This window comes from Halomonas sp. ABH4_019 (genome assembly GCF_056159885.1).
In genome coordinates this window covers 225,277-448,780 of the sequence record NZ_JBSWWC010000001.1, presented here as the reverse complement: position 1 = coordinate 448,780, position 223,504 = coordinate 225,277, and the positions used below count along the sequence as shown (strand labels likewise).

Genomic DNA, 223,504 nt, shown 5'->3' with positions numbered 1-223,504 from the left:
GTTCGAGTCCAGCTGGGCCCACCAATATCAGGCAGTGCGGCGGCGCTCTCGTGTTCCTTCCGCCACCTCCCGGCACCGGCCCTCATGGCATGTATCTCCCCACTCATCGTGCCCAGCGGCGGCTCGCGGACGTCTCACACCACAAGCGCTCCCGGCCTACGTCAGGCATAGCCGATCTCTCACATTCAGGTCAGCTCCTTCCAATTAGCTTGGTGTGATCTAAGGGAGGAGTGCGAATGGATAACATCGACCTATTGCCGGATCCCCTGCATGAGGGGTGGATCTTGTCGTGCCAGTGCGGGTGCAAGGAGATACGCCCGGCAGCCGTGACGACCTGGTTGGATTTCGAGGTGTTGGCGTTGTCCGAGATCCGCTTCCAGGTTACCTGCTTGTCCTGCGGCGGTCAGGCACAGCTGGAGGTAAGCGAGGACGAGCAGGATGCGCCCGAGGAGGCTGGTTCGGGTTGATGAGGTGGGATTTGGGGCGACCGACAGCCGTGTCGGTCGCCCCTTGTTGTTGGTTCATTGCCGGCTAGCGTGAAAGGGGAGTGGCCCCGGGCGCGTGGCGGCGCCATCGCGCACTGAAGTGCGCTCCTACGAAGGGCATGCTATCGCGCACTGAAGTGCGTTCCTACGAAGGGCATGCTATCGCGCACTGAAGTGCGTTCCTACGAAGGGCATGCTATCGCGCACTGAAGCGCGCTCCCACGAAAAGCGCTCCCACCAGGCAGTTCACGCCGAGGCGGGAGGCTCTCTGTTGCGTCCGGTCCTCGTCGCTATGTCAGTGCCAGGTACGGCTGGCTTTGCTGCCGGTCGTCGTTGAGCCTGAAGCTGCCGACCAGTTCCGCCAGGCGGTCGGCTTGTTCGCGCAGCTGCTCGGCGGCGGAGGTGGACTCTTCCGCCAGGGCGGCGTTCTGCTGGGTCATGCGGTCGAGCTCGGCGACGGCGATGTTGACCTGGCCGATGCCGTCGCTCTGCTCGGTGGTGGCGTGGCTGATCTCGCCGAGCATGCCGGCGACGCGATTCACCACCTCGACGAGTTCGTGCATGGCGCTGCCGGCGTCGCGCACCAGCCGGGTGCCGCCCTGGACCTTCTCGCCGGAGGCTTCGATCAGGCCGCGAATGTCCCGCGAGGCCTCGGCGCTGCGCGTGGCCAGTTGGCGCACCTCGTCGGCCACCACCGCGAAGCCCTTGCCGCTCTCGCCGGCGCGGGCCGCTTCCACCGAGGCGTTGAGGGCCAGCAGGTTGGTCTGGAAGGCGATGTCGTCCATCACCTTGATGATGTTGCCGATGCGCTCGGAGGCCTGCTGGATGTCGCCCATGGTGGTGACCACGTCGGTCACGGTGTCGCCGGTGCCCCGGGCCAGTTTGGCCGCGGACTGCGAGAGCTGGTTGGCCTCGAGGGAGGACGCCGAGGTGTTTTCCACGGTGCCGGTGATCTGTTCCATGGAGGCCGAGGTCTGCTGCAGGCTGGAGGCCGCCTGGTCGGTGCGCCGCGACATGTCCTGGCCGCCGCTGGCGATCTCCTGGGCGGCGTGGCGAACGGCCTCGCTGCTGCTCCTGACCTCGGCCAGCACGTCGTGCATCTTGTCGGCGAAGGCGTTGAACTGGATGGCGAGTTCGCTGGCCTCGTCCTTGCCCTGCACGGGCAGCCGCAGGGTCAGGTCGCCATCGCCGTCGGCGATCTCGCCCATGGCCTCGGCGGTGCGCCGAATCGGGCGGAACAGGGCGCGCAGCAGCAGCCCGAGCACCGCCAGGCTCGCCAGCAGGATCACCGCGACGAGCAGCATGACCAGCAGCACCGCCCGGTTGAGGTCGGCGAACAGCTCGCCGCGGGGAATCCGCGCGAAGGCGATCCATTCGGTGCCGGGCACCTCGATGGCGGCGACCAGCTGCTCGGCGCCGTCCCCGTCAGTGAGCGTGGTGTAGCGATAGCCGTCGCCTGCCAGCAGTGCGTCGGCCTGGGTCTCCCAACCGGGTAGCTCGGCGATCGGCTGGCCGGCCATGGCGGCGCCCTCGGGATGCACGCTGATGGTGCCTTCCTGGCTGGCGAGGAACACCGTGCCGGTGTCGCCGAGCTGGTAGTTGCCGATCGTCTCCGCCATGGCGTCCAGGGTATAGCCGACACCGGCGATGCCGACGCGCTCGCCGTCGATCTCGACCACATGGTTGATGAAGACCTTGAGCTCGCCACCCTCGGAATCGACGTCCAGGGTGTACTCGGGGGCGCCGGCATCGTCGACCATGGCGTAGAACCAGGCGTCTTGCGCCCGGTCCAGTGTGCGCTCCAGGCCCTCGGCCGTGTAGTAGTGGCCGCTGAGGGCCGAGACGAAGAACACGGTGTTGGCCCCGGTGCGCCGCTGCAGCTCGTCGAGGTAGGTCACGGCGCGCTCGGTGGCCGCCGGGGGCTCGCCCTGGCTCAGCCAGTCCTGCAGGTAGCCGTTGTTGGCCAGGTCCCGGGCGGTGGTGATCGGCCCGGTCAGGGTGGCCGTGATGTCGTTGCGAATGCTCTCGAGCGTGGCCGGCAGTTCGGCGCCGGTGACCCGGTCGGTGATCAGGTCGCTGAACAGACGGTATTGAATGGCCGTCGCTCCGCCGACGATCAGGACCATGCAGAGGCTGACGACGATCATCAGTTTCTGGGCAATGGTGAGATGCTTCACGGTGTTCCCCCTGGCTCCTCGCGCGCCGCCGGGCGCGCTTGATGTTGTTGACTACTTGGTCAACAAGTCATCGGCGGGGCGGGAGAAATCTGTAGGGAAGGCACCGGGTCGGCCGTGAAGGGGAGGGGGGATGTATCGTGGTCGGAGCAGGGGGCGGGCGAAGGTGCGAGTCAGCGCAACACAGGCGGGGCCGCTGGCCGGCCCCGCCTGTCGCCTTGCTGCCTTACTGCGCGGTGATGGTGGTCATCACCAGGTTGCCGTCGATCTTGATCGGGCCGTCTTCCGAGGCGCCGAGGGTGTACTCGAAGATGCCGGTCTCCATGCCGCCTTCCTCGCCGTGAACCATCAGCATCAGCTGGTCGCCGTCGCTGACTTCCTCGGTGAGGATGGCGGTCACGTCCATGTTCTCGCCTTCCTTGAGCGGGGCGTGGCCGACTACCGGCCCCGGCTTCATGCTGTCGTCGGTGCGGTGCACCACCAGCCAGCCGTTGCTGCCCGCCATGACCTTCTCCGCGGAGACCGTGCCGCCGGAGACGGACTGGTCGTCGGCCCAGACTTCCGGATGCATGTCGCCGTGCATCTCCGCCTGGGCCAGGGAAGCGCCGGCGAGCAGTGAAGCGGATACGAATGCGCTTGCCATGAACTTGGTCATCATCATTCTCTCCTAGAGTGCTGAGCACGCCCCATCTTTCGAAGTGGTTGGCGATGGGCGTGCTTACAGGTACGAGAGACGATGGCGGAGGGTTTCAGCGGCGAGCGAAAAAATTCACAGCCGCTGCGGCGCGCCCCGGTCGGTGGGGTAGAGGTAGCCGTGGATCGCCGGGCCGGTGGGCTGGCCGGTGGGCGAGCCGCCCGGGGGCTCGATGCTGATGCCGAAGGTGGCGCGCTTGAGCAGTTCGGGATCGAAGTCGCTCAGGGCGTCGGCCGCCAGGCTGAGGTCGTCGTTCAGCACGCCCACCGAGCGGGGATCGGGCCCGAGCGAGGCCTCCTTGATCCACAGCTGGTAGGACTTGCCCGACACCGGCTCGGCGGTGACCGGCCGCACGTGCAGTCGGCGGCTGGGCAGGTCGACCGAGAGCATGAACGCCGGCTGCTGGTCGTTCTGCTGGAACACGGCCACGAAGGGCGGCTCGCCCGGTGTCTGGCCGACGGGGGCGATCACCAGCACCGCCAGCACCAGTGCCGCGGCGGTGGCGAGCCCGGTGCTCCAGCGCCAGAACCTCAGCCGTCGGTGAAGCGCGGCGAGCCGATGGCGTTCGATGGCAGGCTCGGTGGTGTTCGCCTCGAGGGCCTCGATGCGGCGTTCGATGCGCGCCAGCAGGTTCGGCCCCGGGGCCACCGCCTTCACCTCGTCGCCGAGCGGGGCGAGGCGGGCCTCCCAGGCCAGGATGCGCGCGTCCAGCTCGGGCTCGTGCGCTCGGCGCCGGGTCACGGCGGCGCGTTCGTCGGCCTCGAGGGTGCCCAGCACGTACTCGGCGGCCAGCATGTCGATATCGTCGCGGTCGTTCATGGCGCCAGGCATCCCTTGAGTTGCTTGAGGGCTCGATGCAGCCAGGTCTTGACGGTGTTCACCGGCTGCTCGAAGTGTGCGGCCAGCTCGGCCCGGGACCAGCCGTCCAGGTACGCGAGGCGCACCATGTCCCGGCGGTTGGCCTCGAGCTCGTCCAGGCAGGCGTGCAGCTGCCGTGCGTCCTGGTCGTGCTCGGCGAGCTCCCGGGCGCCGAGGTCGTCGGAGGGCGTCTGGTCCAGCGTCTCCTCGGGCTCATGGGGCGCCTTGGGCCGCCGGCGCAGCTCGTCGATGGCGGCATGGCGGGCGATGGCCACCATCCAGGCGATCGGCGAGGCGCGTCCGGTCTCGTACTGCGCGGCCTTCTGCCAGATGGTCACGTAGACCTCCTGGACGATGTCGTCCGCCTGGCCTCGTTCTCTCAAGATACGCAGCACCGTGCCATAGAGTTTCGCCGAGGTGGCTTCATACAGTCGGGCGAAGGCCTGGCGGTCGCGATTCGCCACGCCCTGCAGCAGCTCGGCGAGCCGGTCGCCGGGCGACTCCGGAGGGGTGGGGCGAGAAGCGCCCTGGGGCGCTGGGGAAGGCCGAAAGGCATCGGACATACCACGTTCCCTGTAGACGTCGATGGGAGACAAACCGTTTCCGGCAGACTGCGGTGCGTCGCCGCGCCGGTCAAGGTGCGGCCATTTCACGCTGGCGCCCGCGCAAGGGGCGGGCCGCTACAACGTTCCTGCCAGGATGACCACCGCCCCATAGGCCGCCACGCCGGCTATGACCGGCCAGCCCAGCGAGCGCTTGCGATGCCACACGGCCAGGGTCGCCACTACGCCGACCAGCGTGGCCAGCCAGGCCGTGGCGTCGGCGTGACGCGGCACCAGCGAGACGCCGAGCACCGCGGCGATCATCATCGGGCCCAGCAGGGCGAGCCAGCGGGGCATGGCCTCGACGCCGTCCTCGCCGTCGAGGCGCCGGAGGCGCCGTTGCATCCACAGCAGCGGCACCAGGCGCAGCAGCAGGGTACCGAGGGCCGAGGCCAGCACGGCCAGCCAGAGGGCGCTACTCATCGTCGCCTCCCTTGTCGTTGTCTCCCTGGCGGGGTGTCGGGAGTTTCACCGCGTAGAAACACAGCGCGCCACAGGCGGCGGCCACCGGGATGCCGATGTTGGTGTAGCCGGTGAGGGCGCAGAGCAGGGCCATCCCGATGCTGACCAACAATGCCAGGCTCCAGCGTCGCGAGGTGAAGCGCGGGGCCAGCAGCGCCAGGAACAGCGCCGGCAGGGCGAAGGGCATGACCTGGCCGAGCAGCGGCCAGCGGCTCACCAGCCACTCGCCGGCCACGGCGCCCAGCACCGTGCCGGCCACCCAGCTCGCCCAGGCCAGGATGGCCGCGCCGGCGAACCAGCCCGCGCGCTGTTCTTCGGGCAGCTGCGGCAGGCGATGCAGGGCCACGGCGAAGACCTGGTCGGTCAGGCCGTGCATCAGCCAGGGCCACCAGCGGCTCCGGCCCAGCACCGGGGCCAGGTTAGGCGCATAGACCACGTGGCGCACGTTGATCAGCAGCGTCATGGCGACCACCAGCCACAGCGGCGCGCCGCCGGCGACCATGCCCACGAACAGGAACTGCGAGGCCCCAGCGTACACCAGCAGCGAAATGAGGGTCGCCTCCCAGGGGCTGAAGCCCGACTGCACGGCGATCAGGCCGAACGAGATCGCCACCGGCACGTAGCCGCCGAGCAGTGGAATCGCCTCGCGCACGCCGGTCAGCCAGGGGCGGGCGAGCGTCGAAGTGGCTTGCAGGGTCATGGCGTGGCGCCCTCCTTGGCGTAGACGATGGTCAGCAGCAGCGTCGCCCAATGCTCGCCGGTGCGGTAGCAGTGGGGGCGGTCGGCCGGGAAGGCCAGGCTGTCGCCGGCCTTGAGCCTGGTGGTCTCGCCCTCGGGACCCGCCTCCAGCTCGCCGCTGATCACGGTGAGCGATTCCAGGGTTCCCGGGGTATGGGGCTCGGCATGGCGGGTGGTGTGGGGCGCGCAGCGCATCCAGTAGGCATCCACCTGGGGCGTTTCCTGGCCCTGATCGATCAGCCGCACCTGAACGCCGTCCCCGCCCAGCGGCACGCTGATCGGGGCCACCAGGGTGCCGAAGGGCTCGTTGAGCTGCACCGCCAGCCGCCAGATGGTGTCCAGCGTCGGGTTGCCGTTGCCCTGCTCGAGGCGCGACAGGTTCGACTTGGCGATGCCGGCGGCGGCGGCCAGCTGCGACAGCGACAGCCCCTTCTCCTGCCGCAGGCGCTGCAGGTGCTGGCCCAGGGTGCCGAGGGCGAGGCGATCCATGGTCATGCTCCCGATGGTTCGACGCAGTAGTGTTCGATATACAGAACGTTCTATAAAAGGAACGCTAGCTTGTCAAGGGGGGCGAGGGGCGGGAGGCGAGGAGAACGCAGGGGGAAGAGTAGAAGGCAGCGGGAGCGGAAAGGAGAAAGGAGCCCCGCCCGGCCGCCGTGCGGCCGGGCGGGTGAGGGCTCAACCCTCGTCGGTCTTGCCGTCGGCGCGGCAGGCCGCGGCGGTGAACAGCACGTCGGTGGAGGAGTTCAGCGCGGTCTCGGTGGAGTCCTGCACCACGCTGATCACGAAGCCGATCGCCACCACCTGCATGGCCACGTCGGCGGAGATGCCGAACAGGCTGGCGGCCATGGGAATCAGCAGCAGCGAGCCGCCGGCCACGCCGGAAACGCCGCAGGCGGCCAGCGCCGAGACGATGCACAGCAGCAGGGCGGTGGCGAAGTCGACCTGAATGCCCAGGGTGTGGGCGGCGGCCAGGGTGATCACGGTGATGGTGATGGCGGCGCCGCACATGTTGATGGTCGCGCCCAGCGGGATCGAGATCGAGTAGGTGTCGGCGTCCAGCTTGAGGCGCTTGCACAGCTCCAGGTTGACCGGGATGTTGGCCGCCGAGCTGCGGGTGAAGAAGGCGGTAATGGCGCTGCCGCGCAGGCAGGCGAACACCAGCGGGTAAGGGTTGCGGCCGGTCTTCAGGAACACGATCAGCGGGTTGGTGACCAGCGCCACGAACAGCATGCAGCCGACGATCACCAGCAGCAGGCGGCCGTAGTCGAGCAGGGCGCCGAGGCCGGATTCGGCCAGGGTGTTGGCGACCAGGCCGAGGATGCCCAGCGGGGCGAAGCGGATCACCAGCCGGACGATGCCCGACACGGCGTCGGAGAGGTCGTTCAGCGCGGTGCGGGTGCTCTCGGCAGCATGGCGCAGCATCAGCCCCAGGCCGATGGCCCAGGCCAGGATGGCGATGAAGTTGGCCTCCATCAGCGCGCCGACCGGGTTGGCCACGGCGCTCAGCAGCAGGTTACGCAGGATCTCGACGACCCCGCCGGGCGGGGTGCCGCTCGCCGCCGGGGCGTCCAGCGCCAGGGGGGTGGGGAAGGCGAAGCTCGCCGCCACGGCCACCAGTGCCGCCACCAGGGTGCCGACGAGGTAGAGCACCAGCACCGAGCGGATATGGGTGGGCTGGCCCTGGCGATGGTTGGCGATCGCCGCCGCCACCAGCACGAAGACCAGCACCGGGGCCACCGCCTTCAGCGCGGAGACGAACACCTGGCCGAGCAGGGCGGCCGCCCGGGCGGTATCGGGGGCGAAGGTGGCGAGCAGCAGGCCGGCGACGATGCCCAGCGCGATCTGGGGGATCAGCCCCAGCCGCAGCAGCGGGCGGCCCAGGGTGTTGAGGGTAGCGATCATGGGGTGTCTCTTGTGGAATCACGGGATGCATGAACGGTCGGGAGCCGGCAGGCCAGGCGGCGCCACGACGACCGGCACCGCGGCGTCTGGCCACGGTGGGGATGGGGTCGCGGGAGGCGGGCCGACGAGGCCTTGCCCGGGGATCGCCCGGGGCGGGGCTTCCGGCAGGCGCGCGCATTCTACCATCGTCGCGATGCCGCAGGGGTTAAGACTTTGGTTTCGGTGGAAGGCAGGGGAATAATCGGCTAGAGGGCGGTATTGCTGGTGAAAGTCTGTCCTCGAGGCTTGAGTCTTGAAGTCATCGCTCTCGAGGCGCCAGCGCAGGCCGCAGGGTCAGGGCGAGCGGAAATGCAGCCGGGGATCGTCGTTGTAGGTCAGCGCGGTGTCGAGGCCGCATGCCAGGCAGCGGCAGCCGTCCCGTTCGAAATCGGGGCGGAAGTGCTCCCAGGATTGCCGGTCGCGGGAGACCTCGGTGTTGCCGCAGCTACACAGCAGGATGAAGGTGTCGCTGGGGCCCGGCGAGAAGAGGATCGTGCTGTTGGAAGGCGTGTCCTCGAGCAGGCTCGCCGCTGCACAGGCCGTGTTGTTCATAGGTGTGGTCCGTCTGGTCCGCTGACGTGATGGATGACGATTATACGGCGTGATGCCAGCGTTGGATGCGCGCGATAGGCGCGAGGCGCTATCCGCGTTGTCGCGTGTATCCGTAGGAGAAAGCGCACGGTGCCCTGCCAGCGGCGTACAGGGGACGAGGCGATGGTGAGATGATGGCACCGCCGAGCGAGCGCGTGGCCGGGAATTCTATGACACTTTGCCGTCGTCGTGCGATCGAGAGGGCTCGCGCGACCACGATGCCGTTCTCAGCCGGCCCGGGGGGCGAGCAGGATGATCCCGGCACCGGCCAGGCACAGGGCGGCGCCGAGCAGGTCCCAGCGGTCGGGAAGGCGGTGTTCCACCGCCCATAACCACGCGAGGGAGGCGACGATGTAGACGCCGCCGTAGGCGGCATAGGCGCGCCCGGCGTAGTCGGCGCTCGAGAGGCTGAGCAACCAGGCGAACAGCGCCAGGCTGGCCAGCCCCGGCAGCAGCCACAGCGCCGAGGCACCCTGCCGCCACCAGGCCCAGACGCTGAAGCAGCCGGCGATCTCGGCCAGGGCGGCGGCGGCGTAGACCAGCGGCGTCATGGCGACGCCGCCGGTGTCGGGCGGAGCGGGGCGGTCACGCCGTCAGGCGCGCTGCCACGGCATCCAGGAAGCCGTGCATGTCGACCACGGTCTCGGCGGCCGGATCGGTGGTCTTGCCCTTGAGGTCGCCGGTCACGATGCCATCGCCGATGGTGTCGATCAGTGCCGCCTTGAGGCGGGTGGCGTAGTCGGCCAGCGCGTCGTTGTCCTCGCGCTCGGCCAGGGTCTGCAGGGCATTGCCCACGGCGTAGATCAGCGCGGAGGAGTTGAAGTGGGCCTCCTTGCCGTCGCTCTCCAGGTACTTGAGGTAGAGGTCGTGGGCGGTGCCGTGGGGCGCCTCGAACAGCATGGTGCCGTTCTTGCTCTCGATGATCGAGCTGGCGGTGGCCAGGCTGCCGCCGAGCGCCGCGGAGATGTCGGAGAAGATGTCGCCGTCCAGGTTCTGCGCCGGGTAGAGGGCGTTTCTGGGCGGGTCGGTGATCATCTTGATCAGCTGGCTGGAGGGCCGCATGATCATGAACGACGGCGGCGGGGTGTCGGCGCGGGCCAGTTCGCGGCGTGCCTGGGTGATGACGTCGCTGAACACCTCGTCATAGTCCATGTACTCGCGCTTGAGGCCGAAGTAGACCTCCTTGTCCTTGCGCGAGGCGTCGCGGAATACCTGCAGCACCCAGTCCTTGATCGCCGCGCGGTCGTTGGACATCAGCAGGATGGGGTCGCCCTGCTTGACGTGGCGGGCGTGCTTTTCCTCACCGTCGACCACCACCTTGAGGATGCCGTCCTCGGCGGCCGGGGCGTTGAAGCTGCCGTACTGGTCGCCGCCGCCGGCGCTCATCCGCGAGATCGACACCTGGGCCTTGCGCTCGGGGATGCCGTAGCGCTTGAGTTGCTCGACCAGCTTGTAGAGCTTGCGTCCGGTGTTGTTGTCCGGCACGCCCCACAGCGCCCGCTCCGGCGGGTTGGCGACCAGCCGTGCGGCCTGGGCGTCGATCAGCTCGTAGTGGTAGGCGAGCCCCAGGGCCTCGGCCTTGGCCTGGTAGTCGGTCCGGTAGATGTCCTCGATGGCGGCGCGCATCACGCCGTCGTAGCCGGCGATGACGGTGTCCTTGAGGCCCAGGTAGATGTCGCGCTTCTCGTCGAGGGCGCGCTGGAAGAAGCGGTGGGCCCAGGCCTTGACGTCTTCCAGGTCGTTGGTGGCCAGCAGCCAGGGGTCGCCCTTGTTGACCTCGCGGCGGTGCAGCTCGATGGGGTCGCCGCTCTGGCCCACGAACAGCAGCTTGACGATGCCGGTGGCCGAGGACAGGGCGTTGTAGCTGTCCTTGGTGCCGCCGTGCTCCATGGTCTCGACCTCGATGTCGCGGCCGATCCAGGCCGGCCGGTCGACCTTGAGGTTGCGAAACTCGATGTCCTCGCGGGTGATGTTGCCGCCGATGCCCTTGCGGATCGCGCCGTTGGGCGACTTGGTGGCCAGCGGGTTGAGGGTCTCGGCGTCGAGCTCGGGATGCTTGGCCAGCAGGGCGTCGCGCTGTTCGCGATTGACGGTCATGCCGGCGTTCTTGATCCCGACCCCGTGGCGATTGAGCGCGTCGATGGCGTCCGTCACCGCCTGGCCGTTGGTGACCAGCCGGTTCTCGGCGGTCAGGTCGATCTCGACCAGATCGATCGCCAGCGGCCGGGTCACGAAGGTGTCGATGATCTTCTCGAAGGCCACCTGTGCCATCTCGTCGCCGTGCAGGATGACCAGTGGGGACGCCACCTGGATCTTGTCGCTCATCACTCTTCCCATGTTCGTGCTGGTGGAATGGCCTCGCGCGCCGGACGCGGTCAGGATCGACATCGGAGCGTCGCCGGCTGCCGTGAGATCAGGGCCTTATTGTACATGCTAAGGCGCCATCTCGTCGGCTTTGGAAGTATGCGCTCTGGCTTGGGGCCGATCCGTCGACAGGTCTGCGAGGGGCGCTATGAACCCATCCCTGGGCGCTACTTTGGCCATCCTTGGCCAAAAACCCCCCTCTGCGACCTGTCCCCGGCGCTCCTGGCGCAAGTCCTGTCGCGTCAGGCCCTCAGACCGGCTGGCGATCAGGCGGCGTGGGCGACAGGTGCCGCACGCGTCGGGCGAGGTCGCTGACGTGGGGCTCCACTACGCCGAGCTCGGCCAGCGCCGTCTCGAGGTGCAGCAGGTAGTCGCTATTGGGGCCGCTCGGGCCATGTGCCGCGGCGATCTGGCGGGCCATGGCATCGGCGTCGGCCTCGCCCAGGAAGGCGGCGTTGTCGGCGGTGGCGATGTAGGTCAGGCCCTTCGCGGTGGTGCCGTCATCGAACTGCAGCGGGGTGATCTCGCGCAGGTAGCCGTTCTTCTCGCGCACGTCGAGGGGCCCCAGGGTCGTCGGGGTGATGCGATAGGCCATGCCCGCGCAGCTGGCTCCCGGCTCGGCCACCAGGGTGGCGACCCGGCCCGGTGCCGCGGGCGTGCCGCGGTGGTCGTGGGAGCCCTGCCAGAAGCGCCGCACCCAGCCGTGGATGCGCGCCGGGCGGCGTTCCAGGTAGGGAAAGTCGGCCTTCCAGATCAGCGAGCCGTAGCCGAATAGCCACAGCTCGTCGTGGTCGTCGAAGTGGGTCATGCGGCGATTGAGATCGGTGGTGTCGAGGGCCATGGGGGAATGCCGTGGTCGTGGATCGGTCATCGGGTCAAGGCCATGATGCGCGTGGAGCCGGGCCTTGTCGAAGCGCGGGGTGAATGGGTACATGAGATGGTTTGTTTTGTGTACAAAAATCGATGGCGTAAGATAGGGCTTCCGATCGACAAGACCGGCCGTGAGCCGGCCCCCTGAGGAGGAATCATGAGCTTCACCGTCTACCTGTCCGGCGAGATCCATACCGACTGGCGCGAGGAGATCCAGCGCGGCGCGCGGGATGCCGGCCTCGACATCGCCTTCACCGCCCCGGTCACCGACCATGACGCCAGCGATGCCGCCGGCGATCATCTCGGCCCGCAGAGCGAGGGCTACTGGCGCGATCACAAGTCGTCCAAGGTCAACGCCATTCGCACCAAGACCCTGATCGAACAGAGCGACCTGGTGGTGGTGCGCTTCGGCGACAAGTACAAGCAGTGGAACGCGGCCTTCGATGCCGGCTACTGCGCGGCCCTGGGCAAGCCCTACGTGACCCTGCACAGCGCGGAGATCGTCCATCCGCTCAAGGAAGTGGACGCCGCCGCCATGGCCTGGGCGACCAGCCCGGCCCAGGTGGTCGAGATCCTGCGCTACGTGCTGCGCGCCTGATGGCGCATCGGGGCTGGTGTCCGCCGGCCCCGGCGGCTACCCTTCGCCGGGTCGATGACTCGCTGATTCGAGGAGCCCTTCCGTCATGACCGTGATGATGCTTGGCCTCGTGCTCTTTCTCGGTATGCACTCCGTGCGCATCGTCGCCGACGGCTGGCGCCGCGAGCGCATCGCCCGCTGGGGAGAGAATCGCTGGAAAGCGCTCTACAGCCTGGTGTCGCTGTTGGGGCTGGCGCTGGCGATCTGGGGCTTCGCCCAGATGCGCCTCGATTCGCCCATCCTGTGGACGCCGCCGTTGGCACTGCGCCACCTGGTCATGCTGCTGATGATCCCGGCCTTCGTGCTGGTGGCGGCGGCCTACGTGCCTCGCAACCACCTCAAGGCGCGACTGGGCCATCCGATGATCCTCGGCGTCAAGCTGTGGGCCCTCTCTCACCTGCTGGTCAACGGTCGGTTCGGCGATATCGTCTTCTTCGGCGCCTTCCTGGCCTGGGCGATCCTCGACTTCCGTGTCGCCCGTCGCCGGCCCGCCCCGGTGCCGGTAACCTCGACCGGCGGAGGCACCCTTGCCACCCTGGTGGTCGGCGTGCTCGCCTATGTGCTGTTCGCTTTCTGGTTGCACGGTCCGCTGATCGGCGTGCCGGTCATGTAAGGGCCCGTGACGATGGATACATTGGTGATGTGGCTGGCCACCGGCTTCGGCCTGGGGCTGTCTCCCTGGGCCTCGGGCACCGTCGGCACGCTGCTGGCGCTGCCGCTGGCCTGGTGGCTGCTCGGCCGTTCGCGCCGCTGGCAGCTCGGCGTGGCGGCGATCCTGCTGGTGGCGGCGATGCCGCTCTGCCAGCTGGCCTCGGATGCCCTGGGCGGCAAGGACGACGGGCGCATCGTGCTCGACGAGATCGTCGCCTTCCCGGTGGCGGTGCTGGGCCAGGCGGCGGCCCGCCAGCCGCTGGTCATGGCCGGCGCCTTCGCCGCCTACCGCCTGCTGGATGCCACCAAGCCGCCGCCGGTCACCCAGGCCGAGGGCATCGTCGGCGGGGTGGGCATCGTGCTCGATGACACCGTAGCCGCCCTCTACGCCTGGGCACTGCTGGCCGGCGGCGTGGCGCTGTGGCGGCGTCGCCGCACCGGTGGATGCCGGTGATGGGGCCAGGGGCCATCCGCTGCGACAAGGCGTCGCGCGCTCGCCTGCCGAGTGAGCGGCGCGACTGCGCTATCCTGTGGCCTTCTTCCATTGCCACCAACGCCGCCGACGCTACCCCATGACCCCCTTCCACGCCCTGCACCGTCATCGCCGTCCGGTCGCGCGCCTCGCGCTGCTGGCGATGCTGCTGCTGGTGCTGGGGCCGCTGGTGGGGCAGCTGAGCGCGTCCCAGCGCGACCATCACGCCGGTCACGCCTCTGGCGGGACGGCGCACGGTCATCATGCCGGCCATGCGGCGGCCATGCCGGCCGAGGCGCGGCATGCCGCTGCCGAGGCCCGCTGGCATGCGGCCTGCGGCTACTGCACGCTGTTCCAGCAGATGCCGGTGCTCTCGGCGATGCTGCCGAGCGTGCCGCCCCTGGCCGCCCAGGCCATCACCGCCCCGGTAGTGGCGACCCGCGCCGCCCACGGCGGCCCCGCGGTCTTTCCCCAGGCGCCGACGCGCGCCCCACCCCTGCGTCGCTCGTGACCCCCTGATGTAACGCGCAACGCCACCGATCGCCGCCGTCCCCGGGACGAGGGCGAGGGCGTGCGTCCCCTGAATCCCTCGAGCGAGCCTCATATGAGCAACAAAGCGCAGGACCTCTATCGCGCCGTCTGGCGCTGGCACTTCTATGCCGGGCTGATCGTCATCCCGTTCCTGATCTCCCTGGCGGTCACCGGTGCCCTCTATCTCTTCCACGATTCCATCGACCGCTGGTGGCACGCCGATACGATGACGGTCGAGGCCCGCGAGGTCGAGCTGGTCGACCCGAGGGTGCAGCGCGACGCGGCGCTGGCCGCGGTCGACGGCGAGGCGTTCCGCTATGTGCCGCCGGCCGCCGACACCCTGGCCGCCGAGGTCGACGTGACGCGCCCGGACGGCAGCCGGGTGGCGGTGTTCGTCGATCCCTATGACGGCGAGGTGACCGGGCAGATGCCCTATCGCGGCACCGTGATGTGGCTGGTCCGGACCCTGCACAGCCTCAACTACTTCGGTGCCAACGCCAGTCTGGTCATCGAGATCGTCGGCGGCTGGGCGATCCTGCTGGTGCTGACCGGCCTCTACCTGTGGTGGCCGCGGGGCCGGCGCGGCGGCGTGGTGTCGGTGCGCGGCCGGCCGGGCAAGCGAGTGTTCTGGCGTGACCTGCACGCGGTGACCGGGCTCTTCGTCGGCGGGATCATCCTGTTCCTGGCCCTCACCGGCATGCCCTGGTCGACGGTGTGGGGCAGCAAGGTCAACGAACTGGCCAACGGCCACAACTTCGGCTACCCGGACGGAGTGCGGGTCAACGTGCCGATGTCCGAGGCGCGCCTGGCCGAGCGCGAGGCCACCAGCTGGTCGCTGGAGCAGGCGCGGCTGCCGACCTCGTCCGCCGAGGGCGCGGGTGCGGCGCCGATCGGCCTCGACCGCGCGGTGGCGACCTTCGACGGCCTGGGGCTGGCGCCGGGCTATGCGGTGAGCCTGCCGGGCGGGCCCGAGGGCGTCTATACCGGCTCCGCCTATCCGGACGACCTGAGCCGTCAGCGGGTGGTGCACCTCGACCAGTACAGCGGCGAGGCGCTGCTCGACATGAATTACGCCGACTACGGTCCGCTGGGCCGCGGCCTGGAGTGGGGCATCAACGTCCACCTGGGGCAGCAGTACGGCCTGGCCAACCAGCTGATCCTGGCGCTGGCCTGCGCCGGCATCGTGCTGCTGTGCGTATCCTCAGGGGTGATGTGGTGGAAGCGCCGGCCGGCCGGGCGGCTGGGCGTGCCGCCGGCACCCGCCGATACCCGTCCGCTGCGCGGCGTGCTGGCGCTGCTGGCCATCGGCGGGGTGCTGTTCCCGCTGGTCGGCGCCTCGCTGGTCGTGATGGCGGCGGTCGACGCCCTGGTGCGGCGCCGCGCGGCCGGCCGCGGCGCGGTGGCCTGATCCGTTCGGCATCCGCCCTTGTCGCCCCCGCTCAGTCCTTGTCCGGCGGGGGCGGGAAGGTCACGTCGAAGCCCCGGGCGTCGAGCTGGCGGATCTCGCTGGGACGCCCCTGGTCGTCGAGCTCCACCAGGCCGATGCCGGCGCCGTTCCATAGCCGCTCCCCGGCCCGGGCACGATCCGGGTCGCGGGGCTTGATGCGCATCGGCCGGCGCTGGGTGAACCAGTTGAGCGGCGAGCGCGGCGAGTACAGCCAGCGGTTGGCGCGGTCGAAGGCGTCCAGCAGGGTGTCGGGGAAGGCGTTCTTGAGCCCGCTGGAGGTGATCTGCCAGATGCGTGGGCCGGAGCGGCGATGGCGGATGCGGATGTCGTAGGCGAAGGAGTAGTGCACGTCGCCGGAGAGCACGACGTAGTGCCCCGGGGTCCGCGAGTGGCGGAAGATGTTGAGCATCACGCTGGCCGCGCCGCGGTGCGCCATCCAGTTCTCGGCGTCCACCAGCAGCGGCTTGCCGATCAGGGTGAACAGCTTCTGGATGCCCTCGATCAGCTTGACGCCGAACATCGGCGCCGGCGAGACGATGATCACCGAGGGGGCGTCGAGCAGCTCCTGCTGGAAGTCCGACAGCGCTTCCCAGTCCATCAGCCCCGAGGGCCTTCGCGGGCTGCGTTCGCTGCGCCAGCGGCGGGTGCGGGTGTCCAGCACCACCAGCTTGGGCGTGCCCGGCACCTGGAACTCCCAGCCCTCGAAGCGCTGCAGGTGGCGGATACAGGTGTCATGCGCCTCGGCGGGCAGCCAGCCGTCGGCCGCCTCGGCGGCGTCGAGCAGGGCGGCCGCCTCGTCCATTGGCGCGGCCAGGCGGTCCGGGTCGTTGCCCCAGCCCTGGCACAGCAGGTAGGCCAGCAGGGCGTTGCCGAGGATGCGCCGCGAGAAGGGATGGCCGTAGGCGCAGGCCTCCCAGTCGGCGGTGAGGTTCCAGTCGTCGGTGACGTCATGGTCGTCGAAGATCATCAGCGACGGCACATGGGCGAGCAGCCGGGCGGCGGCGGGCAGTCCCTCGACGAAGCGCTCAATGACCGCGGCCTCGTCGGCGAAGGCCGTGGCGTTCGCCTCGTCCAGCGACGGTGCGGCGATCTCCACCAGCCGCCAGGGCTCCGGTGACCACACCAGCAGGTACATGGCCATGACCTCGGCGAAGGTCATCAGGTGGTTGTGGGCGTGGGCCGAGGTGAACACCGGCTTGCGGGCGCCGGCGAAGAAGCGTTCGCGCAGGTCGTCGCTGCTGTCCACGTCGGGCAGCAGCGCCTCGCGGCGATAGTAGGTCGAGTCGGCGGCGTAGAGGCCCTGGCTATCGCTGACGGTGGCGCCTTCCAGCGGCTCGTCGAACAGGCCCAGGCGGCGGATCAGGGCGTGGATCGCCACCAGGGTGGGGCCGGCCACGTCGTCGGCGTAGACCTGGTCGCCGGTCATCAGCAGCCAGGCCGGCCAGGCCTCGGCGTCGTCACGGCGCTCGGCGAGCCAGGCATCGGCGCGTACCAGGGCGTCCGGGCCGTCGTGGTGGGGCCGCCGGCAGGAGCCGTGGAGCAGGCGACGATGGCTATCGGCCAGCACGAAGCAGGGGCGCCGTGCGCCCTCGTGCAGCAGGTGCGGGGCCCAGTCGGCGATGCCGGCTTCGCCGCCGGCAGTGGCCAGGCGCAGGTCGTAGTCGATCACCACGCCGGTGGGCAGCGGCGTCTCCAGGGTCACGTCGATCAGGTGCAGCACCGCATGACGGCCCAGCGGCAAGCGGCGGACCCGGTGCTCGTTCAGGGCCAGCCGACGCGGGCCGTGACCCGCCGGATGCAGCAGCAGCTTGCCTTCCAGATGGCGCGAGCCTACCAGCCAGATCCTCAGGCGGTCCGGGGCGAGGCGGCGCAGCACGGGGCCGGCGAGCACGTCCGGTAGCTCGGCGGACGCGGCGGTATCGGGGGTGGCGGTATCGGCAGACGTCATTGTCGAGGCGCTTCCTGAACGTGCAGATAAGAGTCGGGCGACATGGCGGGCGGGAGAGTGGATCCCGCCTGGCGCCATGGTAGCCGACAATGCGCCGCGAAGGTGAGTCGCCGCCCGGCGACGGTGAACGCGCCTACCAGTGGCGGGGGTAGCGGCGGTGGCGCGCCAGGTTGTTGACCAGGATGGCGACCAGCAGCATCACCGCGCAGCCGAGCCCCACCGGCACCAGCGGGAAGGCCCAGCCCAGGGCGTGGACCTCGGGGCCGCCGATCACCGCGATCAGCGCCGCGGCCGCACCGGGAGGATGTACGGTCTGGGTCAGCTGCATCGCCAGCACCGCCAGCGACACCGCCAGGGCGACGGCCAGCGCCGTGGCGCCGAGCAACTGGAAGCAGGCCACCCCGATCAGCGCCGACAGCACGCTGCCCAGCAGCACGTTGCGGGGCTGGGCGAAGGGGCTCTCGGGGGCGGCATAGATCAGCACCGAGGTGGCGCCGAAGGAGCCGACGATCAACAGGTGTTGGGCCAGCCACTGTTCGCCGAGCCAGGTCACGGCGCTCATGCCGACGAAGGCCCCGAGCCAGGACCAGCCGGCGTCGCGCCAGTCGACGTCGCTGCGGCGATAGCGGTTGCCGCGCATCTTGTTGAAATAGGTCTTCATGGTCGCCATCGTGCACAAAAAAGGTGCAATATGGTGTCAGGATGCACCCAGAAGGTAAAGACAAGGGGCGAGGTCACCAGGGGTATCGCCGCTAACTCCATCGTTCGGGCTGATCCGGCGACAGGTCCCGGAGCGCCGGACCGCCGAGGGGCGCTATGACCCCCTCCTTGGGCGCTACTTTGGCCCTGCAGCGCTCTCGCATCCTGCGCCGCTAGCAGGACCGGGGCTGGCCGTCCTTGGCAGCCCGTTCGGCGGAATCCGCCTCACCCATGGCCAAAAACCCCCTCGACGACCCGTTCCCGGCGCCCTCGCCATGGCCAACGGCGATAGCCAGAGTAGGGTCACCAGAGCCCCAGGTGCTGGGTGAGGATGGTGGTGCCGATGCCGATCAGCACCACCCCGCCGAGCACTTCGGCCCGCTGGCCGATCAGCACGCCGAGACGATGGCCCAGCATCACGCCGAGGGTCGCCATCAGGGTGGTGGCGGCGCCGATCGCCAGGGCGGTCAACAGGATATTGGCCTCCATGAAGGCCAGGCCGATGCCCACGGTGAGGGCGTCGATGCTGGTGATCACCGCGGTGGCGGCGATCAGCCACCAGGCGTGGCGACCCGGGGTGGCGGCGGGGGCCTCGTGATCCTCCTTCGGGGTGGCCAGGCCGGCGAAGATCATGCGCACCCCCAGGGCCAGCAGGAGGCCGAACACCACCCAGTGATCCCAGGAGGCGATATGGTGAGCCGCGCCGATGCCCAGGGCCCAGCCGAGCAGTGGCGTCAGGCCCTCGACGATGCCGAAGATCAGGCCGGTGCGCAGGGCCTCGCGGAAACGCGGGTGCTCGACCGCCGCCCCCTTGCTGACGGCCGCGGCAAAGGCATCGGTGGACATCGAGAAGGCGAGCAGGGTGGTGGAAAGCAGGGTCATGGGCGTCACGCGTAGTGGCCGGGCGATTTACCACGACGGCACGACGCGCCCGACCTTGGGCGTCGTACCGTCGATGGTCTCGCCAACCGGCGTGTCTGCGGGGCGTCGACATTCGCGACTCCCGGGACCTCGCCTTGGTGCACCTGCCACGGCATCTGGCCGACTATGTTGACAGGCGCTCTCGCACAAGCGGCGCGAGCCGGCTACTCCCCAACGAGGGTAGGGTGCTGGCCCGGGCGGCGATCGACTAGGTGATAGCCAGGCCCCATGACCAGAATGGCGTCAGCCTATCACCGATGGGCGATCGGCGCATCCCGGACGTCGCGGTGAGGCGCCCTGAGGTCGCTCATACCAGCTTGCTCTCGCGCAGGCGCTGGAGGTCGACCGGCGGCGCCCAGCTGTCGGCCGTGGCCGCGTCCCAGTAGTCGGCGAACACCGGGTGGCGGGCCGCGTTGCCGACCAGCAGGGCCTCGGGGGGCACCAGGTCGAAGAGGGTGGAGAAGTTGCGGACCTCGTGACGCGAGACCCGGCGGCTGATGTGCTCGGGCCCCAGCTGGCACGGGTGCGTCAGCCCGGCGGCACCCAGCATCTCCGCCAGGGCCTCGCGGGTACTGGCCTGGAAGCGCTCGACCCGCTCGGCCTTGAGCGGTACGTCGAGCCGGCTGCCGCGTAGCCGGTCCTGGGTGGCCACGCCGCTAGGGCAGCGATCGGAGTGGCAGCTGCGGGCCTGGATGCAGCCCAGCGAGAACATGAAGCCCCGCGCCGAGTTGCACCAGTCGGCCCCGAGCGCCAGGGTGCGGGCGACGTCGAAGGCGCTGATTACCTTGCCGGCGGCGCCGACGCGCACCCGCTCGCGCAGGCCGGCCCCGACCAGGGCGTTGTGCACCAGCAGCAGGGCGTCGGTGAGCGGCATGCCCAGCCGGTTGACGAACTCCAGGGGCGCGGCCCCGGTGCCGCCCTGGCCGCCGTCCACCACCACGAAGTCGGGGTGCTCGCCCACCTCGCGCATGGCCTTGACCAGGGCGAACCACTCCCAGGGGTGGCCGATGGCCAGCTTGATGCCCACCGGCTTGCCGCCCGCGAGCTCGCGCAGCCGGCAGATGAAGTCGATCAGCTCGCGGGGCGTGGTGAAGGCGCTGTGGGCCGCCGGCGAGACCACGTCCTGGCCTTCGGGCACGCCGCGGGTGGCGGCGATCTCGGCGGTGACCTTGGGGCCGGGCAGGATGCCGCCATGCCCCGGCTTGGCGCCCTGGGAGAGCTTGATCTCGATCATCTTGATCGCGTCGTCGGTGGCCTGCTCGGCGAAGCGCTCGGCGTCGAAGCGGCCCTCGGCGTCGCGGCAGCCGAAGTAGCCGGAGCCGATCTCCCACACCAGGTCGCCGCCGCGGCGGTGGTAGGGCGAGATGCCGCCCTCGCCGGTATCGTGGTAGAAGCCGCCGCGCCGGGCGCCCTCGTTGAGCGCGCCGATGGCGTTGGGCGACAGGGCGCCGAAGCTCATCGCCGAGATGTTCATCACGCTGACCGCGTAGGGCTTCGCTCGACCGGCGCCGACGGTCACCCGGAAGTCGGTGTCGTCGATCGTCACCGGCGCCAGGGAATGGTTCATCCACTCGTAGCCGGCTGCCTGCATGTCGCGCAGCGAACCGAACGGCTGCTTGTCGATGGTGCCCTTGGCGCGCCGGTAGACTAGGCCGCGCTGTTCCCGGGAGAAGGGCACCTCCTCGGTGTCGCGCTGGATGAAGTACTGGCGGATCTCGGGGCCGAAGGCTTCCAGCAGGTAGCGCAGGTGGGCGGTCACCGGGTAGTTGCGGCTGACCGTGTGACGGCGCTGAATGAGGTCATGGGTCCCCATGGCCACCAGTGCGGCGAACGCCAGGACCCCGAGCGCCCAGCGCCAGCCGGGGGCCAGGGCCAGGCCGACCAGGCAGGCGGCGAGCCCGAACAGGCCGAGCACGTAGACGAGAAAGCGGCGGGGCGGTCTGGGCATGTCGCACTCCATTGCGGCGGGGGAGGCGGCCATTGCATGCCCCGGGCGAGCGGCTGTCAATCGGCGGCGGGCGGTTCCGGGGCCTTAAGGTTCCCTTAAGCCTGGGAGGTCCAGTGTGGGGGTACCCCGGCGTGACGTGCCGGTGATGCCTGATACAGGAGCCAATCCCCATGTCTACCCTGACCACTCTTCCCGACCGCCTGCACACCCTCTCCGCGCACACGCCCATCGCCAAGCCGGTGGCGGCGCGCCTCTCGCCGGATAGCCCGGCGCTGACGGTGCTCACCGACTTCCAGCACGTCGCGCCGCTCAGCGTGCCGGCCGACGCCTCCATCGTCGATGCCCGCAAGCTCATGGAACACGGCGGGGTGCGCCTGCTGCTGGTGGTCGACGGCGACGGCGACTGCCTCGGCGTGCTGAATGCCCGGGACGTGATCGGCGGTCGTCGCACCACCCAGGCCATGCAGCGCAGCGGCATCGACCGCGAGGACGTGACCGCCCGCATGGTGCACACGCCCTGCGCCGAGCTGCGGGCGCTGTCGATGGAGCGCCTGGCGAGCCTGACGATCGGCCAGCTGGTGCGCGACCTGGAGGCCTTCGGCGATCAGCACCTGCTGGTCACCGAGACCGAGCGTCTCGGGCAGCGGCGCATCCGCGGCGTGGTTTCGGCGGCCGACATCGGCCGGGCGCTGGGCAGCGACATGACCGCGTTGCCGGAAGCGCGCAGCTTCTCCGACATCTGCCGCGTGGTGCTGGGCCACGAGCTGTGAGCGTCCGCCCGCGGCCTCGACCAAGGCCGCAGTGACAGACGAATGAGGTCGCGCGACGCTGGACGCCGGTGTCGACAAGGAGACAGTCCCCGTGAGCGTCGTCGCGACCTATGACCACATCATCGTGGGTGCCGGTACCGCCGGCTGCCTGCTCGCCAACCGCCTCAGCGCCGATCCCCGACGGCGGGTGCTGCTGATCGAGGCCGGGAGCCGCGATCGCTACCCCTGGATCCACATTCCCGTGGGGTATCTCTACTGCATCGACAACCCGCGCACCGACTGGCGCTTTCGCACCGAGCCGGCGCCGGGGCTCCATGGCCGCTCGCTGCTGTATCCCCGCGGCAAGACCCTGGGCGGCTGTTCGAGCATCAACGGCATGATCTACATGCGCGGCCAGGCCCGCGACTACGATCGCTGGGCCGATCTCACCGGCGACGACGCCTGGCGCTGGGAGAACTGCCTGCCCGACTTCATGCGTCACGAGGATCACTACCGGCTGGACCCCGGCGGCGACGCCGATGCCGCCCACCGCGACTTCCACGGCCACGGCGGCGAATGGCGGGTGGAACGCCAGCGCCTCAGGTGGCAGGTGCTGGACGACTTCGCCGAGGCCGCCGTCCAGGCGGGCATCCCGCGCACCGAGGACTTCAATCGCGGCAGCAACGAGGGCGTCGACTACTTCGAGGTCAACCAGCGTTCGGGCTGGCGCTGGAACACCGCCAAGGCCTTCCTGCGCGCCGCCGAGGAGCGCCCCAACCTGACCCTCTGGCATTCCAGCCAGGTGCAGCGGCTGACCTTCACGGCGGGAGAGGGCGCTCGGCCGCGCTGCAGCGGCGTGCGCGTCGTCCATGGCGGCGAGGCCGTCGCGGTGGCCGCGACCCGGGGCGTGGTGCTGTCCGCCGGTGCCATCGGTTCGCCGCAGCTGCTGCAGCTCTCCGGCATCGGCGCGGCCCGGGCGCTCGCCGAGCACGATATCCCGCTGGTCCACGAGTTGCCCGGGGTGGGGGAGAACCTCCAGGATCACCTGCAGATCCGCGCCGTCTATCGCGTCGCCGGCGCCAGGACCCTCAATACCCTGGCCGGGACCTGGGCCGGCAAGGCGCGCATCGGGCTCGAGTACCTGCTGAAACGCTCGGGCCCCATGAGCATGGCGCCCTCCCAGCTCGGCGCCTTCGCGCGCAGCTCGCCGGATCGCGCGCACCCCAACCTGGAGTACCACGTCCAGCCGCTGAGCCTGGAGGCCTTCGGCCAGCCGCTTCACGACTTTCCGGCGATCACCGCCAGCGTGTGCAATCTCAATCCCACCAGCCGCGGCACGGTGCGCCTGGCCTCGCGGGATCCGGCCGCGGCGCCGCGCATCGCGCCCAACTATCTGGACACCGACGAGGACCGGCGGGTCGCCGCGGACTCCCTGCGCCTGACGCGGCGCATCGCCGCCCAGCCGGCCTTCGCTCGCTACGCGCCCGAGGAGGTCAAGCCCGGCGTCCAGTTCCAGAGCGACGAGGACCTGGCGCGGCTGGCCGGCGAGATCGGCACCACCATCTTTCACCCGGTGGGCACCACCGCCATGGGCCGCGACGACGATCCCCAGGCGGTGGTCGACTCGCATCTCAGGGTGCGCGGCGTGGATGGCCTGCGGGTGGTGGATGCCGGCGTCATGCCCTCCATCACCAGCGGCAACACCAACTCGCCGACCCTGATGATCGCCGAGAAGGCCGCCGCCTGGCTGCTCGAGGAAACGTAACAGGCTTGTCATGGGAGACAAATAGTGTTTGACCTGCGCCTCGCCAAGGCGCATCCTGCTGGCAGTAGGTTGGCAAGTCGCACATCGCAAGTGGTCATCGAAGGCTTGAAAGCGTCGGTCGCCCGGTGAACGTTTCTTGTTTACCCACTGCAACTCGGGTATTCCCCGGCTACATCATCACGCTATTCGAGGCATTCGAAACATGGCTACCGGTACCGTCAAGTGGTTCAACGACACCAAAGGCTACGGCTTCATCTCTCCGGACGACAACGGTGACGACCTGTTCGCTCACTTCTCCGAGATCCAGGCAGACGGCTTCAAGTCCCTGCAGGACGGCCAGAAGGTCTCCTTCGACGTCACCCAGGGCAAGAAAGGCCTGCAGGCGTCCAACATCAAGGTCATCGACTAAGCGTCGAGATCTGATGGGCGCTACCCGAGGGTAGCGCGACCCAGGGCCCGCTTCGGCGGGCCCTGTGCGTTGTGGGCCCGGCTCATACGCTGTCCCTTTCACCTTGCCCTCAGCGCCTTTCACCTCATCTCCTTCTTATCCCTTTTCCTTCTACATCCATTTCCACAAATAACTTTCAGGAATATCTGCGGGCCGTCACAATGGGACGTTTTCTCGTTTCGTTCGTGAGTTGCTCATGTCTGTGGATGCCTGGCTGACGATCGCCGTGGTGGTGGCCGTCTTCACCCTGATGGGGATGACGCGGATCGGTACCGACATGATCCTGCTCGGCGCCGTGATCCTGCTGCTGAGCCTGGGCGTCATCGACCCGGACCAGGCCCTCGGGGGCTTTTCCAACAGCGGCCTGTTCACCGTGGCCTTCATGTACGTGCTGGTGGCCAGCATCCGCGAGACCGGCGGCATCGACCTGATCATCCGCTATGTGCTGGGCCGGCCCGGCAGCGAGGCCGGGGCCCAGTGTCGCCTGTTGCTGCCGGTGGCCGCCATCAGCGGCTTCCTCAACAACACCCCGGTGGTGGCCACCTACATTCCCGCGGTACTCAGCTGGAGCCGGCGCCTGGGAATGCCGGCCTCGCGTTTCCTGATGCCGCTGAGCTTCGCCTCCATCCTCGGCGGCACCGTGTCGCTGCTCGGCACCAGCACCAACCTGGTGGTCAACGGCCTGCTGATCGAGCGTTACCCGTCGCTGGCCATGGGGCTCTTCGACATCGCCTGGGTCGGGGTGCCGGTGGCGGTGGTCGGCGTCGCCTACCTGCTGGTGGTGGGGCGCCACCTGCTCGCCCAGCGTGGCAGCGCCACCCAGGTGTTCGAGAACCCCCGCGAGTTCACCATCGAGATGGAGGTCGACCCGGAGGGGCCGATGGTCGACAAGACCGTCGAGGAGGCCGGCCTGCGCCACCTGCAGGAGCTGTTCCTGGTCGAGATCGAGCGTGGCGGCAACGTGGTCAGCGTGGTGGGGCCCGGCGAGAAGCTCAAGGGCAACGATCGACTGGTGTTCGCCGGAACCTCGGCGGCGGCCGTGGAGCTGCAGCAGATCCGCGGCCTGATGCCCTCCCACCAGGGCGAGTCGAGCCTGGAGAAGGACTTCAAGGAGCGCCGCCTGGTCGAGGCGGTGGTCTCGGACCAGTGCCAGTTCATCGGCCAGCGCATCCGCGAGGGGCACTTCCGCACCCTCTACGGGGCCGCGGTGCTGGCGGTGTGCCGCGGCGGCGAACGGGTCGCCGGCAACCTGGGCCAGATTCGCCTGCAGCCGGCGGACGTGCTGCTGCTCGAGGCGCGGCCGCCGTTCATCGAGCGCCACCGCCAGTCGCGGGACTTCCTGCTGATCAGCCAGGTCAACGGGGCGGCGCGTCCCAATCACGAGAAGGCCTGGCTGGCCTGGAGCATCCTGCTCGGCGTGGTGCTGCTGGCCACCTTCGGCGTGATGAGCATGCTCAATGCTGCCATGCTCGGGGCGGCGGCCTCGGTGATCAGCGGCTGCTGCACGGTGGGCGCCGCCAAGCGCGGCCTGGATACCCGAGTGCTGCTGACCATCGCCGCGTCCTTCGGCCTGGGCGCGGCGCTGGAGAGCTCCGGCGCCGCAGCGAGCCTCGCCACCGCCGGCCTGGCCTATGTCGACGGCAGCCCCTGGCTGCTGCTGGTCGGCGTCTACCTGATGGTGGCGCTGCTCACCGCCCTGGTCACCAACAACGCCGCGGCGGTGATCACCTTTCCCATCGTCACCGCCGCCGCCGAGAGCCTGGCGGTGAGCGTCATGCCCTACGTGGTGGCGGTGATGTTCGCCGCCTCGGCCAGCTTCCTGACCCCGATCGGCTATCAGACCAACCTGATGGTCTATGGCCCCGGCGGCTATCACCTCAAGGATTACCTGCGCGTGGGCGGGCCGCTGAACCTGCTGACCGCGGCGGTGGCGCTGGGGCTGATTCCCTTTTTCTGGCCCTTCTGATGCCACTCGCCGAAGCGGTCGCTTTGCGCTAGGGTGTCAGCTTTTGTGCTGGAGACGAGCCATGAGCGCACCCGACGAGCTGATCATCGAGCCCCGCAGCGGACGGAGCGCCGATGCCTGCGTGTTCATCCTCCACGGCCTGGGCGCCGACGGACACGACTTCGAGCCGCTGGTGCCGGCCCTGGGGCTGCCCGAGGCGCTTGATGTCCGCTTCATCCTGCCTCATGCGCCGCGCCTGCCGGTGACCATCAACGGCGGCATGGTGATGCCGGCCTGGTACGACATCGAGGAGATGAGCCTCGACCGTCGGGTCGACGAGGCTCAGCTCAAGGCCTCCGCCGAGCGCATCCAGGGCCTGGTTCGCGAGCAGGTCGCGCTGGGCATTCCCGCCGAGCGGATCATCCTGGCCGGTTTTTCCCAGGGCGGGGCCGTGGCCTACGAGGCCGCGCTGACCTTCCCCGAGCGCCTGGGTGGGCTGCTGGCCATGTCCACCTACCTGGCCACCGTCGACAGCCTGGAAGCCGCCGAGGCCAATCGCGGCCTGCCCGTCGAGATCCATCACGGCAATCTCGATCCGGTGGTGCCCGAGGCGCTGGGTCTGGCCGCCCGCGACCGCCTCGAGGCCATGGGCTACCCGGTCCACTATCGCCAGTACCCCATGGCCCACGCGGTCTGCCCCGAGCAGGTGGCCGACATCGGTCGCTGGCTCGCCGAGCGGCTGAGCCGCTGAGCCGACGCTGGCCCCTGTCGCGCCACGCACGCGGGGCGCCAGTCCGACGGGCGCGGCGGTGGCTGGCCTCGTCGGCGGCAACTGGGGCAGGATAGGGCGGTGTGATCCACACCGACGAGGAGGAGCCGATGACACTCTCCGAAGATTTCCGATTGCCCGTGGCCTGTCCCAACTGCGGCAGCCACCGGATGCGGGTCTCCAGCGTGAAGAACCCCGACGACCAGGTGCATTGTGCCTCCTGCCAGCGCTTCGTCTGCCTCTACCATGAGGCACAGACGGTGCTGCGCAAGGGCCCCGGCAGCGACAGCGAGGCGCTGATCGAGAAGGCGATCAACCGCGGCGCCTGAGGTTGCCTATGAGGTGGCCTATAGGTCGGCGCTGGCTGCCAGCGCTTCGTCTGGCACTCCACGCGACCATGAGGCGCAGAGGGTGTTGCGCAAGGGCCCCGGCAGCGACGGCGAGGCGCTGATCGAGAAGCCGATCAACCGCGGCGCCTGAGGTGGCCTATAGGTCGGCGCTGGCTGCCAGCGCTTCGTCTGGCACTCCACGCGACCATGAGGCGCAGAGGGTGTTGAGCAAGGGCCCCGGCAGCGACGGCGAGGCGCTGATCGAGAAGGCGATCAACCGCGGCGCCTGAGGTGGCCTATAGGCCGGCGCTGGCTGTCAGCGCTTCGTCTGGCACTCCACGCGACCATGAGGCGCAGACGGTGCTGCGCAAGGGCCCCGGCAGCGACGGCGAGGCGCTGATCGAGAAGGTGATCAACCGCGGCGCCTGAGGTGGCCTATAGGCCGGCGCTGGCTGCCAGCGCTTCGTCTGGCACTCCACGCGACCATGAGGCGCAGAGGGTGTTGCGCAAGGGCGCCGGCAGCGACGGCGAGGCGCCGATCGAGTAGGCGATCAACCGCGGCGCCTGAGCAATCCCTGTGCACTTCGTCCGCACCATGAACGGGCCGGCGCCCCTCGGCGCCGGCCCGTGTAGTGTCAGGAGCGGGAAGTGGGGATGGATCAGAGCAGTTCCTCGCCGGCCAGCGCCAGGCGCGAGCGCTCCACGCTCTTCAGGGTGACGTGGCCGGCGTGGGGCCAGTCGCGGAAGCGTTGCACCACCGCCGCCATGCCGCAGGTGTTGGCGGTGAGGTAGGGGGTGTCGATCTGCCCCACGTTGCCCAGGCACACGATCTTGGTATTGCGCCCGGCGCGGGTGAGCAGCGACTTGAGCTGCTTGGGCGTGAAGTTCTGGGCCTCGTCGATGATCAGGAAGGTGTCGTTCAAGGTGCGGCCGCGCATGAAGCCCGGGGCGCGAATCTGCACCCGAGAGCCGAGCAGCTGGCGAGTGGCCTCCTGGTTCCAGGCGGTGCTGCCGTCGTGTTCGTCGCGCAGCAGGTTATCCATGTTGTCGTGGAAGGCGCCCATCCAGGGCGACATCTTCTCTTCCTCGGTGCCGGGCAGGTAGCCGATATCCTCGCTCATCGAGATCGGCGCCCGGGTGAAGACGATGCGCTCGAAGCGCTTGGCGTCCAGGGTCTGCTGGAAGGCGGCGGCGAGCGTCATGAAGGTCTTGCCGGTGCCGGCGCTGCCGGCGATGGTGACCAGGTCAATGTCGTCGTCCATCAGCAGGTTCAGGGTGAAGTTCTGCCGGCTGTCATGGGCGTGTACCCCCCATACGCTGGCGCCGTGCCGATAGTTGGTGAGCAGCTCGAGGTGGGCGTGTTTCGGCCCGAGGTCGCGGATCACCGCCTCGAAGCTGGCCTCGTCGTCGCTGTCGGAGACCAGCATGCCCAGATGCCAGTCGCCCGGGATCTCGCCGGTGAGGCGATAGACCACCCGGCGGTCCTCGCGATCGACCTTCACCTCGACCTTGAGGGTTTCCCACAGGCCGCTGCCGTCATGGCCTGCCTCGGGATAGACGCGGGCGCCGCCGAGCATGGCGTCGCTGTCGTCGAAGGCGCGATCGGTGAGGTAGTCCTCCACCGGCACGCTCAGGGCCGCGGCCTTGACCCGCAGGTTGATGTCCTTGGTGACGAGGATCACCGAGGCGTCGGGGCGCTCGTCGCGCAGCCGGCAGGTCTCGGCCAGCAGGCGGTTGTCGGGGCTGTCCTCCAGGTGTTCCGGGGTCTTGAGATCGTCGTAGCAGAGCAGCCGCAGCCGCCCCTCGGGGCCGGTGAGGCGCGGGATGGGAATGCCGTCGCGGATCTGGCCGAGATCGACGTTGGTGGTGAGGTCCGAGAGGGTCCGGCTGACCTGCCGGGCGGTGCGGGCGATCTCGCGGATGCCGTTCTTGTGCTTGTCGAGCTCCTCGAGCACGGTCATGGGGATCACCACTTCGTGCTCATCGAACTGATAGAGGGCGGCGGGGTCGTGGATCAGGACGTTGGTGTCCAGCACGTAAAGCCGGGTGGCTTTCTTGTCGATGCGTACCATCGGCGCAGCTCTCCTGATAGTCACCGGATCGACGTCAAAGATGACGCCTCGATGTCGACACTGTCAGCGCGGGGTGTCAGTTCCGTGACAGGCGCGACGTGCAGGGCTGTGGGATAGTGTCGTGCTCACCTCCGTTTTCATGGGACCGTCACAAGCGGCTTTCGATTCCAGCATGGCCCAATCCCGTTGCTTTGCACAATCGTTCGACTCAACGCTAGGCAATGTCTGAAAACTGTCTGCGCTCGGCTATACCGCGTTAAAAATCAGCTCAAAGTCCTCATTTACACCCCGTAAACTCCGGCTTCTCGCTGATTTTTGCCTTGTCTAGCCTTCGCTCGCCGACTTTTCAGACAACGCCTAGTCAGAGATCCGTTGCACGGATGGCAGGCGCATGAAGAACAGGCTAATCGCGGTGGAGAGGCTGGGCCGTGTGGCATGGCGGCTCAATGAGCCGCCAAATTCAATTGCTTACCTCTAATGCGGGATACGGAATACCGGCGAGCCGCCCTCTGGCCGTGGCTCATGCCAGGATCTGCACCTCGTCTCCTTCGAGGCGCAGCGACCAGGTCTGCAGGCGGACCGCCTCGTCCTCCAGGCACTGGCCATCGGTGAGCCGGAAGTGTTGCTTGTACAGCGGCGAGGCCACCACCGGCGCGCCCTGGACGTCGCCGACGATGCCGCGGGCGATGACGTTGGCGCCCGAGAAGGGGTCGCGATGGTCCACGGCGTAGAGCTCGGGCGAGTGGCCGGGCTGCGGCGTGTTCGAGCCGGGTACTGTCTTTTCCGGCGTGTTCGGGCCGGGTAAGGAACCCTCCGGCGTGTTCGGGCCGGGTAAATAGAACAGCGCGACCTGGGCCGGGCCGTCGGCGGTCTCGATCCAGGCGGCGACGCCGGAGTGGGGGACCAGGTCGGCCTTGGTGCACAGGGTCTGCCAGGTCTGGGTCATGGTCGTGGCTTCTGCGGTTGCGGTGGACATTAGGGATTCCTCGTAACTCACTGCCGGAAGTCAGGGAGATGAGCGCCGGGGACAAGCCTAAGCGAGGGGTTTTTGGCCATGGATGGCCAAAGTAGCGCCCATGGATGGGTTCATAGCGCCCTCGCGAGGCTTGTCGCCGGGCAAGCTCATCCCGGTGATTGCACGATTGATGCCTTACGCGGGCCGCAGCTGGCCGCGCTCCTCGGTCACGATGATGTCCGGATCGGGGCGCGCGTCGTTGACGAAGCTGCGGAAGCGCTTGAGCTTCTCGGGATCGTTGATGGCGCCGGCCCACTCGCACTCGTAGTTGTCGATGACGGTCTGCATCTGTGCCTCGAGCTCGTCGCCGATCCCCAGGCTGTCCTCGAGCACCACCTCCTTGAGGTAGTCGAGGCCGCCTTCGAGGTTCTCGCGCCACACCGAGGTGCGCTGCAGGCGGTCGGCGGTGCGCACGTAGAACATCAGGAAGCGGTCGATGGCCTGGATCAGCGCCGCGTCGTCGAGGTCGGTGGCCAGCAGTTCGGCGTGGCGCGGGCGCATGCCGCCGTTGCCGCACACGTAGAGGTTCCAGCCGTGCTCGGTGGCGATCACGCCGACGTCCTTGCTCTGCGCCTCGGCGCACTCGCGGGTGCAGCCGGAGACCGCGAACTTGAGCTTGTGCGGCGAGCGCAGACCCTTGTAGCGGTGTTCGAGGTGGATCGCCATGCCGACGCTGTCCTGCACCCCGTAGCGGCACCAGGTGCTGCCCACGCAGGACTTCACGGTGCGCACCGACTTGCCGTAGGCGTGGCCGGTCTCGAAGCCGGCCTCGATCAGCTCGCCCCAGATGTCGGGCAGATCCTCGAGGCGGGCGCCGAACAGGTCGATGCGCTGGCCGCCGGTGACCTTGGTGTAGAGCGCGTACTTCTGCGCCACCTGGCCGAGCACCACCAGCTTGTCGGGAGTGATCTCGCCGCCGGGGACACGCGGCACCACCGAATAGGTGCCGTTCTTCTGCATGTTGGCCATGAAGGTGTCGTTGGTGTCCTGCAGCGGGATGTGCGCGGCATCGGTGATCGGCTCGTTGAAGCAGGAGGCCAGGATCGAGGCCACCGCCGGCTTGCAGATATCGCACCCCAGGCCGTGGCCGTGCTTGTCGATCAGCTCGCCGAAGGTCTTGATGCCCTCGACGCGGACGATGTCGTAGAGCTCCTGGCGGGTGTGGGCGAAGTGCTCGCAGATCGACTGGTCGACCTCCACGCCGCGGGCTTCGAGCTCGTGGTCGACCACGCTCTTGAGCAGCGCCGCGCAGCCGCCGCAGCCGGTGCTGGCCTTGGTCTCGGCCTTGACGCTGCCCAGGTCGGTGGCGCCGGCGTCGATTGTCGCGCAGATCGACCCCTTGGTGACGTTGTGGCACGAGCAGATGGTGGCGCCGTCGGGCAGGGCGTCGGCGCCCAGGGTCGGCGCGCCCTCGGTGGAGGGCAGGATCAGCGCCGCCGGGTCCTCGGGCAGTTCCATGGCGTTGGCGTAGTACTGCATCAGGGTGTCGTAGTAGGCGTTGTCGCCCACCAGCATGGCGCCGAGCAGCTTCTTGCCGTCGCTGGAGACCACCAGCTTGCGGTATTCCTGCTTGATCTCGTCGAGGTAGCGGAAGGTCCGCGCGCCGGGGGTCTGGTTGCCGTGGGCGTCGCCGATGGCGCCCACGTCGACGCCGAGCAGCTTGAGCTTGGTGCTCATGTCGGCGCCCTCGAAGGTCAGCTCGCCGCCCAGCAGGGTATCGGCGGCGGCCTTGGCCATCTGGTAGCCGGGGGCCACCAGGCCGAAGATGCTGTTGTTCCACAGCGCCACCTCGCCGATGGCGAGGATCGCCGGGTCGCTGGTCAGGCAGTGATCGTCGATCACCACGCCGCCGCGCTCGCCCATTTCCAGCGAGCAGTCGCGGGCCAGCTCGTCGCGAGGCCGGATGCCCGCGGAGAACACGATCAGGTCGGTTTCCAGCACCTTGTCGTCCTGGAACACCATGCGATGGAAGCTGGCCTCGCCGTCCTCGATGTGCTGGGTGGCACGGTCGGTGAGCACCTGCACACCGAGCGCCTCGATCTTCTCGCGCAGCAGCTCGCCGCCCTCGGCGTCGACCTGCATCGGCATCAGCCGGGGGGCGAACTCGACCACGGCGGTATCCAGCTCGAGGCCGCGCAGGGCATTGGCCGCCTCGAGGCCCAGCAGGCCGCCGCCCACCACCACGCCGGTGGTGGCGTTCTCGGCCGCGGCGCGGATGGCGTCCAGGTCGTCCAGGGTGCGGTAGACCAGACAGTTGTCGCGCTCGTGGCCGGGAATCGGCGGCACGAAGGGGTAGGAGCCGGTGGCCAGCACCAGCCGCGCGTAGGGATAGCGGCCCTGGTCGGTGACCACCTCGCCCTTGTCGCGATCGATGGCGGTGACCGTCTCCGAGAGGCGCAGCTCGACGCCGCCCTCGGCATAGAAGTCGGCGTCGCTCATGGCCAGCGATTGAGCGTCGCGCCCCGCGAAGTATTCGGAGAGGTGGACGCGGTCGTAGGCGCGATGGCGTTCCTCGCCGAACACCGTGATGCGGTACTGCTCGGTGGCGCCGCGTTCGATGAGTTGCTCGACCAGGTGATGGCCGACCATGCCGTTGCCGATGATGATCAGCTGGGGTTTCGCTTGGCTGGGCGTGTTCATGCGGCTTCCTCCTGCGGGGAGCTGTCCTGATGATGAGGCGTCGTGGTTGTCGTGTCGTCGAGCAGGGCCTTGGCGTCGGCCTGGCCGAACAGCAGCGCCTGGCGACAGGCGGAGAGGTCGCGGCCGGCTAGCGACTGCTCGAAGTACCAGGGGCCGGCGGCGGTGTCGCCGTACAGCACGGCGCCCTCGAGGCGTCCGTCGCGCAGCAGCAGCCGGCGATAGTCGCCGTGTTCGGGATCGTGATAGGTCAGTACTTCATGACCGTCGTCGACCTCGAGGGCACCGAAGGAGTACAGCGACACGCCGCTGACCTTGAGCTTGGTGGCACAGGGCTTCTCGACGTAGCGGGCCTGTGCGTCGCCGTCGGCGGTCGTCTCGCTGGCCAACCGGGCGGCGAGCACCTCGACCTGGCGCCAGATCGGCTCGACCAGCCCGAAGGTCTGGCCCTCGAACTCGCAGCATTCGCCCAGCGCGTGGATCGCCGGGTCGGAGCTGGTGAGATGGGCGTCGACCACCACCGCGCGGTTGACCTCGAGCCCGGCCGCCTGAGCCAGCGCCACGTTGGGCGCGATGCCGATGGCCACCACCACGCACTCGGCGGGCAGCCGACGGCCGTCGGCCAGGCGGGCGGCGATGACATGACCGCGGCCGTCGTCTTCCAGGTGATCGAGCTGGCCCCCGGTGACGATCTCCAGGCCGCGGCCGGCGAGTTCGCGTTCGAGCAGGTCGGCCGCGGTGGCGTCGAGCTGGCGGTTCATCAGCCGGTCGTTGCGCTGGACGATGCTCACCGTCATGCCACGCTTGCGCAGGCCCTCGGCGGCCTCCAGGCCCAGCAGGCCGCCGCCGATGACCACGGCCCGGCCGCCGTTCTCGGCGGTGCGGGTCAGGGCCGCGGCGTCGTCGAGGTCGCGGAAGGCACGCACGCCGTCGAGCTCGAGCCCGGGGATCGGCGGCATGGCGGGGCGCGAGCCGGTGGCCAGCACCAGGCGGTCGTAGGCGATCTCGCGACCGCCGTCGGTGGTCAGGCGCCGCGCCTCGCGGTCGATGGTCTCGACCCGCTCGCCGAGCACCAGCTCGACGCCGTGTTCGGCGTACCAGGCGGCGTCGCGCAGGGTCAGGGCCTCGCGTTCCATCTCGCCGGCCAACAGCGGCGAGAGCAGGATGCGGTTGTAGGCCGGGCAGGGTTCCTCGCCGACCAGGGTGATGCGGCGCGGCGCGCCGTCCCGGCGGACCAGGCCTTCGACCAGCCGCTGGCCGGCCATGCCGTTACCCACGATCACGAGATGATCGATGGGGTCTGGCGCTGCCTGAGCCCTGGTGGAGCCATCGGAGCACATGGGATTACCTCCTGAAACGCAGAAGACGCCTCGACGCGCCCCGTCGGTGGGGAGCGTGGAGACGTCTTCGTCTGGCATTCGATGTGCGATCGCCGTTGACCGCCGGGGGCCTCGGCCCTCCGTTCGATCAGTAACAATCAATTATCGGGCCAATTCCTGTAAAAATCCTTTTAATACATTATGTTGGGTTGTAAATCTTTCGCGCGGCGGGAGCGGAGCCCTGCCCCCGACCGAGCATCATGCACAGCCCTGGTGCGTGGCGGCATCGAAATGCACGGGGCTGTAGCAGGCATCGAGCCGCTCGCGGTCGACGGGCGCCTCGAGCTGGCGGGCCAGGTGCGTCGCCATCGAGCTCAGTTGGCCGGCCTCCGGGCGCAGCTGGGAGAATCGCTGGTCCACCGGCGCCTCGCTCAGCGGCAGGGTCGGCAGGTGGTCCAGGGCGCGATCCAGATAAGGTGGCAGCGCCAGCCAGTCCCGCGCCTGACGGCGATTCGCCGGGGAGGTGGCCAGCCAGTCGGCGGCGGCGACCAGGGCGCGGATCATCGCCGCCAGGGTGGCCGGGTGGCGCTCGGCCCAGCCGCGGGTCACGCCGAGCACCTTCTCGGGATGGTCGGGCCACAGCTGGGCGCCGGTGGCCACGACGTGGCCGCCGCCGCGGTGCGCGGCCTGGCTGCCCCAGGGCTCGCCGACGCAGAAGCCGTCGATGCGCCCCTGTTCCAGCGCCTCGACCATGCGCGACGGTGGCAGGGCCACCAGTTCGGCGTCACGGTTCGGGTCGATGCCGCCGAGGGCCAGCCAGTCGCGCAGCTGGTAATGGTGGCCGGAGAAGGGATGCACCATGGCCAGGCGGGGTCGCGGCGCGCCGCGGTGGCGCAACCGGTCGGCGAAGTCTCGGGCGTTGACGGCGGGATCGCGGCCCCCGGGGGTGGCGTCGAAGGGGGTGGCCATGCCCTCGGCCCAGCGGTGCGACAGCACCAGGGTGTTACCGTTGCGGCCGAGCACCAGCGGCGCCAAGACCTCGCAGGGCGGGCCCGAGGCGCCCAGGCTCATGGCCAGCGGCAGGGGGGCCAGCAGCTGGGCGCCGTCGAGCAGCCCCGCGGCGAGCTTGTCGCGCAGGGTCGACCAGGCGCTTTCCCGGGACAGGGTGACATCGAGTCCCTCGGCGGCGAAGAAGCCGCCTTCCCGGGCGACGATCGGCAGGACGGCGTCCAGCAGCGGGACGAAGCCCAGGGTCAGGCGGGGGCGCTCGGGGGCGCGGGACATGCTCATTGGCCTTTCTCCAGTCCTTCGAGGATATCGATCACGCTGTTGGCCACCTCGCCGATACGCTGACCGCGATCCATGGCCAGCTTGCGCAGCATCTGGTAGGCCTGCGGCTCGTCGCAGTTCTGGTGCTTCATCAGCAGGCCCTTGGCGCGTTCGATGCGCTTGCGGTCGGCGAGCTGGTTGCGCGCACGGTCGAGCTCGGTGCGCATCGACTGGAAGGCATCGAAGCGCGCCACGGCGACCTCGAGGATCGCCTTGACCCGGCTCGGTACCAGGCCGTCCACCACGTAGGCGCTGACGCCGGAGGCCAGCGCGGCCTGCATGGAGTCGGGATCGTGCTGGTCGGCGAAGAACACCACCGGGCGCGGATTCTCGCGGTTGAGCAGCGACATGCTGTCGAGGGTGTCGCGGTCGGGGGATTCCATGTCGATGATCACCACGTCGGGGGCATGGCGGGCAACCATCTCATTGAGGCTGGCCGGGCTCGAGAGGTGGCAGATGACCTCGTGTCCTTCCTGGCCGAGGGCCTCCTCGACCATGGCGGCGCGTACGCTCTCATCGTCGACCAGCAGGATTCGCAGTGGCTGGGGCATGGGGTCTGGCTCGTGATGGCGGAGATTTACCAAGGATATGCAACTTTCATTCCAGACGGTGCGTGCGCCGGTGTCGGCGGTCCACCATCCCCGGTTTGCACCGTCGGGGTGCGAGGCGGGCGTTCGGCGCCGCCGGCTGGTGCAAGATGCCTCGCCAGGGATCGGATCAGCCCCGCCAGGGCGGGGCTTGCCGGAGATGGCACGCCCTTTGCTTGAGTCTAGCCAGACCAGGTATATCATCCCGGGCCGCCGCGTCGGTGGTCCATGGCAACGACGCCCACCCTTGCGCTTACCCGGCGCAGCGGTGGGCGTCGTCGTTCCGGGACCCGCGATCGAGGAGCGCACTTATGCATCAAGCTCGAACCACTTGCCCCTACTGCGGCGTCGGCTGCGGCGTGAAGGTCGACATCGAGGATGGGCGCCTCACGGGCGTTGAAGGCGACGGCGACCATCCGGCCAACTACGGGCGGCTGTGCGTCAAGGGCTCGGCGCTGGCCGAGACCCTTGGCCACCGCGGCCGCCTGACCCAGCCTCGGGTCGACGGCGTCGAGGTCGACTGGGACACCGCGCTCGATGCGGTGGCCGACCGTCTCCGGGCCACCCGCGAGCGCGCCGGCGACCATGCCGTGGCGGCCTACCTCTCGGGCCAGCTGCTCACCGAGGACTATTACGTCGCCAACAAGCTGTTCAAGGGCTTCCTCGGCACGCCGCACCTGGATACCAACTCGCGGCTGTGCATGGCCTCGGCGGTGGCCGCCTACAAGCGTTCGCTGGGCGCCGATGCCGTGCCCTGCAGCTACGAGGACCTGGAGGAGGCCGAGCTGGTGGTACTGGTGGGCTCCAACCTGGCCTGGAACCATCCGGTGCTCTACCAGCGGCTGCGCACCGCCAAGAGCCGCAACCCGCTGATGCGAGTGGTGGTGATCGACCCGCGGGTCACCGACAGCTGCGAGATCGCCGATCTGTACCTGGGCCTGGCGCCCGGCAGCGATGCTCGGCTGTTCAACGGTCTGCTGGGATGGATGGCCGACAAGGGCAAGCTCGACGACATCTATCTCGAGCACCACACGCAAGGGGTCGACGAGGCGCTGGCCGCGGCCCGGGAGGACGATTGCCGCATCGAGGCCATCGCCGCCGACTGCGACGTCGACGCGGAGCGCCTGGAGACCTTCTTCTACTGGTTCGCCAGCCAGCTGCACGTGGTGACCCTTTACTCCCAGGGCATCAACCAGTCCTCGAGCGGCACCGACAAGTGCAACGCCATCATCAACTGCCACCTGGCCGGCGGCAAGATCGGCCTGCCCGGCGCCGGGCCCTTCTCGATCACCGGCCAGCCCAACGCCATGGGCGGCCGCGAGGTCGGTGGGCTGGCCAACCAGCTCGCCGCCCATATGGACTATGAGTCGCCTGGTGCTATCCAGCGCGTCACCCGGTTCTGGACCACCGAGACCCTGGTGCCGACCCTGCCCGAGGCGCCCGGCCACAAGGCGGTCGAGCTATTCGAGGCCATCGAGCGCGGCGAGGTCCAGGCGCTGTGGGTGATGGCCACCAACCCGGCGGTCAGCCTGCCCGATGCCAATCGCGTGCGCGCGGCGCTCGAGAAATGCCCGCTGGTGATCGTCTCCGAGTGCATGGCCGACACCGACCTGCTGCCGTATGCCGACATCGTGCTGCCGGCCTCGTCGTGGTCGGAGAAGGACGGCACCGTGACCAACTCCGAGCGGCGCATCTCGCGTCAGCGCGGCATGCTGCCGCCGCCCGGGGAGGCGCGCCACGACTGGTGGATCGTCAGCGCGGTGGCGCGTCGCCTGGGCTATGGCGAGGCCTTCGACTACGACCATCCCGCCGAGATCTTCGCCGAGCACGCACGGCTGTCGGGCTTCGAGAACCTTCCCGATGCCGCGGGTTCGCGGGTGTTCGATATCTCGTCGCTGGCCGGGCTGGATCGTGCGGGCTACGACGCCCTGGCGCCGATCCAGTGGCCGGTGACCGCCGAGGCGCCCCATGGCACCCCGCGGCTGTTCGAGGACGGTCGCTTCGCCACCCCGGATGGCCTGGCCCGGTTGCTGCCGGTGCGCCCGCGGGGCCCCGAGCAGTCGCTCAGCGAGGCGCGCCCGCTGCGCCTGAACACCGGCCGGGTGCGCGACCAGTGGCACACCATGACCCGCACCGCCCGGGCGCCGCGGCTGATGAACCATCGTGCCGAACCCTTCATCGACATCACCCCCGAGGATGCCGCCGCGTGCGGCGTGGGCGACCAGCAGCTGGCGCGGCTGACCGGCGCCGGCGGCGAGTACCTTGCCCGGGTGCGGTTGACCAAGGGCCAGCGGCGCGGCGAGGTGTTCGTGCCCATGCACTGGACCGACCGCTTCAGCGGCGCGGCGCGCATGGGCAGCCTGCTCGCGGCGCACCTGGACCCGATCTCCGGCCAGCCGGAATCCAAGCACGGCGCGGTGGCGCTGGCGCCGCTGGCGGTGAGCTGGGAGGCCACCCTGCTGGTCGCACCCGAGGAAGGCGGCGACTTCGCCGGTCGCGACGACGGCGCCTACTGGGCGCGCATCCCGCTGTCCCACTGCCAGCGCTGGCAGCTCGCCGGCAGCGATGTCCCCCGCGACTGGCTGGCCTGGGTGCGGCAGTGGCTGCCCACGGCGCCGACCCTGTGGAGCGACGATCCTGCCGGCGGCCGACTGCGTGCCGCGGGCATCGAGGCGGGGCGACTGCGCTGGTGGCTGATGGTGGCACCGCCTGCCGAGTTGCCGGGGCTTTCCTGGCTCGACGAGCGCTTCGCGGAATCGCCGCTGGGGGGTGACGCTCGTCGCCGCCTGCTGGCCGGCTGTGAAGCCGGGGAGGCGGACGCCGGACCGCTGGTGTGCAGCTGTCACCAGGTCGGCCAGAAGGCCATCGTCGCGGCCATCCAGGCCGGTGACTCAAGCGTCGAGGCGCTGGGGGCGCGACTCGCCTGCGGCACCCAGTGCGGCAGCTGCATTCCCGAGCTCAAGTCGCTGATCGAAGACAGTTCTGACGTCAACGCTGAACCCAACATCGAAGAGGAGAGTGGCGATGCGCACTCTGGACAAGCCCCGCAAGCCGTTCAAGTTGCTTGATGTCATCCGTCCCATCGCTGCTCTGGCGCGCCTGGGGCAGGCTTCTCGCTGGCGAGAAGGGCTCAAGACCGGTCGGTCTGACGACGATGCCGCACGCCTCTCGCTGTACGGCGAGTGTCGGCCGGGGCGCGTCTACCTGGTCGGCGCCGGCAGCGGCGACGTCGAACTGCTGACCCTGAAGGCGGCGCGGCTGCTCGCCCAGGCCGACGCCGTGGTCTACGACCGGCTGGTCGGCGAGGAAGTGCTGGCGCTGATTCCCGCCGGCCGCGAGCGCTACTACGTGGGCAAGGCCCGCGGCCATCACAGCGTGCCCCAGGCCGAGATCGGCGCGCTGCTGGTCGAACTGGCGGGGCAGGGCAAGTCGGTGGTGCGTCTCAAGGGTGGTGATCCCGGTGTGTTCGGGCGCATGGGCGAGGAGCTCGGCGCGCTGGCCGAGGCCGGGACGCCGGCCGAGATCGTGCCCGGCATCACCGCGGCCTCGGCGGCCTGTGCCGGGATGGGCATCCCGCTCACCGACCGTGCCCACGCCCAGCAGCTGCGTTTTATCACCGCCCAGCTGTGCCGCGAAGGCGGTGCGCCCGACTGGGGCGCGCTGGCCCGCCGCGACGAGACGCTGGTGTTCTACATGGGGCTGGCCAAGGTCGAGGCGATCTGCGCCGGCCTGCGCGGCGCCGGGTTGCCCGACGACTGGCCTATCATGCTGGTGGCCAACGCCAGCCTGCCCGAGCAGGCGGCGCTCACCGGTACCCTGGCCGACATGCCGGGCAAGCTTGCCGACACGCCGCTGCCGTCGCCCTGCCTGATCGTGGTGGGCAGCGTGGTGCGCATGGTCGAGACCAGCCCGGCGGCGCCGCGGGCGTGTGCAAACGCCGCCTGAGCCGTTTGGGCATCAGGCTGGCTCAGCTCAGCCGGCGGCCCATGCTGATGCGCTCCTCGACATCGAAGCCGAGCCGGCGGTAGAAGTCCGCCACCGCGTCGTTGCCGCCGCGGATCTGCAGGTTGACCTTGACGCAGCCCATGGCTCTTAGCTGCTCGATGGCGTGCTCGACGATCCGCTTGCCGAGTCCTTGCCCCTGCCTTTCCGTCGCCACCGCCACGGCATACAGCCAGCCCCGGTGGCCGTCGTAGCCGACCAGGCAACTGGCGACGAGCTCCCCGGCATCCTCGATCACGTAGAGATGGTCGTCCACGGCCAGCTTGGCCGCGAGGATGGCTTCCGGGGCGTTGTAGCCGGTGTAGTCGGGAAAGCTGGCCTGCCACAGGGCGGCCAGTCGGGGCGCGTCACCCTCTCGGTACTTCCTCGGGGTCATGGTGTCGGTCCTGGGGGAACACAGCAGGGGGTTAAGCGGCGCCACCGCGCCGCAGGCGCAGCATAACCGCAGCCCCCGGGGACGGCCAGTGGCCGGGTGGGGCCTGTGACGCGACCGTCAGGCGCTGAGCGCTCACTCGCTCGAGGCGGCCCCGCCGGAGCGGGGCCGACGCGGCCATTCAGCCGTCGCGACGCTCGAAGGCCTCGAACACCTCCTGGCCGGTCAGGTCCTGGGTGTCGTTGGCGAAGGCGTACCAGGGCGGCTTCTCGTCGATGAAGATCTGGCTGTCGAAGGTCCAGGCCTGCCCCTCGTCGACCAGCCCCGCCGGCACCGCATAGTGCTCGCCGGTCTTGAGCCGGTAGAAGAGGTGGGTGCCGCAGTGGCGGCAGAAGGCGCGCTCGGCCCAGTCCGAGGAGGCGAAGACGGCGACGCTGTCCTCGCCCTCGACGGTGACGCGGGACACCGACTCCAGTGCCAACAGCGGGCCGCCGCCCCAGGTGCGGCACATCCGGCAGTGGCAGGCGCCGATGTTCTGGCGCGAGGCCTCCACCGCGAGGGTCACGGCGCCGCAGAGGCAGCTGCCGGTGAGGGTCATGGCATCCATCGTGTATCGCCTCCTGGCGTGCGGATCAGCCCTTGAGCTGGGCGAGGATGGTCTCGGCGCTGCTGGCTTCGATCACTCCCTTCTGGGTATCGACGCCCAGGTATTCCACCACGCCGTCGTTGGCGATCAGCGCGAAACGCTTGCTGCGCGTGCCCATGCCGCCGCCGCTGGCGTCCATGTCGAGGCCCAGGGCGCGGGTGAACTCGGCGTTGCCGTCGGCCAGCATGGTCATCGCCTGGGCGTTCTGGTCCTGCTGCCAGGCGCCCATCACGAAGGCGTCGTTGACCGCCAGGCAGCCGATGGCATCGGCGCCGGCGGCGAGGATGGCGTCGGCGTTGACCACGAAGCCGGGCATGTGGGTGTTGGAACAGCCGGGGGTGAAGGCGCCCGGGACGGCGAACAGCACCACCCGTCGCCCGGCGAAGAAGTCGCCGGTGGCGAGGTCCTCGGGCCCCTTGGGACCGTTGGTCTTGATCGTGACGTCGGGCAGGCGGTCACCGGTGGCGATCGTCATGGGGGAAACTCCTTTTCGGTCGGATGAAGTCGAGAGCGGGCCTCGCCGAGCCGGCCCGCGGCGTTCAGGGGCGCGCGCAGGCCGGGGGCGTGCAATGCCGCGAGCCCGCCGTCCTCCAGCATGGCCATATCCGCGATCGCCTGCAAACGCCGATGCCCCGTCGCGAAACGACGGGGCATCGGTGGAGAAGCGGGTCGATGGGATCAGCGCAGCGACAGGGCGCCGTCGCCGTTCGCTGCCCCCACCGCGTCGCGGTAGGCCTCGGCCTCGCGGTCCTCGTCGGCCGCGGAGAAGCGCACCAGCAAGGCGCAGCAGGCCAGGGCCAGCACGATCAGGCCGAGGATGAACAGGCCCTGCTGGTAGTCGATCGCCTCGCTGCGCAGCAGGAAGGCGGCGGCCACCGCGCCGACGTTGCCCCCGGCGCCGACGATACCGGCCACCGTGCCGAGACCCTCGCGGTTGAGGAAGGGCACCACGCCGAAGGTGGCTCCGGAGGCCATCTGCGAGCAGAGCCCCAGCACCATCAGCAGGGCGATGGCCAACGGCAGGAACTGGGCCTGGGAGAAGGCGACCAGGGCGATACCCGAGCAGGTAAGCGCCACGAACAGCCAGCGTACCCGCCCCTTGAGGCCGGCCTGGCGGGCACTCAGGTCGGAGACGATGCCGCCCAGGGTACGGGCGAAGAGGTTCATCATGCCGAACAGTCCGGCGATCAGGCCGGCGCTGGCCAGGCTCAGGTCGAAGTGATCGAAGAAGTAGATGGCGCCGATGTTATGCAGGGTCAGCTCGACCCCGAAGCTGAGGGCATAGGCCAGGCCGAGCGCCCAGACCCGCGGGTCCCGGGCCACGCGCAGGAAGCCCGGCCTGGCCGCGGCCGGCGTGCCGGCTTGCTCGCCGGCGCGGCGCAGTACGCGGAAGTCGCCGTCGGGGGCGTCCTGGGTGAAGCGCCAGTAGGCCAGGCCGGTGACGACCATCACCACGCCGGGCACCAGCATCGCCAGCCGCCAGCCGAGGGTCTCGCTGACGCCCAGCATCAGCAGGCCGGAGAACAGCAGCGGCATCAGAATCTGGGTGGTGCCCCCGCCCAGGTTGCCCCAGCCGGCGGTGGTGGCGTTGGCGGTGCCCACCACATTGGGGGCGAACATGGTGCTGGTGTGGTACTGGGTGATCACGAAGCCGGCGCCGATCGCGCCGATCGCCAGGCGGGCCAGCAGGAAGGCCTCGAAGCTGTCGGCCAGGCCGATGGCCATCACCGGCACGGCGCCGAGCAACAGCAGCCCGGTGTAGGTGCGGCGCGGGCCGAGACGGTCGCACAGCACGCCGATCAGCAGGCGCACCAGCACGGTGATGGCCACCGAGGCGATGATGGTGTTGCCGATCTGGGTCTGGGTCAGCGCGAGGTCCTCGCGTACCACCGCCATCAGCGGCGCGATGCCGAACCAGCCGAAGAAGCAGATATGGAAGGCGAACCACGAGAAGTGGAAGGCGCGCATCTGGGGGGAGGTGAGGCTCAACAGGCGAATGCGGTTTGCCTTGTGGCGGATCTGCATGGACAACCTCGTGACGTGACGAATACGGGAACGGGGCCACCGGCGTTGGCGGCGCGGTTCGACGCACTCGTGCTCCACGGAGCCTGGTCCACGTCTCGCCTGGTCTCGATGGGTGATATAAAGCAATAAGATTGCCAGTTTTTTATTTTTTGCATTGTAAACAATAGGTTGGGTGAGAGAAGTGGCCGACAAGACGATGCCCCGGCCGGTGCCGGGGCATCGCCATGGTGCAAGATGAGTTTGTGACGGGTTCGGGCGGCCCGCCGATGGTGCGGGCCCTTCGGATCAGCGCAGCGTGAGGGCGGCGGCGCCGGTATCCTCGCCCACGGCGTCGCTGTAGGCCTTGGCTTCCTCGGCCTCGACCTCGGGCGAGAAGCGCACCACCAGCGCACACAGCGAGGCGATCACCACGGCGATGCCGAGATAGAACAGCCCCTGCTGATAGCTCAGTTCCTCGGAGCGGAACAGGAAGCCGGCGGCCACGGCTCCGGCGTTGCCGCCCGCGCCGACGATGCCGGCCACGGCGCCCAGCGCCTTCTTGTTGATGAAGGGGACCACGCCGAAGGTGGCGCCCTCGGCCATCTGCACGAACAGGCTGAACACCAGCATGATGCCGATGGCCAGCGCCAGGACGTGCATCTGCGAGAAGAACATCAGCGCCACGCCCTCGCAGAGCATGGCGATGAACAGCCAGCGCACGCGCCCCTTGAGGCCTCCGTTCTTGGCGAACAGGTCGGAGAAGATGCCGCCCAGGGTGCGGGCGAAGAGGTTCATCAGGCCGAACAGGCCGGCGATCATCCCGGCGGTGGCCAGGCTCAGGTCGAAGTGGTCGAAGTAATAGATGGCGGCGATGTTGTTGATGGTCAGCTCGACCCCGAAACAGGCGGCATAGACCACGAACAGCGCCCAGACACGGATGTCCTTGGCGGCGGCCTTGAAGCTCTGGCCCATGCCGTGCTCGCCGTCGGCCGGGGGCAGTTCGCCGCGCTCGCGCAGCTCATCGAAGTTGCCGTCCGGGGCGTCCTGGGTGAAGCGGTAGTAGGCGATGCCGGTGAAGAACAGCACCACGCCGGGCACCACCATGGCCAGGCGCCAGCCGAGGGTCTCGCTGACCCCCAGCATCAGGATGCCGGAGAACACCAGCGGCATCAGGATCTGGGTGGTGCCGCCGCCCAGGTTGCCCCAGCCGGCGGAGGTGGCGTTGGCGGTGCCGACGACGTTGGGGGCGAACATCACCGAGGTGTGGTACTGGGTGATCACGAAGGAGGCCCCGATGGCACCGATGGCCAGGCGTGCCAGCAGGAAGGTCTCGAAGCTGTCGGCCAGGCCGATGGCCATCACCGGCAGCGAGCCCAGGCACAGCAGCCAGGTATAGGCGCGACGGGGGCCGATCTTGTCGCACAGCACGCCGATGGCCAGGCGCACGATAACGGTGATGGCCACCGAGGCGATGATGGTGTTGCCGATCTGGGTCTTGGTCAGGCCCAGGTCATCGCGAACCACCGCCATCAGGGGGGCGATGCCGAACCAGCCGAAGAAGCAGAGGTGGAAGGCGAACCAGGAGAAGTGGAAGGCGCGCATCTGCGGCATCTTCCAGTTGAACAGTCGAATCCTGTTGGCCTTGTTGTGGATTTCCATGGGGGTACCTCGTCGAATGACGTTCGAACACACGATCTCTTGGGCCTTCGCCGTTGAAGGTCGGGTCCGACGCACTCGTACCCCAGGGGCCTGGTCCACGTCAGGGTCTCACTGTCCTCCTTACATGCATAAGCATTGCCATATTGAGAAAGTTTTTTAATTTACGTGATGTTGCATTGATTCATGCGGGAGGGGGAACGCTCATTGAGGACGAGGTTTGCTGCATTGCCGCTCACCGCAGTGACGGCATGCCCCGCCTTGGTGCCCGATAGCCGGACGGCCAGGGCCCCTGGGACCGCCCCGGCCCTGCCGGTCAGCGCTGCAGGGCCAGGTGGCGGCCGTCGCGGGGGCAGCGCAGGAAGGCCGACTCGGCCAGCCATTCGGGATCGGGATAGTAGGTGAACAGGTACTGACTCTCCTTGATGCTGTCGATCAGCGGCACCGCGATCTCGTCGCGGACCGCCGGGCAGCCGTGGCTGCGCCCCAGCCGGCCGGTGCGCTCGATGAAGGTCTCGCTGACGTAGTCGGCGCCGTGGATGACGATGGCGCGCTGGAAGGCCAGGTCGTTGACCCCGGGCTCCAGACCTTCCAGGCGCAGCGAGTAGCCGTTGCTGCCCTCGTAGCTGTTGAGGGTGCGGAACAGCCCGATGCTCGATTGATGGCTCTCCGGCACGTTGGAGAACTCGCTGGCCAGGGCGTCGCCGGAGCCCTGGCCGTGGGACACCAGTTCGCGGAACAGCAGCCGTTGCCGGGCCAGGTCGAAGACCCACAGGCGCTGCTCGGTGGACGGCAGCGAGAAGTCGATCACCGCCAGGCGCTCGGCGCCGGGATCGGCGCAGGAGAGGGCCCGGGCCGCGAGGCGCAGCACCTCGGGGTCGGCGCGCGGCGCGAGATGGATCAGGCGGCTCGCCAGGGGAGAGGGCGGGCTCGTCGGGGTGATCGCCCGGGAGAGGAAGTCCTGGGCCGCGGCGGGGGCGGCCGGGGCCAGCAGGGCGGCGGCCACGAGCACGGCCGCGGCGAGGCCTGGTAAACGCAGCGATGGCATGCGGAGTCCCATGGAACGGTGGCTTGCGATTCGGTCGATGTTCTTCTTGCAGGCCCCGGCGCCACGGCGCGTGAGCCCACCTTTTTGACGTATTATGGTCATAACGGTCAGGAAGACCAGCCATACCAGACGAATGCCAGGAGGCCGAGTCATGCGAACCGCGGACACCCTAACACGAGGCCTGCAGCGCAGCGGCATGCTCCTGCTGATGGCATGGCTGCCGCTGGTCGCGGGCGCCGACGCGACGCCTCCGCCCCAGGCGTCTGGTGAGGCCGGTGCGGTGCCGGGTGTTGCCGCGGAGCAGATCGCCGCGCCGGGCGTCGCGACGCTGGCCGAACGCCTGCGTGAGGCCTCTCCGCGGCTGTCGCGTTTCTATGCCCTGAACGGCGATGCGCTGGTCTGGCAGGATCGCGACGCGGTAGCTGTCCTGGTCGAACTGTTGAGGGCCCTGGAACACGAGGGGTTGGCTCCGGCCGACTATCGACCCGGACAGCTGGAGCGGGAGGCTCGCGCCGCCCTCGACCCGGCCGCCGGCGAGGCCAGCCGGACCCGCTTCGATCTCCGCGCCAGCCGTACCCTGCTGACGGCGCTGACGCATTTGCAGCGCGGTCGGCTCGATCCCCGTCGCGTCTACCCCGGCTGGGAGATCCCGGTGGCGCCGCCGCGGCTCGACCTGGCGGGCATCACCCGGGCCCTTGATGGCGGCGATGTGTCGGCGGCGCTGGCCCTGGCGCGCCCGGCCGGCGAGACCTACCGGCAGTTGCAGCGGGCCCTGGTCCGCTATCGCCACATCGTGCGCCTGGGCGGCTGGCCGACGCTGCCGTCGCGGGAGGCGGCGCTGCGTCCGGGGGATACCCACGGCGACGTCGCCCTGCTGCGCCAGCGGCTGGCGATGATCGGCGAGCTGGAGGTGATGGCCGCCGACGTCATGCACTATCCGGACGTGGAGCTGGAGGCCCCGGCGCAGAACCGCTACGACCCGACCCTGGCCGCCGCGGTGCGCCGCTTCCAGCGTCGCCACATGCTCGACGACGATGGCGTGGTCGGGCCGCGCACCCGAGCGGCGCTGAACGTGCCTGCGCGAGGGCGCGTGGCGACCCTGCGCGCGAACCTGGAACGCGCCCGCTGGTTCTCCGCCGAGATGCCCGAGTGGCGGGTGGAGGTGGACCTGGCCGGCCAGCGCCTCCAATATCACCGCCCCGACGGGACGTCCTGGTCGTCGCGGGTCATCGTCGGCCAGCCCGGGCGGGCCACGCCGGTACTGCGCTCGTCGATCACCTACCTGACCCTCAACCCGACCTGGACGGTGCCGCCGACCATCCTGCGCGAGGACGTGCTGCCCCAGCTGCGCCGCGATCCCGGCTATCTGGCCGAGCACGACATGATCGCGCTCGCCCCGGACGGGCAGCGGCTGGACCCGCAGAGCATCGACTGGTGGCAGCCGGGAGCGGTGATGCTGCGCCAGCGTGCCGGTGCCGGCAACCCCCTGGGACGGCTGGTGCTGCGTTTCCCCAACGATCATCTGGTCTATCTGCATGACACTCCCTCGCCGTACCTGTTCGGCCAGGCCCAGCGGGCGCTGAGCTCCGGCTGCATCCGCGTAGAGGGCGTGGCGGAGCTGACCCGGCTGCTGATCGCCGACAGCCGTTCCGCGATCGATCTTGACGCCCTGCTGGCCAGGGGGGAGACGCGCAACGTCTCCCTGGCGAGGCCGGTACCGCTGGCCCTGCATTACTGGACCGCCCAGGGCGAACCGGGCGGCCTGGCGAGTTTCCGGCCGGACATCTACGATCGCGACCCGGCGCTGATCGCCGCCATGGCCGGGCCGCCGACGGCGCAGTGAGGATGATGTCGGTGAGACCGGCGCCGGCGATCCTTGGCTTGCGAAAGACGGGTCAGTGATACCCCCGGGCCTGCAGCCGGAACAGCCCGGCATAGCGGCCGTCGAGTTCCATCAGGCTGTCGTGATCGCCCCGTTCGAGGATGCGCCCACCGTCGATGACCAGTATCTGGTCGGCGGCGCGCACGGTGGAGAAGCGGTGCGAGATCAGTACCGTCATCTTGTCTCGGGCATGCTCGCGGAAGTCGGCATAGACCGCCGCCTCGGCGGCGGCGTCCATGGCCGCGGTGGGCTCGTCGAGCACCAGGATGTCGGCCTCCTCGCGCATGTAGGCGCGAGCCAGGGCGACCTTCTGCCACTGGCCGCCGGAGAGTTCCTGGCCGCCCTTGAACCAGCGCCCGAGCTGGGTGTGATACCCGCCCGGCATGTCGGCGATGAAGTCCTCGGCGAGCCCGCGCCGGGCGGCCTCCCGCCAGCGAGTTTCGTCCTCGAAGGCGGCCACGTCACCGGCGCCCAGGTTCTCGCCGACCTTGAGCTGGTAGCGCACGAAGTCCTGGAAGATGACCCCGACGCGGCGGCGCAGGGTCGCCAGGTCCCAGTCGCGCAGGTCGCTGCCGTCGAGCAGGATGCGCCCCCGGGTCGGGTCGTAGAGGCGGGTGAGCAGCTTGATCAGGGTGGTCTTGCCCGAGCCGTTGACCCCGACCAGCGCCAGGCTTCGGCCGGTGGCGAGGTGCAGGTCGATGCCGGAGAGCGCCGGCCGCTCGGCACCGGGATAGCTGAAACCCACGTCCTCGAAGCGAATGCCGTCGCCGGGGCGGGCGCCTTCGGTGAGCCGGCCGGCCTGCTCCGGCACCGGCTGCTCCAGGTACTCGTAGAGGTTGGAGAGGTAGAGGTTGTCCTCGTACATGCCGCCGATGGCGGTGAGGCTCGCCGACAGCGCCGCCTGGCCCTGCTTGAAGACCATCAGGTACATGGTCATCTCGCCCAGCGTCAGCCGACCGGCCACGGTGTCCGCCACCACCCAGGCGTAGGCGGCGTAGAAGGCCAGGGTGCCCAGCAGGCCGAGCAGGAAGCCCCAGGTCTCGCGGCGGATCGTCAGTCGTCGGTCCTCGGCGTACAGGGTCTCGAAGATACGCCGGTAGCGATCGAGCAGCAGCGGCTCGAGGCCGAACAGCTTGACTTCCTTGATGCTGTCCTCCCGGGCCAGCACGGTCTCCAGGTACATCTGCATGCGGGTCTGGGGCGAGCGCCAGCGGAACAGCCGGAAGGCGTCGCCGGAGAAGCGCGCTTCGGAGAGAAACACCGGCAGGGCGCCGATCACCAGCACCAGCAGCGCCCAGGGCGAGAAGCCCACCAGCAGCACGCCGAAGCTGGCCAGCGAAATGGCGTTCTGCAGCAGCGAGAAGGTCTTGTTGACCAGCCCCAGGGGCCGCGTCGAGGCCTCGCGACGGGCCCGGGTCAACTTGTCGTAGAATTCCGAGTCCTCGAACTGGGCGAGCGACAGGGTGCCGGCCTTCTCCAGGATCATCACGTTGACCTGCTGGCCGAGCAGGGCGCGCAGCAGCGACTGCTGGGCGGCCAGGCCGCGCTGGGCCAGGGCGATCAACGCCACCACGCCGGCTTCCAGCAGCACGTAGCGCAATACCGGCCACGACAGCTCGGCGAGAGTCGCCGAGCCCTGGCGATGGCCTTCCATGGCGGCCACCACCCCATCGACGATCAGTTGCCCGACCCAGGCCGCCACGGCGGGCAGCACGCCGGCGACCAGGGTGCACAGGGCGAGCCCCAGCGTCAGCCGGCGTGAGGTCCGCCAGACCAGGGCCAGCGCCCGGTGGCTGTATCGGAAGACGCCGAGATAGGCCAGCGGCGAGCTCGCCGAGGGAGAAGAGGGAGCGGACACGGGGGGCTCCATGGCATGGCGGCTTCCCAGTCTACCCGGAGGGGTGGAAGCCGGGCAGCCCCACAAACGACGACACCCCGCCGGGGCGGGGTGTCGTGGCGAGGCGAAAGCCGGCTAGCTCTCGTCGTCGGGGGGGGCGGCCTCGGTCTCGGGTCGGGCGCTGGCCACCGTGGTGCCGTTTTCGCCGTTCTCCAGCGCCGCCAGCATCGGCTCGGCCTCGCGCTGGAAGGCGGCCAGGGCGTCGCCGCTGAGGCCCTGGTGCTCCGGCAATGCCACCTTCATGGCGTTCACCTGGTTGTCGTTGACCAGGATCTCGTAGTGGAGGTGCGGGCCGGTGCTGCGGCCGGTGTTGCCGGACAGGGCGATGCGCTCGCCGCGGGTCACCCGGTCGCCACGGCTGACCATCGGCCGCGAGAGGTGCAGGTAGCGGGTCTTGTAGCCGTTGTCATGGCGGATGACGATGTAACGACCGGCCAGGGGGTGGTTGCCCACCAGTTCGACGCGGCCGTCGGCCGGGGCGTCGACCGGCGTGCCGGAGGGCATGGCGAAGTCGGTGCCCTTGTGGGGGCTGATGCGACCGGTGACCGGGTGGTGGCGTCGCAGGTTGAAGGGCGAGCTGATGCGGTAGTGGCCGGCGAACGGATAGCGGTCGAAGGCCGGGTCCAGGCTCTCGCCTGCCGGCGTGTAGAAGCGGTTGTCCTCGGCGTTGCGCACCAGGGTGAGGTCCATGCGCGAGCCCGCATAGCTGACCGCCAGCACGCGCGGGTCCAGGCTCTCGCCGTCGATGATGTCGGACTCCACCAGCACCCGGAAGCGATCGCCGCGACGGGTGTCGCGGCGAAAGTCGAGTTTCTTTTCCAGCACGTGGGAGAGTTCGGCCACCTCGGCACTGGTCAGGCCGGTGGCCTGGGCCGAGCGCGCGAAGCTGCCGCTGACCGTGCCGGCGTAGAGGCGCTGGGTGGCTTCGCCGGCCCGCTCGATGGTGGCCACCTCGAGGTCGCCGTCGCCGCGTTCGACCAGGTAGCCGTCCCGGGCGTTCTTCATCAGGCGCAGGGCCAGCAGCCGGCCCTGTTCGTCGAGCTGATACTCGAAGTGGTCGCCGGCGCGCCACTGGGTCAGCAGCTCCGGCTCGGGCATCGCCTCGAGCAGGGCCGTCACTTCGCTGTAGCCCATGCCCAGGTTTTCCTGGGCCATGATCGCGAAGGTGTCCCCGGGCTCGACGGTATAGGCCAGCCACTCGGGCACATAGGGCTCGTCGGCGTCGATCTCTTCCTCGAGCACGATCGGTCCGTCGTCGAACAGCTCGAGTTCGTCCTCGGAGATGTCTTCGTAGGAGGTGGCATCGGCCACCAGGCGCTCGTTGGCGGCCAGCATGCCGCTGGCCACCGTGCCGATCACGATGGCCAGGTGGCGTGCGCCGTCGTCGAGCCGGGAGGTCGACTCGCGGGGGGCCGCCTCCGCTGTCCTCGCCTTGCCGGCCGGCGTGTTCAGCAGGCCCACGTCGACGATCTCGGAAGCGGTCAGCTGGGATAGCGGCACCGGCTCGCGGGTCGCGTCCATGGCCCGGGAGGCCAGCTGGATCGCTTCGGCGACCGGGGCGCGGTCCAGAGTCAGGGAGGGGACGCCGGGAGCGGCGTCGGCGCCGAGGGGGACCAGCACGGTGTCGCGGTCCTGCCGGTCGTGCCGGGCATCCTCGACGGCGGTGAGAATCTTGTGGGCGCCCAGCACGGTGACCATGGTGGCAACGGGAAGCAGCAGTAACTTGTGCGTGCGGGGCAGCGAACGGAGGATTCGCATCATTTCATTGGCCGTGGTGAATAGATGTAAACAATATTAAAAAAAGGCAGTAGAACCTTAACCCATGATGATTAGGGTGCCTAGTCTGTACATCCATACAGCACGCCCTGGCCCGGCGCTCCGCCTGGGAGGGCCGGGGTCAGTGAACACTGTTTACTAACTGTACGGTGCCATGGCGGGTCGCCACCTGGCAACCCCGAGGGACCGGTCGATATTCGGGTCAGTCGGTGAAGGTGCCGTCGCGGTAGTCGCGCAGCGCCTGATCGAGTTCGTGGCGATGGTTCATCACGAAGGGACCATAGTGAGCGATCGGCTCGCCATGGGGCTCGCCGGCCAGCAGCAGCGCCTGGCCGCCCGTGGCGCTCTCCAGATGCAGACGCTCGCCTGGCCCCAGGCGAACCAGTTCGCCGCGCTCCACGCCCTCGCCGGACACCGCCAGCGCACCGGCGAAGACGTACACCAACAGGGTGGTGGCGTCGTTGTCGAGCGTCAGCTCGCCGCCGGCCTCGAGACTGGCGTGGGCCACGCCGGCCTGGCCGGCCAGGGCCTCGAGAGGACCGTCGACCGTGGCGCCGTCGGCCAGCCTCCAGCGTCCCCCCAGGGCCTTCAGCTCGGCGCCGGAGCCCCTCAGGCGGGGCATCTCCGCGTCGCGCACGTCCCGATAGGTGGGCGTGCCCAGTTTGTCCCGGGCGGCCAGGTTCAGCCAGAGCTGGAAGGCCTGCAGGCCTTGGCCATCGGCGAAGGGCGTCTCGCCGTGGATGATCCCCCGGCCGGTATGCATCCACTGGGCGTCGCCGGCGCCGATGCTGCTGCGATGGCCCAGGTGGTCCTCGTGGCGCAGGCCGCCGTGGAGGGCATAGGTCAGGGTCTGGATGCCGCGGTGGGGGTGGGGCGGAAAGCCGCCGATGGCCTGGTCATGGGGCTCGGCCGCCAGCTCGTCGAGCATCAGGAAGGGGTCGAGGCCGCCGCCGAAGTCGTGCAGGCGCTGGATGGCGACGCCGTCGCCGTCCTGGCTGGGTTGGCTGCGCAGGCGTCGCTGGATGAGGCGGAGGGGGAGGGCGGTCATGGCGATCTCCTCAAGCGGAACGGAATGACTGGCATTCTAGGCCGATTTTTTCGAAAATTAAGCGCAACGTTTCGTGCGTATCCTTCGAGGAAATCGAATATGTCCCGCGTCACCCTCGCCCAATGGCAGATGCTCGCCGCCGTGGTCGACCATGGCGGCTTCTCCCGGGCCGCGGAGGCCATCCACAAGAGTCCCTCGACGCTCAATCACGCCGTGCACAAGCTCGAGGAACAGCTTGGCGTGGCGGTGCTGGAGCCGGTGGGGCGCCAGGTGCGCCTGACCGAGGCCGGCCAGATGCTGCTGAGACGGGCGCGGCAGCTGCTGGAGAATGCCGACTCCCTGGAGGACGTGGCCTCGCGGCTGGCCGAGGGCCTGGAGGCCGAGATCGCCCTGGCCATCGACCAGATCTTTCCCCCGGATGCGCTGGCGCGGGCGCTGGATGCGTTCTCCGCGGCCTTCCCTCATGTGCGGGTGCAGCTCCACGAGACGGTGCTGCACGGTGGCGTCGAGATGCTCCAGGACGGTCAGGTCGACCTGCTGGTCTCGGGGCTTGGCGCCCAGGGCTTCCTTGGCGAGCCGCTGGTGTCGGTGCGCTTCATTGCCGTGGCGCATCCCGAGCACCCCCTGCACGAACTGGGCAGGCCGCTGGACCTGCGCGACCTCGAGCAGCATCGCCAGCTGGTGGTACGCGACTCCGCCCAGCGTCAGTCGCTGGATGCCGGCTGGCTCAAGGCGGAGCAGCGCTGGACGGTGAGCCATCTCGACACCTCCATCGGCATGCTGGAGCGCAACCTCGGCTTCGCCTGGGTGCCCGAGACGCGCATCCACGAGGCGCTGAAGGCCGGGCGGCTCCAGCCGCTGCCGCTGTCGGCCGGCGGGGTGCGCGAGGTGCCCATCCAGCTCATTCATCGCGACCGGGATCGCGCCGGGCCGGCCACCCGCGCCATGGCCCAGCAGCTGCGCGACAGCGTCCTGGCCTGCGCTGTCACGGCATCATTCGATAAAGACGAATAGTTGCCGCCAAAAAGTGCGCTGGATCGTCGAATTTTTCGGTTTATCCTGTGGGAAACGATGCCGCAGAGGAGACCGAAATGGGACTGTTGATCGATGGCCAGTGGCACGACCAGTGGTATGACACCAAGGCGCATGGCGGCGAGTTCGTGCGCGAGTCCGCTAAGCTTCGCGACTGGATCACCCCCGGGGGCGAGCCGGGCCCCGAGGGTCGCCCGGGTCGCGCCGCCGAGGCAGATCGCTATCATCTCTATGTGTCGCTGGCCTGTCCCTGGGCACACCGCGTCCTGATCATGCGCCGCCTCAAGGGGCTCGACGCGCTGATCGACGTTTCCCACACCAGCCCCCTGATGCTCGACCAGGGCTGGAGCTATAAGCGCGACGAGGGTTCCAGCGGCGATGCGCTGAACGGCGTGGACTTCCACCACCAGCTCTATACCCTGACCGATCCCCATTACACCGGCCGCGTCACGGTGCCGGCGCTATGGGACAAGCGGGACGGCCGGATCGTCAACAACGAGTCGGCCGACCTGGTGCGCATCTTCAATGACGCCTTCGACGAGTTGGCCGGCAATCGCCTGGACCTCTATCCGCAGGACCTGCGCGAGACCATCGATGCCGTCAATGCCGACGTCTACGACCACGTCAACAACGGCGTCTACAAGGCCGGTTTCGCCACCGACCAGGCCGTCTACGAGAAGCACGTCACGGCGCTGTTCGCCGCCCTCGACCGCCTGGAAGCACGACTGGCCGAATGGCGCTACCTGGCAGGTGAATGGCTCACCGAGGCGGACATTCGGCTGTTTACCACCCTGGTACGCTTCGATGCCGTCTATCACGGCCACTTCAAGTGCAACCTGCGTCGCCTCGAGGACTACCCGAACCTCTCGAACTACGTGCGCGAGCTCTACCAGTGGCCGGGCGTGGCCGATACGGTCGACATGGACCACATCCAGCGCCACTACTACATGAGCCACGCCACCATCAATCCCAACGGCATCGTGCCGGCGGGCCCGCTGCTCGGCCTCGACCGCCCCCACGACCGCGAGCGGCTGCCGGGGCGAGGGATTCGCGAGAAGGGCTGAAGCTGGAAGACGCGGCTGCGCCGCTGAAGAGGGAAGAACGGCGCTTCGCGCCTGGAAGAGGGAAGAAAACGCGCTAGCTTGACTTCCTTCTTCCTTCTTCCTTCTTCCTTCTTCCTTCTTATTTCCGCTTCTTCGCCAACCACCGATCCAGCGCATTGGCGAATTCCCGGCGGTCGACGTCCGAGTAGCCCTTGGGCCCGCCGGTGTGCTCGCCGCTGGCCCTCATGGTTTCCATGCCATGTGTGAGTCGCATCTGCACGCCGTGCGGATGGGTAGGTCAGGCGTTTTTCGCCAACCACCGATCCAGCGCATTGGCGAATTCCCGGCGGTCGACGTCCGAGTAGCCCTTGGGCCCGCCGGTGTGTTCGCCGCTGGCCCTCATGGTTTCCATGAAATCCCGCATCTGCACCCGGGCACGGATGTTGCTCTCGTTCAGGGCCTCGCCGCGGGTGGTCATCACCTTGGCGCCGCGCTCGATGGCGGCCATGGCCAGCGGCAGGTCCGAGGTGACGACCAGGTCCCCCGCGGCCAGGCGGTCGACGATCTCGTCGTCGGCGGCGTCGAAGCCGTGGCTCACCGCCAGGCCCTTGACCCACTTGGACGGCGGCAGCGGGACCTGGTGATTGGCGACGAAGGTGGTAGGCGTGGCGGTGCGCTCGGCGGCGCGCACGATGATCTCGCGGGCGACCCGCGGGCAGGCATCGGCGTCGACCCAAAGGTTCGGCATGCAAGGCTCCTGGCGGTGGGGAGGAAAAGGCTGGCCAGCTAGGGGTGACGATGGTAGCATGCGCGCTCCTCGCATGTGCTGACCCCACCATCATGACTCAGCGCCGGTTCACGATCCGTGGACGCGACGCTCGCGAAGACGCCGGGCTCGAAGCCCTAAGCGTTCGAACTGTGTAGATGGAGCGCCGACGAGAATTCGCCACCCGGGCGAGTTCGGCGCAGACGGTCGCCACGACGGTTCGCCTGCCGCTGGCAGATGCTGACCGGATGCCAGGTGCGACCGGCGTCCCCGACTCCGATGTTGACGACCTGCCTCGTGCAGGGGCTCCGACCGTGTGACCGCGTCGGGGGCGCCACGATGTTTCTTGCCGGCGATGCCGGCCTACCAAGGTGTGATTCATGACCTCGACTTCTGTCGCCTCGCCGAGCTTCGGCGATCTGGCCCTGCTGCCTGCCGTTCTCTCCGCCATCGAGACCCTCGGCTACGAGACCCCGTCGCCGATCCAGGCACAGACCATTCCGGCCCTGCTGGATGGCCGCGACATGCTGGGCCAGGCCCAGACCGGTACCGGCAAGACCGCCGCCTTTGCCCTGCCGCTGCTCTCGCGCCTCGACCTCGACAAGCGCGCGCCCCAGGTGCTGGTGATGGCGCCGACCCGGGAGCTGGCCCAGCAGGTGGCCGTCTCCTTCTCCAAGTACGGCCAGAACCTCAAGGGCCTGGAAGTGGCGACCCTGTGCGGCGGCATGGAATACCGTGAGCAGATGCAGGCGCTGCGTCGTGGTGCCCAGGTGGTGGTCGGCACTCCCGGACGCATCATCGATCACCTGGATCGCGGCAGCCTCAAGCTCGACGGCCTGTCCGCGCTGGTGCTCGACGAGGCCGACGAGATGCTGCGCATGGGCTTCATCGACGACGTCAAGCGGGTCGTCGCCGACACCCCGACCGATGCCCAGCGGGTGTTCTTCTCCGCGACCCTGCCCACCGAGATCGAGCGCATCGTCAACCGTTACCTGGTCGAGCCGGTCAAGGTGACCATCGAGTCGCGTACCACCACCGGCGAGAACATCGAGCAGCGCCGCGTGCGCGTCGAGGGCGGGGCCAAGCTGGAAGCGCTGGCGCGCATCATCGAGGTCGAGCCGGTGGACGCCGCCATCGTCTTCGTGCGCACCCGGGCCGCCTGCACCACCCTGATGGAGCAGCTCTCCGCCCGCGGCGTCAACGTTGCCAGCCTGTCCGGCGACCTGGACCAGAGCCTGCGCGAGCGCACCATCACCCGCCTCAAGCGCGGCAAGGTCGACGTGCTGATCGCCACCGACGTGGCCGCCCGCGGCCTCGACGTGCCGCGCATCACCCACGTCATCAACTACGACCTGCCCCAGGATGCCGAGGCCTATACCCACCGCATCGGCCGTACCGGCCGGGCGGGGCGCAACGGCGTGGCGATCACCTTCGCCGGCAACCGCGAGGGGCGCAAGGTCGGCTGGCTGGAACAGGCCACCGGCCAGAAGATGAGCGAGATGGCGCTGCCCGATGAGGCCGCCATCCGCGCCCACCGCGACCAGGTCTTCCACCAGCGCGCCATCGCCGCCGTCACCAAGGGCGCCGAAGAGCAGCGTGCCCTGGTCGAGCAGCTGGTCGAAGAGGGCTACGACCCCATCGAGCTGGCCTGTGCCTTCTCCGCCCTGGCCCGCGCCGATGAGGCGCCGATCGGCCGCCTGCAGGCGCCGCGCAAGGAGCGTGCCCGCGATGGCAAGTCGCCGCGCCGCGAGGGTGGTCCCCGCGACCGCGCGCCCCGCGAGGGCATGACGCGCTACCGCGTCTCCGTCGGCCACAAGGACGGCGTGAAGCCCGGCCAGCTGGTCGGCGCGCTGGCCAACGAGGGCGGCATCGAGGGGAATCGCATCGGCCGGATCGACATCCGCAATGCATTTTCCGTCGTCGAGTTGCCGAACGGCCTGCCGTCGAGCATCCTCGCCAAGATGGGGCGCGCCCGGGTGGCCGGTCGTCCGCTGGAAATCAGCGAGGACCGTGCGCCCGAGCGGGCGCCGCGCCGTCGCCGCGACGACGACGGCCCGGTGCCGCGCCGCGAGCGCGCCTGAGCAGGTCTAGCTGAACCGAGGCGCCCCTGGGGCGCCTCGGCAGTCGTCGGAATCGAGCAGGCCGGGGGAAACCCCGGCCTGCTCGTCGTTGTTACCGGGCCAGGCACGGCCCGTGGTCTGTTCATCACGTCGGCATGCGTGCCGAGGGGGGAGCGAGAATGTGGGCGCGATTGCCGTTTCGCCTGAGGGGTTACCTGATCACCATGACCGGGGTGCTGTTCCTGTCGCCGGATGCCCTGCTGGTCAAGGCCACCTCGGTGGACGTGGCGACCTTCATGTTCTGGCGAGGGCTGCTGCTCGGGGTCGTGCTGCTGGCGGTGGCGCTCATGCGCTACGGGCGCGAGTTGCCGGCGGCGGTGCGGGCCTGCGGCCCCGCGGTCTGGTGGTGTCCGCTGGCCTTCGCCGGCAGCGCCTGGGCCTTCGTCATCGGCAACCGCCTCACCGCCGCCGGCAACGTCCTGGTGATGATGAATCTGGCGCCGCTGGTTGCCGCGCTGATCGGCCTGCTGGTCTTCCGTGAACGCCTGCGCCGCCAGACCTGGGTGGTGATCGCGGTGTGCGTCGCCGGGGCCTGCCTGATGGCCACCGGGGAAGCCGGCGGCGGCAGCCTGCTGGGGCTGGTGGTGGCGCTCGGCGTGCCGCTCTCCATCGCCGTGAACACCACCGTGGCCAGCGCCCAGAAGGGCGATCGCCGGCGCGGCGTCGACACCACGGTGATCCTGCCGCTGGGCTGCCTGGCCATGCTGGTGCCAGGCGCGCTGCTGGGCGGTGTCCGGGTGCCGCCGGCGGAGGACATGTCGCTGCTGGCGGCGATGGGCCTGCTGCTGCCGGTGGCCTATTTCCTGATCCAGACCGGCCCCCGTTACCTGCCGGGGGCCGAGGTCAGCCTGGTGATGCTGCTCGAGACCCTGGTGGGGACGCTGCTGGTCTGGGCCTGGGTCGGCGAGGTGCCGACCCTGCCGGCCTTCATCGGCGGCGGCATGATCGTGGCCGCCATGCTGATCGGCACCCTGCGTGACCTGCGTCGCCAGCGTCGCAAGGCCGCCGCCGGGGCCCCGGACTCGCGGCAGCTGATCGAACGCGCCGCCGAGGATGAAGCCGGCGACGAGCAGGGCGGCGACGAGCAGGACGACCGGGATGTGAGCGAGAGCGCGGAGAGAGGAGCACGGTCACCGTCGGCCACCGACTCCCGCTGAGCGGCGTGGCTGGGCTATATGTGCGACATTTACTCTGGTAAGGTCCACCTATTGATTCGCCCGCCACCCACTGCCTAGCACAGGAAGCGCCATGCCCCCCCTCTCCATCGGTCTCGTCGGCCTGGGCAAGATCGCCCGGGACCAGCACCTGCCGGCCATCCAGGCCAATCCGGACTACCGCCTGGTGGCCGGCGCCGACCCCCGGGGCGGCGTCGAGGGCCTGGCGCACTATTCCTCGCTCGAGGCGATGCTCGCCGCCGAACCCGGCCTCGACGCCGTCGCCATCTGCACGCCGACGCGCCTGCGCTACGCCCAGGCGCGGCTGGCCCTGGAGGCCGGCAAGCACGTGCTGCTGGAGAAGCCGCCAGGGGCGACGCTCAGCGAGGTCGAGGCGCTGGTCGAGCTCGCCGAGGGCTGCCCCGGCACGCTGTTCGCCGCCTGGCACTCCCAGCGGGCCGGCGGGGTGGCCGCGGCGCGGGAGTGGCTGGCCGAGCGCCGGATCCAGCGGGTCGAGATCGAATGGAAGGAAGACGTGCACGTCTGGCATCCCGGCCAGGCCTGGCTGTGGGAGCCCGGCGGCATGGGCGTCTTCGACCCCGGCATCAATGCCCTCTCGGTGGCCACTCGCGTGCTGCCGCGACCCTTCTTCCTGCGCCAGGCGGCGCTCGAGGTGCCCGCCAACTGCCAGACGCCGATCGCCGCCGAGCTGGCCTTCGTCGACGCCGACGAGACGCCGATCGCCGCGACCTTCGACTTCCGCCAGACCGGCGAGGTGACCTGGGAGCTGCGCGTCGAGACCGATGCCGGCGGGTTGTGCCTGACTCACGGCGGCAATCGCCTGCTGATCGACGACGAGGTCGTGGTGGAAGCGCCCCTCGGTGACGGGAACGACGAGCCGTCGCGGCTGGGGGCCATGGTCGGCCAGGAGTACGCCGGCCTCTATGCGCGTTTCGCCGAGCTGGTTGCCAGCGGACGTTCCGAGGTGGACATCGCCCCTCTGCGCCAGGTGGCGGACGCCTTCCTCTATGGCCGCCGGGAGAGCGTCGAACCGTTCGAGGGTTAGGTGAGCCTCTCGGCGCGCTTGGCTCGCCGGGGCTTTCCGCGCGTTAAGAACGACCCGTTAACCTTCGAGACGCTTCCGATGGGCGACCAGCTCGCGCAGGGTGGTCATCAGGGCCGCGGCACCCGGCGACAGGCGTCGGTCGCGCAGGCTCACCAGACCGTAGGGCTGCACGCTCAGCGCCTCGTGGAAGGGCAGCTGGCGAAAGCGTTGCGGGGCGCACAGCAGGTCGGCGGCCTCGCGGGTGGTCACGGTGAGGGTGTCCGACTTGTCGACCAGCGCCAGCGCCACCATCAGATCGGCGGTATCGACGATCTGCCGCGGCGGTGTGACCCCGTGTTGCAGGAACAGGCCGTCGACCCGCTGGCGCATCAGCGCTCCCGGTGGCTGCAGCGCCCAGGGGTAGGCGGCCATCGCCTCCAGCGTCAGCGGCGTCTGCCCGGTCAGCGGATGCCCCTCGCGGCACACGAAGCACAGGGCCTCCTCGCCGATCTCCTCGAAGACGAAGCGCTCCGCCGGGAAACCGGCGGGAATGCGGGTGATGGCGAAGTCCAGCTCGCCCTCGAGCAGTCGCGGGATCAGGTCTCGACTGACGCCGACGTCGACGCCGATCTTGAGGCCGGGGAGGTCCCGGTGCACTCGTTCGATGGCGCTGGTCAACAACGTGACGGCGGGCGCCATCACCGTGCCGACCGACACCACCCCGGCATTGCCGGCCTCCAGGGCATTGAGCTCCTCGCCGGCATGCTGAAGCTGCGAGAGGATGCCGCGGGCGTGGCGAATCAGGCACTCGCCGTACCAGTTGGGGCTGACCCCGCGGGCGTGGCGCTCGAAGAGTGCCACCCCGAGCTGCGCTTCCAGGTCGCCGAGCAGCCTGGAGGCCGCCGGCTGGCTCATGCCCAGCCGTTCGGCGGCGCGGTGCAGGTTGCGCTGCTCGTCGACGGCGATAAATAGCTGCAGATGGCGGAACTTTAGTCGCACGCGAAGAAACCAGTCCGCGGGCAGGGCGTCGGGCGGATGCGTGACCTTCACGGGGCGATACCGCTTTGTATATCGAGCTGTACGGTGAACATTATTGGTCCTCGATGGGCGGCATTGTCTAGGGTGCGGTCGGGGAGCGCGACCCGCGTTCTTCGTTGCAGGAAAACCTCGTTCTACAACAATCTACCGCCGACAACAAAGTGGACCTTCTGCTATGGATGGAACGACAGGATGCCGGGCCTTTTGCCGGGCCGCCGGCCTGGTCATGTTGAGCTGTGGAGTCGCAATGGCCGCTGAAAGCCACTCGCAAACGAAGCAAGATAATCCCGCATCGCCGGAGGCGTCATCGGGTGTCGACGCCGCGTCGTTCGGGACACTTCCCGATGGCCGCGAGGTCACCCTGTATCGCCTGACCAACGACAGTGGCCTGGCGGTCGAGGTCATGAATTACGGGGGCATCATCGTCTCGCTACGTGCCCCGGACCGGGCGGGGACGTTCGAGGATATCGTGCTCGGATTCGATGATCTGGAGGGCTATCTGTCCGAGGCCTATCGCCAGGCCAATCCCTATTTCGGCGCCCTGATCGGTCGCTACGGCAACCGCATCGCCGGGGGGCGCTTCGCGCTGAACGGCGAGACACACGCGCTGGCCCGCAACGATGGCGACAACCATCTGCACGGCGGCCAGCAGGGCTTCGACCGCCGGCTGTGGGAGGCCGAGCCGTTCAGCACGGCCGACGGCGAGGGCGTCACCCTGCGCTATACCAGTGCGGCCGGCGAGGAGGGCTACCCCGGACGGCTCGCGGTGACGGTCACCTATACCCTCACCGACGACGATGCCCTGGAGGTGGCCTATCGTGCCGAGACCAGCGAAGCTACGCCGGTCAATCTGACCCAGCACAGCTATTTCAATCTTGCCGGCGAGGGCGATCCCAGCATCCTCGATCATGTGTTGACCATCCATGGCGAGGCCTTCACGCCGGTCGACGAGACGCTGATTCCCACCGGAGAGATCCGCGACGTGGCGGGTACGCCCTTCGACTTCACCGAGCCGACCCCGATCGGCGAGCGTATTGACGAGGATAATCGCCAGCTTGCACGCGGCGGCGGCTATGATCACAACTTCGTGCTGGCGATGGACAGCGCACCGCTGGAAGCGCCCCGGCCCGCCGCCCGGGTCGTCGATCCCGACAGCGGGCGCGTGCTCGAGATCGCCACCACCGAGCCCGGCCTGCAGTTCTATTCCGGGAATTTCCTCGACGGCAGCCTGACGGGAAAGCGTGGCGAGCCCTACGGGCAGCGCGCCGGCCTCGCGCTGGAAACCCAGCACTTTCCCGATTCCCCCCATCAGTCAGACTTCCCCTCGACGATCCTCGAACCCGGGGACACCTACCGCTCGTTGACCGTCTATCGATTCTCGACGACCGAGCCGACCGGCTGATCGTCGCTTCTCGATCGCTGACCCTGAAGCCGCCTGCGGGCGGCTTCCTTCGTTGGAAGCGCACCGCTCGCCGCCGGAGGGGCAACTTTAGTCGCTAGCCGCCGTCGGCATCGCCGGGCGCGAGGCCCCAGCATGCGTCTCTCTCGATGCAGGTATATCAAAATGTATATCACTTTAGGGGCCAATACGTATTAGAAGGTTATGCCTCGTGCTGGCTAGGGTAAGGCTGTCATCTGAGCGACGGGGCGCGATCCCCGCGACGACGCTTACCCACGCCCACCGTTACTAACGACAACAACGACCCCGAGAGGGGCTACAGGAGAGTACGGCATGACACTTACGTCTCGCTTCGCCCGCCTGGCGCTCGGCGGCGCCATCGCCCTGGCGTCGTTCACCGGCGCCCAGGCGCAGGACGACGTCACCCTGGGCTTCATCGTCAAGAAGCCCGAGCAGGCCTGGTTCATCAACGAGCAGGAGGCCGCCACCGCGCTGGGCGAGGAGCAGGGCTTCGAGGTGGTGCGCCTGGCCGGCGAGGACGGCCAGCAGGTGCTCAGCGCCATCGACAACCTCAACTCCCAGGGCGCCCAGGGCTTCGTGATCTGCCCGCCGGACGTGCGCCTGGGCCCGGCGATCATGAATCGCGCCGAACAGTACGGCATGAAGGTGGTCACCGTGGACGACCGCTTCGTCGGTCCCGACGGCGAGCCCATGGAAGCGGTCCCGCACCTGGGCATGTCCGGCTACAAGATCGGTCGCCAGGTGGGCGATGCCCTCGCCGCCGAGATGGAGGCGCGCGGCTGGAATCCCGAGGAGGTCGCCGCGCTGCGCATCACCAACTACGAGCTGCCCACCGCCAAGGAGCGCACCGACGGTGCCACCGACGCGCTGCTCGACGCCGGGTTCCAGGAGGACAACATCTTCGATGCGCCTCAGCAGAACACCGACACCAGCAGCGCCTTCTCGGCGGCCTCGCCGGTGTTCGCCAAGCGCGGCGACTTCGAGCACTGGGTGATCTATGCCCTCAACGAGGAGAGCGTGCTGGGCGGCGTGCGGGCCAGCGAGCAATACGGCCTGGGCGCCGAGGACGTGATCGGCGTGGGCATCAACGGCTCCGGCGCGGCCTTCGCCGAGTTTTCTCGCGAGAATCCCACTGGCTTCCACGGCACCGTGGCGGTGAGTTCCACCATGCACGGCCGCCAGACCGCGGAGAACCTCTACGCCTGGGTCACCGAGGGCGACAAGCCCCAGGCCAACACCGAGACCACCGGCACCCTGATGGTCCGCGACAACTGGCAGGAAGTGCGCGATGACCTCGGCCTCTGATCCCGCCCGCCCGGACCTCCAGGGTCCGGGCCCTTCGCCCGCTGTGGAGACGGCTGCCATGTCCGATCCCTATCTGCGCTTCGATGGCATCAGCGTCGAGTTCCCCGGGGTGCGCGCGCTGGACGGGGTGAGCTTCGCCGCCCGAGCCGGCCAGGTGCATGCCCTGATGGGCGAGAACGGTGCCGGCAAGTCGACCCTGCTCAAGGTGCTCAGCGGCGTCAATCGCGTCACCGAGGGCGCCTTGTGGCTGGGCGGCGAGCGCCATGTGTTCGGCAACGCCCGCGAGGCCCTGGCCAACGGGATCGCCATCATCTACCAGGAGCTGACGCTGTCGCCCAATCTATCGGTGGCCGAGAACCTGCTGCTCGGCCAGCTGCCGGCCCGGCGTGGCTTCATCGATCGCCGCCGCCTGCGCGACGAGGCCATGCGTATCCTGCGCGACCTGGGCGAGGAGGCCATCCATCCCGCCACCAAGGTGCGCGACCTGTCGATCGGCCAGCAGCAGATGATCGAGATTGGCCGGGCGCTGCTGCGTGACGCCAAGGTGATCGCCTTCGATGAGCCCACCAGCTCGCTCTCGGTGCAGGAGACCCGCCAGCTCAAGCGCATCGTCCAGCGCCTGCGCGACGAGGGCCGGGTGGTGCTCTACGTGACGCACCGCATGGAGGAGGTGTTCGAGATGTGCGATGCGGTCACGGTGTTCCGCGACGGCCAGCATATCCGCACCCACGACAGCCTCGAGGCGCTGGACCACGACACCCTGGTCAGCGAGATGGTCGGGCGCGATATCGAGGATGTCTACGGCTATCGCACCCGGGAGCATGGCGAGGAGCTGATGGCGATCGACGCCATCGACGGCAAGGGGCTGAGCGAGCCGGTCAGCTTCAGCGTCAGGCGCGGCGAGGTGTTCGGGCTGTTCGGCCTGGTCGGCGCCGGGCGCAGCGAGCTGATGCGGCTGGTGTGCGGCGTCGAGCGCCCGCGGGCCGGCGAGGTGCGGTTCGCCGGCGAGCCCCGGCGCTTTCGCACGCCCGCCGAGGCGATCCGCGCCGGCATCGCCATGTGCCCGGAGGATCGCAAGTCCCAGGGCATCTTCCCCATCGCCAGCGTCACCGACAACCTCAACGTCAGCTGCCGTCGCTTCTACAAGCGCTGGGGGCTGTTCCGTCACCCGGCCCGCGAGCTGGCCAACACCCGCGAGTACATCGACCGGCTGAGCATCAAGACGCCGGGGCCGCGCACCCGTATCAGCACACTCTCGGGCGGCAACCAGCAGAAGGTGATCCTGGCCCGCTGGCTGTCCGAGGCGATCGAGCTGTTCGTCATGGACGAGCCGACCCGCGGCATCGACGTGGGGGCCCGGCGCGACATCTACACCCTGCTCTATGACCTGGCCGACCAGGGCAAGAGCGTGGTGGTGATCTCCAGTGACCTGGCCGAGGTCAGCTCGATCTGCGACCGCATCGGCGTGATGCGCGACGGCGCCCTGGTGGACGTGGTGGAACGCGACGACGCCACCCCAGAGCGGCTGCTGGGCCTGGCGCTGCCGGCCTGAACCCTCTCCTTCCCATACCCCAATAATCGCGAGAGACATCGCTATGACGACGCAAAAGATCGCGCAAGGCGAGGGTGACGCCCCGACGCGGCCCGAGGGCCGCCAGGGGCTGACCAAGCCGTTGCGCACCCTGCTCGACACCTCGGGACTGATCGCCATCTTCCTGGTGCTGTTCGTGGCGCTGTCGGTGTTCATTCCCGACTTCCTCACCGGCCGCAACATGGTCGGCCTGCTGCTCTCGGTGACGCTGATCGGCACCATCGCCACCACCATGATGCTGGTGCTGGCACTGGGCGAGGTCGACCTCTCGGTGGCCTCCATCGTGGCCTTCGCCGGGGTGGTCGCCGCGGTGGCCACCTCGGCCTCGGGCAGCGTGATCATCGGCGTGCTCGGCGGCGTGGTCGCCGGCGGCGCGGTGGGGGCCTTCAACGGCTTCGTGGTGGCGCGCTTCGGCATCAACTCGCTGATCGCTACCCTGGCGGCCATGGAGTTCGTGCGCGGCCTGGCCTATATCACCTCCGGCGGCGATGCGGTGATGATCACCGTGCCGGCCTTCTTCGAGCTGGGCAGCGCCTCCTTCCTGGGGCTCACCCTGCCGGTGTGGACCATGATCGCCTGTTTCGTGATCTTCGGGGTGCTGCTCAACATGACGGCCTTCGGCCGCAACGTGCTGGCCACCGGGGGCAACGCCGAGGCCTCGGCCCTGGCGGGGGTCAACGTGCGGCGCCTGAAGATCATCGTCTTCGGCCTGCAGGGCGTGGTCGCCGGCATCGCCGGCGTATTGCTGACCTCGCGCATGGGGCTCGGCGATCCCAATACCTCGCTGGGCCTGGAGCTCGCCGTGATCTCGGCCTGTGTGCTGGGCGGTGTGGCGCTGTCCGGCGGCATCGCCTCGATCACCGGCGTGCTGGTGGGCGTGCTGATCATGGGCTGCGTGCAGAACGCCATGGGCCTGCTCAACGTGCCGACCTTCTATCAGTACCTGGTGCGCGGCGCCATCCTGCTGCTGGCGGTGATGTTCGATCGCTGGAAGCAGACCCGCCGACAGCGCGCCTGAGGCATCGCGCCCCCGCCGACCAGGCGGGGCCGCGATGCGTTGACTCTCGAGCACGGAGACTCCCATGGTCGATGCCTCGACACTGGAATGCGTGTGGTCCGGTCGCGCCCGGCTCGGCGAGGGGCCGCTGTGGTGCCCCGAGCGCGGCGAGGCCGGCCAGCTGCTGTTCGTCGACATTCTCGGCGCCCGCCTGCTGGCCCATGATCCGGCGCGCCATGAGACCCGCGACTGGCCGCTGGACGAGGCCTGCTGCTGGCTGGCGCCCCGGGACGACGGCGACGGCTTCATCGCCGGACTGCGCTCGCGGCTGGTGCATCTGCGCCTGGAAGAGGGTGGGCCGCGCATCGCCGACGCCTGGCCCACGCCCGACGACGAGCCCGCCGGCAACCGCTACAACGACGCCAAGGTCGATCTCGCGGGCCGGCTGTGGTTCGGCTCCATGGACGACGCCGCCGAGCGATCCAGCGGCGCGCTCTATCGCCTGGAAGGCCGCCGCCTAAGGCGAATCGATAGCGGCTATCGGGTCGCCAACGGCCCGGCGATCGCCCCCGACGGCCGCACCCTCTATCACAGCGACACCCCGCGGCGGGTGATCCATGCCTTCGATCTCGCGCCCGACGGTCGGCTTTCGAACAAGCGCGAGCATATCCGCTTCGGCGAGACCCAGGGCTTCCCCGACGGCATGGCCTGCGACGCCGACGGCGGGCTCTGGGTCGCCCACTGGGAGGGCGGTCGCGTCAGCCGCTTCGCCCCCGACGGCCGCCTCGACGAGACGCTGCCGCTGCCGGCCTCGCGGGTCACCTCCTGCGCCTTCGGCGGGCCCGGGCTCGGGACGCTCTATATCACCACCGCGGCGGAAGGCCGCGACGCCGAGGGCCTCGCCGGCGGGCTGTTCCGGGTCAGCCCCGGCGTACGAGGGCTTGCGGCCACGCCGTACAGGGTGAATGCGGAAGCGTGGCGGGAGAGTGGGTAGCCGCGCCTGGAAAGAGCGAAGGGAAGGCGAAAGCGGTAAGAAGCAAGGGGCGGCCCGAACGGGCCGCCCCTTTTGCGTGTTAAGAGACGTCGGGGGACAAGCTTGCCCGAGGGCGCTATGAACCCGTCCTTGGGCGCTACTTTGGCCCTGCGGCGCTCTCGCATCCTGCGCCGCTAGCAGGACCGGCGCTGGCCATCCTTGGCCAGCCCGTTCGGCGGAATCCGCCTCACCCATGGCCAAAAACCCCTCGCTTCACCTTGCCCCCGGCGGAGCCTCTCATTGGCTTACCGACGTTTCGCCATATCCGCCATCCACTGGCGGATGCCGTAGGTCCAGGGCGGCAGCCGGTCCGAGCGATCGACGCGATTGACCAGGGCGCCCAGCGAGGGCGTGGCGATGGTCACCACGTCGCCCAGGTGGTGGGTGAAGCCCTGGCCTTCGCCGTCGCGGTCCTGGATCGGCGAGAACATGGTGCCGAGGAACAGCAGCAAGCCGTCCGGATACTGGTGATGCGCGCCGAGGGTCTGGCGCACCAGGTCCAGCGGGTCGCGGCTGATCTCGGCCATGTCGCTGCCGTCCTCCAGCACGAAGCCGTCGTCGGCGCCTTCGATGCGCAGCGACACCCGGGCCTCGCGCACCGTGTCCATCGTGAAACGCTCGTCGAACAGGCGAATGAAGGGGCCGATGGCGCAGGAGGCGTTGTTGTCCTTGGCCTTGCCCAGCAGCAGGGCGCTGCGGCCCTCGACGTCGCGCAGATTGACGTCGTTGCCGAGCGAGGCGCCCCGGGGCCGGCCGGCGGCGTCCACCGCCAGCACGATCTCCGGCTCCGGATTGTTCCACTCGGAGGCCGGATGCAGCCCCACGCCGCGGCCGAAGCCCACCGCCGACAGCGGCTGGGCCTTGGTGAACACCTCGGCGTCCGGCCCGATGCCGACTTCCATGTACTGGGACCAGGCGCCGCGGGCCTGGAGCTCGCCCTTGAGCGCCATGGCCGCCTCGGAGCCGGGCACGATCTTCGACAGATCGCCGCCGATCACTTGCTTCAACTCCTCGCGCAGCTCGCCGGCCCGGGCCGGGTCGCCGCCGGCCTGCTCCTCGATCACCCGCTCCATCAGGCTGACCGCGAAGGTCACGCCGCAGGCCTTGATCGCCTGGACGTCGCAGGGCGCGAGCAGATAGGGCGCCTCGGGCGTCTCGGCCAGGGAGCGCGCGAGCAGTTCCTCGACCGGGCCGAGGTCCTCGCCCTCGGCCGTGGCCACCAGCGCGGCGGCATCGTCGCGCTCGAGCAGGTCGGCCATGCAGGCGACGTTTGCGCTGATGTCCACCACCCGGCCGTCGCGGATCACCACCAGGGCCGGGCCCTGGTGGGGTGCCTCGCGCCAGACCCGGCCGACCAGCAACGCCAGGTCGGCATCCTCGGGCAGGGCGAAGGTCATGCTATCGGTCATGGATGCCTCCTCAGGCCTCGCGCCGGCCGTCGACCAGGCGGTGGACGCCGGCCGGGTTGCCGTCCCGAAGCGCCGAGGGCAACAGGCCCTGGGGCAGATTCTGGTAGCACACCGGACGCAGGAAGCGATGGATCGCCGCGCTGCCTACCGAGGTGGTGCGCGCGTCCGAGGTGGCCGGATACGGGCCGCCGTGGACCATGGCGTGGCACACCTCGACGCCGGTGGGCCAGCCGTTGGCCATCACCCGGCCGGCGCGGCGCTCCAGCGTCGGCAGCAGCTTGCGTGCCGCGTCCAGGTCGCCGTCGTCCATCTGCAGGGTGGCGGTGAGCTGGCCTTCCAGGGACTCGGCCACGCGCTTGACCTCGTCGAGGTCGGCGCACTCGACCACCAGCGAGGTAGCGCCGAAGACTTCGGCCTGCAGCGCCTCGTCGGCGAGGAAGTCGGCGGCCGAGGCCACGAACAGCCCGGTCTGGCAGGCGTTGGGGCCCTCGCCGGCGTCGCCGCGGGCGACCTCGCGGGCCTTGCTGCTTTGCATGAGGCCGTCGACGCCCTGCACGTAGGCGTCATGAATGCCCGGGGTCAGCATGGTCTGGGCCGTGGAGCCCTTCACCGCCTCGCCGGCGGACGCCACGAAGGCATCGAGCGCCTCGCCCTTGACGGCGATCACCAGGCCGGGGTTGGTGCAGAACTGGCCGGCGCCCATGTTCAGCGAGCCGATAAAGGCTTCTCCAAGCTCCTTACCGCGGTTGTTCAGCGCTTCCGGCAGCAGAAATACCGGATTGATCGAGCTCATCTCGGCGTAGACCGGGATCGGCTCGGGGCGCGACTGGGCGGCCTGCATCAGCGCGGTGCCGCCGCTGCGCGAGCCGGTGAAGCCCACCGCCTTGATGCGCGGGTCGCGGACCAGCGCCTGGCCGAGCTCGCGGCCGGAGCCGTAGAGCAGCGAGAACACGCCCTCGGGCAGCTCGCACCTGGCCAAGGCGCGCTGCACGGCGCGGCCGACCAGCTCGGAGGTGCCGGGGTGGGCGGCGTGGGCCTTGACCACCACCGGGCAGCCGGCAGCGAGTGCCGAGGCGGTGTCGCCGCCGGCCACGGAGAAGGCCAGCGGGAAGTTGGAGGCGCCGAACACGGCCACCGGGCCCAGGGCGATGTGGCGCTGGCGCAGGTCGACCCGCGGCATCGGCTGACGCTCCGGCAGGGCCGGATCGAGGCGCACGTCGAGCCACTCGCCGGCGCGCACCACGGAGGCGAACAGGCGCAGCTGGCCGCAGGTGCGGCCGCGCTCGCCCTCGAGGCGTGCACGCGGCAGGCCGGACTCGGCCATGGCACGGGTGATCAGCTCATCGCCGATACCCTCGATCTCCTCGGCCACGGCCTCGAGGAAGGCGGCGCGGGCCTCGAGGCCGGTCTCGCGATAGCGATCGAAGGCGGCCCAGGCCAGTTCGCAGGCCTGCTCGACCTCGGCCTGGCCGCCGGCGGGATAGGCCGGGGACAGGGTCTCGCCGGTGGCGGGGTCGACGGCGTGGATCGGCTTGCCGTTGCTGGTCACGGCCTGCTGGCCGATCAGTTGCTTGCCTTCCAGGGTCATGTTGCCTCCTGAGGTCACAGGGAATGAACGGTGGCGTCGGCGGCGTCGGCCGCGAACGCCAGCGGGTTGCGCAGCGTGCGGCCGAAGGCCGGCAGACTGATCTCGAAGCGATCGCCGTCGCGGGTCTGGACGCCGTCGGCGAAGCTCAGCGTCGCGGTGCCGAAGAAGTGCACGTGGACGTCGCCGGGGCGCCGGAAGCCCGCGTACTTGAAGTGGTGGTGCTCGAGGTTGGCGACGCTGTGGGCCATGTTGGCCTCGCCGGTGAGAAACGGCTTCTGCCACAGGGGCTCGCCGTCGCGCACGATGCGGCTTACGCCCTCGAGGTGCTCGGGCAGCTCGCCGATCAACAGCTCCGGGCCGAAGCTGCAGTGGCGCAGCTTGGAGTGGGCTAGCCACAGGTAGTTGAAGCGCTCGGTGACGTGGTCGGAGAACTCGTTGCCGATGGCGTAGCCGACCCGCCAGGGCCGGCCGTCGTCGCCGATCACGTAGAGCCCGGCGAGTTCCGGCTCCTCGCCGGCGTCCTCGGCGAAGGCCGGCACCGGCATCGGCGCCTCGGGGGCCACCACGCAGTCGCCGTCGCCCTTGTAGAACCACTCCGGCTGGGCGCCGGTCTCGCCGGCGGCCGGCTTGCCGCCCTCCACGCCGAGCCTGAACATGCGCATCGAGTCGGTGAGCTCGGCATCGTCGGCCTGGGGCTGACTCGAGGGCTGGGCATGCATGGAGTCACGGGTGTCGGCGCTGCCGAGATGCGTGAGGCCGGTGCCGGTCACGAGACAATGGGCCGGATCGGGATGGGTCAGCGGCGGCAGCAGGCGGCGCTCGTCGATCAGCGCCGGGTAGTCAAGGCGGGTCTCGGTCAGCGCCGCCTCGACGACCTCGGCCAGCGGACGACCGGCGGCGATGGCACGCCGGGCGAGGGTGTAGGTGTCGGCCTCGGTCAGGCGGACCCTGTTGTCGTCTTCGACCAGGGCGGCGCGGGCCGCACCGTCATGAAGGCACTGGATGATGCGCATGGCGAGTTTCCTCGGCTGTCGGGTCGGGGCGACGAGGCATTGACGTGGCCCCATCATAGCCCCGGCGCCGGGTGTATGTGCAACATATGTTTTTATATGTTGATTTTAAATGTGGGTGATCGAGGCAAGGCGACGGGGCGTCGCCTTGCCGGCGCGGTTACACCAGCCACATGGCCATGTCGGGCCAGAACAGCAGCGCGAACAGCACGCACAGCTGCAGGGCGATGAAGGGCAGCACCGCGACGAAGATGTCCTTGAGGCTGACCTCGGGTGGCGCCACGCCCTTGAGGTAGAAGGCGGCCGGGCCGAACGGCGGCGACAGGAAGGACACCTGCATGTTCACCGCGAACAGGATGCCGAACCAGATCGGGCTGTAGCCCAGCTGCTCGACGATCGGCACGAAGATCGGCAGCGTCAGCATGGCCACGCCGATCCAGTCGAGGAACATGCCCAGCACCAGCAGGATCGCCATCATCACCAGGATGATCACGATCGGCGCCACGTCGAGGCCCATGATCATGCTCGAGATGAAGCGGTTGCCGCCCATCAGGTTGTAGACGCCCACCAGCGCCGCGGCGCCGATGCCGATCCAGATGATCATGCCGCAGGTGGTCAGGGTCTGGCCGAGGCTCTGGTGCAGGGTCTTGAACGAGAACTCGCCGCGGGCGACCACCGCCAGCAGCACGCCGAACACGCCCATGGCCGCCGCCTCGGTGACCGAGGCCACGCCGCCGTAGATCGAGCCCAGCACCAGCCCGGCGATCAGCGCCGGCACGATGATGGCGCGCAGCGCCTGGCCGCGGGTGGCGAAGCCTTCCTCGCGGTCGGCGTCGGTCATCGGCGGGCCCATCTCGGGGTTCTTCAGGCAGCGCACCAGCACGTAGCCGATATAGCTGGCCATCAGGATCACCGCCGGGGTGATGGCCGCGGTGAACAGGTCGGCGATCGACTCGGAGGCGATCAGGCCGTAGATGATCAGCACGATGGACGGCGGCATCATGGTGCCGAGCGCGCCGCCGGCGCAGACCACGCCGATCGACAGGTGCTTGTCATAGCCCAGTCGCAGCATCTGCGGCAGCGCCAGGATGCCCAGCAGCACGATCTCGCCGCCGATGATCCCGGACAGCGCGGCCAGGAAGAAGGCCACCACGATGGTCTGCACGGCCACGCCGCCGGGCAGGCGGCCGGCGAACACCCGCATGGCGTTGAACAGGTCCTTGGCGATCCCCGATCGGTCCAGTAGCGAGGCCATCAACACGAACATCGGCACCGCCACCAGCGAGTATTCGGTGACGAAGCCGTAGACCCGGCTGGTGACCAGCGGCAGGGCGTTGGGCCCGAACCAGCCGAAGGTGAAGGAGAGCGCGACCAGGCCGGTGATGAAGGCCAGCGGCAGGCCGGTGATCAGCAGGGCGAAGATCAGCCCCACCATCAGCAGGGTTCCGGTTGCGATATCCATCAGTCGGTCTCGTGTGATGTGGTGTCGGGCCGGCGGCGCAGCGAGCGGATCAGGTGCAGGCAGGACTGCACGCACATGATGGCGAGTGCCAGCAGGATCATGCCCTTCACCAGCGCCGGAAACGGCGGGTTCCAGGAGGTGCCGGAACGTTCCAGCTGCCATTCGCCCAGCGGGTTGTGGGAGGCCGACCAGAACATGGTGAAGGCGGCGTAGCTCATGGCCAGGCAGAAGCCGAAGGTCACCAGGTCGTTGAAGCGGTCGAGCCACAGCCGGCAGCGCGGGCCGGCGGCGTCGTAGAGCACCTTGACGCGGATATGGCGATCGCTGGCCAGCGCGGCGGGGCCGCCCAGGGCGAAGCCGACCGCGACCAGCATCACCACGCTCTCGTGGACCCAGGAGGTCGGCGAGTTGAAGGCGTAGCGCATGATGACCTCATAGACGCTGATCGCCATGGCGATGAACACCAGCCAGGCGGCGCCGCTAGCGGCCATGACCACGCCGCGGTCGAAGGCGCCGCGCACGGGCGGCGCGCTGTCGCCTTCGATCGCGGCGGGATCGTCGGGAAGGGGGGAAGACATGACTCCTCCGGGGGCGCGGGATGCGCCGTCATGAACGTCAGGGAAGACGGCGGCGCACGGGCGCCGCCGTCCGTTGTGGCTGGGGATTACAGCTGGCCGCGGGCCTCGAGGAAGGCGGTGGCCTGGTCGTAGATCTTCTGGGTCATCTCGTTGCGGCCGGCCCACTCGGCCCATTCCTGCTCGGCGGCCTGGCGGAATGCCTTGCGCTCCTCGGCGGGCAGGTCGATGGGGGTAACGTCGGGGTTCTGGTTGAGTGCCTGCAGGGTCTCGATGTCCTGGGCCTTGAGGCGGGCGATCAGGTCATAGGCCATGCCGTCGAAGGCGGTCTCGAGGGTGGTCTGGATGTCCTCGGGCAGGCCGTCCCAGATGTCCTGGTTGATCGACACGGCGATCATCGGCATGGAGTGGAAGCCCGGATAGAGCGGGTAGGGCGCGAAGGCGTGGATGCCCATGGCGTCGTTGTTGGACAGCACCGTGGAGTCGGCGGCGTCGATCACGCCCTTCTCCAGGCCGGTGTAGACCTCGGAGCCCGGCAGGTTGACCGGGGTGGCACCGATGCGTTCGAAGATGTTGTAGACCATGCCCTGGGGCGCGCGGATCTTGAGGCCTTCGAAGTCGGCGATGGAGTCGACCTCGACGGTGGAGGGAATCGACTCCAGCGGGAAGGTCGCGGCGCTGATCAGGTGGGTGCCGTAGGGCGAGGCCAGCTCGTTGTAGAGCGCCTCGCCGCCGCCCTGCTTCATGAACTCCAGGAAGTCGTAGGGATCGTTCCAGGCGCCGACCAGGTTGCCGATCATGCCGAAGGCCGGGTCCTGGCCCGAGAAGTAGCTGGGATCGGTCATGTGGCCCTGGAGGATGCCGGAGGAGACCGCCTGCAGGGTCTCGGTGGGGCCGACCACGGCGTTGATCGGCAGCATCTCGATGCTCACCCGGCCGTCGGTCATGGTCTCGATCCGGTCGGCCCACTCCTGCTTGATCTGGAAGCTGGGTTCGCCGGCGGTCTCGGAGGCCTGGAACTTCCACTCGTATTCCGCCGCCTGGGCGGAGGACAGGCCGAGCATCAGCGCCGTGCCGGTGAGCAGCAGGCTGGGCTTGAGGTGGGGCATCTGAACTCTCCATCGAAGCTGTTGTTGTGTCGCGGCGCTCCGGCTGGCGTGCCGTCGCGGGCCCTAAATGTTGTACATACGGCATATTTGTTCAACATATACTTTCGTATGTGTCGACTACGGAGCGGCATCCGGCTACCGTCATGTCATGGCCGCGCCGCCCGAGGGCCACGCTCCGGGTGAGACGCTCGACACGAGAACAGGCCGCGATACGCGATGAGGAGAGGCTTTCATGACAGACAGCAAGCGCCGGCTGCGCAGCGCCGAGTGGTTCGGCAGCGCCGACAAGAACGGCTTCATGTACCGCAGCTGGATGAAGAATCAGGGCATTCCCGACCACGAGTTCCAGGGCAAGCCGATCATCGGCATCTGCAACACCTGGTCGGAGCTGACGCCCTGCAATGCGCACTTCCGCAAGATCGCCGAACACGTCAAGAAGGGTATCCTCGAGGCCGGCGGCTACCCGGTCGAGTTTCCGGTGTTCTCCAACGGTGAATCCAACCTGCGCCCCACGGCGATGTTCACTCGCAACCTGGCGAGCATGGACGTCGAGGAGGCGATCCGCGGCAATCCGATGGACGCGGTGGTGCTGCTGGTGGGCTGCGACAAGACCACCCCGGCGCTGCTGATGGGCGCGGCCAGCTGCGACCTGCCGACCATCGTGGTAACCGGCGGGCCGATGCTCAACGGCAAGCACGAGGGCAAGGACATCGGCTCGGGCACCGTGGTCTGGCAACTCTCCGAGCAGGTCAAGGCGGGCAAGATCTCGATCCACGACTTCATGGCCGCCGAGGCCGGCATGTCGCGCTCGGCGGGCACCTGCAACACCATGGGCACCGCCTCGACCATGGCCTGCATGGCGGAGTCCCTGGGTACCTCGCTGCCGCACAACGCGGCGATCCCGGCGGTGGACGCGCGCCGCTACGTGCTGGCGCATCTCTCCGGCAACCGCATCGTCGAGATGGTCGACGAGGACCTGAGGCTGTCGAAGGTGCTGACCAAGGACGCCTTCGAGAACGCCATCCGCACCAACGCGGCCATCGGCGGCTCGACCAACGCCGTGATTCACTTGAAGGCCATCGCCGGGCGCATGGGCGTCGACCTGGCGCTGGACGACTGGACGCGCATCGGCCGCGGCACGCCGACCATCGTCGATCTGCAGCCCTCCGGGCGCTTCCTGATGGAGGAGTTCTACTACGCCGGCGGCCTTCCCGCGGTGCTCAAGCGCCTCGGCGAGGCCGACCGCCTGCCGCACAAGGACGCCCTGACCGTCAACGGCAAGACCCTGTGGGAGAACGTCTGCGACGCACCGCTCTACAACGACGAGGTGATCCGCCCGCTGGACTCTCCATTGCGCGCCGATGGCGGGATGTGCGTGCTGCGCGGCAACCTGGCGCCGGGCGGCGCGGTGCTCAAGCCCTCGGCGGCGAGCCCCGAGCTGATGCAGCATCGCGGCCGCGCGGTGGTGTTCGAGAACTTCGACGACTACAAGGCCCGCATCAACGACCCGGACCTGGACGTCGACGCCGACAGCATCCTGGTGATGAAGAACTGCGGGCCACGCGGCTATCACGGCATGGCCGAGGTCGGCAACATGGGCCTGCCGTCCAAGCTCTTGGAGCAGGGCATCACCGACATGGTGCGCATCTCGGATGCCCGCATGAGCGGCACCGCCTACGGCACGGTGGTGCTGCACGTGGCCCCGGAAGCGGCGGCCGGCGGCCCGCTGGCGGCGGTGGAGAACGGCGACTGGATCGAGCTCGACTGCGACACCGGCCGGCTGCACCTGGAGGTCGACGAGGCCGAACTCGCCTCGCGCCTGGCCGAGGGCGACCCCACCGCGGCATCGAAGGAGATCGCCCGCAGCGGCGGCTACCGCCAGCTCTACATCGAGCACGTGCTGCAGGCCGACGAAGGCTGCGATTTCGACTTCCTGGTCGGCAACCGCGGCGCCGACGTGCCGCGGCATTCGCACTGATGTCCTGTCGAGGGGAGAGGCGACATGGTGGCGGAACCGAGAGCTCAGCAGGGCGCCGAGGTCGGTGCCGGCCGGGCGCGTGCCCCGGGCCGGGAGCCTGAGGCATGACGGGTCGACTGGTCGACAAGCGCATCCTGGTGACCGGCGCTGCCGCCGGCATCGGGCGTGCCATCGCCGAGGCCTGCGTCCGCGAGGGCGCCGCGGTGGCCCTGCTGGACCGGGACGAAGCGGGCATCGAACGACTGGCCGCCCGGTTCCGGCATCAGGGCCACGAGGCGCTGGCCATGGCGGCTGACATTGCCGACCGCGACGAGGTGGAGGCCGCCGTGTCGCGGGCCCGCGAGGCATTGGGGCCGCTGACCACGCTGATCAACAATGCCGGCATGAACGTCTTCCACGAGCCCTTGACCATGCCGGACGAGGCCTGGCGGCGCTGCCTGGCGGTCGACCTGGAAGGCGCCTGGCACTGTAGCCGGGCCGTGCTGCCGGACCTGCTCGAACAAGGCGGTGGAGCCATCATCAACATCGCCTCCACCCATGCCTTCTCGATCCTTCCCGGCTGTTTTCCCTACCCGGTGGCCAAGCATGGACTGATCGGCATGACACGAGCCCTCGGCATCGAATATGCCCAGCGCGGTGTGCGGGTGAACGCCATTGCGCCGGGCTACATCGCCACCCCCGCCGTCGAGGCGCATTGGCAGACGTTCGATGATCCGGATGCCGCACGGGCGAGCATCGAGGCGTTGCTGCCACCCGGGCGCCTGGGACGCCCCGAGGAAGTGGCCATGACGGCCGTCTTCCTGGCCTCGGACGAGGCTCCCTTCATCAATGCGGCCTGCCTGACGATCGATGGCGGTCGCAGCGTGGTGTACCACGACTGACGAGTCGCCTGGCCAATCGCTGGGAAGCCGCGTGTTTCCCGAATACACGGTGCTGATCCCATGGTCGAGATCAGCGACTGACGAGACCTTCGATGACTGCCCACAAGATCACCCCCGACCGGCTGCGCTCGCGCGACTGGTTCGACAACCCGGAGCATCCCGGCACCACCGCGCTGTGCCTGGAGCGCTACATGAACCAGGGCATCACCCTGGAAGAGCTGACCAGCGGCCGCCCGATCATCGGCATCTGCCAGTCGGGCTCCGACCTCACGCCCTGCAACCGCCACCACATCGAGCTGGTGAAGCGGGTCAAGGACGGCATCCGCGCCGCCGGCGGGGTGCCCTTCGAGTTCCCGCTGCATCCGATCCACGAGAACGTGCGCCGGCCCACCGCGGCGCTGGATCGCAACCTGGCCTACCTGGGCCTGGTCGAGGTGCTGCACGGCTATCCGCTGGACGGCGTGGTGCTGACCACCGGCTGCGACAAGACCACCCCGGCCAGCCTGATGGCCGCGGCCACGGTCAACATTCCGGCCATCGTGCTGTCCGGCGGGCCGATGCTCAACGGCTGGCGCGGCGCCGAGCGTGTCGGCTCCGGCACCGTGGTGTGGGAGATGCGCAAGCGCCTGGCCGCCGGCGACATCGACTATCCCGAGTTCCTGTCGCGGATCGCCGATTCGGCGCCCTCGGTGGGCCACTGCAACACCATGGGCACCGCCTCGACCATGAACTCGCTGGCCGAGGCGCTGGGCATGAGCCTGCCCGGCTCGGCGATGATCCCCGGCCCCTACAAGGAGCGCGGCGCGGTGGCCTACCGGACCGGCGAGCGCATCGTCGACATGGTCTGGGACGATACGCGGCCGAGCGACATCCTGACCCGCGAGGCGTTCGAGAACGCGGTGATCACCTGCTCGGCGCTGGGCGGTTCCTCCAATGCGCCGATCCATATCAACGCCATCGCCCGCCACGCCGGGGTCGAGTTCGACAACGACGACTGGCAGCGCCTCGGCCACGAGGTGCCGCTGCTGGCCAACGTGATGCCGGCCGGGGCCTATCTCGGCGAGGAGTTTCACCGCGCCGGCGGCGTGCCGGCGGTGATGTTTGAGCTGCTGGCGGCGGGCCGGCTCCACGGCGAGGTACCGACCGTCAACGGCCGCACGCTGGCCGAGAACCTGGCCGGACGCGAGACCGCCGACGACGAGGTGATCCGCCGCTACGCCCATCCGCTGGTCGAGCACGCGGGCTTCCTCAACCTCAAGGGCAACCTGTTCGATTCGGCGCTGATGAAGACCAGCGTGATCGCCGCGGACTTCCGCCGGCGCTTCCTCGAGGACCCTGAGGACCCCAACGCCTTCGAAGGCAAGGTGGTGGTGTTCGACGGCTCCGAGGACTACCACGCGCGCATCGACGACCCGGCGCTGGCCATCGACGAACGCACCATCCTGGTGATGCGCGGCGCCGGCCCGGTGGGCCACCCCGGCGGCGCCGAAGTGGTCAATATGCAGCCGCCCGAGGCGCTGATCCGCGCCGGCATCGAGTCGCTGCCGTGCCTGGGGGACGGGCGCCAGTCGGGGACCTCGGGCTCGCCGTCGATCCTCAACGCCTCCCCGGAGGCCGCCACCGGTGGGCCGCTGGCGCTGCTTCAGAGCGGCGACCGGCTGCGGGTGGATCTCACCCGCTGCGAGGTGACGCTGAGGGTCGACGACGCCGAGCTGGCCGCGCGCCGCGAGCGCCTGGCGGCCGAGGGCGGCTATCGCTATCCAGGACACCAGACGCCCTGGCAGGAGATCCAGCGCTCGTTGGTCGAGCCGCTGGATCGCGGCATGACCCTGGCGCCGGCGACGAAGTATCGCGACGTGGCCCGGGTCAGCCCGCCGCGGGACAATCACTAAAGAGGGAAGAGGGAAGAGGGAAGAGGGAAGAGGGAAGAGGGAAGAGGGAAGAGGGAAGAGGGAAGAGGGAAGAGGGAAGAGGGAAGAGGGAAGAGGGAAGAGGGAAGAGGGAAGAGGGAAGAGGGAAGAGGGAAGAGGGAAGAGGCTGCGGCGGGCGCCTGGGAGGGTGTCCGCCGCGGTGGTCATGGCATGCCTCAGCTGAAGGTGAGCTGGCGCCCCAGGGCGCTGTCGCCGGGCTCGATGCCCAGCGCATCGGCGGTGCCCTTCAGCACCGCCTGGGCGGCCAGGAAGGCCTCTCGGGGCTGGCGAGCGCGGATGCATTCCATCAGCTGGCGATGTCGCTCCAGGCTTTCCTCGGGATCGCTGGCGCTGACGTTGGAGGTCTCGATCAGCATGTAGATCGAGGGGCGCAGGATGTGCGAGAGCTGCGCCCAGACGATGTTGTGGGTGGCCTTGAAGATGGCGACGTGGAAGGCGACATCGAAGTCGCTATGCAGCCGGCCGTCCTGGCCGTCGGCGCCGTGCAGGTTCTGCCCCATGCCCTCGAAGGCTTCCTCGATGGCCACCAGGTCGCGTGCGGTGGCGCGCTTGGCGGCGGTCATCGCCACATAGGGCTCGACGTCGAGGCGGAACGACAGGATCTCCTGCTGGATACGCGGGTTGGGGGTCGCGTAGCGGGTCATCCAGTCGGTGACCTGGGGGTCGAGGATGTTCCATTCGGCGTATTCGCGAACCTTGGAGCCATGGCCCGAGATCCGCTCGATGATGCCCACGTCCACCAGCTGGCGCAGGTCGCTGCGCACCGCCGAGCGGTTGATGGCGAACTGCTCGCAGAGGTCGACTTCCTTGGGCACGAAGTCGCCCGGCTGGTAGCGGCCGGAGAAGATAGCCTCGGCCAGGAAGTCGGCCACGCTGGGCCGCGGGGATGTCTTGCGCTGCCTGTCCTTCACGAGTCGTGCGTCCGAAGAAGTTTCAACATATCGTGTGGTATGTTGCACATTCCGTCAATATGACCTTGGTGTCAGGCCTCGACGCCGGCATTCGGCAGCACGGCACGGAAGCGCCGCAGCAGGCCGGTGGCCTCGGGGGTGGGGGCCACCGCCGCCAGCAGCGCCTCGGGGTCTCGGCCCTGGTCGGTCAGGCTCTGGTACTGGTGGTGCAGATAGGCGCGCATGACCGCCGGCGTGAACTCGGGGTGGAACTGCACGCTCCACTGGCGCGGCCCGTAGCGCAGCGCCTGAAAGGGATCGTGGTCGTTCTCGGCCAGCACCTCGGCGCTTGACGGCGCGGCGAGCACCGATTGGGCATGGGTGAGCTGGGCGTGAAAGGCGTCGGGCAGGGCGCCCAGCAGCGGGTCGCGACGCCCGACCTCGGTCAGCCGCACCCGGTGGGTGCCGGTCTCGCGGCCCGCCGGGTGATAGCCGCTCTCGCCACCGAAGGCCGCCGCCATCAGCTGGTGGCCGTAGCAGATCCCGAACATGGCGACATCGTCGGCCAGCGCCTGGCGCAGCCAGGGCTTGAGCGCCTCGCTCCAGGGCTCGGCGTCGCTGACCATGGCATGGGAGCCGGTGATCACCAGGCCGTCGTCGGCGCCGAGCGCCGGCGGCGTGCCGTCATGGCGGGCATCGAACACCTCGAGGTCGAGGCCCTCGCACACCGGCGCCAGCTGGGCACGGAACAGCGCCTCGAAGTCGCCATGGTCGCGGACCACGTCGGCAAAGGCATCGCCGGTCTTGACGATCACCAGTCGTGGCATCTTCAGGCCTCCTTCTTCAGCCGCTTGCCCAGTGCCCGCATGAAGGCCGAGCCGGCCTCCAGCTGCGCGATCTCCAGGTACTCGTCCGGCTGATGGGCCTGGCCGATGCTGCCCGGGCCGCAGATCACCGTGGGCAGGCCGGCGCGCTGGAACTGGCCGGCCTCGGTAGCGTAGGCCACGGCCCCGGCGGGGGCCTCGCCGACGAGTTCTCGGCACAGTGAGAGCACGTCGGCGTTGTTGTCGTCGGCCAGCGCCGGCACCGTGACGTTGAGCCGCTCGGTGTGGATGCCGGCCGCCGGGGCGCGCTGGCGCATCGCGGCCTGCAGCTCCTCGGCATAGGCCTCGACCCGGCCGACCAGGTCCTCGAAGCGGTCGGAAGGCAGATGGCGGATCTCCCAGTCGAAGCTGCACTCGCGGGCCATGATGTTGATGGCCGTGCCGCCCTGGATCTTGCCCACGTGCAGGCTCGAGTGGACCACGTTGAAGGCCTCGTCGATGCGCCCCTCGGCCTTGAGGTCGGACATCACGTCCTCGATGAAGGTCACCAGCCGGGCGGCGACGTGGATCGCCGAGACGCCCTGATTGACCTGGCTGGAATGCGCGGCGCGGCCGGTCACGGTGGTGCGCAGGTTGGTGGCGCCCTTGTGAGCGACCACGGGTTCCATCAGCGTCGGCTCGCCGACGAACACCGCCGCCGGGCGCGGATGGTCGGCCATCAGCCGCTCGATCAGCCGCGGTGCGCCGATGCAGCCCACCTCCTCGTCGTAGGAGAACGCCAGATAGATCGGCTTCTCCAGCTCGAGCTCGACCCAGCGCGGCACCTCGGCCAGGGCGCAGGCGATGAAGGCCTTCATGTCGCAGGTGCCGCGGCCGTAGAGGCGACCGTCGCCCTTGTCGGTCAGGGTGAAGGGATCGGTCGACCAGGGCTGGCCCTCCACCGGCACCACGTCGGTATGCCCGGAGAGCACCACGCCGCCCTCCACCGCGGGGCCGAGGCGGGCCAGCAGGTTGGCCTTGGTGCCGTCGTCGCTGTCGACGCGCCAGTGCTCGACGCCGTAATCGTCGAGCCAGGCCTCGATGAAGGCGATCAGGTCCAGATTGGAGTCGCGGGAGACGGTGGGGAAGCCCACCAGCTTCTCGAGGAACTGGGCGGCGGTCATGGTCTGGCTCCGAAGATGAAAGGCGAAGCCTAGCCTATCACGCCACCGGGGCCGGCGGGATGGGGCCGGGGGCGGAGTGACGGGAAGATCTCGGCGGGGCCAACACATCGATGTCGTTGATTACGCGTTTATGAGAAACGCCTGAGAGAAGCTCGCCGAGGCATTCGGCCTTAGACTTTTGTCTCGATGGCGCGAGATTTTTACTCATGCATAACAGGCATAGGGTATGCAGGAGACGTTATCCGGCAGTTAAATATCGGCATGCTCTGGCCAGCGGATACACGTTTTTTCTGCCAATGGTACGCCTACATGCCCTACGTTCACGACACCTTGACGCGACTCAAGCAGAGCAGTCCTGCACAGTCGGAATTCTATCAGGCCACGGAAGAAGTCCTGGAATGCTTGCGTCCACTCTTCGAGCATCATTCTCGCTACCATGACCACGGCATTATCGAGAGAATCGTCGAGCCAGAACGTCAAATCATGTTTCGTGTCAGCTGGCTGGACGACACCGGGAAAGTGAGAGTCAACAAGGGCTATCGGGTGCAATTCAACTCGGCCCTCGGGCCCTACAAGGGCGGACTCCGTTTTCATCCCAGCGTGACCTCCGGCACCATCAAGTTTCTGGGATTCGAGCAGATTTTCAAGAATGCCCTGACTGGCCTGCCTCTGGGTGGCGGAAAAGGGGGTGCCGATTTCGATCCCCGAGGGCGATCCGACGGCGAAATCATGCGTTTCTGCCAGTCCTACATGAGCGAGCTGTATCGCCACATCGGCCCGACCTGCGATGTTCCCGCGGGGGATATCGGTGTCGGGACGCGGGAAATCGGCTACCTGTATGGGCAGTACAAGCGGTTGACGGGCCGCTACGAGGGCATACTGACAGGCAAGGGACTCGCCTGGGGCGGCTCGCTCGGTCGCAAGGAAGCCACCGGCTATGGAGCGGTCTATTTCGCACAGAACATGCTGACGGCGCGTGGCGACGGTCTTGAAGGCAAGCGCTGCCTGGTGTCTGGGGCAGGCAACGTAGCCATCTACACCATCGAGAAGCTCCACGAGCTGGGCGCTCGGCCCATTACCTGCAGCGACTCTCGCGGTACCGTTCATGACCCGGAAGGCATCGACCTGGCCGTGCTCAAGCGGCTCAAGGAGACCCAGCGTACATCGCTGGAGCACTACCTGAACGAGCGCCCTCGGGCACGGTATATCCCGGTGTGCGACTACCCCCGCGGCGGCCATGGCGTCTGGCAGATTCCTGCGGATGTCGCCTTTCCCTGTGCCACCCAGAACGAGCTGGCGGGCGCCGATGCCCGCGTGATGCTGGCCAACGGCGTGCGCTGCGTAAGCGAGGGGGCCAACATGCCGAGCACCAAGGAGGCCGTGGCGTGCTTTCTCGACGCGGGGATTGCCTATGGCCCCGGCAAGGCGGCCAATGCCGGAGGCGTGGCGACCAGCCAGTTGGAAATGGCCCAAAACAGCAGCATGGTGCAATGGCCGATGGAAAAGGTCGATCAAAGGCTCCGGAACATCATGGCCAATATCCATCAACAGTGTGCCACGACGGCGGAAGAGTTCGGAGATCCGTCCAATCTGGTACTGGGGGCCAATATCACCGGCTTCAGAAAGGTGGCCGATGCCATGATCGAACAGGGGCTTTCCTGATCGTCTTTGTCGAGGCGATCCTTTATACTGACTCAAGCAGGCAGTCCTTTCCTTCCGGGAAGGACTGCTTTTCGTTGGTCGTCACGAATATCGTTGATCCAACGTCAGCCCAGCTTTGGCTGCGTGACTTTTTGCTTTCCAAGGAGAGTGAACATGGGACAGCGTCCTCCCATCATCATCAACCGTCTCGATGCGGAACGCTTGCAGCGCTTGATCGATGATGCTACCGACAAGGATCTGGCTGTCGCACAGCTGCTGGAAGAAGAGCTGGCGCGAGGGGAGGTGATCGATCCCGAGAATATGCCGGATGACGTGGTGAGCATGAACAGTCAGGTCCGCTTCAGCGACCTGAGTCGTGGTCGACAGATGATTCGCACCCTGGTGTATCCCCATTCGCTGGGAAGCGTGGAGGATGGCATCTCCGTCATGGCGCCAATCGGGGCGGCATTGATCGGTCTCAGGGTCGGCGACATCATCGAATGGCCGCTGCCCAACGCAACCGAAGCCCGCCTTCGGATCGATGCCATTTTCTGGCAACCCGAGCGGGAGAAGCAGTTTCATCGGTAAGGTGAAGGCGCCGCTCCCCCGCCGCCGGAAGTGGCACGGGGGAGGCGACGTCGATCAGGTCGATCGGCGACGCAGCTGGGGCGTGCGCCACGGTTCGCCGCGCAGCCAGGGCCCCAGCAGCCGGGTCGACAGCGGGATGAACAGGAACACCATCACCGGCGTGAGCATCAGGGTGCCGGCCAGCACGCGGGGCACCAGCGGCAGCGTGGCCAGGGCATCGCCGAACAGCACCTGGAAGCCCAGCGAGACCGGGAAGAACGCCAGCCAGATGGCGATGGCCTGCTTCCAGCGTGGCGGAGTCGGTGTGCCGGGTTGCTGGAACCAGCGGTCCAGGCCGGTGGCGCGATGTTCCTGGGGCGCCTCGAACAGGCCCTGGCCGCGGGCCAGCCAGGCCCGGCGCGAGGCCGAATGTTCCCATACCGCCAGGGTCTCGGCGTCGCGGAAGCGAAAGATGATCTGGTACTCGTCGTCGGCGGGCGGCGGGGCCAGCACGCCGGAGCCCAGGTAGCCGGCGAAGTCGGCGGCGAGCTCGCGGCCTTCCTCGAGCCAGTGCATGAAGTCGCGGTAGCGCCCACGGGCCACGCGGCGCGCCACCATCAGGGTGACGGGATCAGAGGACATGGTGGTTCTCCTGAAAGAATCGGCGGCCCGGGTAGGGCCGCCGAAGACACAGCGGATCGGGTACATCCACCGTTGGGCGCGAGATGATAAGCGAGTCACCGTGCTTTTCCAATCCAATGAACTGAAGAGGAGGAAAAATATAGGAAAATATTCTTTATAAAGAGGCTGTCTCTGGTGTTGAAGGGCGTTGTTGCTCGGTAAGGACGATTTAAGTTCGATGTCGGATGTGGAGCTGGTCTTTGATCGGTTTAAGAGAGGCAGATGGCCATTGCCGCTGCCCTGGGCTGCTGGGTAAAGTATCTAGCCACTTACTTGAGGGGCGGATGGCATGGCAGAGGTTCATGTACCGAGATGGATCCGGAAAATTTGTAGACGTGTGGCACTATGCTAATGAAGCCTTCTGCTCACAATGGCTCCTTTATTCGGTTACGCCAGGAAGGCCGTACCGAACAGGTGATACGCCGCATGATGGAGGCCATCGATCTGGGGCTCTACGTAGAAGGGCAGCAGCTACCCAGCGAAACCGAGCTTGCCATGCAGTTCGGGGTGGCCACGGTGACCCTGCGCGAGGCACTGGGCTACCTGCGTCAGGTCGGGGTGATCGAGACTCGTCGCGGTCGCAATGGCGGCAGCTTCGTGTGTGCCACCGAGGAGCTGTCCGCCGAGCTGATGCTGGAGCGCCTCGACGAGTGGAGCCTGATCGAGCTGCGCGACCTGGGCGATGAGCATCGGGCCATTTCCGGTATGGCCGCGCGTCTCGCCGCCGAGCGCGCCACCCCCGATAGCTACCGCCATATGGCCTTCCATATCGAAGCCCTGGGCGAGGCCGGCAATCGCCGTGAGCGGCGTCGCGCTGATGCCCGCTTTCATATGGAAATCGCTGCCCACTCTCAGTCCGTGCGCCTGACCCATGCCGAGATCCGCCTGCAGTCGCAGTTGGGTGAGCTGCTCTGGCTGCCTGGCAAGGAGCCCCCCGAGGTGGCGACCATCCAGCGGGAACACCAGGCCATCCTGGACGCCATCCGCCAGGGGGAGGCGGCATCGGCCGGGCGCCTCGCTGAGGCGCATATCCAGGCGGGCATTCGCCGCCTGATCACCATGAAGATGGCGCTAATGGAGACGCGGTCGGGGGACGATGATGAGCACTGAGCCGATGGCCGGTCGCCGCCAGGCGTGTCTGCGGCGTATCGAGGCCGCCCTCGATGGGGTCTTCGACGATATCGAACGCATCGCCGCCGAGCTCGAGCGGCTCTGGGAGGGCCAGGCGGGCCTGGGCAAGGCCCCGGTGTCCGCCGACCTCAAGGCGCTGCGTACCCTGGCCGATGACCGGCTGACCCGGGACAATCGCTGGGTACTGGGCACCGGCGTGGTGCTGGAGCCGGGAGTGCTGGCGGATTGCGATATGTTCTGCGAGTGGCGCCACCTGGTGGGGGAGGGCAAGCCGGCCCAGCTCGATCTCAACTTCAACCGCAGCAGCGACAGTTACTACAACTACCGGGACATGCCCTGGTTCACCCAGCCGCGGGAGACCGGCCGGCGCGTGGTGGAAGGGCCCTATATCGACCTCTACGGCCAGGACGCCTATATCCTCACCTTCGCCCGACCGCTGCAATGCCGCGGCGACTTCCTGGGCATCGCCGGGGCCGACGTGCATCTGGGACGCTTCGAGCGCATCCTCGTGCCCGGCCTGCTGCAACTGGCCCACGACGCCCTGCTGGTCAACGCCTCGGGACGGGTGATCGCCTCCAATACCCCTGGCTGGCTACCCGGCGAGCGGTTTCGCATGCCGGATAAGGGCTCGCCGCCTGGGTGCCTGGTGACTCCCCTGGCCGGCCAGCACGCCCACTGGCAACTGGTGGAGTCCCTCGATTCGGCACTGGTCCGGGACGACGGCTAAGCCCGGCGGGCCGGGGCACTGCTACCCATCGGTGTTTCCGGTCTTCTCATTCTCGCCGCCCCAGCTGTTACCTCAAGTAGCAAAACGATGCCGCCTCGGGCCTCGCCCTCCCATTGGGAGAGGGCGGGGCCCGGTTGCCCCATGGGTGTGCATCGACCGACTGTCTCGCCCAAGTCGGTGAGAAAACAAGGCGCTACGCTTGGGCGCCTCGAGGGGGAGTATGCCCCCTCCATAAAAAATATAAAAACATATGTTATATGGCATGAGCCTTGCAGCCCATTTCGTGACGGTCTCCCCGTATGCGAGGGAGGATGACCCAAACCGCTGGATCCATCGTTACGCCAATAACAACCACGAGGATATGACATGAAACTACTGCGCGACTCTCTGCCGGAGAGCTGGTCACTGGTCTTCTCGGCCTTCGCCGCCGCCTACGGCGTCGGCCTGCTGGCGCTGCTGGCCCTGCCGTTCCTGATCAGCGCCATCATCACCGACCTGGGGCTGAACGAGGCCCAGGCCGGTTACCTGATGTCCGCCGAGTTCCTGCTGACCATGGTGGCCTCGCTGATCATCGCGCCCATGATGGGGCAGGCGCCGCGGCGCACCCTGGCCCTGGTGGGGGCCCTGGTCGCCATCCTGGCCAACCTCGGCTCGGCTATGGCAACCGAGGTGACCACCCTGGCCATCCTGCGCTGCGTGGCCGGCGCCGGGGCCGGCCTGGCGCTGGCCTGCGGCAACGCCTGCGTCTCCAGCGCCCGGGACCCCGACACCATCGCCGGCTACATGAACGTGCTCTTCGTGGCGCTGATGATCGTGGTGATGCTGGTGTTCGCTCGCACCATGGCCAGCAGCGGCCTCTCGGGGCTCTATTTCTCCCTGGCGGCGACCCAGGCGGTGATGCTGCTCTTTATGCTCAAGATGCCCCAGCGTGCCGCCATCACCCAGGCCATGAAGCAGGCGGCGCAGCTCAACAGCAAGATGCTCTCGGCGGCGGCGGTGTGCATGATGCTGGCCACCTTCCTCTTCTCCATGCGTGACACCATGGGCTGGGCCTTCGTCGAGCAGGTGGGCATCCGCGTCGGCTATGACGGCGAGAGCCTGGGCCTGCTGTTCTCCCTGCAGGCCTTCGTCGGCCTGGCGGGGCCGCTGCTGGTGGCGTTGATCGGTAGCCGCTTCGGGCTCAGCAAGCCGGTGATCATCGGTATCCTGCTGTGTGGTGGCTCCAGCCTGGGTTATGTGCTGGGCGAGGCCTCCATCGTCATGTACACCATCGGCGTGATGATGATCGCCTTCACCTATTTCTACACCCTGGCCTACCTCACCTCCTTGGCCGCCTCCCTGGATCGCGAGGGGCGTGTGGTGGCAGCCTGCGGCAGCTTCTTGACCCTGGGCATCGCCATCGGCCCTGCTGTCTCGGGCACCCTGATCGCCATCGGTGGCTATGTGCTGACCGGCTGGGCCATCGCCATCACCGTGGGCCTGACCCTGCTGGCAGTCTCGGTGCCCCTGGCCAAGGCCCGCCAGCGCCGCCAGGCGGAGCAGCTGGCCGCCGAGAACGCCGTCACCGCTTCCTGAGCCGCCCCGTCTCGCCGTGGGGCCCTTAAGGCCCGCGGCGAGTCGCACGGCCCCGACTCGTAATACACGCCGTCTACGACGAACGATCGATGGGATTCCGGCAAAAATTCTTTGAAACATATAAAATCATATTTTATATTTTTTAAATGGCATCGCCCCAGGCAGCAACACGATAACCACAGTCACTCTTGCCCGGATGCCAGGACGATAACCGATAACAAGAGGTGCCTATGTCCACCATGATCGAAGAGCCCACCGACCAGGCTCCCTACCTGGATGTGGCTGACCCGGGATTCTCGATTCGCTCCCAGGTCGTCGAGCAGGCGCGGGAGCAGAGCTGGTATGCCCGCACCCCCTACGGTATCGCCGTGTTGCGCTATGACGAGGTCAATACGCTGGTCCGCGACCGCCGTCTTCGCCAGGGCAGCTACGCCTGGCCGGCCCATAACAACGCCCATGGCAGCTTCTCCGACTGGTGGATGCGCATGCTGCTGAGCAAGGAGGGCGCCGATCATTCGCGGCTGCGGCGCCTGGCCAATCCGGCCTTCGCCCCCAAGCTGGTCAAGAAGATGACCCCGGATTTCCAGCGGATCGCCGACGCGCTGATCGACGACTTCATCGATGCCGGCGAGTGCGATTTCGTCGCGGCATTTTCCGAGCCCTATGCCACCCAGGTGATCTGCTTGCTGCTGGGCCTGCCGCGCAGCGAGTGGAGGAACCTGGCGGAATTGGCCTCGGAAATGGGCCTGGCATTGGGCGTCACCTTCAAGCGCGACGAGGCCCGAATCAACGCCGCCACCGACAAGCTCTTCGCCTATGCCAAGGCGGTGGTGGAGAACATCAAGCGGGAGGGGCTGGGGGATGACTTCCTGAGCAGCCTGGTGCGCGCCAACCAGGACGACGACCAAGCGCTCGGCGACCAGGAACTCTACGATATGATCGTGCTGGCGATCTTCGGTGGCATCGATACCACCCGTAACCAGATCGCCCTGGCCTTGGACACCTTTATCCAGCACCCGGCGCAGTGGAAGCGGCTCGGCGAGCAGCCCGAATTGGCCCGGGCCGCGGTGGAGGAGGTGATGCGGGTGCGCCCCACCGTGACTTGGGTGACCCGCGAGGCCCTGGAGGACTTCACCTTCCAGGGGCTGGAGATCACCCAGGGTACCACGGTGCACCTGTTCAGCCAGTCGGCGGGCACCGACCCCCGCGCCTTCGACGACCCCGGTTTAGACATCACCGCCAAGCGCTGCCCGCACTTCGGCTTCGGCGCCGGTGCCCACCACTGCATCGGCCATTTCATCGCCCGGGGCGACATGACCGTGGCCCTTGCCATGCTGGCCCAGCGGCTGCTCGATCCCGAGTATGCCGGCACCCCCGAGTGGCTGCCGGACAGCGGCAACACCGGCCCGGTCAGGCTGCCGATTCGCTTCCGGGCGGGGAGGGCGGCATGACGGCCCCGAGCATCGCCATCGTCGGCGCCGGCCCCTCCGGCTGCTACCTGGCCCAGGCCCTGCGCAAGCAGTGGGCCGCGGCGCGGATCGATATCTTCGACCGCCTGCCGGTGCCCTTCGGCCTGGTGCGCTACGGTGTGGCCCCGGATCATCCCGGCACCAAGGCGGTGATCCGCCAGTTCGAGCGGCTCTTCGAGCGCGATGGCGTCGGCTTCCACGGCAACCTGGCTCTGGGCCGCGATCTCGCCCTGGACGAGCTGCGCGAGGCCTATGACGTGGTGGCCCTGGCCACCGGCCTGGCCGCCGATCGCCACCTGGGCATCCCCGGCGATGACCTGCCCGGGGTCTATGGCGCCGGCGCCCTGACTCGCCGCCTCAACGATCATCCGGACGAGCAGGGGCTGCGTCCCGACCTGGGCCGGCGAGCGGTGATCATCGGCCAGGGCAACGTGGGCATCGACGTGCTGCGCCTGCTGAGCAAGCCCGAGGCTGCCTTCGAGGGCTCCGAGCTGTCGCTGGAGGCACTGGCCGCCTGCCGGGCCACGCCGCTGGCACGGCTCGATATCGTCGGCCGCTCTTCCGCCGCCGAGGCCAAGTGCGACGCCGCCATGCTCCGTGAGCTGGGGCGCCTGGCGGGGCTCTCCTTTCACTTCCACGCGCCGCTGCCGGCTCCTGAGAGCGTCGAAGACAAGGCCGTGAGCCTGCGCCTGGCCGCCTTCCACGAGCTGGCCGAGCGTCATACCGAGAGCAATGGCTGCCAGATCCATTTCCACTTCGGCTGGACCCCGGAGGCGGTGCTCGGCGAGGCCCGGGTCGAGGCGGTGCGCTTTCATGGCGGCGAGAGCGGCCGGGAGCCCCTGACGCTTGCCGCCGACAGCCTGATTACCGCCATCGGCTTCGCCCAGCACGACCCCGACCTGCCCGGCGCCCCCGAAGCGCCCCGGCCCGATGATCAAGGGCGCCTGGCCCCGGGCCTCTACTGCACCGGCTGGCTGCGGCGCGGTCCCCGCGGAACTATTCCCGAGAACCGCCAGGATGCCCGCGCCGTGGCCGTCACCATCGCCGCCGACCTTGTCGCCGACCGGGCCGAGCGTCCACTCGGGCGGCCCGGTGCCGCGGCCCTGCCCGCGGCGGCGATCGCCCGGGCCACCGACTTCGCTGGCTGGAAACGCATCCAGGCGGTGGAAGCCGCCGAGGCGCCGGCCGGACGACTCTGCCGGCGCATTCCCGATCTGGCGAGGCTGCTCGAGATCGCCCAAGCGACCCCCGTGGGAGGACCCTGAGATGACGATACATGTGATTTACGGCACCGAGACCGGCAACGCGGAAATGGTCGCCGACGACCTGGTGGAGGCCCTGGAGGGGGACGCCACCGTCACGGCCCGGGATCTGGCCGATTTCGACCCGGCCGAGGTGGCCGAGCGGGACTTCGTGATCCTGGTCAGCTCCACCTATGGCGAGGGCGAACTTCCCAACTCGGCCCAGCCCTTCTTCGCCAGGCTGGAGGCCCAGGCCCCCGACCTCAGCGGCCTGACCTTCGCCACCTTCGGCCTGGGTGACAGCTTCTACGAGACCTTCAACCATGGCAGCCGGATCCTCGCCGACAAGCTGCGCGAGCTGGGCGCCATCGAGCTGGGCGAGCGTGGCGTGCATGACGCCTCCAGCGGCGAGCTGCCCGGCGAGGTGGCGGTGGAATGGTTGAAGGGCCTGCTCGGCGCCCACGGTGCGCGGATCATGGCCGGCGAGGCCACCGCGGAGGCCGCCTCATGAGTGCCCTGCGCCTGTGCATCCTCGAGAACGGCCTGGTGCCGGAGCCGCTCGGTGAGCGCTTCGCCGGCTACCCGGCGATGATCGAGGCCTGGCTGGGCCCGGCGCTCCCGGAGGCGAGCTTCGAGGCGGTTTCGCCGGTCTCCGGGGAGGCGCTGCCGGACCCCGCCGCCTTCGATGGCTACCTGTTGACCGGCTCCAAGCACAGCGTCTACGAGGGCGCCGACTGGATGCGCGCCGAGATCGACTTCCTGCGCCGCGCCCGGGACCTGGGCCGGCCGATCTTCGGCATCTGCTTCGGCCACCAGCTGATGGCCGACGCCTTCGGCGGCCGCACCGCCAAGGCCGGGGCGGGCTGGGGCCTGGGGGTGCAGGGCTATCGTCGCGACGAGGGCGCCGAGGCCGAGCGAGGCACCGGCCGGGTGTTGGCCTTCCACCAGGATCAGGTCGTGGAACTGCCGCCCCAGGCTCGGGTGCTGGCCGGCAGCGACCACTGTCCCAACGGCGTGCTGAGTTACGCCTTCCCGGCACTGTCGGTGCAGTACCACCCCGAGTTCACCCCGGCCTACGTGGAGGCGCTGCTGGATCGCTACGGCGGCCACCTCTTCGACCAGGCCGAGGCCCAGGCGGCCCGGGCCAGCCTGTCGCAGGCCGATCTGGCCAACGCCGAGGTCGCCGCCTGGGTGGCGCGCTTCTTCCGGGAGGCCGGCGTCAGCGCCTCTCCCGCCACCGGGCGGGCCACCCCTAGCCCCATCGACCCCTAGCACGAATCGACCGAGCACTGCGCGTTTTCCCCTGGCTCCGCCAGGCACAACAACCACAACAGAACCGCCTTCGCCTCCTCAGGGAGCGTTTGGCAAAGGAGAATGACATGACGTCTCTGACAAGCACCGCCCAAGCCACGTCGGCCCTCGATACCGCCCTCCAGGCGGCCCCCACCACGGCCCTCGAGCGTCATCGCGAGACCAACAACAGCGCCGCGGTGACGCAGGAACTGAGCGCGCGCATCCGCGACTCCGGGGTCGAGTACCTCTACTACCAGGTAGTGACCCTCACCGGGCGGGTGGTGGCCAAGGTGGTGCCGGCCAAGCACCTGCTGCGCAATCTGGACAAGGGCATCCAGTTCCACCGTACCGCCATCTCCGATTTGCAGTGCAACCGCGCCGGTGAGCTGCTGGGCGGCGGCGCCCAGGCCGCCGAGTTCACCGGCATGCCGGACGCCGACAGCTTCAAGGTGCTGCCCTGGGACCGCTCCATCGGCTCCTTCTTCTGCCGCCTCTACGAACCGGAGCACCGTACCGAGAACGGCGGCAGCATCCTCGCCACCGACCCCCGCGGCCTGCTGCTGGACACCCACCGCCGCTTCGTCGACGAGACCGGCCTGACCCTGCGCACCGGCCTGGAGCCGGAGATGTCCTGGCTGGGCGAGAAGCTCGACGTCAAAGTGCGCCCCGGGGCCAGCCCCGCCTACCACCTGGGCAACCTGGAGCTGATGCGGCCCATCTTCAAGCGGGTCATGGAGTACGCCGGCGCCATGGGCCTAGATATGATCGAGGGCGACTACGAGGACCCGGGCCAGCTCGAGCTCAACTGGATGTTCGACGACTGCCACCTGACCGCCGACCGCATGATGACCTATCGCCTGATCTGCCGTCAGGTGGCCCAGGAGTTCGGGGTCAAGGCCAGCTTCATGCCCAAGCCCACCACCGGCAGCATGGGCAACGGCTGTCACCACAACTTCAGCCTGTGGCGCGGCGACGAGAACGTCCTCGCCGAGCCGGGCCGCCGCGAGTTGCACCTCACCGAGACCGGCCAACATGCCCTCGGCGGGCTCCTGGCCCATGCCCCCGGCGCCATGATGATCATGGCCTCCACCGTCAACTCCTATAAGCGCTACTGGGACACCGGGCTGTTCGCCCCCAACTGCATCAACTGGGGCATGGACAACAAGACCTGCACCGTGAGGCTCTCCGCCAACGGTCGCCTGGAGTTCAAGGTGCCGGACGCCAGCGTCAACCCCTACCTCTCCCATGTGATGCTGCTGGCCGCCATGCGCGATGGCCTGAAGAACGAGCTGGATCCGGGCGCCCCGGACAACAGCGACAGTATTCCGGGGGCGGCCGGCGAGATCCGCTTCCTGCCGCGCACCCTGGGCGACGCCATCGCCGCCTTCGACCAGGACGCCGTGATCCAGGGCGCCATGCCGGTGGAGATGGCCAGCCTCTATCGCGACCTCAAGGCGGACGAGTGGGCGCGCTACTGCGCCGCCGTGACCGACTGGGAAAAATCCATGTACGAGGACTACCTGCCGTGAACCAGACCGCAACCGATCTCAAGCTCAAGGTCCTCTGTGCCGACCTGCCCGCTCCGCCGCTGTTCTGGCGCGACGACCAGGGCCGCCGCCATGGCTACGAGGCCGACGTGGCACGGCTGCTTGGCAGCAAGCTGGCCGGGGATACCGCCTTCGTCTACCGCCAGTGGGCCGACTTCTACCCCGCCCTGGAGGCGGGGGAGGGGGACATCCTGCTCTGCGGGCAGGGCATCTCCGAGTACCGCCGGACCCTGGCCGACTTTACCGCCCCCTATGCGGTCTTCGACGAGTCGGTGATGGTGAAGCGCGGCTCGCCCATCCGCCGCGCCGAGGACCTGGCGGGGCGCCGGGTCGGGGCCATCGACAAGAGCCTCAACATGGCCCTGGCCGAGACCTTCGAGGGTGCCATTCGGGTGCCCTTCTCGGGGGAATCCGAGGACGTGATGGGGGACATGGTGGCGGCCCTGCGCCGCGGCGAGATCGACGCCTTCGTCGATGACGACGTGGCGCTGGTGCCCCTGGCCGAGGAGCAGGACCTGGCCATCGCCTTCACCGTGGCCAGCCGCAACGCCTGGGGCATCGCCGTGAAGAAGGGTGAGCCCGAGTGCCTGGCCCGGGTCGAGGCGGCCCTGGCCGAGGTCAAGGCCAACGGCGAGCTCCGGGCCCTGTGGGAGCGCTGGATGCCGACCCTCGACTACCCCTTCTGAACCGCCACGGGGAGCGCCGACCCGGCGCTCCTTCCCCTATTCCCGACACCCTGGTGACGCCATGAAACCGAGACGCGCCCTCGCGGTGCTGCACTCGCCCAGCGACGTGCCGGGCACCCTGCCCGAGGTGCTCGCCGAGCACGGCATCGCACTACAGACGCACCTAGTGAGTGCCCCCCTGCCGTCCCCTGAGACGCTAGAGATGGTGGTGGTAATGGGCAGCCCCGAATCCGCCTACGACTCGCGCCTGCCGTGGCTTGAGGCCGAACTGCACTGGCTGAAGGCGGTGATCGACGCCGGCGTGCCGACCCTGGGCATCTGCTTCGGCAGCCAGCTGCTGGCCCGGGCCCTGGGCGGTACCGCCCTGGCCGCCGGCGAGGCCGAGATCGGCTGGACGCCGCTGCGTGACCGCCATCCCGATTGGCGCCACCCCGGCCCCTGGCTCAACTTTCACTTCGATACCTTCCGTCTGCCCGATCACGTGACCCTGCTGGCCGACACCGCCCTGGCCCCCCAAGCCTTTCGCCACGGTTCGGCCTGGGGCGTGCAGTTCCACCCCGAGATCACGGTGGCGATGTTCGATACCTGGCTCGGCGATTGGCGCAAGAGCGAGGAGGGGCGGCACTTCCTCGCCGAGGCCGGCGACCTACCGCGGCGCCTGCGCGACGAGATCGCCCGGCGTCAGCCCGATAACAGGGCCAACTTTCGCCGCTTGATGGGCGATTTCCTGGCCGCTATTGCGGCGCCGGAAAAGGAGATGACCTGAGATGACCACCATAACGGCACAAGAATGGCGGGCCCGGGCCGAGGGCTTGACGATCGCCGCCCAGGCTTTTATCGACGGCGCCTATACGCCGGGGCGTTCCGGCGAGACCTTCGACAAGATCAGTCCCGTGGATGGCCGCCTGCTGGCACGGGTAGCCAGCTGCGATGGAGAGGACGTCGACCTGGCGGTGGCCGCGGCGCGCCGCGCCTTCGACGACGGACGCTGGGCCCGCCAGGCCCCTGTTGCCCGCCAGGCGGTGCTGCTGCGCCTGGCGACGCTGATCGAGGCTCATGCCGAAGAGCTGGCCCTGCTCGAGACCCTGGACATGGGCAAGCCGATCGGGGACGCCCTTGCGGTGGACGTGCCCGCCGCCGCCCGCGCCATCCGCTGGTCGGCGGAGGCCATCGACAAGATCTACGACGAGGTGGCGCCCACCCCCGGGGATCAATTGGGCCTGGTGACTCGGGAGCCGGTGGGGGTGGTGGCGGCCATCGTGCCCTGGAATTTCCCGCTGATGATGGCCTGTTGGAAGCTCGGCCCGGCGCTGGCCACCGGAAACTCGGTGGTGCTCAAGCCCTCTGAGAAATCGCCGTTCAGCGCCCTGCGCCTGGCCGCCCTGGCGGTGCAGGCGGGGCTTCCTGCAGGGGTGCTCAATGTTTTGCCCGGTTTCGGCCATACCGCGGGCCAGGGCCTCTCCCGCCACCAGGACGTTGACACCCTGGTCTTCACCGGCTCCACCCGGGTCGGACGGCGGCTGATGGTGGACGCCGGAGAGACCAACATGAAGCGGGTTTGGCTGGAGGCCGGCGGCAAGAGCCCCAATATCGTCTTCGCCGATGCCCCCGACCTAGGGGAAGCCGCCGAGGCTGCCGCCGCGGCCATCGCCTTCAACCAGGGCGAGGTATGTACCGCTGGCACCCGGTTGCTGGTGGAAAACCGCATCCGCGAGGCTTTCGTGGCCCGGGTGGTAGCCGCCCTGGAGCGCCACTGGCGTCCCGGCGATCCCCTCGACCCCGCCACCAAGGTGGGGGCCCTAGTGGACGGCATCCAGCTGGAGACAGTGCTGGGCTATATCGAAGCCGGCCGGGTGGAGGGTGCCACTCTACGCCTGGGGGGAGCGCCCCTGGTTGATGCTTCCTGTGCCCTGCTTGTGCCGCCCACCGTCTTCGACGATGTGACCCCCGGGATGCGTATCGCCCGGGAGGAGATCTTCGGTCCGGTGCTCTCGGTGATTGGCTTCGACGACTTCGACGAGGCCATTGCCATCGCCAACGACACCATCTACGGCTTGGCCGCTGCGGTCTGGACCCGCGACCTATCTAAGGCGCACCGCGCCGCCCGGGCATTGCGTGCCGGCAGCGTCTGGGTCAACCAGTACGACGGCGGTGATATGACCGCCCCCTTCGGTGGCTTCAAGCAGTCCGGCAACGGCCGCGACAAGTCTCTGCATGCCTTCGATAAGTACACTGAATTCAAAGCGACTTGGATCAAGCTCTGATTAGCAACGTAATTCACTCGTGTCCTCCCCAGTAGACGCCGAGAAAAAGGAGGGTTGTTCTTGCTAGAGCCTGAGGGCGTCGGTGTAGAAGTGATAGTTGATGTTATTACGCGGTGACTTTCTTATAGCTTATCCTTTTCTTGTGCGTAAGCGGTCTAAGCTTTACAAGGAGGTAGCATGAAACTGACGTCTCTCAGCGATGGTGAGATTCTGGATGTGGTCAGGCCGTTGGCGGAGCACACCGAAGCGTCATGGAACGCCAAGGACCACCAGGCATTCTGCCGCTACCTGATCCTCGAAGACGTGGAGCGGACCTTTCCGGAAGCCGAGTTCCAGCGCCAGATCGAGGAAAGCTACGACACCTATGGCGTGCACCGTATCGGGGAGCTGGTGGCGATACATCGCAACCCGGATAACGTGATCGTGATCTGGAAGGTGGAGTTCGAGAAGCGCGAGGCGCCGGGGCTGCTGATGTATGGTTTCAAGGAACACGAGGGCGAGGTGCGCATCGCCGGTTGTTCGTACCATGCCTGAGCCTGCCGTCCCTGGTGGGCATAGCGACGATCCTCCGGTCTTGGGGCTTGGTGGAACAGGGAAGGAACGTGAGGCTGATCCGGCAGTATGACGACTTGATGCAGGCACAGGATGCCGCCTTGCGACTGCGTGGGGAGGGAGTTCCTACGCATATATCGTCCAGTAACTCCCATGTGGCCTCCGGCGTGGTGACCGGTGCCTTGAAAGTGGGGCTATGGACCTTGCTGGATTCGCAGTATCACGACGCCTGTGCCTTTCTGGAAGATGCGGATCATCGAGTCACCACGGGCTTGCCTGAGGAGGAGCTGGTTCGGCTGGAGTCGGCGGCCAGCGAGACGTCGTTCGCGTCTTTCAACAGGCTGCTTTGGTATGGCGTTCCCGTGATCCTGGCCGTCATAGGTGGCCTCGTGTACCTGAAGGAGAAGGGCGTGCTGTGACGCGGGGCAATGGCTCGACGTGTTCCGCAGGTAAACCCTTCTGGCACGACGTGCGTCGAGTCCTTGTAACCACTGACCGAAAGAGGCGTCGATGAAGAAAATCGGGATCATGATGCTCTGCCTGGCGCTGCCATCACTCGCCCACGCCAATGAGCGCTACACGCCTGGCTATGCCGCCTGCATGGAGGAAGCGGGCGGCGTCACCGTGGACATGATCGACTGCATCGCCGAGGAGCTTGCGACGCAGGATGCCCGACTGAATGGCGCTTACCAGGCATTACGTGGTGAGCTTTCCGAACAGCGCCGCGAGTCATTGCTGCAGGCCCAGAGGCTGTGGATCCAGTATCGCGATGCGAACTGCCAGTTCTATGCCACGGCGGGCGGGACCCTGGCGAGAGTCTCCGCGAATCAGTGCATGCTGCGCGAGACCGCCGAGCGTGCACAGGAGCTCGACGCCATGGGTGGCTTCTGAGCGGACTCTGCCATTCCGTAGTGACACCGGCACTCACTCCCGCTCGCCCTTGGTCGCACGCAGCAGTACCCGGTCCATGCCTCTGGTGCTCAGCAGTCGCTTGAGCGCGGCGAACAGGTGGGTGGGGACGGTAACGGCATAGCGCGGTTTAGGCCGTCTGTTCTCGAGGGCGTGGATCAGCTTGTCGACCACCGCCTCGGGGCCCAGTGTGAAGGTGCCCTTGCCGTCCTCGCTGGAAAGGCGAGCCTCGACCTTGACGTAGGTGTCGGCGTGGGCGCTGTGGACGGTGTCGATATTCGCCTTGAAGGCAGCGTGGGCGTTGTGGCGGAAGCGGCTGGCGATGGGGCCGGGCTGGATCAGGCTGACGTGGATGCCGCTGCCCTTGAGCTCCTGGCGCAGGGTGTCGGTGAGGCCCTCGAGGGCGAATTTGGAGCACACGTAGGCGCCGCGATAGGGCAGGGCGGCGAAGCCCAGCACCGAGCTGTTGTGCACGATGCGCCCGTGGCCCTGGGCGCGCATCATCGGCAGCACCTTGGTGGTGAGCTCGTGGGTGCCGAGCAGGTTGGTCTCGAGCTGTTCGCGCAGCACGTCCCGGCTCAGGTCCTCCACCGCGCCGGGCTGGCCGTAGGCGCCGTTGTTGAACAGCGCTGTCAGCCGTCCGCCGGTACGCTGGCGCACTTCCTCCACCGCGGCGTCGATCGAGGTGCTGTCGGCCAGGTCCAGCCGCAGGGCCTCCAGGCCTTCCTCTTCGAGCCGTGCCACGTCCTCGGTGGCTCTTGCTGTAGCGAAGATCCGCCAGCCGCGCTTGGCCATGGCATGGGCCGCGGCGTGGCCGATTCCGCTGGAACAGCCGGTGATCAGCAGGCTGCCCGTCGTCTCTTGGCCTTCCGGCATCCTCGTCTCCTTCCATCTTTCCGTGTGTCTCGGGATCGCTAGCCGCTGACCAGCCGCGCCTGGCTGGTGCCGTTGCCCAGCGGCTCGACGCGGATCTGCACCGGGATGCGCTCGTGCATCTCCTGGACGTGGGAGATCACCCCGACGCGGCGCCCCAACGCCTGCAGGCCGTCGAGGGCTTCCATGGCCAGCGCCAGGGATTGCGGGTCGAGGCTGCCGAAGCCCTCGTCGATGAACAGCGATTCGATGGTGAGCTCCCCCGAGGCCATGGAGGCCAGCCCCAGCGCCAGGGCCAGCGAGACCAGGAAGGTCTCGCCGCCGGACAGCGAATGCACGGAGCGGCGCTCGTCGCCCATGTCGTGGTCGACCACCAGCAGGCCCAGTTCGCTGCCGCCGCGCACCAGCCGGTAGCGGCGCGACAGCCCGCCGAGATGGGCGTTGGCGTGCTCCAGCAGCTGCTCCAGGTTGTAGGCCTGGGCAATGCGCCGGAACGCCTTGCCGTCGGCGGAGCCGATCAGCTCGCTGATGCGGCCCCAGCGACGATGTTCGGCGCGCGCTGCCTCCAGCTCGGCCTGGGCGTCCCGCTGGCGCTGGCGACGGCGGTCGTCGTCGTGCAGGGCATGGGCGGCCTCGTCGCGCTGCTGCTGGGCGGCGTTCAGCCGTGGGGTGAGGGCCTCGCGTTCCTCGGCGAGCGCCTCGCGGCGCCGGACGATCTCGGCTTCGGCGGCCTCGTCCAACGGCGCCGTCTCGTGTTCGTCTGGGGCCACCAGCTCCCGATCGCGGCGATGGCCGAGCAGCGCCTTGCGGCGTTCGGCCAGGGTGGCGGCGGTCTGCTGGCGGGCCTGTTCGGCATCCTCCAGCTGCTGTCGCCGGCGCTCGGCCTCGTCGTCGGGCTGGGCGAGCAGCCGGGTGAGGGTGGCGTCGTTCAGCTCCGGATGCGTCTGCCGCCACTCGATCAGCTCGGCTTCCAGGGTGTCGCGCTCGCGGCTCATCGCCTCGAGCCGCTCGGCCTCGTGGGCCGCCTGCTGGGCGAGGCGCTGATACTCGGTTTGCGCCTCGTGATAGCGAGCCAGGGCCGCGTCTCGCGCAGTGGTGGCGGCCTGCTGTCGGGCGTCGAGGCGTTGCTGCCAGGCGTCCGGCGAGGCGTGCTCGCCGAGGCGGGCGCGGAGGTCGGCGGCCAGGGCCTCGCGGGCCTGACGCAGCGGCGGCAGCCGCTCGGCGAGCCCGGCGAGCTCCTGCTCGAGCTCGCTCTGCTGGGAGCCGAGCCGGGCGAGGTCGATCGCGTCCTGATGCAGCGCCTGGTTCAGCGGCGCGAGTTTGGCCTCGGCCTGAGACAGCTCGTCGAGGACGCGTCGATGCTCGGTTTTCCGTGCCTCGCTTGCCTGCCGTTGATGGCCCAGCCAGTCCTCGCGCTCCTCGGCGGCGATGGCGGCCAGCTCCGGCTGCAGCGGATGCGCGTCCAGCGCCCGCTGCGCCTCGTCGCGCTGCCGGTCGGCGTTGCCGAGGTCCTCGCGCTGCTGGGTCACCGAGGCCTTCAGGGCGCGGTATTCGCCCTGCAGCTCGTCGAGCTGTCGCTGGGCCGTGTTCGTGGTCGTGCGGGCCTCCGCCAGCTGGCGATCCTCTTCCTCCTGCTGGGCGGCGAGCTGGGCCGCCTCCGGCGAGGCGGGTGGCCGGTGACGCCAGGGATGTTCGAGTCCGCCGCAGACCGGGCAGGGCTCGCCGTCCGAGAGGCCCTCGCGCAGGTGGATGACGCTCTCGCTGCGCACGGCGCGGCTGCGCTCGACGAACGCCTGAATGCTCGAGAGGTGGCGCTCGGCGTCGTCGAGGCGCTGCCGGGCGGCCAGTCCCCGACCGAGCAGCGCCTCGAGGCGCTGTTCGTGGTCCACCAGGCGCGTCTTCAGCGTCTGATGGGCCCGCTCGGCGCGGCAGGCCTCCTGCCAGCGGCCGTAAAGCTCGCCCAGTTCGAGCCGGCGCTGGGCCGCCGAGTCGTGGGCCCGCTGGGCGGCCTGTCGAGCGGCGTCCAGGTCGTCGTGGTCGCCGATCAGGCGCTCCAGAGCGGCGTGCCAGCGGTCGCGCTGCTCGCGTCGTTGGCTGTGGGCCGCGTCCGCCTGGCGTCGCTGCTCGGTGAGGGAGGTGGCGCGTCGACGGCGCTCCTCGTGAGTGCGCTCGAGCTCGGCCAGCTGCTGGTCCTGGGTCGCGAGCCGCTGGGCCAGCTCCCGGGCTTCGCGCAGCGCGGGCTCGGCCTGCTGGCGTGCCTCGCTGGCTTCCGCCAGTGCCTTTTCGGTGGCCTCGCTGGCGCGCCCGGTCTGCTCCCGTGCGGTCTCGGCGTCGGTAAGCGCTCGCTTCGTCTTGGCGTGAGCCGCTTCCAGCGCCTCGAGCTCGCCGGGCAGCTCGGCCTGGCGCGTCAGCCGATGGCGTTGGGGCAGGATCACCCGTCGCCACGCCTGATCCTCCCGGGCGGGCGTCAGCGCCTGCCATGCCTGCTCGGTCGCCTGCTGCTCGGCCTGGCCCTGGCGCAGGGCCTCCACCAGGCGGGTATCCTCGTCGTGCCAGCGCTGCTCGGCCTGAAGCGCTTCCGAGCGCTTCTGCAGGTCGGTGAGCGCTCGCTGGGTCGCCTCGGCGGCCTGCTCCAGCTCGGCGCGGGCGTCGGCCTCGGCGGGCAGGTCGTCGGCGAGCCGGGCCTCGATCTTCTCCACGGCCTTCCTGGCCTCGCTGGCGCGGCGGTAGGCGGCCATCGAGATGGCGGAGTATTCGCTGGTGCCGGTCAACCGCTCCAGCAGATCGCTGCGCTCGTTGTCATCGGCCTTGAGGAAGGCGGCGAACTCGCTCTGGGCCAGCAGCACGGCGCGGGTGAACTGCTCGAAGGTCAGCCCCAGGCGCTCGGGGAGCAGGCGGTCGAATTCGCGCTTCTGGGCGGTCAGCAGGCGATCGTCGTCCAGGTCGGTGAGCGACTGCTCGGCGGCCTGCAGGCGGCCGCCGGTCTTCTCGCGGGCTCGGCGCACCGCCCAGCGGGCGCGGTAGCGGCGTCCGTCGCGGCCCAGGAAGTCGACCTCGGCGTGGCCGCTGGCCGTGCCCCGGCGCAGCAGGGTGCGCGGGTCGGCGGTGTTGAGCGTGGCATCGCCGACGTCCGGCAGTGGCGCTTCGCGACCGGGCGCCTGGCGCAGCCGTGGCGTGCCGCCATAGAGCGCCATGCATAGGGCGTCGAGCAGGGTGCTCTTGCCGGCGCCGGTGGGGCCGGTGATGGCGAACAGCCCGGCATCGCGCAGCGGGGGGGCGGTGAAGTCGAGCGCCAGCGGGCCGGGAATCGAGGCCAGGTTGGCCAGGCGCAGGGCGAGGATCCTCATGCCGATGCCTCCCCGTCGTCGTCCAGCACGTCCTGGCGCAGTCGGTCGAAGTCGGCGAGCACGTTCTCGTCCGGCGGCTCGCCCCACTGGTTTTGCCAGGTGCGCTCGAATAGCCGGCGGGGGCCGAGGGTCTCCAGGTCGACCCGTTCGGGGGCGTCCTCGGCCGCGACGGCGGGCAGGCGGCGCTCGAGGCGCAGCAGGCGCAGCGGCTTGTCGGCAAGGGCGGCGTCCACCCGGGCGCGCAGGTCGGGCATCGGCGCCTGGAGCTCGACGCGCATCTCCAGCCAGGGCCAGCGCTCGCGGGGTCGCTCATCGTCAAGCTCCAGTGCCTCCAGCTCGGTCAGCACGTCGTCGAGCGGCGCGGGACCGAGGCGATGCATGGCCACCGGACGCGGCACCGGAACGGGCTCGACGCCTGTCAGCTCCTCGTCGTCGAGGGTCGCCTCGACCACCTGATGGGGGTAGGCCACCTCGCTGAAGTCCAACGGCAGGGGGCTGCCGCTGTAGCGGATGCGCGCCTCGCCGACCTGCTGGGCGCGGTGCAGGTGGCCCAGCGCCACGTAGGCGATGTCGTCGGGAAACAGTGCGGCGGAGATCGATTCCTCGCCGCCGATCACGATGGGCCGCTCGCTGGCCTCGGAGACGGCGGCGCCCCTCAGGTGGGCGTGGCTCATGGCCACCAGCGCCTGTCCGGGCTCGCGGCGCTCGCGGGCCGCAGCGATAAGTTGCTCGTGGACGCGGGCGATGCCGGCGACGTAGTCGTTGGGCGCCTCGTCGTCTTCGTCGGCGCGCGCCAGGCCGCCGGTGACCTCGGCGGGGCGCAGGAAGGGCAGCGCCAGGCACCAGGCGCGGGTCTCACCGGGGGCGTCGGTGAGCGGCACCAGCAGGCGCTCGGCGTCGAGCCGGCCGTCGTCGAGCCAGCTCACCCGGCCCCGGGCGTGGGTGCGCAGGCGCTGCATCAAGGGGGCGGGCAGCTCGATGCGGTTGCCGCTGTCGTGGTTGCCAGCGATCAGCACGATATCGAGGCCGGGCAGGCGTTCGTGGGCGCCGACGATGAAGTCGTAGAGCAGTTCCTGGGCGCGCAGCGAGGGATTGACCACGTCGAAGATGTCGCCGGCCACCAGCAGGGCGTCGGCCTCCCGCTCGACCAGGGTATCGAGCAGCCAGCCCAGGAACGCCTGGTGCTCTTCATGGCGCTCCTGGCCGTGGAAGCTCTGGCCCAGGTGCCAGTCGGCGGTGTGGATCAGTCTCAGCATCGGCTCCCCGGTGTTCCGTCACACGGCAAAACCCGTAGTCTAACCCGAGCACCGCCGCCATATCAGGAGCCTTCATGCCCTCTCTCCCCCTGCACGACTGGAATCTTTCCCCCTCCGATGCCATCACCCTGCAGAAGCGCCTGGCCGGGCGGGTGGAGCGCGAGGATCGGCTGGAACCGGTGCACTGCATTGCCGGGGTGGACATCGGCTTCGAGCAGAATGGTTCGATCACCCGCGCCGCGGTGGTGGTGCTGGCCTGGCCGCCGGTGGGCGAGGGTGCCTTCGAGGTGGTGGAGCAGGCGGTGCACCGCGAGCCGACCCGCATGCCCTACGTGCCGGGGCTGCTGTCGTTTCGCGAGGTGCCCGCGGCGCTGTCCGCCTTCGAGAAACTCGTCACCCGGCCGCAGCTGGTGATGGTGGACGGCCAGGGGATCGCCCATCCGCGGCGGCTGGGCGTGGCCAGCCACCTGGGGCTGTGGCTCGACCTGCCGACCCTCGGCGTGGCCAAGACGCGGCTGTGCGGTCGCCACGGCGATCCGGGGCCGGCGCGGGGCGACTGGACGCCGCTGGTCGATAACGGCCAGGAGGGCGAGGAGACGATCGGCGCGGTGCTGCGCTCGAGGGAAGGCGTCAAGCCGGTGTTCGTCTCCCCGGGCCATCGGCTGTCGCTTCCCACGGCGCTGGAGTGGACGGTGGCCTGCCTGGGGCGCACCAAGCTGCCGGAGCCGACGCGGCTGGCCGACCGGCTGGCGTCGAGGAGAGATCAGCGACGGCGCTGAGTCCGACGCGCTTGCCATTCGCCGCCGGGCGGCGGACCATGGCCGCCCCTTCATGCAGCCCGGATGCCCGCCATGAGTGCTTCTTCCGCCAGCCCCCTCGAGGCTACCCGCGCCTGGGTCGAGACCTTCGTGGTCGGCCTCGAGGTGTGTCCCTTCGCCGGCCGCGAGGTCGCCCGCGACAGCATCCGCTATGTCGAGGTGGACGCCAGCGACCCGGCCGCCGCCCTGATGCGCCTGATGGAGGAGTGCTGGCACCTCGATGAGCACGCCGAGACCGAGACCACCCTGGTGGTGCTGAGCGAGGGCCTGGCGGACTTCGACGACTACCTGGACCTGCTGGGCATGGCCGAGGCGCTGCTGGTGGAGCAGGGCTACGAGGGGATCTACCAGCTGGCGAGCTTCCATCCGGACTACCAGTTCGAGGGCGAGGCGCCAGACGCCCCGCGCAACTACACCAACCGCTCGCCCTGGCCGATGTGGCACCTGATCCGCGAGGCCGGCCTGGAGCGAGCGCTGGCTCACTATCCCGACCCCGAGGCCATTCCCGAGCGCAATGCGGCGCTGATGGAGGCCAGGGGCCGCGAGGCCCTGGCGGCCTCGCTCGCCGCCCTGCGCGGGTCCGGCCGCTAACCACCAGGGCGGTAGACGCCTTCCGCTTGGCTAGACGATATCCAGCGGCTCCTTGCGGCTCGGCGCCGGGAAGGCGGCGTCGAGCCTGGCCAGGGCCTCGTCATCGAGCGTGGTCTCGAGCATGGCGGCGTTCGCGCGCACGTGATCGGGCTGCACCGCCTTGGGAATGGCGATCAGGTCGCGGGCTCCGTCGACGGGCCTCACCGCCCAGGCCAGCAGCAGCTGGGCCGGCGTGAGCCGCCGCTCGGCGGCCAGGGCGGTGATCTCGGGGTGATCGAGCAGCCGACGCCGCAATCGGCCGGCCTGGGCCAGCGGGCAGTAGCCCATCAGCGGCATGCCGTGGTCGCGCTGCCAGGGGCGCAGCGAGTGCTCGATGCCTCGCGAGCCCAGATGATAGAGCACCTGGTTGACCGCGCAGTCGCCGCCGCCGGGCACGCTCTGCAGGGCCTCCATGTCGTCGATATCGAAGTTGGAGACACCGAAGCGGCGGATCTTGCCGGCCTCGCGCAGCCGCTCGAAGGCCTCCAGGGTCTCGTCGAGCGGAATGCCGCCCGGCCAGTGCAGCAGGTAGAGGTCCAGGTGGTCGGTGCCGAGCCGGGCCAGGCTCGCTTCGCAGGCGGCGATCGCCGAGTCGCGGCCGGCGTTCCAGGGATAGACCTTGGAGACCAGGAAGGCCTCGTCGCGGCGACCGGCCAGCGCCTCGCCGACCACTTCCTCGGCGCCGCCGTCGCCGTACATCTCGGCGGTGTCGATCAGCGTCATGCCAAGCTCCAGCCCCTGCTGCAGGGCGCGCACCTCGTCGGCGCGCGGGGCCAGGCCCTCGCCCATGAACCAGGTGCCCTGGCCGATGGCGGGCAGGGTCACGGTCGCCTCATGGGCGGTGGCCGGCAGGGTGACGCGAGCGGGTGTCGTCATGGGGCTTCCTCTCGATGTCATGATGGAGGGTGCATATATTTGGAAACATTTTCCATGTATTCTGGCGATGAGCCGATGGGGATGCAATGCGGCCTTGTGGTCCGGAGACATCATCCCCATGGTCTATCGTGTAAAGGCAAGATTGCGACCCATCCCGCGCGCTAGCGCTATCCCGCAACACAAGGAGTCGACATGAGCATCAAGAAGAACGGCAGCGCCGTCTGGCAGGGCGGCCTCAAGGACGGCAAGGGCACGGTCTCCACCCAGAGCGGCGTGCTCAGCGATGTGTCCTACAGCTTCGCCAAGCGCTTCGAGGGTGAGGGCGGCTCCAACCCCGAGGAGCTGATCGGCGCCGCCCATGCCAGCTGCTACTCCATGGCGCTGTCGATGATCCTCGGCGAGGCGGGCCACACTCCCGAGCGGATCGCCACCCAGGCCACGGTCTCCCTGGAGCAGGACGAAGGCGGTTTCAGCATCACCGCGATTCACCTGGAGACCCGGGCCAGCGTTCCCGGCGCCGATGACGCGGCCTTCCAGGACGCGGCCAACAAGGCCAAGGCAGGCTGCCCGGTGTCGAAGCTGTTCAATGCCGAGATCACCCTGGACGCCAAGCTGGAGGGCTGACGCCGACCGCGACGTCGCTGTTCCACGCGAGAGGCCGCCCCACGGGGCGGCCTCTCGGCGTTCGGGGCAGGCGTTGGTGGGCTGTCAGCCCCGGCGGGCGGCGTCCACCAGGGCGCGGATCAGGCGCTGCTGGGGGCGGTTGAATACCAGCCACTCGGGGTGCCACTGCACGCCGATCAGGAAGTCGTGATCCCGGGACTCGATGGCCTGCACCAGGCCGTCGCGGTCGCGGGCGACGATCTCGATGCCGCGCCCGGCCCGGCGCACCGCCTGGTGGTGCAGGCTGTTGATGCGGCACCAGGTGACACGCAGGATGCGGTTCAGGCGGCTATCGCCGATGATGTCCACCGTCTTGCGGGGCAGCACGGTGCGTCGCCGCTTGAGCCCCTCGTAGCTGGTGTAGATGTCCGGGTCCAGGGTGCCGCCCAGGTGAACGTTGATCAGCTGGGCGCCGCGGCAGATGCCCAGCACCGGCGTGCCGCGCGGGATGAAGCGCTCGAGCAGCGCCAGTTCCAGGTCGTCGCGGGCGGGATCGACGCGCACGTCGAGCTGGATCTCGCCGCCGTAGTGGTGGGCCTCGATGTCGTCGCCGCCGCCGATGATCAGGCCGTCGAGGGCCGTCGGCCGCGGGCGAGAGGGCGACAGTCGCAGCGGGCGGCCGCCGTGGCGCCACACGGCGAACCAGTCGAACCACCAGGCGATGCGGCTCTTGCGGTCGGAGGTGGTGATGCCGATCAGGGGGCGGGCGTCCTGCCTCATGCGGGGGCGAACCTCCGGCGCAGGGCCTGCCAGGCGCGCACCGGCCAGGCCGGGCGATGGCGGGCCAGGTAGTCGGCGGCCCGCTCGGCCAGGGTGTCCGGCGAGGCGGCCAGCGTTTCCACCTCGAGCCAGCGGTTCCACTCCTGGGCGGCGCCCCAGTCGGGCTCCGAGAGCTGGGCGTTGGGCAGCCGGTAGTGGTAGGTCGGCCGCGGGTGGACGAGGCGATTGGCCAGCAGCTCGTGGGGATGCGCGGGGTGCAGGTGGGCGAACAGCGGCAACAGGTCGAGCTCGCGGTTGCGGGTCTCGTTGTACTCCAGATAGTCGTCGATCAGCGTCTCCAGGTCCGGGGCATAGTCCGGCTCGAGCACCTTGAGCACGTAGGCCCGCGGGAAGGGATTGGCGTGGGGCAGCACCTCGCGGGTGATGTCGACCCGGATCTGCTCGCGCAGCCAGCCGGCGGTGAGCAGGTAGGCGCGCAGGTGGGCCAGCAGGCTTTCGACCTCGAGGCTCGGCGCCTCCGGGTTGAGGTGCAGGCCGAAGCCGTAGAGCAGGCTGGCGTCGGTGCCCTTGGCGCCGTGCTCGCGCAGCGCCACGAAGAGGGCGTCGAGGGCGTCGAGCTCGTCCCAGGGCACCGGCGGGCAGATGATTTCGGTGGGCACCAGGCCGGTGACCACGTCGCCGATCAGCTCCCGGGTGCGTTCGTGGAACTCCTGGCGCATGCGCTCCCACTCGCTGTCCCGGTAGGCCTCGTGGTCGACCAGGCGCTCGTCAGGATGGGCGTACTGGGTGTCCAGCTCGATGCCGAAGTCCCCCCAGCGGGCGCCGCTGACCTTGAGGCGATGGGGGCTCAGCACCACCACCTCGCCACCGAACAGTTCCTGCACCAGGCAGGCGGTGTTGCGCGGGGGCAGGCCGGCGAACTCGATTTCGACCCCGACCCGGCGAGGCCTTCCCTGGGCATTGTCGGGCACGGGTGGCGGTTGCGGCGTCATGACGGCATCCTGTGTGACGGTATCGGCAGCCTAACATACTGCCCGTCAATCACAGGACGAGGGGACACCACTCCCCTCCCAACCCGGGAGATCCGATGTTGCCCGTTCCAGCCCGTCTCTTGCCGGCCCTGAAGGGGCTGTTGCTGCTGGTTCTCACGCTGATGCCGCTGGTCGCGGCCGCCCAGTCGCTGCCGCTGTCCGCCCTGGGGGGCGGAAGCGGCGGCAGCGAGGAGGGCCGCGACCCCGAGGCCCTGCAGCAATCACTGGATCGCGTCATCGCGACCCTGGAGGACGATGCCCGGCGCGGCGAGCTGCTGGCCGACCTGGAGGCCCTGCGCGACGCCAACGGCGAGGTCGCCGAGGGCGAGGGCATCGCCGGCCAGCAGGGCCTGCTGGGGGCACTGGCGGATACCTTCAACGACCTGGGCGAGCAGGCCGAGTCGGGTCGCTCGCCGATCAATGATTGGCGCGAGCAGTTCCGCCAGGGCTGGACGGACCTCAGCGAGCTGGTGGTGCGCACCGGCGACGGCGCCCTGCTGAACTTCGTCGTCGAGCTGGCGGTGCTGGTCGGCATCTGGGCCGGCCTGCTGGTGATCCTGATCGCGCTGGGGCGCATCCTGGCGCTGCGTCGCGGCTGGCCGCTGGACCTGCCGCGGGAGCCGCGCGGCATGCTGATGCTGATCCATTTCCTGCGTCGCCTGCTGCCCTGGGCGCTGGCCTTCGCGCTGGTGCTGGGCGTCGCCCAGCTGGTGCCGGAGAGCGCCGGACGCACCGGGGCGCTGGTGGTGGCCTACGTGGCGCTGTGTGGCCGCACCCTGTCGGTGGTGGTGGAAACCGTGGTCTCGGTGTTCACCCGCGGGCATCGTTTCGTCGCCGTGCGTCACCTGCACCAGCGGGCGCTGCGCCCGCTGTTCGTGATCGGCGCGCTGATCGCCCTGGGCGACGCCTTCAATTCCACGCGCCTCACCGAGGCCATCGGCATCGACCTGGCCAGCCTGTGCTCGGTGATCGCCAATATCCTGGCGGCGGTGCTGAGCGGGCGCTTCATCCTGCGCTTCAAGCGGCCCATCACCCACCTGATCTATAACCGGTCGTATCGCCATCGCTGCGAGAGCAGCAACGCCGCCGACATGGTGCGCACGGTCGGGGGGCTGTGGCATGTGCCCGCGCTGCTGCTGGTGGGCGGCTCGCTGGTGGCGATCTTCGTCACCGGCGGCGACGTGGGCACGGCCCTGGCCCGCTCGATCGTCTCGGCGTCGCTGCTGGTGCTGACCCTGGTGGTGGCCGGGCTGATCCGGCGCCATGCCGAGGGGAGAACCAAGCGACGCTATCGGCGCGAGTATCGCCGGCGCCTGGAGCGCTTCGGCTATACGGTGGCCCACGTGCTGGCCTGGATCGCCTTCGCCGAGCTGTTCCTGCAGGTGTGGGGCGGCTCGCTGATCGGCATCGGCCGCCAGGGAGTGGCCAGCGTGCGCATCGGCCAGGCGCTGCTCGGCATCGGCTTCACGGTGCTGCTGGCCTGGCTGGCCTGGATCTTTGCCGACACCGCCATCCAGCGCGGCCTGGCGTCCTCGGCGCGCTCCCGGGGGCGGCGGGTCAACCAGGCCCGGGCCCAGACCATCACGCCGATGATCCGCAACATCATCTTCGCCACCATCGTGATCATCGCCGCCATCGTCGGCCTGGCCAACCTGGGGGTGAACGTCACGCCGCTGCTGGCCGGCGCCGGGGTGATCGGCCTGGCGGTGGGCTTCGGCGCCCAGACCCTGGTGCAGGACCTGATCACCGGCATCTTCATCCTCATCGAGGATTCCCTGGCGGTGGACGACTTCGTGCAGATCAACGGCCACATGGGCAGCGTCGAGGGCCTGACCCTGCGCACCGTACGGCTGCGCGACCTGGACGGCATCGTGCACATCATCACCTTCAGTCGCATCGACTCGATCCACAACATGTCGCGCCAGTTCGGCATCGCGCTGATGAAGGTGCGCATTCCCTACGACATGAAGATCGACGAGGCCATCGCCATGATGCAGGAGACCGCTCAGGCGCTGCGCCAGGACCCGATGATGCGCCACCACATCTGGTCGCCGCTGGAGATGCAGGGCATCCACGCCTTCGAGGATGGCTGCCCACTGCTGCGCATGCGCTTCCGCACCGCGCCGGAGATGCAGTGGGACGTGGCCCGGGCCTTCAACCTGATGCTCAAGCGGCGCCTGGAGCAGGACGGGGTCGACCTCGGCGTGCCGCGGATCAGCGTCAGCATGGAGGGCCACGGCGGCGGCCGGCTCGACGGCACCGCCGAGTGGGGCGAAGGCCGCGACGCCGCCGGGCGAGAGGCCGGCGAGGCGGAGGTCGCCGACCCCCATCGCCAGACCAGCGCCAGCGGCGCCTCTCCGGATCCCGGCTGACGACCCGCGCGGCGCCAAGCCCTCCCGCTTCCCATTCTTCTGCACGCGACCGAGCCCGGCCACCGCCGGGCTCGGTCGTTTTCGTTCGCGTGTTCTCTTCCTCGCGTCTCCATTTCGCTAGCCGCACAGCGGCGCCTGCGGTTTCTGTGCCGCCGGGCGGCCGGGCGGCGAGATGCGACCATGGTCGCAATGAGTAAACGTTTACGAACTGAGGGTAACCGTTTACGTTGTCGCCATGTCGCCGCTATCGGCGGCGTGTCCAGCGCCCGCCAGGGCAATGTCCGGGGCAACATCAAGAGGAGCCAATCCATGACGATCAAGGTCACGGTCTGGGGCGAGAACGTCCACGAGCAGACCAACGAGGTGGTCGCACGCATCTATCCCGAGGGCATGCACGCCTGCATCGCCGCCGGGCTCAACGAGGACCCGCAGATCGAGGCTCGCGCCGTCACCCTGCAGGACCCCGAGCACGGCCTCAGCGAGGCGCTGCTCGACGACACCGACGTGCTGCTGTGGTGGGGCCATGCGGCCCACGGCGACGTGCGCGACGAGATCGTCGACCGCGTCCAGGCGCGGGTGCTGCAGGGCATGGGCCTGCTGGTGCTGCACTCGGCCCACTACGCCAAGATCTTCAAGCGCCTGATGGGCACCACCTGCTCGCTGAAGTGGCGCGAGGCCGGCGAGCGCGAGCGGCTGTGGGTGGTCAATCCCGGCCATCCCATCGTCCAGGGCCTGGGCGACTACCTCGAGCTGCCGCACACCGAGATGTACGGCGAGCCCTTCGCGGTGCCCAACCCCGACGAGGTGATCTTCATCAGCGCCTTCGAGGGCGGCGAGGTGTTCCGCTCCGGCCTCACCTACAAGCGCGGCAACGGCAAGATCTTCTACTTCCGCCCCGGCCACGAGACCTACCCGATCTACTACGACGACCAGGTGCGCCGGGTGCTCAAGAACGGCGTGAAGTGGGCCTGCCCGGAGGGCTCGCGGTGGATCGACCGCTGCCCCAATGTGCCGCCCGAGCAGGCGCCGAACCCGGTCGAGGTCAAGGGCGAGGGGCTGCACAAGCCCGGCGAGGAGGGCTTCAAGTGATGCGACTGGCGATCATCGGTGCCGGCAGCATGGCCGGCGAGCATGCCAAGCGCTTCCGCGCCCTCGGCGACGTGGAAGTGGTGGCGGTGTGCGACCTGGACGGCGACAAGGCGCGTGCCTTCGCCGAGGCCCACGAGATCCCCGAGGCCTATTCGGACCTGGCGGCCATGCTGGCCCGCGACGACATCCAGGCGGTGAGCAACGTCACCCCGGACGGCGTGCACAAGGCCACGTCGCTGGCCGCCATCGCCGCCGGCAAGCACATCCTGTGCGAGAAGCCGCTGGCCACCCACGCCGCCGACGCCGAGGAGATGGCCGCGGCGGCCCGCGAGGCCGGAGTGATCAACATGGTCAACCTCAGCTATCGCGATGCCCCGGCGATCCAGCTGGCCCGCGAGCTGGTGGCCGAGGGCCGCCTGGGGCGGGTGATGCACGTCGACGCCAGCTATCGCCAGAGCTGGCTGGTGAGCGACGCCTGGGGGCGCTGGGACCAGGACAGCCAGTGGCTGTGGCGGCTCTCCGAGGCCCACGGCAGCAAGGGCGTGCTGGGCGACGTGGGGGTGCATATCCTCGATTTCGCGAGCTTCCCGGTGGGCGACATCGCCGCCGTGACCTGCCGGCTCAAGTGCTTCGACAAGGCCCCGGACAACCGCATCGGCGAGTACACCCTCGACGCCAACGACAGCGCCCTGATGCAGGTGGAGTTCGCCGGCGGCGCCCTGGGCACGGTTCAGGCCACCCGCTGGGCTACCGGCCACCACAACTCGCTGGCGCTCTCGATCCACGGCGATCGCGGTGCGCTGCGCGTCGATCTCGATGCGGCCCGGGACAAGCTGGAGGTGTGCCTCGGCGAGGACGTGCACCCCGCGCGCTGGACCGAGCTCAGCGCCCCACCCACGCCGAGCATCTACCGGCGCTTCGTCGACGGCGTTGCAAGCGGGGTCAACGACCAGCCCGACTTCGACCGCGGCGCGGCGCTGCAGCGAGTGCTGGACGCCTGCTTCGACTCCGACGCCCGGGGCGGTGGCCTGCGCCTGGAAGGGCAGGCCGCCCCGGCGCCGGGCCAGCCCGCCTGATCCGCGCCGTCCGCCCTGTCATGGCGGGGCGGCGGTCGCACCGCTCCGTCCGATCGGGCACAATCCCGTGGTCGCAAGCGACGTAGGCGGCAGCAGATGGTGGCCGGCGCGAGGCCGGCCGCCCGGTGACGAGGCAGGCGATGAGCAGAGAACCGTCGAAGACGGCCAACATTCGGGAAATCGCGCGGCGGGCTGGGGTCTCCATCGCCTCGGTCAGCCGCGCGCTCAACGACAAGCCGGGCATCAGCGAGGCGCTGCGCGAGCGCATCCTCACCATCAGCCGCGACGTCGAGTACCGCCCGAGCGCCGCCGCCCGCCAGCTGATCAGCGGCAAGGCCGCGGTAGTGGGCATCTCGCTGGGGCGTCGCGACTTCGAGCTGCGGCCCTACTATATCCTGCTCTACCAGCATCTGACCGTGGCGCTGCATCGCCAGGGCATGGTGCCGATCTTCTTCCCCCACGACCGCACCGCGAGCCTGCCCGATCAGGCCGGCGCCGCCATCCTGCTCGGCGAGTTCGCCGACGACCCGCGCCCCGAACTGATGACCGCCCACGGCGTGCCCTTCGTGCGCATCGGCCCGGCCGGGGAGAGCTTCTCGGTGGCGCCGGAGGATCGCCACGGCATCTACCTGGCCACTCGCCACCTGGTCGAGGGCGGGCGACGGCGCATCGCCTTCGTCGGCGACGACCTGCAGAGCCCCCACAGCCAGCATCGCCTGGGCGGCTACCGCCAGGCCCTCGACGAGGCCGGCCTCGAGGCCGGGCTGATCGACATTCCCCCCAACCTGGACCCGGCGCTGACCGGCTATCGCTGGCTGAGCCGGCGCCTGGCGCACGAGCCGCGCGCTTACGATGGCCTGGTGTGCGAGACCGACGAGCTGGCCCGCGGCTGCCTGACGGCGCTGGAGGATCTCGGCCTGGCGGTGCCGGGCGAGGTCGCGGTCACCGGCTTCGACGACCTGCCGACCCTGGCCGGGTCGCTGACCACGGTGCGTCAGGACATCGCCGGCATCGCCGCCATGAGCGTCGAGCTGCTGGGCGAGGCGCTGGCGGGCAAGCCGCCGCGCCATGTGTCGATGCCGGTTGAACTGGTGGTCCGCGAGACCAGTTAGAGGAACATCCCCAGTCCGATGCCGCCCGCCAGGGTGGCCAGCCACAGCACGGCCACGGCGAGGCGTCGGCGCGGCCCGCGGTTGTGGGCCAGGGCGGCGCGGTTGAGGCGCTGCATCCACTCCTCGAAGCGCGAGCCCGGCGGGCCCGGGGGCAGCGAGAAGTCGTCGGCGGGACCGGCGCGCCAGTAGGGGGCGTGGGTCAGGCCCAGCCGGGCGCGCAGCCGGCCGATGTCGGAGAGGGTGTCGTGGAGGGCGTCGTACTCGGCGCGGCGCCATTCCGCCTGGAGTACGGTGGCGGCATCGGCCTTCAAACCGGTGTGCTCGCAGCGCTCGATGGCCGCGGCCACGGCACCGTCGTCGGCGTCCACGGACAGGCGCAGTCGCTGGTAGAGGTCGCGCATCTCAGCTCACCTTCATCAGGAAATCGTAGGCGCGGCGGATCCGCTGGAAGCGTCGCGAGGCGCTGGCCACGATGGCCTCGCCCTCGCGGTGGAAGCGGTCCGGGTGGTGCGCCTGGGCCAGGCGGCGGTAGGCCTTGCGGATCTCGCCGCGGCTGGCGCCGGGCTCCAGGCCCAGCACTACCAGGGCGCTGCGGATGCGCGGGTCGGGTGCATTGGCGCGCTGGTGGGCGTGGCTCGCCCCTTCGTTGCCGGCCCGCGATCGCTGGCCGCGGTCGTCGTGGCGCTCTTGCTTGCGCTCCCGGTCATCCCGACGGCGCTCGCGCTGTGTCTCGCGCTCGGCCCGCTGACGTTCCCGTTCGGCCTCGCGCCGGGCCTGCCGGCGGCGACGTTCCGCCTCGCGTTCGGCGTACTGGCGGGCCTTCTCCTCTTCCTTTTCTGCCTGGCGCTGGCGCTTGGCCTCCGCCTTGGCCTCGCGCGCCTGGCGACGGGCCTCGGCGCGCTGCTCGCGACGGCTCGCACGGATCTCCTGCTCGGCGGCGTGTTCGGGCTCATCTTCTGCATCGGGCTGCCGCTCGCGGCGGCGTTCCCGGTAACCTCGCTCGCGGCGCTGCCAGTAGTCGCTGCGGCTGGGATCGGCCGGCTCGCTCAGCGGCCGGCCGGCCTGGGAGGCATAGAGCGCGGCGAACTCGGGCGGCGAGACGCCCAGCAGGTCCGCCAGGAAGCGCAGGATATGGTGGTTGGCCAGGGTCGGCTCGGCGTCTTCGGTGGCCAGGGTGACCGCCAGGCGCAGGAAGGCGCGGGAGGTCTCGCCGTGAAGCTCCTTCTGCAGCACCTCGGCGGCGAGCTGGATGGCGCCCAGGTCCTGGCTGGCGGCGATCTCCAGCAGCGGCGTCAGCTCATGGCCGTGGCGGAAGGCCCCGGTCAGGGCGACCAGGTGGGCGCGCTCCGACTCCCCGACCGGCCCCTGCTGCGTCAGCACCCAGGCCAGCAGCAGCAGGGCGGCGCTGTCGGCCTGGTCGCGACTCTGGAGCAGCAGCAGTTCGAAGGTGGAGAAACGGGCGGCGGTCATTCCCTGACTCTTGTTGATGGGGCTCGTCGGTGGCCTGGTGGATGGGCCATGGCCCGGACATCTTCGTGCTGGCCCCGGGCCTTGGCAAGCCCGCGGCCAGGATATGCTAGCGTAATCACGGGACCGGCCGGGCCGACTCTGGCCGAAACGATGTACAGCTAAATGTCATCGGCGGCCCGCGCCATATCTTGATGGCAGGAGGACAACATCATGCGATCGCTGATTCAGACCTTGCTGGCACCGGTGGTATGGGTGGCCGACAAGCTCGGCACGCGCCGCGAGGTCTCGCGCGACGAACCCGAGCAGGCCCGAGTGGACCAGGCCTGCGAGGGCCTGGCGCTCTACCAGTTCTGGAGCGAGCCCGAGTGCATCCGCGTGCGCCGCGAGATCACCCGCCTCGGCCTTGCGATCGAGACCCGCGACGCCCGCCTCGAGCCCGAACACAGCAAGACCCTGAAGGAGCAGGGCGGCAAGCTCGAGGTGCCCTGCCTGTACATTCATGAATCCGAGGGTGAAGAACGCTGGCTCTACGGCGCCCAGCCCATCATCGACTATCTGAAGGGGCGGTTTGGGGAGTAGGGCGACACTTTTCTCGATGAACTCAGTGGCCTGCCCCTCCGCGCCTATCTCAGGTCAATGAAGCTCGCACCATGCTAGATCCTCAGCTAATTTAGTGGCAGGCTGAGTGGGGAGCCGTGTTATATGGTCGGCACGTTGATCGGTGTTATGACGCCTTGTTATGACCAATGCTGATGGAATTCAGTAGGTTGGGCATGGGAAGTGCGCGGTATCACACGGTTCAACGTGCCGGCGCGCTTAAGTAGATAAACGGGCCGGCTAGCTAATACCTGCTATAGCTGCTGTATATAGAAGGAAAGAGGGATTCTTTTGGATAAATTTTCATCCGAAGTAATTGATAAGCTGAGGAACTACGTTTACCGGCTAATCGATCCTCGCAATGGCGAGACTTTTTATGTTGGTCGGGGGGGGGGAATCGTCTGTATTCCCACATTCGTGACGAGCTGGGGAAAGAATCAGACGAAGTGGGTGATAAGCTGAGAAGGATCAGGGAAATCCGTCTTTCTGGCTTTGAGGTTGCTCATGTTGTGCATCGGCACGGAATGGAGCCATCCGTCGCGAAAGAGGTAGAAGCTGCACTTATTGATGCGTATCCAGGGCTTACAAATGTAATGGGTGGGGAAGAAAGCGGCGATCGTGGTGCAATGCATGCGAATGAGATTGTACTGAAGTATCTCGCTGAGCCGGCGGTTTTTGAGCACCGGGCGCTGTTGATTGGTGTTAACAGGAGTGCGTCTGAGCGCCCGCTCTATGAAGCAGCACGGTTTGCCTGGAAGCTCAGTCAAAAGCGGGCGAAGGAAACAGAAGTTGTCCTCGCATCTGAAAAGGGAGTTATTCGTGGCGCCTATATTCCTCAAAATTGGATGGAGGCTACAAACGATAATTTCCCGGGCCGCCCTGATCGACCTGGACGATTGGGATTCATCGGTCGTGAAGCACCATCCGAAATATGGGGCATGTATGTTGGACGGCGAATACCCGATGAATACCGCTTCGGCACAGCCAACCCTATTCGCTATACATGGAAATAGGGTCATGCTCTAAAAAATGGCTTTTTCCGGACGGTCCTACGCTGGCTCTTCGGTGCGACGCAAAGCTAAGGCGCCAGTAATTTTTTTTCATCTCGCCCTATAAAAAGGAACATTAAATGTATCAAATTATTATAATACTTTTGGTTTCCATTCTGTTGTCTGCGTGTTCGATTACTCAGAATGTTGAGCCTGCAGAAATCTCTAGGGGGAGTGAGTTATGTATAATCGAAAACCCTGATGTTAGAGGCGGCTTTTTGAAAGAGTATCGTTCAGTTCTCTCAAGTAGAGGGATATCTCATAAAGTAGTGAGCGAAAGTTCAGTTCCATCTTCTTGTGAATGGACATCAACATATGCAGCTCGCTGGAGCTGGGATTTGGCGCTTTATATGTCGTACGCTGAAATCAAAGTTTTCCATAACGAAAGCTTGGATGGTGAAGCTAGATATGACTCCACCAAAGGCGGCGCAAATATGAGTAAATTTATTGATGCTGAGCCTAAAATCCGAGAGCTTGTAAATAAGTTAATGCAAATTAAATCGGCTTCCTTGTTCTTCCGCGCATATGGTTAACAAGGCCAAGCACAATCGCACAATGCAAAAGGCTGTATTGAGCTGGACCTCACTGACCTTCGGCATTAGCCATCAATGGAGTGAATCCAGCAACTGCACCGTCAGCGGCCCCAACAGCATTGGGCCGCTGACGGTAGGCCGTGAGTGAAGCCTTACAGCGTCTCTTCCAGCAGCATGGCGAGCCGCTTGTGATGCAGGTCGTCGGCGGCGGCGTCGTAGGAGGGGGCGTCCTTGGCAGTGAAGCCGTGGGCGGCGCCCTTGTAGAGCTCGGTGGCGAAGTGCACCCCGGCGGCGGCCAGTGCCTCGTCCATGCGGGCGATCTGCTCGGGCGGCAGCAGTTCGTCCTTGTCGGCGTGGCCGAAGTAGACGCGGGCCTGGATGGCGTCGACCACGCCCACGGGGCTGGCGTCGTCGTCGGCCTTGGCCAGGTTGGCGGAGTGGAAGCCGGCCGCGGCGGCGATGCGTTCGGGGTGTTCGGCCGCCATGCGCAGCGCGAAGGCAGACGTCATGCAGTAGCCGACCACGCCGACCTTGCCGCTTGCAAACTCGGCTTCGCGGTCGAGGCAGTCGAGCAGGGCGGTGAAGTCGCGGGATTGCGCCTCGGGGGTGAGGTGGCCGGCATATTCGACCAGGGTCGGGCGCACGTCCGGGTCGCGGAAGGACTTGCCCTCGGGCACGATCTCGCCGGCGGCATCGCGATAGTAGACGTTGGGCATTAACACGGCGTAGCCGTTGTCGGCGATCCGCTGGGCCTTCTCGTGATAGCAGGGGCGCAGGCCGCCGATATCGGTGAACAGCACCACGGCCGGCAGCGGGCCGTCGGCGTTCGCTGGCGTAACGATATGGGCGTCGATGGTGCCGTCGGCGGCGGGAATGTCGATGGCGCGGGACATGGTAGCTCCAAAAGGACGATAGGATTGGCGTGGCAGAGCGGTTCTGCCCGGCGTAGATATGATGCGCTGATGGGGGTGACACTCTCTACCATAACGAAGGGCTGAGGCTAAAGCCGCTTTGGCGATGCTTGCCGGGGACGAGCGGCACGTCCACGGCCTGGAACGGGAGATGGTGATGACGGAGCAAGCGGCGTTTTACGTGCTGTACCGCTTCAAGGTGAAGCCGGGGATGGAGGATACCCTCAAGGAAGGATGGCGTCGCATGACCGAGGCCATTCGCGAGCAGCGAGGCGGCCTGGGCTCGCGCCTTCATCGGGCCGATGATGGCTGGTGGGTGGCCTATGCGAAGTGGCCGGATCGCCAAGCTTGGGCGTCGTCACAGCAGAGGTCGGAGTCCCCGGACCGCGAGGCGGCCGCACTCATGGCAGAGGCCATCCTGGAGCGATTGCCGCCCATCCCCCTGGAACCCGAGATCGATCTGATCGACCGCCGTGGGGAAAAGGAAAGCACACCCTAGAAGCGCTCGAATGGAGGGTCACTGTCCGCCGCCGATGGTCAGCCGCAGTGCCTGCAGGCCGCCGAGCTCGAGGCGGGTTTCCTCCGAGAACAGCGGGTGGCCGTGGAGGCTCAGGTCGACGGTGGCCGAGGCGCCCCGATAGCGCACGTCGGCGGTGATATCGGCCTGGGTGCCCAGCGGCGCCAGCGGGCCGTAGACGATGCCGTCGACTTCCACGGCGTCGAGGCCGCTGTCGGCCAGCGCCTGGGCGACGTCATCCTTGAGTGCCATGCCGTAGCTGACATGGAGCCCGCCATAGGCGAGGCCGGCGATCACGATCAGTAAGAGAAGTCGTCCCATCGAAGGTTTCCTCGTCGAGAGTGGATCAGATAGCGGATGAGGGGCGGGGCCGCCAGCCGCCCTCGCGAATCGCAGGGCAGCCCGCGACCTCGAGGTTGTAGAGATACAGCCAGGCCGGGCCGAAGGCGGTGGCATGCACGACGCGGTCGTAGGTGCCGCTGGCCGGCCGGCGGGCCCGATAGTCCTCGAGCACGTCGAGGTCCTCGAGCCCTTTGGCGTCGACGCGGAACACTTCGACCTCGACGCCCTGGGAGGGTGCGAGCCGGGCGCCGGGGTAGGGGCCGAGGTCGAAGAGGGTCACGTCGGTGAGGACGTCCGTGCCCACGAACGCGGCGCCGTCCAGCCAGTGGTGATTGCGCAGACCGCGCTTCAGGGTGCCGTAGACGGCGACCAGGGGCGTGCGCTGGATGGCGAGGGCGGGGCTGTGCATATGGGCTGTCCTCTCCGCATTTAACGGTCAGACAGTTTACCAAAGGTCGTCACTCGGGGCTGATCCGGCGACAGCTCTACGCGGGGCGCTGTAAACCCATCCTTGGGCGCTACTTTTGCCATCCTTGGCAAAAAACCCCCGCTACGACCTGTCCCCGGCGCCCCTCACGGTTGGCAGTGGGAGTGGCTTACTCCATCGCCGAGTCGCGGCCGAGGTTCTCGGGGCCGAAAGAGTCGGGCAGCAGCTCGTCCATGGTGTAGCGGCGCAGCAGCGTGCCCTGGGCGTCGACGACGCGGATCAGCGTTTGGGGGCTCGCGAACTCGCGGATGCGCTGGCGGCAGTCGCCGCAGGGCGTGCAGAGGTGCTCGCCGGGGCCGATCACGTAGACCTCGCGCAGCTCGCGCTCGCCGGCGCTGGCCATGGCGGCGATCGCCGAGGCCTCGGCGCACAGCCCCTTGTAGTGGGCCACCTCGACGTTGGCGCCGGCGTAGCGGGTGCCGCTCTCGCTGACGATCAGCGCGCCCACCGGGTGGTTCGAGTAGGGCGCATAGGCGCGGTCGCGCACCGCGATCAGCGCCTCGACGATATCCGGCTGGACGCCGTTCCGATCGATGGCCTGGCTCATGCGCCGGCTCCTCGGGCCGCGTCGTCGCGCAGCACGCTTTCCAGGGCGATGGTCATCATCTCGTCGAAGGTGGTGGCGCGCTGATCGCTGGACAGCGAGTCGCCCTTGACGATGTGGTCGGAGACCGTGCAGATGGCGGCGGCCCGGGCGCCGAATTCGGCGGCCACGCCGTAGAGGCCGGCGGCCTCCATCTCCACGCCGACGATGCCGTAGCGGCGCAGCAGCTCGACCATCTCCGGGCGCGGGTCGTAGAACAGGTCCGCCGAGAAGATGTTGCCGACCTTGACCGATACGCCCTGGGCCGCGGCGGCGTCCACCGCGTGGCGGGTCAGCTCGAAGTCGGCGATGGCGGCAAAGTCGTTGCCCAGAAAGCGGGTGCGGTTGACGCCGGAGTCGGTGCAGGCGCCCTGGCCGATCACCACGTCGCGCACCGCCACGTCGTCGCGCACCGCGCCGCAGGAGCCGACGCGGATCAGGCTCTTCACGTCGTAGTCGGTGATCAGTTCCTTGGCGTAGATAGACACCGAGGGAATGCCCATGCCATGGCCCATCACCGAGATCTCGCGGCCCTTGTAGGTGCCGGTGTAGCCGTACATGTTGCGCACCTCGTTGATGCAGCGGGCATCCTCGAGGAAGGTGTCGGCGATGTACTTGGCGCGCAGCGGGTCGCCGGGCATCAGCACGGTGTCGGCAAAGTCGCCGCGCGCGGCCTGGATATGCGGGGTGGCCATGTTGGGTCTCCTTGATGGTGTCGAGCCGGGCTTGGTGGGCCAGAAATTACCGAGTCAGGAAGCTCTCGCCGTCGTCCATGGGCGGCAGCCCGAGGTGTTCGGCCAGGCTCTGGCCGATGTCGGCGAAGCTCGCCCGCGCGCCTAGCGAGCCGGGCGGCAGGCCGGCGCCACTGGCCAGCACCGGGATGTGCTCCCGGGTGTGGTCGGTGCCGGTCCAGGTCGGGTCGCAGCCGTGGTCGGCGGTGAGGATCAGCAGGTCGTCGTCCTCGAGGCGCGCCAGCAGCTCGGGCAGGCGGGCGTCGAAGGCCTCCAGGGCGGCGGCGTAGCCGGCCACGTCGCGGCGGTGGCCGTAGACCATGTCGAAGTCGACGAAGTTGGTCATGATCAGCGAGCGGTCGCCGGCCTCGGCCATCGCGTCCAGGGTGGCGTCGAACAGGGCGTCGTGGCCGCTGGCCTTGAGGGTGCGCGAGATGCCGCAGTGGGCGTAGATGTCGGCGATCTTGCCGATCGCCACCACCTCGCCGCCGTCGTCGTGCAGCTTCTGCAGCACCGTGGGCGCGGGCGGCTCGACGCTGTAGTCGCGGCGGTTGGCGGTGCGGGCGAAGTCGTCGGCGCTCTCGCCCGTGAAGGGCCGCGCGATCACCCGGCCGATGTTGTAGGGCTCGAGCAGCCGGCGGGCGGTCTCGCACAGCGCATAGAGGCGCTCGAGGCCGAAGGCGTCCTCGTGGGCGGCGATCTGGAACACCGAGTCCGCCGAGGTGTAGACGATCGGCTTGCCGCTGGCGACGTGCTCCTCGCCGAGCCGGGCGATGATCTCGGTGCCGGAGGCGTGGCAGTCGCCGATCACGCCGGGCAGGTCGGCCTCGCGCACCAGCGCCTCGAGCAGCTCGGGCGGGAAGCTGTGCTCGCGGTCGCTGAAGTAGCCCCACTCGAAGCGCACCGGCACGCCGGCGATCTCCCAGTGGCCGGAGGGCGTGTCCTTGCCGGAGGAGATTTCCCTGGCCACGCCGTAGGCGCCGTCGACGCCCTGCGGCGGGGTCACGCCGTCGGCCCAGGCGCCGGTGCTCTCGTGGTGGGCGTGGAACAGCCCCAGCCGGCCGAGGTTCGGCAGCGCGAGCGGGCCGCGCGTGGTGGAATCGGCGCACTCCCGGGCGATATGGCCCAGGGTGTCGGCGCCGGCGTCGCCGAAGGCCTCGGCGTCCGGAGTGGCGCCGAGGCCGAAGGAATCGAGAACGAGCACGATGGCGCGGGTCATGGGACCTCCCGACGGATGGTGTCCTGGATCAGTGGTGGCGCGGGGCAGGGCGCGTCACTCAGCGTGAGGGCGTCGCGCAGCCGGGCCTCGGCGCGCTCGGCGTCGGCCTCGCTGCGGGCGTGGATGCGCGCCAGCGGCTGGCCGGCGGCGACGGCCGCGCCCAGCTCGGCGATGTCGCTCAGGCCGACGGCCGGGTCGATGGCGTCCGCCGGATGACGACGCCCGCCGCCGAGCTCGACCACCGCCATGCCCACGGCACGGGTGTCGATGGCGCCCAGGTAGCCGTCGCGCGGGGCGTGCACCTGGCGCGACACCGGAGCCTCGGGCAGGTAGTGGCCGGGGCGCTCGAGCAGGTCGGAAGGGCCGCCGAGGCCGGCCACCATGCGCGCGAAGCGCTCGGCGGCCGCGCCGGAGGCCAGCCGCTCGTCGAGCTTGCTCAGCGCCGCGTCGCGGTCGGCGGCCAGGCCACCGGCCAGCAGCATCTCCGCGGCCAGGCTGCGGGTCACCTCGAGCAGGCGGCCGCCTCGGCGCTCGCCGGTCAGCACCGCCAGCGCCTCGCGCACCTCCACGGCGTTGCCGGCGCAGGGCGCCAGCGGCTGGCTCATGTCGGTGAGCAGCGCGGTGGTCGGCGTGCCGGCGCGGCTGGCGACCTCGGCGATGGTGGTGGCGAGCTCTTTGGAGGCTTCAGCGGTGGGCATGAAGGCGCCGCTGCCGACCTTGACGTCCATCACCAGGGCGTCGAGGCCGCAGGCCAGCTTCTTGCCGAGGATCGAGGCGACGATCAGCGGCAGCGACTCCACGGTGGCGGTGACGTCGCGCACCCCGTAGAGGCGCTTGTCCGCCGGGGCCAGGCTGCCGGTCTGGCCGATGATCGCCACCCCGACGTCCTTGACCAGGCGGCGGAAGGTGGCGGTGTCCGGCGTGACCGAATAGCCGGGGATCGCCTCGAGCTTGTCGAGGGTGCCGCCGGTGTGGCCGAGGCCGCGCCCCGAGATCATCGGCACATGGCCGCCGCAGGCGGCCACCCAGGGGCCCAGCACCAGCGAGACCAGGTCGCCCACGCCGCCGGTGGAGTGCTTGTCGAGCACCGGGCCTGGCAGGTCGAGCCCGGCCCAGTCGAGCACCTCGCCGGAGTCGCGGGTGGCCTCGGTCAGCGCCACCGTCTCGGCGGTGTCCATGCCCCGCAGATAGATGGCCATGGCCAGGGCGCCGACCTGGGCGTCGGACAGGCTGCCGTCGGTGATGCCCTGCACCAGCTCGCGGATCGTCGCGACGGGCAGGGGCTGCCCGTCGCGCTTGGCGCGGATGGCCTCCTGGGGAAGCATCAGTAGCCGTCCTCGGGGCCGGCGTTGCCCTCGAAGGCGCCCAGGGTGAGCAGCAGGTCGTCGAGCAGGCCCGAGGCGCCGAAGCGGAAGTGCGCCGGGGTCAGCCAGTTGGCGCCCATGAGGCGTTCGGCGAGCTGCAGGTAGGCCTGGGCGTCCTCGGTGGTGCGCACGCCGCCGGCGGCCTTGAAGCCGACGTCGCGGCCGCTGTCGCGGATCACTTCGAGAAGGATCTCGGCGGCCTCCAGGGTGGCGTTGACGGCGACCTTGCCGGTGGAGGTCTTGAGGAAGTCGGCGCCGCCTTCCACGGCCAGCTCGGCGGCGCGGCGGATCAGCGCCGGATCCTTCAGCTCGCCGGTCTCGAGGATCACCTTGAGGCTGGCATCGCCGCAGGCGGCCTTGCACATCTCGACCAGCTCCTGGCCCACGGCCTCGTCGCCGGCCATCAGCGCGCGGTAGGGGAAGACCACGTCGACCTCGTCGGCGCCGGAGGCCACCGCCTCGCGGGTCGCCCGGGCGGCGCGCATGACGTCGTCGCCGCCGTCGGGGAAGTTGGTGACGGTGGCGATCTTCACGCTGTCGTTCAGGCGGTGGGCGGTCAGCGCCCGGCGGGCCGGGACGATGAACTGCGGGTAGACGCAGATCGCCGCCGGGGTGCCCATCGGCGTCTTGGCCCGCTGGCACAGCGCCTCGATGGTGGCATCGGTGTCGTCGTCGTTGAGGCTGGTGAGGTCCATCAGCGACAGGGCCTGGCGGGCGGCGCGTTGCAGATCGGTCATGACATGGTCCTGTAAAAGAGTGTCCTGTGGAGAAGCCCGACGCCGCGGCCGGAGCCGCGGCGTCGCCGGTTCATGCCCCGAGGGCGATGAAGAAGCCGGCCAGGGTAGCGGACATCAGGTTGGAAAGGGTACCCGCCAGCACCGCCTTGATGCCGAGTCGGGCGATGTCGTGGCGCCGGCTGGGGGCGATGCTGCCCAGGCCGCCGAGCAGGATGGCGATCGACGACAGGTTGGCGAAGCCGCACAGCGCGAACGACAGGATCGCCGCGGAATGCTCGGACAGGGCCTGGCCGGTGGCGGCGACCACCTGTTCGCCGTCCAGGTAGGGCGCCAGATTGATATAGGCCACGAACTCGTTGACCACCAGCTTCTGGCCGATGAAGGAGCCCGCCAGCGTAGCTTCCTCCCAGGGCACGCCGAGCAGGAAGGCCAGCGGCGCGAACAGCCAGCCCAGGATCATCTCCAGGCTCAGCGATTCCATGCCGAACCAGCCGCCGACGCCGCCGAGGATGCCGTTGACCAGGGCGATCAGGCCGATGAAGGCCAGCAGCATGGCGCCGACGTTGGCGGCCAGCATCATGCCGGAGCTGGCCCCGGCGGCGGCGGCATCGAGCACGTTGGTGGGGTGGTCTTCCTCTTCCTCGAGGCGCTCCTCGGCGGCGGAGACGCTGTCCTCGGGGGTCTCGGTCTCGGGCATCAGCAGCTTGGCGAACAGCAACCCGCCGGGGGCGGCCATGAAGGAGGCGGCCACCAGGTACTCCATGGGAATGCCCAGCGCCGCGTAGCCGGCCAGCACCGAGCCCGCTACCGAGGCCAGGCCGCCGCACATCACCGCGAACAGCTGCGACTGGGTCATCCGGGCGATGAAGGGGCGCACCACCAGCGGCGCCTCGGTCTGGCCGACGAAGATGTTGGCGGTGGCCGACAGCGATTCGGTGCGCGAGGTGCCGAGCGCCTTCTGCAGGGCGCCGCCGAGGATGCGGATGATCCACTGCATGACGCCGATGTAGTAGAGCACCGCGGTCAGCGAGGAGAAGAAGATGATCACCGGCAGCACCTTGATGGCGAACACGAAGCCGGTGGACTCGACGTCGGCCAGGCCGCCGAACACGAAGCCGATGCCGTCGTTGGCGTAGAGCACCACCTGGCTGACGGCGTCGGAGACGGTGGCGAGCACCGCCTGGCCGGCGGGCACGTAGAGCACGAAGGCGCCGATGCCGGCCTGGATGGCGAAGGCGCCGCCCACGGTGCGCAGGCGGATGGCGCGGCGGTTGCTGGAGAAGATCAGGGCGATGGCGACCAGCGTCACCATCCCGACCAGGCTCATGATCAAGGTCATGGGGATGTCCTTGTGGTTGGCGGCAGGGGCGTGTGCGACACGCCCCGGGGCCGGCGATGGCTCACGATGAGGCGCTACGTCACAGGAAGTTGTACTTCAGGGTGTAGATCATCGCATTCTGATAGTCGTCGGCGGTACCCAGCTTGTTGTGCGAGTAGCGATACTGCAGGCCGGTGGTGATGGCGTCGACCGGGTGCCACCACAGGGCCACGGCGCCGTTGGTGCCGACCTCGCCGGCCGGGCCGTTGACGTAGTTCTGGGCCAGGTAGTCGTCGTTGCGATCGAAGGTCTGCTCGTGCCAGTTGGTGACGCTGAGGTTCTGGCCGAAGGCCTGGAAATCGTAGCCCAGCACCCAGCCGGCCATGTAGCCGTTCTCGCCGTCGTAGCCGCCTTCGCCGCTCTCGACCCAGGCCTTGCCGATGAACGGCTTGAACCACAGGCCGCCCGCGAAGGTATGGCGGAAGCCCAGGCCGGCGATGCGGTCCTGCTCCTCGCTGTCGAAGCCGTAGTCGCGGAAGTCGTAGACGTGGAAGTACAGCGAGAAGGGCGACTCGCCGAGATAGATGTGCGAGGTGACCTTGGCGGCGCTGCGGCGGTTGTCGCGAGTGTCGTCCTCGAGGGTATCGTTGTGGGGGTTCTCGAAGTCGTAGAAACCGTAGAACTCGCCCCAGTCGAAGCCCACGCCGCCCTCGAGCTCGAGGTAGAAGAAATCGCCCTTGGCGGCGTTGCTGGCGGTGCGTCGCTCGGTGCCGTCGGACCAGTCGAGGTAGTTGACCGAGGCGTTGGCGAACGACCACAGCGGGGTGAAGGGCGAGGCGGCGTCGCCGGCGTTCTCGTCGGCGGCGGCGGGCAGCGCGGTGGCGCCCAGCAGCAGGCCGGCGAGGGGAGCGAGGGCACGGGGCGTCGTCATGTGGTTCGGCATGGAATCGGCTTTCCTTGGTGTTGTTGTCGTGTGATGCGCCGGGTACGCAAGAGGACGGACGATCACGTCGACATCGGAACGTGAACCCGGTCTGACCGGGGCGATGAGCGGGTGAGCGACGTGTCTGTTATTAGATTAACACGTCTATGTTATTTTAATCACATTTCGCGTCGCAACCCCGAGATCGGGGTGGCATCGACGCAACGGGGTCGGCGGCTCGTCGAGCGCCGTCCCGACAGGCGAGAGGTAGTGGAGTGAATGAACGAAGTGCGGCGCGGCTGGCGCGCCTGCGAGAGGCCCTGGGTGAGGGCGGCAGCCTGCGGCTGAGTGAGGCGGCGGCGCTGTGCGACGTCTCGGCGATGACCATTCGCCGCGACCTGGCGGCCGCCGACGACCAGCTGATGCTGATCGGCGGCTACCTGATGCGCGGCGACGACCCCCGCCATGGCACCGCCTACGACCTGGCCGTGCAGCGCGATCGCCACGCCGAGGCCAAGCGCCGGCTGTGCGAGCGGGCACTGGCGACCCTGGAGGAGGGCGACACCCTGTTCATCGACTGCGGCACCACCCTGATGCCGCTGGCGATGAGCCTGCCGGAGGACCTGTCGCTGACGGTGGTCACCTATGCCCTCAACGTGGCCGAGGCGGTGAGCGCCCGGCCGGGCGTGCGGCTGTGGCTGCTGGGCGGGGTCTACCACGACTCGTCGCGCTCCTTCTCCAGCGACGACATGGCCGAGACGATCCGCTCCTTTGGCCTCAACAAGGCCTTCCTGTCGGCGGCCGGCGTGCACCCGCGCCAGGGACTGAGCTGCTTTCACTTCCACGAGGTGGCGCCCAAGCAGGCCGCCATCGCCACCGCCCAGCGCCGGCTGCTGGTGGTCGATGCCAGCAAGCAGGGGCTGGTGCGCCCGGCGCGCTTCGCCGGGCTCGAGGACATCGATGAGGTGATCACCGAGGAACCCGCCGCCGAGTGAGGCGACGGGCCCGTGCGGCGCACGGCGGTGGGCCCCGCCTCCCGCCCGGGAGGCGGGGCACGGGGAATGCCATGGTGAATGCGACATGGGCGCCTCGTATTGTCGTTGTATCGAGCGGGATGTCGGAGGTGTCGGCGGCGCGTGGCCTCAGTCGACCAGGCGCAGCAGGGCGTCGTGGGCCTGGTCGAAGGCGGCGAGGCCCTCGCGCTGCAGGCGCTCGCCGAGCTCGTCCAGGTCGATGCCCAGGGCGGCCAGTTCGGCGAGTTGCTCGTGGGCCGTCGCCAGGCCCTGGGTCAGCGTCTCGGCGGCCTCGCCGTGGTCGGCGAAGGCCGCCAGGGTGGCGTCGGGCACGGTGTTGACGGTGTCGGGGCCGATTAGCTCCTCCACGTACATGACGTCCGAGTAGGCCGGGTTCTTGGTGCCGGTGCTGGCCCACAGGCAGCGCTGGGGCCGGGCGCCGGCCGCGCGCAGCTCGGCGAAGGCCTCGCCGCCGAAGGTCTCCTGCCAGCGCGCGTAGGCGGCCTTGGCCGAGGCCACGGCGATGCGCCCGCGCAGGTGGGCGGCCGCTTCCGGCAGTTCGCCGTCGACAAGGGAGTCCACCCGGCTGAGGAAGACACTCGCCACCGCGCGGATGTGGTCCACCGGCAGGCCGGCGGCGTGGCGGGCGGCCAGGCCCTCGCGGTAGGCGGCGAAGACGTCGTCGAGGTGGCGCGGCGAGAACATCAGGGTGACGTTAACGTTGAGCCCGGCGGCGATGGCGTCGCGGATCGCCGGCAGGCAGGCCCGGGTGGCCGGGATCTTGATCATGACGTTGGGCCGGTCGATGGCGGCCCACAGACGCTTGGCGGCGGTCAGGGTGGCGTCCGCCTCCTGGGCCAGGCGCGGCGAGACCTCGAAGCTGACGAAGCCCGCCTCGCCGCCGCTGGCGTCGAAGCGCGGGCGCAGCAGGTCGCAGGCGGCGCGGATATCGGGCAGCACCAGCGCCTCGAGGCGGCGCTCGGGGTCGGGTTCCCGGTCGCGCAGGCGCGCCAGGTCGTCGCCGTAGCGCGGGTCCTCGGCGATGGCCTTGTGGAAGATCGCCGGGTTGGAGGTGACCCCGGCGATGGCGTCCTCCTCCAGCCAGCGTTCCAGCCGGCCGCTCTCCAGCAGCCGACGCGAGAGGTTGTCTAGCCAGACCTGCTGGCCGAATGCGGCGATGCGACTCAGACGACTCATGCGGTTACCTCCTGGGATGCGGGGGTGGGGGCCAGCAAGCGGCGGGCCCGTGCGGTGACGGCCTCGGCGGTGAGGCCGAAGTGGCGGTACAGGGCGTCGGCGGGGCCCGACTCGCCGAAGGTGTCGAGCCCCACGACGTCGCCGTCGAGGCCCACGTACTTGCGCCAGTAGTCGGTGACCCCGGCCTCCACGGCCAGCCGCGGCACCCCGGGCGGCAGCACCGCGTCGCGGTAGCCGCGGTCCTGGCGATCGAAGGCGAAGGTCGAGGGCAGCGACACCACTCGGGCCTGCACGCCTGTGTCCGCGAGCCTAGTGCGGGCCTCCACGGCCAGCTCGACCTCCGAGCCGGTGGCGATCAGCACCAGGTCCAGCGGGCCGTCCTCCCGGGCGAGCACGTAGCCGCCGCGGCGGATCGCGGCCAACTGGGCGGCGTCGCGGGGCTGGGCGGCCAGCGCCTGGCGGCTGAGGATCAGGCTGGTGGGGGTGGCGGTGTGCTCGAGGGCGGCCTGCCAGGCGACGCGGGTCTCGACGGCATCGCAGGGGCGCCAGACGTCCATGTTGGGCATCAGGCGCAGGGTGGCGGTCTGTTCCACCGGCTGGTGAGTGGGGCCGTCCTCGCCGAGGCCGATGGAGTCGTGGGTGAACACGAAGATCGGGTTGATCTTCATCAGCGCGGCCATGCGCAGGGCGTTGCGGGCGTACTCGGAGAACATCAGGAAGGTGCCGCCGAAGGGCCGCAGGCCGCCGTGCAGGCACAGGCCGTTCATCACCGCGGCCATGCCGAACTCGCGCACGCCGTAGTGCACGTAGTTGCCGCCGCCGCGGCGACCGACCGGACGGGCCTGGTCCCACAGCGTCAGGTTGGAGCCGGCGAGGTCGGCGGAGCCGCCGACCAGCTCGGGAAGCCCCACGGCGAAGGCCTGGATCGCCTGCTGGCTGGCCTTGCGCGTGGCGAGCTTCTCTCCCTTCTCGGCCACCGCCTCGAGCCGCTGCCGGGCCTGGCGGGCGAAGTCCTCGGGCAGCTCGCTGGCCAGGCGACGCTCGAACGCCCGGGCGGCCTCGGGATGGGCCTCGGCGTAGCGGGCGAACAGTGAGCGCCAGGCGGCCTCGTCGCGCTTGCCGCGCTCCCGGGCGCTCCAGGCCTCGGCGACATCACCGGGGATGGCGAAGGGCGCGTGGGGCCAGTTCAGGGCCTCGCGGGCGGCGCGGATCTCGGCGTCGCCCAGCGGCGCGCCGTGACTGGCGGCGCTGCCCTGCTTGGTGGGCGCGCCCTTGCCGATCAGGGTGCGGCAGGCGATCAGGGTGGGGCGGTCGTCGTCCTTGGCCAGGGCGATGGCGGCGTCGACGGCCGCCACGTCGTGGCCGTCGACGGCGGGGATCACCTGCCAGCCGTAGGCGTCGAAGCGGCCGGCGGTGTCGTCGCTGAACCAGCCCTCGACCTCGCCGTCGATGGAGATGCCGTTGTCGTCGTAGAGCACGATCAGCTTGCCGAGCCCCAGGGTGCCCGCCAGCGAGGCGACCTCGTGGCTGATGCCCTCCATCAGGCAGCCGTCGCCGACGAAGGCGTAGGTGTGATGATCGACCAGCGGCAGGCCGTCGCGGTTGAACTCCTCGGCCAGCAACCGCTCGGCGAGCGCCAGGCCCACGGCATTGGCGAGCCCCTGGCCCAGCGGGCCGGTGGTGGTCTCGACGCCGGGGGTATAGCCGAGCTCCGGGTGGCCCGGGGTGCGGCTGTGCAGCCGGCGGAAGGCGGCCAGGTCGTCGCGGGAGAGGTCGTAGCCGGTCAGGTGCAGCAGGCCGTAGAGCAGCATCGAGCCGTGGCCATTGCTGAGCACGAAGCGGTCGCGGTCCGGCCAGTCCGGATTGGCCGGATTGTGGCGCAGGTGGCGATGCCACAGGGCGACGGCGACCTCGGCCATGCCCATGGGCATGCCGGGGTGGCCGGAGCCGGCCTGCTGCACGGCGTCCATGGCGAGCGCGCGCAGCGCGTTGGCGAGGGTATCGGTGTCGATCGTTGTCATTATCGGTGTCCAGCGTGGAGTGGATGCATGGCGATCACAGTTAGCCGTCGACAGGTCGGCGAGGGGGCGCTGTGAACCCATCCCTGGGCGCTACCGACGCCATCCCTGGCGTAGGCCTCCTCTTCGACCTGCCCCCGGCGAGCTTCCCCATTTCAACTGCAATTGCCCTGAGGAAATGGAGAGCGAGCGGACGTCTCAGGCGCCCTGGGCCCGCTCGGGGGCGACGAAGGTGTCCATGAACAGCGCCATCAGGCGTTCGCCGTCGACGTCCACGCAGACCCGCTGCGAGGGCAGGCCGTCCCAGGCGTTGGGCGGGAAGTCCTGGGCGTCGGGGCGCTGGATGGTCTGGCCCATGGCCAGGCCATCGCGCACGGCGCGCACCGGGCCGCGGCGCACCTCGAACAGGCTCGGGTCGAGCACGTAGGCCACGGCGCTGGAGTCGTGGACATAGCAGCCGTCGATGGCCTCGCGCTCGGAGTAGAAGTCCACGTAGTGGCGCGAGATCCGCCACATGAAGTCGCCATCCTCGCCGCCCTGGTCGCGCAGGCGACGGAAGTCGGCGTCGCGCATCAGCACCTTGTGGGTGACGTCCAGGCCGACGATGGCCACCGGCCAGTCGGCGGTGAACACCAGGTCGGCGGCGTGCGGGTCGCCGTGGATGTTGGCCTCGGCCACCGGGGTGATGTTGCCGCCCTGGCCGTCGACGCCGAAGGCGCCGCCCATCACCACGACGTCCTTGACCAGGCCGGCGATGTCCGGGGCTTCCTTGAGCGCCAGGCCCAGGTTGGTCAGCGGGCCGACCGCGATCAGCGTCACCTCGCCGGGATGGCGACGCACGGTGTCGATGATCAGTTGGTAGGCGGGCCGCGGGTCCAGCGCCAGGGTCGGCTCGAAGGAGAGCCCGGCGTTGCCCAGGCCGTCGTCGCCGTGGACGAAGGTGGGCGGTGCCGACTTGGGCATCGCCAGGGGCTCCGCCGCGCCGCGCGCGACGGGGACCTCGAGGCCGAAGCGCTCGGCCAGGTAGCGGGCGTTGCGGGTGGTGGTGTCGGTGCGGGCGTTGCCGTGCACCGTGGTGATGCCGAGCAGGTCGACACCCGGGTGGCGGTGCAGGAACAGCAGCGCCATGGCGTCGTCGATGCCGGGGTCGGTGTCGAAGATCACCTTGGCGGGCGCGGTGGTGGCCATCGTCGGTCTCCTGTGAGGGTCAGTGGGCGGCGAGTTCGTGGCGGTGGGGGATCGACGCCTGGGCGCCGGCACGGGTCACGGCCAGCGCGGCGGCGGCCTGTCCCTCGCGGACAGACGCCTCCACGGCTTCGCCACGCAGCAGCGCTGCGGCGAAGCCGCCGACGAAGGTGTCGCCGGCCGCGGTGGTGTCGACGGCCGCGACCCTCGGCGCCGGATAGTGATGCAGGCCGTCATCGTCGGCGACGACCACGCCCTTGGCGCCGAGGGTGACCAGGACGCGGCGGCAGCCGGACTGGCGCAGGCGGCGGATCGCCAGGGCGGCGTCGTCGGGATGCTCGACCGGGTGACCGGAGAGGGCGGCAGCCTCGCTCTCGTTGACCACCAGCCAGTCGACCAGTCGCAGCACGTCCTGGGGCAGGGTCATGGCCGGGGCGGCGTTGAGCAGGGTGGTGGCGCCGTGATCGCGGGCCCGGGCCAGCGCCTCGCGGACCGCCGCCAGCGGCACTTCCAGCTGGCAGACCACCAGCCGCGCCCGGGCCAACTGGCCGTCGGCGCGCGCCACGTCCGCGGGGGAGAGCTCGCCGTTGCTGCCCGGGATGACCACGATGCTGTTCTGGCTGGCGTCGTCGACCTGGATCATGGCCACCCCGGTCTCGCTCGTGGTACTGGCCTGGACGCCGAGGCCCTGGATGCCTTCCTGCTCGAGGTTGGCCACCAGCGACTGGCCGTAGGCATCGTCGCCGACCCGGCCGATCATCGCCGTGCGGGCGCCGAGGCGCGCCAGAGCCACGGCCTGGTTGGCCCCCTTGCCACCGGGGGTGGCCGCGAAGTCGCGGCCGAGCAGGGTCTCGCCCGGCCGGGGGTGGCGAGGCGTGCGGACCACGAGGTCCATGTTCAGGCTGCCGACGACGACGGCCTCGGCGGCCTCGGCGTCGTCCCGCGGCGGAGCGATGGGGGCGGAGATCACGGCGTTCACCCTGTGTGGTTAGTGAGTGTCGGCCCGGCGTTGCCGACGGCGGGCGCGTGGGATGGGCTCACCGTAGCGCAGGGAAAAACGTTTGCGCAAACGTTTTTATTTACCCCTTTTGGGGTATCCTGAGTCGGGATCTCTCGCCGACAGGGGAGGGGAGCGCGCCTTCCCGGCGTCGGAGTCGATGGGTCGCGACGCGCTGCTACTCGGAGAATCAATGCGTTATGCTGGGAAACCTGAACGGCCGCGGGCGATGGTGCCGGTGGTCGGACTTGCAGCGGCAGGCAGGAGAGGCGATGCGCGGGCGACGAGCGATGGGCAAGCGGGGCGGGGGCGGCCAGCGACGATGGTGACGATTACCGATGTGGCCAGGGAGGCGGGGGTGTCCGTGTCGACCGTGTCCCACGTGGTCAACGGCACGCGCTTCGTCAAGGCCGAGACCCGTGAGCGGGTCATGGCGGCGATCGAGCGGCTCGATTTCACTCCCAGCACCTCGGCGCAGTCGCTGAAGAAGAACGTGACGCATACCGTGGGGATGATCGTCACCAGCTCGACCAACCCCTATTTCGCCGAGGTGGTCGCCCGGCTCGAGGCCGAGCTCTACGAGGCCGGCTTCAACCTGATGCTGTGCAACTCCGGGCGCGACATCGACAAGCAGCGCAGCTACATCCGCACGTTGAAGGGGCGGCGCATCGACGGGCTGCTGGTGCTGGAGTCGGTGCTCTCCGATGCCTACCTGGAGCTGCTGGCGTCATGCAGCTTCCCGGTGGTGATGCTGGATTCGGACACTCCAAGCCTGACTAGCGTCAGCGACGATTCCGAGCTTGGCGGCTATCTGGCGACCCACCACCTGATCGAACAGGGCCACCGGGCGATCGGCTGCATCGCCGGGCCGGTGCAGCACCATCAGTCGATACGCCGCTTCCGTGGCTTCCAGCGCGCCCTGGCCGAGGCGGACCTGCCCCTGGAGCCGGACTGGGTGCACGCCGGCGGCATGGACAGCGAGAGCGGGGAGGCAGCGGTGCGCCGGCTGTGCCGCAGTGCGTCGCACCCCACCGCGCTGTTCGCCTTCAACGACTTCTCGGCGCTGGGCGCCATCAGCCAGGCCACCCGGCAGGGGCTGCGTGTGCCCGAGGACCTGTCGGTGATCGGCTACGATGACATCGAGATCGCGCGCCTGCTGAGGCCGGCCCTGACCACGGTGCGCCAGCAGACCGCGACGCTGTGCCGCCAGGCCTGTCGGCTGCTGATCCAGGCGATCGCCGACAAGCGCAGCGACGTCGAACAGTTGCACGTCGCGCCGGAACTGATCGTGCGCGAGTCGGTCGGACCTCCTGTCGGCTGATGGCCGTCGCCTGGCGGCGTGTCTCGGATCGAGCCGCCGCGCCGCGGACTTGCTATGTTGAGATCAAGCGCTCGTGTTTCGTCGCGCTCGTGTGCCGCTGCCCGGAGGACTCGCCATGCGTGCCGCAGATGTCATGACTCCCCATGTGATCAGCGTGTCGCCCGACAGCGAAGTGCGCGAGATCGCCAGCCTGCTGATCGAGCACGGCATCAGTGCGGTGCCGGTGGTGGATGAGCGGGAGCACCTGCTCGGCATCGTCAGCGAGGGGGACCTGATCCGTCGCCTCGGCGAGGAGGAGCCGCGCTCCTGGTGGCTGCGGTGGTTCACCTCGGGTGACCAGGCCGCCGACTACGTGCGCACCCACGGGCGCCTGGCCCGCGAGATCATGACGCCGAATCCGGTCACCGTGGAGGAGGACGAGCCGCTACACCGCATCGCCGCCCTGCTCGAGCGTCGCCGCATCAAGCGGGTACCGGTGCTGCGCGACGGGCGCCTGGTGGGCATCGTCAGTCGTTCCAACCTGCTGCGGGGCTTCTCGGTGTCGGAGCCGACCGCCGCCCCGACCGGGGGCGATCGGGCGATTCGCGACGCCATCCTCGAGGAGGTGGACCGCCATACCGGGGTGATGGTCGAGCGGCTCAACATCATCGTCGCCGATGGCCGGGTACAGCTGTGGGGCCTGGTCGACAGCCAGGAACAACGCCTGGCGGTGCAGGTCGCTGCCGAGAACGCCGCCGGCGTGCGCTCGGTGGAGAACAATCTGGGCTTCATGCCGAAGGGCATGGGCGGCTACTGAGCCCAGTCGGCCCGCCGACCTTCCCTCCCGACCGACACCGGCCTGCCGGCGCCGGTGCGACACCCTGCGGCAAATCGCCCCTTTCCTCTCATGCGCGTTTCCTACACAATACGACCCCCGCGGCCGAGCCCTTCTCAGGCGCCATTTGGCGCGTCTGAAGCCCCGGCCATGAGTGAGCCGAGCCCTCTCCACGATGGTTAGCCTTTGCTGCGGTCATGGGTCGACCGGCGCAGGAAAGGTCTCGGTCTTTATGTAGCTTGCTACAAAAGTCAGCAGGATTATTCCTGTCGCCAAGCCTGACGAGGTCGAAACATGAATCGAACTCCCCCCCTGCGCAAGCTCGGAGTCTTGCTGCTGGCGGTGTTGCCCCTGTTGCTGGCAGGGTGCAGCTCGGCGCTGCTGGACCCCAAGGGCCAGATCGGGGAAGAACAGCGTACCCTGATCCTGACGTCCTTCGGTCTGATGCAGATCGTCGTCATCCCGGTGATCGTGATGACGCTGCTCTTCGCCTGGCGCTATCGCCGCAGCAACCGTGATGCCTCCTACGATCCCGACTGGGCCCACTCCAACGTGATCGAGGCCATCGTCTGGTTCATCCCCTGTGTGATCATCGTCTTCCTGGCGGTACTGACCTGGTACACCTCGCACAGCCTGGACCCGCACAAGCCTATCGAGCCGACTGCAGAACAGCAGGAGCCCATGGAAATCCAGGCGGTCTCGCTGGACTGGAAATGGCTGTTCATCTATCCGGAGCAGGGCATCGCCACCGTCAACGAGCTGGCCTTCCCCGAAGACACCCCGGTGCGTTTCCGGGTCACCTCCGGTTCGGTGATGAACGCCTTCTTCATCCCGCGACTGGGCAGTCAGATCTATGCCATGGCCGGCATGGACAACGACGTTCACCTGGTCGCCAAAGAGCCGGGCGTCTATCCCGGTCGCTCCACCAACTACAGCGGTGCGGGCTTCTCGGAAATGACCTTCGACGCCCACGTGGGGTCTCAGCAGGAGTTCGACGCCTGGGTCGAGAAGGTGCGTGAGTCCTCCGGGTCCCTGACCTTCCCCGAGGAGTACTATGCGCTGGCCGCACCCAGCGAGGACAACGAGATCCAGTACTTCTCCGAGGTATCCCCCTCTCTCTACGAGAGCATCATCAAGAGCTTCCAGGCTGGCGGTGACCACGAGGAACGCATGTCCGCATACGCCGACCGCTACGCCGATGGCTTCGGTCATGGTGCGGCCCACGCTGGCGACGGTGACGATGAATCGACCGGCTCTCACGGCGAGACCACGAGCTCGGAGGCAGCGGAGTAAATTATGTTCGGAAAACTCAGTCTAGAGGCGATCCCGACGGATCCCATCGTCTTGACGACCATAACGGCCATCGTCGTGGGTGGGCTCGCGCTGGTCGCCGCCATCACTTACTTCAAGAAGTGGGGCTACCTGTGGAACGAATGGATCACCTCCATCGACCACAAGAAACTCGGCATCATGTACTTCATCGTGGCGCTGGTGATGCTGCTGCGCGGCTTCGCCGATGCCATCATGATGCGCTCCCAACTGGCCATGGCATCGGCCGGGGCCGAGGGCTTCCTGCCGCCCTCGCACTATGACCAGATCTTCACCGCCCACGGCGTGATCATGATCTTCTTCGTCGCCATGCCCATGGTCATCGGCCTGATGAACCTGGTGGTGCCGCTGCAGATCGGCGCGCGCGACGTGGCCTTCCCGTTCCTGAACAACCTCAGCTTCTGGCTGTTCGCGGCGGGCGTGATCCTGGTCAACGTGTCGCTCTTCGCCGGCGAGTTCGCCAAGACCGGTTGGCTGGCCTATGCGCCACTATCGGGGAAGGATTACAGTCCCGGGGTCGGCGTGGATTACTGGATCTGGGCGTTGCAGATATCGGGTATCGGCACGACCCTGACCGGTATCAACTTCTTCGTCACCATCCTGAAGATGCGCACCAAGGGCATGACCCTGTTCCGCATGCCCATCTTCACCTGGACCTCGCTGTGCGCGAACGTCCTGATCATCGCTTCTTTCCCGATCCTGACCGCTACCATCGCGCTGCTGACGCTTGATCGTTACCTGGGGATGAACTTCTTCACGACCGATCTCGGCGGCAACATGATGATGTACGTCAACCTGATCTGGGCCTGGGGTCACCCCGAGGTGTACATCCTCATCCTGCCGGCGTTCGGCGTGTTCTCCGAGGTCATCGCGACCTTCGCCCGCAAGCGCCTGTTCGGCTACGGCACCATGGTCTGGGCCACGGTGGCGATCACCGTGCTGTCGTTCATCGTCTGGCTGCACCACTTCTTCACCATGGGGGCGGGTGCTGACGTCAATGCCTTCTTCGGCATCATGACGATGATCATCGCCATCCCCACCGGGGTGAAGATCTTCAACTGGCTGTTCACCATGTTCCGCGGCCGCCTCGAGTTCAGCTCGCCGGTGCTGTGGACCCTGGGCTTCATCATCACCTTCACCATCGGTGGCATGACCGGGGTGATGCTGTCGATTCCGGCGGCCAACTTCGTGCTGCACAACAGCCTGTTCGTCATCGCCCACTTCCACAACGTCATCATCGGCGGCGTGGTGTTCGGCATGCTGGCGGGCCTGACCTACTGGTTCCCCAAGGCCTTCGGCTTCACCCTCAACGAGAAGTGGGGCAAGCGCTCCTTCTGGTGCTGGCTGATCGGCTTCTATGTGGCCTTCATGCCGCTGTACGTGCTGGCCTTCTTCGGTGCCGTGCGGCGCATGCAGTCCTATGGCAACGCCGAGTGGCAGCCGCTGATGATCGTGGCCTGGATCGGGGCGCTGATCATCGCCGCGGGTATCGCCTGCACCCTGATCCAGTTCTACGTCAGCATCCGCGACCGCAAGCAGAACCAGGACGTCACCGGCGATCCCTGGGATGCGCGGACCCTGGAGTGGTCGACTTCCTCGCCGGCGCCCTTCTACAACTTCGCGCACCTGCCGGAGGTGAAGGACATCGACGGATACTGGGAGCACAAGCAGCGTAACGACGGCAAGCCACCGCTGTCCGAGCCGCCCTACCAGGACATCCACATGCCCAAGAACACCTGGGAAGGTCCGGTGCTGGGTCTGCTGTCGACCGCCTTCGGCTTCGCCCTGGTGTGGTACATCTGGTGGCTGGCCATCGTCACTGGCATCGGCATGTTCGTGGTCTTCATGGCGCGAGTGTTCCGCGAAGACGTCGACTACTACGTGCCCGCCGCCGAGGTGGAGCGCATCGAGCGCGAGCATCGCCAGCGCGTCGACGAGCATGTGGCTCAGCAGTCTTCAACCTATGCAACCCAGGCGGGGGGGCAGGCGTAACCATGGCTACCGATACCCTGAACCACGATGATCACGCCCACGAGCACGATCATCACGATACCGCAGGCACCAAGGTCTTCGGTTTCTGGGTCTACCTGATGAGCGATCTGGTGATCTTCGGGTCACTGTTCGCCACCTACGCCGTGCTCGTCGGGGGCACGGCCGATGGGCCGACCGGGGGGGAGATCTTCGATCTGCCGCTGATCCTGATCAGCACCTTCCTGCTGCTGGTGAGTAGTTTCACCTACGGCATGGCGGTACTGGCGATGAACGCCGATCAGGTGAACAAGGTGAAGGCATGGCTCGCCGTGACCTTCCTGCTGGGTGCCGGCTTCATCGGCCTGGAGATCTACGAGTTCCAGCACCTGATCCACGAGGGCTATGGGCCGGATCGCAGCGCCTTCCTGTCGGCCTTCTTCACGCTGGTGGGCACCCACGGCCTGCACGTGACCTTCGGCCTGATCTGGATCCTGGTGATGCTGGTCCAGCTGCAGCAGAAGGGCCTGACCGACATGACACGCCCGCGGATCATGTGCCTGAGCCTGTTCTGGCACTTCCTGGACATCGTCTGGATCTGCGTCTTCTCCTTCGTCTACCTGATGGGAGTCCTGTGATATGAGCGGACACGCTTCCCATGCCGAGCATAGCCACGGCAGCGTCAAGTCCTATGTGATCGGCCTGATCCTGTCGATCGTGCTCACCATCATCCCCTTCGGCGTGGTGATGACAGGGTCCTTCGGCACCGCGACCACGCTGCTGATCATCGTGGCCACCGCGGTGGCCCAGGTGCTCGTGCAGCTGATCCTGTTCATGCACATGAGCACCAAGACCGACGAGGGCTGGAACGTCACCTCCTTCGTCTTCACCGTGGCGATCCTGGTCCTGGTCATCGGAGGTTCCCTATGGATCATGCACAACCTCCATCTCAACATGATGATCGGGTGATGACGGCTTCCTCGCGGCGGCGGGACTACCTGGCCCTGACCAAGCCGGGGATCATCGGTGGCAACGCCATCTCGGTGCTGGGCGGCTTCTTCCTGGCCGCCCAGGGAGATATCGATCCCTGGCTGCTGCTGGCCACCCTGGTCGGGCTGTCCCTGGTGATCGCTTCCGGATGCGCCTACAACAACGTCATCGATCGCGATATCGATGCGGTGATGGAGCGCACCCGCGGCCGGCCCCTGGTGCAGGGGCGGCTGACGGTGGCGGCGACGCTGCGCTTCGCGACCCTGCTCGGGGTCGCGGGCTTCGCCCTGCTGGCGGCCTTTACCAACGCCGTGACCGTGGGCCTGGCGGCCTTCGGGTTCGTCATCTACGTGGGCGCCTACAGCCTGTGCATGAAGCGTCGTTCCGAGTACGGCACCCTGGTGGGCAGCCTGTCCGGCGCCATGCCGCCGGTGGTGGGCTACTGCGCGGTGACCGGGACCTTCGACGGCGGCGCGCTGACGCTGCTGGTGATCTTCTGCCTGTGGCAGATGCCGCACTCCTACGCCATCGCCATCTTCCGCCTCAAGGACTACCAGGCGGCGCGGATTCCGGTGCTGCCGGTGGTGCGCGGCATCAAGACCGCCAAGCACTACATCCTCGGCTATGTGCTGGCCTTCGTCTTCGCCTCCCTGGCGCTGAGCGTGGCCGGCTATGCCGGGCCGGGCTACTTCGCCGTGGCCCTGGTGATGGGCGTCTACTGGCTGTACCTGGCCATGCAGGGCTACTGGACGTCCAACGCCGAGCGCTGGGCGAAGCGCGTGTTCGGCTTCTCGATCCTCACCATCACCGCCCTGAGCGTGATGATGTCGGTGGAATCCAGCCTGTTGCCGACCACACCGTTGATTGCCGCCCTGGGTTAACGCATGACCGTTGGCGGAGACTCTTCGGGTCTCCGCCTATACTTGCCGGTGAAGCCATCGAGTGGCGGGTCATCGTGGCCCGCCCCCGGCAGGAGGGAATGCCATGTTGACACATGCCTGGGGCATCCTCGCCCATCCGAAGCGCGAGTGGCAGCAGATCAAGGAAGAGCGCGAGACGCTCACCCACCTCTACGAGCATCACGTGTTGCTGCTGGCGGCCATTCCGGTCGTCTGCTCCTACATCGGCACCACCCAGGTAGGGTGGAGTCTCGGTGGGGGCACCAAGATTCAGCTCAGCTACCTGGATGCCCTGGGGGCCGGGATCGTCTTCTACCTGGTGATTCTTGCGGCGGTCTATGTGGTGGGCAAGGTGATCCGCTACATGGCCAAGCGCTTCACCAAGCCGCCGAGCCAGAGCCAGTGCATCGTGTTCGCGGGCTATGTGGCCACGCCGATGTTCGTCAGCGGCATTGTGGCGGTCTACCCGCTGGTCTGGCTGTGCCTGCTCGCCGGCACCATCGGGCTGTGCTATACAGCCTATCTGCTGTATCTCGGCATCCCGGCCTTTCTCGGCATCAGCAGCGAGGAGGGCTTCATCGTCTCGAGCACGACGCTGGCCGTCGGGGTGCTGGTGCTGGAGGCCCTGCTCGGGGCCACCGTGCTGCTGTGGGGGTACGGCGAGCGGATCATCCTCTCGCTGCTCAACTGACGCCGTTCGGCGGCATCTGACGCACAAGGGCGGCCCACGGGCCGCCCTTGTGCGTTGTCGGTATCGTGGCGATCAGCCATCGACGCCCGACTTGTCGGTGGCCTCGATATGGCTCAGCGCCTTGTCGAGGGCCGCCAGGGTGCGGTCGATCTCGTGCAGCTTGTCGAGGCCGAACAGGCCGATGCGGAAGCTGCGGAACTCCTCGCCCTCGTCGCACATCAGCGGCACGCCGGTGGCCACCTGCAGGCCCGCCGCGGCGAACTTGACGGCGAGGTCGGGATCCCGGGTGTAGCTCACCACCACGCCGGGCGCCTCGAACCCCGGCGCCGCCACGCTCGGGTAGCCGTGCTCGGCGAGCAGCTCGCGGACCCGGCGACCGAGCTCGAGCTGTTCGTCGCGCACCTTCTCGAGGCCGTAGGCCTCGGTCTCGGCGATGACGTCGCGCAGGGCCCGCAGGCCGTCGGTGGGCATGGTGGCGTGGTAGGCGTGGCCGCCGCCCTCGTAGGTCTCCATGATCGACAGCCACTTCTTGAGGTCGCAGGCGAAGCTGGAGCTCTCGGTTTCCTCGATGATGTCGCGGGCCAGCCGCGACATCATCACCATGCCGCAGCAGGGCGAGCCGCTCCAGCCCTTCTGGGGCGCGCTGATCAGGATATCCACGCCGGTGTCCTGCATGTCGACCCAGTCGGTGCCGGAGGCGATGCAGTCGAGCACCAGCAGGCCGTTCTGGTCGTGGATGGCCTCGGAGAGGCGCCGGATGTAGTCGTCCGGCAGCTTGATGCCAGAGGCGGTCTCCACGTGGGGCGCGAACACCAGGTCGGGCTGCTGGTCCTGGATCGCCTCGAGCACTTCCTCGATGGGAGCCGGGGCGAAGGGCGAGGTCGGGTCGTCGTCGTCGAGGCGACGCGCCTTGCGCACATAGAGGTCCGAGGGGATCTGGCCGCGTTCCAGGATCTGGTGCCAGCGGTAGCTGAACCAGCCGTTGCGGATCACCAGGCAGCGCCGATCGGTGGCGAATTGGCGAGCCACCGCTTCCATGCCGAAGGTGCCGCTGCCGGGGACGATCACCGCCGAGTGAGCGCGGTACACCCGCTTCAGGGACGCGGAGATGTCGCGCATCACCTGCTGGAAGCTCTTCGACATGTGGTTGAGGGAGCGGTCCGTGTAGACCACCGAGTACTCGAGCAGTCCATCGGGGTCGACATCGGGAAGTAAACCGGCCATTGCAGTCTCCATGTTGCGGTGCGGGCCTAGGCTTTGTCTGAAAGCCGGCGAGCGAAGGCTAGACAAGGCAAAAATCAGCGAGAAGCCGGAGTTCACGGGGTGTAAACGAGGACTTTGACCGGGCTCGCGCACGAGCTGATTTTTAACGCGGTATAGCCGAGCGCAGACAGTTTTCAGGCATTGCCTAGTGCGTGCTCAAGAGGATATGCCCTATCGCTGTTTCAGGCCAGAGGCGGGATGGCCGGGCCCCGTGGCCGGCGCGCCGGAGGGCGAGGGCGGGGCGGTGCCGTGGCTCGCCGATGCCACCGACGTTCGTGGCGAAGGGGCGCGCTTTGTACCAGACTAGGCGTTGCGCAGGGAAACATTGTTTCCCAACTGGAGGACCACCATGAAGACCTTCCTGATTCCCGTCGCCGCGGCCAGCCTGATGGCGGCCACCGCCGCCCAGGCCCAGAGCCCCATGAGCTATCAGCCGAGCTTCTACCTTGGCGGAGATGCGCTGTTCTGGGAGCTGGACCCGGATGGCGGCGGCAACTTCGACAGCACCGGCCTGCGGCTGCGGGCCGGCGTGTCCTTCAACGACTACCTGGCCCTGGAAGGGCACCTGGGTACCGGTGGCTCCGACGGCCCGGTGAAGCTGGACTACCTGGCCGGCGGCTACGCCAAGGGCATGCTGCCGCTCTCCCCGGACTTCACGCTGTACGGCCTGCTCGGGGCGACCGAGGTCGAGTTCGACAGCGAGAACACCGAGAGCGACGTCTCCTACGGCGGGGGCGCCAGCTATGCGCTGATGCCGAACCTCTCGGTGGACGCCGACTACATGCGCTATCTCGACGAATCGAACTACGACTTCAATGCCGTCAGCCTGGGCGCCACCTATCACTTCTGAGCCCGCTCCGGCAGCACCTCCCTCGACGCCCTCGCCCTCCGGCGGGGGCGTCGCGCGTTGGGGCGTTGGGCCGCACCTCGGTAATGCGCTTGCCCCGTCGTGGTGCGGGCCGCCCGTCGCGGGGGCGACGTCGTCGTCACCCGGCGGCCTGACGGCGCCACTCGGGGGGAAATTGGCATGCTATCTGCAATGTGCCTCGTGACCACGCGAAACACGAGGTGTCGCCATGTCCCGCTCTTCGCCCCACGCCGAGACTGCCGGTCCTCGGCTGCTGTTCACCGACCTGGATGGCTCGCTGCTCGATCATCGCAGCTATGACTGGGCGCCGGCCGCCGAGTCGCTCTTCAGGTTGCGCCGGGAGGGCGTCCCGGTGATTCCGGTGACCAGCAAGACTCGCAGCGAGCTGCTGGCCCTTCGCCAGGCCCTGGGGCTCACGGAGAGCCCCTTCGTGGCCGAGAACGGCGCGGTGGTGGGCCTGCCCGCCGCCTGGTGCCATGCCCGGCTGGAACGTACCCCTGGCCCCGACGGCCTGGTGATCAAGACGCTGGGCGTCGACATCGGCTTGATTCGCCAGCGACTCGCGGTGTGGCGTGCACGACTGGGCGTGCATTTCACGGCGATGGGCGAGATGACCCTCGACGACCTGGTCGCCTTCACCGGCCTGTCCGAGGGCCAGGCGCGCCTGGCGCGCATGCGAGAGGGCAGCGAGCCGCTGATCTGGGAAGACAGCGAGGCGCTATTGGACCGCTTTCGCCAGGGGCTCGCCGGGGATGGCCTGCACCTGTTGCGCGGCGGGCGTTTCTGGCACGTCACCGGCGCGTCGGACAAGGGCCGGGCGGTGACCTGGCTGACCGAGCGCTATACCGCGTTGCGCGGGGTGCAGCCGCAGACGCTGGCGCTGGGTGACGGGCCCAACGACATCGCCATGCTCGAGGCGGTGGACCAGGCGGTGGTGATCCGCGGCTGCCATGGCCTGGAGGTGTCGCCCCGTCAGCCGAGGCTCTACCGTAGCCGCGCCAGCGGGCCCGCGGGCTGGGCCGAGGGAGTCGATCACTGGTGGGGGCGAGGCGAGCGCCGGCCGCGGCCGGCGCTGAGCGTGGCCGAGGCGGGGAGGGCCACGGCATGAGCGATTTCCATCAGAACGGCATCATCACCGACTTCCACAACCTCACTCGCCGGCCCCTCGAAGCGCTCGAGGCCGACCTGGTCGGATTCTCGAAGCAGCGCCCGATGAGCCTGATCCTGCCGTCGCTGTTCTCCGAGCTGGAGGGGCCGGCGTTGGCGCATATCGTCGACGAGCTGGCCCGAGTGCCCTATCTCTCGGAGGTGGTCATCGGCCTCGATCGGGCCGACCGGGCCCAGTTCGACAGGGCCCGCGCGTTCTTCGCGGGGCTGCCCCAGCGTCATCGCATCCTGTGGAACGACGGCCCGGGGCTACGCGCCCTGGACGCCGAGCTCGACGAGCAGGGGCTGGCGCCGCAGCAGCCGGGCAAGGGGCGCAATGTCTGGTACTGCGCCGGCTACGTGCAGGCGCCCAGGCGCAGCGAGGTGGTGGCGCTGCACGACTGTGACATCCTCACCTATGATCGCGGCATGCTGGCGCGGCTGTTCTATCCGGTGGCGCATCCCTACTTCAACTACGAGTTCTGCAAGGGCTACTACCCGCGAATCGCCGAAGGGCGCCTCAACGGTCGGGTCTCGCGGCTGATGGTCACGCCGTTGCTGCGCGCGCTCAAGCAGATGTTCGGTCCCTTGTCCTACCTCGAGTACCTGGACTGCTATCGCTACCCGCTGTCCGGCGAGTTCGCCATGCGCATCGAGGTGCTCGACGGGATCCGCATCCCCGCCGACTGGGGTCTGGAGATCGGCGTGCTCTCCGAGGTGCATCGCAACTACTCCACCCGTCGGCTGTGCCAAGTGGATCTCGCCGATGCCTACGATCACAAGCATCAGCCGGTCTCCGAGGAGGATGCCTCCGGGGGGCTCAATCGCATGAGCCTGGACATCGCCAAGGCCCTCTATCGCAAGCTGGCGACCCAGGGCGTGACCTTCAGCGCCGAAGGGTTTCGCACCCTCAAGGCCACCTACTATCGCATGGCGCTGGACCTGATCGAGGCCTACGACCACGATGCGCGGATGAACGGCCTGAGCCTGGATCGCCACAGCGAGGAGCGGGCGGTGGAGCTGTTCGCCACCAACCTGCTCGAGGCCGGCAGCGTGTTTCTCGACAACCCCGGCGAACGTCCCTTCATTCCCAGCTGGAACCGGGTCAGGGCGGCGATCCCCGACCTGCTGCCGCGCATGGCCGAGGTGGTCGAGGCCGACAATGCTCCGGGCTGAGCCCGGGGGCTAGGAGCGGGAAGAGCGCCCCTTCCCGGTTACGGCCGATTCACCCGTCGCTGTTTATCAACCACAGAGCCCCGTAGGGCGGCAGGATGTCCTCCGCCCGCCATGTCTTGCCGCCCAATCGATCCAGCCAGTCGTCCTCGTGCAGCGCTTCCAGTCCCGCGGGCTGGGGGCGGTCGGTGACGTTGTGGATCGCCAGCAGCCGGCGTCCGTCGGCGAGTGGACCGCGTTCCACGACCAGCAGCGTGGCGGGCGTCTCGATCACCCGCTGGGGGACGTCCGGGTGGAAGCAGGGCTCGTCGCGGCGCACCTCGAGCAGCCGCGTCAGCGCCGTGAAGGCCTGGTGGGTCGAGGTGTGGGGGCTGTCGAGCAGCCGCTCCAGGGTCCCAAGGTCCCAGCGGTGGCGGTTGATCGAGCGCAGCCGGCCGCTGCGTTCCATGCCTTCGAGATCGTTGAGGGTGCCGGTCAGCGCATGCAGGTAGAGGGCGGGGATGCCCTGCAGGCCGAGCATCAGCTGCTGGCTGCACAGGAACCGCGGTACCTGCCAGGGATCGGCTCCCCGGCGTGTGCCCTTCATGGCGTCGAACCAGGTGATGTTGATCTCGTAGGGCGAGTCCTCGCCGTCGTCCCGGGTGCGCATGCTGACGAAACCGCCGAAGCGATGCATCAGTTCGAGCAGTGCCTCGACCTCGTGATGGGGCAGCCAGCCCTCCAGCGGGCGCACCCCGATGCCATCGTGGCTGGCGGTGAAGTTGAGGAAGCTGCAGCCAGGCGGCAGCGAGGGCAGGCTTTTCAGCCAGGCCGCCAGGGTGCCTGCCTCGCCGCTGGTGAAGGTGTGCAGCAGCAGAGGGGGCAGCGGGAACTGGTAGACCAGGTGGGCCTCGTCGGGCGGCGTATCTGGCCGTTGTTGTTCGTGATCCTGATGTTCAAGGCCCTGATCTTCAAGACCCTGACGTTCAAGACCCTGATCTTCAAAACCCTGATCTTCAAGACCAAAGTAGCTGATGTTCTCGCGATGCGGCACGTTGGTCTCGGTGAGCATCAGGGTGCCCGGGGCCACGTGATCGACGACGGCGCGCAAGAGCCGGACCACCTCATGGGTCTGGGGCAGGTGGATGCAGGAGGTGCCGACCTCCTTCCACAGGTAGGCGATGGCATCGAGACGCACGACCCGCGCGCCCTGGCACAGGTAGAACAGCAGGATGCCGACGAACTCCAGCAGCACGTCGGGGTTGGCGAAGTTCAGATCGATCTGGTCCTCGGAGAAGGTCGCCCAGAGGTGGCGGGGCCCGCGACGGGTGGGCACCTTGACCAGCAGCGGCGAGCTTCGCGGCCGCACCACGGCCGAGAGATCGGTGTCGGGATCCATCTCGATGAAGAAGTCGCGCCCCGGCAGGTTGCCACCGAGATAGTCGGCGAACCATAGCGACTCCCGGGACACGTGGTTGAGCACCAGATCGACCGTCAGGTCGAGGCGCTCGGCCAGTCGTCGCACCTGGTGCCAGTCGCCCAGGGCGGGGTCGACCTCGCGGTAGTGAACGACCGAGAAGCCATCGTCGCTGCTCCACGGAAAGAAGGGCAGCAGGTGCAAGCCGCTGAAGGTCTCGCCGAGGCGCCGTGCGAGGAAGTCGTCGAGCACCGCGAGGGGGAGGCGTTGGCCGTCGACCAGGCTGTCCCCGTAGGCAATCAACCACTGGTCGCGCTCGCTCCAGAGCGGCCGGGCCTCACCATCCGGGGGCGCCGAGGGCGCCTGATGCGCCAACAGGGTGAGCAGCCTTCGCAGCACCTCGTCGGCCCGGGGACCGTAGAGGCGTTGCAGGTGGCGGCGGGCTCGCTCGCGAAAGGCGTCGGCGGCCAGCGGCGTCGAGAGGGAGGGGGACGACATGGGCGAGCACCTCGCGATGGGGTTTCCCACATTCTTGCAGGTTGCGTGCCATGTGACGGACGCCGAGGGGCGAGCCCGTGGCGCGGTGGCTCGGAGGTGCCGACTGGAGAGTGTGCCGGGGTCGCTTGAGTCTATAGCGACTACAGGGATTAAGCTGCGATCAGCATCGAGATTCCGGAACCGCCGAGGAGGCTGATATGGCGTGTGACGCCGCGGGAACACAGAGTCGTCGCCACCACTGGCGTGTCGAGGGCATGGACTGCCCGAGCTGCGCCGGCAAGATTCGCGCTGCCCTTGAGCGCCTCTCGGGCGTGGCCGACGTGCGGGTATCGGTCATGCAGGGAGCGCTGGTGCTGGAGCTGGAGGCCGGCAAGACCGCCCCCGAGACCGTCGAGGCGCTGGTCGAGCGCCTGGGCTACGGCATCGCGCGCCGCCCCTCGCCGGACGATCCCGCCGCGGCTGCGAGCGACGGCTGCTGCTCGGCCGGCCGGGCGGAGGCCGCCGGCGAGGGCGATGTGGGAGCGGGCGATACGCCAACGGGCACTGGCGGAACCCGGACCTGGTCCGTGGGCGGCATGGACTGCCCGAGCTGCGCGGCGACCATTCGCGGCGCCCTGGAGCGGCTCCCCGGCGTCGACGACATTCGCGTGTCGGTGATGAACGAGACGCTCACCCTGACGCTGGACGAGGCCCGCACCGCCCCCGAGACGATCACCGCCACGGTGCGCCGGCTGGGTTACGAGGCCATGCCGGACGCCACCGAGGCGACGAGCGGTGACGACACGCCCCGACGCCGCTGGTATGCCACCGCCAAGGGGCGGCTGGTGCTGGCCACCGGCGCGGCGCTGGCCGTCGCCATGCTGTTGCGCCTGGTGGCCGGCGAGGCGGTGGCCCACTGGGCCTTCCTCGCGGCCTGCCTGATCGGCCTGGGGCCGATCGCCCGGCGGGCGATCAGCGCCGCGCGCGTCGGCATGCCGTTCACCATCGAGATGCTGATGACGCTTGCCGCCGGGGGCGCGCTGATCATCGGCGCCGCCGGGGAGGCGGCCATGGTGGTGCTGCTGTTCTCGATCGGCGAGATCCTCGAAGGGGTGGCGGCCGACCGGGCCCGCTCGGGCATTCGTGCGCTGGCCGATCTGGTACCCCGGGAGGCGCGGCTGGAGATCGCCCCGGGGGAGACGCGGGTGGTGGACGCGGCACGGCTCGCGGTCGGCCAGGTGGCGGTGGTGCGCCCCGGGGACCGGATTCCCGCCGATGGCCTCATCCTCGAGGGTCGCTCGGCGATCGACGAGTCGCCGGTGACCGGCGAGTCGGTGCCCCGCGCCAAGGGCGAGGGGGACGAGGTGTTCGCCGGCTCGATCAATCACGAGGCGGTGCTGCGGCTGCGCGTGAGCAGGCCGCCGGAGGACAACACCATCGCCCGCATCATCCGGCTGGTCGAGGAGGCCCAGGAGGCACGCGCGCCCACCGAGCGCTTCATCGATCGCTTCAGCCGCGTCTACATGCCGGCGGTGGTGGGCTTGGCGGTACTGGTCGCCGTGGTACCGCCGCTGGCGCTGGGCGGCGCCTGGGGCGAGTGGACCTATCGGGCGCTGGCGCTGCTGCTGATCGGCTGCCCCTGCGCGCTGGTGATCTCGGTGCCGGCGTCGATCGCCTCGTCGCTGTCCACCGGGGCGCGGCGCGGGCTGCTGCTCAAGGGCGGCGCGGTGATCGAGGCCGCCGCCCGCACCGAGGTGGTCGGCTTCGACAAGACCGGCACCCTGACCGAGGGCCGGCCTCGGGTCACCGACGTGGTCGCCGCCGGCGAGGTGCATGATGCCGAGGCCGTGATCGGCCTGGCGGCGAGCCTCGAGCAGGGGGCGAGCCATCCCCTGGCGCTGGCGGTGCTCGAGCATGCGCGGTCGGTCGGCGTCGCGCCTTCGCCGGTCGGCGAGGCCCGGGCCCTTCCCGGGCTGGGCGTCGAGGCCCGGCGTGACGGACGGAACGCCTTCCTCGGCGCACCGCGTCACGTGGCCGAACGGTGGACGCTGCCGGCGGCGCTGGCCGCGCGCGTCGAGGCGCTGGAGGCCGAGGGCAAGACGGTGATCGTGGCGGTCGAGGAGGGCGTCGTGCTGGGGGCGATCGCCATGCGCGACGAGCCTCGGGAAGACGCCGCCAACGGCGTGGCCGCGCTGTCGGCGCTCGGCGTGCGCGCGGTGATGCTCACCGGCGACAACGATCGCACGGCGGCGGCCATCGCCGGGACCATCGGGATCGAGCGTCGCGCCGAGCTGATGCCCGAGGGCAAGGTCGAGGCGATTCGCGAACTCGCCGGGAGCGAGCGGGTGATGATGATCGGCGACGGCATCAACGACGCCCCGGCACTCGCCAGCGCGCATGTGGGCGTGGCCATGGGCTCGGGCACCGACGTGGCGCTGGAGACCGCCGACGGCGCCCTGCTGCGCAACCGGGTGGGCGACGCGGCGGCGATGATCCGCCTGGCCCGGGCGACCATGGCCAACATCCGCCAGAACATCGCCATCGCCCTGGGCCTGAAGGCGCTGTTCCTGGTCACCACCGTGCTGGGGATCACCGGCTTGTGGCTGGCGATCCTGGCCGATACCGGGGCGACCGTGCTGGTCACGCTCAATGCCCTGCGGCTGCTCGGCTTCGCGCCCGGCGGGCGCGACTCGCAGGAGGAACCGGCGGTCGGTGCCGCCTCGACAACCTGACGCGGAAGGCGTCTCGACGAAAAAACGCCGCGCCGGCTGATGGCCGGCGCGGCGTTATGCGTCAGAGGCGTGAGGTCAGACCTCCTTGTACAGCTCGGCGCCCTGGTCGCGGAACTTCTCGGCCTGCTCTTCCATGCCGCGTTCCACCGCCGCGCGGTCGCCGTCGAGCCCTTTCTCGGCGGCGTAGTCGCGCACTTCCTGACTGATCTTCATCGAGCAGAACTTGGGTCCGCACATGGAACAGAAGTGGGCCACCTTGGCGGAGTCCTTGGGCAGGGTCTCGTCGTGGTACTCCCGGGCGGTGTCCGGGTCGAGGCCCAGGTTGAACTGGTCCTCCCAGCGGAACTCGAAGCGTGCCTTGGACAGGGCGTTGTCGCGGCGCTGGGCGGCCGGGTGGCCCTTGGCCAGGTCGGCGGCGTGGGCGGCGATCTTGTAGGTGATGATGCCGGTCTTGACGTCGTCCTTGTTGGGCAGCCCCAGGTGCTCCTTGGGGGTCACGTAGCAGAGCATGGCGCAGCCGTACCAGCCGATCATCGCCGCGCCGATGCCGGAGGTGATGTGGTCATAGCCCGGCGCGATGTCGGTGGTCAGCGGCCCCAGGGTGTAGAAGGGCGCCTCGTCGCACTCGGCAAGCTGCTTGTCCATGTTCTCCTTGATCAGGTGCATGGGCACGTGGCCGGGGCCCTCGATCATCACCTGGACATCGTGCTTCCAGGCGATGCGGGTCAGCTCGCCGAGGGTCTCCAGCTCGGCGAACTGGGCCTCGTCGTTGGCGTCGGCCACCGAGCCCGGGCGCAGGCCGTCGCCCAGCGAGAAGGCCACATCGTAGCGCTTGCAGATCTCGCAGATCTCCTCGAAGTGCTCGTAGAGGAAGCTCTCGCGGTGGTGGTAGAGGCACCACTTGGCCATGATCGAGCCGCCGCGGGAGACGATGCCGGTGGTGCGCCTGGCGGTCAGCGGCACGTAGCGCAGCAGCACGCCGGCGTGGATGGTGAAGTAGTCCACTCCCTGCTCGGCCTGCTCGATCAGGGTGTCGCGGAACACCTCCCAGGTCAGGTCCTCGGCCACGCCGTTGACCTTCTCCAGGGCCTGGTAGATGGGCACGGTGCCGATCGGCACCGGAGCGTTGCGGATGATCCACTCGCGGGTCTCGTGGATGTTGGCCCCGGTGGACAGGTCCATGATGGTGTCCGAGCCCCAGCGGATGCCCCAGGTCATCTTGTCGACCTCGTCCTCGATGGAGGAGGTGACCGCGGAGTTGCCCAGGTTGCCGTTGATCTTCACCAGGAAGTTGCGGCCGATGATCATCGGCTCGGATTCCGGGTGGTTGATGTTGCAGGGGATGATGGCGCGGCCGGCGGCGACCTCGTCGCGCACGAACTCCGGGGTGATTTCCTCGGGCAGGCGGGCACCGAAGCTCTCGCCGGGGTGCTGGTGGCCGAGGATGCGCTCGACCTCTTCGCTGCCCAGGGCTTGCCTGCGTTGATTTTCCCGAATGGCGATAAATTCCATCTCCGGGGTGATGATGCCCTGGCGCGCATAGTGCAGCTGGGTGACGTTCCGGCCGTCCTTGGCGCGCCGCGGCGTGCGGGTCAGGTCGAAGCGCAGCGGGGCGAGCATCGGATCGTTGGCCCGCCGGCGGCCGTATTCGGAGGTCGGGCCGTCGAGGAACTCGGTGTCGTCGCGCGCCTCGATCCAGCCGCGGCGCAGTTCCGGCAGGCCACGGCGCAGGTCGATCTCGGCCTCGGGGTCGGTGTAGGGGCCGGAGGTGTCATAGACCAGCAGCGGCGGGTTCTGCTCATCCGGGCCCTCGCCCGAGGTGCGGGTCGGCGAGAGGCCGATCTCGCGGAAGGGCACGCGGATATCGGGGCGCGAGCCCTCGACATAGATCTTGCGCGAGCCCGGCAGGGCCTGGACGGCGGCGTCGTCGACGCGGGCGCTCTCGGCGAGGAAATGATCGGTCTTTGCCATCGGTCGGTCTCCCTTTGCTTGGGTGGTGTTATCAGGGAGGACAGCTGGGGAGGACATTGGCCGCAGGCTTCGAGCCCGGCGGCGTGTCGCTTGATCCCTACGCTGGTCCTAGCCAGTTCAGGTTCAACGGGACCCATGCTCCGGCGCGTCGCGCCGCATGATCTCAGCCGTCTTCAACGGCACCCCGTCAAGCGTGGTGGTGCCCGCCGCTAGGCGGGCCGTGTCATTGCCTTTCTCTCTCTACCTACTTTCTTTCTACCGTGCGCTAGTGCCCGAGTCGGCGCGGTGCTAGCCGAGCGCTGGGGACAAGGCGGAGCGAGGGTTTTTTGCCATGGGTGAGGCGATCCTCGCCGAACGGGCTGGCCATGGATGGCCAGCACTGGTCCTGCAAACGGAGCAGGATGCGAGAGTGCCGCAGGGCAAAAGTAGCGCCCAGGGATGGGTTCACAGCGCCTCGCGGAGGCTTGTCGCCGGAAAAGCTCGGCGATAGACGGAAATCTCAGTCCGCGCGATCCAGCCCCATCTGCCAGAAGTCGATCTCCAGCCGGGTGGCGTCGCGGAACAGCCGTGCCAGTTGGTCGAAGCGCGCCGGCGTCACCTCGGCAAGCCTGGCGTCCAGCCAGGCGACCTCGGCGCGCATGGCGGCCTGGAAGTCGTCGCTCTGGTACATGGCGATCCAGGGCTCATAGGGGTTGGCGTCGCCGCGCACCGTGAACGGCTGGGCATCGAGCCAGTTCGCGATCTCGCCGTAGCCGACCAGGCAAGGCGCGAGCGCCACGCGCAGGTCGAGCAGGTCGCCGCGGCTGCCGGCATCGAGCACGAAACGGGTGTAGGCCAGGGTGGCGCGGGCCTCGGGCAGCGCCGCCAGGTCGTCCTCGGTGATGCCCCAGTCGCGACAGAAACCGCGGTGCAGCTCCAGCTCCACGTCGAGGATGGTCTTCAGGCCGTCGAAGGCCTGATTCAATTCGGCCAGGTCGCGGCTCTTGTAGGCGGCCAGGGCGTAGGCACGGGCGAAGTGGATCAGGAACAGGTAGTCCTGCTGCAGATAGTGGCGAAAGGCGTCGGCCTCGAGCGTGCCGGCACCGAGGGTGCGGACGAAGTCGTGCTCGATATAGGCGCGCCAGTCGTCCTGGCAGGCGGCGGTGAGATCTGTGAAGCGATGGCCCATCTTGCCTCCGATGCGATCGGGATCCGGAGGGCGGGCGCATGGGGAGAGGGGAGGTCCGGTGCGCGAGGAGGGCGTGCCGGGCCCACCGCCTGATTCCCTACGCCGGTTCACGTGCGGCTGGTGCCACACCCACCCGGATCAGGTTCCACGGGATCGGCGCTTGGGCTCTCGGACTCTCGCGAGTTCCTGCTCAGTGAGCCTGCGCCATCTCAGCCGGTTCCACCGGCACCCCGTCAAGCGAGTCGAGCCAGTCTAGCAGCTTGGTCGCGGACGAACACCCCCGGGGTCATTCCCCGAGGGTGGGGCGGCCCGCGACGACCGCCGGCCGCGCCCAGTCCCGGGCGAAGGACTGGGTCGGCATGTCGCTTGGGTGCTCCGTCGGCGGTGGCGAGGGCACGAGGCCGTCCTCGGCCGCCGGCGGCGGCGTCTCGTCGCGCAGCACCGACGGCGGTGCCGTCTCGCTGGGCACCAGCAGCAGGCCGCGGCGGCGCAGGCGCCGGCCGAGGGTCAGGCTGCTGCTCCACCGCACCAGGGGCGCGGCCAGCATCAGGCCGAGCCACACCGGGGTCAGCCACCAGAAGAAGGTCGGTGCGGCCCACCAGGTGATGCCCGCCCAGCCGGCGCCGGCCAGGGTGCCCGGCCAGGTATGGCGCAACGCCTCGCGCCAGGGCAGGGCGCGCCCCTCGCGGGACTGAGGGTCCCAGGCCACGGTGCGCCCGCTGAGGACCTCGATCACGAAGCGGCTGTGGAAGACCATCATCAGCGGCGCGATCAGCATCGCGAACAGGGCCTCCAGCAGGGCGCTGGCCACCAGCCGGGCGCGTCCGCCGTAGCGGGCGGGCGAGGTGCGCAGGGCCAGGCAGACGCCCAGCACCTTGGGCATCAGCAGCATGGCCAGGGTGCCGCCGAGCAGTGGCATGATCAGGTTGGGCGGGGCGATCGGCCAGTCGGGGAACAGCTGGGCATTGGAGGTGAAGAAGTTGGGTTCGATCAGCGCCCGCATCAGGGCGTCGATGGTGCTGACCACCAGGATCGCCAGCCAGATCAGCGACGACAGGTAGGCCAGGGCGCCGCACAGGAAGTGCACGCGGCTGAGCGGGTGCAGGCCGCGCCCGCCCAGCAGCCGCAGGTGCTGCAGGTTGCCCTGGACCCAGCGGCGGTCGCGCTTGGCATAGTCGAGGATCTGGCTCGGCATCTCCTCGAAGCTGCCGCCGAGGTCGGTGCGCATGCGCACCTCCCAGCCGGCGCGGCGCAGCAGCGCGGCCTCGACGAAGTCGTGGCTGAGGATATCACCGCCCAGCGGCGGCCGGCCGGGCAGCTCGGGCAGGCCCGCATGTCGGGTGAAGGCCTCGACGCGCAGGATGGCGTTGTGGCCGAAGTAGTTGGCCGCGTCGGACTGCCAGAAGCTCAGGCCGGTGGCCAGCATCGGCGAGTAGACCGCCGCCGCGAACTGGTTGGCGCGGCCGAACAGGCTGTCCTGGCGGACCGGGATCGGTACCGTCTGCAGCAGGCCGAGGCGCGGATTGGCCTCCATCTGGGCAATCAATTCGTGCACGGTAGCGCCGCTCATCACGCTGTCGGCGTCGAGCACCAGCATGAAGTCGTAGTGGCGTCCCCAGCGTTGGCAGAAGTCGCCGAGGTTGCCGGCCTTGCGCCCGGCATTGCTGTCGCGGTGCCGGTAGTGGAGCCGGCAGCGCCCGGCCAGGCGCCGCTGCAGGGCCGCCATGACGGCCTGCTCCCGGGCCACGATGGCGTCGTCGGTGCTGTCGCTGAGCACGAAGGCCTCGATGTGGCGCTCGGCGGTGATCGGCGGCAGGTCCCGGCAGGTCGCCTCGAGGCCGGCGGCGACCCGCTCGACGTCTTCGTTGTGGATCGGCATCACCAGGGCGGTGCGCGAGCGGGCATCGTCGGGCGGGAGCGGCGAGCCGGTCCTGGCCAGGCTCAGGGGGTCGCGGCCGGCGAGGTTCAGCGCGAAGCCGATCACCCCGCTCCAGAAGGCGATGACGATCCAGCCGAAGGTCACGGTGAACAGCGCCTGGATGGCGAGCTCCAGGGGCGTGAGGCCACCGACGTGGAGGATGCGGAACATGGTCCACATCCCCAGCCCGGTGGTGGCCGCCACCAGCAGGGCGAAGCCCCATCGACGGGTGCGGCGCCAGGGAATCGGCGCCGCGGCGTTGGCGGAATCAGCGGCGTTCATCGGGGTACCAGACATAGTTCCAGGTTTCGGTCAGCGGTTCGCCGTGCAGGGTCAGCGCCAGGCGCATGTCGGCCGGGACATCGCCCTCCGGGGCGAGGCGGAAATCGGCGCGCCAGGTATCGCCGTCGGGCAGGCGCTGGACGCGTGGGTCGAGGATCTCGCCGCTGGAGGTGGTCAGCCGCGCCTCGACCGGCTGGTCGACGTCCAGCCCCTGGAGGCTGGGGCCCTGGAAGTCGACGATGAAGTGGCGCCGGCTGGCGGGGGGCGGGTCGCTCTGCCCCGGGATCGCGCCCCAGCCCTGTCGAGTGCGGATCACGTGGGCCAGGCGCTGGTCGGGCGGGGTGGCGCCGAAGGTGCGCAAGCGGTAGCGGAAGGTGCGCGATTCACCGGCCGCCAGGGGCGCCTCGGGAATCCAGTAGGCGGTGATGTTGTCGTTGGCCTCGCTGTCGGAGGGGATCTCGACCAGCTCGACGTGCCCCTCGCCCCAGTCGCCCAGGGGCGTGACCCATTCGCTGGGGCGTTCCTCGTAGCGCGCCTCGGCGTCCAGGTAGCCGTCGAAGTGCCGCGGACGCTGGACCAGGCCGAAGCCCTTCGGGGAGGCGTCCTGGAAGTTCGACAGGTGCAGGGTCTGGGGATTGCTCAACGGGCGCCAGACGCGCTCGCCGCTGCCGGTGTGCAGTGCCAGGCCGCTGGAATCGTGAACCCGCAGGCGGTAGTCGTCCGCCGGGTAGCCGGCGATGCTGCCGTGCATGAACATGCTGGTCAGCGGGGCGATGCCCAGCTTGGCGATGTCCTCGCGGGCGAACAGCCGCGCCTCGGTGTTGACCACGGTCTGGCTGCCCGGGGCGATATCGAAGCGATACGCGCCGGTGATGGAGGGACTGTCGAGCAGGGCGTAGACGGTCATGCGGGTATCGTCGGGGCCGGGCTCGACCAGCCAGAATTCCCGGAAGGCCGGAAACTCTTCGCCGCGGGGCTCGGCGGTGTCGATGGCCAGGCCGCGGCTCGAGAGCCCGTAGCCCTGTCCGCGGCCGACCATCCGGAAGTAGGAGGCGCCGAGGAACACCATGAACTCGTCGTGATAGTCACCGCTGTTCAACGGGTAGTGGAGGCGAAAGCCGGCATGGCCCAGGTCATCGAGGTCCAGCTCGGCCAGGCCGGCGGCATCGCCTTCATAGCGGAAGCGCGACGCATCGAAGGGCAGGTGACGTACCTCGCCGTCCGGCGCCACCAGGTTGAGCTCGACCGGATGGTCGTAGAGGAAGCCGGGGTGAAACAGCTGCACCTCGAACAATCCCTCGGTGTCCTGCCACAGGGCCTGGTCGGGGCGAAACCGGATCTGGCGATAGGCGTCATAGTCCAGCTCGGCCAGCGCCGCCGGCAAGTCGTCGGCGGGAGCCTCGTAGGGGGACCCGGCCAGCCGCTCGGCCCGCTCGGCGATGGTGTCGAACAGCGCTTCCTCGTTCGTGGGCTCGGCGCCGGCCTGCATGGCCAGGGTCGTGCCCAGCGAGAACGCCAGGAAGCGGATCAGCGATGTCATGTCGTGACTCTCCTCGGGATCCCGCCGGCGTTCCCTGCGCAAGCCGGTCCGGGGGGTCATGTGGGCGTATCGTTGTGCGGTTCTTGGTGTCGTTATCGGCGCGGACGCGCATTCTAGGGGTGTTGGTCAGCGTCGTGCCGAGATGGTTCCGCGCCGCGGGCATCGGCTCAGTATAGTCGATGGCGTTTCCAGTCCGGGCTGCCCTCGGCCTGCTGGGGCGTCTTGCGGTAGCGCTTGTATTCCCATTGGTACTGGGGCGGGTCCAGGGCGATGGCGGTCTCCACGCAGGCGTTCACCCCGGCCGCCGAGGTGGCCTCGTCGGCGGAGTAGACGCGCTCGTCGGCGGCCAGGAAGTGCAGCGCGAAGCCGCGGCCCGGCAGGCGCCGCGCCACGCCGGTGACCACCCGGGCCTCGGTGCGGGCCACCAGCTTGGGCAGCAGGGTGGCGGTGTAGGCTTGCCGGCCGAAGAAGGGCGCGAAGACCCCGCTGCCCCAGCTCGGGGTCTGATCCGGCAGGATACCCACCGTCTCGCCGCGCTTGAGGGCCTTGAGCAGCGCCGCCACGCCGCGCGGGTTGGTGGGGACCAGGCTGGCCCCGCGCCGTTCGCGGCCCCGGCGGATGACCGGGTCCAGGGCGGTGAGCTTGGGGGGCTCGTACATGGCGGTGAAGGGGAAGTGCCCGGACAGCCAGAAGTTGAGCACCTCCCAGTTGCCGAAGTGGGGCGCCAGCACGATGACCCCGCGGCCCTCGGCGCGAGCCTCGTCGAGCAGCTCGCGGCCGTGGACCTCGAGGATGCTGGCCTCCAGGCGTTCGGGGTTGCCCATCCAGGCCATGCCCAGCTCGAGCATGGTGGCACTGGAATGGACCAGGCTGTGTCGGGCCAGCCGGCGTCGCTCGGTCGCGGGGCGGTCGGGATAGGCCTGGGTCAGGTTGATGCGGGTCACTCGACGCTCCCGACGGCTGCCGGCCTGCACCAGCGGGCCGGCGATGCGTGCCAGCCGCCATAGCGACCCGGGTCGCCAGTCGGCGAGGGTTCGCCACAGGCCGGCGATCAGCCGAGCCGGCAGCTGGCGTTCGGAATCATGCTTCCTTGCCATGGGTCAGATCAGCCAGGTGTCCACGTTGCTCGGGGCGCGCTTCTCCTGCAGGCCCTTGAAACCCTTGACGCAGCGGATGATCAGCCACACCGCCAGTGCGATCAGCAGCGGGAAGCCGATCACGATCAGCGTCAGCAGGGCGGCCACGGCGGCGTAGAGCAGGCCGATCCAGAAGGTACGGATCTGATAGCGGTAGTGCTCGTCCAGCCAGGCCGGCCCCTTGCCGCGATAGACGTAGGCGATCACCACGCCGACCAGGGAGGTGAAGCCCACCACGAAGCTGGCTAGGTACAGGGCGTAGATGACCATGGCCATGGTGGTATCGGGGGCGCGGGGAGACTCGGCGACCTCGCGGTCGTGGTCCAGGGGGGCGTTCTCGTTCATGGGTCGTCCTTGAAGATGAATGGGGAGGGCCATGATACCCACCGTGTGGCGCGATGCCATCAACGCCGGGGACGACTGATTTCCAACAGGTTGCCGTCCGGGTCGCGCAGGTACAGCGATTCGAGCTCGCCGGTGGCGCCCTGGCGCGGCACCGGGCCCAGCTCGACCTCGATGGACAGCGCCTCGAGGTGACGCTGGACCTCGTCGAGGGGCAGCTGGCTGCGCAGGCACAGGTCCAGGCTGCCCGGCGTGGGCGTGGCCGCTCGGGGCTGGATGTCGGTGGCGGTCCAGTGCAGGCGCAGGGCCATGTCGCCGAGCATCAGGTCCACGCGCTCCCGGTCGCGATAACGGACATCCAGCCCCAGTACCCGGGTGTAGAAGTCCACGGCGCGGGAAATATCGGTCACGGTGATGACCAGATGATCCAGACCTGACAGCATGCATGCCTCCTGAGAAGTGTGTCCTGCCACAGAGAATACGATGATGCCGACCTGTCCGCTATGCGCATCCCCCGACCACGCGCCCTACCACCGGGATGCGCGGCGCGACTACCGCCGCTGCCGGCGCTGTGAGCTGGTGTTCGTGCCGCCCCGCCAGCGCCTCGGGCCGGACGAGGAGAAGGCGGTCTACGACCGGCACCAGAATTCGCCCGACGATCCCGGCTACCGCCGCTTCCTGTCGCGGCTGTTCGATCCGCTGGCGGCGAGGCTCGCGCCGGGGGCTCGGGGGCTCGACTTCGGCGCCGGCCCCGGCCCGACGCTGTCGGTGATGTTCGAGGAGGCGGGACACCCGATGGCGATCTATGATCCCTTCTACGCCCCGGGTCTCGAGCCGCTGTCACGCCGCTATGACTTCATCACCGCCACCGAGGTGGTCGAGCACCTGTTCGCGCCCGGCCGCGAGCTCGAGCGGCTGGTCGGTCTGCTGGCGCCCGGCGGCTGGCTGGGGCTGATGACCAAGCGGGTGTGCTCGGCGGAGGTCTTCGTCGGTTGGCACTATATCCTCGACCCGACCCATGTGTGCTTCTTCAGCGAGACGACCTTTCGCTGGCTCGCGGCGCGCTGGCGCCTCGATGTGGAATTCCCGGCCGCCGACGTGGTATTGCTGCAGCGAGCGGCAACGTCAGATGTTCGATAACGTGCCGTTATCATAAGAAAAAAGGCCGTGAAAAGCGGCCTTCAAGGGATTGGCGGGGCCCCGGGGGCGGGCGTATATTCCCCCCAGCAACCTGCCACGGCCGTGCGCGGCGTGGGTTCCCTACACGCCACTCCTGCGAGACGACCGCTCATGTCACGGCAGCTACTGCTCATGGCCCTCGGCCCCCTGCTGGGCCTGTTCATCCTCGGCATCGGCAACGGCTTCCTGGCCACGCTGATCACCCTGCGCCTGGACGCCGCCGGCGAGTCGCCGGTGGTCATCGGCTGGGTGTCCTCGGCCTACTTCATCGGCCTGGCGCTGGGCGCCATGCTCAACGACCGGCTGCTGCTGGCCATCGGCCACATCCGCGCCTATGGCAGTTTCGCCTCGCTGGTGGCGGTCACCGTCCTGCTGCAGGGCCTGTTCTTCGATCCCGCGGCCTGGTTCGCGCTGCGCCTGATCGGTGGCTGGGCCACCGTCGGCGTGTTTCTGGTCATCGAGAGCTGGCTGCTGACCGCCGGCGATGCCCGGGTGCGCGGACGCCTGCTGGCGCTGTACATGATCTCGCTGTATGCCGCCGGGGTGCTCGGCCAACTGCTGCTCGGCATCGTCGACGCCATGGGCCCCACCGCGCCCTTCATGGCGATCGGCATGCTGGCCTCCCTGTCGGTGCTGCCCATGGCGATGATCCCCAAGGTCACGCCGCTGATCGACAAGGCCGAGCCGCTGTCGCCGCTGCGCCTGATTACCCTGACCCCCACGGGGGTGATGGGCAGCTTCGGCTCGGGGCTGGCGGTGGCCGCGGTCTACACCCTGCTGCCGCTCTACCTGCAGCGGATCGGCTACGGGGTCGACCGGGTCGGCCAGCTGATGGCGGTGATGGTGCTCGGCGCCATGCTGCTGCAGTATCCGGTGGGCCGCTGGTCGGATCGCCACGATCGCCAGATGGTGTTGATCGGCATCGGCGGCTTCTGTGCCCTGATCTCGGCGGGGATTCTCTTCCTGCCGCTGCCGCCCTGGGGGCTGGCCGGGCTGCTGTTCCTGCTTGGTGGCGGCGTCTTCTCGCTGTACCCGGTATCGGTCGGGCACGCGGCCGACCGGGCCCCGGCCGGGGCCCTGGTGCGCATGAGCCAAGGCCTGCTGCTGATCAACGCCATCGGCTCGACCCTGAGTCCTCCGGTGATCTCGCCGGTGATGACGGTGGTCGGCGATACCGGGCTGTTCTGGTCGCTGGGTGCCCTGGGGCTCATCCTGGTGGGCTTCTTCGCCTGGCGGCGTAGCGTGCGCCCGGCGCCGGTGCCGGTGGCGCCGTTCTCGCCCGCCACGCCGCTCAGCGCCGCGGGGGCCGAGCTGTCGGTCACCGACGAGTGGCTCCAGGGCGCCCTGGAGCACGAGCACGCCGAGGATCTCTCCGATGCGGTGCCGGACGTGGCGGTGGCCGAGCCGCTGGTCGGCCCGCCGCCGCCCGACGAGCCGCACATCGTCTACTACGATGACGACGCGCCGACGGCGGCCGATCCCGAACCGCCCGGCGCGGCACTCGTCGAGGGCGGGACGGCACTGAGGTCGTGACCCGAGCGGGTAGCCCGGGGCCCGACCTACGGCTAATGGTCGACAAGACATAGTGAATCTACTATCGCCGGTATCATTTTTCCCAAGGTGCCCGCATGACGCCCTATACGCCGCCGCTTCGTGATGTTCGCTTCGTGCTCGGGGAACTCCTCGAGCACGGCTCCCTCTCCCTGCCCGGCTTCGAGGCCCTCGAGCCCGAGCTGGTGGATGCCGTGCTCGAGGAGGCCGCACGGCTGACCGGCGAGGTCTGGGCGCCGCTCAACGCCAGCGGCGACCGCCAGGGCTGTCGGCGTCGCGAGGACGGCGGAGTCGAGGTGCCGGACGGGTTCGTCGAGGCCTATCGGGCCTATGCGGAGGGCGGTTGGAACGGCATCGGCGTCGCCGAGGCCGAGGGCGGGCAAGGCCTGCCGGAAGTGGTGGCCAGCGCCGTCCAGGAGATGCTGCACGGCGCCAACATGGCGCTGGGCCTCTGCCCCATGCTCACCGCCGGTGCCATCGAGGCGCTGTCCCGGCATGGCAGCGAGGCCCAGCAGTCGCGCTATCTTCCGCCGCTGGTGGAGGGCCGCTGGACCGGCACCATGAACCTCACCGAGCCCCAGGCCGGCTCCGATCTCTCCCAGGTGCGCACCCTGGCGGTGCCTTGCCCCGCGGAGGAGGGCGAGCCCTATCGGCTCACCGGGCAGAAGATCTTCATCACCTGGGGCGAGCACGAGGCCGCCGAGAACATCCTGCACCTGGTGCTGGCGCGCACGCCGGATGCCCCGGAGGGCAACAGGGGCATCTCGCTGTTCCTGGTGCCCAAGTTCCTGGTCAACGACGACGGCTCCCTGGGCGAGCGCAACGACGTGATCTGTTCCGGGCTGGAGCACAAGCTCGGCATCCACGGCTCGCCGACCTGCGCGCTGAGCTTCGGCGAACGCGAGGGCGCCATCGGCTATCTGGTCGGCGAGGAGGGGCGCGGCCTCAATCACATGTTCACCATGATGAACGAGGCCCGCCACAAGGTCGGCATCCAGGGCATCGGGGTCGCCGAACGCGCCTGCCAGCAGGCCCTTGCCTATGCCCTGGAGCGGGTACAGGGGCGTCGACACGGCGCGCCCTGCGCCATCGCCGAGCACCTCGACGTCAAGCGCATGCTGCTCTCCATGCGGGCCCGCACCGATGCGCTGCGCGCCCTGGCGCTGAGCTGCGCGGCGCAGATGGACCGGGCGCGCCATGCCGGAGACGAGGCCGAGCGTCAGGCCGCCCAGGCCCGGGTCGAGGTGCTGATCCCGGTGGTCAAGGCCTTTTCCACCGACCAGGCGGTGGAGATCGCCTCGCTGGGCGTGCAGGTCCATGGCGGCATGGGCTACATCGAGGAGACCGGCGCCGCCCAGCTGCTGCGCGATGCGCGCATCGCGCCCATCTACGAGGGCACCAACGGCATCCAGGCCCTCGACCTGGCGGGGCGCAAGCTGGCTCGGGACGGTGGTGCGGCCCTGACCGCGCTGCTCGACGAGGTGGCGGGGACCGCCGAGGCCCTGGCCGCCAGCGCCGAGCTGCGCCCGCTGGGCGAGAGCCTGGCCGCCGGCATCGCCGACCTGCGCACCGCCATGGGCCTGGTGCTGGAACGGGGCCGTGATCCCGAGCAGGGGCCCGATGCCGTCCAGGCCTTCGCCACGCCGTTCCTGTCCCTGACCGGCCACGTGCTGTGCGCCTGGCAGCTGGGGCGGTCCGCGCTGTGTGCCGAGGCCGCCCTGGCCGCCGGCAGCGAGGACGGGGATTTCTATCGGGCCAAGCTGGCCGCCGCCGATCACGGGCTGCGTCACTGGCTGCCGCTGGGCCGTGCCCAACTGGCGTCGATCGAGGCCGGCATGGCGAGCCTCGCGGCGCTGGATCCCGCGACTCTCTGATCGCTCGACGCTGCCTCTTTGAGGACTCGACCGGTGGGCGCCGGAGGTGCATGCTGCACCGGGTGCCCGCGGGCACGTCATCCACACCAGCGGAGGAGAGGCAGCGATGAGTCAACAACCGATCGGCGTCGTGGGCGCCGGCACCATGGGCCAGGGCATCGCCCAGGTGCTGGCGACCTGCGGCTTCCGAGTGCGCCTGTATGACGTGGCCGAGGCTGCCCTGGAACGGGCTCGGGAGGCCATCGACGCGGGGCTAGGCAAGCGGGTGGCCAGGGACCGGATGAGCGAGGCCGAACGCGACGAGGCCCTGGCGCGGCTGCTGACCACCGCCGAGCTTGCGAGCCTGGCCGACTGTGCGGTGATCATCGAGGCCGCCCCCGAGCGGCCCGAGCTCAAGGAGCAACTGTTCCGAGACCTCAGCCGGCTCAGCGACGACGCCATCCTGGCCTCCAACACCTCCTCGCTGTCGCTGACCCGGCTGGCCGCGGTCAGCGCCCGCCCCGAGCGGGTGGTGGGCATGCACTTCTTCAACCCGGTGCCGGTCTTGAAGCTGGTCGAGGTGATCCGTGCCGAGCAGACCAGCGACGCCACCGTGGCGCGCATCGAGGCCCTGGCCGAGGCGCTGGGCAAGACCGCGGTGCGCGTGGGCGACTCCCCCGGCTTCGCCGTCAACCGCCTGCTGGTGCCGATGATCAACGAGGCGGCCTTCCTGGTGCAGGAGGGCGCGGCCACCCCGGAGGCGGTGGACCAGGCCATGCAGCTCGGCGCCGCTCATCCGATGGGGCCCCTGCAGCTTGCCGACCTGATCGGCCTGGACGTCTGTCTGGCGATCATGGAAGTGCTGCAGGAGGGCTTCGGCGATCCCAAGTACCGCCCCTGCCCGCTGCTGCGACGGATGGTCGAGGCCGGCTATCTCGGTCGCAAGAGCGGGCGCGGCTTCCACGCCTACTCCTGACCTCGACCAAAGCCGCCATTGTCGCCCAACCAAGCGTTCGCTAGGGTGAGGGCGAATCGTCCCTTTCGTTATCACGAGGAGTCATCATGAGCGAGCAGCCGATCGAGGTGCAGGACAACGCCGGCATCGTGCGCCTGACCGTCAACCGTCCCAAGGCGCTCAACGCCCTCAACAGCGAGGTCATCGCCGCCCTGGCGGCGACCCTCGACGAGCTCGAGGCCCGCGACGACCTGCGCGCGGTGCTGATCACCGGGGCCGGCGAGAAGGCCTTCGTGGCCGGCGCCGACATCACCGAGATGCGCGACAAGAGCGCGCCCCAGGCCCGCGATTTCGCCGGCCAGGCGCTCGCTACCCTCAAGCGGCTGGAGGCCCTGCCGGTGCCGGTGGTGGCGCTGGTCAACGGCTTCTGCCTGGGCGGTGGCTGCGAGCTGGCGCTGGCCTGTGACTGGGCGGTGGCCAGCGACAATGCCGTGTTCGGCCAGCCCGAGGTGCTGCTCGGGGTGATCCCCGGCTTCGGCGGCACCCAGCGCCTGCCGCGCCGGGTCGGCCCCGCCATGGCCCTGGACCTGGTCACCACCGGGCGCAAAATCGACGCCAACGAGGCCCTGCGCATCGGCCTGGTCAACCGGGTGATGCCCCAGACCGAGCTCGAGGACTACGCCGCCGAGCTGACCAAGCAGCTCGGCGGCAACGGTCCCCAGGCGGTACGCGGCGCCAAGCAGGCGGTCCACGACGGCATGGACCAGGACCTGGACAGCGCGCTGGCCCTGGAGACCAGCTTGTTTGCGCTGTGCTTCGCCGGCGAGGAACAGCGCGAGGGCATGAGCGCCTTCGTCGAGAAGCGCAAGCCGAACTTCTGAGCGGCGCTCGTCTCGCCGTTGAGACCGACGGCCGTGGCGGCGACGCCACGGCCGTCTTTCATGTTGCCTCATCGAGCCGGTGGCGCAGCCTGGCCACCAGGGAGCGCATCCGCGACACGTGGCTGCCATGCCAGTACAGCTGGCCGCAGGCCTCGCACTGCAGGAAGTCGTCCACGTAGCGGCGCGTCAGCGGTTCCAGCCGATGGATCACGCTGTCCTTGGCGACGGCCTCGAGTCGGCCGTTGCAGCGCGTACAGCGAGTGAAGGGCGCCAGTTCGTCGAGTCGCGCGAAGGCCCGCACCACCTCTACCAGCTGTTCGAAGGGATCGTCGGCGCGCACGAATCGCCCCAGAGAGACGCGCCGTCGCTTGAGCAGGTTGCGGTCGCGGGTCAGCAGGATGCGTGCCTCGGTCTCGGCCCATTCGGCGAGCTCGGCATCGTCGGCGCGATGGCGGTAGCGACAGTCGAGGCCCAGCAGGCGCAGGTAGCGGGCCAGTCGGCCCAGGTGGACGTCGAGTACGAAGCGGGGCGGCCGTGGCAGGGGCGGTCGCAGGCGATGCGACGCGGCCACCGGCGGTGCGGCGTCGGCGGGGTAGACGTTCACCGTCTCGCCGGCGGCGAGGCGATGGTCGAAGCCCACCGGGGCGTCATCGACGAGGATGGCGTCGACCTCCGGATGAGGCACGCCGAGGGCCTCGATCACGTCCTTGATGGCGGCGCGGCGGTCGACCCGGTAGGCCAGCGTGCGGCCGCGCCGCTCGCGGGGCAGGAAGTCGTCGAGCTCGCCGTGGAAACGCAGGCGGGCGGTGTCCATGGGGCTCCCGTGGAGCGGGGCGGCATCGCCTTCAGTCTAGGCGCTCGTCGCGTCGCCGGGCCAGGCGTGCCGGCCAGCCCAGGCGCAGCATACCGGTGGCGATGGCGGTGCCGGCCAGGGTAATGGCCATGCCGGCCAGGACCTGCAGGCTCAGCGTCTCGTCGAGCAGCACATAGCCCCACAGCAGGGCGCTGACCGGCACCAGGAAGGTGACCGTGGAGGTGGCGGTGGCTCCTGCGCTGGCGATCAGCCCGAAGTAGAGCAGAAACGCCAGGGTGGTGCTGAACACCGCCAGCGCCAGGCCGTTGGCCCAGCCCAGGCCGCTGATCGGGGCCTGGGGCCACAGCCACAGGCCCGGCAGCAGCAGGATCAGCCCGGACATGGCGCAGCTGCCGGCGGCCAGCACGCGCACCGGCAGGTGGGACAGGTAGGTCTTGGAGTAGTTGGTGGCGATGCCGTAGCAGAAGGTGGCGCCGAGCACCGCGAGGATGAACCAGCCGTCGCCGCCGAGGGCGAAATCCAGCCGGTCCGCCGAGAGCACATAGACCCCGAGGAAGGCCAGCGCCAGGCCCAGGTACTGGCGGCGCGACACCGGGGTGGCGAAGAACAGCGCGCCGAGCAGGGCGGTGAACAGCGGCGTGGTGGCGTTGATCAGCGAGGTGAAGCCGGCCTCCAATCGAGTGGTGGCCAGCGCCAGCAGCGAGAACGGCAGCACGTGGTTGACCAGCCCCAGCAGCATCAGCTTGCCGGCGTTTTCCCACACCAGCCGCAGGTAACGGGCGCCGAGCAGCAGCGGCACCATCAGCAGCGCGCCCACACCCATGCGCACCAGGATCAGCGGCACCGGACCGAATTCGGGCACCGCCACCCGCATGAAGATGAACGACATCCCCCACAGCGAGGAAAGCAGGATCAGGCGGAGGGTGTCGGCCGGGCTCATGGCGGGGTCCTGATAGTGGATGGGAAGGGGATCCATAAGCAGGGTAATCGCCCGAGCGCCGGCGGGGAAGGGCGTGGGCATTCACCTCTCTCCACCGCCCGGATCGTCATGCTCGGAAGCATCTCTGGCGTCGGCTTGATCCAGCGCCACCCCGTCCGGGCCAGGCGGTGCTGTGATGGAATTTTTCCCGCCAGGAGATACGCCATGCCTGCCATGATGGACGCCTGCGCTTTCTTCTCTCATCGGCGAGACGGCGTGCTCAAGGTTGCCGTGTGAGTCAGTGGCGTCTCATGATGGGGGCGATCCTGCTTTTCCTCCGCGTCCATGGACGGCCGTCGGGCTTTGGGCGCGGGGGCGAGAGGCGAGAGGCGAGAGGCGAGAGGTCTGCGCCTGGGCGCCTTGGGGAAGCCCGCCGAGAAGAACCTGCGATGCCTGACAAGGAGGCGAGCTTGACGATACGTGAATCGACGGGGCAAGACGAGCCCGCTCTGCTCTCCCTCCACGAGGCGGCCTTCGGCGCCTCGGAGGGCCCCACGGTCGCCGCGCTGGTGGCGGCCCTGCTGCACGACGACACGGCACGGCCGCTGTTGTCTCTGGTCGCCGAACGGCAGGGCAGGCCGGTGGGGCATGCCCTCTTCAGCGCGGTATCGATCGAAGGCCACCCCGGGGCGAGTGTGCGCATCCTCGCGCCTCTGGCGGTGGCGCCTGGGGAGCAGCGGCGAGGGATCGGCGGCGCCTTGATCGCCGAGGGCTTCGCGCGGCTGGCCGCTGCCGGGGTCGACTGCGTGCTGGTGCTGGGCGATCCTCGCTACTACGCCCGGGCCGGCTTCCGGGCGGATCATGCCATTACGGCGCCCCATCCGCTGGCGCATCCCGAGGCCTGGATGGCGCGCGAGCTCGCGTCCGGCGTGCTCGTGCGTCTGGCGGGTAGGGCGAGGTGTGCGGCCTCTCTCGAGGCACCGGAATACTGGTAATGTCCCAACGGTTCCACACGGAGGTGACCATGAAGACCATTGGCGTGCTCGGCGGCATGAGCTGGGAATCCACCCAGAGCTACTACCGAGCCCTCAACGAGGGCGTGAAGCGCGAGCTGGGCGGCTTGCATTCGGCGAAGGTGGCGCTTTACAGCGTCGACTTCGCCGAGATCGAGGCGCTGCAGCGCGAGGATCGCTGGGACGCGGCGGGCGAGCGGCTCGCCGAGGCGGCCCAGCGGGTGCAGGCCGCGGGGGCGGACCTGCTGCTGATTGCCACCAACACCATGCACAAGGTCGCGCCTCGGGTCGAGGCGGCCATCGAGATCCCGCTGCTGCACATCGCCGATGCCACCGCCGAGCGGCTGCGCGAGGACGGCATTCGCCGGGTGGGACTGCTGGGCACGCGTTTCACCATGGAGCAGGCCTTCTACAAGGATCGGCTCACCGAGCGCTTCGGCATCGAGGTGCGGGTGCCGGAGGCCGAGCAGCGCGAACGGGTGCATCGGGTGATCTTCGATGAGCTGTGCCAGGGGTGCATCGAGCCGACCTCGAAGGCGGTGTTTCTCGAGATCATCGCGGATCTGCATGCGCGCGGCGCCGAGGCGGTGATCCTCGGCTGTACCGAGATCGCGCTGCTGGTCGGCCAGGCCGATACTTCGGTGCCGCTCTACGACACCACGGCCCTGCACGCCGAGGCCGCGGTGCTCGCCGCGCTCGCCGAGGAAAAAGCGTAGCCGGCTTGGTAGAGTAAATCTTCCACCAATGCCAGGGAGGCAAGGATGCGCATCACCCAGCTCAACATCTATCCGGTCAAGTCGCTGCGCGGCATCACTCTCGAGCGGGCCACGCTTACCGAGCGCGGCCTGGCCTTCGATCGCCGCTGGATGGTCGTGGACGCCGATGGCCGCTTCGTCACCCAGCGCGAGCGCCCCGCCATGGCTCGGGTGACGGTGCGCCTCGAGGCCAATCGCCTGGTGCTGGAGCATCCCGAGGTCGCGCCCCTGGCCGTGCCGCTGGAGCGTCACGGACTCGAGCGTCTCGAGGTGAGCATCTGGAAGGACGTCTGCGAGGCGCTGGATGAAGGCGTGGAGGCGGCCGACTGGCTCACCGAGGTGCTGGGCGGCGCCGATGACGGCGGGCTGCGGCTGGTGCGATTCCCCGAGGAGCGACGCCGCGAGGTGGAGGCCGATTACCTGAGGGGCGAGTCGGCGCATACCGCTTTCTCCGACGGCTATCCGCTGCTGGTGACGCACCAGGCCTCGCTCGAGCGACTGAACGAACGCCTCGCCGCCAAGGGGCTCGATCCCGTGCCGATGGGGCGTTTCCGGCCCAACCTGGTGGTCGAGGGAGAAGCGCCTTTCGCCGAGGTCGACTGGGATGCGCTGACCTTCGAGTCGGGAGTCCGCCTGGGGCTGCGCAAGCCCTGCAAGCGCTGCAAGATCATCACCCAGGATCCGCTTACCGGTGAGGCGCCGGTCCCCAAGGAGCCGCTGAAGACGCTGGTCGAGATGGACACCCAGCCGGGCTGGAAGGGCGCTTTCTTCGGACAGAATGCCATCCCGCTCGAGGGCGTCGGCCAGATGCTGCGTGTCGGCGAGCGGCTTGCGGCGACGGTCCGGGGCTGAGGCGTAGTGTTGTCGCTGAGCCCGGCGCGGGAGTCCGACCGTGACTGGGCCGCCGCCCTGGTGCAGGCCAACATGCGCGAGGACTATGAGCGCCATGGCCTTGATTGGCATCCGGCGGCGTTTGAGGCCGGCTGGGCCGCCGGCGAGAACCATCTGCTGTGGTGTGAAGGCGCCTGCGTGGGCTATCTGCGCCTCCACTACGGTGAAGGCATCGGCTATCTCCAGGACCTGCAGGTCGTGGCCGGTCGGCGCGACGTCGGGCTCGGCGCCCGGGCGCTCGAGGCCGCCAAGGCGCGGGCCCGCGAGCGTCGCCTCGAGGCGCTGCGGCTCAAGGTCTTCGCCGACAGCGCGGCCGTGCGGTTCTATCGCCGCCACGGCTTCGTCACGCTGTTGGATGATCCGCCGCTGGTCGGCATGGAATGTCGCCTGGCCGCGGCCGGGTGAACCCACCCGGGTCTCCAAGGGGGAGGCCCTAGCCCATAAGGAAATGACATGATCGTGATCTATGGCATCCGCCATCGTCTGGACCCCATCAAGGCTCGCCTCTCGGCGGTGATCCACGACTGCATGATGTCGGTGCTGGGCATGCCCGAGGACAAGCGGGCCCACCGCTTCATGCCGATGGACGCCGACGACTTCTATTACCCCGGCGGGCGCAGCGACGCCTACACCGTGATCGAGATCAACATGATGGCGGGGCGCACGGCCGAGACCCAGAAGGCCTTGATCGAGGCGCTGTTCGCGCGCATCGAGGCCCGGCTCGGCATCGCGCCGGTGGACGTGGAGATCATCCTCAAGGAGCAGCCGCCGCACTGCTGGGGCTTCCGCGGCATGACCGGCGACCAGGCCCGGGATCTCGCCTACCGCGTGCGCGTCTAGCCCGGCTCGCGTGTCGGCAGTTCCTCTGCCGTCAGCGCGAGGAAGTGCGCCGGTGGCGCATCGCACTCGGCCAGTTGGTCGCCGCCCCAGCGGGCCAGGGCCTGCATGGCCGGCAGCAGCGCCGCGCCCCGGGGCGTGAGGTGATACTCGTGGCGTTTCGATCCCGCTTCGGAGGGGACCCGTGCGATGATGCCGTGCTCGGCGAGCCGGCGCAGGCGGCTCGCCAGGATGTTGGTCGGGATCCGCTCGGCGCAGTGGCTGAAGTCGCCGTAGCGATGCTTGCCCTTGGTGATCTCGCGCAGGATCACCAGGCTCCAGCGATCGCCGACGAGTTCCAGGGCGCGGGCCAGGGGGCAGGGCGTCGGATGTCGAGTGGGGTCGTTCATGTCGCGCAGGATAGCGTCATGTGCCAATAGCTTGCAATGTGCAAGTTTTGCCCCTAGTTTACTTTCGTATTGAAAGTAACTAAAGGAGCTTGCCGATGCTCGGCCCCACCCCGGGTTCCTTCTCGTGGAGCGAGACGACGGAGGGTGTGCTCAACACCCGCGAGAAGGCGCATCTGATCTATCAGCTGGTGCGCAGCCAGTGGGACGAACGCCTGGGTCGGCTGGCCTGGCGGCTCGATCGTTCGCGTACCCGCAGGCGCGGCGTGGATCTTGCGCGCCTTCGGCCGCCCGACAGCGCCCTATGCCGTCGGGTCGAGGCCCAGGTGGCGGCACAGTACAGCCCCGCGCTGCTGGCGCACTGCTATCGCACCTGGTGGATGGGCGCGCTGGTGGGGCAGTCGCTGGGGGTCGAGGCGGATGCCGAGACGCTCTATGTGGCCTGCCTGATGCATGACGCCGGCCTGGCGGAAGCGCATGCCGGCTGCATCGCGGGCACGGCCTTCCAGGTTACCGGGGCCCGAGAGGCACGGCGGCTGGCGCTCGATGCGCGGTGGCGCGACGCCGATGCGATCCGCCTCTACGAGGCGATCAGCTACCACCTGAATCCGTGGCTCGACGCCGGCCGTCACACGGCGGAGGCCCTGCTGCTCAAGTACGGGGCGCACATGGACGTGGTCGGTGCCCATCGGCACCTGTTACCCGCGCAGGCGCTGGAGGAGATTCATCGACGCCACCCGCGCGACGGCTTCCGGCAGGAGATCACCCGCTCCATCCAGACGTTGCCGCATCAGCGCGGCAGCCATGCCGGGGTGCTGCGGCGGCTGGGCTTCGCCCGGCTGGCCGAGCGCAACCCCCTGGATCGGCGCCGTGGCGCCTGAGCGGCCGGGGGCTAGTCGGATGTCGACGCTTGCCCGGCACGGTGAAGGCGCCGGTGCAGGGTGTGCACTCGCTCGTCGAGTCCTTCGGCGGGCCCCTCCACGGTGACGCCCGGCACCACCTGCTGAATCGGCAGCGGGGCCACCGGCGGTGGCGGAACGCCCAGGGCGCCCAGCCATTCCCCCAGCTGGGCGCTGGAACTGGCATAGACGATACGGCCGAGCCCCACCCAACCGTGGGCTGCGGCGCACATCGGGCAGTGCTCGCCGGAGGTGTAGACGGTGGCCGCGGCCCGCTCCGCCGGGCTCAGGTGTTCCGCCGCCCAGCGGGCGATGGCGAACTCGGGGTGTCGCGTGGCATCGCCGCCGGCGATGCGGTTGCGATCCTCGAACAGCACCTCGCCGTCGGCCGACACCAGCAGCGAGCCGAAGGGCTCGTCGCCGGCCACCAGGGCCTCCTCGGCGAGGGTCAGGCAGTGTTCGAGATGCTTGCGGTCCGCGTCCTGGATCATGGTCGTCGTTCCTCGCTGCGCTGGCTCTTTCCCGGAGTGTAATCCCTGGCGGGCGCCGTGGCAGGTGCCGGGGGGATATCCGCGAGGCAAGTCGGCCGCGTGCCTCGGGCTGGGGCGTCGCCGAGGTCCGGGGGGGCGAGGGGGCAGGGCGCCGGGGATGCCCCCTGTCATGTGTGTGTTTCGTTGGGTAACGATGAGAGTGGAAGCCAACGATGCGGCCGACTATGTTGCCTGCCAGCCACTCGGCGCTTTCAAGGAGACAAGGAGTCGGACATGGACCTGGCAACTCTCATCGGCCTCGTCGGGGCCATCATCCTGGTGGGTACGGCGGTCGCCCTCGGCGCGTCGCCGGTGATCTTCTTCAACCCGCTGTCCCTGCTGATCGTCTTCGGCGGCACCCTGTGCGTGGTGATGGCCAAGTTCAGCCTTGCCCAGCTCAAGCAGGCCCTCAGAGCCACCAGCCGCGCCTTCAAGTTTCAGTTGCCGGACACGACCGCCAGCATCGACGAGCTGGTCGCCCTCGCCAAGACGGCACGCCAGAAGGGGCTGTTGGCGTTGGAGGGGGAGCAGGCGTCGAGCCCCTTCCTGCAGCAGGGGCTGCAGATGCTGGCCGATGGCTTCGATGACCAGACGCTGCGCGAGCTGCTCCAGAAGGAGCGGCTGCTGACCCTGGAACGCAACCAGTTCGGTGCCAACCTCTTCTCGGCGATGGCCGAAGTGGCCCCGGCGATGGGCATGATCGGTACCCTGGTGGGGCTGGTGCAGATGCTCGCCAACATGAGCGATCCGAGCTCGATCGGGCCGGCCATGGCGGTGGCCCTGCTGACGACCCTCTATGGCGCCATGCTGGCCACCATGGTGGCCAGTCCCATCGCCGCCAAGCTCTCGCTGCGCACGTCGCAGGAGGCGCGCATGCAGGCGCTGTGGATCGACGCGCTGATCGCCATCAAGCGGGAGACGAATCCCCGCGTCATCGAGCAGATGCTGAGCCTCTACCTGCCTCCGGAGCAGCGGGGCCGAGAGGAGGGTGGCGAGCTTTCGGCGGAGGCGACCGATCATGGATGAGATCACCCAGTCGAAGCGTTCCGGGGTGGCGGGCTGGATGGTGACCTACGCCGACCTGATGTCGCTGCTGATGTGCTTCTTCGTGTTGCTGCTGTCGTTTGCCGAGATCGATGCCGAGCGCTTCGAGCGACTGGCCGGGGAACTGGCCAGGGCCTTCGGTGTGCAGCGCGAGGTGCCGGCGGAGCAGATACCCATGGGGACCAGTCCGGCCTTCGATCGTTTCGCGCCGGGGCGCCCCCAGCCGACGCCCCTGGAGCAGGTGCGCCAGAGCACCAGCGAGGAGCGCCCGCGGCATGACACCTTCCGGGGCACCCTGGAGACGACGCAGGATCAGCGAATGAGGGCCGTCTCGCGGGAAGTCGCGGTACTGTTGGAAGACGCGGTGGCAAAGGGCCAGGTGCGCGTCGAGGCCGACGAACAGCGCATCGTGATGCGCATCCAGGAGCAGAGCACCTTCCGCTCCGGGGAGGCCCGGGTGCTTGCCCCGTTCGCCGAACTGCTGGGGCGGATATCGGAGGTGCTGGTCGATGTGCCCGGGCGGCTGGAGGTGGACGGTCATACCGACGACGTGCCGATCGGTGGCAGTCGCTATGCCAGCAACTGGGACCTGTCGGCGGCCCGCGCCGCTTCGGTGGCCAACGTGCTGATGGACAACCCGCGCATGGACCCGCAGCGGCTGGTGGTGCGGGGGTTCGCCGACACGCGCCCGTTGGTCGAGGAGCCGACGCCCCAGGCGCGGGCGCGCAACCGGCGGGTCGAGATCACCATCGATCTCGGCGTCTCGCGGCGCGCCATGGGAGCCGTCCCCTTCGAGGACCTGTCCGGCTCCTGACGCCTCGCGGTCATGGCCCCGGCAGCGTCGGCACCAGCCCCAGCGCCGTGACCAGGCGGACCAGTTCGGCCAGGTTGGCGGCGCCCAGCGCCTTCATGGCCCGCAGCCGGTAGATCTCCACGGTCTTGGCGCTGATCCCCAGGCGGGCGGCGATCTCGCGGCTGGTCAGGCCCTCGGCGATGTGGACCAGGATCGCCTGCTCCTTGGGTCGCAGGGCCGCGAAGCGCGCGTGCAGCGCCGAGCGTCGTGTGCGTTCCACGCGCTGCCGGCGCGATGCCGCCGCGGCACGCTGCAGCAGGTCGATGAGCTGCTGCTGGTTGAAGGGTTTCTCGACGAAGTCGAAGGCGCCCGCCTTCAGCGCGCTCACCGCCATGGGCACGTCGCCGTGGCCGGTCATGCAGATCAGCGGCGTCTCGTCGCCGCGCTCGATCAGGCGCTGCTGCACCTGCAGGCCCGACAACCCGGGCATGCGCACGTCGAGCAGGACGACGTCGTGGCGCTCGGGGTCGGTGGCGAGGAAGCTTTCGCCGTCCCCATAGGCCAGGGTGGACAGCCCCACGGAGTCGAGCAGCCAGGCCAGCGACTCGCGCAGGTCCGCGTTGTCGTCGACGATGGCGATGCAGGGAGGTGGGGGAAACTCGGTCACGCGGGACTCCGGCGGCGGGCGATGAAGGGCGCCTCGGGCGCAGCGAGAAGTGTACCCCCTGACGGTCCAGGCGGTCATGCCAAGGTCCGCGCTCGCGAGGCGCCGGGCGCCCATGGCCGGGCCTGGCTCAGCCGGTATCGGCGAGGCGCAGGGTGCCCCGAAACAGGGTGCCCTGGTCGCCGGTTGCCTCGAGGACCAGGCCTCCGCCCATGGCCTCCATCAGCGAGCGGGCGATGGCGAGCCCCATGCCGAGGCCGTCGCCTCGGGTGCTGTGGAAGGGCGTGAACAATCGTGCCCGGGTCGCCGCCTCGATGCCGGGCCCCCGATCCTGTACCCGGAAGACCAGTTCCCGGCCGCCCGGATGGCGGGCCGATATGGTGACGCGCTCGGCGCCGGGGTGATCGCGGCTGGCGTCCAGGGCGTTGCGCAGCAGGTTGACCAGCACCTGTTCCAGGGCCAGCGGGTCGCCCTGGACCGTCGGCAGGTCGTCCGGCAGGTCGTGCACCAGGCGCACGCCGGCCTGGCGGAATTGCCAGTCGCACAGCCGTACGGCGCCCTCGACGGCGGTGGCTAGCGCCAGGGGCGCGCAGCGGGTCTCGCCGCGGCGCACGAAGGTGCGGATCAGGCGCAGCCGTTCGGCGAGATCGCCGACCTGCTCGTGAATGCGCCCAAGCGGTAGCGCCAGGTCGCGGGCGGGGGCGTCCGGGGCGGCCTCGAGCCGCATCAGCGCGCCGCTGGCGTAGTTGGCGATGGTCGCCAGCGGCTGGTTGAGTTCGTGGGCGATGGTCGAGGCCAGTTCGCCGGTGGCCGCCAGGCGGTTGGCGTGGGCGATCTGTTCCTGATGGCGGCGCGCCTGGGCCTCGGCCTCGCGGCGTTGGCCGATGTCGCGCGATACACACAGGATGTCGAGCAGCTCGCCGCTGTCGGGGTCGCGGCGGGTGCGGCTGGTGGTCTCGATCCATACGTAGCGGCCATTCCGGGCCCGGAAGCGATAGCTGAGCCGATAGAAGCCGTCGCGGTGATAGACCCGGGGCGACTTGGCGAGCAGGTCGGCCAGGTCATCGGGGTGGAAGAGCGCGTAGGCCGAGACGCCGAGCAGCGCCTCCGGGGCGTAGCCGATCAGCTCGCGGGCGGCCGGGGAGGCATACAGGAAGGTGCCGTCGCGGGCGTGCCGGGAGATCAGGTCGGTGGTGTGCTCGGTCAGCCAGCGATAGTGGTCGCGGTCCTCGCCGAGCCGCGCGCAGCGCGACTCGAGCTCGGCTTTCTTGGCCTCGAGTGCCGCCAGGCGCGCCTCGAGGTCGGCACGTCCGTCCTCCATCAGCGGGCCGGGTCCACCAGGCCGCCCAGCGAGGCGTTGCGCCGGAACCAGCCGGCGATGCTGGCGCGGGGATGACGGGTCGGCAGCACCTCATGGGGCACCCGGTCCGAGAGGAAGCATACGAAGGTGCCGGCCTCGGGACGCACCCGAACCAGCTCCCGCTCGGGGTCGTCGGCGTCGTAGATCACCATCTCGCCGCCGCCGTCGTCGGGCCAGCCGGGATTGAGGTAGCCCACGGTGGAGATCACCCGGTTGGCGCGGCCGCGGAAGCTGTCGAGGTGGCGCCGATAGAAGGCACCCGGCGGGTACTGGGCGAAGTGGGCCTCGTACTCGAACAGCCCCAGGAACAGTGCTTGGTTGAGGGCCTGCTGCAGCTCGCCCATGGCCTCCAGGTAGCGGCGCTGGGCCGGGCTCTCGCGGTCGAGCCAGCGGATGGCGTCGCCGCGGATGTCGTGGCGCAGATGGTGCTCGGTGCCGCGCCCGACGCCGGCGGCGGCCAGGGCGTCGCGAGCGGCCATTTCCTCGACCTCGGCCAGCAGCGGGGCATGCAGCGTCTCGGGCAGGAAACCCTCGCCGAGGTACCAGCCCCGTTCGACCAGGGCATCGAGCAGTTCGCTGAGCCGTGAAGGCGGCAGGTGCGGAGGGTTCATGATGGCGTCACCCGGCGTTCGGGATGAAAGCGCAGTTCACCCGAGGGGCGTCGGAACAGGCTGATCGGCATGTCGAAGCCCTCGGCCAGCAGCTCCACCAGCATCATCGACGACAGCCCCCAGATCACGTGGTCGGCGTGGCGGTAGCTCGGCACGAAGTAGTCGCGGCCGTCGACGCGAATCACGTCGGTGTGGGTGCGGCGGTCGGCCAGGAAGTCCGCTACGGGGACCTCGAAGATGGCGTCCAGTTCGCCCCGGTCGGCCACCAGTGGCAGGTCCGGCGGGATCACGCCCACATAGGGCGTGACCTTGAGGCCGTGCAGCGACAGCACCTCCGAGAGCCGGCCGAGGACCTCCACCCGGGCCGGCGGCAGGGCGATCTCCTCCTCGGACTCGCGCAGCGCGGTGGCCAGCAGGTCGGTATCCCCTTGCTCGCGCTTGCCGCCGGGAAAGGCCACCTGCCCGCTGTGGGTGGCGAGATGGGCGGCGCGGCGGGTGAACAACAGGGTGGGCTCGGGGCGCGCCACCACGGGGATGAGCACGGCCGCCTGGGGCAGGTCGACACGCAGTCGATGCGGCGCATGTGCTTGCAGGCGCTCGCGGAGTTTCTCTAACATGGTGATTCCGTCGGGTTTCACCCCTTTTACCCAGTCGCCGTGTGCGGCGTCAAGCCCGGCTCATGTCCCGCCGCCAGCCTGCCAGGGAGCGCCATGAACTTTTGCAGCCATTGTGGTCAGCCGGTCCGATTCGCGATTCCCGACGGCGACGACCGGCCACGCTACCTGTGCGAGGCCTGCGGGACCATCCACTACCAGAACCCGCGCATTGTCGCCGGCACCCTGCCGGTGCATGGCTCGCGGGTGCTGCTGTGTCGCCGCGCCATCGCTCCGCGCAAGGGCTACTGGACGCTGCCGGCGGGCTTCATGGAGAACGCCGAGACCACCGTCGAGGCGGCGGCTCGCGAGACCCGCGAGGAGGCCCTGGCCGAGGTGGCGATCCATCATCTCTACACCCTGATCAACCTGCCGCATATCGACCAGGTGTTCATGATCTTTCGCGCCGAGCTGACCGGCGACTTCGGTGCCGGCCCGGAGAGTCTCGAGGTCGCGTTGTTCGAGGAGCGGGAGATTCCCTGGGACGAGCTGGCCTTTCCCACCATCGAGCGTACCCTGCGCCACTTCTTCGCCGACCGTCGGGACGGCGACTTCCCGCTGCACGTCAGCGACATCACCCCCGAGGATCGCGAGCGCTACTTCGGCTCGGCCTGATGCGATGATCGCCGCCGACGTCGTCGCCCCGGTCACAGGTCCGCGAGCCGCCAGGCGTCGTAGGCCGGTTCCTCGTAGGGGTGCGCACGCCTGAGCGCGGCGAGTGCCTCGTCGATCAGGGCGTCCTCGCAGACCAGCTCCACCTTGAGCTCCGCCACGCGTTCCAGGTCGCCGACCCGGCCGAGGTGAGGGTTGGCCCCCGCCAGCGGGCGGAACTGGCCCGTGCCGGGCGTCTGGAAACAGCAGGCCTCATAGTCGCCGATGCGTCCGGCGCCGGTCGCGAAGACGGCCTCCTTGACGGCCTCGGCGTCCTCCACGGGCACGAAGAAGGCGAGCTTGTACATGGGCATCTCCCGTCATTCGAGTGTCGTCCTCCCGTTGTGCCACAAGGCGCCCCGGGTGTCAGCCGATGAGCCGTCGACGGCGCCGGACGCCGCGAGCCGAGGAGACGTTTTGACAGGCCGCTGTCGAGCGACGAGCCTCTGGGACGACCACCAAAGGAGGACCGTCATGCATCCTGCGCTCGATGCCCTGCTGCGCCGCCATGGCATTCGCCCACGAGGGGAGCCCACGCCGCTGTCCGGCGGCGACATCGCCGCCGTCTATCGCCTGTCGACCGACCGTGGCGAGGCGGTGGCCAAGCATGACGACGCCGTGCGGCTGGCCGGCGAGGCGGAGGGGCTCCAGGCGCTGCGCCAGGCGTCGCCGCGCCTGGTGGTCCCGGAGGTCTGGGGAGAAGGCGATGGTTGGCTGGTGATGGAGGCCCTGGCACCGAGGCCTCGAGCGCCGCACGACGAGATCATCCTGGCCGAAGGGCTGCGCGAGATGCATGCGGCCGGCACCGCGCCCCATGGCTGGCCCCGGGACAATGCCTGCGGCGCCACGCCTCAGCCCAATGCGCCGCTGGCCGACGGGCGCGCCTTCCAGCGTGAGCGCCGCCTGCTGCCCCTGGCGAGGGCCTGTCATGCCCGGGGGCTGCTGGACGATCGGCTGCGCCAGCGCGTGGAGGGCGTGGCCCATGGCCTCGAGACCTGGTTGCCGGACGCCTCGGCGAGCCTGGTACACGGCGATCTGTGGTCGGGTAACGTGCTCTATACAGCGCGCGGGCCGGCGCTGATCGACCCGGCGGTCTATCGTCACTATCCGGAGGTCGACCTGGCCATGCTGACGCTGTTCGGGGCCCCTTCATCGGCCTTCTTCGAGGCCTACTGGCAGGGCGACGCGCCCGAGGACTGGCCGCGCCGCGAGGCGTTGTTCCAGCTGTATCCGCTGCTCAATCACCTGCTGCTGTTCGGTGGCGCCTACCGGGAGGGGGTGGCTCGGGCCCTGGCTCGGGTGGAGCGGGTCTGAAGCGTCAGCCCCGAGGCCCACGGCACAGCCAGGCCAGTCTGCGTCGCCACCAGGCCGCCCGGGGGCGCGGTGACGGCGCGCCGGCCGGCAGGGGGAGGGTCAGGAAGTCGGCGATGGGCGCGACCTGGTCGGGACGGTCGAGCATCGGGGCGTGGCCGCAGCCGGGGGCCTCCAGGCGGACCAGCGTCGGCTGCTCGCGTTGCATGCGGTCCACGCTGTCGGCGCGCAGCAGCGGCGAGTCGGCGCCGCGCACCACCATCAGCGGGCAGCGGATGGCCCGCCAGTCGGCCCAGGTGTCGCGAGGCGAGTCGTGGACAAACTGCTCGCCGATGCGGGGATCGTAGTGGTAGGTCCAGCCGCCGTCCGGGAGCCGGCGGGCGCTCTCGAGAGCCAGGCGTCGCCAGGTCGCCTCGTCCTGGATGCCGAAGCCGGCGTAATGGGCACGCAGCTCCGCGGCGAGGTCGCTGAAGCGGCTGAAGCGGTGCGGCACGCCGAAGTAGCTGGCCAGCGAGGCCAGGCCGTCCGGGTCCAGTTCCGGCCCCACGTCATTGAGCACCAGGCGTTCGATGCGCGGGGCGGTCTCCGCGTCGGCGGCCAGCAGCATGCCGAGCAGCCCGCCCATGGAGGTGCCGACCCAGGGCACTCGCTCGAGGGCGAAGTGATCCAGTACCGCGACTGCTATGGTCATGTAGTGGGAGTACAAGTAGTCATGGGAGGGATAGAGCGACCAGCTGGACAGGCCGCGCCCGGGCGTGTCCGGGGCCAGGACCCGCCAGCCGGGGCCCAGCCGACGGGCGAGCTCGGCGAAGTCGCCGCCATGGCGGGCCAGCCCATGCCAGGCGATCAGGGTGCGGGGCGCGTCGGGATGCCAGACGCGCACGGCGATCTCCAGCTCTCTGACGCGCACGAAGGCCAGGTCGTCCATGGGCGCTCCTCTATGGTCATGGCCTATGCTGCTTTGCAGCATAGTCGATTCCACGGTCGTCGCCGTTCGGTGTGATAATTTTCACGCTAATTGCATGGACCGAGGATGGATTGCCGCTACAAACATGCGACAATGAATGTATAGTCACACTTCGCAGAAGGAACTTGCCGATGAAGCCGTTTCATCCGGTGCCGGCGGGGCGTCTCGCCCTCTTGCCTTGCCTGCTGGCCCTGTCGCTGGCCGGCCAGGCCCAGGCCGCCGACTTGTTGACCATCACCCAGGATGCCCTCGACCGCAATGCCAGCCTGGCCTCGGCCCGGGCCCAGTATGGCAGCGTGGAGGCGGGCCGCGATGTCGAACAGGGCGATCTGCTGCCGCAGCTCACGGCCTCCGGGCAGGTGGCGCACAATCGTCAATACGAGAGCCAGCGTTCCTCGCTCGCCGCCGCCGGCGGCACGGGAAGCAGCGGCGAAAGCGATGACAGCTACAACAGCGCCGCGCTGTCCCTGGAGGCGACCCAGGCGCTGTATGACGCCTCCAACAGCGCCGAGGTCGAGCAGGCCGAGCGCCAGATCGACCAGCAGACCTACCAACTGGCGGCCACCGAGCAGCAGGTGCTGATCGACGTGGCGTCGGCCTACTTCGATATCCTGCGGGCCCACGAGATCCTCGAGGCGCGTCGCGCCCAGGAGCGGGCCATCGGGCGCCAGCTCGAGCAGGCCCAGGAGCAGTTCGACGTGGGACTGATCGCCATCACCGAGGTGGAAGAGGCCAGGGCCAGCTATGACCAGTCGCGGGCCGAGCGGATCGCCGCCGAGAGCGATCTGCAGGTCAGTTTCGAGGCCCTGGAGCGGTTGACCGGAGAGCGCTACGAGAGCATCGACGCCCTTCAGGAGGCCATGCCGGTGACGCCGCCCGAGCCGAGCAATCGCGATGCCTGGGTCGACCTGGCGATGGACAACAATCCGCTGGTGCTGGCCAGCCAGGCCGGTGTCGAGGTGTCGCGCAGCGGCGTGGACATCGCCCAGGCCCAGCGGCTGCCGGTGGTGCAGGCCTTCGCCAACTACGACTATGCCGATGCCGACCAGGATGGCCTCGAGGGGCACTCGTCCTCCAGCCAGGTCGGCGTGGGCGTGAGCCTGCCGCTCTACACCGGCGGGCGGACCAGTGCGGGGATCCGCCAGTCCACCTATTCCCTGGAGGCCAGCCAGTACGACTTCGAGGACCAGCGTCGCCAGACCATCCAGCAGGTACGCTCGCTGTACACCCAGGTCAGCAACGACGTGGCCACGGTGGAGGCCAGGGCCCAGGCCATCGTCTCCAACCAGAGCGCGCTGGACGCCACCCGCGCCGGCTACGAGGTCGGCACCCGCAACATCGTCGACGTGCTCAACGCCGAGCAGAGCCTCTACGATGCCATCGCCGATCATGCCGATGCCCGCTTCAACTACGTGATCGACCTGCTCACCCTGCGTCAGCAGTCGGGCACCCTGAACGTCGAGGCCATCGAGTCGATCAACGATTGGCTGGCGGACGACCAAAGCGTCTACCTGTCGCTGCCCGATGCCCGCGAGGGTGGCCGCTACGACGAGGCGATGGACATCGGCGCGCCGCCGCGTCCCGAGTCGTGAAGGCGCTTACGTACAAGCATGGATGTATGTTTAGATCCGTTTCCGTCGCTCGCTGACCCGCGTCGACGTTCGATCCCCTAACGAGATTGTCAGGCATGAAAACGACCCTACAACGCAGCCGCGCCGGGCTGCTGGCGCTGGCCGCGGGCCTGCTGTTGTCCGCCTGTGGCCAGGACGAAGCCTCCCAGCAGCAGGCCGCGGCGCAGGGCGGCGAGGCGCCGCCGCAACCCAAGCAGGTGGCGACCCTGGCGCGCCAGGACATCCCCCTGGACAAGTCCTACCCCGCCAAGCTGCGCAGCGAGAGCGAGGTGACTCTGGTGGCGCGCGTCACTGGTTTCCTCGAGGCACGCCACTTCGAACCCGGCGAGATCGTCGAGGAAGGCGAGAGCCTCTACGCCATCGAGCCGGATCTGTACCAGGCGACCGTGGCCCAGCGCGAGGCCGATCTGGAGAGCGCCCAGGCCGAACTGGCCCGGGCGCGCCGCGATGCCAACCGCTTCCAGCAGCTGCTCAGCCAGAACTCGGTGAGCCGCCAGCAGGTCGACCAGGCCCAGGCCGATCTCAACGTGGCTCGGGCCAGCGTGGCCCAGGCCGAGGCGGCCCTGGCCAGCGCCCGCATCGACCTGGGCTATGCCGACGTCACCGCGCCGGTCGGCGGGGCCATCGGCCTCAGCCAGGTCAATGTCGGTAACCTGGTCAGTTCCGGCACCGAGCTCGCCACCATCACGCCGCTGGACCCGCTCGAGGTGCGCTTCCAGCTGCCCCAGCAGGATGCCTTCGCGCTGCGTCGCCAGCTCGGCGATGCGTCGCTCGACGATATCGGCGCGAGCCTCGAACTGCCGGGGAGCGAGGGTAGCCTCGAGGGGCATCTGGAGTTCCTGGGCTCGCGGGTGGACGAGGCCACCAGTACCGTCCAGGCCCAGGCCTCCTTCGCCAATCCCGAGGCGCGTGTCCTGCCGGGGCAGTTCGTCCGGGTGCGCCTGGAGGGCCTGAAGCGCTTCGAGGTGCTGGCGGTGCCCGAAATCGCGCTGGGCCAGGGCCTGATGGGGCCCCAGGTGTTCGTGCTCGACGAGGACGACGTGGCGCGTGCCCGGCCGGTGGAGCTCGGCGAGCTGGCCGGCCCCTGGCAGATCCTGACCGGCGGCGTGGAGCCGGGCGAACGGGTGGTGGTCGGCGACCCGGCCGGCCTGCAGCCGGGCACGCCGATCCAGGCCCAGCCCTTCGATGGCGATGCCGCGGCACTGGTTGCCCAGGCCAATGCGGCCCAGCCTGCCGGCCAGGGCCAGGGCCAGGGCCAGGGCCAGGGCCAGCAGCAGGGAGATAACGGTGCGGCCGCCGGGCAGGCCGCATCGGCCGAAGAGGACGCGGCGGAATGAACTTCTCCAACTTCTTCATCAAGCGACCGATCTTCGCCACGGTGCTGGCGATCATCCTGACGGTGATTGGGTTGATGAGCATGCGGGTGCTGCCCATCGAGCAGTATCCCAGCGTGGTGCCGCCCACGGTCTCGGTCAATGCCACCTTCCCCGGGGCCGACGCCGAGACCGTGGCCCAGACGGTGGCGGCACCGCTGGCGGAAGCCATCAACGGCGTCGAGGACATGCTCTACATGACCTCGACCAGCGCCGACAACGGCTCGATGAGCCTCTCGGTGTCCTTCGATATCGGCACCGACGGCGACATCAACACCATCAACGTCAACAACCGGGTGCAGGGGGCGCTCTCCCAGCTGCCCGAGGCGGTGCAGGACCAGGGCGTGACGGTGGAGCTGCGTTCCAGCTCGATCCTGATGCTGGTGTCGCTGATCTCGCCCCAGGGCGACTATGGCAAGGTCTACATGCAGAACTATGCCACCCTCAATATCCTCGACGAGCTGCGCCAGGTGCCTGGCGTCGGCGAGGCCGAGGTGCTGGGGGGCGGTGACTTCGCCATGCGCATCTGGATGGACCCGGACAAGCTGGCCCAGTACGACCTGACGCCCTCCGAGGTGGCCAGCGCGATCCGTGCCCAGAACACCGAGGTGCCGGCGGGCAGCCTGGCGGCCACCCCGCAGTCGGAGCCGCGCGCCTTCACCTACACCATCACCGCCGGCGGCCGGTTGAGCAGCGTCGACGACTTCCGCAAGATCTTCCTGCGCACCAATCCCGACGGTTCGGCGCTGCGCCTGGACGACGTGGCGCGGATCGAGCTGGGGGCCTCCTTCTATGGCGTCGATGCGCGGTTGAACGGCGGCACCATGACGCCGATCCTGATCAACCAGCAGCCCGGCGCCAACGCCCTGGAGACCGCCCGCGGGGTCCAGGCGACCATGGACGAGCTGGCCACCCGCTTCCCGCCGGGGCTCGAGTACGTGGTGCCCTATGACACCACCCAGTTCATCGACGCCTCCGTGGAGACGGTGCTGCACACCTTCATCGAAGCCTTCCTGATCGTCGGCGTCATCCTGTTCATCTTCCTGCAGAACTGGCGCTTCACGGTGATCGCCATGTCGGTGGTGCCGGTCTCGGTGCTGGCCACCTTCGCGGGCTTCTATGCCTTTGGCTTCTCGATCAACCTGCTGACGCTGTTCGCGCTGGTGCTGTCGATCGGCATCGTGGTGGACGACGCCATCCTGGTGGTGGAGAACGTCGAGCGGGTGCTCAGCGAGGATGAGGAGATCACCGTCCTGCAGGCCACCGTGCGGGCCATGAAGGAAGTCGGCGGGCCGGTCATCGCCACCTCGCTGATCATGGCGGCGGTGTTCGTGCCGGTGGCCTTCCTGGGCGGCTTCAGCGGCCAGATCTATCAGCAGTTCGCGTTGACCGTCGCCGTGTCGGTGGCCTTCTCGGCGCTGATGGCGCTGACCTTCACCCCGGCGCTGTCGGCGATCTTCATCAAGCACGACCTGCACCGCAAGGAGTCGGCCTTCCGGCGGGCGGTGCGCACGCCGCTGCGGCTGTTCGATCGCCTGTTTGCGGGGATCACCGCCGTCTACATGTGGATAGTGAAGCGGCTGGTGCGCTTCTGGGGCCTGGCGCTGCTGCTCACCGCCCTGGTGGGGGCGGGCTCCTGGTGGCTCTACCAGAGCACCCCGTCGACGCTGGTCCCCGAGACCGACCAGGGCATCGTGATCGCCGCCGTCCAGTTGCCGGACTCGGCGTCGCTGGCGCGCACCAACGAGTACATGTCGCAGTTGAGTGCGGGCATCGAGGAGATCCCGGGGGTGAAGTATTCCTCGGCGGTGGCGGGCTACGACATGCTGACCAGCTCGGTGAACACCGCCCGCGGGGTCATCTTCGTCAACATGGAGCCCTGGGACGAGCGCGATCTCACCGCCACGGACCTGATCGGCAAGATCATGGGCCTCGGCGCCCAGACGCCGGGCGGAACGGCCATCGCCTTCAACATGCCGCCGATCATCGGGCTGTCGACCACCGGCGGCTTCACCGGCTACCTGCAGTCCTACGAGGGGGCGTCGCCCCAGGAGCTCTATCAGGCCTCGCTGAAGGTCATGCAGGCCGCCGGCCAGAACCCGGTGCTGCAGCAGGTGTTCACCACCTTCAACGTCAACGTGCCGTCCTTCCGTGCCGAGATCGACCAGCAGAAGGCGCTCAGCTACGGCGTGTCGCTGCAGGCGCTGAACTCGACCCTGGGCAACACCTTCGGCAACGGCTTCGTCAACTACTTCAGCTATCAGGGCCGCAACTTCCAGGTCTACCTGCAGAACGAGGACGAGTTCCGCAAGACGCCGGACGACATCTCCAACGTCTACGTGCGCGGCGGCGACGGCGAGCGCATCCCGCTCTCCGAGTTCGTGACCCTGGAGCGCCAGACGGCGCCGGCGGTGGTGACGCGCTTCGGCGTCTACCCGGGGGCCCAGTTCCAGGGCGGGCCGGCGCCGGGCTACAGCTCCAGCCAGGCCATCGCCGCCATGGACAGCGTCGTCGAGGAGACCCTCGGCGATGGCTGGGGCATGGGCTGGACCGGCACCGCCTACCAGGAGAGCCAGGCAGGCAGTGCCGCGACGCTGGCGATCGTCTTCGGCCTGCTGATGGTGTTCCTGATCCTGGCGGCCCAGTACGAGAGCTGGTCGTTGCCGCTGGCGGTGCTCACGGCGACCCCCTTCGCCTTCCTGGGCGGCATCGGTGGCATCGCCCTGCGCGGGCTGGACACCAGCGTCTACGTGCAGATCGGCATGCTGGTGGTGGTCGGCCTGGCGGCCAAGAACGCCATCCTGATCGTCGAGTTCGCCGAGCTGCAGCGCCGCGAGATGGGCAGGACCATCCGCGAGGCGGCCATCACGGCGGCAGAGCTGCGTTTCCGGCCGATCGTCATGACCTCGCTGGCGTTCATCTTCGGCACCCTGCCGCTGGCCTTGGCGACCGGGGCGAGCGATACCAGCAGCCACCACATCGGCACCACGGTGGCGATGGGCATGGCCTCGGTGGCAGTGCTCGGCAGCCTCTTCGTGCCGACCTTCTACGCCATGATCGCCAGGACCACCGACTGGCTGAGGCGCAAGACGCGCGGCGACCAGGCCGACGAGCGACCGGCGCTGGAGCAGGACGCGACCTGACCTCGGCCGCGGCCTGATCGACGGGCACCGCCTCCACCGGGGCGGTGCCCGTTTTCGTTGGGTGGGCACTGTCGCGGCATGCGACCAAAGTGGCAATCTTCGCGTCGATGGCGACAACTACCCTGAGGGCAGGGGAAACACTTTGCCGGCTAATCGGGCCGGCCCAAGGAGCCGCCATGAACGCCATCGCCTCGCTCGCCCTGAGCTTCCCGCTGATCGTCTTCACCGTGCCGCTGGCGCTGCTGGCCATCTATTGGCTGCTGGTGCTGCTGCGCCTGGCGCCCACCGAGTTGTTCGAGCACGACAGCCTGCGCAACGATCACCTGGCCAGCACCCTGGTCTCGCTGGGCTTCGCCGGTGTACCGGCCTCGCTGGCGCTGAGCGTGCTGGTGGTGCTGGCCGCGGCGCTGACCCTGGCCGTCGAGCTGGCGGTGCTGAGCTGGCTGCCGCTGGGGTTCTTCCGTATTCCCGTCGGCGTCGCGGTGATCTGGGCGGCCTTCGCGTTGGCCTCGCCGCTGGCGGCCGGCCTGTGTCGCAGGCTGCACCGGCGACTGCACTGCCACCCGAACCTGTCGCGGCGCTGCCTGCTCGGCGAGCGGGTGCGGGTCACCCGGGTGGAGGACGAGGCGGCGACCGCCGTGCTGGATGACGATCCCGGCCGCGAGGTCACCCTGCTGGGCAAGGCAGGCAATCTGCCGCGCCTCGGCGAGACGCGTATCCTGGTCAAGTACCTGGCCGGGCAGGAGGCCTATCGCTCGGTGCTGGAGCGGGACTACCTGGATGCGCGCACGCGGCTGGTGCGCCTGCATCTGCTGGAACGCCATGAGCGGCCCATGGACGAGGGGCACAACGGTTCGTCGCCCTCAGGTTGAGGCGTCTTCCCGGGTGAGCAGGCGCAGCTGGGCGTCGACCAGCCAGGTGCCGCGCTCGACCAGCGAGAAGGCCTCGCTGTCACGCAGCCAGTCGTGGAACAGGCCGCTGAGCACCGATTGCAGCAGCTGGGTGGCCAGTTCGGGGCTGACGTCGTCGCGCAGCAGGCCCTGTTCGCGGGCCACGGTGAAATAGTCGAGCAGGGCGTCCAGGCATTCGCCGGCCATCTCGGATTGCATGGCCTGGGGGTCGATGTCGCTGAAGAACTCGCAGCGGTGCAGCAGGATGGCATGGACCCGTTGGTGACGGGGCTGCTCCAGGCGCCGAAAGCCCTGCCGGCAGCCCAGGCGAATCGCCTCCATGGGGGTGGTATCGTCGACGTCGATCTCTTCCACCAGTTCCTCGAAAGGCATGCGGACGCGATCCAGCATGGCGCGGAACAGGTCGGCCTTGTTGCGAAAATGCCAGTAGACGGCGCCGCGGGTCATGCCGGCGTGGCGGGCGATCTGCTCCAGCGAGGTGCGCGCGACGCCCTTGTCGAAGAACATTTCCTCGGCGGCATCCAACAGGGCCACTCGGGTGGCTTCGGCTTCGGCCTTGGTGCGTCTGGCCATGGTGATGATCGACTCCGGGAGGGTGCGCTCCCATTCTACCTAAGCCGAGCGACGCTTTACATTCATCCATGAATGGTTGTCGGGCCGGCATGCCTTGTGATGCGCTGCGGGATACGGGAATATGCGTGAATACCGTTTCAGCAGGAGGTCGCGCCATGGCTCGTGCCCCTTTCGAACTCGCCGGCGTGCGCGTGGCCCCGGGGTCGCGCAGCCAGATCGATGTGCCGGTGGCCCGGCTCTATACCCATGCGCCGCTGCATATCCCGGTGGAGGTGGTCCATGGTCGCCAGCCCGGGCCGGTGATCCTGGTCTGTGGTGGCATTCACGGCGACGAGATCAACGGCGTGGAGATCGTGCGCCGGCTGCTGCGCTCGCGGCAGATCCAGCGGCTGCGCGGGACCCTGATTGCGGTGCCCATCGTCAACGTCTTCGGCTTCGTGCAGCACAGCCGCTACCTGCCCGATCGCCGCGACCTGAACCGCTGCTTCCCGGGCAGCGAGTCGGGCTCGCTGGGCAGCCGCGTGGCGGCGCTGTTCCGCCAGCAGATCGTCGATCAGGCCTCCCATGTCATCGACCTGCACACCGGGGCACTGCACCGTACGAACCTGCCCCAGATCCGTGCCCAGCTGCGTCCCGGCAGCGAGACCGAACGCATGGCCGACGCCTTCGGGGCCCCGGTGATCCTCAACGCCGATCTTCGCGAGGGCAGCCTGCGCCACTATGCCGAGCGCCATGACATTCCGGTGTTGACCTACGAGGCCGGCGAGGCATTGCGCTTCGACGAGTGGGCGATCGCGCCTGGGGTGCGCGGTGTGCTGAGGGTGATGCGTCGGCTCGGCATGCTCAGCGGCGAGCATCGTCGCCGGGCGCCGCCCGCCGCCGAGGTGGCCAATGGCTCGAGCTGGGCCCGGGCGCCCATCGACGGCATCCTGCGGCCGCAGGTGCGGCTGGGGGCGCGGGTGGCCGAAGGCGAGCTGCTGGGGCGGGTCGCCGATCCCTTCGGCAATGCCGAGGGGGAGGTGCGGGCGGTAGCCGACGGCATCGTCATCGGCATGAGCCGCCTGCCGCTGGTCAACGAGGGCGAGGCCCTGTTCCACATCGCGCGCTTCGATGCCATCGAGGAAGCCGAGAACGCCGTCGAGACCTTCCAGTCGACCCTCGAACCGCCGCCCGACCCGCTGTACTGATCAGCCGGCCAGGGCCGGGGCGGGGGACGGTTCGGGAACCAGCCCCAGGGCATCGTCGAACACCGCCAGACCCGCGCCCTCGCGGTGGGCGTGCTCGGAGAGGTGGCGGCGAAACTTGCGCCCGCCGGGGCAGCCCTGGAAGAGGCCGAGCAGGTGGCGGGTGAGATGATTGAGCTTGGCGCCTCCTTCGAGGCGCCGAGCCATGTAGGGGCGCAGCGCCGCGGCGGCAGCGTGGCGACTCGCCGCCGGGCCGGGCTGGCCATAGAGATGTTCGTCGACCCCGGCCAGCAGCCAGGGATTCTGGTAGGCCTCGCGGCCGACCATCACGCTGTCCACGTGCTCGAGGTGGCCTCGGCAGTCGTCCAGGGTCTTGATCCCACCGTTGATGCCGATATGCAGCTCGGGACGGCTGGCCTTGAGGCGGTGGACGCGCGGATAGTTGAGCGGCGGGATGTCGCGGTTCTCCTTAGGCGACAGCCCCTCGAGCCAGGCCTTGCGGGCGTGCACGATGAAGACCTCGCAGCCGGCGTCCGCCACCCGCGCGATGAAGTGGGCGAGGTCGGCGTCCTCGTCCTGGTCGTCGATGCCGATGCGGCACTTCACGGTCACCGGGATCGAGACCGCCCGGCGCATGGCCGCCACCGCCTCGGCCACTTTCTCCGGGTGGGCCATCAAGCAGGCGCCGATCAGGTTGTTCTGGACGCGGTCGCTGGGGCAGCCGACATTGAGGTTGACCTCGTCATAGCCCCACTCCTCGGCGATCGCCGCACATTCCGCCAGCGCGCCGGCGTCGCTGCCGCCCAGCTGCAGGGCCAGCGGGTGCTCCACGGTATCGAAGCCGAGGAACCGTTCCCGGGGGCTGCCGTGGAGGATGGCGCCGGTGGTGACCATCTCGGTGTAGAGCAGGGCACGCCGCGTCAGCGTCCGCGCGAAGGCGCGGTAGTCGCGGGTCGTCCAGTCCATCATCGGGGCCACGGAGAAGGTGCGGTCGAGGTCGGTCATCGGCATCACGGTGGTCGGGCAGGGTGGCGCATATTCTACCAGCCACGGCGCCGGTTGCGAGGGGGGGGAGCCAGCGTGAGAAGGTGTCGCGGCGATGTCGTCCATACTCGGAGAGGTCATTCACGATTCGGCGGCCGGAGGGACACGAATGAACGACCAAGAACGCGATGCGTCGCGGCACGAACTGCTGGCTCGGGTGCTCCAGCATGGTGGCGTGCTGGCCGCGCCCTTCGGCCATGCCGGAGAGGATTCGCACCAGGCCAGGATCCTGTCGGACATCGATGCCCTGGAAGCGTCGGGGCATCTCTCGGTGGATCGCGATGCCGGCGGTGCACCGCGTCGGCTCAGGCTGTCGCCGCAGGGGTATCGTGCCCTGGGGGTTGGCTGATCGGCGGGTGTGCGGTAGAGCAGAGGAGAGCGGCGATGGGGAATCGCAAGACCGAACTCGAGCGGCTGCGGGACGAACTCCAGGCGCGCCTGGAGCGCTATCGGGTCCATCGGCAACGGCCGGGGGGACCGGTGGACAAGGACATGGAAGACCAGTCCCTGGAGACGCGCGACGACGAGGTGGTGGCCTCGCTGGCGGCGGAGGCCGAGGATGAGTTGGGCCAGGTGCGCCACGCCCTGGCGCGGATTCGCGAAGGGCGTGGTGAGGTCTGCGAGCGTTGCGGCGGGGTGATCGATGCGGGGCGCCTGGCCGCGGTGCCCCACGCGACCCTGTGTCGGGAGTGCCGTGGCGCCTGATGGGCGCGAGTGGCCCGATGAGGTGATAGGCTGGCGACGCATCCCTGGACACGGAGGACGGGCATGAGGGCATGGCATCGAGGCATTCTGTTGGCGGGCCTGGCGGCGGTGCTGGTCGGCTGTGGGGGTGGCGAGGAAGAGGCGCCGCCGGCCGATGAGCGGCTCGGCGGGGTGGCCCAGCCCGAGTCGCCTGCGCCCGAGGAGCCAGCGGCGCCCGAGGTGGCGCCCTTCGACGAGGTCGTGACCATCGAGATCGGGGCCCGGCTGCGCAGCGATCGCCGCCTGGTGGTCGAGGGCACCACCAACCTGCCCGGCGCCACGCGCCTGCAGGTGCTGGTGGAGCGCGAGGTCAGTGGGGTGCGCTGGCAGGAGCGCACCCGGGTCGAGGCCGGCGGGTTCTCGGCGGGGCCCTTCGGCCCGGGAAGCGGTCTGCCGGATGGCGGCTATCGCATCACCGTCAACATGCCCGTCGCCGAGGTGCAGCCCCCGGCGGTGCGGGCGCGGCTCGGCGAGCGGGGGCAACACCTGCGCGGGCCTCTGGTCGAGGGCTCGCGACACGGGCTGGGGCAGGTGGTCAGCGCGACCCAGCGTGTCCTGGTCGGCAGCGAGACGCGGCAGACCACCGACCGGGTGGAAGTCATGGAACTGGAGTGAGGGGCGGTATCACAGCGCCTCGTGGCGCCACAGTGAGACGACCTTGCCCAGCAGCCGGCAGTCCGGGGTGTAGGGCGCGGGGGCGGCGTCGTCCTGGCGCTGGAAGGTCAGCTCCCCCTTGGCGTCCTGCTGTACCCGGCGCAGCGCCAGGCGGCCGGCTTCCTCGATCAGGTAGAGGCCGGGCTGGCGGAAGATCTCGGTAGGGGCGATGGCCGCCAGGTCGCCGATGCCGAGGTAGTCGAAGCCCTCGCCCGGCGCCGGCGTCACCAGGTGGCAATCGCCATCCCAGCGCTGGCCCGGGGTGAGTTCGATGGGCAGCTCGATGCCTTTGACATCGGGCGTGGCCCAGGGAGGTGGGGCCTCGGCCCTCAGGAACAGCGGGGAAGGGCGCGTGGGGGCGTCGTCGAGCAGCGCGGACAGCGGGCAATTGAGGGCCGCGGCCAGGGCCACCAGGCGCTCATGGCCGATCTGCTTGATGGCGCCGGACTCCCAGTACGAGATGGTGACGTCCGAGACGCCGACCCGGCGGGCGAGGGCGGCCTTGTTGAGCTTGGCCTCCAAGCGGAGATGCTTGATCCGAGGGCCGAGTGTTTCCATGAACGTCGTCCTGTCTGAGGTCATCTATAAGAAAGCGATGGTCTGCGATTGCTTGGGGCTGTGCAATAGCGCGCATCAACGATAGGACCGCGCGCCGAGGCATTTGTCACCAGGGGATGCCGACGTCGTCCCAGTCCCGGAACTCGCCGCTGTCCGCCGGCGTGCGACGCTCCAGCACGGCCAGCAGCCGCTGTGCCACGAAGGCGGGCGAGAACAGCTTGCCCTCGGGCACCCGGGCCTGGAAGGGCGCGGAGAGGGCGGTGTCGGTGGTCCCGGGGTGCAGGCTGATCACCGCGGCGTTGGGATTGAGTCGGCGCAGCTCCACGGCGGCGGTCTTCATCAGCATGTTATGGGCGGCCTTGCTGGCGCGGTAGGCGTACCAGCCGCCTAGGCGGTTGTCGCCGATGGAGCCGACCCGGGCCGACAGGCTGCCGATCAGCACGGGGTGCCGGCCCTTGAGCGCGGGTTGCAGTGTCTTGAGCAGCAGTGCCGGGGTGGTGGCGTTGACGTGAAACGAGCGGGCCAGGGCGGCGGCGTCGAGGTCGTCGAGCTTCTTCTCCGGGGCGATGCCGGCCGCCTCGTCGTGCAGCAGGCCCAGGGTATTGAGCACCAGGTGCAGCGGCCGGTCGGGCAGGGCGGTGCCCAGCGCCTCGAGGCCGGCGGGTTCGGTGAGGTCCAGCGTCAGCGCGGCCAGCCGCGCGTCATCTCGTCGCACCTCGCGTCGGCTGACGGCATACAGGCGCCCCAGTCGCGGCTCGGCCAGCAAGGCATCGACCAGGGCCGCACCGATGCCGCCGGAGGCGCCGGTGATCAGGGCGTTGAAGTCGTCGGGCAATCGGGAAAACATCGCGGACCTCGGCATTCCAGGGATGGGGCATGGACCCTTCAGGGCGTCAATGATTCCCTACCACGGCTGCCGGCCCGGCGCGAGGTGCGTATAATGCGCCCATCCGCCCTGGCCCGGCGCGCGCCGTGCGGCAGGCACCCAGGGCCCACCATTTCCCCCCGACTGGACCAAGGACGACATGACCGTACGTACTCGTATCGCGCCGTCTCCCACCGGCGATCCCCATGTGGGCACCGCCTATATCGCCCTGTTCAACCTGTGCTTCGCCCGTCAGCACGGCGGCGAGTTCATCCTGCGCATCGAAGACACCGACCGGGTGCGTTCGACCGCCGAGTCGGAGCAGATGATTCTCGATTCCCTGCGCTGGCTGGGGCTGGAGTGGGACGAGGGGCCCGACGTGGGCGGTCCGCATGGTCCCTATCGGCAGAGCGAGCGCGGCGATATCTATGCGGAGCATGCCCGCAAGCTGATCGCCTCCGGTCATGCCTTCAAGTGCTATCGCACCAGCGAGGAGCTCGACGAGCTGCGCGAGGCCCGCAAGGCCGAGGGCCTGCACATGGCGCTGAAGCCCGCCGACCTGGCGCTGCCCGAGGACGAGGCCGCGCGCCGCGAGCGCGAGGGCTGGCCCCATGTGGTGCGCATGCAGGTGCCCAGCGAGGGCACCTGCGTGGTCGAGGACATGTTGCGTGGCACCATCGAGGTCGACTGGGCCCAGGTGGATGCCCAGATCCTGCTCAAGTCGGACGGCATGCCGACCTACCACCTGGCCAACGTGGTCGACGATCACCTGATGGGCATCACCCACGTGCTGCGCGGCGAGGAGTGGATCAACTCGGCACCCAAGCACCAGTTGCTCTACGAGTATTTCGGTTGGCCGATGCCGACACTGTGCCACATGCCGCTGCTGCGCAATCCGGACAAGTCGAAGCTCTCCAAGCGCAAGAACCCGACCTCGATCAACTACTACCGGCGAATGGGTTTCCTGCCGCAGGCGGTGACCAACTATCTGGGTCGCATGGGCTGGTCGATGCCCGACGAGCGCGAGAAGTTCGGTCTCGACGAGATGATGAGCCACTTCGACATCCAGCGGGTCTCGCTGGGCGGGCCGGTGTTCGACCTGGAGAAGCTGAGCTGGCTCAACGGTCTCTACATTCGCGAGGACCTGGACGACGCCGCCTTGCTGGAGGCCTTGAGAGAGTGGGCCTTCAACGAGGACTACGTGCGCCAGATCCTGCCTCAGGTGCGGCCGCGGGTGGAGACGCTGTCCGACGTGATGCCGCTGGCCGGGCATTTCTTCGCCGGCGTGCCGTCGCTCGAGGCGGGCGACTTCGACAGGGTCAAGCTGGAACGCGAGGACCTGGTCAAGCTGCTGCAATTCCTGACCTGGCGCCTCGAGACCGTGCCGGCCTGGCACAAGGATGCCCTGCTCGCCGAGGTCAAGGCGCTCTCGGCCCATTTCGAGCTGAAAATGAAGGACTTCCTGGCGCCGGTGTTCATCGCCATCACCGGTTCGGCCTCCAGCACCTCGGTGATGGACGCCATGGCGATCCTCGGCTCCGACATGACCCGGGCTCGCCTGCGCCATGCCATCGCGGTGCTGGGCGGCGTGTCCAAGAAGCAAGCCAAGCGCTTCGAGAAGGAATACCGGGAGCTGTAAGCCATAAGCTGTAAGCTTGAAGAAAACCCCGCCAGGCTATGACTGGAGCGGGGTTGCCGGGGCCTGGTGTCGACAGCGAGGTAGGCTCTGCCTGTCTTCCAGCTTCAGGCTTACAGCTGAAAGTTCTCGTGCGGAGCACGAAGGGTTGACGAAGGCGAGGGGAATCAGTACTATACGCCTCGTCTTCACGAGATGCGGGGCCTTAGCTCAGCTGGGAGAGCGCAACACTGGCAGTGTTGAGGTCAGCGGTTCGATCCCGCTAGGCTCCACCACCTCTCTCGTGGAAGATGTTGCGTCCCATTCGTCTAGTGGTCTAGGACACCGCCCTTTCACGGCGGTAACAGGGGTTCGAACCCCCTATGGGACGCCACCTCTCCTTGTATCCGGGCGCCGAAGGCGTCTTTTTTTATGTCCGTTGGGCGCGCCGTCGGGGCGTCGAGTATGACGGAATCTGGTACTTTCCCATTAAATTAAGGTCGTTGCGGCCTTGACTTGTCCACTTCGCCTGTTCCTGCCTTGCTGTCTGTGCACAAGGGCGGGGCGGAGCCCCGTGGTTATGGGCTTCTTGAATTAGTTCTTTTAAATCAATGAGTTGCGTTAGGTTAAAAATTAACCAATCTGAGCGCGACCCGCTGTCCATGGCGATTCGAGGCGTTTCTCTAGGGGTTTTGAACAGGGTTATCCACAGAATGTGTGGAAAACGCTGCGGAATGGCGTCAGTCGCATGACAGGGCGCCGGGCGACGCGGTCGAGGGGCGCTGTTGTCCGTCCGTGAGTCTGGGGCCTGTCGGCTCGGAAGGGCAGGGCATGGCCACTGGTCGGCTCCTGGTGCCCTGGCCAGGGGTGGGTCCTGGCGTCCCCGTCATGGCCCTCGCCCTCGGGTGACCTGGGGGTGTCCTGTGGCTTGCCCGGCTCTTGCCCCGGCCCGGACGACGAAGGCCGCCCGATGGGCGGCCTTCGTCAGTGCGGGGCATCGGTCACTCGGCGGGGTAGTCGCGCTGAGAGTGGCCCACGTACAGCTGGCGCGGACGGCTGATCTTGTAGCTGTCGCTGATCATCTCGTGCCAGTGGGAGATCCAGCCGATGGTACGGGACACCGCGAAGATCACGGTGAACATGTTGGTCGGGATGCCCATGGCCTTGAGGATGATGCCGGAATAGAAGTCGACGTTCGGGTACAGCTTGCGCTCGATGAAGTACTCGTCTTCCAGGGCGATCTGCTCGAGGCGCTTGGCGATCTTGAGCTGCGGATCGTCGGCCATGCCCAGCTGGGCCAGGACCTCGTCGCAGGTCTCCTTCATGACCTTGGCGCGCGGATCGAAGTTGCGATAGACCCGGTGGCCGAAGCCCATCAGCTTGAACGGATCGTTCTTGTCCTTGGCCTTGTCGATGAAGCGCTGGATGTTCTCCTCGGAGTCGTCGCCGATCTCGTCGAGCATGTTCAGCACCGCCTCGTTGGCGCCGCCGTGGGCCGGTCCCCACAGGGCGGCGATGCCGGCACTGATGCAGGCGAAGGGGTTGGCGCCGGTGGAGCCCGCCAGGCGCACCGTGGAGGTGGAGGCGTTCTGCTCGTGATCGGCATGGAGCATGAAGATGCGGTCCATGGCCTTGGCGAACACCGGGTTGATCTCGTAGTCCTCGCACGGGTTGCTGAACATCATGTAGAGGAAGTTCTCTGCATAGTTCAGATCGTTGCGCGGATAGTTGAAGGGCATGCCGACATTGTACTTGTAGGACATGGCGGCGATGGTGGGCATCTTGGCGATCAGACGGATGGCGCTGATCTCGCGATCTTCCTGCTTGGTGATGTCCAGGTGATCGTGGTAGAAGGCCGCCAGGCCGCCGACCACGCCGCACAGGATCGACATCGGGTGGGCGTCGCGGCGGAAGCCCTTGAAGAAGTTGGCCAGTTGCTCGTGGACCATGGTGTGGCCGCGCACGCGCCCTTCGAAGTCCTTGTACTGGGACTTGTCGGGCAGCTCACCGAACATCAGCAGGTAACACAGTTCGACGAAGTTGGAATGCTTGGCGAGCTGCTCGATGGGATAGCCGCGATGCAGCAGCACGCCCTTGCCGCCATCGATGTAGGTGATGGCGGACTGGCAGGAGGAGGTGGCCATGAAGCCGGGGTCGTAGGTGAAGAGGCCTTCGGCGCCCAGGCTGCGGACATCCACTACATCCGGCCCCGCGGTCCCCGAGTAGATCGGCAGCTCGATCGGCTTGTCCAGACCTTCTACCGTCAACGTTGCTTTCCTGTCAGCCATAACTGGCCTCCTCTCGAGTTCATGGTGGCGCGATAATGCGTGATTTCGCAGAACTTGCCGGCGAAAAGGTTCGCCCACTATAGAAGCGTCCTCACGATTGTCAATTCATCGATCGCCTCTCTTGTCATGTACTGCTGGAGGCTTTTGTACAATTATTGTATACAATATGGTGCTTTGCACCATTTGCGTGCAGGATTCGTCGTGGGGCTTTAAGAGGTGGGCTAACTCCCGGTATAGCGGGGTTTTTCGCCCTCCCTGAGGCTTGCCACCATGGTCGGGTCGGGGCGCGGTTCATTTGTCATGATGTGGGCATAACCCTATAATCCTGTCGCGCGACTGGCAGGAAACGGTGATCGTGACATGGCGTCATGATCGTGTCCCTTCCCGAAACCACCGCCCGTGACGGGCCTCGCCCGAGCGCCCACTGCGGGCCAAGAGAGTGTGTAGAGAGCCGTGAATAGCAAACGACCCGTAAATCTGGATCTGTCCACGATACAGTTCCCCCTCCCCGCCTTGACGTCGATCGCCCACCGCATCACCGGCGTCATTCTCTTCATCGGCCTGATCTTCGGCTTCTGGGCGCTGGATGCCTCGTTGTCGTCGCCCGAGGGCTTCGCCGCCGTGCGTGACGCCCTGGCCCACAACTTCTTCGCCAAGCTGATCGCCTGGGGCCTGCTGTCCGCGCTGGCCTTTCACTTCGTGGCCGGCATCAAGCACCTGCTGATGGACATCGATATCGGCGTGACCCTCGAGGGCGGTGTCAAGAAGGCGCAGATCACCGTGGTGGCAAGCGTGGTCCTGATCATTCTGGCTGGAGTCTGGGTATGGTAACCAATATCACCAACTTTGGGCGCAGCGGGCTGTCCGACTGGCTCGTGCAGCGCGTCTCGGCCATCATCCTGGCCCTCTACTCTCTCTTCATCGTCGGTTACCTGCTGTTCAACCCGGGCCTCGACTACGCGGCCTGGAGCGGGCTCTTCGCCCAGACCTGGATGCGGATCTTCTCGCTGCTGGCCTTCGTGTCCCTGGCCGCCCACGCCTGGGTGGGGCTGTGGACCGTGACCACCGACTATCTCAAGCCGACCGGCATTCGCATCGCCGTCCAGACCGTCATCATCCTGGCCATCTTCGTGTTTCTGGTCTGGGGTATCCAAGTCCTGTGGGGAGCCTGATCCATGTCCAACATGCGTAGCCTGACCTTCGACGCCATCATCATCGGCGGTGGCGGTTCCGGCCTGCGGGCCGCCCTCGAACTGGCCAAGTCCGGCAAGAAGACCGCCGTGCTGTCCAAGGTCTTCCCGACCCGCTCGCACACCGTCTCGGCCCAGGGCGGCATCACCTGCGCCATTGCCTCCTCCGATCCCGAGGACGACTGGCGCTGGCACATGTACGACACCGTCAAGGGCGGCGACTACATCGCCGACCAGGACGCCGCCGAGTACATGTGCTCCGAGGGCCCCAAGGCCGTCTTCGAACTCGAGCACATGGGCCTGCCGTTCTCCCGCTTCGACAACGGCCGCATCTATCAGCGCCCGTTCGGCGGCCAGTCCAAGAACTTCGGTGAGGGTGGCCAGGCGGCGCGTACCTGTGCCGCGGCCGACCGCACCGGCCACGCCCTGCTGCACACCCTTTACCAGAACAACCTGAAGAACAATACCACCTTCCTCAACGAGTGGTACGCCGTCGACCTGGTCAAGAACGCCAACGGTGACGTGGTGGGCTGCATTGCCATGGACATCGAGTCCGGCGAAGTGGTTCACGTCAAGTCCAAGGCCACCGTGCTGGCCACCGGCGGCTCCGGTCGCATCTATGCCTCCACCACCAATGCCCTGATCAACACCGGCGACGGCATCGGCATGGCGCTGCGCGCCGGCTTCCCGATGCAGGACATGGAGATGTGGCAGTTCCACCCGACCGGCATCTACGGCGCCGGCACCCTGGTGACCGAGGGCTGCCGTGGCGAGGGTGGCTACCTGATCAACAAGGACGGCGAGCGCTTCATGGAGCGCTACGCGCCCAACGCCAAGGACCTGGCGGGCCGCGACGTGGTCGCACGCTCCATGGTCATGGAGATCCTCGAGGGTCGTGGCTGCGGCGAGAACGGCGACCACGTCTACCTCAAGCTCGACCATCTCGGCGAGGAAGTCCTCGGCAAGCGCCTGCCGGGCATCGTCGAGCTGTCCAAGACCTTCGCCCACGTGGACCCGGCCAAGGAGCCGATTCCGGTGGTGCCGACCTGCCACTACATGATGGGCGGCGTCCCGACCAACGTGCACGGCCAGGCGATCATGCAGGACGGCGACGGCAACGACCAGATCGTCAACGGCCTCTTCGCCGTGGGCGAGGCGGCCTGCGTGTCGGTCCACGGCGCCAACCGCCTGGGCGGCAACTCGCTGCTCGACCTGGTGGTGTTCGGCCGCGCCGCCGGCATGTTCATCGAGAGCGCGCTCAACGAGGGCGTCGAGTACCTGGCGGCCAGCGAATCCGACGTCGCCGCGGCCATGCAGCGCATCAACCGCTGGAACGAGTCCGAGAGCGGCGAGACCGTGCCCGAGCTCAAGCGCGAGCTGCAGGACATCATGCAGAACGCCTTCGGCGTCTTCCGCCAGGAGGACAACATGCAGAAGGGCGTCCAGCAGCTGGCCGAGCTGCGTGAGCGCATCGACAACGCCTACCTGCCGGACAAGTCCAGCACCTTCAACACCGCCCGGGTCGAGGCGCTGGAGCTCGACAACCTGATGGAGGTCGCCGAGGCCACCGCCATCGCCGCCCTGGAGCGCAAGGAGAGCCGTGGTGCCCACTCACGCTACGACTACCCGGATCGCGACGACGTCAATTGGCTGAAGCACTCCATGTACTTCCCGGCCGAGAAGCGCCTGGGCCAGCGTGATGTGAACTTCGCGCCCAAGACCGTCGACATGTTCGAACCGAAAGTCCGTACCTACTGAGGGGAGTCACGATGTCCAATCTTCAGGTATCCCTGTACCGCTACAACCCGGAAACGGACTCCGCTCCCTATATGGAGGAGTTCCAGGTCGACACCCAGGGTCGCGACCTGATGGTGCTCGACGTGCTGCACCTGGTGAAGGAGCAGGACAACGGGTTGGCCTACCGTCGCAGCTGCCGCGAGGGCGTGTGCGGCTCCGACGGCATGAACATGAACGGCAAGAACGGCCTGGCTTGCATCACGCCGCTTTCCGAGGTGGTCAAGAAGGGCAAGCTGACCCTGCGTCCGCTGCCCGGCCTGCCGGTCATTCGTGACCTGGTGGTCGACATGGGGCTGTTCTATCAGCAGTACGAGCGCATCCAGCCGTACCTGCAGAACGACAACCCCGCGCCGGCCATCGAGCGCCTGCAGTCGCCGGAGGACCGCGACAAGCTCGACGGTCTCTACGAGTGCATCCTGTGCGCCTGCTGCTCGACCTCCTGCCCGTCGTTCTGGTGGAACCCGGACAAGTTCGTCGGCCCGGCCGGCCTGCTGCAGGCCTACCGCTTCCTGGCCGATTCCCGGGACGAGGCGACGCGCGAGCGGCTGACCGACCTGGAAGACCCGTTCAGCGTGTTTCGCTGCCGCGGCATCATGAACTGCGTGGCGGTGTGCCCGAAGGGGCTCAACCCCACTCGCGCGATCGGCAAGATCCGCGAGATGCTGCTGGCGAATGCCACTTAAATCGTGGGCCCCGGCTTGTTATCATACGCCGCGAGCTGCGACGTGCTGTCGCAGCCTGGCCCCCGGTGAGACGTCGAAGCCGGTGCCTCGTGCACCGGCTTTTGACCATCGAAAACAAGGTGTCCGCCCGCCGGCTGGCTACCTAAGTTGTCGCCACGGGTGAGCCGTGACGGCCGATACCACCCCATCAGTGCAGGGTGACCGAGAGATGCAACAAGGCATAATGGAGTTGATGTGGCGCTCCTCCCATGTCAGTGGCAGCAATGTCCACTATGTGGAAGCGCTCTATGAGCAGTACCTCGATGATCCCACCGCCGTTCCCGACGAATGGCGCCAGTATTTCGACCAACTGCCGAGCCCCGATGGCAGCGCCACCCACGACGTTCCACTTGCTCCTACCCGCGAACAGTTCTATCAGCTAGGCCGCCAGCGCCGTACCGCCCAGGCCGCCGCTGCCTCGGAGAGCGACGAGAATCGCAAGCAGGTCAAGGTACTGCAGCTGATCAACGCCTACCGCTTCCGCGGGCACCAGAAGGCCGATATCGACCCCCTCGATCTGCGCAGCCCGACCCCGGTGCCCGACCTCGACCTCTCCTTCCATCAGCTCTCCAAGGCCGACCTGGACACCGAGTTCCAGACCGGCTCCTTCTTCCTCGGCGTCGACAAGGCCCCGCTGAAGGAGATCGTCGAGGCGCTGGAGCAGACCTACTGCCGTAGCATCGGCTGCGAGATCATGCACATCGTCGACACCGAGGAGAAGCGCTGGCTGCAGCAGCGCTTCGAGTCGGTGCGCTCGGCCCCCCGGTTCAGCGAGGAGGTGCGCAAGCATGTCTTCGAGCGGCTGACCGCCGCCGAGGGCCTGGAGAGCTACCTGGCGTCCAAGTACCCGGGCACCAAGCGCTTCGGCCTGGAGGGCGGCGAGTCGTTCATTCCCATGATGGACGAGCTGATCCAGCGCGCCGGCGGCTACGGCACCAAGGAAGTCGTGATCGGCATGGCCCACCGCGGCCGCCTCAACGTGCTGGTCAACATCCTGGGCAAGAACCCCTCCGAGCTGATCGACGAGTTCGACGGCAAGAAGGTGGTCGAGCGCGGCTCCGGTGACGTCAAGTACCACCAGGGCTTCAGCTCCAACGTCATGACGCCGGGCGGCGAAGTGCACCTGGCGCTGTCGTTCAACCCTTCCCACCTGGAGATCGTCGCGCCGGTGGTCGAGGGCTCGGTGCGTGCCCGCCAGGATCGTCGCGACGACGACGACGGCGGCAAGGTGCTGCCGATCAACGTCCACGGCGACGCGGCCTTCGCCGGCCAGGGCGTGGTCATGGAGACCTTCCAGATGTCCCAGACCCGCGCCTACCGCACCGGCGGTACGGTGCACATCGTGATCAACAACCAGGTGGGCTTCACCACCTCGCACCCGGAAGACTCGCGCTCCACCGAGTACTGCACCGACATCGCCAAGATGGTCCAGGCGCCGATCTTCCACGTCAACGGCGACGATCCGGATGCCGTGCTGCACGCCACCCAGGTGGCGCTGGACTACCGGCAGCAGTTCAAGAAGGACGTGGTCATCGACCTGGTGTGCTACCGCCGCCGCGGCCACAACGAGGCCGACGAGCCGTCCGGCACCCAGCCGATGATGTACAGCAAGATCAAGCAGCACGCCTCGTCCCGCACTCGCTACGCCCAGCGCCTGGTCCAGGAGGGGCTGATCAGCGAGGACGACGCCAAGGCGACCATGGAGAAGTACCGCGACGACCTGGTCGCCGGCAACCATGTGGCCAACGCCCTGGTGCAGAAGCCCAACACTGCGCTGTTCGTCAACTGGAAGCCCTATCTCGGCCACGAGTGGAGCGGTCATACCGACACCAGCTTCGACCTCAAGCGCCTGCAGCACCTGGCGGCGAAGATGTGCGAGATTCCCGACGGGGTCGAGGTGCAGCGCCAGGTCGCCAAGATCTATGACGACCGCCGCAAGATGCAGGCCGGCGGCATGGCCACCAACTGGGGCTTCGCCGAGACCCTGGCCTACGCCACCCTGATCGACCAGGGCCACCCGGTGCGCCTGACCGGCCAGGACAGTGGCCGAGGCACCTTCTCCCACCGCCACGCGGTGGTGCACAACCAGAAGGACGGCACCACCTACGTGCCGCTGCAGCACCTGAGCGACGGTCAGCCGCGCTTCACCATCCACGACTCCTACCTCTCCGAGGAAGCCGTGCTGGCCTTCGAGTACGGCTATGCCACCACGGCACCCAACGATCTGGTGGTCTGGGAGGCGCAGTTCGGCGACTTCTTCAACGGCGCCCAGGTGGTGGTCGACCAGTTCATCTCCTCCGGCGAGACCAAGTGGGAACGACTCTGCGGCCTGACCATGCTGCTGCCCCACGGCTACGAGGGGCAGGGGCCCGAGCACTCCTCGGCGCGCCTGGAGCGCTTCCTGCAGCTGTGCGCCGAGCACAACATGCAGGTCTGCGTGCCGACCACCCCGGCGCAGATCTTCCACCTGCTGCGTCGCCAGGTCATCCGCAAGCTGAGAAAGCCGCTGGTGGTGATGTCGCCGAAGAGCCTTCTGCGTCACAAGGAGGCCACCTCCAGCCTCGACGAACTGGCCAACGGCAAGTTCCAGATGGTGCTGCCCGACCAGGGCGAGCGCGCCGCGGAGAAGGTCGAGCGCATCATCCTGTGTGCCGGCAAGGTCTACTACGACCTGGCCAACTGGCGCGAGGAGAATGCCCGGGACGACGTGGCGATCCTGCGTCTCGAGCAGCTCTATCCGTTCCCCGAAGAGGAGCTCTTCGAGGCCATCCAGGCCTACACCAACGCCGGCGAGGTGGTGTGGTGCCAGGAAGAGCCGCTCAACCAGGGGGCCTGGTATCCCAGCCAGCATCACATGCGCAGCGTGGCCGAGCGCCTCCGGACGGGCCTGGGCGGCAAGCTCAAGTTCGCCGGTCGCCCGGCGTCGGCGGCGCCCGCGGCGGGCTACATGTCCGTGCACACCGAACAGCAGCGCAAGCTGGTGGAAGACGCCTTCAACCTCTAAGGCAGCCCACCGGGACGAGAGAGAACACACAAGGGAAACGACATGGCTACCGAGATCAAGGCACCCACCTTTCCGGAATCCGTTGCCGAGGGCAGCGTGGCCGCCTGGCACAAGCAGCCGGGCGATAGCGTCGAGCGTGACGAGCTGATCGTCGAGATCGAGACCGACAAGGTGGTGCTCGAGGTCGTGGCACCCGAGGCCGGTACCCTGGCCGAGGTGCTGGCGGACGAAGGCGATACCGTCGAGTCCGAGCAGGTCCTGGGGCGCCTCGGCGAAGGCGCCGCCGCCAGCGGTGGCGACAAGGCCGAGGCCGCCAGCGAAGAGAAGAGCGACGCCGAGTCGAAGGCCGCCCCGGCCGGCGGCGGCCAGCAGCACGAGGTGAAGGCCCCGACCTTCCCCGAATCCGTCCAGGAAGGCACCGTGGCCAGCTGGGCCAAGCAGGTCGGCGAAGCGGTCAAGCGCGACGAGGTGCTGGCCGAGATCGAGACCGACAAGGTGGTGCTCGAGGTCGTGGCTCCGGCCGACGGCGCGCTCAGCGAGATCAAGGCCGAGGAGGGCAGCCAGGTGACCTCCGAGCAACTGCTCGCGGTGTTCACCGAAGGGGCCGGCGGCAGCGCCAGCCCGACCGGCGCCGGCGAGGGCAAGGCCGCGGCATCCGCCGATGACGGCGCCAGCGACGAGAAGGTCGGTGACAAGATCCTGGCCCCGGCCGCGCGCAAGCTGGTCGCCGAGCACGACCTCGACGTCGCCAAGCTCGAGGGCACCGGCAAGGGCGGTCGCGTCCTCAAGGAAGACGTGCAGAAGGCCATCAAGGACGGCAGCGCCAAGAAGGCCGCCAAGCCGGCCGGCGGTGCCAAGGCCGCCGCGGCGCCGGCCCCGGCCGTCGAGGGCGAGCGCCCCGAGAAGCGCGTGCCGATGACCCGTCTGCGCAAGACCATCGCCAAGCGTCTGGTCGAGGCCCAGCAGACCGCCGCCATGCTGACCACCTACAATGAGGTGGACATGGGCGCGGTGATGGACCTGCGTGCGCAGTACAAGGACACCTTCCTCAAGGCCCACGACACCAAGCTCGGCTTCATGGGCTTCTTCGTCAAGGCGGCCTCCGAGGCGCTCAAGCGCTTCCCGGACGTCAACGCCTCCATCGACGGCGACGACATTGTCTACCACGGCTACCAGGACATCGGTGTGGCCGTGTCCACCGACCGCGGTCTGGTGGTGCCGGTGCTGCGTGATACCGACAGCATGAAGATCGCCGACGTCGAGAAGGGCATCGTCGACTTCGGCAAGCGGGCCCGCGACGGCAAGCTCGGCATCGACGAGATGCAGGGCGGCACCTTCACCATCACCAACGGCGGGATCTTCGGCTCGCTGATGTCCACGCCGATCCTCAACCCGCCGCAGACCGCCATCCTGGGCATGCACAAGATCCAGGAGCGTCCCATGGCGGTGAACGGCCAGGTCGAGATCCGTCCGATGATGTACCTGGCGCTGTCATACGATCACCGCATGATCGACGGCAAGGATGCGGTGCAGTTCCTGGTGACCATCAAGGCGCTGCTCGAAGATCCGGCCCGCCTGCTGCTGGACGTCTGATCCGCACGGGCAACAGAGACATAGCGAAACACAACGCAAGGAGCCAACATGGCCGACAAGTTTGATGTCATCGTGATCGGCGCGGGCCCCGGCGGCTACGTCGCCGCCATCCGTGCCGCCCAGCTGGGCCTGAAGACCGCCTGCGTCGAGAAGTGGATCGGCAAGCAGGGCAAGGTCGTCCACGGTGGGACCTGCCTGAACGTGGGCTGCATCCCGTCCAAGGCACTGCTTGAGGCCTCCCACAAGTTCGTCGAGGCCAAGGACGAGTTCGGTGACCTGGGCATCCAGACCGGCGACGTCCAGATGGACATCACGAAGATGATGGCCCGCAAGGATCAGATCGTGAAGAACCTGACCGGCGGCATCTCCGGCCTGTTCAAGGCCAACGGGGTGACCCCGATCGACGGTACCGGCAAGGTGACCGGCAGCAAGCAGGTCGAGGTCACCGACCCGGACGGCAAGGCCGCCACCTATGAGGCCGATCACATCGTCATCGCCGCCGGTTCGGTGCCGGTGGAGATCCCGCCGACCCCGCTGACCGAGGGCCTGATCGTCGATTCCACCGGCGCCCTCGAGTTCGAAGAGGCGCCCAAGCGCCTGGGCGTGATCGGTGCCGGCGTCATCGGCCTGGAGCTCGGCAGCGTGTGGAACCGCCTGGGCTCCGAGGTCACCGTGCTGGAGGCCATGGACGACTTCCTGCCGATGGTCGACAAGGACGTGGCCAAGGAGACCCAGAAGTCGCTCAAGAAGCAGGGGCTCGACATCAAGCTGGGCGCCCGCGTCACCGGCTCCGAGGTCAAGGGGCAGGAAGTCGTGGTCAAGTACAGCGACGCCAAGGGCGAGCAGGAGATCACCTTCGACAAGCTGATCGTCTGCGTCGGCCGCAAGCCCTATACCAAGGGTGTGGTCGGTGACGGCGTCGGTGTCGACCTGGACGAGCGCGGTTTCATCCAGGTCGACGACCAGTGCCGCACCAACGTGCCGGGCGTCTACGCCATCGGCGACTGCGTGCGTGGCCTGATGCTGGCCCACAAGGCCTCCGAGGAAGGCATCATGGTGGCCGACATCATCGCCGGCCATAAGGCCGAGATGAACTATGACGCCATCCCCAGCGTGATCTATACCTTCCCCGAGGTGGCCTGGGTCGGCCTGACCGAGCAGGACGCCAAGGCCAAGGGCATCGAGGTGAAGACCGGGGCCTTCCCGTACGCCGCCAGCGGCCGGGCCATGGCCAACAACGCCACCGAGGGCATGGCCAAGATCGTCGCCGATGCCGAAACGGACCGCGTGCTGGGCATGCATATCGTCGGTCAGCATGCCGGCGAGCTGATCGCCCAGGGCGTCATCGCCATGGAGTTCGGCTCCAGCGCCGAGGACCTGGCCCTGACCTGCTATGCGCACCCGAGTCTCTCCGAGACCGTCCACGAAGCGGCCCTGGCCGTGGAAGGCCACGCCATTCACATGGCCAACCGCAAGAAGCGCAAGTAAGACAACAAGAGCGCCGCCCGCGGGCGGCGCGTCCCCTTCGGCGACGCATCGGAGGGGAACGGTGGTAGCCGCCGCCCGAGGCACCCGCCAGCGCAGCGGCTACCGTTCGAGTCACATGCAACCAATGGCATGAATCGATGAACCTTCACGAGTATCAGAGCAAACAGCTGTTTGCCGACTATGGTCTGCCCGTTTCCAAGGGCTTCGCCGTCGACACCCCCGAGGAAGCGGCGGAAGCCTGCAAGAAGATCGGCGGCGAGATGTGGGTCGTCAAGGCCCAGGTCCACGCCGGTGGCCGGGGCAAGGCCGGCGGCGTCAAGCTGATCAAGAGCCCGGAGGAGGCCAAGGCCTTCGCCGAGCAGTGGCTGGGCAAGAACCTGGTGACCTTCCAGACCGACGAGCACGGTCAGCCGGTCGCCAAGATCCTGGTCGAGAACTGCACCGATATCGCCAACGAGCTCTATCTCGGCGCCGTGGTCGATCGCGCCACCCGTCGCGTGGTCTTCATGGCCTCCACCGAGGGCGGCGTCGAGATCGAGAAGGTCGCCGAGGAGACCCCCGAGAAGATCCTCAAGGCCGAGATCGATCCGCTGGTCGGCGCCCAGCCGTACCAGGCCCGTGAGCTGGCCTTCCAGCTGGGTCTCGAGGGCGCGCAGGTCAAGCAGTTCACCAAGATCTTCCTGGGCCTGTCCAAGCTGTTCCACGACAAGGACCTGGCGCTGCTCGAGATCAACCCGCTGGTGATCACCGACGAGGGCAACCTCCACTGCCTGGACGCCAAGATCAACCTGGACGGCAACGCCCTGTATCGCCACCCGGACCTGCAGGCCATGCGCGACCCCTCCCAGGAGGATCCGCGCGAGGCCGAGGCCGCGGCCTGGGACCTCAACTACGTGGCCCTGGACGGCAACATCGGCTGCATGGTCAACGGCGCCGGCCTGGCGATGGGCACCATGGACATCGTCAACCTCAACGGCGGCAGCCCGGCCAACTTCCTGGACGTCGGCGGCGGCGCCACCAAGGAGCGCGTGGCCGAGGCCTTCAAGATCATCCTCTCCGATGACAACGTCAAGGCCGTGCTGGTCAACATCTTCGGCGGCATCGTGCGCTGCGACATGATCGCCGAGGGCATCATCGGGGCCGTCGAACAGGTCGGCGTCAACGTGCCGGTCGTGGTGCGTCTCGAGGGTAACAACGCCGAGCTGGGTGCCGAGAAGCTGGCCTCCAGCGGTCTGAACATCATCGCTGCCAAGAGCCTCACCGACGCGGCTCAGCAGGTCGTCAAGGCAGCGGAGGGCAAGTAATGAGCATCCTGATCGACAAGAACACCAAGGTCATCTGCCAGGGCTTCACCGGCGGCCAGGGGACCTTCCATTCCGAGCAGGCGATCGCCTACGGCACCCAGATGGTCGGCGGCGTGACCCCGGGCAAGGGCGGCCAGGAGCACCTGGGCCTGCCGGTGTTCAACACCGTCAAGGAAGCGGTCGAGCAGACCGGCGCCGAGGCCAGCGTGATCTACGTGCCGGCCCCGTTCTGCAAGGACTCCATCCTCGAGGCCGCCAACGCCGGCATCAAGCTGATCGTGTGCATCACCGAGGGCATCCCGACCCTCGACATGCTCGACGTCAAGGTCAAGTGCGATGAGCTGGGCGTGCGCCTGATCGGTCCGAACTGCCCCGGCGTGATCACCCCGGGCGAGTGCAAGATCGGCATCATGCCGGGCCACATCCACCAGCCGGGCAGGGTCGGCATCGTGTCGCGTTCCGGCACCCTGACCTACGAGGCGGTCAAGCAGACCACCGATCACGGCTTCGGCCAGTCCACCTGCGTGGGCATCGGCGGCGACCCGATCCCGGGCTCCACCTTCATCGATATCCTCGAGAAGTTCGAGCAGGATCCGAAGACCGAGGCCATCGTGATGATCGGTGAGATCGGCGGCACCGCCGAGGAAGAGGCGGCCGCCTACATCAAGGAGCACGTCTCCAAGCCGGTCGTATCCTACATCGCCGGCGTCACCGCGCCTCCCGGCAAGCGCATGGGCCACGCCGGCGCCATCATCGCCGGCGGCAAGGGCACCGCGGACGAGAAGTTCGGCGCCCTCGAGGCGGCGGGCGTCAAGACCGTGCGCTCCCTGGCCGAGATCGGCGATGCCCTGAAGGAAGCCACCGGCTGGTAAGCCGCTGCGCCCTTCGGGACGAGACGCGAAAAGGGCACCCTGCGGGGTGCCCTTTTTCTTGCCAGGCGTCTCGCTGAGGCGACTCAGATGGCGCGGCGGGTACGATCGCGGCCCTCGCGCTTGGCGGCCAGCAGGGCCTGGTCGGCGCGGTGGATGGTGTCGCGATAGTCCTCACCGGGCCGGTATTCGGCGATGCCGATGCTGGCGGTGACCGTGATCGCTTCTTGTTCCGAGCCCGTGCCTGTCGCCAGATGTCGTTCCCGCAGGCGCTCGCCGAGCCGGTCGACCAGGCCTTCCGCCTGGTCGAGTCGGGTTCCCGGCAGGATCAGCAGGAACTCCTCGCCTCCCCAGCGCCCGCAAATATCGTCCTCTCTCAATGCGCTGGTCAGCGTCCGGGCCAGGCCGACCAGTACCCGGTCGCCGGCGGCGTGGCCGTGGCGGTCGTTGATGGCCTTGAAGTGATCCAGGTCGATCATCGCCAGGCTGAAGGGGCGGCCGGTCCCGTCGGCGAGCTCCTCGAGATGCTGGTGCAGGCGGCGCCGGTTGGCCAGGCCGGTCAGGGGGTCCTGGCTGGAGACATCCTCGAGGGCCTGGTTGCGTTCGTGCAACAGCTCCTGGAAGCGATCGGCGATGCGCGAGATCTTGCGCTGGCGGCGCCGCTGGTGCTCCAGCTGATGTCGGGCGTCGTGCAGGTCGTGCTGGGCGTTCTGCTGGAAGCCATCGGCGATGCTGATCAGTCGTTCGAGTCGCCCCTGCTGCTCCAGGTGGTGGTGGTAGAGCCGCTCCAGGGCGTCATGCAGCGGATGGTCGCGGTGGGCCGGGCTCGCCAGCAGGGCACTCACCTCGTCGAGCAGTGCCCGATCTCGGTACGTCACACCTTCACCTCGAGAGGCAGGATGGCGAAGGGGTAGTGGCAATCTTCCTTGAATTCCTCGGCCAGTTCGGCGATGCGCTCGTTGCGCGGGTCGTAGCGCCACTCGACGCCGACCTCGCGACCGTCCTGGTAGGCGTCCTCGAGCAGGTCGAAGATGTCCATCATGGCCTTGACCGAGCTGGTATTGAGATAGACCAGCTCCAGGATCAGTGTCAGGGGGCGCGCTTCCTGCTTCAGGAAGGCCTCGACCCAGTCGATGACCTGACTGAACAGTTCGTAGGAGTTTTCCGGATAGGAGTCGCCCTGCATGGCGAGACGGCCGGCCTGCCAGTCGCTCTGGATAGCGGGGGTGGACGGGCTGCCGGGAAGGTTCAGATCGTGACTCATGGCGATGACCGTTCAGATAGTGGCTGTCAGGCTAAAGAAACTTCGATGGGATGACAACGGCTGGAGAGAGGCCTGGAGCGGTCGCGACGACTTGCGAGCCATGTCGATCAGCCCCAGGCCGGCGCCGCTGGTGGCAGCCTCGTCGCGAGGGCGGCGCAGCTGCTGCTTGTAGGCGCGCTTGAGCTCGGCGGCGTCCAGCTCGGCGAGGCCCTCCACGGCGTCGACCAGCCGCCGGCCGTCGGCCGTCTCGACCAGGTTCCCGGCCGACACCAGGTAATGGCCGTCGTCGTCCCGGGCCACGGCAATGGTCGCGGTGGCTTCTTCCTCGCCGTAGTCCTGCAGGCGGGCATAATGACGGATGTTCTGGGTCATCTCGATGTAGACCGCGAACACGTCCATCGCCGAGGAGGGCGCGGCGGACTGGCTGTTGAGATAGTTGCGCAGGGCATGGCCGATCTCCTCGATCAGGCTGCGCGAGATCGGGCCGTTGAACGCTGCTGCAGGTAGGTGTCGCGCAGGGTCAGCAGATCCATGGCGTCTCCGGGTCAGGTGGACGAGGGGCGGCCGGCCGACGTGGCCTCGGCCGCGGGCGTGGTGTCGAAACGAAAGCACAGCAGGGTGATGTCGTCGCGCTGAGGGAGCTCGCCTCGGTAGGCGTCCAGTTCGGCCTCGAAGGCGGCGATCTGGGTGTCCAGCGGCGCGTCGGCATGGCGTTGCAGCATGGCCTCGAAGCGACGGTTGCCGAAGCCGAAGCCGTGCTCCCCGCCGGCCTGGTCGAGGAAGCCGTCGCTGCACAGCGAGTAGGTCCAGCCCCGGCGCAGCGGCAGGCGGCGGTTCTCGTAGGTCATGGCGCGTTTCTGGCCCAGGGCCCGCTTGCCGCCGGGGTGCACCTCCAGGTCTGCTCCGTCGCTGGCGTAGAGCGACATCTTGGCCCCAGCGAAGGTCAGGACGTCGGCGCCGTGGGCGACCCACACCAGGCCGACGTCCATGTTGGTGGCGATCGAGGCGGGCAGGCTCTCCCGCTGCAGGGTGGCCCGGTTCTGGCGGTCGGTCTCGTTGAGGATGGCCGCCGGATCGTGCGCCCCCACCTGCAGGATGGCGTTGTCGATGATGGCCCGGGCCAGCATGGTCATCAGCGATCCGGGCACCCCGTGGCCGGCACAGTCGATGACGCCCATCAGGTAGCCTGCCTCGGTGGCGCGGAAGACATAGAAGTCGCCGCCCACCTGGTCCCGGGGCCGCCACAGCACCGCCTGGTGCCCGGCCAGGTGGGTCTCGAGCTGTCGGCTGGGCAGGATGGCGCGCTGGATGATGCTGGCGTATTCCAGGGAGGCGTCGATCTGGCGCCGGGCGGTCACCATCTCGGCGTTGGTGGTCTCGAGGTCGCGGGTGCGGCGACGCACCTGTTCCTCCAGCTCCTGGGTGTGGCGCTCCACCTGGCCGGCCATGTGAGAGAAGGCACGGGACAACTCGCCGATCTCGTCGTCGCGCTCGGTGGGCAGGTGGCTGGCGTAGTCGCCGGCGGCGATGGCCCTGGCCGAGTGCTGCAGGCGGCGTATGGGGCCGAGGATCAGCCGCTCGGTACCATAGGCGAAACCGAGCATCAGCACCCCCAGCACCAGCGTCAGGGCGCCGATCAGCGACCAGAACCAGCGGCCCTCGAATACCGGGGCGCTCGCCAGGTCCAGCGCCGAGACGAACAGCCACTGCAGCTCGGGGATATAGCCGACCGACAGCAGGCGCGGCTGCCCCTCGAGGGTGGCCTCCAGGCTGTGGACCTCGCCGGGCCGGCGCCTTGCCTCGAGCATGGCGTCCTCCAGGCGCCGACGCTGGTCAGGCGCGTCGAGCAGCGCCTGGAGGCGGGGCGTGTTGCCGGCGAGCCGCGACTGGGCTCCCGAGTTGAAGGCCAGTCGCTCGCGGTCCGGGTGGGCCTGGATGGCCCCGCGGGCGTCGACGATCATCGGCGTCAGGCCGGGGGCGTTGTCGCGCAGGAAGTCGTCCAGGAAGCGGCCCAGGTCGAGGCCGCCACCGGCCATGCCCAGCCGGCGGTCGCCGTCCCGGACCTTGACGTTGATCCACACCTTGGCCAGGCCCAGCTTGTCATCGACGTTGACATTGATGTTGTAGGTGGCGCTGCTCTCCATGCTCGCGAAGTACCAGGCGTCCTCCGGGTCGTCCGGGGACAGCCGGTAGCGGGGCTGGCGGCTCGGCGACGAGGCGGCGTCGTTGTAGTAGTAGTCGCCGCTGGCGTCGTCGACCACGAAGTAGGCGTCACCGGAGTACTGCTCGCGAAAGCCCTCGGCCTCGCGGAAGAAGCGGTCGCGGGCGTCGGCATCGTCCGGGGCGGCCAGCCACTCCCGGGTGACCACCGAGTCGGCGAAACGCCGGGCCAGGGCGAGCTCCCGCGAGACCGGGGCGAGGATCTTCTGCATGTGCAGCAGGGTGTACTGCTCGGCGTAGCGGGAAGCGAAATGGCGGCGCACGTCGTCGATGGCCTGCCAGCCGATCACCAGGGCCGGGATCAGGGCCAGCAGACAGGCCAGCAATAGCGTCAGCGCGGACTGCCCGCGGAGTCCCCAGCGTTGGGCCATGGACGAATTTCCCCTGCGTCATTCCGGTGGCGTCAACCGGAAATGTCGGTTCTGTAATGATTTGTGACCACTATGCCACATCCCAAAGACCAAGAAACCCGTCATCGCGGCAGGGGAATTATCACAAAGGCGCCTTCAGGGGGCCGCGGGCCCCGGAACAGGAGGGCTAGATGACCGGCTCGTCCGGCGGCGCATTGCCCAGTCCGAGCACCTGGACGTCGAGGGCTCGGCCGTCGGCCTGGGCCGTCATGTCGGCAGGCGGGTCGCCATCCCCATAGGCCTTGAAGCTGAAGCGCCAGGCCTCGCCCGGCGCCAGGGTGTTGGCGTTGTTGTCCTGCACCCGATAGCCGCCGTCGGCTTCGCCGACGATGCCGTTCCACAGGGTATCGAGATCGGCGGGCAGGCCGAAGCCAAGCTCGGGGTCGACGATGTCGTCATTGGAGACGTTCTCGACGAAGATCTCGGCCACGTAGCCCGAGGACCACTGGCTGGTAACGTTGCCGGTCACCAGCAGTTCGGCGTCGTCCTCCAGGATGGCGGGCTGGATGCCGTCGCCGTCGAGGATCTCGCCGGGCTCGGGCGTGTCGATGGGCTCGCCGCGGAACAGGTTGCCCGACGCTATGTGCAGGGTGGTGCCATCGCCGAAGACCGCGAACTCCATGTCGGTCAGGGTATCCTCGCTGCCCTTGCCGGTGATGATCACGCCGTCGTCGGACATCGCGATCTCGTGATCGTCGATGCTGCCGGTGTAGCGCGCGGTGTCGACGCCCTCGCCGCCGTCCAGCCGATCGTCGCCGTCGTACCAGTCGTCGCCGGGACCGCCCTGGAGCAGGTCGTCGCCGCTGCCGCCCGATAGCCGATCATGGCCCAGGCCGCCGTTCAGGTAGACGCCGTCGTCCGAGCCCTGCACCTCGTCCGACCGCCGGGTGCCGATCAGGTAGTCGAAGACCACCTCGTTGGCCTCGGGGTCGGTGGGGGCACCGAAGCTCTCGCCGTGCTCGTTGACGTACAGCGCCGGCGACAGCTCGTCTGCCTCGGGATCGCGAATCGACTGCAGCACATGGACGCTGTTGTCGTGATCCCGGCCGCCGTGGAAGTTGACGTCGCGGTCGGTGGACGCGATCTCGACCTCGTTGCCGACCGAGGAGCGCCAGGAGGCGAACACCAGGCCGTGACGCATGCCGCTGTCCTCGAGCCCGGTGAACACGCCGTCATAGCTCTCGTGCAGCTCGAAGGCGTAGCCGTTGCCGCCGCTGCCCTTGTTGACGGCACCATGGGCCTCGAGATCCTCGGCTCTGGTATCCACTGCTCGAGAGAAACGAAAGGCGGTGGAGGGGCCATCCAGTACCTGGATATCGTCGAACCGAGCGTTCATCGTGCCCTCGAGATGCACGGCATGATAGTCGCTCAAGTCATCCCGGACGTTCTCGAAGCGTGACGGGTCGGCCTCGCCCAGCTCGAAGTTCAGGCTGAAGCCTTTCAGGGTGACATCATCGACGCTCGCCAGGCGTTCCACCTGGGTGTCTACAGCGGCGAAGTCGAAGCGCACCTCGCGGTCCAGCGTGATCGTATCCCCGTCTATGCCGGTGACCTTGGCCATGCTGGTTCGCAGCTCGGCATGTTCCACCTTGCGCCATGAACTGTCGCCGATGTCATCGAAGAAGGCGTCATCGTTGTCCTGCCACAGGCGGAGGGTATCGCCCACGGATAAGTCGGGATTGTCCTCCAGCGTCAGCCGGCGATCGCCGCTGTCGGCATCCGACGACAGGGTGCCGATGTCGGTGTTCTCGCTGCCGTCCAGGTGAATCGCCTGGTCGTTATCCCGCGACAGGGCCTCATCGGTGAAAATCAGGCGCGTCTCGCCGGATCCCGCCCCTATCAGGGAGATGTCGGAACATTCGATGGTGATCGAGTCGTCGAAGCGAAAATCACCGGCGGAAAGCTGCAAGGTCGTGCCCGATTCGGCATCCCGTATCAGACTCTCGAGCTCCTCGGCGGAGGTCGAAGTGTCTACCTCGATAGTTGAACTCATGAATAGGTTCCTTGTGTCTACGGTGCGCAGCATTGACTGACGTCAATGTACTCCTTGTGAGGGGAATTGCCGTAAAAAATTAATGTGTATTTGTCGTCATATGGAGACGATATTGAGAGAGGCTGTAGCTCAGTATCCATCGTCATATCGTGCATTGATATGATGGAAATGCGCGACCAGTGTTGTATATAGAGGTAGGGGCGTCAATGCGAGAAGGTGAAGAGGCCTTGCGGAAGAAGGTGCCATATTCGCTGCGCTATTTTGGCCATCAAGGGTGTCGATGACATCGCCAATAATATGCTGCGTTCGGTTGATGTCAGGCGCCGATAGGTCCGATCAGCGTCCCAACAGGTGGCGGCATGGCCATCCCGTGGCGAAGAACATGGCCAGGAACACCGGGGCGCCGGCCAGCAGATACCAGTGGAAGGTGACGAAGCGCCAGACCACCACGGCGGCCCCGGCGGTGGCCTGGCCGACCAGGGGCAGCAGCAGCATGCCGGTGCCGAGCTCCGCGGCGCCGGCGCCGCCGGGCAGCAGGCTCAACTGGCCGGCCGCCATCGACAGCATCTGCACCAGGAAGGCCCAGCTCCAGGCCACGTCGGCGCCGAGGCCGGTGAGGGCCAGATAGAGCAGGCTGTAGCGCACCAGCCAGTGGCCGGCGCAGCAAGCCATGATCAGCGCCAGGGTCGGGCGGGGCAGGGCCAGGGTGGCGACCAGGGCCCGGCGAAAGCGCAGCAGTATTCGGGCCAGCCTGGGGCGCTTCTTCATCGGATGGCCGCGGCGCAACAGCGTCGGCAGGCGGACCATCAGCAGTGCGATGCCGACCAGCAGCAGCGCCAGGAGACCGATGGCGGCCACCAATAGACCCAGATGGCGCCAGGCCACCGCCGTGGCGAGTGACACCAGCACTATTCCGCTGAGAGCCAGCAGGAAGAACAGCAGGTCGCAGCACTGATCAATCATGAACACCGCCGAGGCCTTCGCCGGCCGCAGGCCGCGACGGGCCAGCAGTATCAGCAGCGTGGCCGGCCCGCCGCTGCCGCCAGGCGTGGCGCAGATGGCGAACTCGGTGGCCATCACCAGCCCCAGGGCGCCGCCCTGGCCGAGCCTGCCGGCGCGGCCCGCCAGCAGCAGTCGCAGGCGCAGAGCATTGAGGTTCCAGCACAGCCCCACCAGGGCCAGCATCGCCAGCAGCCGGGAGAGCGGGAAATCGGCCAGCGCCGCCAGGGAGGCCCGCCCGCCGATCAGCATCGGCAGCGCCGAGGCCAGCACCAGGGCCAGCGCCAACCAGGTCCAGCGGTGGCGATGCAGGCGCTCAACCATGGCCGGAGAGGCGCGCGGTCGCGGGGCGAGGGGCCAGGGTGGCGTAATACGCCAGCAGGTCGTCGATCACCCGGTCCCAGTGGAAACGACGCTCCACGTGGCGACGGGCGTGGCGGCCGCTGGCCGCCACGTCGTTGTCGAACAGCGCTTGCACGGCCTCGGCCATGGCGGCGGCATTGCGTGGCTGGCACAGCAGGCCGCCGCCCAGCGGCACATTCTCGACCAGTGCCCCGGCCCGGGCGGCGACCACCGGCAGGCCGCAGGCCATGGCCTCCAGCGCCACCAGGCCGAAGGTCTCGCGGGTGCCGGCGTGGAGCAGGGCATCGGCGCTGGCCAGCGCCCGGGCCACCTCGCGGCGGTCGCAGTAGCGGGACACTGCCGTGACGTTGTCGGGCACCCGGGTCGGCATGCCCGGCCCCATCAGCAGCAGGTGGTAGGGGCGGCCGAGTCGCTGCAGGGTGCGCAGCAGCACGTCGACGTGCTTCTCCCGGGAATGGCGCCCGGCGAAGACCAGCAGCCGGGTATCCGCCGGCAGGCCCAGCGAGGCCCGCCAGGCCGGATCGGCGCGGTCGGGGTGGAAGGTCGCCAGGTCGACGCCCAGCGGCTGGAGGCGCACGTCGTCGACGCCCCAGTCGGCGAGCCGCTCGGCCATGGCGCGGCAGGGAGCCAGCACGCCGTCGAAGCGACCATAGAGGTCGGCGACATAGCGCTGCAGGCGCCGACGCACCGCGCCGCCGAAGCGGTCGCCCATCAGTCGCGGCAGGTCGGAGTGGTAGAAGCCCACCACCGGCACGCCGAGCCGCTGCCCGGCCTCCAGCGCCGCCCAGGCGGTGACATAGGGGTCGCCGGCCTCGATCAGGTCGGGTGACAGGGCCAGCAGCTGGTCGCGCCAGGGGCCGCGGCGAATCGGGAAACGATAGCCCTGGCCCAGCGGCAGGCGACGCGCGGGCAGGGTATAGCAGTCGTCGAGGCCGTCGCGCTCGGCCCCGGGGACCACCAGGCTCGCGCGCAGGCCGGAGTGCTCGGCGACGCGACGGCGCTTGGCCTGGAGGTAGGTGCGCACGCCGCCGCTCGAGGGGGCGTGGAACATGGTGATGTCGGCGATATGCAAAGGGTCCCTCCCGCGCGGGCCGATGGTTCAGCTATCAGGCTACGCGGGCTTTGCGACAGTTCGACGACATGGCGTCGATGAACCGTGTTCGCGCTCGCCGGGGGCCGCCACGCCCGAAACGCGAAACGGCGGCCCGAGGGCCGCCGTTTCAGTGGCGAGACGTCGCGCTTGGGGGCGCTTAGTCGGCCGGGCGGCCGACCAGCGAGCGGGTCTCCTCGCGGGCCTCGGTCAGCGCCACGCGGATCACGTCGCCGAGCTTGAAGCGCTCGACGCCCTCGACCTGGATGCGGCCTTCCTTGTCGTCGATCGCCACCTTGTCGCGGTCGCTGTGCATCAGCGGGGCCGGCACGAAGGCGGTGGCGCCGTTGGCGGTCAGGCGCACGCGCATGCCGCCGCGGTTGATGGCGATGACCTCGGCCTCGAAGCTCTCGTTCGCCTCGGCGGCCGCGCCCAGGAAGCGCACGTAGAGCCAGTCCTTGACGTCGCGCTCGGCCAGGCGGTTGAGGCGGCGGCGTTCGGTGAGCTGCTCGGTGAGCGCCTGGCTGGCCTCGGCCGGGGCCTGCTCGCCCTTGAGCACGCGCTTGATCAGGCGGTGGTTGACCATGTCGCCGTACTTGCGGATCGGCGAGGTCCAGGTGGCGTAGGCGTCGAGCCCCAGGCCGAAGTGCGGGCCGGGCTGGGCGGACATGTTGGTGAAGCCCTGGAAGCGGCGCAGGCGGGCGTCCAGCCAGGCGTCGTCGCGGCCCTCGAGCTCGCGCTTGAGCTCCCTGTAGCGGGGCAGCTCGGTGAGCGCCTCGCGCTCCACCTGGATCTCCTGGCTGGCCAGGAACTCCTGGGCCGCCTCCGCCTTGTCGGCCTCGAAGGCACGGTGGACGTTGAAGATCCCGTGGCCCACGTGCTCGGCCAACAGATCGGCGCAGCAGGCATTGGCCGCGATCATCGATTCCTCGATCATGCGGTTGGCGATGCGTCGCTCCTCGGTGCGGATGTCCAGCACGTTGCCGGCGGCGTCGAGGTCGAAGACGTAATCCGGGCGGTCCTTGAATACCAGGGCGTGCTCGGCGCGCCAGGCGGCGCGGGCCTCGGTCAGCTCGCGCAGGGCCTTGAGCTGTTCGCCGACGGCTTCGGCCGGCGCCCACTCGCCCTGGCCCTCGAGCCAGTCCGAGACGTTGTCGTAGACGAGCTTGGCATGGGAACGGGCGTTGGCGGCGAAGAAGCGGTACGCGCCCAGGTTGCCGTCGGCCTCGATGTCCAGCGCGCAGGCCAGCACCGGGCGGTCGCGGTCTTCCCACAGCGAGCACAGGTCGTCGGCCAGGGTCTCGGGCAGCATGGTGACGTTCTGGCCCGGCAGGTAGACGGTGAAGGCGCGGGTGCGGGCCTCCAGGTCGGCGGCATGGCCTTCCTCGACGTAGGCGGTCGGGTCGGCGATGGCCACGGTCAGGGTCCAGCCGCCGCCCTCGCGGGCCACGATGCGCAGGGCGTCGTCCATGTCCCGGGTCTTCTCGCCGTCGATGGTGAAGAACGGCTCGGCGGTCAGGTCCTCGCGCTCGAGGCCCTCGTCGCGCAGCGGCCAGTCGTCGCCGGCGTCCGGGCATTCCTGCTCCAGGGCGTGGCGGGCCAGGGTCACCCGCCAGGGCACCGCCGGATCGTCGGTCTTGGCCACCAGCTCGTCGATCTGGGTGAAGAAGCCGCGGTCCTCGGGCTTGAGCGGATGGCGCACCAGGCGCACCACGACCCAGTCGCCGTCGCCCAGGCTCGCCTCGTCGAGGCTGCGCTTGACCCTCGCCTTGAGCGGCACATTCATCGACGGATGATCGGGGATCACCGCCAGGCGGCCGTCACGCTTCTTCACGCGGGCGATGAAGCGTTGCATGCCGCTCTCGATCAGGGTGTCGGGCTCCACGGACTTCTTCTCGCCCTCCTCGTGGAGGACGGCCTCGACCCGGTCGCCATGGAGCACCTGCTTCATGGCGGGGGGCGGCACGAAGTAGGACTCGCCGTCGTCGGTCTCGAGGAAACCGAAGCCGCGGTCGGTGGCCTTGATGACTCCCTCGACGCGGGGCGTGTTGTCGCGGATCTGTTGCTTGAGCTGAGCAAGCACCGAGTTGTTCTGCAGCATGGGTCACGATCGATTGGCGGGATAGGAGGGCCACTATACGGATTCCGCCAGCCCGCGCCAATCGGGCAAGCGGCCGATCGCGCACCGGCCCGCGCCGACCCTGTCAGCGGGGCGCCGAGGCGCCCTCGCGGCGGGACTCGAACCAAGGTCTAAGACAATTGGTATTTGATTGGTATCAATGGTGGTCTACATTGGTACTATCACGATGCCTGGATGAGACCGCCCATGGACCCCCGTCTGCAACAGCTTCATCTCGATACCTCGCTGCCGACTCCGCTCTATCACCAGCTGGCCGGCGGCCTCGAGCGTGCCATCGAGGCCGGCGCCTGGCTGGCCGGCGAGGCGCTGCCCTCCGAGCGGGCCCTGGCCGAGGCGCTGGACGTCTCGCGGATTACCGCCCGCAAGGCGCTGGACCGGCTGGCCGAGCTGGGCCTGATCCGCCGCACCCGCGGCTCCGGTACCTTCATCACCCCGCGCCTCAACCAGCCGCTGACCCGACTGGTGAGCTTCACCGAGATGCTCACCCAGCGCGGCTTCACGCCGAATTCGCGCTGGCTGTCGCGCACCCTGGCCGCACCCACCGCCGAGGAGAGCCTGCGCCTGGGGCTCGCCGGCGACGCTCGGGTCGCCCGGCTCAAGCGCCTGCGCCTGGCCGACGGGGTGGTGATGGCGGTGGAGGAGAGCTGCCTGCCCTCGGCGATCCTCGCCGACCCCGAGGCGGTGGAGAGCTCGCTCTACGCCACCCTGGACGCGGCGGGCAGACCGATCGCCCGGGCCCTGCAGCATGTCAGCGCGGTCAACGCCGACGCCGAGCTGGCCCGGCAGGCCGAGGTGCCCGAGGGCCAGGCGCTGCTCGAGGTGACGCGCCTGGGCTATCTCGCCGACGGCACCCCGGCGGAGCTGACCGTCACCTACTGCCGCACCGACTACTACGACTTCGTGGTCGAACTCACCCGCTGACAGGAAGCCCCCCATGCACGAAGGCACCCTCTACGGCAATGTCCTGACCCCCGATGGCTGGCGCCTCGGCGAGCTGCGCTGGCACGACGGGCGCCTCGCCGCGCTGCCAGAGACGCCGGTGGCGCCCGACGACAACGATCTGCCGCGGATCCTGCCCGGTTTCCTCGACCTGCACGTCCACGGCGGCGGCGGGGCGGACGTGATGGAGGGCGGCGCGGCCCTGGCCACCGTGGCGCGCACCCATGCGCGGTTCGGCACCACCGGCCTGCTGGCCACCACCATGACCGCCCCGGACGCCGAGATCCGCCGCGTGCTCGGCGATATCGGCGACTACCTGCGCGACCCGTCGCCGAATGCCGCCGGGGTGCTCGGCGTTCACCTGGAAGGCCCCTACATCAACCCCGGCAAGCTCGGCGCCCAGCCCTCCCATGCGCGCCCCGGCGTGCTCGAGGAGGTCGAGTCATTGTGCCGGCTGGCGCCGATCCGCCTGCTGACCCTGGCCCCGGAGCTGGCCGGCCACCTGACGCTGATCCGCGAGCTCAGCGAGCGCGGCATCCGCGTGCAGCTCGGCCACACCCTGGGCAGCTACGAGGAGGGCGTGGCGGCGCTCGAGCACGGCGCCTGCGGCTTCACCCACCTGTTCAACGCCATGAGCGGGCTGCATCACCGCAAGCCCGGCATGGTCGGGGCGGCCCTGGCCCATGCCGACTACGCCGAGCTGATCCCCGACCTGCTGCACGTGCATCCCGGTGCCATCCGCGCCGCCCTGCGCAGCATTCCCCACCTCTACGCGGTCACCGATTCCACCGCCGCGGCGGGCATGCCCGACGGCGACTACCGGCTCGGCGAGCAGGCGGTGACCAAGTGCCTGGGTGGGGTGCGCCTGGCCGACGGCACCCTGGCCGGCAGCACCCTGACCATGGACCAGGCGCTGCGCAACCTGGTGGGGCTCGGCCTGACGCTGGCCGAGGCCTCGGACCGGCTGTCGCGCTTTCCCGCCGACTTCCTCGGCCGCCAGGACCTGGGGCGCCTGGCCGAGGGCGCCCGGGCCGACCTGGTGGTGCTGGACCCCGAACTCAACCTGCGGGCCGTCCACGTGGCGGGCCGGCCCATCGAAGGAGAACTCCATGTCACTGATGCTTGATGAAGCCCGCAACGCCCCCGAGCGGATCCGCGGCCAGCTGCAACGCAACGCCGAGGTCATGGCCGCGTTGGGTGAACGCCTGCGCGAGGCGGCCCCCGGCAGCGCCCTGACCGTGGCCCGTGGCAGCTCCGACCACGCCGCCGCCTACCTGGGCTACCTGATCATGAAGCATCTGGGCATGCCGGTGGCCTCGCTGCCGCCGTCCCTGGCCGGTGCCCCCTGGCGGCTCTCCGGCCAGCTGGCGGTGGCGATCTCCCAGTCGGGCCAGAGCCCGGATCTGGTCACCGCCCAGCGGGCCCTGGCCGCCGGCGGCGCCCGCACCCTGGCGCTGGTCAACACGCCCGAGTCACCGCTGGGCGAGGCCAGCGACGACGAGGTGGCACTGTTCGCCGGCGAGGAGCTCAGCGTGGCGGCCACCAAGAGCTACCTGGCGACGCTGTCCGCCGGCGCCCAGCTGGTCGGCCACTGGGCCGGCGACGAGACGCTGCTGGCGGCGCTCGAGGCGCTGCCCGAGCGCTTGACCGAGGCGGCCGGGCAGGACTGGTCGCCGGCCATCGAGGCCCTGGTCGGCGTCGAGCGGATGATGGTGATCGGTCGCGGCCCCGGCCTGGCGGTGGCCCAGGAGGCGGCGCTCAAGTTCAAGGAGACCTGTGCCATCCAGGCCGAGCCGTTCAGCGGCGCCGAGGTGCGCCACGGCCCCATGGCGCTGATCGGGGAAGGCTATCCGGTGCTGGTGTTCGCGCCGCCGGGGCCCGAGCAGGCTGGGTTGCTGGAGTTGGCCGAGTGGCTCGAGGGTGTGGGCGCCCGGGTGCTGCTGGCCGCCGATGCGAGCGTCGCCCGGCGCCAGCTGACCCTGACCGATGCCGGCCACGACGACCTGCAGCCGCTGTCGGTGATCCAGAGCTTCTACGCCATGGCCGCCGGACTGGCCGAGGCCCGGGGCAGCGACCCGGACCGTCCCCGGCACCTGCGCAAGGTCACCCGCACCGTCTGACCGACGGCCGAGGGGCCTGCCATCCAGGCCTTTCGCCAACGCCTTTCGCCAAGACAACAACAACCCATGGAGACTTCCATGCCAACCCCATCCCTGATCCTGCAGGCGCCGTGCGACGGCGTACTGCTGACCCTGGACGCGGTGCCGGACCCGGTCTTCGCCGGCCGGGCGCTGGGCGAGGGCATCGCCCTGGACCCGCTCGGCGATACCCTCCATGCGCCCTGCGATGGCGAGGTGGTGCAGTGCGCACGCACCCGCCATGCCGTGACTCTGCGCACCGCCGAGGGCGTCGAGCTGCTGTTGCACCTGGGCCTCGATACCGTCGAACTGAACGGCGAGGGCATCGAGCTCGCGGTCGCCGTCGGCGACCGAGTGGTTGCCGGCCAGCCGCTGTGCCGCTTCGATCCCGATCGGCTCGCCCATCGGGCCAAGGCCCTGATCACCCCGCTGGTGGTCACCGAGCCCGCCGGCCACCGGGTCGAGTCGCTCTCCCGGGCCGCCGGCCACCGCGTGACGCGGGGCGAGTCGCTGCTGGCCCTGACCCCGGCGTCGCCGGAGGCGTCTGCTGCCGTGGCCGACGGCCCGGCCCATCGCCGCGAGCTGGTCCTGGCGCTGGCCGCCGGGCTGCACGCCCGGCCCGCCGCGCGGCTGCGGGGCATCGCCCGGGAACACGGGGCGAGCCTGACGCTGGCCTCGGCGGACGGCGAGGCCGCCGCCGACAGCCTCAGCGCGCTGATGAACCTGGGCGCGGTCGAGGGCACCGCCCTGACACTGACGGCGCGGGGCGAGGGCGCCGAGGCGGCCCTCGACGCCGCCGAGCGGCTCTTGACCACGCCGGAGGCCGCCGAGTCGGCCCCCGCGCCCCAGGCGAGCCTGGCCGAGGCCGCCGACGGCCAGTGTCCCGGCCTGGTGGCGAGCACCGGCCTGGCGATCGGCCCGCTGGTGGCCTACGCCCCGGCGCTGCCCCGGGTGCCGCGAGGCGGCGAGGGCCCATCGGTCGAGGCGCCGCGCCTGACCCGGGCCCTGGAGACGGTGGGCGAGGCCCTCGACGCCGAGCATCGGCGCGCCCGGGCGGCCGGCCAGGAGGCCGAGGCGGAGATCTTCGCCGCCCACCAGGCCTGGCTGGAGGATCCCGACCTGCGCCGGGCGGCAGACGATCATCTCGCCGCGGGCCGCAGCGCCGGTCAGGCCTGGCGCGAGGCACTGGACGCCGAGGCCGAGGCGTCGGCCCCCGAGGTGCCCGCCGGGGCCATCGTGCTCGCCGAGGATCTTACCCCCTCCGAGCTGGTGGCCCTGGCCGAGGCCCGCCCGGCCGGGCTGTGCCTGGCCGGGCTGTGCCTGGCCGCCGGCGGCACCACCTCCCACATGGCGATCCTGGCCCGGGCCCGCGGGATTCCCTGCCTGGTGGCCATGGGTCAGTGCATCGGCGAGCTCGACGGCGAG

205 protein-coding genes, 2 tRNA genes and 1 riboswitch (1 of these 208 cut by a window edge) are annotated in these 223,504 nt (G+C 68.8%); of the genes, 108 read left to right on the top strand and 99 right to left on the bottom strand.

Translation table 11 applies throughout. The features are described from left to right. Positions 1-236 precede the first annotated feature (236 nt). Positions 237-467, top strand: a complete 231-nt coding sequence (locus tag ACXAFN_RS02050) for a hypothetical protein (protein ID WP_474985757.1) — start codon at positions 237-239, stop codon at positions 465-467. 308 nt (positions 468-775) lie between these two features. On the opposite strand, the gene ACXAFN_RS02045 is transcribed toward ACXAFN_RS02050, so the two are convergent. The 12 genes from ACXAFN_RS02045 to ACXAFN_RS01990 form a co-directional block, all read right to left on the bottom strand. Further along, complete coding sequence (locus ACXAFN_RS02045; protein ID WP_474985756.1) at positions 776-2,662, bottom strand: methyl-accepting chemotaxis protein; 1,887 nt, start codon at positions 2,660-2,662, stop codon at positions 776-778. 223 nt (positions 2,663-2,885) lie between these two features. Further along, complete coding sequence (locus tag ACXAFN_RS02040; protein ID WP_474985754.1) at positions 2,886-3,317, bottom strand: DUF7282 domain-containing protein; 432 nt, start codon at positions 3,315-3,317, stop codon at positions 2,886-2,888. Between the two features lie 111 nt (positions 3,318-3,428). Next, a complete protein-coding gene (locus ACXAFN_RS02035; protein ID WP_474985752.1) occupies positions 3,429-4,172 on the bottom strand; it encodes an anti-sigma factor in 744 nt (247 codons plus the stop codon). Further along, positions 4,169-4,774, bottom strand: coding sequence for a sigma-70 family RNA polymerase sigma factor (locus ACXAFN_RS02030; protein WP_474985750.1), 606 nt, complete (start codon positions 4,772-4,774; stop codon positions 4,169-4,171). The genes ACXAFN_RS02035 and ACXAFN_RS02030 overlap by 4 nt, the downstream gene beginning before the upstream one ends. Before the next feature lie 117 nt (positions 4,775-4,891). After that, positions 4,892-5,236, bottom strand: a complete 345-nt coding sequence (locus tag ACXAFN_RS02025) for an AzlD domain-containing protein (RefSeq protein WP_474985748.1) — start codon at positions 5,234-5,236, stop codon at positions 4,892-4,894. Next, entirely contained in the window at positions 5,229-5,975 is a 747-nt protein-coding gene (locus tag ACXAFN_RS02020) for an AzlC family ABC transporter permease (protein ID WP_474985746.1), read from the bottom strand. The genes ACXAFN_RS02025 and ACXAFN_RS02020 overlap by 8 nt, the downstream gene beginning before the upstream one ends. Continuing rightward, positions 5,972-6,502: a helix-turn-helix domain-containing protein gene (locus tag ACXAFN_RS02015; protein ID WP_474985744.1), complete on the bottom strand. Its 531-nt coding sequence runs from the start codon at positions 6,500-6,502 to the stop codon at positions 5,972-5,974. Before ACXAFN_RS02015 ends, ACXAFN_RS02020 begins: the two co-directional genes overlap by 4 nt. 189 nt (positions 6,503-6,691) lie before the next feature. Beyond that, positions 6,692-7,918 (bottom strand): serine/threonine transporter SstT, encoded by a 1,227-nt coding sequence (gene sstT, locus ACXAFN_RS02010; RefSeq protein WP_474985742.1) that lies wholly within the window; start codon positions 7,916-7,918, stop codon positions 6,692-6,694. 333 nt (positions 7,919-8,251) lie between these two features. Continuing rightward, a complete protein-coding gene (locus ACXAFN_RS02005; RefSeq protein WP_474985740.1) occupies positions 8,252-8,509 on the bottom strand; it encodes a hypothetical protein in 258 nt (85 codons plus the stop codon). Between the two features lie 266 nt (positions 8,510-8,775). Then, a complete protein-coding gene (locus ACXAFN_RS02000) occupies positions 8,776-9,099 on the bottom strand; it encodes a YnfA family protein (RefSeq protein ID WP_474985739.1) in 324 nt (107 codons plus the stop codon). A 34-nt stretch (positions 9,100-9,133) separates the two neighbouring features. After that, positions 9,134-10,873 carry an isocitrate/isopropylmalate family dehydrogenase gene (locus ACXAFN_RS01995; protein ID WP_474985737.1) on the bottom strand — a complete coding sequence of 580 codons (1,740 nt, stop codon included), beginning with the start codon at positions 10,871-10,873 and terminating at the stop codon, positions 9,134-9,136. A 289-nt stretch (positions 10,874-11,162) separates the two neighbouring features. After that, positions 11,163-11,753: a gamma-glutamylcyclotransferase gene (locus ACXAFN_RS01990; protein ID WP_474985735.1), complete on the bottom strand. Its 591-nt coding sequence runs from the start codon at positions 11,751-11,753 to the stop codon at positions 11,163-11,165. 186 nt (positions 11,754-11,939) lie between these two features. Between ACXAFN_RS01990 and ACXAFN_RS01985 the strand changes: the two genes are divergently transcribed. From ACXAFN_RS01985 to ACXAFN_RS01965, 5 genes are all read left to right on the top strand, one after another. Further along, the gene (locus ACXAFN_RS01985) at positions 11,940-12,380 is read left to right on the top strand and encodes a YtoQ family protein (protein WP_474985733.1); all 441 of its coding nucleotides are present in this window, start codon (positions 11,940-11,942) and stop codon (positions 12,378-12,380) included. An 85-nt stretch (positions 12,381-12,465) separates the two neighbouring features. Then, the gene (locus tag ACXAFN_RS01980) at positions 12,466-13,032 is read left to right on the top strand and encodes an NnrU family protein (protein WP_474985731.1); all 567 of its coding nucleotides are present in this window, start codon (positions 12,466-12,468) and stop codon (positions 13,030-13,032) included. A gap of 12 nt (positions 13,033-13,044) precedes the next feature. Further along, positions 13,045-13,524: a phosphatidylglycerophosphatase A family protein gene (locus ACXAFN_RS01975; RefSeq protein ID WP_474985729.1), complete on the top strand. Its 480-nt coding sequence runs from the start codon at positions 13,045-13,047 to the stop codon at positions 13,522-13,524. 118 nt (positions 13,525-13,642) lie between these two features. Continuing rightward, positions 13,643-14,053: a DUF2946 domain-containing protein gene (locus ACXAFN_RS01970; RefSeq protein ID WP_474985727.1), complete on the top strand. Its 411-nt coding sequence runs from the start codon at positions 13,643-13,645 to the stop codon at positions 14,051-14,053. A 93-nt stretch (positions 14,054-14,146) separates the two neighbouring features. Beyond that, positions 14,147-15,481 (top strand): PepSY-associated TM helix domain-containing protein, encoded by a 1,335-nt coding sequence (locus ACXAFN_RS01965; protein WP_474985725.1) that lies wholly within the window; start codon positions 14,147-14,149, stop codon positions 15,479-15,481. A 31-nt stretch (positions 15,482-15,512) separates the two neighbouring features. Here ACXAFN_RS01965 and ACXAFN_RS01960 read toward each other — a convergent pair whose 3' ends face one another. The 4 genes from ACXAFN_RS01960 to ACXAFN_RS01945 all read right to left on the bottom strand — a co-directional run bounded on the left by ACXAFN_RS01960 (position 15,513) and on the right by ACXAFN_RS01945 (position 21,036). Further along, positions 15,513-17,468 carry a metallophosphoesterase family protein gene (locus tag ACXAFN_RS01960; protein WP_474985723.1) on the bottom strand — a complete coding sequence of 652 codons (1,956 nt, stop codon included), beginning with the start codon at positions 17,466-17,468 and terminating at the stop codon, positions 15,513-15,515. 133 nt (positions 17,469-17,601) lie between these two features. Beyond that, positions 17,602-18,129 (bottom strand): HPP family protein, encoded by a 528-nt coding sequence (locus ACXAFN_RS01955; RefSeq protein WP_474985721.1) that lies wholly within the window; start codon positions 18,127-18,129, stop codon positions 17,602-17,604. Positions 18,130-18,470: 341 nt separating this feature from the next. Then, positions 18,471-19,049: a manganese efflux pump MntP gene (gene mntP, locus ACXAFN_RS01950; protein WP_474985719.1), complete on the bottom strand. Its 579-nt coding sequence runs from the start codon at positions 19,047-19,049 to the stop codon at positions 18,471-18,473. A 346-nt stretch (positions 19,050-19,395) separates the two neighbouring features. After that, entirely contained in the window at positions 19,396-21,036 is a 1,641-nt protein-coding gene (locus ACXAFN_RS01945; protein ID WP_474985717.1) for an FMN-binding glutamate synthase family protein, read from the bottom strand. A 170-nt stretch (positions 21,037-21,206) separates the two neighbouring features. Here ACXAFN_RS01945 and ACXAFN_RS01940 point away from each other — a divergent pair, with 170 nt between their 5' ends. The 7 genes from ACXAFN_RS01940 to ACXAFN_RS01910 all read left to right on the top strand — a co-directional run bounded on the left by ACXAFN_RS01940 (position 21,207) and on the right by ACXAFN_RS01910 (position 27,470). After that, positions 21,207-21,806 carry a CBS domain-containing protein gene (locus ACXAFN_RS01940; RefSeq protein ID WP_474985715.1) on the top strand — a complete coding sequence of 200 codons (600 nt, stop codon included), beginning with the start codon at positions 21,207-21,209 and terminating at the stop codon, positions 21,804-21,806. A 91-nt stretch (positions 21,807-21,897) separates the two neighbouring features. Further along, entirely contained in the window at positions 21,898-23,550 is a 1,653-nt protein-coding gene (locus tag ACXAFN_RS01935; RefSeq protein WP_474985713.1) for a GMC family oxidoreductase, read from the top strand. A 202-nt stretch (positions 23,551-23,752) separates the two neighbouring features. Further along, a complete protein-coding gene (locus ACXAFN_RS01930) occupies positions 23,753-23,959 on the top strand; it encodes a cold-shock protein (RefSeq protein WP_183388258.1) in 207 nt (68 codons plus the stop codon). Between the two features lie 235 nt (positions 23,960-24,194). Then, positions 24,195-25,964 (top strand): SLC13 family permease, encoded by a 1,770-nt coding sequence (locus ACXAFN_RS01925; RefSeq protein ID WP_474985711.1) that lies wholly within the window; start codon positions 24,195-24,197, stop codon positions 25,962-25,964. A 61-nt stretch (positions 25,965-26,025) separates the two neighbouring features. After that, the gene (locus ACXAFN_RS01920; RefSeq protein ID WP_474985709.1) at positions 26,026-26,694 is read left to right on the top strand and encodes an alpha/beta hydrolase; all 669 of its coding nucleotides are present in this window, start codon (positions 26,026-26,028) and stop codon (positions 26,692-26,694) included. A 128-nt stretch (positions 26,695-26,822) separates the two neighbouring features. Further along, entirely contained in the window at positions 26,823-27,041 is a 219-nt protein-coding gene (locus ACXAFN_RS01915) for a hypothetical protein (protein ID WP_474985707.1), read from the top strand. A 291-nt stretch (positions 27,042-27,332) separates the two neighbouring features. Next, positions 27,333-27,470, top strand: a complete 138-nt coding sequence (locus ACXAFN_RS01910; protein ID WP_474985705.1) for a hypothetical protein — start codon at positions 27,333-27,335, stop codon at positions 27,468-27,470. Between the two features lie 230 nt (positions 27,471-27,700). Here ACXAFN_RS01910 and ACXAFN_RS01905 read toward each other — a convergent pair whose 3' ends face one another. From ACXAFN_RS01905 to ACXAFN_RS01880, 6 genes are all read right to left on the bottom strand, one after another. Then, the gene (locus tag ACXAFN_RS01905) at positions 27,701-29,113 is read right to left on the bottom strand and encodes a PhoH family protein (protein ID WP_474985703.1); all 1,413 of its coding nucleotides are present in this window, start codon (positions 29,111-29,113) and stop codon (positions 27,701-27,703) included. Between the two features lie 520 nt (positions 29,114-29,633). Continuing rightward, positions 29,634-30,089, bottom strand: coding sequence for a nitrite reductase small subunit NirD (gene nirD, locus ACXAFN_RS01900; protein WP_474985701.1), 456 nt, complete (start codon positions 30,087-30,089; stop codon positions 29,634-29,636). 174 nt (positions 30,090-30,263) lie between these two features. Then, entirely contained in the window at positions 30,264-32,768 is a 2,505-nt protein-coding gene (gene nirB, locus ACXAFN_RS01895; RefSeq protein ID WP_474985699.1) for a nitrite reductase large subunit NirB, read from the bottom strand. Further along, positions 32,765-34,105 (bottom strand): NAD(P)/FAD-dependent oxidoreductase, encoded by a 1,341-nt coding sequence (locus tag ACXAFN_RS01890; RefSeq protein WP_474985697.1) that lies wholly within the window; start codon positions 34,103-34,105, stop codon positions 32,765-32,767. Before ACXAFN_RS01890 ends, nirB begins: the two co-directional genes overlap by 4 nt. A 237-nt stretch (positions 34,106-34,342) precedes the next feature. Next, the gene (locus tag ACXAFN_RS01885) at positions 34,343-35,374 is read right to left on the bottom strand and encodes a CmpA/NrtA family ABC transporter substrate-binding protein (protein WP_474985695.1); all 1,032 of its coding nucleotides are present in this window, start codon (positions 35,372-35,374) and stop codon (positions 34,343-34,345) included. Beyond that, a complete protein-coding gene (locus ACXAFN_RS01880) occupies positions 35,371-35,964 on the bottom strand; it encodes an ANTAR domain-containing response regulator (RefSeq protein ID WP_474985693.1) in 594 nt (197 codons plus the stop codon). Before ACXAFN_RS01880 ends, ACXAFN_RS01885 begins: the two co-directional genes overlap by 4 nt. A 347-nt stretch (positions 35,965-36,311) precedes the next feature. On the opposite strand from ACXAFN_RS01880, the gene ACXAFN_RS01875 reads away from it, so the two are divergent. Both ACXAFN_RS01875 and cobA read left to right on the top strand, forming a co-directional pair. Continuing rightward, a complete protein-coding gene (locus ACXAFN_RS01875; RefSeq protein WP_474985691.1) occupies positions 36,312-39,068 on the top strand; it encodes a nitrate reductase in 2,757 nt (918 codons plus the stop codon). Beyond that, positions 39,025-39,945: a uroporphyrinogen-III C-methyltransferase gene (gene cobA, locus ACXAFN_RS01870; protein ID WP_474985689.1), complete on the top strand. Its 921-nt coding sequence runs from the start codon at positions 39,025-39,027 to the stop codon at positions 39,943-39,945. The genes ACXAFN_RS01875 and cobA overlap by 44 nt, the downstream gene beginning before the upstream one ends. 22 nt (positions 39,946-39,967) lie before the next feature. Here cobA and ACXAFN_RS01865 read toward each other — a convergent pair whose 3' ends face one another. The 7 genes from ACXAFN_RS01865 to ACXAFN_RS01835 all read right to left on the bottom strand — a co-directional run bounded on the left by ACXAFN_RS01865 (position 39,968) and on the right by ACXAFN_RS01835 (position 45,729). After that, a complete protein-coding gene (locus ACXAFN_RS01865) occupies positions 39,968-40,378 on the bottom strand; it encodes a GNAT family acetyltransferase (protein WP_474985687.1) in 411 nt (136 codons plus the stop codon). Positions 40,379-40,556: 178 nt separating this feature from the next. Next, on the bottom strand, positions 40,557-40,982 hold the full coding sequence (locus ACXAFN_RS01860) for a GFA family protein (RefSeq protein WP_023005719.1): 426 nt from the start codon (positions 40,980-40,982) through the stop codon (positions 40,557-40,559). A 25-nt stretch (positions 40,983-41,007) separates the two neighbouring features. After that, positions 41,008-41,496 carry a redoxin family protein gene (locus ACXAFN_RS01855; RefSeq protein WP_474985685.1) on the bottom strand — a complete coding sequence of 163 codons (489 nt, stop codon included), beginning with the start codon at positions 41,494-41,496 and terminating at the stop codon, positions 41,008-41,010. Further along, positions 41,493-41,618 carry a hypothetical protein gene (locus tag ACXAFN_RS01850; RefSeq protein WP_474985683.1) on the bottom strand — a complete coding sequence of 42 codons (126 nt, stop codon included), beginning with the start codon at positions 41,616-41,618 and terminating at the stop codon, positions 41,493-41,495. Before ACXAFN_RS01850 ends, ACXAFN_RS01855 begins: the two co-directional genes overlap by 4 nt. Before the next feature lie 81 nt (positions 41,619-41,699). Then, positions 41,700-43,046, bottom strand: a complete 1,347-nt coding sequence (locus tag ACXAFN_RS01845; RefSeq protein ID WP_474985681.1) for an MFS transporter — start codon at positions 43,044-43,046, stop codon at positions 41,700-41,702. A gap of 285 nt (positions 43,047-43,331) precedes the next feature. After that, the gene (locus tag ACXAFN_RS01840; protein WP_474985679.1) at positions 43,332-44,684 is read right to left on the bottom strand and encodes an MFS transporter; all 1,353 of its coding nucleotides are present in this window, start codon (positions 44,682-44,684) and stop codon (positions 43,332-43,334) included. Between the two features lie 313 nt (positions 44,685-44,997). Next, positions 44,998-45,729 carry a murein L,D-transpeptidase catalytic domain family protein gene (locus ACXAFN_RS01835; protein WP_474985677.1) on the bottom strand — a complete coding sequence of 244 codons (732 nt, stop codon included), beginning with the start codon at positions 45,727-45,729 and terminating at the stop codon, positions 44,998-45,000. A gap of 151 nt (positions 45,730-45,880) precedes the next feature. On the opposite strand from ACXAFN_RS01835, the gene ACXAFN_RS01830 reads away from it, so the two are divergent. Continuing rightward, positions 45,881-47,572, top strand: a complete 1,692-nt coding sequence (locus ACXAFN_RS01830; protein ID WP_474985675.1) for a L,D-transpeptidase family protein — start codon at positions 45,881-45,883, stop codon at positions 47,570-47,572. Between the two features lie 52 nt (positions 47,573-47,624). On the opposite strand, the gene ACXAFN_RS01825 is transcribed toward ACXAFN_RS01830, so the two are convergent. The 3 genes from ACXAFN_RS01825 to ACXAFN_RS01815 all read right to left on the bottom strand — a co-directional run bounded on the left by ACXAFN_RS01825 (position 47,625) and on the right by ACXAFN_RS01815 (position 52,332). Further along, positions 47,625-49,481, bottom strand: a complete 1,857-nt coding sequence (locus tag ACXAFN_RS01825) for an ABC transporter ATP-binding protein (RefSeq protein ID WP_474985673.1) — start codon at positions 49,479-49,481, stop codon at positions 47,625-47,627. 102 nt (positions 49,482-49,583) lie between these two features. Beyond that, on the bottom strand, positions 49,584-51,269 hold the full coding sequence (locus tag ACXAFN_RS01820) for a peptidoglycan DD-metalloendopeptidase family protein (RefSeq protein ID WP_474985671.1): 1,686 nt from the start codon (positions 51,267-51,269) through the stop codon (positions 49,584-49,586). A gap of 217 nt (positions 51,270-51,486) precedes the next feature. Continuing rightward, positions 51,487-52,332 carry a pirin family protein gene (locus tag ACXAFN_RS01815; protein ID WP_474985669.1) on the bottom strand — a complete coding sequence of 282 codons (846 nt, stop codon included), beginning with the start codon at positions 52,330-52,332 and terminating at the stop codon, positions 51,487-51,489. 99 nt (positions 52,333-52,431) lie between these two features. Here ACXAFN_RS01815 and ACXAFN_RS01810 point away from each other — a divergent pair, with 99 nt between their 5' ends. After that, entirely contained in the window at positions 52,432-53,346 is a 915-nt protein-coding gene (locus ACXAFN_RS01810; protein ID WP_474985667.1) for a LysR family transcriptional regulator, read from the top strand. Between the two features lie 77 nt (positions 53,347-53,423). Next, positions 53,424-54,428 carry a glutathione S-transferase family protein gene (locus tag ACXAFN_RS01805; RefSeq protein WP_474985665.1) on the top strand — a complete coding sequence of 335 codons (1,005 nt, stop codon included), beginning with the start codon at positions 53,424-53,426 and terminating at the stop codon, positions 54,426-54,428. Positions 54,429-54,546: 118 nt separating this feature from the next. On the opposite strand, the gene ACXAFN_RS01800 is transcribed toward ACXAFN_RS01805, so the two are convergent. After that, the gene (locus ACXAFN_RS01800; protein ID WP_474987444.1) at positions 54,547-54,663 is read right to left on the bottom strand and encodes a DUF188 domain-containing protein; all 117 of its coding nucleotides are present in this window, start codon (positions 54,661-54,663) and stop codon (positions 54,547-54,549) included. A gap of 42 nt (positions 54,664-54,705) precedes the next feature. Next, complete coding sequence (locus ACXAFN_RS01795; RefSeq protein WP_474985664.1) at positions 54,706-55,155, bottom strand: YaiI/YqxD family protein; 450 nt, start codon at positions 55,153-55,155, stop codon at positions 54,706-54,708. A gap of 398 nt (positions 55,156-55,553) precedes the next feature. On the opposite strand from ACXAFN_RS01795, the gene ACXAFN_RS01790 reads away from it, so the two are divergent. The 3 genes from ACXAFN_RS01790 to ACXAFN_RS01780 all read left to right on the top strand — a co-directional run bounded on the left by ACXAFN_RS01790 (position 55,554) and on the right by ACXAFN_RS01780 (position 59,513). Then, positions 55,554-57,254, top strand: a complete 1,701-nt coding sequence (locus ACXAFN_RS01790; RefSeq protein WP_474985662.1) for a DEAD/DEAH box helicase — start codon at positions 55,554-55,556, stop codon at positions 57,252-57,254. 158 nt (positions 57,255-57,412) lie between these two features. Continuing rightward, a complete protein-coding gene (locus ACXAFN_RS01785) occupies positions 57,413-58,450 on the top strand; it encodes a DMT family transporter (protein ID WP_474985660.1) in 1,038 nt (345 codons plus the stop codon). A gap of 91 nt (positions 58,451-58,541) precedes the next feature. Beyond that, entirely contained in the window at positions 58,542-59,513 is a 972-nt protein-coding gene (locus ACXAFN_RS01780; protein ID WP_474985659.1) for a Gfo/Idh/MocA family protein, read from the top strand. 57 nt (positions 59,514-59,570) lie between these two features. On the opposite strand, the gene ACXAFN_RS01775 is transcribed toward ACXAFN_RS01780, so the two are convergent. Next, the gene (locus ACXAFN_RS01775; RefSeq protein WP_474985657.1) at positions 59,571-60,542 is read right to left on the bottom strand and encodes a LysR substrate-binding domain-containing protein; all 972 of its coding nucleotides are present in this window, start codon (positions 60,540-60,542) and stop codon (positions 59,571-59,573) included. Positions 60,543-60,777: 235 nt separating this feature from the next. Between ACXAFN_RS01775 and ACXAFN_RS01770 the strand changes: the two genes are divergently transcribed. The 5 genes from ACXAFN_RS01770 (at position 60,778) to ACXAFN_RS01750 (ending at position 66,837) form a co-directional block, all read left to right on the top strand. Beyond that, positions 60,778-61,932 carry an aldose epimerase family protein gene (locus tag ACXAFN_RS01770; RefSeq protein ID WP_474985655.1) on the top strand — a complete coding sequence of 385 codons (1,155 nt, stop codon included), beginning with the start codon at positions 60,778-60,780 and terminating at the stop codon, positions 61,930-61,932. A 330-nt stretch (positions 61,933-62,262) separates the two neighbouring features. Continuing rightward, positions 62,263-63,255: an arabinose ABC transporter substrate-binding protein gene (locus ACXAFN_RS01765; protein ID WP_474985653.1), complete on the top strand. Its 993-nt coding sequence runs from the start codon at positions 62,263-62,265 to the stop codon at positions 63,253-63,255. Positions 63,256-63,313: 58 nt separating this feature from the next. Continuing rightward, on the top strand, positions 63,314-64,807 hold the full coding sequence (araG, locus tag ACXAFN_RS01760; protein ID WP_474985651.1) for an L-arabinose ABC transporter ATP-binding protein AraG: 1,494 nt from the start codon (positions 63,314-63,316) through the stop codon (positions 64,805-64,807). A 43-nt stretch (positions 64,808-64,850) separates the two neighbouring features. Then, a complete protein-coding gene (gene araH, locus ACXAFN_RS01755; RefSeq protein WP_474985649.1) occupies positions 64,851-65,864 on the top strand; it encodes an L-arabinose ABC transporter permease AraH in 1,014 nt (337 codons plus the stop codon). A 64-nt stretch (positions 65,865-65,928) separates the two neighbouring features. After that, positions 65,929-66,837 carry an SMP-30/gluconolactonase/LRE family protein gene (locus tag ACXAFN_RS01750; protein WP_474985648.1) on the top strand — a complete coding sequence of 303 codons (909 nt, stop codon included), beginning with the start codon at positions 65,929-65,931 and terminating at the stop codon, positions 66,835-66,837. 284 nt (positions 66,838-67,121) lie between these two features. On the opposite strand, the gene ACXAFN_RS01745 is transcribed toward ACXAFN_RS01750, so the two are convergent. The 6 genes from ACXAFN_RS01745 to ACXAFN_RS01720 all read right to left on the bottom strand — a co-directional run bounded on the left by ACXAFN_RS01745 (position 67,122) and on the right by ACXAFN_RS01720 (position 74,029). Beyond that, entirely contained in the window at positions 67,122-68,285 is a 1,164-nt protein-coding gene (locus ACXAFN_RS01745) for a fumarylacetoacetate hydrolase family protein (RefSeq protein WP_474985646.1), read from the bottom strand. Between the two features lie 10 nt (positions 68,286-68,295). Beyond that, the gene (locus tag ACXAFN_RS01740) at positions 68,296-69,873 is read right to left on the bottom strand and encodes an aldehyde dehydrogenase (NADP(+)) (protein ID WP_474985645.1); all 1,578 of its coding nucleotides are present in this window, start codon (positions 69,871-69,873) and stop codon (positions 68,296-68,298) included. A gap of 14 nt (positions 69,874-69,887) precedes the next feature. Then, complete coding sequence (gene araD1, locus ACXAFN_RS01735) at positions 69,888-70,886, bottom strand: AraD1 family protein (protein ID WP_474985644.1); 999 nt, start codon at positions 70,884-70,886, stop codon at positions 69,888-69,890. Between the two features lie 157 nt (positions 70,887-71,043). Then, a complete protein-coding gene (locus ACXAFN_RS01730) occupies positions 71,044-72,345 on the bottom strand; it encodes a TRAP transporter large permease (RefSeq protein ID WP_474985642.1) in 1,302 nt (433 codons plus the stop codon). Beyond that, entirely contained in the window at positions 72,345-72,923 is a 579-nt protein-coding gene (locus ACXAFN_RS01725) for a TRAP transporter small permease subunit (protein ID WP_474985641.1), read from the bottom strand. The genes ACXAFN_RS01730 and ACXAFN_RS01725 overlap by 1 nt, the downstream gene beginning before the upstream one ends. Positions 72,924-73,009: 86 nt before the next feature. After that, positions 73,010-74,029, bottom strand: coding sequence for a TRAP transporter substrate-binding protein (locus ACXAFN_RS01720; RefSeq protein WP_474985639.1), 1,020 nt, complete (start codon positions 74,027-74,029; stop codon positions 73,010-73,012). Positions 74,030-74,261: 232 nt separating this feature from the next. On the opposite strand from ACXAFN_RS01720, the gene ACXAFN_RS01715 reads away from it, so the two are divergent. From ACXAFN_RS01715 to ACXAFN_RS01705, 3 genes are all read left to right on the top strand, one after another. Beyond that, positions 74,262-76,007 (top strand): IlvD/Edd family dehydratase, encoded by a 1,746-nt coding sequence (locus ACXAFN_RS01715; protein WP_474985637.1) that lies wholly within the window; start codon positions 74,262-74,264, stop codon positions 76,005-76,007. Between the two features lie 104 nt (positions 76,008-76,111). Next, positions 76,112-76,888: an SDR family oxidoreductase gene (locus tag ACXAFN_RS01710; RefSeq protein ID WP_474985636.1), complete on the top strand. Its 777-nt coding sequence runs from the start codon at positions 76,112-76,114 to the stop codon at positions 76,886-76,888. A 92-nt stretch (positions 76,889-76,980) separates the two neighbouring features. After that, on the top strand, positions 76,981-78,780 hold the full coding sequence (locus ACXAFN_RS01705) for an IlvD/Edd family dehydratase (protein ID WP_474985635.1): 1,800 nt from the start codon (positions 76,981-76,983) through the stop codon (positions 78,778-78,780). Positions 78,781-78,974: 194 nt separating this feature from the next. On the opposite strand, the gene ACXAFN_RS01700 is transcribed toward ACXAFN_RS01705, so the two are convergent. The 3 genes from ACXAFN_RS01700 to argE form a co-directional block, all read right to left on the bottom strand. Next, complete coding sequence (locus ACXAFN_RS01700) at positions 78,975-79,730, bottom strand: FadR/GntR family transcriptional regulator (protein ID WP_474985633.1); 756 nt, start codon at positions 79,728-79,730, stop codon at positions 78,975-78,977. 71 nt (positions 79,731-79,801) lie between these two features. After that, on the bottom strand, positions 79,802-80,536 hold the full coding sequence (locus ACXAFN_RS01695) for a glutamine amidotransferase (RefSeq protein ID WP_474985632.1): 735 nt from the start codon (positions 80,534-80,536) through the stop codon (positions 79,802-79,804). 2 nt (positions 80,537-80,538) lie between these two features. Further along, the gene (gene argE, locus ACXAFN_RS01690; RefSeq protein WP_474985631.1) at positions 80,539-81,696 is read right to left on the bottom strand and encodes an acetylornithine deacetylase; all 1,158 of its coding nucleotides are present in this window, start codon (positions 81,694-81,696) and stop codon (positions 80,539-80,541) included. A gap of 309 nt (positions 81,697-82,005) precedes the next feature. On the opposite strand from argE, the gene gdhA reads away from it, so the two are divergent. Continuing rightward, positions 82,006-83,358 carry an NADP-specific glutamate dehydrogenase gene (gene gdhA, locus ACXAFN_RS01685; protein ID WP_474985629.1) on the top strand — a complete coding sequence of 451 codons (1,353 nt, stop codon included), beginning with the start codon at positions 82,006-82,008 and terminating at the stop codon, positions 83,356-83,358. A gap of 153 nt (positions 83,359-83,511) precedes the next feature. Beyond that, positions 83,512-83,925: a nucleoside diphosphate kinase regulator gene (gene rnk / locus ACXAFN_RS01680; RefSeq protein WP_474985627.1), complete on the top strand. Its 414-nt coding sequence runs from the start codon at positions 83,512-83,514 to the stop codon at positions 83,923-83,925. 54 nt (positions 83,926-83,979) lie between these two features. Here the strand turns inward: rnk and ACXAFN_RS01675 are convergent, their stop codons facing one another. Beyond that, positions 83,980-84,546, bottom strand: a complete 567-nt coding sequence (locus ACXAFN_RS01675) for an antibiotic biosynthesis monooxygenase (protein ID WP_474985625.1) — start codon at positions 84,544-84,546, stop codon at positions 83,980-83,982. A 384-nt stretch (positions 84,547-84,930) separates the two neighbouring features. On the opposite strand from ACXAFN_RS01675, the gene ACXAFN_RS01670 reads away from it, so the two are divergent. The 14 genes from ACXAFN_RS01670 (at position 84,931) to ACXAFN_RS01605 (ending at position 97,961) form a co-directional block, all read left to right on the top strand. After that, complete coding sequence (locus ACXAFN_RS01670; protein ID WP_474985624.1) at positions 84,931-85,695, top strand: FadR/GntR family transcriptional regulator; 765 nt, start codon at positions 84,931-84,933, stop codon at positions 85,693-85,695. Then, on the top strand, positions 85,685-86,443 hold the full coding sequence (locus ACXAFN_RS01665) for a cache domain-containing protein (RefSeq protein WP_474985622.1): 759 nt from the start codon (positions 85,685-85,687) through the stop codon (positions 86,441-86,443). The genes ACXAFN_RS01670 and ACXAFN_RS01665 overlap by 11 nt, the downstream gene beginning before the upstream one ends. A gap of 366 nt (positions 86,444-86,809) precedes the next feature. Next, on the top strand, positions 86,810-88,018 hold the full coding sequence (locus tag ACXAFN_RS01660; RefSeq protein ID WP_474985621.1) for an MFS transporter: 1,209 nt from the start codon (positions 86,810-86,812) through the stop codon (positions 88,016-88,018). Between the two features lie 230 nt (positions 88,019-88,248). Then, positions 88,249-89,469, top strand: coding sequence for a cytochrome P450 (locus ACXAFN_RS01655; protein ID WP_474985619.1), 1,221 nt, complete (start codon positions 88,249-88,251; stop codon positions 89,467-89,469). Then, positions 89,466-90,752: an FAD-dependent oxidoreductase gene (locus ACXAFN_RS01650; protein ID WP_474985617.1), complete on the top strand. Its 1,287-nt coding sequence runs from the start codon at positions 89,466-89,468 to the stop codon at positions 90,750-90,752. Before ACXAFN_RS01655 ends, ACXAFN_RS01650 begins: the two co-directional genes overlap by 4 nt. Before the next feature lies 1 nt (position 90,753). Beyond that, the gene (locus ACXAFN_RS01645) at positions 90,754-91,239 is read left to right on the top strand and encodes a flavodoxin domain-containing protein (RefSeq protein ID WP_474985615.1); all 486 of its coding nucleotides are present in this window, start codon (positions 90,754-90,756) and stop codon (positions 91,237-91,239) included. Next, entirely contained in the window at positions 91,236-92,000 is a 765-nt protein-coding gene (locus ACXAFN_RS01640) for a type 1 glutamine amidotransferase (protein WP_474985613.1), read from the top strand. The genes ACXAFN_RS01645 and ACXAFN_RS01640 overlap by 4 nt, the downstream gene beginning before the upstream one ends. 107 nt (positions 92,001-92,107) lie before the next feature. Next, the gene (locus tag ACXAFN_RS01635) at positions 92,108-93,550 is read left to right on the top strand and encodes a glutamine synthetase family protein (protein WP_474985612.1); all 1,443 of its coding nucleotides are present in this window, start codon (positions 92,108-92,110) and stop codon (positions 93,548-93,550) included. Beyond that, the gene (locus ACXAFN_RS01630; RefSeq protein ID WP_474985610.1) at positions 93,547-94,254 is read left to right on the top strand and encodes a substrate-binding periplasmic protein; all 708 of its coding nucleotides are present in this window, start codon (positions 93,547-93,549) and stop codon (positions 94,252-94,254) included. Before ACXAFN_RS01635 ends, ACXAFN_RS01630 begins: the two co-directional genes overlap by 4 nt. Positions 94,255-94,315: 61 nt before the next feature. Continuing rightward, positions 94,316-95,020 (top strand): type 1 glutamine amidotransferase, encoded by a 705-nt coding sequence (locus ACXAFN_RS01625; RefSeq protein WP_474985608.1) that lies wholly within the window; start codon positions 94,316-94,318, stop codon positions 95,018-95,020. 1 nt (position 95,021) lies between these two features. After that, complete coding sequence (locus ACXAFN_RS01620; protein ID WP_474985607.1) at positions 95,022-96,518, top strand: aldehyde dehydrogenase; 1,497 nt, start codon at positions 95,022-95,024, stop codon at positions 96,516-96,518. 177 nt (positions 96,519-96,695) lie between these two features. Continuing rightward, positions 96,696-97,052: a hypothetical protein gene (locus ACXAFN_RS01615; RefSeq protein WP_474985606.1), complete on the top strand. Its 357-nt coding sequence runs from the start codon at positions 96,696-96,698 to the stop codon at positions 97,050-97,052. A 68-nt stretch (positions 97,053-97,120) separates the two neighbouring features. After that, the gene (locus ACXAFN_RS01610; protein WP_474985605.1) at positions 97,121-97,489 is read left to right on the top strand and encodes a hypothetical protein; all 369 of its coding nucleotides are present in this window, start codon (positions 97,121-97,123) and stop codon (positions 97,487-97,489) included. Positions 97,490-97,580: 91 nt separating this feature from the next. Continuing rightward, a complete protein-coding gene (locus ACXAFN_RS01605) occupies positions 97,581-97,961 on the top strand; it encodes a lysozyme inhibitor LprI family protein (RefSeq protein WP_474985603.1) in 381 nt (126 codons plus the stop codon). 33 nt (positions 97,962-97,994) lie between these two features. Here the strand turns inward: ACXAFN_RS01605 and ACXAFN_RS01600 are convergent, their stop codons facing one another. Genes ACXAFN_RS01600 through ACXAFN_RS01590 form a run of 3 tightly spaced genes read right to left on the bottom strand, consistent with a single transcriptional unit; the run spans position 97,995 to position 103,455 of the window. Then, the gene (locus tag ACXAFN_RS01600; RefSeq protein ID WP_474985601.1) at positions 97,995-98,855 is read right to left on the bottom strand and encodes an SDR family oxidoreductase; all 861 of its coding nucleotides are present in this window, start codon (positions 98,853-98,855) and stop codon (positions 97,995-97,997) included. 38 nt (positions 98,856-98,893) lie between these two features. Continuing rightward, complete coding sequence (locus tag ACXAFN_RS01595) at positions 98,894-102,199, bottom strand: AAA family ATPase (RefSeq protein ID WP_474985600.1); 3,306 nt, start codon at positions 102,197-102,199, stop codon at positions 98,894-98,896. Continuing rightward, a complete protein-coding gene (locus ACXAFN_RS01590) occupies positions 102,196-103,455 on the bottom strand; it encodes an exonuclease SbcCD subunit D (RefSeq protein ID WP_474985598.1) in 1,260 nt (419 codons plus the stop codon). The genes ACXAFN_RS01595 and ACXAFN_RS01590 overlap by 4 nt, the downstream gene beginning before the upstream one ends. Positions 103,456-103,529: 74 nt before the next feature. On the opposite strand from ACXAFN_RS01590, the gene nfi reads away from it, so the two are divergent. Both nfi and ACXAFN_RS01580 read left to right on the top strand, forming a co-directional pair. Further along, positions 103,530-104,234, top strand: coding sequence for a deoxyribonuclease V (gene nfi, locus ACXAFN_RS01585; RefSeq protein WP_474985596.1), 705 nt, complete (start codon positions 103,530-103,532; stop codon positions 104,232-104,234). Positions 104,235-104,306: 72 nt separating this feature from the next. Continuing rightward, the gene (locus ACXAFN_RS01580; RefSeq protein WP_474985594.1) at positions 104,307-104,864 is read left to right on the top strand and encodes a DUF1415 domain-containing protein; all 558 of its coding nucleotides are present in this window, start codon (positions 104,307-104,309) and stop codon (positions 104,862-104,864) included. Between the two features lie 30 nt (positions 104,865-104,894). Here ACXAFN_RS01580 and ACXAFN_RS01575 read toward each other — a convergent pair whose 3' ends face one another. Beyond that, complete coding sequence (locus ACXAFN_RS01575; RefSeq protein WP_474985592.1) at positions 104,895-105,779, bottom strand: aldo/keto reductase; 885 nt, start codon at positions 105,777-105,779, stop codon at positions 104,895-104,897. 192 nt (positions 105,780-105,971) lie between these two features. Between ACXAFN_RS01575 and ACXAFN_RS01570 the strand changes: the two genes are divergently transcribed. Continuing rightward, entirely contained in the window at positions 105,972-106,403 is a 432-nt protein-coding gene (locus ACXAFN_RS01570) for an OsmC family protein (protein ID WP_394594531.1), read from the top strand. 84 nt (positions 106,404-106,487) lie between these two features. Here the strand turns inward: ACXAFN_RS01570 and ACXAFN_RS01565 are convergent, their stop codons facing one another. Beyond that, positions 106,488-107,162 carry a gamma-glutamyl-gamma-aminobutyrate hydrolase family protein gene (locus tag ACXAFN_RS01565; protein ID WP_474985591.1) on the bottom strand — a complete coding sequence of 225 codons (675 nt, stop codon included), beginning with the start codon at positions 107,160-107,162 and terminating at the stop codon, positions 106,488-106,490. After that, positions 107,159-108,154, bottom strand: a complete 996-nt coding sequence (locus tag ACXAFN_RS01560; protein WP_474985589.1) for an amidoligase family protein — start codon at positions 108,152-108,154, stop codon at positions 107,159-107,161. The genes ACXAFN_RS01565 and ACXAFN_RS01560 overlap by 4 nt, the downstream gene beginning before the upstream one ends. Positions 108,155-108,249: 95 nt before the next feature. Here ACXAFN_RS01560 and ACXAFN_RS01555 point away from each other — a divergent pair, with 95 nt between their 5' ends. From ACXAFN_RS01555 to ACXAFN_RS01540, 4 genes are all read left to right on the top strand, one after another. Further along, positions 108,250-110,565: a mechanosensitive ion channel family protein gene (locus ACXAFN_RS01555; protein ID WP_474985587.1), complete on the top strand. Its 2,316-nt coding sequence runs from the start codon at positions 108,250-108,252 to the stop codon at positions 110,563-110,565. 309 nt (positions 110,566-110,874) lie between these two features. After that, positions 110,875-111,654 (top strand): ThuA domain-containing protein, encoded by a 780-nt coding sequence (locus ACXAFN_RS01550; RefSeq protein WP_474985586.1) that lies wholly within the window; start codon positions 110,875-110,877, stop codon positions 111,652-111,654. After that, entirely contained in the window at positions 111,654-112,730 is a 1,077-nt protein-coding gene (locus ACXAFN_RS01545; protein ID WP_474985585.1) for a Gfo/Idh/MocA family protein, read from the top strand. Before ACXAFN_RS01550 ends, ACXAFN_RS01545 begins: the two co-directional genes overlap by 1 nt. A 140-nt stretch (positions 112,731-112,870) precedes the next feature. Then, positions 112,871-113,842: a LacI family DNA-binding transcriptional regulator gene (locus ACXAFN_RS01540; RefSeq protein ID WP_474985583.1), complete on the top strand. Its 972-nt coding sequence runs from the start codon at positions 112,871-112,873 to the stop codon at positions 113,840-113,842. Here the strand turns inward: ACXAFN_RS01540 and ACXAFN_RS01535 are convergent. After that, complete coding sequence (locus ACXAFN_RS01535) at positions 113,839-114,243, bottom strand: hypothetical protein (protein ID WP_474985582.1); 405 nt, start codon at positions 114,241-114,243, stop codon at positions 113,839-113,841. The two genes, ACXAFN_RS01540 and ACXAFN_RS01535, sit on opposite strands and share 4 nt — an antisense overlap. 1 nt (position 114,244) lies before the next feature. Beyond that, entirely contained in the window at positions 114,245-115,312 is a 1,068-nt protein-coding gene (locus ACXAFN_RS01530) for a J domain-containing protein (protein ID WP_474985580.1), read from the bottom strand. Positions 115,313-115,522: 210 nt separating this feature from the next. Between ACXAFN_RS01530 and ACXAFN_RS01525 the strand changes: the two genes are divergently transcribed. The 3 genes from ACXAFN_RS01525 (at position 115,523) to ACXAFN_RS01515 (ending at position 117,491) form a co-directional block, all read left to right on the top strand. Further along, positions 115,523-115,891 (top strand): glutaredoxin family protein, encoded by a 369-nt coding sequence (locus ACXAFN_RS01525; RefSeq protein WP_183389475.1) that lies wholly within the window; start codon positions 115,523-115,525, stop codon positions 115,889-115,891. Positions 115,892-116,355: 464 nt separating this feature from the next. Next, on the top strand, positions 116,356-116,922 hold the full coding sequence (locus ACXAFN_RS01520) for an LEM-3-like GIY-YIG domain-containing protein (RefSeq protein ID WP_474985578.1): 567 nt from the start codon (positions 116,356-116,358) through the stop codon (positions 116,920-116,922). 116 nt (positions 116,923-117,038) lie between these two features. Next, entirely contained in the window at positions 117,039-117,491 is a 453-nt protein-coding gene (locus ACXAFN_RS01515; RefSeq protein WP_474985576.1) for an Sbal_3080 family lipoprotein, read from the top strand. A gap of 152 nt (positions 117,492-117,643) precedes the next feature. Here the strand turns inward: ACXAFN_RS01515 and ACXAFN_RS01510 are convergent, their stop codons facing one another. After that, complete coding sequence (locus ACXAFN_RS01510; RefSeq protein WP_474985574.1) at positions 117,644-118,384, bottom strand: dienelactone hydrolase family protein; 741 nt, start codon at positions 118,382-118,384, stop codon at positions 117,644-117,646. A 175-nt stretch (positions 118,385-118,559) separates the two neighbouring features. On the opposite strand from ACXAFN_RS01510, the gene ACXAFN_RS01505 reads away from it, so the two are divergent. Continuing rightward, complete coding sequence (locus ACXAFN_RS01505; protein ID WP_474985572.1) at positions 118,560-118,901, top strand: antibiotic biosynthesis monooxygenase family protein; 342 nt, start codon at positions 118,560-118,562, stop codon at positions 118,899-118,901. An 18-nt stretch (positions 118,902-118,919) separates the two neighbouring features. Here ACXAFN_RS01505 and ACXAFN_RS01500 read toward each other — a convergent pair whose 3' ends face one another. The 9 genes from ACXAFN_RS01500 to ACXAFN_RS01460 all read right to left on the bottom strand — a co-directional run bounded on the left by ACXAFN_RS01500 (position 118,920) and on the right by ACXAFN_RS01460 (position 126,643). After that, the gene (locus ACXAFN_RS01500; RefSeq protein ID WP_474985571.1) at positions 118,920-119,240 is read right to left on the bottom strand and encodes a hypothetical protein; all 321 of its coding nucleotides are present in this window, start codon (positions 119,238-119,240) and stop codon (positions 118,920-118,922) included. 25 nt (positions 119,241-119,265) lie between these two features. After that, a complete protein-coding gene (locus ACXAFN_RS01495) occupies positions 119,266-119,670 on the bottom strand; it encodes a gamma-glutamylcyclotransferase family protein (protein WP_474985569.1) in 405 nt (134 codons plus the stop codon). A 187-nt stretch (positions 119,671-119,857) separates the two neighbouring features. Next, positions 119,858-120,295 carry a cytidine deaminase gene (gene cdd, locus ACXAFN_RS01490; protein ID WP_474985567.1) on the bottom strand — a complete coding sequence of 146 codons (438 nt, stop codon included), beginning with the start codon at positions 120,293-120,295 and terminating at the stop codon, positions 119,858-119,860. Then, on the bottom strand, positions 120,292-121,026 hold the full coding sequence (gene deoD, locus ACXAFN_RS01485; RefSeq protein WP_474985565.1) for a purine-nucleoside phosphorylase: 735 nt from the start codon (positions 121,024-121,026) through the stop codon (positions 120,292-120,294). Before deoD ends, cdd begins: the two co-directional genes overlap by 4 nt. Before the next feature lie 46 nt (positions 121,027-121,072). Continuing rightward, positions 121,073-122,281, bottom strand: a complete 1,209-nt coding sequence (locus tag ACXAFN_RS01480; RefSeq protein WP_474985563.1) for a phosphopentomutase — start codon at positions 122,279-122,281, stop codon at positions 121,073-121,075. Beyond that, positions 122,278-123,606, bottom strand: coding sequence for a thymidine phosphorylase (deoA, locus tag ACXAFN_RS01475; RefSeq protein ID WP_474985561.1), 1,329 nt, complete (start codon positions 123,604-123,606; stop codon positions 122,278-122,280). Before deoA ends, ACXAFN_RS01480 begins: the two co-directional genes overlap by 4 nt. After that, positions 123,606-124,382, bottom strand: a complete 777-nt coding sequence (deoC, locus tag ACXAFN_RS01470; RefSeq protein ID WP_183389428.1) for a deoxyribose-phosphate aldolase — start codon at positions 124,380-124,382, stop codon at positions 123,606-123,608. Before deoC ends, deoA begins: the two co-directional genes overlap by 1 nt. A gap of 70 nt (positions 124,383-124,452) precedes the next feature. Further along, positions 124,453-125,721, bottom strand: a complete 1,269-nt coding sequence (locus tag ACXAFN_RS01465; RefSeq protein WP_474985559.1) for a NupC/NupG family nucleoside CNT transporter — start codon at positions 125,719-125,721, stop codon at positions 124,453-124,455. Positions 125,722-125,800: 79 nt separating this feature from the next. After that, positions 125,801-126,643 carry an outer membrane protein OmpK gene (locus ACXAFN_RS01460; RefSeq protein WP_474985557.1) on the bottom strand — a complete coding sequence of 281 codons (843 nt, stop codon included), beginning with the start codon at positions 126,641-126,643 and terminating at the stop codon, positions 125,801-125,803. 254 nt (positions 126,644-126,897) lie between these two features. Between ACXAFN_RS01460 and ACXAFN_RS01455 the strand changes: the two genes are divergently transcribed. Next, on the top strand, positions 126,898-127,617 hold the full coding sequence (locus ACXAFN_RS01455; protein ID WP_474985555.1) for a DeoR family transcriptional regulator: 720 nt from the start codon (positions 126,898-126,900) through the stop codon (positions 127,615-127,617). A 147-nt stretch (positions 127,618-127,764) separates the two neighbouring features. On the opposite strand, the gene tal is transcribed toward ACXAFN_RS01455, so the two are convergent. The 4 genes from tal to rbsK form a co-directional block, all read right to left on the bottom strand. After that, a complete protein-coding gene (tal, locus tag ACXAFN_RS01450; protein ID WP_474985553.1) occupies positions 127,765-128,832 on the bottom strand; it encodes a transaldolase in 1,068 nt (355 codons plus the stop codon). Continuing rightward, a complete protein-coding gene (gene tkt / locus ACXAFN_RS01445; protein WP_474985551.1) occupies positions 128,829-130,853 on the bottom strand; it encodes a transketolase in 2,025 nt (674 codons plus the stop codon). The genes tal and tkt overlap by 4 nt, the downstream gene beginning before the upstream one ends. A 195-nt stretch (positions 130,854-131,048) precedes the next feature. Then, positions 131,049-132,038: a nucleoside hydrolase gene (locus ACXAFN_RS01440; RefSeq protein WP_474985550.1), complete on the bottom strand. Its 990-nt coding sequence runs from the start codon at positions 132,036-132,038 to the stop codon at positions 131,049-131,051. 19 nt (positions 132,039-132,057) lie between these two features. After that, positions 132,058-133,005, bottom strand: coding sequence for a ribokinase (rbsK, locus tag ACXAFN_RS01435; RefSeq protein ID WP_474985549.1), 948 nt, complete (start codon positions 133,003-133,005; stop codon positions 132,058-132,060). A gap of 187 nt (positions 133,006-133,192) precedes the next feature. Here rbsK and ACXAFN_RS01430 point away from each other — a divergent pair, with 187 nt between their 5' ends. The 8 genes from ACXAFN_RS01430 to ACXAFN_RS01395 all read left to right on the top strand — a co-directional run bounded on the left by ACXAFN_RS01430 (position 133,193) and on the right by ACXAFN_RS01395 (position 141,044). Then, positions 133,193-134,353, top strand: coding sequence for a LacI family DNA-binding transcriptional regulator (locus ACXAFN_RS01430; protein WP_474985547.1), 1,161 nt, complete (start codon positions 133,193-133,195; stop codon positions 134,351-134,353). 115 nt (positions 134,354-134,468) lie between these two features. Then, positions 134,469-135,149 (top strand): CBS domain-containing protein, encoded by a 681-nt coding sequence (locus tag ACXAFN_RS01425; RefSeq protein ID WP_474985545.1) that lies wholly within the window; start codon positions 134,469-134,471, stop codon positions 135,147-135,149. A gap of 312 nt (positions 135,150-135,461) precedes the next feature. Continuing rightward, positions 135,462-136,460: a ubiquinol oxidase subunit II gene (cyoA, locus tag ACXAFN_RS01420; RefSeq protein ID WP_474985543.1), complete on the top strand. Its 999-nt coding sequence runs from the start codon at positions 135,462-135,464 to the stop codon at positions 136,458-136,460. A gap of 3 nt (positions 136,461-136,463) precedes the next feature. Continuing rightward, positions 136,464-138,488 carry a cytochrome o ubiquinol oxidase subunit I gene (cyoB, locus tag ACXAFN_RS01415; protein ID WP_474985542.1) on the top strand — a complete coding sequence of 675 codons (2,025 nt, stop codon included), beginning with the start codon at positions 136,464-136,466 and terminating at the stop codon, positions 138,486-138,488. Positions 138,489-138,490: 2 nt separating this feature from the next. Next, positions 138,491-139,102 (top strand): cytochrome o ubiquinol oxidase subunit III, encoded by a 612-nt coding sequence (locus ACXAFN_RS01410; protein WP_474985540.1) that lies wholly within the window; start codon positions 138,491-138,493, stop codon positions 139,100-139,102. 1 nt (position 139,103) lies between these two features. Further along, entirely contained in the window at positions 139,104-139,433 is a 330-nt protein-coding gene (gene cyoD / locus ACXAFN_RS01405; RefSeq protein ID WP_474985539.1) for a cytochrome o ubiquinol oxidase subunit IV, read from the top strand. Beyond that, positions 139,391-140,335 carry a heme o synthase gene (gene cyoE / locus ACXAFN_RS01400; protein ID WP_474985537.1) on the top strand — a complete coding sequence of 315 codons (945 nt, stop codon included), beginning with the start codon at positions 139,391-139,393 and terminating at the stop codon, positions 140,333-140,335. Before cyoD ends, cyoE begins: the two co-directional genes overlap by 43 nt. A gap of 103 nt (positions 140,336-140,438) precedes the next feature. Beyond that, positions 140,439-141,044 carry a Yip1 family protein gene (locus tag ACXAFN_RS01395; RefSeq protein ID WP_474985535.1) on the top strand — a complete coding sequence of 202 codons (606 nt, stop codon included), beginning with the start codon at positions 140,439-140,441 and terminating at the stop codon, positions 141,042-141,044. Positions 141,045-141,116: 72 nt separating this feature from the next. On the opposite strand, the gene ACXAFN_RS01390 is transcribed toward ACXAFN_RS01395, so the two are convergent. Next, the gene (locus ACXAFN_RS01390) at positions 141,117-142,268 is read right to left on the bottom strand and encodes an aminotransferase class V-fold PLP-dependent enzyme (protein WP_474985534.1); all 1,152 of its coding nucleotides are present in this window, start codon (positions 142,266-142,268) and stop codon (positions 141,117-141,119) included. A 388-nt stretch (positions 142,269-142,656) separates the two neighbouring features. Here ACXAFN_RS01390 and ACXAFN_RS01385 point away from each other — a divergent pair, with 388 nt between their 5' ends. The 3 genes from ACXAFN_RS01385 to ACXAFN_RS01375 all read left to right on the top strand — a co-directional run bounded on the left by ACXAFN_RS01385 (position 142,657) and on the right by ACXAFN_RS01375 (position 145,497). Then, on the top strand, positions 142,657-143,157 hold the full coding sequence (locus tag ACXAFN_RS01385; protein WP_474985532.1) for a porin family protein: 501 nt from the start codon (positions 142,657-142,659) through the stop codon (positions 143,155-143,157). 226 nt (positions 143,158-143,383) lie between these two features. Then, entirely contained in the window at positions 143,384-144,283 is a 900-nt protein-coding gene (locus ACXAFN_RS01380; RefSeq protein WP_474985530.1) for an HAD-IIB family hydrolase, read from the top strand. Continuing rightward, positions 144,280-145,497, top strand: coding sequence for a glycosyltransferase family protein (locus ACXAFN_RS01375; RefSeq protein ID WP_474985528.1), 1,218 nt, complete (start codon positions 144,280-144,282; stop codon positions 145,495-145,497). Before ACXAFN_RS01380 ends, ACXAFN_RS01375 begins: the two co-directional genes overlap by 4 nt. Before the next feature lie 49 nt (positions 145,498-145,546). Here ACXAFN_RS01375 and ACXAFN_RS01370 read toward each other — a convergent pair whose 3' ends face one another. Then, positions 145,547-147,388, bottom strand: coding sequence for a sugar phosphorylase (locus ACXAFN_RS01370; RefSeq protein ID WP_474985526.1), 1,842 nt, complete (start codon positions 147,386-147,388; stop codon positions 145,547-145,549). 197 nt (positions 147,389-147,585) lie between these two features. Between ACXAFN_RS01370 and ACXAFN_RS01365 the strand changes: the two genes are divergently transcribed. Then, positions 147,586-150,099, top strand: coding sequence for a heavy metal translocating P-type ATPase (locus ACXAFN_RS01365; protein WP_474985524.1), 2,514 nt, complete (start codon positions 147,586-147,588; stop codon positions 150,097-150,099). A 75-nt stretch (positions 150,100-150,174) separates the two neighbouring features. Here ACXAFN_RS01365 and thiC read toward each other — a convergent pair whose 3' ends face one another. The 7 genes from thiC to ACXAFN_RS01330 all read right to left on the bottom strand — a co-directional run bounded on the left by thiC (position 150,175) and on the right by ACXAFN_RS01330 (position 158,899). Then, positions 150,175-152,070, bottom strand: a complete 1,896-nt coding sequence (gene thiC, locus ACXAFN_RS01360) for a phosphomethylpyrimidine synthase ThiC (RefSeq protein WP_474985522.1) — start codon at positions 152,068-152,070, stop codon at positions 150,175-150,177. Between the two features lie 77 nt (positions 152,071-152,147). Beyond that, a riboswitch (TPP riboswitch) is annotated at positions 152,148-152,267 on the bottom strand. Positions 152,268-152,569: 302 nt separating this feature from the next. Further along, the gene (gene tenA / locus ACXAFN_RS01355) at positions 152,570-153,238 is read right to left on the bottom strand and encodes a thiaminase II (RefSeq protein WP_474985520.1); all 669 of its coding nucleotides are present in this window, start codon (positions 153,236-153,238) and stop codon (positions 152,570-152,572) included. 286 nt (positions 153,239-153,524) lie between these two features. Then, positions 153,525-155,438, bottom strand: coding sequence for a glucans biosynthesis glucosyltransferase MdoH (mdoH, locus tag ACXAFN_RS01350; protein WP_474985519.1), 1,914 nt, complete (start codon positions 155,436-155,438; stop codon positions 153,525-153,527). Continuing rightward, positions 155,425-156,978 (bottom strand): OpgD/OpgG family glucan biosynthesis protein, encoded by a 1,554-nt coding sequence (locus ACXAFN_RS01345; RefSeq protein WP_474985517.1) that lies wholly within the window; start codon positions 156,976-156,978, stop codon positions 155,425-155,427. Before ACXAFN_RS01345 ends, mdoH begins: the two co-directional genes overlap by 14 nt. 167 nt (positions 156,979-157,145) lie before the next feature. Beyond that, positions 157,146-158,075 (bottom strand): lysophospholipid acyltransferase family protein, encoded by a 930-nt coding sequence (locus ACXAFN_RS01340; protein WP_474985515.1) that lies wholly within the window; start codon positions 158,073-158,075, stop codon positions 157,146-157,148. A gap of 3 nt (positions 158,076-158,078) precedes the next feature. Further along, entirely contained in the window at positions 158,079-158,459 is a 381-nt protein-coding gene (locus ACXAFN_RS01335) for a DUF4870 family protein (RefSeq protein ID WP_474985513.1), read from the bottom strand. Between the two features lie 59 nt (positions 158,460-158,518). Then, the gene (locus tag ACXAFN_RS01330; protein ID WP_474985512.1) at positions 158,519-158,899 is read right to left on the bottom strand and encodes a VOC family protein; all 381 of its coding nucleotides are present in this window, start codon (positions 158,897-158,899) and stop codon (positions 158,519-158,521) included. A 40-nt stretch (positions 158,900-158,939) separates the two neighbouring features. On the opposite strand from ACXAFN_RS01330, the gene ACXAFN_RS01325 reads away from it, so the two are divergent. From ACXAFN_RS01325 to ACXAFN_RS01305, 5 genes are all read left to right on the top strand, one after another. After that, positions 158,940-159,596: a class I SAM-dependent methyltransferase gene (locus tag ACXAFN_RS01325; RefSeq protein ID WP_474985510.1), complete on the top strand. Its 657-nt coding sequence runs from the start codon at positions 158,940-158,942 to the stop codon at positions 159,594-159,596. 150 nt (positions 159,597-159,746) lie between these two features. After that, positions 159,747-161,168: an MFS transporter gene (locus ACXAFN_RS01320; protein ID WP_474985509.1), complete on the top strand. Its 1,422-nt coding sequence runs from the start codon at positions 159,747-159,749 to the stop codon at positions 161,166-161,168. A 95-nt stretch (positions 161,169-161,263) separates the two neighbouring features. Next, positions 161,264-163,060: an acyl-CoA dehydrogenase gene (locus ACXAFN_RS01315; protein ID WP_474985507.1), complete on the top strand. Its 1,797-nt coding sequence runs from the start codon at positions 161,264-161,266 to the stop codon at positions 163,058-163,060. Positions 163,061-163,166: 106 nt separating this feature from the next. After that, positions 163,167-164,015: a 3-hydroxyacyl-CoA dehydrogenase family protein gene (locus tag ACXAFN_RS01310; protein ID WP_474985506.1), complete on the top strand. Its 849-nt coding sequence runs from the start codon at positions 163,167-163,169 to the stop codon at positions 164,013-164,015. Positions 164,016-164,101: 86 nt separating this feature from the next. Continuing rightward, entirely contained in the window at positions 164,102-164,875 is a 774-nt protein-coding gene (locus ACXAFN_RS01305) for an enoyl-CoA hydratase-related protein (RefSeq protein WP_474985504.1), read from the top strand. Between the two features lie 58 nt (positions 164,876-164,933). Here ACXAFN_RS01305 and ACXAFN_RS01300 read toward each other — a convergent pair whose 3' ends face one another. Further along, positions 164,934-165,689, bottom strand: a complete 756-nt coding sequence (locus tag ACXAFN_RS01300) for a Mut7-C RNAse domain-containing protein (protein ID WP_474985502.1) — start codon at positions 165,687-165,689, stop codon at positions 164,934-164,936. 31 nt (positions 165,690-165,720) lie between these two features. Further along, entirely contained in the window at positions 165,721-166,629 is a 909-nt protein-coding gene (locus tag ACXAFN_RS01295; protein ID WP_474987442.1) for a DMT family transporter, read from the bottom strand. A 449-nt stretch (positions 166,630-167,078) separates the two neighbouring features. On the opposite strand from ACXAFN_RS01295, the gene ACXAFN_RS01290 reads away from it, so the two are divergent. From ACXAFN_RS01290 to ACXAFN_RS01270, 5 genes are read left to right on the top strand one after another with little or no spacing between them, the layout of a single operon-like run. Beyond that, complete coding sequence (locus ACXAFN_RS01290) at positions 167,079-167,603, top strand: GNAT family N-acetyltransferase (protein WP_474985500.1); 525 nt, start codon at positions 167,079-167,081, stop codon at positions 167,601-167,603. A 29-nt stretch (positions 167,604-167,632) separates the two neighbouring features. Then, the gene (locus ACXAFN_RS01285) at positions 167,633-168,337 is read left to right on the top strand and encodes an aspartate/glutamate racemase family protein (RefSeq protein ID WP_474985498.1); all 705 of its coding nucleotides are present in this window, start codon (positions 167,633-167,635) and stop codon (positions 168,335-168,337) included. Positions 168,338-168,382: 45 nt separating this feature from the next. Next, a complete protein-coding gene (locus ACXAFN_RS01280; protein ID WP_474985497.1) occupies positions 168,383-169,228 on the top strand; it encodes an MOSC domain-containing protein in 846 nt (281 codons plus the stop codon). A gap of 9 nt (positions 169,229-169,237) precedes the next feature. Then, the gene (locus ACXAFN_RS01275; RefSeq protein WP_474985495.1) at positions 169,238-169,672 is read left to right on the top strand and encodes a GNAT family N-acetyltransferase; all 435 of its coding nucleotides are present in this window, start codon (positions 169,238-169,240) and stop codon (positions 169,670-169,672) included. 48 nt (positions 169,673-169,720) lie between these two features. Further along, positions 169,721-170,107, top strand: coding sequence for a tautomerase family protein (locus ACXAFN_RS01270; protein WP_474985493.1), 387 nt, complete (start codon positions 169,721-169,723; stop codon positions 170,105-170,107). Here the strand turns inward: ACXAFN_RS01270 and ACXAFN_RS01265 are convergent. Beyond that, positions 170,104-170,493, bottom strand: a complete 390-nt coding sequence (locus ACXAFN_RS01265) for a winged helix-turn-helix transcriptional regulator (RefSeq protein ID WP_474985492.1) — start codon at positions 170,491-170,493, stop codon at positions 170,104-170,106. The two genes, ACXAFN_RS01270 and ACXAFN_RS01265, sit on opposite strands and share 4 nt — an antisense overlap. A gap of 95 nt (positions 170,494-170,588) precedes the next feature. Between ACXAFN_RS01265 and ACXAFN_RS01260 the strand changes: the two genes are divergently transcribed. Beyond that, the gene (locus ACXAFN_RS01260; RefSeq protein ID WP_474985491.1) at positions 170,589-171,371 is read left to right on the top strand and encodes an HD domain-containing protein; all 783 of its coding nucleotides are present in this window, start codon (positions 170,589-170,591) and stop codon (positions 171,369-171,371) included. 11 nt (positions 171,372-171,382) lie between these two features. Here the strand turns inward: ACXAFN_RS01260 and ACXAFN_RS01255 are convergent, their stop codons facing one another. Continuing rightward, positions 171,383-171,880, bottom strand: coding sequence for a nucleoside deaminase (locus ACXAFN_RS01255; RefSeq protein ID WP_474985489.1), 498 nt, complete (start codon positions 171,878-171,880; stop codon positions 171,383-171,385). Positions 171,881-172,153: 273 nt separating this feature from the next. On the opposite strand from ACXAFN_RS01255, the gene ACXAFN_RS01250 reads away from it, so the two are divergent. Together ACXAFN_RS01250 and ACXAFN_RS01245 are read left to right on the top strand one after the other, a co-directional pair. After that, positions 172,154-172,945 (top strand): MotA/TolQ/ExbB proton channel family protein, encoded by a 792-nt coding sequence (locus ACXAFN_RS01250; RefSeq protein ID WP_474985487.1) that lies wholly within the window; start codon positions 172,154-172,156, stop codon positions 172,943-172,945. Continuing rightward, complete coding sequence (locus ACXAFN_RS01245) at positions 172,938-173,777, top strand: flagellar motor protein MotB (RefSeq protein ID WP_474985485.1); 840 nt, start codon at positions 172,938-172,940, stop codon at positions 173,775-173,777. The genes ACXAFN_RS01250 and ACXAFN_RS01245 overlap by 8 nt, the downstream gene beginning before the upstream one ends. A 10-nt stretch (positions 173,778-173,787) precedes the next feature. Here the strand turns inward: ACXAFN_RS01245 and ACXAFN_RS01240 are convergent, their stop codons facing one another. The 4 genes from ACXAFN_RS01240 to ACXAFN_RS01225 all read right to left on the bottom strand — a co-directional run bounded on the left by ACXAFN_RS01240 (position 173,788) and on the right by ACXAFN_RS01225 (position 177,008). Beyond that, positions 173,788-174,423, bottom strand: a complete 636-nt coding sequence (locus ACXAFN_RS01240) for a response regulator transcription factor (protein ID WP_474985483.1) — start codon at positions 174,421-174,423, stop codon at positions 173,788-173,790. Positions 174,424-174,550: 127 nt separating this feature from the next. Continuing rightward, positions 174,551-175,741 (bottom strand): sensor histidine kinase, encoded by a 1,191-nt coding sequence (locus ACXAFN_RS01235; RefSeq protein ID WP_474985482.1) that lies wholly within the window; start codon positions 175,739-175,741, stop codon positions 174,551-174,553. Further along, positions 175,741-176,391 (bottom strand): 2OG-Fe(II) oxygenase, encoded by a 651-nt coding sequence (locus tag ACXAFN_RS01230; RefSeq protein ID WP_474985480.1) that lies wholly within the window; start codon positions 176,389-176,391, stop codon positions 175,741-175,743. Before ACXAFN_RS01230 ends, ACXAFN_RS01235 begins: the two co-directional genes overlap by 1 nt. After that, positions 176,388-177,008, bottom strand: a complete 621-nt coding sequence (locus ACXAFN_RS01225; protein WP_474985478.1) for a CoA pyrophosphatase — start codon at positions 177,006-177,008, stop codon at positions 176,388-176,390. Before ACXAFN_RS01225 ends, ACXAFN_RS01230 begins: the two co-directional genes overlap by 4 nt. A gap of 93 nt (positions 177,009-177,101) precedes the next feature. Here ACXAFN_RS01225 and ACXAFN_RS01220 point away from each other — a divergent pair, with 93 nt between their 5' ends. After that, positions 177,102-177,659, top strand: coding sequence for an NUDIX hydrolase (locus ACXAFN_RS01220; protein ID WP_474985476.1), 558 nt, complete (start codon positions 177,102-177,104; stop codon positions 177,657-177,659). A 32-nt stretch (positions 177,660-177,691) separates the two neighbouring features. Here ACXAFN_RS01220 and ACXAFN_RS01215 read toward each other — a convergent pair whose 3' ends face one another. Then, a complete protein-coding gene (locus ACXAFN_RS01215; RefSeq protein ID WP_474985474.1) occupies positions 177,692-178,003 on the bottom strand; it encodes an NGG1p interacting factor NIF3 in 312 nt (103 codons plus the stop codon). A gap of 166 nt (positions 178,004-178,169) precedes the next feature. On the opposite strand from ACXAFN_RS01215, the gene ACXAFN_RS01210 reads away from it, so the two are divergent. After that, entirely contained in the window at positions 178,170-179,009 is an 840-nt protein-coding gene (locus ACXAFN_RS01210; RefSeq protein WP_474985472.1) for a fructosamine kinase family protein, read from the top strand. A 4-nt stretch (positions 179,010-179,013) separates the two neighbouring features. Here ACXAFN_RS01210 and ACXAFN_RS01205 read toward each other — a convergent pair whose 3' ends face one another. Continuing rightward, positions 179,014-179,934, bottom strand: a complete 921-nt coding sequence (locus ACXAFN_RS01205) for an alpha/beta fold hydrolase (RefSeq protein WP_474985471.1) — start codon at positions 179,932-179,934, stop codon at positions 179,014-179,016. A 170-nt stretch (positions 179,935-180,104) separates the two neighbouring features. On the opposite strand from ACXAFN_RS01205, the gene ACXAFN_RS01200 reads away from it, so the two are divergent. The 4 genes from ACXAFN_RS01200 (at position 180,105) to ACXAFN_RS01185 (ending at position 186,992) form a co-directional block, all read left to right on the top strand. Further along, complete coding sequence (locus tag ACXAFN_RS01200; protein WP_474985469.1) at positions 180,105-181,565, top strand: TolC family outer membrane protein; 1,461 nt, start codon at positions 180,105-180,107, stop codon at positions 181,563-181,565. Between the two features lie 95 nt (positions 181,566-181,660). Beyond that, complete coding sequence (locus ACXAFN_RS01195) at positions 181,661-182,941, top strand: efflux RND transporter periplasmic adaptor subunit (RefSeq protein WP_474985467.1); 1,281 nt, start codon at positions 181,661-181,663, stop codon at positions 182,939-182,941. Then, complete coding sequence (locus ACXAFN_RS01190) at positions 182,938-186,120, top strand: efflux RND transporter permease subunit (RefSeq protein ID WP_474985465.1); 3,183 nt, start codon at positions 182,938-182,940, stop codon at positions 186,118-186,120. Before ACXAFN_RS01195 ends, ACXAFN_RS01190 begins: the two co-directional genes overlap by 4 nt. Positions 186,121-186,296: 176 nt before the next feature. Beyond that, the gene (locus ACXAFN_RS01185; RefSeq protein WP_474985463.1) at positions 186,297-186,992 is read left to right on the top strand and encodes a hypothetical protein; all 696 of its coding nucleotides are present in this window, start codon (positions 186,297-186,299) and stop codon (positions 186,990-186,992) included. Here ACXAFN_RS01185 and ACXAFN_RS01180 read toward each other — a convergent pair. After that, positions 186,984-187,604, bottom strand: a complete 621-nt coding sequence (locus ACXAFN_RS01180) for a TetR family transcriptional regulator (RefSeq protein WP_474985461.1) — start codon at positions 187,602-187,604, stop codon at positions 186,984-186,986. The genes ACXAFN_RS01185 and ACXAFN_RS01180 overlap by 9 nt on opposite strands. Positions 187,605-187,759: 155 nt before the next feature. On the opposite strand from ACXAFN_RS01180, the gene ACXAFN_RS01175 reads away from it, so the two are divergent. Continuing rightward, a complete protein-coding gene (locus tag ACXAFN_RS01175) occupies positions 187,760-188,791 on the top strand; it encodes a succinylglutamate desuccinylase/aspartoacylase family protein (RefSeq protein ID WP_474985459.1) in 1,032 nt (343 codons plus the stop codon). Here ACXAFN_RS01175 and dusA read toward each other — a convergent pair whose 3' ends face one another. Further along, complete coding sequence (gene dusA / locus ACXAFN_RS01170; RefSeq protein ID WP_474987440.1) at positions 188,792-189,793, bottom strand: tRNA dihydrouridine(20/20a) synthase DusA; 1,002 nt, start codon at positions 189,791-189,793, stop codon at positions 188,792-188,794. 148 nt (positions 189,794-189,941) lie between these two features. Between dusA and ACXAFN_RS01165 the strand changes: the two genes are divergently transcribed. From ACXAFN_RS01165 to ACXAFN_RS01155, 3 genes are all read left to right on the top strand, one after another. Beyond that, complete coding sequence (locus ACXAFN_RS01165) at positions 189,942-190,181, top strand: hypothetical protein (RefSeq protein ID WP_474985458.1); 240 nt, start codon at positions 189,942-189,944, stop codon at positions 190,179-190,181. Between the two features lie 35 nt (positions 190,182-190,216). After that, positions 190,217-190,537 (top strand): TraR/DksA family transcriptional regulator, encoded by a 321-nt coding sequence (locus ACXAFN_RS01160; RefSeq protein WP_474985456.1) that lies wholly within the window; start codon positions 190,217-190,219, stop codon positions 190,535-190,537. A 63-nt stretch (positions 190,538-190,600) separates the two neighbouring features. Beyond that, the gene (locus ACXAFN_RS01155) at positions 190,601-191,191 is read left to right on the top strand and encodes a hypothetical protein (RefSeq protein WP_474985454.1); all 591 of its coding nucleotides are present in this window, start codon (positions 190,601-190,603) and stop codon (positions 191,189-191,191) included. Between the two features lie 9 nt (positions 191,192-191,200). Here the strand turns inward: ACXAFN_RS01155 and ACXAFN_RS01150 are convergent, their stop codons facing one another. Both ACXAFN_RS01150 and ACXAFN_RS01145 read right to left on the bottom strand, forming a co-directional pair. Beyond that, a complete protein-coding gene (locus tag ACXAFN_RS01150) occupies positions 191,201-191,788 on the bottom strand; it encodes a helix-turn-helix domain-containing protein (RefSeq protein ID WP_474985452.1) in 588 nt (195 codons plus the stop codon). 106 nt (positions 191,789-191,894) lie between these two features. Beyond that, positions 191,895-192,635 (bottom strand): SDR family NAD(P)-dependent oxidoreductase, encoded by a 741-nt coding sequence (locus tag ACXAFN_RS01145; protein WP_474985450.1) that lies wholly within the window; start codon positions 192,633-192,635, stop codon positions 191,895-191,897. A 178-nt stretch (positions 192,636-192,813) separates the two neighbouring features. On the opposite strand from ACXAFN_RS01145, the gene gltX reads away from it, so the two are divergent. The 3 genes from gltX to ACXAFN_RS01130 all read left to right on the top strand — a co-directional run bounded on the left by gltX (position 192,814) and on the right by ACXAFN_RS01130 (position 194,662). Continuing rightward, on the top strand, positions 192,814-194,292 hold the full coding sequence (gene gltX / locus ACXAFN_RS01140) for a glutamate--tRNA ligase (RefSeq protein ID WP_474985448.1): 1,479 nt from the start codon (positions 192,814-192,816) through the stop codon (positions 194,290-194,292). 196 nt (positions 194,293-194,488) lie between these two features. Then, a tRNA-Ala gene (locus ACXAFN_RS01135) sits at positions 194,489-194,564 on the top strand. A gap of 22 nt (positions 194,565-194,586) precedes the next feature. After that, positions 194,587-194,662 (top strand) — tRNA-Glu (locus ACXAFN_RS01130). A gap of 607 nt (positions 194,663-195,269) precedes the next feature. On the opposite strand, the gene gltA is transcribed toward ACXAFN_RS01130, so the two are convergent. Beyond that, entirely contained in the window at positions 195,270-196,556 is a 1,287-nt protein-coding gene (gltA, locus tag ACXAFN_RS01125) for a citrate synthase (RefSeq protein ID WP_474985446.1), read from the bottom strand. A 453-nt stretch (positions 196,557-197,009) separates the two neighbouring features. Between gltA and sdhC the strand changes: the two genes are divergently transcribed. The 9 genes from sdhC to sucD all read left to right on the top strand — a co-directional run bounded on the left by sdhC (position 197,010) and on the right by sucD (position 208,526). Continuing rightward, positions 197,010-197,387 carry a succinate dehydrogenase, cytochrome b556 subunit gene (sdhC, locus tag ACXAFN_RS01120; RefSeq protein ID WP_474985445.1) on the top strand — a complete coding sequence of 126 codons (378 nt, stop codon included), beginning with the start codon at positions 197,010-197,012 and terminating at the stop codon, positions 197,385-197,387. Further along, complete coding sequence (sdhD, locus tag ACXAFN_RS01115) at positions 197,381-197,728, top strand: succinate dehydrogenase, hydrophobic membrane anchor protein (protein ID WP_474985443.1); 348 nt, start codon at positions 197,381-197,383, stop codon at positions 197,726-197,728. The genes sdhC and sdhD overlap by 7 nt, the downstream gene beginning before the upstream one ends. Positions 197,729-197,731: 3 nt before the next feature. Next, positions 197,732-199,504 carry a succinate dehydrogenase flavoprotein subunit gene (sdhA, locus tag ACXAFN_RS01110; protein WP_474985442.1) on the top strand — a complete coding sequence of 591 codons (1,773 nt, stop codon included), beginning with the start codon at positions 197,732-197,734 and terminating at the stop codon, positions 199,502-199,504. 11 nt (positions 199,505-199,515) lie between these two features. Next, positions 199,516-200,226, top strand: coding sequence for a succinate dehydrogenase iron-sulfur subunit (locus ACXAFN_RS01105; RefSeq protein WP_474985440.1), 711 nt, complete (start codon positions 199,516-199,518; stop codon positions 200,224-200,226). Positions 200,227-200,434: 208 nt separating this feature from the next. Beyond that, positions 200,435-203,269 carry a 2-oxoglutarate dehydrogenase E1 component gene (locus ACXAFN_RS01100; protein ID WP_474985438.1) on the top strand — a complete coding sequence of 945 codons (2,835 nt, stop codon included), beginning with the start codon at positions 200,435-200,437 and terminating at the stop codon, positions 203,267-203,269. Between the two features lie 42 nt (positions 203,270-203,311). Further along, positions 203,312-204,862, top strand: coding sequence for a 2-oxoglutarate dehydrogenase complex dihydrolipoyllysine-residue succinyltransferase (odhB, locus tag ACXAFN_RS01095; RefSeq protein ID WP_474985437.1), 1,551 nt, complete (start codon positions 203,312-203,314; stop codon positions 204,860-204,862). Between the two features lie 48 nt (positions 204,863-204,910). After that, a complete protein-coding gene (gene lpdA, locus ACXAFN_RS01090; RefSeq protein ID WP_474985436.1) occupies positions 204,911-206,350 on the top strand; it encodes a dihydrolipoyl dehydrogenase in 1,440 nt (479 codons plus the stop codon). A 137-nt stretch (positions 206,351-206,487) separates the two neighbouring features. After that, complete coding sequence (sucC, locus tag ACXAFN_RS01085; RefSeq protein WP_474985434.1) at positions 206,488-207,654, top strand: ADP-forming succinate--CoA ligase subunit beta; 1,167 nt, start codon at positions 206,488-206,490, stop codon at positions 207,652-207,654. After that, positions 207,654-208,526 (top strand): succinate--CoA ligase subunit alpha, encoded by an 873-nt coding sequence (gene sucD / locus ACXAFN_RS01080; RefSeq protein ID WP_474985433.1) that lies wholly within the window; start codon positions 207,654-207,656, stop codon positions 208,524-208,526. The genes sucC and sucD overlap by 1 nt, the downstream gene beginning before the upstream one ends. 83 nt (positions 208,527-208,609) lie before the next feature. On the opposite strand, the gene siaD is transcribed toward sucD, so the two are convergent. From siaD to ACXAFN_RS01040, 8 genes are all read right to left on the bottom strand, one after another. After that, positions 208,610-209,401 carry a biofilm regulation diguanylate cyclase SiaD gene (siaD, locus tag ACXAFN_RS01075; protein WP_474985431.1) on the bottom strand — a complete coding sequence of 264 codons (792 nt, stop codon included), beginning with the start codon at positions 209,399-209,401 and terminating at the stop codon, positions 208,610-208,612. Continuing rightward, entirely contained in the window at positions 209,398-209,787 is a 390-nt protein-coding gene (gene siaC / locus ACXAFN_RS01070; protein WP_474985429.1) for a biofilm regulation phosphoprotein SiaC, read from the bottom strand. Before siaC ends, siaD begins: the two co-directional genes overlap by 4 nt. 12 nt (positions 209,788-209,799) lie before the next feature. Next, a complete protein-coding gene (gene siaB, locus ACXAFN_RS01065; protein ID WP_474985427.1) occupies positions 209,800-210,399 on the bottom strand; it encodes a biofilm regulation protein kinase SiaB in 600 nt (199 codons plus the stop codon). Next, positions 210,333-212,378, bottom strand: coding sequence for a biofilm regulation protein phosphatase SiaA (gene siaA, locus ACXAFN_RS01060; RefSeq protein WP_474985426.1), 2,046 nt, complete (start codon positions 212,376-212,378; stop codon positions 210,333-210,335). The genes siaB and siaA overlap by 67 nt, the downstream gene beginning before the upstream one ends. 166 nt (positions 212,379-212,544) lie before the next feature. Further along, a complete protein-coding gene (locus tag ACXAFN_RS01055; RefSeq protein WP_474985425.1) occupies positions 212,545-214,410 on the bottom strand; it encodes a cellulose binding domain-containing protein in 1,866 nt (621 codons plus the stop codon). 336 nt (positions 214,411-214,746) lie between these two features. Continuing rightward, positions 214,747-215,733, bottom strand: a complete 987-nt coding sequence (locus ACXAFN_RS01050; protein ID WP_474985424.1) for a lysylphosphatidylglycerol synthase transmembrane domain-containing protein — start codon at positions 215,731-215,733, stop codon at positions 214,747-214,749. Further along, a complete protein-coding gene (locus ACXAFN_RS01045) occupies positions 215,726-216,844 on the bottom strand; it encodes a glycosyltransferase (RefSeq protein ID WP_474985423.1) in 1,119 nt (372 codons plus the stop codon). Before ACXAFN_RS01045 ends, ACXAFN_RS01050 begins: the two co-directional genes overlap by 8 nt. Before the next feature lie 178 nt (positions 216,845-217,022). Beyond that, positions 217,023-218,963 (bottom strand): exoribonuclease II, encoded by a 1,941-nt coding sequence (locus ACXAFN_RS01040; protein ID WP_474985421.1) that lies wholly within the window; start codon positions 218,961-218,963, stop codon positions 217,023-217,025. Positions 218,964-219,188: 225 nt separating this feature from the next. Between ACXAFN_RS01040 and ACXAFN_RS01035 the strand changes: the two genes are divergently transcribed. The 4 genes from ACXAFN_RS01035 to ACXAFN_RS01020 form a co-directional block, all read left to right on the top strand. Further along, positions 219,189-219,923 carry a GntR family transcriptional regulator gene (locus ACXAFN_RS01035; RefSeq protein WP_474985419.1) on the top strand — a complete coding sequence of 245 codons (735 nt, stop codon included), beginning with the start codon at positions 219,189-219,191 and terminating at the stop codon, positions 219,921-219,923. A 13-nt stretch (positions 219,924-219,936) separates the two neighbouring features. Continuing rightward, positions 219,937-221,067 carry an N-acetylglucosamine-6-phosphate deacetylase gene (gene nagA, locus ACXAFN_RS01030; protein WP_474985417.1) on the top strand — a complete coding sequence of 377 codons (1,131 nt, stop codon included), beginning with the start codon at positions 219,937-219,939 and terminating at the stop codon, positions 221,065-221,067. Then, on the top strand, positions 221,051-222,061 hold the full coding sequence (locus ACXAFN_RS01025; protein WP_474985416.1) for an SIS domain-containing protein: 1,011 nt from the start codon (positions 221,051-221,053) through the stop codon (positions 222,059-222,061). Before nagA ends, ACXAFN_RS01025 begins: the two co-directional genes overlap by 17 nt. Before the next feature lie 78 nt (positions 222,062-222,139). Further along, positions 222,140-223,504, top strand: partial view of a glucose PTS transporter subunit IIA gene (locus tag ACXAFN_RS01020; protein ID WP_474985414.1) — the 5' portion only. The gene runs 1,095 nt beyond the window's last position; the window shows 1,365 of its 2,460 coding nt (coding positions 1-1,365); the start codon lies at positions 222,140-222,142; its stop codon lies off the right edge, out of view.

Bases quoted from the DNA above. Each gene is read 5' to 3' on its own strand.
- ACXAFN_RS02050 (WP_474985757.1), top strand. From the start codon at position 237: ATGGATAACATCGACCTATTGCCGGATCCCCTGCATGAGGGGTGGATC.
- ACXAFN_RS02040 (WP_474985754.1), bottom strand. From the start codon at position 3,317: ATGATGACCAAGTTCATGGCAAGCGCATTCGTATCCGCTTCACTGCTC.
- ACXAFN_RS02035 (WP_474985752.1), bottom strand. From the start codon at position 4,172: ATGAACGACCGCGACGATATCGACATGCTGGCCGCCGAGTACGTGCTG.
- ACXAFN_RS02030 (WP_474985750.1), bottom strand. From the start codon at position 4,774: ATGTCCGATGCCTTTCGGCCTTCCCCAGCGCCCCAGGGCGCTTCTCGC.
- ACXAFN_RS02025 (WP_474985748.1), bottom strand. From the start codon at position 5,236: ATGAGTAGCGCCCTCTGGCTGGCCGTGCTGGCCTCGGCCCTCGGTACC.
- ACXAFN_RS02020 (WP_474985746.1), bottom strand. From the start codon at position 5,975: ATGACCCTGCAAGCCACTTCGACGCTCGCCCGCCCCTGGCTGACCGGC.
- ACXAFN_RS02015 (WP_474985744.1), bottom strand. From the start codon at position 6,502: ATGGATCGCCTCGCCCTCGGCACCCTGGGCCAGCACCTGCAGCGCCTG.
- sstT (WP_474985742.1), bottom strand. From the start codon at position 7,918: ATGATCGCTACCCTCAACACCCTGGGCCGCCCGCTGCTGCGGCTGGGG.
- ACXAFN_RS02005 (WP_474985740.1), bottom strand. From the start codon at position 8,509: ATGAACAACACGGCCTGTGCAGCGGCGAGCCTGCTCGAGGACACGCCT.
- ACXAFN_RS02000 (WP_474985739.1), bottom strand. From the start codon at position 9,099: ATGACGCCGCTGGTCTACGCCGCCGCCGCCCTGGCCGAGATCGCCGGC.
- ACXAFN_RS01995 (WP_474985737.1), bottom strand. From the start codon at position 10,873: ATGAGCGACAAGATCCAGGTGGCGTCCCCACTGGTCATCCTGCACGGC.
- ACXAFN_RS01990 (WP_474985735.1), bottom strand. From the start codon at position 11,753: ATGGCCCTCGACACCACCGATCTCAATCGCCGCATGACCCACTTCGAC.
- ACXAFN_RS01985 (WP_474985733.1), top strand. From the start codon at position 11,940: ATGAGCTTCACCGTCTACCTGTCCGGCGAGATCCATACCGACTGGCGC.
- ACXAFN_RS01980 (WP_474985731.1), top strand. From the start codon at position 12,466: ATGACCGTGATGATGCTTGGCCTCGTGCTCTTTCTCGGTATGCACTCC.
- ACXAFN_RS01975 (WP_474985729.1), top strand. From the start codon at position 13,045: ATGGATACATTGGTGATGTGGCTGGCCACCGGCTTCGGCCTGGGGCTG.
- ACXAFN_RS01970 (WP_474985727.1), top strand. From the start codon at position 13,643: ATGACCCCCTTCCACGCCCTGCACCGTCATCGCCGTCCGGTCGCGCGC.
- ACXAFN_RS01965 (WP_474985725.1), top strand. From the start codon at position 14,147: ATGAGCAACAAAGCGCAGGACCTCTATCGCGCCGTCTGGCGCTGGCAC.
- ACXAFN_RS01960 (WP_474985723.1), bottom strand. From the start codon at position 17,468: ATGACGTCTGCCGATACCGCCACCCCCGATACCGCCGCGTCCGCCGAG.
- ACXAFN_RS01955 (WP_474985721.1), bottom strand. From the start codon at position 18,129: ATGAAGACCTATTTCAACAAGATGCGCGGCAACCGCTATCGCCGCAGC.
- mntP (WP_474985719.1), bottom strand. From the start codon at position 19,049: ATGACCCTGCTTTCCACCACCCTGCTCGCCTTCTCGATGTCCACCGAT.
- ACXAFN_RS01945 (WP_474985717.1), bottom strand. From the start codon at position 21,036: ATGCCCAGACCGCCCCGCCGCTTTCTCGTCTACGTGCTCGGCCTGTTC.
- ACXAFN_RS01940 (WP_474985715.1), top strand. From the start codon at position 21,207: ATGTCTACCCTGACCACTCTTCCCGACCGCCTGCACACCCTCTCCGCG.
- ACXAFN_RS01930 (WP_183388258.1), top strand. From the start codon at position 23,753: ATGGCTACCGGTACCGTCAAGTGGTTCAACGACACCAAAGGCTACGGC.
- ACXAFN_RS01925 (WP_474985711.1), top strand. From the start codon at position 24,195: ATGTCTGTGGATGCCTGGCTGACGATCGCCGTGGTGGTGGCCGTCTTC.
- ACXAFN_RS01920 (WP_474985709.1), top strand. From the start codon at position 26,026: ATGAGCGCACCCGACGAGCTGATCATCGAGCCCCGCAGCGGACGGAGC.
- ACXAFN_RS01915 (WP_474985707.1), top strand. From the start codon at position 26,823: ATGACACTCTCCGAAGATTTCCGATTGCCCGTGGCCTGTCCCAACTGC.
- ACXAFN_RS01905 (WP_474985703.1), bottom strand. From the start codon at position 29,113: ATGGTACGCATCGACAAGAAAGCCACCCGGCTTTACGTGCTGGACACC.
- nirD (WP_474985701.1), bottom strand. From the start codon at position 30,089: ATGTCCACCGCAACCGCAGAAGCCACGACCATGACCCAGACCTGGCAG.
- nirB (WP_474985699.1), bottom strand. From the start codon at position 32,768: ATGAACACGCCCAGCCAAGCGAAACCCCAGCTGATCATCATCGGCAAC.
- ACXAFN_RS01890 (WP_474985697.1), bottom strand. From the start codon at position 34,105: ATGTGCTCCGATGGCTCCACCAGGGCTCAGGCAGCGCCAGACCCCATC.
- ACXAFN_RS01885 (WP_474985695.1), bottom strand. From the start codon at position 35,374: ATGAGCATGTCCCGCGCCCCCGAGCGCCCCCGCCTGACCCTGGGCTTC.
- ACXAFN_RS01880 (WP_474985693.1), bottom strand. From the start codon at position 35,964: ATGCCCCAGCCACTGCGAATCCTGCTGGTCGACGATGAGAGCGTACGC.
- ACXAFN_RS01875 (WP_474985691.1), top strand. From the start codon at position 36,312: ATGCATCAAGCTCGAACCACTTGCCCCTACTGCGGCGTCGGCTGCGGC.
- cobA (WP_474985689.1), top strand. From the start codon at position 39,025: ATGCGCACTCTGGACAAGCCCCGCAAGCCGTTCAAGTTGCTTGATGTC.
- ACXAFN_RS01865 (WP_474985687.1), bottom strand. From the start codon at position 40,378: ATGACCCCGAGGAAGTACCGAGAGGGTGACGCGCCCCGACTGGCCGCC.
- ACXAFN_RS01860 (WP_023005719.1), bottom strand. From the start codon at position 40,982: ATGGATGCCATGACCCTCACCGGCAGCTGCCTCTGCGGCGCCGTGACC.
- ACXAFN_RS01855 (WP_474985685.1), bottom strand. From the start codon at position 41,496: ATGACGATCGCCACCGGTGACCGCCTGCCCGACGTCACGATCAAGACC.
- ACXAFN_RS01850 (WP_474985683.1), bottom strand. From the start codon at position 41,618: ATGCTGGAGGACGGCGGGCTCGCGGCATTGCACGCCCCCGGCCTGCGC.
- ACXAFN_RS01845 (WP_474985681.1), bottom strand. From the start codon at position 43,046: ATGCAGATCCGCCACAAGGCAAACCGCATTCGCCTGTTGAGCCTCACC.
- ACXAFN_RS01840 (WP_474985679.1), bottom strand. From the start codon at position 44,684: ATGGAAATCCACAACAAGGCCAACAGGATTCGACTGTTCAACTGGAAG.
- ACXAFN_RS01835 (WP_474985677.1), bottom strand. From the start codon at position 45,729: ATGCCATCGCTGCGTTTACCAGGCCTCGCCGCGGCCGTGCTCGTGGCC.
- ACXAFN_RS01830 (WP_474985675.1), top strand. From the start codon at position 45,881: ATGCGAACCGCGGACACCCTAACACGAGGCCTGCAGCGCAGCGGCATG.
- ACXAFN_RS01825 (WP_474985673.1), bottom strand. From the start codon at position 49,481: ATGGAGCCCCCCGTGTCCGCTCCCTCTTCTCCCTCGGCGAGCTCGCCG.
- ACXAFN_RS01820 (WP_474985671.1), bottom strand. From the start codon at position 51,269: ATGATGCGAATCCTCCGTTCGCTGCCCCGCACGCACAAGTTACTGCTG.
- ACXAFN_RS01815 (WP_474985669.1), bottom strand. From the start codon at position 52,332: ATGACCGCCCTCCCCCTCCGCCTCATCCAGCGACGCCTGCGCAGCCAA.
- ACXAFN_RS01810 (WP_474985667.1), top strand. From the start codon at position 52,432: ATGTCCCGCGTCACCCTCGCCCAATGGCAGATGCTCGCCGCCGTGGTC.
- ACXAFN_RS01805 (WP_474985665.1), top strand. From the start codon at position 53,424: ATGGGACTGTTGATCGATGGCCAGTGGCACGACCAGTGGTATGACACC.
- ACXAFN_RS01800 (WP_474987444.1), bottom strand. From the start codon at position 54,663: ATGGAAACCATGAGGGCCAGCGGCGAGCACACCGGCGGGCCCAAGGGC.
- ACXAFN_RS01795 (WP_474985664.1), bottom strand. From the start codon at position 55,155: ATGCCGAACCTTTGGGTCGACGCCGATGCCTGCCCGCGGGTCGCCCGC.
- ACXAFN_RS01790 (WP_474985662.1), top strand. From the start codon at position 55,554: ATGACCTCGACTTCTGTCGCCTCGCCGAGCTTCGGCGATCTGGCCCTG.
- ACXAFN_RS01785 (WP_474985660.1), top strand. From the start codon at position 57,413: ATGTGGGCGCGATTGCCGTTTCGCCTGAGGGGTTACCTGATCACCATG.
- ACXAFN_RS01780 (WP_474985659.1), top strand. From the start codon at position 58,542: ATGCCCCCCCTCTCCATCGGTCTCGTCGGCCTGGGCAAGATCGCCCGG.
- ACXAFN_RS01770 (WP_474985655.1), top strand. From the start codon at position 60,778: ATGGCCGCTGAAAGCCACTCGCAAACGAAGCAAGATAATCCCGCATCG.
- ACXAFN_RS01765 (WP_474985653.1), top strand. From the start codon at position 62,263: ATGACACTTACGTCTCGCTTCGCCCGCCTGGCGCTCGGCGGCGCCATC.
- araG (WP_474985651.1), top strand. From the start codon at position 63,314: ATGTCCGATCCCTATCTGCGCTTCGATGGCATCAGCGTCGAGTTCCCC.
- araH (WP_474985649.1), top strand. From the start codon at position 64,851: ATGACGACGCAAAAGATCGCGCAAGGCGAGGGTGACGCCCCGACGCGG.
- ACXAFN_RS01750 (WP_474985648.1), top strand. From the start codon at position 65,929: ATGGTCGATGCCTCGACACTGGAATGCGTGTGGTCCGGTCGCGCCCGG.
- ACXAFN_RS01745 (WP_474985646.1), bottom strand. From the start codon at position 68,285: ATGACCGATAGCATGACCTTCGCCCTGCCCGAGGATGCCGACCTGGCG.
- ACXAFN_RS01740 (WP_474985645.1), bottom strand. From the start codon at position 69,873: ATGACCCTGGAAGGCAAGCAACTGATCGGCCAGCAGGCCGTGACCAGC.
- araD1 (WP_474985644.1), bottom strand. From the start codon at position 70,886: ATGCGCATCATCCAGTGCCTTCATGACGGTGCGGCCCGCGCCGCCCTG.
- ACXAFN_RS01730 (WP_474985642.1), bottom strand. From the start codon at position 72,345: ATGGATATCGCAACCGGAACCCTGCTGATGGTGGGGCTGATCTTCGCC.
- ACXAFN_RS01725 (WP_474985641.1), bottom strand. From the start codon at position 72,923: ATGTCTTCCCCCCTTCCCGACGATCCCGCCGCGATCGAAGGCGACAGC.
- ACXAFN_RS01720 (WP_474985639.1), bottom strand. From the start codon at position 74,029: ATGCCCCACCTCAAGCCCAGCCTGCTGCTCACCGGCACGGCGCTGATG.
- ACXAFN_RS01715 (WP_474985637.1), top strand. From the start codon at position 74,262: ATGACAGACAGCAAGCGCCGGCTGCGCAGCGCCGAGTGGTTCGGCAGC.
- ACXAFN_RS01710 (WP_474985636.1), top strand. From the start codon at position 76,112: ATGACGGGTCGACTGGTCGACAAGCGCATCCTGGTGACCGGCGCTGCC.
- ACXAFN_RS01705 (WP_474985635.1), top strand. From the start codon at position 76,981: ATGACTGCCCACAAGATCACCCCCGACCGGCTGCGCTCGCGCGACTGG.
- ACXAFN_RS01695 (WP_474985632.1), bottom strand. From the start codon at position 80,536: ATGCCACGACTGGTGATCGTCAAGACCGGCGATGCCTTTGCCGACGTG.
- argE (WP_474985631.1), bottom strand. From the start codon at position 81,696: ATGACCGCCGCCCAGTTCCTCGAGAAGCTGGTGGGCTTCCCCACCGTC.
- gdhA (WP_474985629.1), top strand. From the start codon at position 82,006: ATGCCCTACGTTCACGACACCTTGACGCGACTCAAGCAGAGCAGTCCT.
- rnk (WP_474985627.1), top strand. From the start codon at position 83,512: ATGGGACAGCGTCCTCCCATCATCATCAACCGTCTCGATGCGGAACGC.
- ACXAFN_RS01675 (WP_474985625.1), bottom strand. From the start codon at position 84,546: ATGTCCTCTGATCCCGTCACCCTGATGGTGGCGCGCCGCGTGGCCCGT.
- ACXAFN_RS01670 (WP_474985624.1), top strand. From the start codon at position 84,931: ATGCTAATGAAGCCTTCTGCTCACAATGGCTCCTTTATTCGGTTACGC.
- ACXAFN_RS01665 (WP_474985622.1), top strand. From the start codon at position 85,685: ATGAGCACTGAGCCGATGGCCGGTCGCCGCCAGGCGTGTCTGCGGCGT.
- ACXAFN_RS01660 (WP_474985621.1), top strand. From the start codon at position 86,810: ATGAAACTACTGCGCGACTCTCTGCCGGAGAGCTGGTCACTGGTCTTC.
- ACXAFN_RS01655 (WP_474985619.1), top strand. From the start codon at position 88,249: ATGTCCACCATGATCGAAGAGCCCACCGACCAGGCTCCCTACCTGGAT.
- ACXAFN_RS01650 (WP_474985617.1), top strand. From the start codon at position 89,466: ATGACGGCCCCGAGCATCGCCATCGTCGGCGCCGGCCCCTCCGGCTGC.
- ACXAFN_RS01645 (WP_474985615.1), top strand. From the start codon at position 90,754: ATGACGATACATGTGATTTACGGCACCGAGACCGGCAACGCGGAAATG.
- ACXAFN_RS01640 (WP_474985613.1), top strand. From the start codon at position 91,236: ATGAGTGCCCTGCGCCTGTGCATCCTCGAGAACGGCCTGGTGCCGGAG.
- ACXAFN_RS01635 (WP_474985612.1), top strand. From the start codon at position 92,108: ATGACGTCTCTGACAAGCACCGCCCAAGCCACGTCGGCCCTCGATACC.
- ACXAFN_RS01625 (WP_474985608.1), top strand. From the start codon at position 94,316: ATGAAACCGAGACGCGCCCTCGCGGTGCTGCACTCGCCCAGCGACGTG.
- ACXAFN_RS01620 (WP_474985607.1), top strand. From the start codon at position 95,022: ATGACCACCATAACGGCACAAGAATGGCGGGCCCGGGCCGAGGGCTTG.
- ACXAFN_RS01615 (WP_474985606.1), top strand. From the start codon at position 96,696: ATGAAACTGACGTCTCTCAGCGATGGTGAGATTCTGGATGTGGTCAGG.
- ACXAFN_RS01605 (WP_474985603.1), top strand. From the start codon at position 97,581: ATGAAGAAAATCGGGATCATGATGCTCTGCCTGGCGCTGCCATCACTC.
- ACXAFN_RS01600 (WP_474985601.1), bottom strand. From the start codon at position 98,855: ATGCCGGAAGGCCAAGAGACGACGGGCAGCCTGCTGATCACCGGCTGT.
- ACXAFN_RS01595 (WP_474985600.1), bottom strand. From the start codon at position 102,199: ATGAGGATCCTCGCCCTGCGCCTGGCCAACCTGGCCTCGATTCCCGGC.
- ACXAFN_RS01590 (WP_474985598.1), bottom strand. From the start codon at position 103,455: ATGCTGAGACTGATCCACACCGCCGACTGGCACCTGGGCCAGAGCTTC.
- nfi (WP_474985596.1), top strand. From the start codon at position 103,530: ATGCCCTCTCTCCCCCTGCACGACTGGAATCTTTCCCCCTCCGATGCC.
- ACXAFN_RS01580 (WP_474985594.1), top strand. From the start codon at position 104,307: ATGAGTGCTTCTTCCGCCAGCCCCCTCGAGGCTACCCGCGCCTGGGTC.
- ACXAFN_RS01575 (WP_474985592.1), bottom strand. From the start codon at position 105,779: ATGACGACACCCGCTCGCGTCACCCTGCCGGCCACCGCCCATGAGGCG.
- ACXAFN_RS01570 (WP_394594531.1), top strand. From the start codon at position 105,972: ATGAGCATCAAGAAGAACGGCAGCGCCGTCTGGCAGGGCGGCCTCAAG.
- ACXAFN_RS01565 (WP_474985591.1), bottom strand. From the start codon at position 107,162: ATGAGGCAGGACGCCCGCCCCCTGATCGGCATCACCACCTCCGACCGC.
- ACXAFN_RS01560 (WP_474985589.1), bottom strand. From the start codon at position 108,154: ATGACGCCGCAACCGCCACCCGTGCCCGACAATGCCCAGGGAAGGCCT.
- ACXAFN_RS01555 (WP_474985587.1), top strand. From the start codon at position 108,250: ATGTTGCCCGTTCCAGCCCGTCTCTTGCCGGCCCTGAAGGGGCTGTTG.
- ACXAFN_RS01550 (WP_474985586.1), top strand. From the start codon at position 110,875: ATGACGATCAAGGTCACGGTCTGGGGCGAGAACGTCCACGAGCAGACC.
- ACXAFN_RS01545 (WP_474985585.1), top strand. From the start codon at position 111,654: ATGCGACTGGCGATCATCGGTGCCGGCAGCATGGCCGGCGAGCATGCC.
- ACXAFN_RS01540 (WP_474985583.1), top strand. From the start codon at position 112,871: ATGAGCAGAGAACCGTCGAAGACGGCCAACATTCGGGAAATCGCGCGG.
- ACXAFN_RS01535 (WP_474985582.1), bottom strand. From the start codon at position 114,243: ATGCGCGACCTCTACCAGCGACTGCGCCTGTCCGTGGACGCCGACGAC.
- ACXAFN_RS01530 (WP_474985580.1), bottom strand. From the start codon at position 115,312: ATGACCGCCGCCCGTTTCTCCACCTTCGAACTGCTGCTGCTCCAGAGT.
- ACXAFN_RS01525 (WP_183389475.1), top strand. From the start codon at position 115,523: ATGCGATCGCTGATTCAGACCTTGCTGGCACCGGTGGTATGGGTGGCC.
- ACXAFN_RS01515 (WP_474985576.1), top strand. From the start codon at position 117,039: ATGTATCAAATTATTATAATACTTTTGGTTTCCATTCTGTTGTCTGCG.
- ACXAFN_RS01510 (WP_474985574.1), bottom strand. From the start codon at position 118,384: ATGTCCCGCGCCATCGACATTCCCGCCGCCGACGGCACCATCGACGCC.
- ACXAFN_RS01505 (WP_474985572.1), top strand. From the start codon at position 118,560: ATGACGGAGCAAGCGGCGTTTTACGTGCTGTACCGCTTCAAGGTGAAG.
- ACXAFN_RS01500 (WP_474985571.1), bottom strand. From the start codon at position 119,240: ATGGGACGACTTCTCTTACTGATCGTGATCGCCGGCCTCGCCTATGGC.
- ACXAFN_RS01495 (WP_474985569.1), bottom strand. From the start codon at position 119,670: ATGCACAGCCCCGCCCTCGCCATCCAGCGCACGCCCCTGGTCGCCGTC.
- cdd (WP_474985567.1), bottom strand. From the start codon at position 120,295: ATGAGCCAGGCCATCGATCGGAACGGCGTCCAGCCGGATATCGTCGAG.
- deoD (WP_474985565.1), bottom strand. From the start codon at position 121,026: ATGGCCACCCCGCATATCCAGGCCGCGCGCGGCGACTTTGCCGACACC.
- ACXAFN_RS01480 (WP_474985563.1), bottom strand. From the start codon at position 122,281: ATGACCCGCGCCATCGTGCTCGTTCTCGATTCCTTCGGCCTCGGCGCC.
- deoA (WP_474985561.1), bottom strand. From the start codon at position 123,606: ATGCTTCCCCAGGAGGCCATCCGCGCCAAGCGCGACGGGCAGCCCCTG.
- deoC (WP_183389428.1), bottom strand. From the start codon at position 124,382: ATGACCGATCTGCAACGCGCCGCCCGCCAGGCCCTGTCGCTGATGGAC.
- ACXAFN_RS01465 (WP_474985559.1), bottom strand. From the start codon at position 125,721: ATGACCTTGATCATGAGCCTGGTCGGGATGGTGACGCTGGTCGCCATC.
- ACXAFN_RS01460 (WP_474985557.1), bottom strand. From the start codon at position 126,643: ATGCCGAACCACATGACGACGCCCCGTGCCCTCGCTCCCCTCGCCGGC.
- tal (WP_474985553.1), bottom strand. From the start codon at position 128,832: ATGAGTCGTCTGAGTCGCATCGCCGCATTCGGCCAGCAGGTCTGGCTA.
- tkt (WP_474985551.1), bottom strand. From the start codon at position 130,853: ATGACAACGATCGACACCGATACCCTCGCCAACGCGCTGCGCGCGCTC.
- ACXAFN_RS01440 (WP_474985550.1), bottom strand. From the start codon at position 132,038: ATGGCCACCACCGCGCCCGCCAAGGTGATCTTCGACACCGACCCCGGC.
- ACXAFN_RS01430 (WP_474985547.1), top strand. From the start codon at position 133,193: ATGGGTCGCGACGCGCTGCTACTCGGAGAATCAATGCGTTATGCTGGG.
- ACXAFN_RS01425 (WP_474985545.1), top strand. From the start codon at position 134,469: ATGCGTGCCGCAGATGTCATGACTCCCCATGTGATCAGCGTGTCGCCC.
- cyoA (WP_474985543.1), top strand. From the start codon at position 135,462: ATGAATCGAACTCCCCCCCTGCGCAAGCTCGGAGTCTTGCTGCTGGCG.
- cyoB (WP_474985542.1), top strand. From the start codon at position 136,464: ATGTTCGGAAAACTCAGTCTAGAGGCGATCCCGACGGATCCCATCGTC.
- ACXAFN_RS01410 (WP_474985540.1), top strand. From the start codon at position 138,491: ATGGCTACCGATACCCTGAACCACGATGATCACGCCCACGAGCACGAT.
- cyoD (WP_474985539.1), top strand. From the start codon at position 139,104: ATGAGCGGACACGCTTCCCATGCCGAGCATAGCCACGGCAGCGTCAAG.
- cyoE (WP_474985537.1), top strand. From the start codon at position 139,391: ATGGATCATGCACAACCTCCATCTCAACATGATGATCGGGTGATGACG.
- ACXAFN_RS01395 (WP_474985535.1), top strand. From the start codon at position 140,439: ATGTTGACACATGCCTGGGGCATCCTCGCCCATCCGAAGCGCGAGTGG.
- ACXAFN_RS01390 (WP_474985534.1), bottom strand. From the start codon at position 142,268: ATGGCCGGTTTACTTCCCGATGTCGACCCCGATGGACTGCTCGAGTAC.
- ACXAFN_RS01385 (WP_474985532.1), top strand. From the start codon at position 142,657: ATGAAGACCTTCCTGATTCCCGTCGCCGCGGCCAGCCTGATGGCGGCC.
- ACXAFN_RS01380 (WP_474985530.1), top strand. From the start codon at position 143,384: ATGTCCCGCTCTTCGCCCCACGCCGAGACTGCCGGTCCTCGGCTGCTG.
- ACXAFN_RS01375 (WP_474985528.1), top strand. From the start codon at position 144,280: ATGAGCGATTTCCATCAGAACGGCATCATCACCGACTTCCACAACCTC.
- ACXAFN_RS01370 (WP_474985526.1), bottom strand. From the start codon at position 147,388: ATGTCGTCCCCCTCCCTCTCGACGCCGCTGGCCGCCGACGCCTTTCGC.
- ACXAFN_RS01365 (WP_474985524.1), top strand. From the start codon at position 147,586: ATGGCGTGTGACGCCGCGGGAACACAGAGTCGTCGCCACCACTGGCGT.
- thiC (WP_474985522.1), bottom strand. From the start codon at position 152,070: ATGGCAAAGACCGATCATTTCCTCGCCGAGAGCGCCCGCGTCGACGAC.
- tenA (WP_474985520.1), bottom strand. From the start codon at position 153,238: ATGGGCCATCGCTTCACAGATCTCACCGCCGCCTGCCAGGACGACTGG.
- mdoH (WP_474985519.1), bottom strand. From the start codon at position 155,438: ATGAACGCCGCTGATTCCGCCAACGCCGCGGCGCCGATTCCCTGGCGC.
- ACXAFN_RS01345 (WP_474985517.1), bottom strand. From the start codon at position 156,978: ATGACATCGCTGATCCGCTTCCTGGCGTTCTCGCTGGGCACGACCCTG.
- ACXAFN_RS01340 (WP_474985515.1), bottom strand. From the start codon at position 158,075: ATGGCAAGGAAGCATGATTCCGAACGCCAGCTGCCGGCTCGGCTGATC.
- ACXAFN_RS01335 (WP_474985513.1), bottom strand. From the start codon at position 158,459: ATGAACGAGAACGCCCCCCTGGACCACGACCGCGAGGTCGCCGAGTCT.
- ACXAFN_RS01330 (WP_474985512.1), bottom strand. From the start codon at position 158,899: ATGCTGTCAGGTCTGGATCATCTGGTCATCACCGTGACCGATATTTCC.
- ACXAFN_RS01325 (WP_474985510.1), top strand. From the start codon at position 158,940: ATGATGCCGACCTGTCCGCTATGCGCATCCCCCGACCACGCGCCCTAC.
- ACXAFN_RS01320 (WP_474985509.1), top strand. From the start codon at position 159,747: ATGTCACGGCAGCTACTGCTCATGGCCCTCGGCCCCCTGCTGGGCCTG.
- ACXAFN_RS01315 (WP_474985507.1), top strand. From the start codon at position 161,264: ATGACGCCCTATACGCCGCCGCTTCGTGATGTTCGCTTCGTGCTCGGG.
- ACXAFN_RS01310 (WP_474985506.1), top strand. From the start codon at position 163,167: ATGAGTCAACAACCGATCGGCGTCGTGGGCGCCGGCACCATGGGCCAG.
- ACXAFN_RS01305 (WP_474985504.1), top strand. From the start codon at position 164,102: ATGAGCGAGCAGCCGATCGAGGTGCAGGACAACGCCGGCATCGTGCGC.
- ACXAFN_RS01300 (WP_474985502.1), bottom strand. From the start codon at position 165,689: ATGGACACCGCCCGCCTGCGTTTCCACGGCGAGCTCGACGACTTCCTG.
- ACXAFN_RS01295 (WP_474987442.1), bottom strand. From the start codon at position 166,629: ATGAGCCCGGCCGACACCCTCCGCCTGATCCTGCTTTCCTCGCTGTGG.
- ACXAFN_RS01285 (WP_474985498.1), top strand. From the start codon at position 167,633: ATGAAGACCATTGGCGTGCTCGGCGGCATGAGCTGGGAATCCACCCAG.
- ACXAFN_RS01280 (WP_474985497.1), top strand. From the start codon at position 168,383: ATGCGCATCACCCAGCTCAACATCTATCCGGTCAAGTCGCTGCGCGGC.
- ACXAFN_RS01270 (WP_474985493.1), top strand. From the start codon at position 169,721: ATGATCGTGATCTATGGCATCCGCCATCGTCTGGACCCCATCAAGGCT.
- ACXAFN_RS01265 (WP_474985492.1), bottom strand. From the start codon at position 170,493: ATGAACGACCCCACTCGACATCCGACGCCCTGCCCCCTGGCCCGCGCC.
- ACXAFN_RS01260 (WP_474985491.1), top strand. From the start codon at position 170,589: ATGCTCGGCCCCACCCCGGGTTCCTTCTCGTGGAGCGAGACGACGGAG.
- ACXAFN_RS01255 (WP_474985489.1), bottom strand. From the start codon at position 171,880: ATGATCCAGGACGCGGACCGCAAGCATCTCGAACACTGCCTGACCCTC.
- ACXAFN_RS01250 (WP_474985487.1), top strand. From the start codon at position 172,154: ATGGACCTGGCAACTCTCATCGGCCTCGTCGGGGCCATCATCCTGGTG.
- ACXAFN_RS01245 (WP_474985485.1), top strand. From the start codon at position 172,938: ATGGATGAGATCACCCAGTCGAAGCGTTCCGGGGTGGCGGGCTGGATG.
- ACXAFN_RS01235 (WP_474985482.1), bottom strand. From the start codon at position 175,741: ATGGAGGACGGACGTGCCGACCTCGAGGCGCGCCTGGCGGCACTCGAG.
- ACXAFN_RS01230 (WP_474985480.1), bottom strand. From the start codon at position 176,391: ATGAACCCTCCGCACCTGCCGCCTTCACGGCTCAGCGAACTGCTCGAT.
- ACXAFN_RS01225 (WP_474985478.1), bottom strand. From the start codon at position 177,008: ATGTTAGAGAAACTCCGCGAGCGCCTGCAAGCACATGCGCCGCATCGA.
- ACXAFN_RS01220 (WP_474985476.1), top strand. From the start codon at position 177,102: ATGAACTTTTGCAGCCATTGTGGTCAGCCGGTCCGATTCGCGATTCCC.
- ACXAFN_RS01215 (WP_474985474.1), bottom strand. From the start codon at position 178,003: ATGTACAAGCTCGCCTTCTTCGTGCCCGTGGAGGACGCCGAGGCCGTC.
- ACXAFN_RS01210 (WP_474985472.1), top strand. From the start codon at position 178,170: ATGCATCCTGCGCTCGATGCCCTGCTGCGCCGCCATGGCATTCGCCCA.
- ACXAFN_RS01205 (WP_474985471.1), bottom strand. From the start codon at position 179,934: ATGGACGACCTGGCCTTCGTGCGCGTCAGAGAGCTGGAGATCGCCGTG.
- ACXAFN_RS01200 (WP_474985469.1), top strand. From the start codon at position 180,105: ATGAAGCCGTTTCATCCGGTGCCGGCGGGGCGTCTCGCCCTCTTGCCT.
- ACXAFN_RS01195 (WP_474985467.1), top strand. From the start codon at position 181,661: ATGAAAACGACCCTACAACGCAGCCGCGCCGGGCTGCTGGCGCTGGCC.
- ACXAFN_RS01190 (WP_474985465.1), top strand. From the start codon at position 182,938: ATGAACTTCTCCAACTTCTTCATCAAGCGACCGATCTTCGCCACGGTG.
- ACXAFN_RS01185 (WP_474985463.1), top strand. From the start codon at position 186,297: ATGAACGCCATCGCCTCGCTCGCCCTGAGCTTCCCGCTGATCGTCTTC.
- ACXAFN_RS01180 (WP_474985461.1), bottom strand. From the start codon at position 187,604: ATGGCCAGACGCACCAAGGCCGAAGCCGAAGCCACCCGAGTGGCCCTG.
- ACXAFN_RS01175 (WP_474985459.1), top strand. From the start codon at position 187,760: ATGGCTCGTGCCCCTTTCGAACTCGCCGGCGTGCGCGTGGCCCCGGGG.
- dusA (WP_474987440.1), bottom strand. From the start codon at position 189,793: ATGACCGACCTCGACCGCACCTTCTCCGTGGCCCCGATGATGGACTGG.
- ACXAFN_RS01165 (WP_474985458.1), top strand. From the start codon at position 189,942: ATGAACGACCAAGAACGCGATGCGTCGCGGCACGAACTGCTGGCTCGG.
- ACXAFN_RS01160 (WP_474985456.1), top strand. From the start codon at position 190,217: ATGGGGAATCGCAAGACCGAACTCGAGCGGCTGCGGGACGAACTCCAG.
- ACXAFN_RS01155 (WP_474985454.1), top strand. From the start codon at position 190,601: ATGAGGGCATGGCATCGAGGCATTCTGTTGGCGGGCCTGGCGGCGGTG.
- ACXAFN_RS01150 (WP_474985452.1), bottom strand. From the start codon at position 191,788: ATGGAAACACTCGGCCCTCGGATCAAGCATCTCCGCTTGGAGGCCAAG.
- ACXAFN_RS01145 (WP_474985450.1), bottom strand. From the start codon at position 192,635: ATGTTTTCCCGATTGCCCGACGACTTCAACGCCCTGATCACCGGCGCC.
- gltX (WP_474985448.1), top strand. From the start codon at position 192,814: ATGACCGTACGTACTCGTATCGCGCCGTCTCCCACCGGCGATCCCCAT.
- gltA (WP_474985446.1), bottom strand. From the start codon at position 196,556: ATGGCTGACAGGAAAGCAACGTTGACGGTAGAAGGTCTGGACAAGCCG.
- sdhD (WP_474985443.1), top strand. From the start codon at position 197,381: ATGGTAACCAATATCACCAACTTTGGGCGCAGCGGGCTGTCCGACTGG.
- sdhA (WP_474985442.1), top strand. From the start codon at position 197,732: ATGTCCAACATGCGTAGCCTGACCTTCGACGCCATCATCATCGGCGGT.
- ACXAFN_RS01105 (WP_474985440.1), top strand. From the start codon at position 199,516: ATGTCCAATCTTCAGGTATCCCTGTACCGCTACAACCCGGAAACGGAC.
- ACXAFN_RS01100 (WP_474985438.1), top strand. From the start codon at position 200,435: ATGCAACAAGGCATAATGGAGTTGATGTGGCGCTCCTCCCATGTCAGT.
- odhB (WP_474985437.1), top strand. From the start codon at position 203,312: ATGGCTACCGAGATCAAGGCACCCACCTTTCCGGAATCCGTTGCCGAG.
- lpdA (WP_474985436.1), top strand. From the start codon at position 204,911: ATGGCCGACAAGTTTGATGTCATCGTGATCGGCGCGGGCCCCGGCGGC.
- sucC (WP_474985434.1), top strand. From the start codon at position 206,488: ATGAACCTTCACGAGTATCAGAGCAAACAGCTGTTTGCCGACTATGGT.
- sucD (WP_474985433.1), top strand. From the start codon at position 207,654: ATGAGCATCCTGATCGACAAGAACACCAAGGTCATCTGCCAGGGCTTC.
- siaC (WP_474985429.1), bottom strand. From the start codon at position 209,787: ATGAGTCACGATCTGAACCTTCCCGGCAGCCCGTCCACCCCCGCTATC.
- siaA (WP_474985426.1), bottom strand. From the start codon at position 212,378: ATGGCCCAACGCTGGGGACTCCGCGGGCAGTCCGCGCTGACGCTATTG.
- ACXAFN_RS01055 (WP_474985425.1), bottom strand. From the start codon at position 214,410: ATGAGTTCAACTATCGAGGTAGACACTTCGACCTCCGCCGAGGAGCTC.
- ACXAFN_RS01050 (WP_474985424.1), bottom strand. From the start codon at position 215,733: ATGGTTGAGCGCCTGCATCGCCACCGCTGGACCTGGTTGGCGCTGGCC.
- ACXAFN_RS01040 (WP_474985421.1), bottom strand. From the start codon at position 218,963: ATGCTGCAGAACAACTCGGTGCTTGCTCAGCTCAAGCAACAGATCCGC.
- ACXAFN_RS01035 (WP_474985419.1), top strand. From the start codon at position 219,189: ATGGACCCCCGTCTGCAACAGCTTCATCTCGATACCTCGCTGCCGACT.
- nagA (WP_474985417.1), top strand. From the start codon at position 219,937: ATGCACGAAGGCACCCTCTACGGCAATGTCCTGACCCCCGATGGCTGG.
- ACXAFN_RS01025 (WP_474985416.1), top strand. From the start codon at position 221,051: ATGTCACTGATGCTTGATGAAGCCCGCAACGCCCCCGAGCGGATCCGC.